At 42.9% G+C, this 230686-nt stretch carries 188 protein-coding genes (2 of these 188 cut by a window edge); 75 read left to right on the plus strand and 113 right to left on the minus strand.

All coding sequences use genetic code 11. The annotated features are described in order from the left end of the window. The 3 genes from MusilaSJ_RS05870 to MusilaSJ_RS05880 all read right to left on the minus strand — a co-directional run. Positions 1–698, minus strand: the 5' portion of a protein-coding gene (locus tag MusilaSJ_RS05870; protein WP_274989115.1) for a hypothetical protein. The gene continues 613 nt to the left of window position 1, outside the view; the window shows 698 of its 1311 coding nt (coding positions 1–698); its start codon is at positions 696–698; its stop codon lies beyond the left edge, outside the window. Positions 699–797: 99 nt separating this feature from the next. Beyond that, entirely contained in the window at positions 798–2090 is a 1293-nt protein-coding gene (locus MusilaSJ_RS05875; protein ID WP_274989116.1) for a hypothetical protein, read from the minus strand. Then, positions 2087–2728, minus strand: a complete 642-nt coding sequence (locus tag MusilaSJ_RS05880) for an RNA polymerase sigma factor (protein ID WP_274989117.1) — start codon at positions 2726–2728, stop codon at positions 2087–2089. The genes MusilaSJ_RS05875 and MusilaSJ_RS05880 overlap by 4 nt, the downstream gene beginning before the upstream one ends. Before the next feature lie 294 nt (positions 2729–3022). Here MusilaSJ_RS05880 and MusilaSJ_RS05885 point away from each other — a divergent pair, with 294 nt between their 5' ends. Together MusilaSJ_RS05885 and MusilaSJ_RS05890 are read left to right on the plus strand one after the other, a co-directional pair. Continuing rightward, entirely contained in the window at positions 3023–3199 is a 177-nt protein-coding gene (locus MusilaSJ_RS05885) for a hypothetical protein (RefSeq protein WP_274989118.1), read from the plus strand. A 114-nt stretch (positions 3200–3313) separates the two neighbouring features. Further along, positions 3314–4117, plus strand: a complete 804-nt coding sequence (locus MusilaSJ_RS05890; RefSeq protein ID WP_274989119.1) for a glycosyltransferase family 2 protein — start codon at positions 3314–3316, stop codon at positions 4115–4117. An 87-nt stretch (positions 4118–4204) separates the two neighbouring features. On the opposite strand, the gene MusilaSJ_RS05895 is transcribed toward MusilaSJ_RS05890, so the two are convergent. Together MusilaSJ_RS05895 and MusilaSJ_RS05900 are read right to left on the minus strand one after the other, a co-directional pair. Next, a complete protein-coding gene (locus tag MusilaSJ_RS05895; protein ID WP_274989120.1) occupies positions 4205–5410 on the minus strand; it encodes a glycosyltransferase family 4 protein in 1206 nt (401 codons plus the stop codon). Continuing rightward, the gene (locus MusilaSJ_RS05900; RefSeq protein ID WP_274989121.1) at positions 5407–6819 is read right to left on the minus strand and encodes an oligosaccharide flippase family protein; all 1413 of its coding nucleotides are present in this window, start codon (positions 6817–6819) and stop codon (positions 5407–5409) included. The genes MusilaSJ_RS05895 and MusilaSJ_RS05900 overlap by 4 nt, the downstream gene beginning before the upstream one ends. 165 nt (positions 6820–6984) lie before the next feature. Between MusilaSJ_RS05900 and MusilaSJ_RS05905 the strand changes: the two genes are divergently transcribed. The 6 genes from MusilaSJ_RS05905 to MusilaSJ_RS05930 are packed head-to-tail and all read left to right on the plus strand — an operon-like array spanning position 6985 to position 14233. Next, the gene (locus MusilaSJ_RS05905) at positions 6985–8700 is read left to right on the plus strand and encodes a hypothetical protein (RefSeq protein ID WP_274989122.1); all 1716 of its coding nucleotides are present in this window, start codon (positions 6985–6987) and stop codon (positions 8698–8700) included. After that, positions 8693–9712, plus strand: a complete 1020-nt coding sequence (locus MusilaSJ_RS05910; protein ID WP_274989123.1) for a glycosyltransferase — start codon at positions 8693–8695, stop codon at positions 9710–9712. The genes MusilaSJ_RS05905 and MusilaSJ_RS05910 overlap by 8 nt, the downstream gene beginning before the upstream one ends. Continuing rightward, complete coding sequence (locus MusilaSJ_RS05915) at positions 9702–10904, plus strand: glycosyltransferase family 4 protein (protein ID WP_274989124.1); 1203 nt, start codon at positions 9702–9704, stop codon at positions 10902–10904. Before MusilaSJ_RS05910 ends, MusilaSJ_RS05915 begins: the two co-directional genes overlap by 11 nt. After that, a complete protein-coding gene (locus MusilaSJ_RS05920; protein WP_274989125.1) occupies positions 10843–11970 on the plus strand; it encodes a DUF1972 domain-containing protein in 1128 nt (375 codons plus the stop codon). Before MusilaSJ_RS05915 ends, MusilaSJ_RS05920 begins: the two co-directional genes overlap by 62 nt. Next, positions 11945–13213, plus strand: a complete 1269-nt coding sequence (locus MusilaSJ_RS05925; protein WP_274989126.1) for an O-antigen ligase family protein — start codon at positions 11945–11947, stop codon at positions 13211–13213. Before MusilaSJ_RS05920 ends, MusilaSJ_RS05925 begins: the two co-directional genes overlap by 26 nt. 57 nt (positions 13214–13270) lie before the next feature. Further along, entirely contained in the window at positions 13271–14233 is a 963-nt protein-coding gene (locus MusilaSJ_RS05930; RefSeq protein WP_274989127.1) for a nucleotidyltransferase domain-containing protein, read from the plus strand. 114 nt (positions 14234–14347) lie between these two features. On the opposite strand, the gene MusilaSJ_RS05935 is transcribed toward MusilaSJ_RS05930, so the two are convergent. From MusilaSJ_RS05935 to MusilaSJ_RS05950, 4 genes are all read right to left on the minus strand, one after another. Beyond that, positions 14348–15169: a class I SAM-dependent methyltransferase gene (locus MusilaSJ_RS05935; RefSeq protein ID WP_274989128.1), complete on the minus strand. Its 822-nt coding sequence runs from the start codon at positions 15167–15169 to the stop codon at positions 14348–14350. Further along, complete coding sequence (locus tag MusilaSJ_RS05940) at positions 15166–16629, minus strand: B12-binding domain-containing radical SAM protein (RefSeq protein ID WP_274989129.1); 1464 nt, start codon at positions 16627–16629, stop codon at positions 15166–15168. Before MusilaSJ_RS05940 ends, MusilaSJ_RS05935 begins: the two co-directional genes overlap by 4 nt. A 193-nt stretch (positions 16630–16822) precedes the next feature. Further along, entirely contained in the window at positions 16823–17875 is a 1053-nt protein-coding gene (locus MusilaSJ_RS05945) for a radical SAM protein (RefSeq protein ID WP_274989130.1), read from the minus strand. 3 nt (positions 17876–17878) lie between these two features. Then, positions 17879–19381: a B12-binding domain-containing radical SAM protein gene (locus tag MusilaSJ_RS05950; protein ID WP_274989131.1), complete on the minus strand. Its 1503-nt coding sequence runs from the start codon at positions 19379–19381 to the stop codon at positions 17879–17881. A 312-nt stretch (positions 19382–19693) separates the two neighbouring features. On the opposite strand from MusilaSJ_RS05950, the gene MusilaSJ_RS05955 reads away from it, so the two are divergent. From MusilaSJ_RS05955 to MusilaSJ_RS05965, 3 genes are all read left to right on the plus strand, one after another. Continuing rightward, the gene (locus tag MusilaSJ_RS05955; protein WP_274989132.1) at positions 19694–20446 is read left to right on the plus strand and encodes a class I SAM-dependent methyltransferase; all 753 of its coding nucleotides are present in this window, start codon (positions 19694–19696) and stop codon (positions 20444–20446) included. Between the two features lie 4 nt (positions 20447–20450). Then, positions 20451–21590 (plus strand): amidohydrolase family protein, encoded by a 1140-nt coding sequence (locus MusilaSJ_RS05960; RefSeq protein WP_274989133.1) that lies wholly within the window; start codon positions 20451–20453, stop codon positions 21588–21590. Between the two features lie 145 nt (positions 21591–21735). Further along, on the plus strand, positions 21736–22836 hold the full coding sequence (locus MusilaSJ_RS05965; RefSeq protein WP_274989134.1) for a glycosyltransferase family 4 protein: 1101 nt from the start codon (positions 21736–21738) through the stop codon (positions 22834–22836). 33 nt (positions 22837–22869) lie between these two features. Here the strand turns inward: MusilaSJ_RS05965 and MusilaSJ_RS05970 are convergent, their stop codons facing one another. After that, the gene (locus MusilaSJ_RS05970; protein ID WP_274989135.1) at positions 22870–23928 is read right to left on the minus strand and encodes a glycosyltransferase; all 1059 of its coding nucleotides are present in this window, start codon (positions 23926–23928) and stop codon (positions 22870–22872) included. Then, positions 23921–25585: an ATP-binding cassette domain-containing protein gene (locus MusilaSJ_RS05975; protein WP_274989136.1), complete on the minus strand. Its 1665-nt coding sequence runs from the start codon at positions 25583–25585 to the stop codon at positions 23921–23923. The genes MusilaSJ_RS05970 and MusilaSJ_RS05975 overlap by 8 nt, the downstream gene beginning before the upstream one ends. 262 nt (positions 25586–25847) lie before the next feature. On the opposite strand from MusilaSJ_RS05975, the gene MusilaSJ_RS05980 reads away from it, so the two are divergent. The 3 genes from MusilaSJ_RS05980 to MusilaSJ_RS05990 all read left to right on the plus strand — a co-directional run bounded on the left by MusilaSJ_RS05980 (position 25848) and on the right by MusilaSJ_RS05990 (position 28723). After that, positions 25848–27239: an ATP-binding protein gene (locus MusilaSJ_RS05980; protein WP_274989137.1), complete on the plus strand. Its 1392-nt coding sequence runs from the start codon at positions 25848–25850 to the stop codon at positions 27237–27239. Between the two features lie 63 nt (positions 27240–27302). Next, a complete protein-coding gene (locus MusilaSJ_RS05985) occupies positions 27303–27680 on the plus strand; it encodes a response regulator (RefSeq protein ID WP_274989138.1) in 378 nt (125 codons plus the stop codon). Further along, a complete protein-coding gene (locus MusilaSJ_RS05990) occupies positions 27680–28723 on the plus strand; it encodes an adenylate/guanylate cyclase domain-containing protein (protein ID WP_274989139.1) in 1044 nt (347 codons plus the stop codon). Before MusilaSJ_RS05985 ends, MusilaSJ_RS05990 begins: the two co-directional genes overlap by 1 nt. 128 nt (positions 28724–28851) lie before the next feature. Here the strand turns inward: MusilaSJ_RS05990 and MusilaSJ_RS05995 are convergent, their stop codons facing one another. The 3 genes from MusilaSJ_RS05995 to MusilaSJ_RS06005 form a co-directional block, all read right to left on the minus strand. Beyond that, the gene (locus MusilaSJ_RS05995; RefSeq protein ID WP_274989140.1) at positions 28852–29490 is read right to left on the minus strand and encodes a hypothetical protein; all 639 of its coding nucleotides are present in this window, start codon (positions 29488–29490) and stop codon (positions 28852–28854) included. Between the two features lie 205 nt (positions 29491–29695). Next, the gene (locus tag MusilaSJ_RS06000) at positions 29696–30574 is read right to left on the minus strand and encodes a YitT family protein (RefSeq protein ID WP_274989141.1); all 879 of its coding nucleotides are present in this window, start codon (positions 30572–30574) and stop codon (positions 29696–29698) included. A 12-nt stretch (positions 30575–30586) separates the two neighbouring features. Beyond that, a complete protein-coding gene (locus MusilaSJ_RS06005) occupies positions 30587–31162 on the minus strand; it encodes an HD domain-containing protein (protein WP_274989142.1) in 576 nt (191 codons plus the stop codon). A gap of 119 nt (positions 31163–31281) precedes the next feature. Between MusilaSJ_RS06005 and MusilaSJ_RS06010 the strand changes: the two genes are divergently transcribed. After that, entirely contained in the window at positions 31282–32517 is a 1236-nt protein-coding gene (locus MusilaSJ_RS06010) for a dicarboxylate/amino acid:cation symporter (protein ID WP_274989143.1), read from the plus strand. Between the two features lie 57 nt (positions 32518–32574). Next, on the plus strand, positions 32575–33189 hold the full coding sequence (locus tag MusilaSJ_RS06015) for a trimeric intracellular cation channel family protein (RefSeq protein ID WP_274989144.1): 615 nt from the start codon (positions 32575–32577) through the stop codon (positions 33187–33189). A 187-nt stretch (positions 33190–33376) separates the two neighbouring features. Here MusilaSJ_RS06015 and MusilaSJ_RS06020 read toward each other — a convergent pair whose 3' ends face one another. The 6 genes from MusilaSJ_RS06020 to MusilaSJ_RS06045 form a co-directional block, all read right to left on the minus strand. Next, positions 33377–35656 carry a GH92 family glycosyl hydrolase gene (locus MusilaSJ_RS06020; protein WP_274989145.1) on the minus strand — a complete coding sequence of 760 codons (2280 nt, stop codon included), beginning with the start codon at positions 35654–35656 and terminating at the stop codon, positions 33377–33379. 102 nt (positions 35657–35758) lie between these two features. Then, complete coding sequence (locus MusilaSJ_RS06025; RefSeq protein ID WP_274989146.1) at positions 35759–37261, minus strand: RagB/SusD family nutrient uptake outer membrane protein; 1503 nt, start codon at positions 37259–37261, stop codon at positions 35759–35761. A gap of 25 nt (positions 37262–37286) precedes the next feature. Next, positions 37287–40688, minus strand: a complete 3402-nt coding sequence (locus tag MusilaSJ_RS06030) for a TonB-dependent receptor (RefSeq protein WP_274989147.1) — start codon at positions 40686–40688, stop codon at positions 37287–37289. A gap of 274 nt (positions 40689–40962) precedes the next feature. Continuing rightward, positions 40963–42156, minus strand: coding sequence for a FecR family protein (locus tag MusilaSJ_RS06035; protein WP_274989148.1), 1194 nt, complete (start codon positions 42154–42156; stop codon positions 40963–40965). Positions 42157–42249: 93 nt separating this feature from the next. Then, complete coding sequence (locus MusilaSJ_RS06040) at positions 42250–42852, minus strand: RNA polymerase sigma factor (RefSeq protein ID WP_274989149.1); 603 nt, start codon at positions 42850–42852, stop codon at positions 42250–42252. 208 nt (positions 42853–43060) lie between these two features. Next, entirely contained in the window at positions 43061–44074 is a 1014-nt protein-coding gene (locus tag MusilaSJ_RS06045; RefSeq protein ID WP_446725129.1) for a threonine aldolase family protein, read from the minus strand. 79 nt (positions 44075–44153) lie between these two features. On the opposite strand from MusilaSJ_RS06045, the gene MusilaSJ_RS06050 reads away from it, so the two are divergent. Then, a complete protein-coding gene (locus MusilaSJ_RS06050) occupies positions 44154–44807 on the plus strand; it encodes a hypothetical protein (RefSeq protein WP_274989150.1) in 654 nt (217 codons plus the stop codon). 498 nt (positions 44808–45305) lie between these two features. Next, complete coding sequence (locus MusilaSJ_RS06055; RefSeq protein WP_274989151.1) at positions 45306–45884, plus strand: fasciclin domain-containing protein; 579 nt, start codon at positions 45306–45308, stop codon at positions 45882–45884. Positions 45885–45951: 67 nt separating this feature from the next. Here the strand turns inward: MusilaSJ_RS06055 and MusilaSJ_RS06060 are convergent, their stop codons facing one another. Next, positions 45952–46485 carry a GNAT family N-acetyltransferase gene (locus MusilaSJ_RS06060; protein WP_274989152.1) on the minus strand — a complete coding sequence of 178 codons (534 nt, stop codon included), beginning with the start codon at positions 46483–46485 and terminating at the stop codon, positions 45952–45954. A gap of 11 nt (positions 46486–46496) precedes the next feature. Next, on the minus strand, positions 46497–46982 hold the full coding sequence (locus tag MusilaSJ_RS06065; RefSeq protein ID WP_274989153.1) for a hypothetical protein: 486 nt from the start codon (positions 46980–46982) through the stop codon (positions 46497–46499). A gap of 100 nt (positions 46983–47082) precedes the next feature. Between MusilaSJ_RS06065 and MusilaSJ_RS06070 the strand changes: the two genes are divergently transcribed. Beyond that, positions 47083–47715, plus strand: a complete 633-nt coding sequence (locus MusilaSJ_RS06070; RefSeq protein ID WP_274989154.1) for a hypothetical protein — start codon at positions 47083–47085, stop codon at positions 47713–47715. Here the strand turns inward: MusilaSJ_RS06070 and MusilaSJ_RS06075 are convergent. From MusilaSJ_RS06075 to MusilaSJ_RS06090, 4 genes are read right to left on the minus strand one after another with little or no spacing between them, the layout of a single operon-like run. Then, positions 47693–48601 (minus strand): alpha/beta hydrolase, encoded by a 909-nt coding sequence (locus MusilaSJ_RS06075; protein WP_274989155.1) that lies wholly within the window; start codon positions 48599–48601, stop codon positions 47693–47695. The genes MusilaSJ_RS06070 and MusilaSJ_RS06075 overlap by 23 nt on opposite strands. A gap of 47 nt (positions 48602–48648) precedes the next feature. Then, a complete protein-coding gene (locus tag MusilaSJ_RS06080; RefSeq protein WP_274989156.1) occupies positions 48649–49101 on the minus strand; it encodes a DoxX family protein in 453 nt (150 codons plus the stop codon). A gap of 28 nt (positions 49102–49129) precedes the next feature. Then, complete coding sequence (locus tag MusilaSJ_RS06085) at positions 49130–49609, minus strand: NADH-quinone oxidoreductase subunit B (protein ID WP_274989157.1); 480 nt, start codon at positions 49607–49609, stop codon at positions 49130–49132. Continuing rightward, positions 49602–50144, minus strand: a complete 543-nt coding sequence (locus MusilaSJ_RS06090; protein ID WP_274989158.1) for an NADH-quinone oxidoreductase subunit A — start codon at positions 50142–50144, stop codon at positions 49602–49604. The genes MusilaSJ_RS06085 and MusilaSJ_RS06090 overlap by 8 nt, the downstream gene beginning before the upstream one ends. A 64-nt stretch (positions 50145–50208) precedes the next feature. On the opposite strand from MusilaSJ_RS06090, the gene MusilaSJ_RS06095 reads away from it, so the two are divergent. Beyond that, complete coding sequence (locus MusilaSJ_RS06095; RefSeq protein ID WP_274989159.1) at positions 50209–51423, plus strand: BaiN/RdsA family NAD(P)/FAD-dependent oxidoreductase; 1215 nt, start codon at positions 50209–50211, stop codon at positions 51421–51423. Between the two features lie 489 nt (positions 51424–51912). Here the strand turns inward: MusilaSJ_RS06095 and MusilaSJ_RS06100 are convergent, their stop codons facing one another. Further along, positions 51913–52794, minus strand: a complete 882-nt coding sequence (locus MusilaSJ_RS06100) for a glycosyltransferase family protein (protein WP_274989160.1) — start codon at positions 52792–52794, stop codon at positions 51913–51915. A 429-nt stretch (positions 52795–53223) separates the two neighbouring features. Between MusilaSJ_RS06100 and MusilaSJ_RS06105 the strand changes: the two genes are divergently transcribed. From MusilaSJ_RS06105 to purE, 4 genes are all read left to right on the plus strand, one after another. Then, positions 53224–53613, plus strand: a complete 390-nt coding sequence (locus MusilaSJ_RS06105) for a hypothetical protein (protein WP_274989161.1) — start codon at positions 53224–53226, stop codon at positions 53611–53613. Between the two features lie 65 nt (positions 53614–53678). Then, entirely contained in the window at positions 53679–54818 is a 1140-nt protein-coding gene (locus MusilaSJ_RS06110; RefSeq protein WP_274989162.1) for a 5-(carboxyamino)imidazole ribonucleotide synthase, read from the plus strand. A gap of 160 nt (positions 54819–54978) precedes the next feature. Next, on the plus strand, positions 54979–55329 hold the full coding sequence (locus tag MusilaSJ_RS06115) for a four helix bundle protein (protein ID WP_274989163.1): 351 nt from the start codon (positions 54979–54981) through the stop codon (positions 55327–55329). A gap of 13 nt (positions 55330–55342) precedes the next feature. After that, positions 55343–55867, plus strand: a complete 525-nt coding sequence (gene purE, locus MusilaSJ_RS06120; protein ID WP_274989164.1) for a 5-(carboxyamino)imidazole ribonucleotide mutase — start codon at positions 55343–55345, stop codon at positions 55865–55867. Positions 55868–56023: 156 nt separating this feature from the next. Here purE and MusilaSJ_RS06125 read toward each other — a convergent pair whose 3' ends face one another. Next, positions 56024–56587, minus strand: a complete 564-nt coding sequence (locus MusilaSJ_RS06125; protein ID WP_090524850.1) for a YqgE/AlgH family protein — start codon at positions 56585–56587, stop codon at positions 56024–56026. 108 nt (positions 56588–56695) lie between these two features. On the opposite strand from MusilaSJ_RS06125, the gene pdxH reads away from it, so the two are divergent. The 3 genes from pdxH (at position 56696) to MusilaSJ_RS06140 (ending at position 59226) form a co-directional block, all read left to right on the plus strand. After that, positions 56696–57343, plus strand: a complete 648-nt coding sequence (pdxH, locus tag MusilaSJ_RS06130; protein WP_274989165.1) for a pyridoxamine 5'-phosphate oxidase — start codon at positions 56696–56698, stop codon at positions 57341–57343. Continuing rightward, complete coding sequence (locus MusilaSJ_RS06135; RefSeq protein WP_274989166.1) at positions 57340–57837, plus strand: NADH-quinone oxidoreductase subunit C; 498 nt, start codon at positions 57340–57342, stop codon at positions 57835–57837. The genes pdxH and MusilaSJ_RS06135 overlap by 4 nt, the downstream gene beginning before the upstream one ends. Before the next feature lie 264 nt (positions 57838–58101). Next, positions 58102–59226 (plus strand): NADH-quinone oxidoreductase subunit D, encoded by a 1125-nt coding sequence (locus tag MusilaSJ_RS06140; RefSeq protein WP_274990440.1) that lies wholly within the window; start codon positions 58102–58104, stop codon positions 59224–59226. Between the two features lie 264 nt (positions 59227–59490). On the opposite strand, the gene MusilaSJ_RS06145 is transcribed toward MusilaSJ_RS06140, so the two are convergent. Further along, positions 59491–60582, minus strand: coding sequence for a S1C family serine protease (locus MusilaSJ_RS06145; protein WP_274989167.1), 1092 nt, complete (start codon positions 60580–60582; stop codon positions 59491–59493). Positions 60583–60594: 12 nt separating this feature from the next. Further along, complete coding sequence (locus MusilaSJ_RS06150; RefSeq protein WP_091168005.1) at positions 60595–61164, minus strand: RNA polymerase sigma factor; 570 nt, start codon at positions 61162–61164, stop codon at positions 60595–60597. Positions 61165–61493: 329 nt separating this feature from the next. On the opposite strand from MusilaSJ_RS06150, the gene MusilaSJ_RS06155 reads away from it, so the two are divergent. From MusilaSJ_RS06155 to MusilaSJ_RS06165, 3 genes are all read left to right on the plus strand, one after another. Then, positions 61494–61700: a hypothetical protein gene (locus tag MusilaSJ_RS06155; RefSeq protein WP_274989168.1), complete on the plus strand. Its 207-nt coding sequence runs from the start codon at positions 61494–61496 to the stop codon at positions 61698–61700. Positions 61701–61878: 178 nt separating this feature from the next. Beyond that, positions 61879–62079 carry a hypothetical protein gene (locus MusilaSJ_RS06160; protein ID WP_274989169.1) on the plus strand — a complete coding sequence of 67 codons (201 nt, stop codon included), beginning with the start codon at positions 61879–61881 and terminating at the stop codon, positions 62077–62079. A 112-nt stretch (positions 62080–62191) separates the two neighbouring features. Further along, a complete protein-coding gene (locus tag MusilaSJ_RS06165) occupies positions 62192–62635 on the plus strand; it encodes a hypothetical protein (protein WP_274989170.1) in 444 nt (147 codons plus the stop codon). Positions 62636–62713: 78 nt separating this feature from the next. On the opposite strand, the gene MusilaSJ_RS06170 is transcribed toward MusilaSJ_RS06165, so the two are convergent. Next, the gene (locus tag MusilaSJ_RS06170) at positions 62714–63169 is read right to left on the minus strand and encodes a PA2169 family four-helix-bundle protein (RefSeq protein ID WP_274989171.1); all 456 of its coding nucleotides are present in this window, start codon (positions 63167–63169) and stop codon (positions 62714–62716) included. A 649-nt stretch (positions 63170–63818) separates the two neighbouring features. Between MusilaSJ_RS06170 and MusilaSJ_RS06175 the strand changes: the two genes are divergently transcribed. The 6 genes from MusilaSJ_RS06175 to MusilaSJ_RS06200 all read left to right on the plus strand — a co-directional run bounded on the left by MusilaSJ_RS06175 (position 63819) and on the right by MusilaSJ_RS06200 (position 69105). Next, positions 63819–64043 carry a hypothetical protein gene (locus MusilaSJ_RS06175; RefSeq protein WP_274989172.1) on the plus strand — a complete coding sequence of 75 codons (225 nt, stop codon included), beginning with the start codon at positions 63819–63821 and terminating at the stop codon, positions 64041–64043. Positions 64044–64140: 97 nt separating this feature from the next. Continuing rightward, positions 64141–65643: an ATP-binding cassette domain-containing protein gene (locus tag MusilaSJ_RS06180; RefSeq protein ID WP_274989173.1), complete on the plus strand. Its 1503-nt coding sequence runs from the start codon at positions 64141–64143 to the stop codon at positions 65641–65643. Between the two features lie 163 nt (positions 65644–65806). Beyond that, complete coding sequence (gene mqnC, locus MusilaSJ_RS06185; RefSeq protein ID WP_274989174.1) at positions 65807–66931, plus strand: cyclic dehypoxanthinyl futalosine synthase; 1125 nt, start codon at positions 65807–65809, stop codon at positions 66929–66931. A gap of 80 nt (positions 66932–67011) precedes the next feature. After that, positions 67012–67563: an SMC-Scp complex subunit ScpB gene (scpB, locus tag MusilaSJ_RS06190; RefSeq protein ID WP_274989175.1), complete on the plus strand. Its 552-nt coding sequence runs from the start codon at positions 67012–67014 to the stop codon at positions 67561–67563. 140 nt (positions 67564–67703) lie between these two features. Further along, on the plus strand, positions 67704–67898 hold the full coding sequence (locus tag MusilaSJ_RS06195) for a hypothetical protein (RefSeq protein WP_090524826.1): 195 nt from the start codon (positions 67704–67706) through the stop codon (positions 67896–67898). Positions 67899–67983: 85 nt separating this feature from the next. Next, the gene (locus tag MusilaSJ_RS06200) at positions 67984–69105 is read left to right on the plus strand and encodes a GNAT family N-acetyltransferase (RefSeq protein WP_274989176.1); all 1122 of its coding nucleotides are present in this window, start codon (positions 67984–67986) and stop codon (positions 69103–69105) included. A 23-nt stretch (positions 69106–69128) separates the two neighbouring features. Here the strand turns inward: MusilaSJ_RS06200 and MusilaSJ_RS06205 are convergent, their stop codons facing one another. Further along, the gene (locus MusilaSJ_RS06205; RefSeq protein ID WP_274989177.1) at positions 69129–69470 is read right to left on the minus strand and encodes a type II toxin-antitoxin system RelB family anti-toxin; all 342 of its coding nucleotides are present in this window, start codon (positions 69468–69470) and stop codon (positions 69129–69131) included. A gap of 311 nt (positions 69471–69781) precedes the next feature. Between MusilaSJ_RS06205 and MusilaSJ_RS06210 the strand changes: the two genes are divergently transcribed. Together MusilaSJ_RS06210 and MusilaSJ_RS06215 are read left to right on the plus strand one after the other, a co-directional pair. Further along, on the plus strand, positions 69782–70189 hold the full coding sequence (locus MusilaSJ_RS06210; RefSeq protein ID WP_110584746.1) for an Rrf2 family transcriptional regulator: 408 nt from the start codon (positions 69782–69784) through the stop codon (positions 70187–70189). Positions 70190–70244: 55 nt separating this feature from the next. Beyond that, on the plus strand, positions 70245–70886 hold the full coding sequence (locus tag MusilaSJ_RS06215) for an NAD(P)-dependent oxidoreductase (RefSeq protein ID WP_274989178.1): 642 nt from the start codon (positions 70245–70247) through the stop codon (positions 70884–70886). A 131-nt stretch (positions 70887–71017) separates the two neighbouring features. Here the strand turns inward: MusilaSJ_RS06215 and prmA are convergent, their stop codons facing one another. The 6 genes from prmA to mce all read right to left on the minus strand — a co-directional run bounded on the left by prmA (position 71018) and on the right by mce (position 75517). After that, complete coding sequence (gene prmA, locus MusilaSJ_RS06220) at positions 71018–71854, minus strand: 50S ribosomal protein L11 methyltransferase (RefSeq protein ID WP_274989179.1); 837 nt, start codon at positions 71852–71854, stop codon at positions 71018–71020. Between the two features lie 55 nt (positions 71855–71909). Then, positions 71910–72380, minus strand: coding sequence for a hypothetical protein (locus tag MusilaSJ_RS06225; RefSeq protein ID WP_274989180.1), 471 nt, complete (start codon positions 72378–72380; stop codon positions 71910–71912). 136 nt (positions 72381–72516) lie between these two features. Then, a complete protein-coding gene (tpiA, locus tag MusilaSJ_RS06230) occupies positions 72517–73281 on the minus strand; it encodes a triose-phosphate isomerase (protein WP_274989181.1) in 765 nt (254 codons plus the stop codon). Between the two features lie 114 nt (positions 73282–73395). Beyond that, positions 73396–74580 carry a GlmU family protein gene (locus tag MusilaSJ_RS06235; RefSeq protein WP_274989182.1) on the minus strand — a complete coding sequence of 395 codons (1185 nt, stop codon included), beginning with the start codon at positions 74578–74580 and terminating at the stop codon, positions 73396–73398. A gap of 64 nt (positions 74581–74644) precedes the next feature. Beyond that, positions 74645–74893, minus strand: a complete 249-nt coding sequence (locus MusilaSJ_RS06240; protein WP_090524811.1) for a type B 50S ribosomal protein L31 — start codon at positions 74891–74893, stop codon at positions 74645–74647. Between the two features lie 219 nt (positions 74894–75112). Further along, positions 75113–75517: a methylmalonyl-CoA epimerase gene (gene mce, locus MusilaSJ_RS06245; RefSeq protein WP_274989183.1), complete on the minus strand. Its 405-nt coding sequence runs from the start codon at positions 75515–75517 to the stop codon at positions 75113–75115. Between the two features lie 110 nt (positions 75518–75627). Between mce and MusilaSJ_RS06250 the strand changes: the two genes are divergently transcribed. The 3 genes from MusilaSJ_RS06250 to MusilaSJ_RS06260 all read left to right on the plus strand — a co-directional run bounded on the left by MusilaSJ_RS06250 (position 75628) and on the right by MusilaSJ_RS06260 (position 77825). Then, the gene (locus MusilaSJ_RS06250; RefSeq protein ID WP_274989184.1) at positions 75628–76839 is read left to right on the plus strand and encodes an IscS subfamily cysteine desulfurase; all 1212 of its coding nucleotides are present in this window, start codon (positions 75628–75630) and stop codon (positions 76837–76839) included. Positions 76840–76959: 120 nt separating this feature from the next. Beyond that, positions 76960–77373, plus strand: a complete 414-nt coding sequence (gene iscU, locus MusilaSJ_RS06255; RefSeq protein ID WP_076378185.1) for a Fe-S cluster assembly scaffold IscU — start codon at positions 76960–76962, stop codon at positions 77371–77373. Positions 77374–77498: 125 nt separating this feature from the next. Next, entirely contained in the window at positions 77499–77825 is a 327-nt protein-coding gene (locus MusilaSJ_RS06260) for a HesB/IscA family protein (protein WP_090526181.1), read from the plus strand. A gap of 112 nt (positions 77826–77937) precedes the next feature. Here the strand turns inward: MusilaSJ_RS06260 and MusilaSJ_RS06265 are convergent, their stop codons facing one another. Continuing rightward, on the minus strand, positions 77938–78768 hold the full coding sequence (locus MusilaSJ_RS06265; protein ID WP_274989185.1) for a nuclear transport factor 2 family protein: 831 nt from the start codon (positions 78766–78768) through the stop codon (positions 77938–77940). 251 nt (positions 78769–79019) lie between these two features. Between MusilaSJ_RS06265 and MusilaSJ_RS06270 the strand changes: the two genes are divergently transcribed. Both MusilaSJ_RS06270 and MusilaSJ_RS06275 read left to right on the plus strand, forming a co-directional pair. Further along, the gene (locus MusilaSJ_RS06270) at positions 79020–80930 is read left to right on the plus strand and encodes an AMP-dependent synthetase/ligase (protein ID WP_274989186.1); all 1911 of its coding nucleotides are present in this window, start codon (positions 79020–79022) and stop codon (positions 80928–80930) included. A gap of 246 nt (positions 80931–81176) precedes the next feature. Beyond that, positions 81177–82379: a DUF763 domain-containing protein gene (locus tag MusilaSJ_RS06275; protein WP_274989187.1), complete on the plus strand. Its 1203-nt coding sequence runs from the start codon at positions 81177–81179 to the stop codon at positions 82377–82379. Here MusilaSJ_RS06275 and MusilaSJ_RS06280 read toward each other — a convergent pair. Continuing rightward, a complete protein-coding gene (locus MusilaSJ_RS06280) occupies positions 82371–82904 on the minus strand; it encodes a DUF4142 domain-containing protein (RefSeq protein WP_274989188.1) in 534 nt (177 codons plus the stop codon). The genes MusilaSJ_RS06275 and MusilaSJ_RS06280 overlap by 9 nt on opposite strands. A 447-nt stretch (positions 82905–83351) precedes the next feature. On the opposite strand from MusilaSJ_RS06280, the gene MusilaSJ_RS06285 reads away from it, so the two are divergent. The 4 genes from MusilaSJ_RS06285 to MusilaSJ_RS06300 all read left to right on the plus strand — a co-directional run bounded on the left by MusilaSJ_RS06285 (position 83352) and on the right by MusilaSJ_RS06300 (position 89456). After that, positions 83352–83996, plus strand: coding sequence for a response regulator (locus tag MusilaSJ_RS06285; RefSeq protein WP_274989189.1), 645 nt, complete (start codon positions 83352–83354; stop codon positions 83994–83996). A 93-nt stretch (positions 83997–84089) separates the two neighbouring features. Beyond that, the gene (locus MusilaSJ_RS06290) at positions 84090–86000 is read left to right on the plus strand and encodes an AAA domain-containing protein (RefSeq protein ID WP_274989190.1); all 1911 of its coding nucleotides are present in this window, start codon (positions 84090–84092) and stop codon (positions 85998–86000) included. Between the two features lie 87 nt (positions 86001–86087). Continuing rightward, complete coding sequence (locus MusilaSJ_RS06295) at positions 86088–88415, plus strand: family 20 glycosylhydrolase (RefSeq protein ID WP_274989191.1); 2328 nt, start codon at positions 86088–86090, stop codon at positions 88413–88415. Positions 88416–88418: 3 nt separating this feature from the next. Further along, positions 88419–89456 carry an LLM class flavin-dependent oxidoreductase gene (locus tag MusilaSJ_RS06300; RefSeq protein ID WP_274989192.1) on the plus strand — a complete coding sequence of 346 codons (1038 nt, stop codon included), beginning with the start codon at positions 88419–88421 and terminating at the stop codon, positions 89454–89456. Here the strand turns inward: MusilaSJ_RS06300 and MusilaSJ_RS06305 are convergent. After that, positions 89453–90244 carry an alpha/beta fold hydrolase gene (locus MusilaSJ_RS06305; RefSeq protein WP_274989193.1) on the minus strand — a complete coding sequence of 264 codons (792 nt, stop codon included), beginning with the start codon at positions 90242–90244 and terminating at the stop codon, positions 89453–89455. The genes MusilaSJ_RS06300 and MusilaSJ_RS06305 overlap by 4 nt on opposite strands. Positions 90245–90480: 236 nt before the next feature. Between MusilaSJ_RS06305 and MusilaSJ_RS06310 the strand changes: the two genes are divergently transcribed. Then, a complete protein-coding gene (locus MusilaSJ_RS06310) occupies positions 90481–90912 on the plus strand; it encodes an SLATT domain-containing protein (RefSeq protein WP_274989194.1) in 432 nt (143 codons plus the stop codon). Positions 90913–90955: 43 nt separating this feature from the next. Here the strand turns inward: MusilaSJ_RS06310 and MusilaSJ_RS06315 are convergent, their stop codons facing one another. Then, a complete protein-coding gene (locus MusilaSJ_RS06315) occupies positions 90956–92731 on the minus strand; it encodes a glycoside hydrolase family 9 protein (protein ID WP_274989195.1) in 1776 nt (591 codons plus the stop codon). 335 nt (positions 92732–93066) lie between these two features. On the opposite strand from MusilaSJ_RS06315, the gene MusilaSJ_RS06320 reads away from it, so the two are divergent. Beyond that, positions 93067–93408: a hypothetical protein gene (locus MusilaSJ_RS06320; protein WP_176624006.1), complete on the plus strand. Its 342-nt coding sequence runs from the start codon at positions 93067–93069 to the stop codon at positions 93406–93408. A 45-nt stretch (positions 93409–93453) separates the two neighbouring features. On the opposite strand, the gene MusilaSJ_RS06325 is transcribed toward MusilaSJ_RS06320, so the two are convergent. After that, the gene (locus MusilaSJ_RS06325) at positions 93454–95244 is read right to left on the minus strand and encodes a beta-N-acetylhexosaminidase (RefSeq protein WP_274989196.1); all 1791 of its coding nucleotides are present in this window, start codon (positions 95242–95244) and stop codon (positions 93454–93456) included. Positions 95245–95568: 324 nt separating this feature from the next. On the opposite strand from MusilaSJ_RS06325, the gene MusilaSJ_RS06330 reads away from it, so the two are divergent. Next, a complete protein-coding gene (locus MusilaSJ_RS06330) occupies positions 95569–97146 on the plus strand; it encodes a hypothetical protein (protein ID WP_274989197.1) in 1578 nt (525 codons plus the stop codon). Positions 97147–97211: 65 nt separating this feature from the next. Here the strand turns inward: MusilaSJ_RS06330 and MusilaSJ_RS06335 are convergent, their stop codons facing one another. From MusilaSJ_RS06335 to MusilaSJ_RS06365, 7 genes are all read right to left on the minus strand, one after another. Continuing rightward, a complete protein-coding gene (locus MusilaSJ_RS06335; protein WP_274989198.1) occupies positions 97212–98624 on the minus strand; it encodes an efflux transporter outer membrane subunit in 1413 nt (470 codons plus the stop codon). 67 nt (positions 98625–98691) lie between these two features. Next, on the minus strand, positions 98692–101892 hold the full coding sequence (locus tag MusilaSJ_RS06340) for an efflux RND transporter permease subunit (RefSeq protein ID WP_274989199.1): 3201 nt from the start codon (positions 101890–101892) through the stop codon (positions 98692–98694). A gap of 24 nt (positions 101893–101916) precedes the next feature. Further along, the gene (locus tag MusilaSJ_RS06345; protein WP_274989200.1) at positions 101917–103062 is read right to left on the minus strand and encodes an efflux RND transporter periplasmic adaptor subunit; all 1146 of its coding nucleotides are present in this window, start codon (positions 103060–103062) and stop codon (positions 101917–101919) included. Positions 103063–103478: 416 nt separating this feature from the next. Beyond that, on the minus strand, positions 103479–104081 hold the full coding sequence (locus MusilaSJ_RS06350; protein ID WP_274989201.1) for a TetR/AcrR family transcriptional regulator: 603 nt from the start codon (positions 104079–104081) through the stop codon (positions 103479–103481). 141 nt (positions 104082–104222) lie between these two features. Further along, positions 104223–104738: a DinB family protein gene (locus MusilaSJ_RS06355; RefSeq protein WP_274989202.1), complete on the minus strand. Its 516-nt coding sequence runs from the start codon at positions 104736–104738 to the stop codon at positions 104223–104225. Positions 104739–104833: 95 nt separating this feature from the next. Further along, complete coding sequence (locus MusilaSJ_RS06360) at positions 104834–105994, minus strand: MFS transporter (RefSeq protein ID WP_090524771.1); 1161 nt, start codon at positions 105992–105994, stop codon at positions 104834–104836. Between the two features lie 71 nt (positions 105995–106065). Beyond that, positions 106066–106236, minus strand: a complete 171-nt coding sequence (locus MusilaSJ_RS06365; RefSeq protein WP_175489912.1) for a hypothetical protein — start codon at positions 106234–106236, stop codon at positions 106066–106068. 240 nt (positions 106237–106476) lie between these two features. Here MusilaSJ_RS06365 and MusilaSJ_RS06370 point away from each other — a divergent pair, with 240 nt between their 5' ends. Continuing rightward, the gene (locus MusilaSJ_RS06370) at positions 106477–107643 is read left to right on the plus strand and encodes a putative sensor domain DACNV-containing protein (protein ID WP_274989203.1); all 1167 of its coding nucleotides are present in this window, start codon (positions 106477–106479) and stop codon (positions 107641–107643) included. Between the two features lie 117 nt (positions 107644–107760). Here MusilaSJ_RS06370 and MusilaSJ_RS06375 read toward each other — a convergent pair whose 3' ends face one another. From MusilaSJ_RS06375 to MusilaSJ_RS06405, 7 genes are all read right to left on the minus strand, one after another. Then, positions 107761–108033: a hypothetical protein gene (locus tag MusilaSJ_RS06375; RefSeq protein ID WP_274989204.1), complete on the minus strand. Its 273-nt coding sequence runs from the start codon at positions 108031–108033 to the stop codon at positions 107761–107763. Positions 108034–108188: 155 nt separating this feature from the next. Further along, positions 108189–110321, minus strand: a complete 2133-nt coding sequence (pnp, locus tag MusilaSJ_RS06380; protein ID WP_274989205.1) for a polyribonucleotide nucleotidyltransferase — start codon at positions 110319–110321, stop codon at positions 108189–108191. Positions 110322–110448: 127 nt separating this feature from the next. Beyond that, positions 110449–110727 carry a 30S ribosomal protein S15 gene (gene rpsO / locus MusilaSJ_RS06385; protein WP_090524765.1) on the minus strand — a complete coding sequence of 93 codons (279 nt, stop codon included), beginning with the start codon at positions 110725–110727 and terminating at the stop codon, positions 110449–110451. 764 nt (positions 110728–111491) lie between these two features. Further along, positions 111492–113294 carry a M61 family metallopeptidase gene (locus MusilaSJ_RS06390; protein WP_274989206.1) on the minus strand — a complete coding sequence of 601 codons (1803 nt, stop codon included), beginning with the start codon at positions 113292–113294 and terminating at the stop codon, positions 111492–111494. Positions 113295–113457: 163 nt separating this feature from the next. After that, positions 113458–116118: a glycosyl hydrolase 2 galactose-binding domain-containing protein gene (locus MusilaSJ_RS06395; protein ID WP_274989207.1), complete on the minus strand. Its 2661-nt coding sequence runs from the start codon at positions 116116–116118 to the stop codon at positions 113458–113460. A gap of 12 nt (positions 116119–116130) precedes the next feature. Continuing rightward, entirely contained in the window at positions 116131–116985 is an 855-nt protein-coding gene (locus tag MusilaSJ_RS06400; protein WP_274989208.1) for an ROK family protein, read from the minus strand. Between the two features lie 7 nt (positions 116986–116992). After that, positions 116993–118231, minus strand: a complete 1239-nt coding sequence (locus MusilaSJ_RS06405; protein ID WP_274989209.1) for an MFS transporter — start codon at positions 118229–118231, stop codon at positions 116993–116995. A gap of 228 nt (positions 118232–118459) precedes the next feature. On the opposite strand from MusilaSJ_RS06405, the gene MusilaSJ_RS06410 reads away from it, so the two are divergent. Genes MusilaSJ_RS06410 through MusilaSJ_RS06420 form a run of 3 tightly spaced genes read left to right on the plus strand, consistent with a single transcriptional unit; the run spans position 118460 to position 120797 of the window. After that, positions 118460–119500: an AI-2E family transporter gene (locus MusilaSJ_RS06410; protein WP_274989210.1), complete on the plus strand. Its 1041-nt coding sequence runs from the start codon at positions 118460–118462 to the stop codon at positions 119498–119500. 5 nt (positions 119501–119505) lie between these two features. Further along, positions 119506–120438, plus strand: a complete 933-nt coding sequence (locus MusilaSJ_RS06415; RefSeq protein ID WP_274989211.1) for a cation diffusion facilitator family transporter — start codon at positions 119506–119508, stop codon at positions 120436–120438. A 35-nt stretch (positions 120439–120473) separates the two neighbouring features. Beyond that, positions 120474–120797: a hypothetical protein gene (locus MusilaSJ_RS06420; RefSeq protein ID WP_188831673.1), complete on the plus strand. Its 324-nt coding sequence runs from the start codon at positions 120474–120476 to the stop codon at positions 120795–120797. A gap of 97 nt (positions 120798–120894) precedes the next feature. On the opposite strand, the gene MusilaSJ_RS06425 is transcribed toward MusilaSJ_RS06420, so the two are convergent. From MusilaSJ_RS06425 to MusilaSJ_RS06465, 9 genes are all read right to left on the minus strand, one after another. Further along, complete coding sequence (locus MusilaSJ_RS06425) at positions 120895–122016, minus strand: XrtY-associated glycosyltransferase XYAG1 (protein ID WP_274989212.1); 1122 nt, start codon at positions 122014–122016, stop codon at positions 120895–120897. A 254-nt stretch (positions 122017–122270) separates the two neighbouring features. After that, positions 122271–122831: an inorganic diphosphatase gene (locus MusilaSJ_RS06430; RefSeq protein WP_274989213.1), complete on the minus strand. Its 561-nt coding sequence runs from the start codon at positions 122829–122831 to the stop codon at positions 122271–122273. Between the two features lie 314 nt (positions 122832–123145). Beyond that, positions 123146–126127, minus strand: coding sequence for a glycoside hydrolase domain-containing protein (locus MusilaSJ_RS06435; protein WP_274989214.1), 2982 nt, complete (start codon positions 126125–126127; stop codon positions 123146–123148). A gap of 177 nt (positions 126128–126304) precedes the next feature. Next, a complete protein-coding gene (locus MusilaSJ_RS06440) occupies positions 126305–127321 on the minus strand; it encodes a c-type cytochrome (protein WP_274989215.1) in 1017 nt (338 codons plus the stop codon). Positions 127322–127330: 9 nt separating this feature from the next. Continuing rightward, positions 127331–128731, minus strand: a complete 1401-nt coding sequence (locus tag MusilaSJ_RS06445; RefSeq protein WP_274989216.1) for an aryl-sulfate sulfotransferase — start codon at positions 128729–128731, stop codon at positions 127331–127333. Between the two features lie 87 nt (positions 128732–128818). After that, the gene (locus MusilaSJ_RS06450; RefSeq protein WP_274989217.1) at positions 128819–130339 is read right to left on the minus strand and encodes a RagB/SusD family nutrient uptake outer membrane protein; all 1521 of its coding nucleotides are present in this window, start codon (positions 130337–130339) and stop codon (positions 128819–128821) included. A 40-nt stretch (positions 130340–130379) separates the two neighbouring features. Continuing rightward, complete coding sequence (locus tag MusilaSJ_RS06455; RefSeq protein WP_274989218.1) at positions 130380–133445, minus strand: SusC/RagA family TonB-linked outer membrane protein; 3066 nt, start codon at positions 133443–133445, stop codon at positions 130380–130382. A gap of 581 nt (positions 133446–134026) precedes the next feature. After that, positions 134027–135376 carry a Gfo/Idh/MocA family protein gene (locus MusilaSJ_RS06460; RefSeq protein WP_274989219.1) on the minus strand — a complete coding sequence of 450 codons (1350 nt, stop codon included), beginning with the start codon at positions 135374–135376 and terminating at the stop codon, positions 134027–134029. Between the two features lie 24 nt (positions 135377–135400). Then, the gene (locus tag MusilaSJ_RS06465) at positions 135401–136714 is read right to left on the minus strand and encodes a DUF3472 domain-containing protein (protein ID WP_274989220.1); all 1314 of its coding nucleotides are present in this window, start codon (positions 136712–136714) and stop codon (positions 135401–135403) included. A gap of 415 nt (positions 136715–137129) precedes the next feature. Here MusilaSJ_RS06465 and MusilaSJ_RS06470 point away from each other — a divergent pair, with 415 nt between their 5' ends. From MusilaSJ_RS06470 to topB, 3 genes are all read left to right on the plus strand, one after another. Beyond that, positions 137130–138155 carry a LacI family DNA-binding transcriptional regulator gene (locus MusilaSJ_RS06470; RefSeq protein ID WP_274989221.1) on the plus strand — a complete coding sequence of 342 codons (1026 nt, stop codon included), beginning with the start codon at positions 137130–137132 and terminating at the stop codon, positions 138153–138155. Between the two features lie 82 nt (positions 138156–138237). Then, positions 138238–139323, plus strand: a complete 1086-nt coding sequence (locus MusilaSJ_RS06475) for a phosphotransferase enzyme family protein (protein ID WP_274989222.1) — start codon at positions 138238–138240, stop codon at positions 139321–139323. Between the two features lie 126 nt (positions 139324–139449). Further along, positions 139450–141309 carry a DNA topoisomerase III gene (gene topB / locus MusilaSJ_RS06480; RefSeq protein WP_274989223.1) on the plus strand — a complete coding sequence of 620 codons (1860 nt, stop codon included), beginning with the start codon at positions 139450–139452 and terminating at the stop codon, positions 141307–141309. Between the two features lie 24 nt (positions 141310–141333). Here the strand turns inward: topB and MusilaSJ_RS06485 are convergent, their stop codons facing one another. From MusilaSJ_RS06485 to MusilaSJ_RS06535, 11 genes are all read right to left on the minus strand, one after another. Continuing rightward, a complete protein-coding gene (locus tag MusilaSJ_RS06485; protein WP_274989224.1) occupies positions 141334–142917 on the minus strand; it encodes an arylsulfatase in 1584 nt (527 codons plus the stop codon). An 8-nt stretch (positions 142918–142925) separates the two neighbouring features. Beyond that, the gene (locus MusilaSJ_RS06490; RefSeq protein ID WP_274989225.1) at positions 142926–143657 is read right to left on the minus strand and encodes a thioredoxin domain-containing protein; all 732 of its coding nucleotides are present in this window, start codon (positions 143655–143657) and stop codon (positions 142926–142928) included. A 2-nt stretch (positions 143658–143659) separates the two neighbouring features. After that, on the minus strand, positions 143660–145540 hold the full coding sequence (locus MusilaSJ_RS06495) for an arylsulfatase (RefSeq protein ID WP_274989226.1): 1881 nt from the start codon (positions 145538–145540) through the stop codon (positions 143660–143662). Between the two features lie 120 nt (positions 145541–145660). Beyond that, positions 145661–147493 carry an arylsulfatase gene (locus MusilaSJ_RS06500; RefSeq protein WP_274989227.1) on the minus strand — a complete coding sequence of 611 codons (1833 nt, stop codon included), beginning with the start codon at positions 147491–147493 and terminating at the stop codon, positions 145661–145663. A gap of 89 nt (positions 147494–147582) precedes the next feature. Further along, positions 147583–149136, minus strand: a complete 1554-nt coding sequence (locus MusilaSJ_RS06505; RefSeq protein WP_274989228.1) for a RagB/SusD family nutrient uptake outer membrane protein — start codon at positions 149134–149136, stop codon at positions 147583–147585. Positions 149137–149161: 25 nt separating this feature from the next. Then, positions 149162–152251: a SusC/RagA family TonB-linked outer membrane protein gene (locus tag MusilaSJ_RS06510; RefSeq protein ID WP_274989229.1), complete on the minus strand. Its 3090-nt coding sequence runs from the start codon at positions 152249–152251 to the stop codon at positions 149162–149164. Then, the gene (locus MusilaSJ_RS06515) at positions 152248–152424 is read right to left on the minus strand and encodes a hypothetical protein (protein WP_274989230.1); all 177 of its coding nucleotides are present in this window, start codon (positions 152422–152424) and stop codon (positions 152248–152250) included. Before MusilaSJ_RS06515 ends, MusilaSJ_RS06510 begins: the two co-directional genes overlap by 4 nt. A gap of 195 nt (positions 152425–152619) precedes the next feature. Continuing rightward, positions 152620–153762 carry a formylglycine-generating enzyme family protein gene (locus tag MusilaSJ_RS06520; protein WP_274989231.1) on the minus strand — a complete coding sequence of 381 codons (1143 nt, stop codon included), beginning with the start codon at positions 153760–153762 and terminating at the stop codon, positions 152620–152622. Then, a complete protein-coding gene (locus tag MusilaSJ_RS06525; RefSeq protein ID WP_274989232.1) occupies positions 153762–154733 on the minus strand; it encodes a sterol desaturase family protein in 972 nt (323 codons plus the stop codon). The genes MusilaSJ_RS06520 and MusilaSJ_RS06525 overlap by 1 nt, the downstream gene beginning before the upstream one ends. Continuing rightward, positions 154726–154920 (minus strand): hypothetical protein, encoded by a 195-nt coding sequence (locus MusilaSJ_RS06530; RefSeq protein ID WP_274989233.1) that lies wholly within the window; start codon positions 154918–154920, stop codon positions 154726–154728. Before MusilaSJ_RS06530 ends, MusilaSJ_RS06525 begins: the two co-directional genes overlap by 8 nt. After that, positions 154917–155093 carry a hypothetical protein gene (locus tag MusilaSJ_RS06535; protein WP_274989234.1) on the minus strand — a complete coding sequence of 59 codons (177 nt, stop codon included), beginning with the start codon at positions 155091–155093 and terminating at the stop codon, positions 154917–154919. Before MusilaSJ_RS06535 ends, MusilaSJ_RS06530 begins: the two co-directional genes overlap by 4 nt. 522 nt (positions 155094–155615) lie before the next feature. Between MusilaSJ_RS06535 and MusilaSJ_RS06540 the strand changes: the two genes are divergently transcribed. After that, the gene (locus MusilaSJ_RS06540; RefSeq protein ID WP_274989235.1) at positions 155616–156227 is read left to right on the plus strand and encodes a hypothetical protein; all 612 of its coding nucleotides are present in this window, start codon (positions 155616–155618) and stop codon (positions 156225–156227) included. Between the two features lie 201 nt (positions 156228–156428). Here MusilaSJ_RS06540 and xth read toward each other — a convergent pair whose 3' ends face one another. Both xth and MusilaSJ_RS06550 read right to left on the minus strand, forming a co-directional pair. Continuing rightward, positions 156429–157211 (minus strand): exodeoxyribonuclease III, encoded by a 783-nt coding sequence (gene xth / locus MusilaSJ_RS06545; RefSeq protein WP_274989236.1) that lies wholly within the window; start codon positions 157209–157211, stop codon positions 156429–156431. 109 nt (positions 157212–157320) lie between these two features. Then, positions 157321–157512, minus strand: a complete 192-nt coding sequence (locus MusilaSJ_RS06550; RefSeq protein ID WP_274989237.1) for a hypothetical protein — start codon at positions 157510–157512, stop codon at positions 157321–157323. 123 nt (positions 157513–157635) lie between these two features. On the opposite strand from MusilaSJ_RS06550, the gene MusilaSJ_RS06555 reads away from it, so the two are divergent. The 6 genes from MusilaSJ_RS06555 to MusilaSJ_RS06580 all read left to right on the plus strand — a co-directional run bounded on the left by MusilaSJ_RS06555 (position 157636) and on the right by MusilaSJ_RS06580 (position 164954). Next, positions 157636–158484: an ABC transporter ATP-binding protein gene (locus MusilaSJ_RS06555; RefSeq protein WP_274989238.1), complete on the plus strand. Its 849-nt coding sequence runs from the start codon at positions 157636–157638 to the stop codon at positions 158482–158484. Beyond that, positions 158477–159247, plus strand: coding sequence for a hypothetical protein (locus tag MusilaSJ_RS06560; RefSeq protein WP_274989239.1), 771 nt, complete (start codon positions 158477–158479; stop codon positions 159245–159247). The genes MusilaSJ_RS06555 and MusilaSJ_RS06560 overlap by 8 nt, the downstream gene beginning before the upstream one ends. Positions 159248–159258: 11 nt before the next feature. After that, the gene (locus tag MusilaSJ_RS06565; RefSeq protein WP_274989240.1) at positions 159259–159666 is read left to right on the plus strand and encodes a GntR family transcriptional regulator; all 408 of its coding nucleotides are present in this window, start codon (positions 159259–159261) and stop codon (positions 159664–159666) included. After that, positions 159650–160384 carry a hypothetical protein gene (locus MusilaSJ_RS06570; protein ID WP_274989241.1) on the plus strand — a complete coding sequence of 245 codons (735 nt, stop codon included), beginning with the start codon at positions 159650–159652 and terminating at the stop codon, positions 160382–160384. Before MusilaSJ_RS06565 ends, MusilaSJ_RS06570 begins: the two co-directional genes overlap by 17 nt. Positions 160385–160405: 21 nt before the next feature. Further along, positions 160406–161293, plus strand: coding sequence for an ABC transporter ATP-binding protein (locus MusilaSJ_RS06575; protein WP_274989242.1), 888 nt, complete (start codon positions 160406–160408; stop codon positions 161291–161293). A gap of 91 nt (positions 161294–161384) precedes the next feature. After that, positions 161385–164954 (plus strand): ABC transporter permease/M1 family aminopeptidase, encoded by a 3570-nt coding sequence (locus MusilaSJ_RS06580; protein ID WP_274989243.1) that lies wholly within the window; start codon positions 161385–161387, stop codon positions 164952–164954. Between the two features lie 293 nt (positions 164955–165247). Here the strand turns inward: MusilaSJ_RS06580 and MusilaSJ_RS06585 are convergent, their stop codons facing one another. The 5 genes from MusilaSJ_RS06585 to MusilaSJ_RS06605 all read right to left on the minus strand — a co-directional run bounded on the left by MusilaSJ_RS06585 (position 165248) and on the right by MusilaSJ_RS06605 (position 173703). Further along, positions 165248–166876 (minus strand): alpha-L-fucosidase, encoded by a 1629-nt coding sequence (locus MusilaSJ_RS06585; RefSeq protein WP_274989244.1) that lies wholly within the window; start codon positions 166874–166876, stop codon positions 165248–165250. Positions 166877–166960: 84 nt separating this feature from the next. After that, entirely contained in the window at positions 166961–168493 is a 1533-nt protein-coding gene (locus MusilaSJ_RS06590) for a SusD/RagB family nutrient-binding outer membrane lipoprotein (protein WP_274989245.1), read from the minus strand. 17 nt (positions 168494–168510) lie between these two features. Further along, positions 168511–171957, minus strand: coding sequence for a SusC/RagA family TonB-linked outer membrane protein (locus MusilaSJ_RS06595; RefSeq protein ID WP_274989246.1), 3447 nt, complete (start codon positions 171955–171957; stop codon positions 168511–168513). Positions 171958–171968: 11 nt separating this feature from the next. Continuing rightward, on the minus strand, positions 171969–173003 hold the full coding sequence (locus MusilaSJ_RS06600) for a FecR family protein (protein WP_274989247.1): 1035 nt from the start codon (positions 173001–173003) through the stop codon (positions 171969–171971). Between the two features lie 79 nt (positions 173004–173082). Further along, entirely contained in the window at positions 173083–173703 is a 621-nt protein-coding gene (locus MusilaSJ_RS06605) for an RNA polymerase sigma factor (RefSeq protein WP_274989248.1), read from the minus strand. A 261-nt stretch (positions 173704–173964) separates the two neighbouring features. Between MusilaSJ_RS06605 and MusilaSJ_RS06610 the strand changes: the two genes are divergently transcribed. Further along, entirely contained in the window at positions 173965–174993 is a 1029-nt protein-coding gene (locus MusilaSJ_RS06610) for a LacI family DNA-binding transcriptional regulator (RefSeq protein ID WP_274989249.1), read from the plus strand. Between the two features lies 1 nt (position 174994). Here MusilaSJ_RS06610 and MusilaSJ_RS06615 read toward each other — a convergent pair whose 3' ends face one another. Beyond that, complete coding sequence (locus MusilaSJ_RS06615) at positions 174995–175759, minus strand: DeoR/GlpR family DNA-binding transcription regulator (RefSeq protein WP_274989250.1); 765 nt, start codon at positions 175757–175759, stop codon at positions 174995–174997. A 152-nt stretch (positions 175760–175911) separates the two neighbouring features. Here MusilaSJ_RS06615 and MusilaSJ_RS06620 point away from each other — a divergent pair, with 152 nt between their 5' ends. From MusilaSJ_RS06620 to MusilaSJ_RS06630, 3 genes are read left to right on the plus strand one after another with little or no spacing between them, the layout of a single operon-like run. Further along, the gene (locus tag MusilaSJ_RS06620; protein WP_274989251.1) at positions 175912–177492 is read left to right on the plus strand and encodes a glycerol-3-phosphate dehydrogenase/oxidase; all 1581 of its coding nucleotides are present in this window, start codon (positions 175912–175914) and stop codon (positions 177490–177492) included. A gap of 54 nt (positions 177493–177546) precedes the next feature. Then, positions 177547–179061, plus strand: coding sequence for a glycerol kinase GlpK (gene glpK / locus MusilaSJ_RS06625; protein WP_274989252.1), 1515 nt, complete (start codon positions 177547–177549; stop codon positions 179059–179061). Positions 179062–179085: 24 nt separating this feature from the next. Continuing rightward, a complete protein-coding gene (locus tag MusilaSJ_RS06630; RefSeq protein WP_274989253.1) occupies positions 179086–179817 on the plus strand; it encodes an MIP/aquaporin family protein in 732 nt (243 codons plus the stop codon). Positions 179818–179895: 78 nt separating this feature from the next. Here MusilaSJ_RS06630 and MusilaSJ_RS06635 read toward each other — a convergent pair whose 3' ends face one another. The 5 genes from MusilaSJ_RS06635 to MusilaSJ_RS06655 form a co-directional block, all read right to left on the minus strand. Continuing rightward, complete coding sequence (locus tag MusilaSJ_RS06635; RefSeq protein ID WP_274989254.1) at positions 179896–181731, minus strand: alkaline phosphatase; 1836 nt, start codon at positions 181729–181731, stop codon at positions 179896–179898. Positions 181732–181789: 58 nt separating this feature from the next. Further along, positions 181790–183304 carry a RagB/SusD family nutrient uptake outer membrane protein gene (locus MusilaSJ_RS06640; RefSeq protein WP_274989255.1) on the minus strand — a complete coding sequence of 505 codons (1515 nt, stop codon included), beginning with the start codon at positions 183302–183304 and terminating at the stop codon, positions 181790–181792. 33 nt (positions 183305–183337) lie between these two features. Then, positions 183338–186691 carry a SusC/RagA family TonB-linked outer membrane protein gene (locus MusilaSJ_RS06645; protein ID WP_274989256.1) on the minus strand — a complete coding sequence of 1118 codons (3354 nt, stop codon included), beginning with the start codon at positions 186689–186691 and terminating at the stop codon, positions 183338–183340. Between the two features lie 111 nt (positions 186692–186802). Beyond that, positions 186803–187741, minus strand: a complete 939-nt coding sequence (locus MusilaSJ_RS06650) for a FecR family protein (protein WP_274989257.1) — start codon at positions 187739–187741, stop codon at positions 186803–186805. A gap of 48 nt (positions 187742–187789) precedes the next feature. Further along, the gene (locus tag MusilaSJ_RS06655) at positions 187790–188398 is read right to left on the minus strand and encodes an RNA polymerase sigma factor (RefSeq protein WP_274989258.1); all 609 of its coding nucleotides are present in this window, start codon (positions 188396–188398) and stop codon (positions 187790–187792) included. 185 nt (positions 188399–188583) lie between these two features. On the opposite strand from MusilaSJ_RS06655, the gene MusilaSJ_RS06660 reads away from it, so the two are divergent. Next, positions 188584–189237 carry a FadR/GntR family transcriptional regulator gene (locus tag MusilaSJ_RS06660; protein WP_274989259.1) on the plus strand — a complete coding sequence of 218 codons (654 nt, stop codon included), beginning with the start codon at positions 188584–188586 and terminating at the stop codon, positions 189235–189237. Positions 189238–189293: 56 nt separating this feature from the next. Beyond that, positions 189294–190526 (plus strand): MFS transporter, encoded by a 1233-nt coding sequence (locus MusilaSJ_RS06665; protein WP_274989260.1) that lies wholly within the window; start codon positions 189294–189296, stop codon positions 190524–190526. 375 nt (positions 190527–190901) lie between these two features. Here the strand turns inward: MusilaSJ_RS06665 and MusilaSJ_RS06670 are convergent, their stop codons facing one another. From MusilaSJ_RS06670 to MusilaSJ_RS06705, 8 genes are all read right to left on the minus strand, one after another. Beyond that, the gene (locus MusilaSJ_RS06670; protein WP_342457030.1) at positions 190902–192173 is read right to left on the minus strand and encodes an IS4 family transposase; all 1272 of its coding nucleotides are present in this window, start codon (positions 192171–192173) and stop codon (positions 190902–190904) included. A gap of 180 nt (positions 192174–192353) precedes the next feature. Beyond that, entirely contained in the window at positions 192354–193124 is a 771-nt protein-coding gene (locus MusilaSJ_RS06675) for a 3-keto-disaccharide hydrolase (RefSeq protein ID WP_274989261.1), read from the minus strand. Positions 193125–193264: 140 nt separating this feature from the next. Then, positions 193265–195229: a c-type cytochrome gene (locus MusilaSJ_RS06680; RefSeq protein ID WP_274989262.1), complete on the minus strand. Its 1965-nt coding sequence runs from the start codon at positions 195227–195229 to the stop codon at positions 193265–193267. 12 nt (positions 195230–195241) lie between these two features. Beyond that, positions 195242–197077, minus strand: coding sequence for a 3-keto-alpha-glucoside-1,2-lyase-like domain-containing protein (locus MusilaSJ_RS06685; RefSeq protein WP_274989263.1), 1836 nt, complete (start codon positions 197075–197077; stop codon positions 195242–195244). Between the two features lie 144 nt (positions 197078–197221). After that, entirely contained in the window at positions 197222–200791 is a 3570-nt protein-coding gene (locus MusilaSJ_RS06690; protein ID WP_274989264.1) for a VCBS repeat-containing protein, read from the minus strand. A 69-nt stretch (positions 200792–200860) separates the two neighbouring features. Continuing rightward, on the minus strand, positions 200861–202399 hold the full coding sequence (locus MusilaSJ_RS06695) for a RagB/SusD family nutrient uptake outer membrane protein (protein WP_274989265.1): 1539 nt from the start codon (positions 202397–202399) through the stop codon (positions 200861–200863). A gap of 106 nt (positions 202400–202505) precedes the next feature. Further along, positions 202506–205697 (minus strand): SusC/RagA family TonB-linked outer membrane protein, encoded by a 3192-nt coding sequence (locus tag MusilaSJ_RS06700; protein ID WP_274989266.1) that lies wholly within the window; start codon positions 205695–205697, stop codon positions 202506–202508. Positions 205698–206137: 440 nt separating this feature from the next. Then, a complete protein-coding gene (locus MusilaSJ_RS06705; RefSeq protein WP_274989267.1) occupies positions 206138–207424 on the minus strand; it encodes an esterase-like activity of phytase family protein in 1287 nt (428 codons plus the stop codon). A gap of 206 nt (positions 207425–207630) precedes the next feature. Here MusilaSJ_RS06705 and MusilaSJ_RS06710 point away from each other — a divergent pair, with 206 nt between their 5' ends. Then, positions 207631–209193: a M20/M25/M40 family metallo-hydrolase gene (locus tag MusilaSJ_RS06710; RefSeq protein WP_274989268.1), complete on the plus strand. Its 1563-nt coding sequence runs from the start codon at positions 207631–207633 to the stop codon at positions 209191–209193. A 7-nt stretch (positions 209194–209200) separates the two neighbouring features. Continuing rightward, positions 209201–210298: an alginate lyase family protein gene (locus MusilaSJ_RS06715; protein ID WP_274989269.1), complete on the plus strand. Its 1098-nt coding sequence runs from the start codon at positions 209201–209203 to the stop codon at positions 210296–210298. Between the two features lie 47 nt (positions 210299–210345). On the opposite strand, the gene MusilaSJ_RS06720 is transcribed toward MusilaSJ_RS06715, so the two are convergent. The 3 genes from MusilaSJ_RS06720 to msrA all read right to left on the minus strand — a co-directional run bounded on the left by MusilaSJ_RS06720 (position 210346) and on the right by msrA (position 212650). Beyond that, on the minus strand, positions 210346–211377 hold the full coding sequence (locus MusilaSJ_RS06720; RefSeq protein ID WP_274989270.1) for a class I fructose-bisphosphate aldolase: 1032 nt from the start codon (positions 211375–211377) through the stop codon (positions 210346–210348). A gap of 146 nt (positions 211378–211523) precedes the next feature. Further along, positions 211524–212042: a peptide-methionine (R)-S-oxide reductase MsrB gene (msrB, locus tag MusilaSJ_RS06725; protein WP_274989271.1), complete on the minus strand. Its 519-nt coding sequence runs from the start codon at positions 212040–212042 to the stop codon at positions 211524–211526. Then, the gene (msrA, locus tag MusilaSJ_RS06730; RefSeq protein WP_274989272.1) at positions 212042–212650 is read right to left on the minus strand and encodes a peptide-methionine (S)-S-oxide reductase MsrA; all 609 of its coding nucleotides are present in this window, start codon (positions 212648–212650) and stop codon (positions 212042–212044) included. The genes msrB and msrA overlap by 1 nt, the downstream gene beginning before the upstream one ends. Before the next feature lie 209 nt (positions 212651–212859). On the opposite strand from msrA, the gene MusilaSJ_RS06735 reads away from it, so the two are divergent. After that, on the plus strand, positions 212860–213366 hold the full coding sequence (locus MusilaSJ_RS06735; protein WP_274989273.1) for a hypothetical protein: 507 nt from the start codon (positions 212860–212862) through the stop codon (positions 213364–213366). Between the two features lie 351 nt (positions 213367–213717). Here MusilaSJ_RS06735 and ligD read toward each other — a convergent pair whose 3' ends face one another. The 4 genes from ligD to MusilaSJ_RS06755 form a co-directional block, all read right to left on the minus strand. Beyond that, positions 213718–216444 (minus strand): DNA ligase D, encoded by a 2727-nt coding sequence (ligD, locus tag MusilaSJ_RS06740; RefSeq protein WP_274989274.1) that lies wholly within the window; start codon positions 216442–216444, stop codon positions 213718–213720. 7 nt (positions 216445–216451) lie between these two features. Beyond that, a complete protein-coding gene (locus MusilaSJ_RS06745; protein WP_274989275.1) occupies positions 216452–216628 on the minus strand; it encodes a DUF3606 domain-containing protein in 177 nt (58 codons plus the stop codon). A gap of 497 nt (positions 216629–217125) precedes the next feature. After that, the gene (locus tag MusilaSJ_RS06750) at positions 217126–218421 is read right to left on the minus strand and encodes a sugar MFS transporter (protein WP_274989276.1); all 1296 of its coding nucleotides are present in this window, start codon (positions 218419–218421) and stop codon (positions 217126–217128) included. A gap of 31 nt (positions 218422–218452) precedes the next feature. Next, positions 218453–219097 carry a carbohydrate-binding family 9-like protein gene (locus MusilaSJ_RS06755; protein ID WP_274989277.1) on the minus strand — a complete coding sequence of 215 codons (645 nt, stop codon included), beginning with the start codon at positions 219095–219097 and terminating at the stop codon, positions 218453–218455. 252 nt (positions 219098–219349) lie between these two features. Between MusilaSJ_RS06755 and MusilaSJ_RS06760 the strand changes: the two genes are divergently transcribed. Then, positions 219350–220693, plus strand: a complete 1344-nt coding sequence (locus MusilaSJ_RS06760) for an FAD-binding protein (protein ID WP_274989278.1) — start codon at positions 219350–219352, stop codon at positions 220691–220693. An 85-nt stretch (positions 220694–220778) separates the two neighbouring features. Here MusilaSJ_RS06760 and MusilaSJ_RS06765 read toward each other — a convergent pair whose 3' ends face one another. The 5 genes from MusilaSJ_RS06765 to MusilaSJ_RS06785 all read right to left on the minus strand — a co-directional run bounded on the left by MusilaSJ_RS06765 (position 220779) and on the right by MusilaSJ_RS06785 (position 224731). Continuing rightward, the gene (locus MusilaSJ_RS06765) at positions 220779–221189 is read right to left on the minus strand and encodes an RNA recognition motif domain-containing protein (RefSeq protein ID WP_091175364.1); all 411 of its coding nucleotides are present in this window, start codon (positions 221187–221189) and stop codon (positions 220779–220781) included. A 452-nt stretch (positions 221190–221641) separates the two neighbouring features. Further along, positions 221642–222466, minus strand: a complete 825-nt coding sequence (locus tag MusilaSJ_RS06770; protein WP_274989279.1) for a DUF4097 family beta strand repeat-containing protein — start codon at positions 222464–222466, stop codon at positions 221642–221644. Between the two features lie 12 nt (positions 222467–222478). After that, the gene (locus MusilaSJ_RS06775) at positions 222479–223342 is read right to left on the minus strand and encodes a DUF4097 family beta strand repeat-containing protein (protein ID WP_274989280.1); all 864 of its coding nucleotides are present in this window, start codon (positions 223340–223342) and stop codon (positions 222479–222481) included. Between the two features lie 13 nt (positions 223343–223355). Continuing rightward, positions 223356–224171: a zf-HC2 domain-containing protein gene (locus MusilaSJ_RS06780; protein WP_274989281.1), complete on the minus strand. Its 816-nt coding sequence runs from the start codon at positions 224169–224171 to the stop codon at positions 223356–223358. A gap of 11 nt (positions 224172–224182) precedes the next feature. Next, the gene (locus MusilaSJ_RS06785) at positions 224183–224731 is read right to left on the minus strand and encodes an RNA polymerase sigma factor (RefSeq protein ID WP_274989282.1); all 549 of its coding nucleotides are present in this window, start codon (positions 224729–224731) and stop codon (positions 224183–224185) included. Between the two features lie 182 nt (positions 224732–224913). On the opposite strand from MusilaSJ_RS06785, the gene MusilaSJ_RS06790 reads away from it, so the two are divergent. Next, a complete protein-coding gene (locus MusilaSJ_RS06790) occupies positions 224914–225276 on the plus strand; it encodes a nuclear transport factor 2 family protein (protein WP_274989283.1) in 363 nt (120 codons plus the stop codon). A gap of 82 nt (positions 225277–225358) precedes the next feature. Here MusilaSJ_RS06790 and uxuA read toward each other — a convergent pair whose 3' ends face one another. The 3 genes from uxuA to MusilaSJ_RS06805 form a co-directional block, all read right to left on the minus strand. After that, the gene (uxuA, locus tag MusilaSJ_RS06795) at positions 225359–226552 is read right to left on the minus strand and encodes a mannonate dehydratase (protein ID WP_274989284.1); all 1194 of its coding nucleotides are present in this window, start codon (positions 226550–226552) and stop codon (positions 225359–225361) included. Positions 226553–227663: 1111 nt separating this feature from the next. Further along, positions 227664–229334: an alpha-amylase family protein gene (locus MusilaSJ_RS06800; RefSeq protein ID WP_274989285.1), complete on the minus strand. Its 1671-nt coding sequence runs from the start codon at positions 229332–229334 to the stop codon at positions 227664–227666. Between the two features lie 611 nt (positions 229335–229945). Continuing rightward, positions 229946–230686 carry the 3' portion of a sensor histidine kinase gene (locus tag MusilaSJ_RS06805; RefSeq protein WP_274989286.1) on the minus strand. 558 nt of this gene lie beyond the right edge of the window, so the window shows 741 of its 1299 coding nt (coding positions 559–1299); its start codon lies beyond the right edge, outside the window; it ends in the stop codon at positions 229946–229948.

The raw sequence follows: 230686 nt of genomic DNA on the forward strand, positions 1-230686 counted from the left end.
TGTACAGTGCTTTTGTAACCTCCTTTATACCAGTTATAACCCGACCATGGCTTATTAGTTACATATTCCAGCGTAAATGTTTCGCCGGCGGGTAGTTGGTAATGGGCAATTGTACGCTTGCGGGCTTCGGCAATAGCCGCTTTTATAACAGGGTCTAATTTATCTTTTGGGATAATGAACTTATTGGCCAGTTTTTGAAACCTGTCGTTCACGTTTCCTTTGCCCGGTAAAATGCTGTCGAGCAGGGCTATCTGCCCCTTAAAAAAATCATCGGTATAAACCGGGGCAGCTACACCAAATAACTCGCGCGATTCTTCATCAAAAGGTCTTTCCTCTCCCGAAAAAATACGGATCCGGCGACTGAAAGCAATCAACTGATCGGCCATCCAATTAGCGCGGATCTTATTAGTATCAATTTTTGAAGTATTGGCGATGGTACGCAGATCATTCATCAGGCTATTTGCCGATGCCAGCAAGCTATCCTTAGGGAAAGTTTTCAGTGCTTCCTGTTTAGGCTTCAATGAGTCCGGGCCATAATAGGCATCTACAAAATCACCATCATACTGTCCTATAGTTAAACCAAGTTTTACATATTCGACAGCGAGGTGATTGAGCTTTTTATTTTCGAGCTGCTGCGCCGGGCCCTGCCCGCATGAAAACAATAACAACAGAGGTGCAAAAAACAGTAGTTTTTTCATGGCGAATGATCTTGTGCGCGTAAATGTGGCGCAAGATAATAATTCCATTTAGTATAAAGTGAATGCAACCCCTACAGAAGCAAACGTACCGGAAACCATTTAAGGCTTTCTAAACGAATTAATGTTATAAGTTACGCCTACCGCTACACCTGTCGATTGCAATTTGATATCAGAATATCCAACTCCGGAGATGGGCACTTTCATATATGGCTGAACGCTTACACCAAACTTTGAGTTTATTTTATGTTCATATGTAGCGTTAATATTAATAATGCTTAATAGATATCCTTTGCTGTTAGGCACGGTGTAGGTTTGAGGCCATACCCCGCCATTGTTGCCATCCGCATAATTAAATCTGTATTTTTCATGAAGCATGAGGTATGATGACAAACCTGTGCCTACAGAAAGCTTGTTGCGCACATTACCATAAACCTGGTAACCGATATTTATAGGAATATCAAGCATTTTACAATCGGCAGTTACATCGGTTGGATCCTGCCTGAAATTATACGCGGTACGGTAATTTGAAAAACTTGTACTATATGGTTTTGACGAATAAACAACGCCGCTTGTAATAGTTAATTTTTTTGTAGCACCGAATGAAAGCAGTAAACCATAGTTGCTGCCAACTTTTCCCTGAAAAGAATTTGTACCATTAACATCAGATGATGCCAGCGCCGTAATAGCCCATTGCGGCCGGTAACCAAAGCTCTGTTTAGTTATTTTTTTATCAGGTTTTGTTGCAGGTGCTTGAAAAGGTTGCCTTTCAATATTTGTTTTAAAATCTGGAACAGCTAAAGGAGAAGATTGTATGTCAAGTGATAACGCCCTATTTGCCAGCAAATTTGAAATAGTACCATTATTACCAGCCGGCTCGGTACCTGCCATCAGGGCGTGATCGTGTTGCATAATAGTATCCCGGCTAATTTCCTTTTTGTTTACACCGGGAATATTATGGTGGGAACCGGCCACAGATGGTACCAAGTTTATTTGACCGGCATGAACATGATTACTGGTATTGCTGTTGACAGCTATATTACTGTTGCCTGCCGGACGAGGTGATAATAAACTGTCTGTTGGTGATTGCGGTGTAACCCCACCACTGGTTCCGGGATTTGTTTTAGGCGCAGCGGGCTTAACCTTAACCTGTTGTTGCCCTCCTGTATTATCATCCTTTACATTAGGTTTAAAAAACCACCATCCTAAAAACAGCAGCAGCATCGCCGCTATCCCGCTTGCAATTGGCAACCAGTAAACAATTCCACGGCGTTTTTTGCCCTTGTCAAGCATTTGCTCAAGCGCGTCCCAGTCATCCTCGTTAAAAGCGCGATGATTTGCCGGGTCTTCCAGCCTCCTCTTAAAAATGTTATCTAAATCGTCTTCGCTTTTCATCCCCTGATACCATTATTAAAAAAAGTGTTCCTTACATCGATGCCATTATAGGCCACAATCGGGTTAAAATCCATACCCCTGTTGTAATTGGTTTTATTAGCAGTTTCCTCTGCTTTTAATATCATTTGTTTTAGTTTTTGACGTGCTTTGTGCAGGTTTGACTTTGATGTGCCCGGATTAATATTTAACATTTCCCCTATCTCCTCATGCGAATATCCGTCAATCGCAAAAAGGTTAAAAACAGTACGATAAGCCTGTGGCAACTGCTGTATCATAGCCAGCAGATCTTCATAATTTAAATTTTTATCTGTCAAGTCTCCCTCGCTCACATTTTCCGCCTTCTCCAAATCCTCGGTATAAGCCATTTTTAAATTGGCCCGGTAATAATCAATAGAAACATTCATCATAATACGGCCAATCCATGCTTTAAACGGCCTTGAAGTATCAAACCTGTCTATATGGGTAAACACCTTCATAAAGCCCTGGTTCATAACTTCTGCAGCTTCATCACGGTTACCTGCATAACGGAGACAAATGCCCATAGAAAAGCCATAAAACGCCTTATAGAGCATTTTCTGACTTTTTCTGTCCTGCTTTACGCAGCCATTGATCAGTTGATGTAACTCTTCTTCGCCCATATGGGGTTTATAAACTCAGAATCAAACACATAAATTTAACCTTATCTACGCACATCACGGCAACTATTATTAAAAGGTTGCCTGTTGTGCAAAATAATTTAAATTTTTCACACAGTTGGATAAAATCATGCACACTTTTCTCACTTGCGGGAATCTTTTATACAAAATATGCACAAATTAATACATCCTTAATAAATCCTTACAAATAATTATATTTTTGACCGTTAAGGCAACTGGTACGTGTGTTTATAGCGTAATGCCCATATAAATCACCGCCTGTTTTAAAGGCCTTTTATGAAAATCGAAATAAACCCCAATTTCCCGATTAAAAATTGCAAGACTTGCGGGACACGTCCGGTAATTGAGCAAACTAAAGATCGCTGGATCATCCTGTGTCCTAATCCGAATTGCCGAAATGCCGTTTCTGATAAACTGGTTAATGTAACAGAATGGAATAAGCAAAATCCATAATGTTTTTTCGCCGGTTTATTTACCTTAAGGCAACCATCCCCGGGCCATGCACGATATATATTATAAAAGGGCATAATAAGTCCTTAATAATTTATATACTAATACTACTGCTGCATGGTACCGGTGTCTGTTGTAATCATTACTAAAAACGAAGCTGCCTTAATTGAAGATTGTATAAAAATGGCTTCTTTAATTACTGATGATATTGTTGTGATTGATAATGACAGCACCGATGGCACGCCACTTATTGCCTCCCGTTATGGCTGCAGGGTGTTTCAAAAAAGCTGGAGCGGATACGGCGCAAACAAAAATAAAGGGGTAGCTCAGGCCCGCTACAACTGGATCTTAAGTATTGATGCCGATGAGGTACCTGATTTGGAGCTTATTAAATCGCTCCATGATTTAACCTTTGACAAACCGAATGTGGTTTACGATATCAAATTCAAATCATACTTTGGCAAAAAGCTGATCCGTTTTGGTAATTGGGGACATGATCATCACTTGCGTTTGTTTAATCGATCATTGGTAAAATGGGGCGAAACCGAAGTACACGAAACCCTACTTTTGCCTTCCGACGCCGAAATCAAAAGCATAGCAGGGTATCTCCAACATCACTCTGTAACCGATATTGACGACTTTAAGCGTAAGGCTATTCTTTATGCGCAGCTAAGTGCAGCCAAATATTACAAAGCTGGTAAAAAGGCAACATTTATCAAGCTATATTTTTCACCTGCTTTTGGCTTTTTACGCAATTATATTATCAGGCTTGGTTTTTTAGATGGAGCCGAAGGACTGGCTATAGCGCGTATTATTTATAAAAACACACGCCTTAAATACGCTTACCTGAAACAATATAGAGAGTTGCCTCAAACGCAAAAAACCTATCGTAACGAGTTGGTTATAGAGCAGGTTAACTAACCAAGGCATGGTATCATTTAGTCGACAGTCTGAAGTCAAAATTAAACAGGACTTTTGGCTTTACAACTAAGTACTATCAACTGAAGACTATTTGCCCAGCACCTGTTGGTAAAACTGCAACGTTTGCCTCGCCACGATATCGATATCAAAACATTCTTTCACTTTTTCGTTGCCAGCTAAAGCAAGTCGCAGGCGTTTTTCAGGCTCATTGAGCAATGTAATTATTGCCGATGCTAATTGCTCAATATTGTCGGGATCTACCAGCAACCCGTTAACGCCATCATCAACAAGTTCGGGGCCGGATGTACGGTTTGAATTGATCACCGCCGTTCCACATGCCATGGCCTCTAACGGTGCAAGTGCAAAAGCTTCTGCATATGATGGGAATACCGCCACTGCCGAATTACTTAAACAGGCATAAAGTTCATCCCTCCCAACATGCCCTTTAAACACAACACTGCTTTTTGCGTCCTTCTGCAAAAAGGCAGTTACCTTATTTACCGGGCCTTTACCCAGTATCAGCAACCGGGCATCAGGAATCTGTTTTATAACTGTATTCCAGGCCTCTGCTAACTTAAAAATTCCTTTCTTTTGAACAAGGCTCCCCGTAAATACCAACTGTTTGTTATCAACCGGCGTACTGTTTCCAATGGCTATGTTTGTATCTATGCCATTATATAATACTGTGATTGGCTTGTTGTACGACAGATAAGCAGCGCTTTTACCGGCAGTATAGGCGCTTGCACTGCTAACGGCTGCTGCCCGGTTTAAAATATCCTGCTCCATTTTCAACACATGCGGCGCAACCGGTATTCCGGCCTCAGCATTGAAGTAAGTAATGGAACCATTCAATTTAACAACTACAGGAACAGGTAATGCCGGAAACGGCACATATGATTTACAAAACCTGATATAGTCATTATAATCGGGCATTTCAATAATACCGATCTGCTCATCAGCTATGATCTGTTCCAGTTTTTTTTGATAAGCCGCAAGGCTTCTTTTTATATCCCGTTGCGTAATACCTGTATCCAGTAATATCCTGTTAAGCATCCGTACCCCGGCAGACCGCTGATTTTCAAACCACTTATCATCAATACCCCAGCGATATCTCAAAACTTTGACACCTTCATCCTCAAATTGATCCGCGCCTCCATATCCGCGGCTATACAACCCGGCAACAATTACCTTATGTCCCAGCTTTACCATTTGCCGGGCAATGAGCCGTACATAGGTTCCGATACCGCCATGTGGTCCGGGAGGATATTCATCGCACAGATATAATATGTTCATTGCGCCAAAAACTGTTTACTGTTTTGAATATTGCGACTGCTCAATTGTTTTGATATTAAAGCTATTAACAGATAAAAAACTATCCCCAATAAAAGCCTGAACAAGAAATGTATGTTGATTGAAGCTGTTATAAACCAGCCGGCCAAAGCAGCAGGAAGTAGTATCACAAATGGACGCAAGCTGATATGCATGATATTTTTATTCACCAACCTGTAATAGAGCACCGCCTGTAATATATTGGTAATTAAAAATGCCACAGCGGAACCACTACCATTCAGTAGCGGGATCAATATCAAGTTAAGCGCAATATTTGTTGTAGCACAGATTACGGTAACAGATGATACGGCCTTATACTTTTTAACGCTAAAACTTAACGACCAAAGCAGGTTTATAAAAAATTGCAAGGGAATACACAACGACAGGATCAAAAACTCGGTAGCATTGGCAGCGCCATATTTGCCGCCGGTTATCATCCCTACTACAGGTGTCCAAAGTATATTAAGGACAAGAGGTAAGAGCATAGCCAACAATAACTCGGCTGTATTAAAGGAATTTACCTGCTCCTGCAATTGGTTAGATGGCTTTAAGGCCATCAGCCTTGACAGGCGCGGTAAAATAACGGGTGCTATAATAAGCATTGGCAACCGTGAAAGCTCATAAGCCCGGTATGCGAAACTATAATCGGCCAACACGGTTTTGCTTGCCATAAAACCCAGCAACAGCCAATCCATCCGCGACAGGCTCATGTCAAATATTACTGATACATACTGCGCCGTGGCTTCTTTAAGCAACTTTTTATAAGCCCGAAATTGAAATTTAAAACTAAAATCTGTTTTCGTGATAACATAAATGAGCAGGGCCAGCAATTCGGCCCCGGCCGTGCCTATCATTACCATTACTACAGAGCGAACTTGTAATTGCTGTATAGTAATGAGATAAAACGCACCACAAACCCTTAGGCTGTTACTTATGATGGCGATTATGGCATAAGGCGTAAATTTTTCCTTTGCATTTAAAAACTGCTTTAACGGAACACCCAGGAAAAGCAGGCCCTGGGCTATAAAAAACCATGGCAGCGCCTGGTAAATATTGTCGTGCAATATTAAACTTAATAATAACAATACGCCCAGGGTTACAAAAAAAGCAGCGAGCGAATGGAACAAAAATGCCGCCGCCGCCCAATCCGACCGCTGTGAGGCTGCTATCCGCCTGATCACTACCTGCTCCAGTCCAAACCCCAGGATGGTGGTAACAAATATCGATAAGGCATTCATCCAGCTAATGGCCCCAAAACTGTCTTTACTCAGGTAAACAGAAATAACGTAAAAAAAAATACTGCCAAGCACCTGCAAGGCAAGTGCCTGCAAACCTGACGAAAAAAACCTGATGAACGCTTTACTCCCGAACAACGACGTATATGTTTATACTCTTATACTATTGTTTTTACCGGCCGGTTGCCTGTAACATTTTTATATCCCGGTTAAATATCTGCATATATCAGCACAATAACGAGGCAACCATTCCATTTTTTGGTACGTAACCTATTTAAACAACAAGGCCGGCAAAACCGGGAAATGAACATCAATAAATACAAGGGAATAATGACAATCAGTTTGCCGGGTTTTGATATTAAGAGGTGGAAAACTTATGCCGATTGGCGGCTGCTGATCTTCCTGCTGCTGTTTATCAACGTGCGGATCCCATTTAAGATAGTGGCATTGCTTTTTGTTTACACAAGCCAGTTTAACTTTCAATTTGGCTTTAAGCTGCGCAATTCAAGGATCCCGTTATTCTATTTGCTCGTTTTCCCGATAGCTATTGCTGCAGCCATCATCAACCAAAATTTTGCCAACCTGTATTATATACCCGTTTTTAGCTGGGCTTTGATATGCTGGGCGCTGGCCCTGCTGGCCGTTCACCAGGTTAAGCTGATGGTTGATAAAACAGATGCCGAAACCATTTACCGTACACTGATCATTTTTTTTATCATAAACGCAGTTTTCTCGGCAGGTAACCTAATGCACATCATGTGGATTACCAAAAGCATTAACCCCTATGCTTTTATGGGGATGCATCAGCGCTATTATATCAATACCGGCGATGATGTAATGGGCATGAGCTTTGACATTTCATCAACCAATGCTGTTATCTGTGCTTTCGGTGTGTTTTACTTCATTTATAAGAATAGCTTGCCCATGATGATCGTGTGCATGAGTACGCTGGCACTTACCTACAGTAACCTCATCAGCATTTTGGTACTGCTGACCCTCGCTTTCATTTTTGTTTTTAAAACCACGCGCAATCAAAAAAGCATGATCGTGGCGGCCCTTATGATTTATGTGATCTCCATGGTAAAAATATCGCCGCAAAATGAAAAGTATATTAACGAGGTTACTAAAAGTACGCTACGGGAAAACCGTATTGAAAAACAGGGCCAGGCTGCAGTGCAGGTAACAACTGCCAATCCCGGAGGGCGATTCATAACCAGGGATGAACAAAGAAGGAGATTTGCACAAAACTATCTGGACAGCCTGAGCAGGATAAAGGCCCAACAGGAAAAACCAAGCGCACTTGATAAAAAAATTAAAGGCTTACCGCTTACCGATGACGGCAGGCTATACATCCCGGCACCAAACACACACTTTGCCGAATTTTATAACACCGGCGAAATGACGCCCGACAGGCAACAGCTTATCGACTGTATAGCTGCCCACAGGGCTCAGCTGGCGCTTTGCCGGCTTGAACCCTTCAGGCCCGCGTTGCCTGGAAAGATCACCGGTGCAATACAAACCTTTAATTATCTCATCAGTCATCCTTTACAAAGTATAGTGGGTTTAGCTCCCGGAAATTTTTCATCCAAAATAGCTTTCAGAGCGGTTGGTGCAGGCATCAGGGGCAATTATCCCCCAAAATACATCTATATCAACCCTGCATTTATGCACAATCATTTAGACCTGTACCTGAGCTTTTTCAGCAAGGATGCTGGTTTCCGTTCGGTACGCAATAACCCCTACTCCACTTACGATCAAATGCTGAGTGAATATGGTATCCTCGGATTGCTTGCCCTGCTTATATTTTACATTGGCTTTTTTGCCCGGCATTATAAAAAGCTTAGTTATGGTTTGCCCATATTAATGATGGTAACAGGCATATTTTTTCTTGATTACTGGTTCGAGCAGCTCTCGGTACTGGTAATTTTTGAATTAATGTTACTCCTCAATATAAAAGAAACTACTATACCCCATTTGAAAACAAAAACTACAGTGCAGGAGGAACTTGCGTATGCATAGCCCTCAAATTACTGTTTTAATGCCTGCTTATAATGCCGGAAAATATATTCGAGAGGCCATTACATCGGTGCTTGAGCAATCGTTTACTGATTTTGAGCTGCTCATTGTAAATGATGGCTCAACTGATAACACGACCGATGTTATTAAATCATTTAACGATGAGCGTATCGTGGTTTTGAGCCAGGGAAACAAAGGCGTAGCTGCGGCCCTCAATAACGGTTTACGCCATGCGAGGGCGCCATATATAGCCCGTTTCGACGCCGATGATGTATGCTATCCTTATCGCCTGCAGGTTCAGTATGATTTCATCACATCACACCCTTATTATAGCATTATTGGTTCGGGAGTTGACTATACTGATGTTAACGGCGCCCTGATATTTACCTGGCAACCTGATGCCCTGAGCCATAACGAGATCAGGCAGCTCAGTTACAGAATTTGTCCCTTCATCCACTCCAGTGTGTTTTACAAGCGTGATGCTGTTTTAAAGGCGGGTGGCTATAATGAGTTAGCCTACACTTTTGAAGATCATTTTTTGTGGGCAGCTATCCTTAAACACGAAAAGGCTTTTAACCTTAATCAACCGCTCATTAAGGTGAGGCTCAATGCCGAATCTATTACCATTGATGAAAAATGGCGTACAGGAAGATTCAGGCAGATTAAATACAATACCCTGCGCAAGGGGAGCATTACTGAAGCCGAAGGAAGGCAGTTGTCCGAGATCGGCATTAAACAGTTATCTCCACGCATCAAAAAAGGCGCCTATTATGCCCTGCTCGGCAAAAAATACCTGTGGAATAATTATCAGCCGGAAAAGGCGAGGAAAAACCTGCTCAAAACACTTTCGATAAGTCCGTTGCATCTCAAAAATTATTTTTTGCTGCTGATGTCATTTTTGCCCGAGCGTACGCTGATGAGTTTATATCAATTAGGTAAACGCAATTTCCGTTTAGCCGAAGCCGAGCTGCCAACCGCTGTTTTAAATCAAAACGAATTGAATTATGGCGGCTAAAAAGATAAAACTGTTTGTTGATGCCCACTCCTTTGATAAAGAATTTCAAGGGGCGCAAACTTTTATACGCGAATTATACAACCACCTGCTGGCCCACCGCCCGGACATAGATATTTACCTGGGCGCCCATGATACTGATAATATCCGCAGGTTGTTCCCGCTGTTGCCGTCACAAAATATACTACCCTATAAAAACCGGGGAGTCAACCTCCTGCGCTTTGTTTTTGATATACCGGCCTATATCAAAAAATACAGGTTTGATTTCGCGCACTTTCAATACATCAGCCCTAAAAAAATAGCGGGCTGCAGGTACGTAGTAACCATGCATGATATGCTGTTTAACGATTTCAGAAAGGATTTCCCGATCCTGTTCAGCATACCGCGCAATTACCTTTTTGGCCGCAGCATTAAAAATGCAGATATCAAAACCACTGTATCAGACTATTCGAAAGAACGGATCTGTGATTATTACCACATTCCCGCTGACGAGGTGCATATTATCCAAAACGGGGTAAATAACTCATTGCTGCAATACCAGTCATCAAAAAAAGAGGCAGAAGATTGGGTAGCAGAAAAATTCGGCATAAGAAATTTCATCCTGTACACCAGCCGCATTGAACCCCGCAAAAACCACCTTTTGTTACTGCAAAAATATTTGAAACTGAAGCTGTACGAACAAGACATTGGCCTGGTGTTCATTGGTAAAGCATCCATAAAAACGCTCGGTTTAGCCAGGCTCATCAAGAGCCTTACGCCTGAGCAAGAGCGGTTTTTCAGGTGGGTACCGCAGGCAGAACAGGCCGATCTGGCGGCCTTCTACCGGGCCTGCAGGCTGTTTGTATATCCCTCAAAAGCCGAAGGCTTTGGGATCCCGCCGCTTGAAGCAGCCATTTGTGGTGCACCGGTATTATGCTCGGCAGAAACAGCTATGAAAAATTTCTACTTTTTTGCGCCATATACTTTTAACCCGGCCAATCATGCCGATTTTGAGCAAAAGCTATTACTTGCCGCACAGCAACCACCCGGCGATGCCTTCACCAGCCAGGTAGCGCTGCATGTTGAACAGCAATACCACTGGCAAAAAAGCAGCACCATATTTTACAACTTGTTACAAGCAAATTTTCATTGTCATGAAACTAAAAATAGCGATCTTAGGAACGAGGGGCATCCCGAACTACTATGGCGGGTTTGAGCATATTTCCGAATATGTATCGGCCGGTTTGGTAAAAAAAGGGCATTCAGTCACTGTTTATAACTCACACAACCACCCTTATGAAGCCGATACCTGGAACGGCGTTAACATTGTACATTGTTACGATCCGGAGTATCTGATAGGCACTGCCGGGCAGTTTGCCTATGATTTTAACTGCCTTATGGATGCCCGTAAACGTAAGTTTGATGTAGTACTGCTTATGGGCTACACCAGCAGCTCGGTTTGGGGCCGTCTTTACCCGCCCAACAGCGTTATCATTACCAATATGGATGGACTGGAGTGGAAACGCTCCAAGTACTCAAAGCCTGTACAACAATTTTTGAAGTACGCGGAAAAGCTGGCAGTGAAACATAGCCAGTATTATATTTCCGACTCAAGGGTGATCAGGTCATACCTTAAGGATAAGTACGAGGTTGACAGCCGGTATATCCCCTATGGCGCCGATCTGTTTTCAGACCAGGAACGTGAGCAGTTTGATAAAAGCGAGGTGCTCAAAGAAGATTATTTTTTGCTGATGGCCCGTATGGAGCCCGAAAACAACATCGAAACTATTTTAGAAGGCTTTAACAACAGTTCATCAAAAAAAAGCTTTATGGTTTTGGGCGATACCAGTAACCGCTTTGGCAAATTCATAACCCACAGGTTTAAAAACGATGACCGCATCCAGTTTAAGGGCGCCAATTTTGATAATTCGGTTGTGCGCGCGCTACAAAACAACAGCTACCTGTATTTCCACGGGCACAGCGTGGGAGGTACTAATCCGTCCCTGCTTGAAGCCATGGCCAGCGAAGCCTTGATTGCCGCCCATAATAACCCTTTCAATAAATCAGTACTCAATTCAGATGCTTTTTATTTTGATAATGCTAACGAAGTGCGCCATTTGGTTGAGAATGTACAGCGCAAGGATACCGAACGCGAAATGGTGAAAAATAACCTTCATAAGATCCAATACCAGTTTAACTGGGAGGTAGTGATCAACGATTACGAAGATTTTATACTGGAATGCTATCAGCAACAACATGGAAAAGTTACTAAGGCCCGATGATACGCTAAACAACAGGATAAGCTATTACCTGCTGATACTGTTATTGCTGAGCCTGCCCTTCAACCTGTTTTACAGCCACCTGTTTTTAATAGGCCTGGCCCTGCATACTATTATACAAATTCGCAAAACAACTATAAAGCCGCTATTAACAAGGGCTAACTTTGCTTTGGCTGCTGTTTTTTTTGTAACGCTTTTGAGCATTATTTACACATCCAATAAACCCCAGGCTTTTACAGAGTTAGGCAGGCAGGTTACTATTTTGCTTATCCCGCTAATTTTTTGTTTTAATCCGCTCGATTTAAAAAAATACCGGCATAAGTTTTTACTTGTATTTTCATTAGGCTGTACCATCACTATCACTTACCTTTTTTTACAGGCTATTTCTACCATAAAATATTATCATCTGCCTTTAAACGCATTAGCGTCCCCAGCATTCACAAACCACAATTTTTCGGAACCGCTGGAAATCCATGCTACATTTTTTTCCATGCAGATAGCTATAGCGCTGGTTTATCTGCTGTATGTTTTAGTGAGGGAAACAGTAAAGACCCGTAAATTTTTCTGGCTTACTTGCTGTGGCATTTTAGCAATGGGGGTTCTGCAGCTTAGTTCAAAATCGATATTTATAGCTTTGCTGCTTATTATAAATATCGCGCTGCCTTTGTTTATACTAAAAGGGCGAAACCGCTTCAGGTTTATGGCCATTAGCGCAGCATTATTTATAGTGGTGATGGCAGGCATTTATACCCGGGATACTTTTAAAGAACGTTATGTAACCGAGCTAAAAAAAGACCTGAGCCAATCAACCGACACCGAACTTACCGATCCGCGATTAGCGAGATGGAGCGTGGCCATTAGCGTGGGAGCACAATCGCCTGTTATAGGTCATGGCGCAGGCACTGAAATTGGAATGCTCAAAGACCCATTTTTTGATCACCGGTTTTACCGGTCGTACCTGGCCGGGTTAAATGCGCATAACCAGTTTATCAGCTTTTTTATTAAATCGGGCATTGCCGGTTTACTTATTTACCTGTGTGTACTGGTATTTGGTATCAGAACAGCCCTTGCAAAACGCGATTTATTGCTCATGGCTTTTATGGTTATTATAACCGCCGTTTCCTTTTCCGAAAACTTTTTAGATGTGGATAAAGGCATCTTTTTTTATGGCGTATTTTTCTCATTATTAATGTTTTCTGCAAGCTCAGAAACCACAGGGACCCGGACTAAAATATTGTGTAATTAGTTTATTCACAGGCAACCAAAGCTGCAGGGGGTACGTCATCATTATATATACAAAGACGTGAAAAGTACAGTCATCTTAGTTGAACAAAACAATAAACGATTGTTAAATACCAGGAATAATATTTTAGCTACCCTTGCCTATTTTGACATGTGGGACTACCCGTTAACCTACGGCGAAATATTCCTGTTTTTGGAAAACAAGTATGGCCAGCATGATTTCACTGAAGCGCTTGATCAACTTATCGTCAATAAGCTGGTATTTCATTTCGACAGGTTTTATTCGCTCAAAAACGATTATATGATAGCGGTGAGGCGTAATAAAGGAAACAAAAAAGCTGCCGCGCTAATCAATAAAGCTAAAGAAATAGGCGCCTTTCTGATTAGGTTTCCTTACGTTCGCGGTATTGGCATTTCAGGTTCTTTGTCTAAGAATTTCGCCGATGACAATTCGGACATTGATTTTTTTATCATTACCGAACGTAACAGGCTCTGGCTTGCACGTACGTTTATGCATATATTCAAAAAACTTACCTTTTTGGTTGGTAAACAGCACAACTACTGCATGAACTACTATATTGATGAGGCCCAACTGCAGATAGTTGAAAAGAACATTTATACAGCAATTGAAGTAGCAACTATTATCCCATTAGAGGGTGACCTTACCTTTGAAAGTTTTTATAAATCTAACGCCTGGACCTCCGGTTTCCTGCCTAACAAATGTATGCGCCTCGCTACTGCTAAACCATTAAAAAAGCGGTGGTATAAAACATTGGCAGAAAGCCTGTTCAATAATCCACTCGGCGATTGGCTGGATAATGTATTGATGAAAATCACCTCCGGGCGATGGAACAAGAAAACTGAAATGAAGAAATTGAATATGCGGGGTACGGTAATGAGCATGGCTGCAACCAAACATTTTGCCAAGCCCTCTCCCGAAAACTTTCAAATTAAACTGATAGAAAAATACCGGATTAAAGTTTCCATGTTGTTACAGCAATTTGAAGAACGGATGGCGCAGTAAAACTCCTCCTTATCGTCATGCCGAGATTATTTCGGTCCTAAATGCTAAGTCTAAAACTTGCATGAGACACTTGTTCTACAGTTTCCGGAACAAGTTCGGTTACAACTTTTTCAATTACCTTTTCCTCAGCGAAATAATATAATAATCTCCCACGTACTTAAACGGCCAGGTTGCCTTCAGCCTATTCTCCCAACGGGCAAGTGTTTTATAGGCGCGCTGATGTTTTTCGGCAAAGCCTTCAATATATGATGGCGGCACTATGGTACACACCCCCTCGATACCCCATACCTCAAAGTCGGATTTTAAACGTTTTTTAATGTAGGATGGGTTGTAATAGAAGCAATCAAAGTATACGCCTTCAACATGCGCCTTGCGGCCATTACTGCTAAAAAACCGGCGAAAAGCAGTTTTAAATTTCCCTTTAAATACCAGCAAAGTTTCCCAAAGGCAGAATTTGGGCAGCACCACCAGGGTCACCGTGCCTCCCGGATTTAGTAGCCCGGCAAATGAACTCAATACTTTTTCCAGTTCGCAGGTACAATTGAGGCCTGCAAAGTTGGAAAAGATCAGATCATAAGGGCCTTTGTTGTTTAGCCGTTCAAGCTGCGTATATGAACAAAGCTCATTGCTTACCGCATGCTGCATATCATACTTTACCACCTTTTCGCGGAGTTGCTGCTGCATCCCTTTTGAAATATCAGTAGCATGTACTTTAAATCCTTTTTGTGCAAAAAACAGTGCATCTTCACCGGTACCACTATTCAGTTCAAGGATGTTGCTTCCAGGCTTGAGGTATTGCAGGATATGATCACGCACGCGTTTGCGCTTGTAAGCAATTATCGTGTCGCCTGAGTACAATTCATCAAAAACTGCCGACTGGTTGCTAAATGCAGCCTCGGCAAATTGTTCGTTTATACGTGATGCGGTGCCGGTCATATCGCCTTTTCAAATTTTTCCAGCTTCAGCTTTTCAAGATAAGTAAGCGGCGCATAATAAAACACCGATAACGCTTTCCTGATATTTTTTACCGAGCTTCCAAACGGATCTTTTAGCAGTTTTTGGAAGCTATTTTTTGCCAGGTGCTTGTGATAGTTACGGTGTACATATTTATGTAATTGCTTATAGTAAAAAGGCGGATAGGTGTTTTTAAACATCAGCGCCATCTCGTCGGAGTCTGTCCAGTTGGTTTTCTTTTTCAACTCGGTTTTAACGCGCTCGTAAAAACCGGTACCCGGCAGCGGATACGATACCGAAATACCAATTTCAAATGGCAGCAACCGGTTAATCATATCTATGGTAAGCGTAATATCATCCCGCGTTTCTTCGGGATAACCGAACTGGATAAAGAACGATGGCTTAATACCATGCGCTTTCATGAGGTGCGTAGCCGTATGGATCTGATCGATAGTTATACCCTTATCCATGGCGTCCAGTACCTTCTGCGATCCGCTTTCCGCTCCTATCCACACGTTTTCACAACCGGCGACCGCCAGGGCTGCTACGGCCTCTTCCCCGGCCAACAAATCAGCCCGCGACTGGATCTTGAAACGGATCTTAATTCCCTCCTGCGCCAGCAGTTTGGCAAATTCCTGCACCCAACCGGGTTTCAACCCAAAAATATCATCACAAAACCAGATATGATCCATCTGGTATCGCTCCTTAAGCAGTTTAAGCTCATTAACAATATACTGCGGACTGTGAGAATTATACCGGTTGCCATAAATAGGCTTGGCACACCAGTTACACTTGAACGGACAGCCGCGGGTGGTTACCACATTAACTGAAAAATAGCCTGCATTCTTCATCCACATATCGCGATAGATATCCATATTCACCAAATCCCAGGCGGGCGTGGGCAAACTATCCAGTTCCTTCATCACTGCACGGCCGGGCGTTTTAATGATCTCGCTGCCGTTCGTGTAAGCTAATCCTTTTATCTCAAAATGATCCGTATTACCGTTTCGGATATGTTCAGTAAGTTCTGCCAGCGTTTGCTCGGCTTCACCTAATATCACAAAATCAGCTCCCTCGGCAAGATATGCTGCATACCGGTCGGTTGAATCTGAGCTGGAAACGATAACTGTACAGCCACGTTCCTTAGCCAGCTTACACATCTTAAATGCAGCCTCGCGCATATTGGTGAGGCACATTTTGGTCAGGTAGTTGAACCCATCATCATAAACCACAAAAAAATCCGGTTTATTCAGCTCAATAGCGGCTATCACCTCGTCAGGATTGCTCACAAACATGGTATCAAACAAGCTTACCCGGTAACCCTGCTCCCTCATCAGGGCAGCAGCGTATATAGTACCCAGCGGCGCATAAGGTTGCCCTATACCCCATTGCTTAGGATCGAACCGTAAAAAGTAAGAATGTGTAAACAGTATATTGTTCATGTGTTTTAAGCCTGTTTCTAAATCCAGGGAATTTTCTATTCCCTCCCCTGGGAGGGGTGCGCGGGATTGTGATTTGGCAGGGAGGGGTTTATCCGCCTTTGCAAAAACGGCTATACCTGTAGATGAAACCCCTCCCTACACCCTCCCAGGGGAGGGAATCGCACATTCCCGCGCTTCATTGCTTTTTTTATTATTAATCCAACCTCGCCAGTGGCGATAAATTAAGCGAGCATACACATTTAACACAGGTAGGGTCATTAGCCATATCCAGCGTTTTGCGAAAATTGATCGCCTCTTTGCTATTCAAAATATCATTTAATGAATTATCCCTGATGTTACCTATCGCCTCATGAAAAAAGCAAGGCCTTACCGCGCCATCAGCCTCAATCACTGCCGACACCCATGGTGCATTACACTTTTTAAACGGGAATGCATTATGACCATAAAAAGCAGCATAATAACCATAAATATCCTGGATCTTAGCAGGAGATTCAGCAATGAACCTGCTGGCAAAATCACCTTTGTTGGCAAGTACCTGATTTGTTATCTCCTGAAACTCGGCAAGTTCGCTTTCGGTTGGCAGTATCTCGTGTTGCCGTGGCTCCGCCCATGCTGTTTGGCGGTTAAAGGCATGGCTGCTTACATCAGCCGGTAAAAAGCTCACCTGGTCAATGCCCATTTGCCTTGCGGCTTCAATAATGGCCGGCCAGTTCCTGAAATTTAAACGGTGAATTACGGTACGGGCTGTAATGCGATATTGGGGTTCGAGAGATTTGATGTACTCTACTCCCTCCTTCAATTTATTGAATGCCCCTGGAACATTTCGGATGGCATCATGTAAAAGTTCATCGCCATCTAAAGAAACAATCAAATCATCAACCCATCTTAAAATATCGAACGCGTTTTTCCTGATAGATAAACCTGTTGATAACAGTGTAACCTTGATCTTTTCGGCACACAGGATCTCACACAACCTAAAAAAATTGGTATTTAGCAAAGCTTCCCCGCCCGACATCAGCACCTGCTTAGTACCGAATTTTCGTAAAGCACCTAACAGATCGGTCACGTCGGCTTCGGTAAGCTGCTTCAGGTTTTTATTATCCTTCCAGATATCGCACATTACGCAACGGCAGTTGCAGGCACTGTGCGGCATCAAAATCACGATGGGTAGCGCAGCGACGCGGTGCGTTTGCAATGTGCGGAAACGCTGAAAGGTATGATATAACGATTGGCCTGTCATCTGCATAAATTAAAATCCCTGTATTTCGGGCTGTCTGTAACGCCAAACCTTTTGTAGCAACTTTATTTCATAAGGATAATGGTACATGCTCGCCTTATAGCGCATGGTAGCTACCAGTTTAATGGCCATACGTTTAATCATATTGAGCCTGATATCAGTTACCGTTGGATACACCCCGTTCAGTACCGTTTCAAAATTTCTGATCTTATCAATCATCTCCGGCCTGAGCCATGGCGTGAGCGGATTTTTACGAAGATCAAAGGCTTCCCATGCCGGGCTGATCCAGTCCTCCAGTGTTTCGGGAAAACGGAAGCCGCTTTTCATTACCTGTTTAAACAGTTCCGACCCTTCGGTGGGCACAGGACTGTAGGTATAAATTACGATCTCGGTTTTAGGGTTAACAGCCTTTACCTTTTTTATAAAGTCTATTTCAAAATCAATTTGCGACTGAACCTGTTCCTGGGTTGGCGCCGGAGTGCCTAATACAAAAGAATATTCGGGTATGATATCAAACTTTTTAAGGCGTTCGGCAAACTCAATGATCTGGTCGCCTGTTTGCGTGCCGCCCTTATCCATCTGTTCTAAAATGGCATTGTTACCACTTTCGGCTCCGAAAAAGATGATCTTACATCCTGATTCGCGGATTGCGGCAAGGGATGAATCTTTAAATTTCGACATGGTATCGATGCGGGCCATACCCCACCAGGTCATGTTTTCGGGTTTGATTAAACGGGCAAACTCAACCGCGCGCTTTTCTGATACAAAAAAATTGTTATCATGAAACTCAATGGCATCTGCACCCCATTTATCTTTAATATATTTTACATCCTTATAAACATTCTGGGCTGATTTTGCCTTCCATCTTGCCTCATATATTGGCACTACAGCACAAAAGGAGCAGGTGAAGGGGCAGCCGATACTGGAATGATAAGCCATCGTTTTTTCGCCCAGATAGGTTTTACCCAAAAACTTGGTAATGGGATAAAAAGTGTTCAGCTTATCATATGGCAAAGGCGGCAAACTATCTTGGTCTAAAAGATCTTCCTTAGCGGTTTTGATGATCTTGCCATCGGTTGTTTTATAGATGAGGTTGCGGATAAACTCATAAGGTTCGTTTTTCTCAAGGGCATCAATCAAGGCGGGGAAAGCGTGATCACCAGGCCCGTTGATAATAAAATCGACATAACCGGAATATAAAACCGCGTTAGGCTGATTTGATGGAAAATACCCGCCCCAGATCATTTTGGTATTGGGATATCTTTGCTTTATAGTTTTTGCCGCAGTAATAGCCTGCTTTAACTGCGGACCGGGCATAACTGTAAACCCAAAGTATTTAAACTCGCCGGTACTTAAATAGCTATCTATCTTAACCATAGGGTCATGCTCACAATTGCCGTCAACAATTACCCAATCATATTTTCCATCAACCGAGGCCGCTATATTTAGTATCGAATTAGGTATGCGATACTTGTTATTTGCACTGCGCGGGTTAAATAATAATATCTTGTTCATCTGTTAGTATCAATACTTTGCTTTCAATCCCCCGGCAAATGGGTTTATCTTTTAGTTTAAGCAGCCTGTAAAGCACCCCTGCCATCACAAAGTCTGCACACAAAATAAAACCCACTGCCATACCCAATCACAAATGAGGGGGATTGCCCATTCAACAATTAATCTGAGCTTCTACACTATCACTTTCACAATAATAAATACGCCCTGGCTTTCACACAGGTTGCCTGCCTTTATAAATAAAATAGCTGGCAACCATTATTATTTAACAGCCGTATCTGCTGATATAAGGTTTAATTAAATACCCCCGGAACTGTGATCCAAACTGTAAAAAATTATATTAAGCAACGTTTTTTTCCGCCCAATATCATAGAGAAAAACTCGGTGGATGCCTACGATATCTGGGCCGAGCATTATGATGCGCAGCCAGGTAACCTTATGCTCGATTTGGATGAAGTTTTGTTTCCGCGGTTGGTAAACAGCACAAGTATTGCCGGTAAAAATGTGGCCGATATTGGCTGCGGCACCGGCAGGCATTGGGAAAAGATGTTTGCGTTAAATCCAGGGCGGTTAACAGGCTTTGACACATCTGCCGGGATGCTGGCCCGTTTACAGCAAAAGTTTCCATCGGCAAATATTTACCGAATTACCGACGACCTGTTCGGTGACATGCCATCGGGGAGTTTTGACACCATAGTTTCAACCCTTACCGTTGCGCACATCAAAAATATTGAGGTTGCCCTGCAGGCCTGGATGCGGATCCTGAAACCGACCGGCGACATCATCATTACCGATTTCCATCCGCAGACACTGGCAAACGGCGGCAAGCGGACATTTAAACATGGCAGCAGTTTTATAGCGGTCGAAAACTATGTACACCCCGTAAATACCATTAAAGATCTGTTGCTAAAAAACGATTTTAAGCTAATTGCAGAAGAAGAAATTAAAATAGATGAAACCATGAAGCATTATTATGCCAATAAAAACGCGCTTCGTGTTTATGATAAGTATAAAGGCTTCCCCATTATTTACGGGCTGCACTTGAGGAGAACCGATGGTACTGAATAACGTCATGATACCGGGAAACGATGCCGTGGTGAGCATAAGTATAAGTGAGGGTAAAATAAAACAGGTTTCCCCCTCACATACTGATGACCACGAACAGCTAACCTTTGTGAATGCCATTGCTTTTCCGGGCCTGATCAACTCGCATGACCATCTTGATTTTAATCTTTTTCCGCAGCTTGGCAATAAAACCTATGAAAGCTATACCGAATGGGGAAAGCACATTCACCGCGCTTACGCCGGTGAGATTGCATCTGTGCTAAAAATCCCTATTGCCCTGCGCGAACGCTGGGGTGTTTATAAAAACCTGCTTTGCGGCGTTACTACAGTAGTAAATCATGGCGAAAAAACTACCGTAAATGATCCTCTCATCACCATATTTGACAATTGCCAGAGTATCCACTCCGTCCGGTTTGAAAAAAACTGGAAGAAACGGCTCAATAACCCGCTTAAAATAAATAAACCGGCCGTCATCCATATAGGCGAGGGCACAAACAATATCGCCCATACCGAAATAGATGAACTAATTAAATGGAATATCCTTAAGCGTAAACTCATTGGGATCCATGGGGTGGCTATGGCCCCTAAACAGGCCAAACATTTCGAAGCCCTGGTTTGGTGTCCCGAATCAAACTATTTCCTGCTTAATAAAACAGCGGCCATTGATGAGCTGAAAACAAAAACAACGATTTTATTTGGCACAGATAGCACGCTTACCGGGCATTGGGACATCTGGCATCACATTCGCCTTGCGCGTAAAACCCAAATGCTTAATGATGATGAACTATACAACTCTCTTACTTCATCCCCTGCCCAAACCTGGAAACTAAATAGTGGCAGCATTACCAGCGGATTTGATGCGGATATTATAATAGCTAAAGCAAAAGACAAAGCCGGTTTACAGGCTTTTTATGATATAACACCCAATGATATTTTACTGGTGATGCATAAGGGCGTGATTTTGCTGTTTGATGAGTCGCTTTACCACCAGCTTACCGGTATCATTAACCAAAATTACAGCAAGGTTTTTACCGGCAATCATTTCAAATATGTGATGGGCGATATCCCTGGTTTGATAACCGAAATAAAACGATACAAGCCGGATGCCGTTTTTCCCATACCCTATCCAGCCCTGCCAGCAGCATGAATATAGTAAAAAAAATATGGTCAAAATCGAAATCCAAAGCGGTTTATTTAAGCGGTGGTGGATGCCACATTTTGGGGTTGGATAAAGACCTTGATACCACTAAATAAAAATAGTATTTGCTTTTGCCACCATTGATACTTTTTAAATGAGATACGTTTTAGCCAGTTATGTGTACACCAAAGAGTTTAACCGGCCACAGGCCTGGTTAAAGCGCATTAACATGTATACCGGCATATTAGATGCCCTGGCCAAAAGCAACGAGGTGATCAGCATTGAACAAATCAATTACGAAGGTGAGCTGACACAAAACGGCGTTAATTACCGTTTCAGAAGATACCCAAAAGCGGCGCTCAAATATTTTCCATGGGCTTTGCACTTGTATATTAAAAGCCTGAAACCCGATGTGGTAATAATCCATGGCTTGCTTTTCCCCTCGCAGGTTATCCAGCTACGCCTTATGCTTGGCCGCAAAGTAAAGATCATTGTGCAAAATCATGCCGAAAAACCTTTCACCGGTTTAAAAAAACTACTTCAACGGGCAGCCGGCCAAATAGTTGACGCCAACTTGTTTGCGTCGCATGATATGGGTATGGAATGGATTGCCGCCGGCAACCTCAAATCACCCGGTAAAATACACGAGGTGATGGAAGTTTCTTCTGTTTTTTACCCTATAGACCGCCTGGAAGCCAACTCCCAAACGGGTGCAAAAGGCAAACCGGTGTTTTTATGGGTAGGCCGTTTAAACGAAAATAAAGATCCGTTAAATGTGGTGAAGGCCTTTTTGAAATTCGCTGAAAGTTCGGCCGGGCCAAAACTCTTTATGATCTATCATACCGAAGATTTGCTGCCGAAGATCAACGAATTGTTAAACTCATCTCCCCATAAAGAAGCCATTGAATTAATTGGCGAAGTGCCACACGCCGATTTATTGTACTGGTACAACAGTGCCGATTTCATTCTCTCCGGCTCACATTATGAGGGCAGCGGCACCGCTATTTGCGAAGCCATGTCATGCGGATGCGTGCCGTTGGTTACAAACATCCTTTCGTTCAGGATGATCACTAACAATGGGGAATGCGGCGTATTATATGAACCGGGAAATGAAGCTGCATTACTTGATGCGCTTCTGCAAACTACACAAATGAATGTTGCAGAAAAGCGGAGATTATGCATTGAATATTATAAGCAAAACTTATCGTTTGAGGCTATTGCCGAGAGGGTTGAGAGCATAGTGCAAAGCCTTTAGGCACTGCTTGCCTTTACCGGTCGCAAATCCAATCTACCGTTCAAACACCTCCATCATCTTCCTTACATTATCCCTGATCTCATAAACCAATACATTTTTCTTCTCCGAATCCGGTTTATCCAAAACCCAACGGATAGTTTGCCCGGCTTCTTCCATATCATTTACAATATGCCAGTTGGTAATACTATCATCCATCGGTTTAACAAAACTTACCACTTCGGCTGCCGCATACAGGGCTTCAAGGCAAACAGCGCCGAAGCCTTCATATTCCGAAGGGTGAAATAACACCTTTGAGCACTGCATCATTTTAAGCACTTCATGATGCGGTAGTTCGCCTGCAAGGGTTATGTTACTTTCAAGTTGCTTTGATTTAATCTGTTTTATTAACTTTTCTTTTTCAGGGCCATCGCCGCATATTACTGTTTTTATATCCGGGTAATACTGCTTCAGCATGGCAACAGTTTCTATAAACAGGTGAAACCGTTTCAAGGAAATAAGTGACCCTGCCCCTAAAATATGAACGTCTTTTCCGGCAGATAAATCACCAAATAATGAAATATCTATTCCCACAGGGATAACATTCAGTGGTTTCACATGATAGTTTTTAGTGAATTCCCTCACAATAAAATCCGACAGCGCTATCAGCTCCTCTCCTTTGGGCTTTATCCACTTAGCATATTTGTTCCCGGCTTTAGCATCCTGCCCAAGCATCCAGCAGCGGTGCTTAATATTTTTTATCCGGGCAAAATAATGACCAACAAAAGTACATTCGCCAAGCCAAAAGCTTAACAAGCCCATTATTTGGTATTGCTTATTTAAATGCCCTAAAGCTCGCCATACTTTTAGCCAGGTATTCAGCCTGAATAATTTACCACGGCTTCTTCCTCCAAAACTGATCACCCGTATACCATGCCAATCATATTCGGCAGCGAAAAAGGGATATTGAAAACTTAGCACAATGATATGCAGTTCCGGATTTTCGGCTTTCAACGCCCGTACAAAAACCTGTTGAGGCGGTAAACAGGTAGTATCGGCTTCGTCTTCCGGGAAACCGGGGCTCAGGATAAGCAATGTTTTTTTACGGTTATCCATTGGGCGAGATCACTTTATTACAGATAGCCAGGCTGGCCTTGTTATGGGTGATCAGGATGATCATTTTTCCCTGCCTGGCCAGTTGCTGCAATTTGATTAACAATTCATTTTCTGCATCCGCATCCATTTCGCTGAAAGGCTCATCTAAAATTAACAGATCATGATTATGATAAAGCGCCCGGGCCAGCATGATCCTTTGGCGCTGACCGCCGCTGATGTTTTTACCGTTTTCGGTAATAACCTTAGCTGTGCCTTCTGGGTACTCCGCAACCAGCTTATCTAAGCCGCAAAACTCCAGTACACTGGTCAGCTTTTGCTCATCGGCAGTTTTATCGTCAAGTATGATGTTTTTCAGGATAGTATCATATATAAAAAACGGTTGTTGTTTAACCAGGGAAATGTTTTTACGGTAAAGCCGGCGCATTGGCGCGGCAGCAATTTTATTGTTGATATAAATGCCCCCTTCGGCCGGCTCCAAAAAACCGGTTAACAGGTTAATGATAGTAGTTTTCCCCCTCCCTGAATTCCCCGAAATGCCCATAATATCACCGGGAGCTATCTCAAAGTAAAGCTCATCCAAAACAGTTTTGTCCGGGTAACTGAAACTTACTTTTTCAAATTTCAATGACCAAATCTGTTCGTCAACAACCTCATTAACCTGTGGTTTATCAGTTTGTTCAACTATGAGGTCGGCCAGGATAAATTCATAGGTCTTCATTTGCCCGCTGCTGTTCAGGATTTTCACAATACCGGGGATGATCTTATACGCTGCCGCTACAAAAATACCGATGGTCAGGATACTAACCACCGGGGTATCGCCCATTAATTTATTTACAGCGATGAGAATAAAAAAACCCAGAACGGCAAATACTTCCATCAAACGAGAGGGCAGATTTTGCCAGGTTTGCTGTAAAGCTATATTTTGATTGAGCTGCTGTTGGTAGCTAAAAAACCGACGACTAAAAAAATCATTTTTTTGATAAATATTGCTCTCTACGTAACCTGATAAGGATTCGTTTAAATGCTGAAGCGTTTTTTCGCTCACAGTTTTGATCTGCCCCCGGATAAATTTTAGCCTGGTTTTGATGAACCAGCCCAAAACCGTGACAGGCGGCAGCAGCAACACAAACAACAAAACAAACAAGGCCGGGTGATAGAACATAATAGCCCCAATAGTAAAAAGGATCAATACAGTTTGAGATACTATTTGCTGAAAATTGGTGAGGATGTAATGGCTAAACTCGATAGGCTGCTGGCTGATTCGTCGGGTATGGATAGATGAATCAACGTGAATAAACTGATCAAAACCTGCATCAAGATAATTCCTGATATTACGTTCGGACAGCCTTGACGCCACCTTGTAAAAAAAATGCTGCTGCGCATTTTGCGCAAAGAAACCAATACAGTTTTTTATCGCAAAAAGCACCAGGAAAATACCGATAAGCCACAATGATTTATTATTGGCAAAGCCGGCCGGTAAAAAACTATAGTTATTTCCCGGCTCTCGCTGTGTATAAAAATTAACCATCATTAGCAGCAAGCCTAAAAAAGCAACATCCAACATAGCAATAACAATATCAGCAATAATTAACCTGACAAGTCCCCGTTTTTCAGATTGATTAAGGATGAGCAGAATACTTTTTAAAATTTGCTTCAAAACAATAATAACAACAAACCAGGTCCATCACTGGCTTTGTTATCAGTTACGCTTTTTACGGTTTGATGGTTGCTTTGTAAAATACAGATAATGAATTGATCGTATCTATTTGATTATAGATAGATTAACTCTTCGGCAAATGGAAAACCAGCCTGTGTTATATTGCTTATTAAATATCTTTAATCAGGCACAATTTAATATTCTCTGTAAAATTGTTAAATTTCGGCTTCGGATTTATTAAAAAATATATAAAACCAGCTTCATGAGTTTAGAACCTTTCCTTGCCGTATTTGTGATTACCCAATACAGGAGACACCTGAAAAATGATGGTCTCCTAACAAAATGGAACAAATACCTTAACGTAGGCTACTATATTGCTATAGCAATCTTCGTATTCGGCGTAAGTTTTGACCATGGAGAGAAGTTGACCACAATAATCTCGCACCTGTTTTTTTTAGGTGTTGTGGTAGCGCCATATTATATTGAAGATCTGAAATCTGGCAAACAACTCGCTTTTGCATTGATCCCCTATGCAATTGCAGGTTTAATACAGGATTTATTAGAAAAATGGTTTCCTACGTTTTATAACAACCACGATAGCCTGATTCAAAGCTTAGTGATGTTTTCGCTCATCTGGGCTTTTTCGCTTTGGCTCCTCAGCCGCAAGCAAACCAAGGCCCTTGAAAATGAACGGAAACAACGCTTTGCCGAGCAGGAGCAAAACCGCATGATGGCCGCCATGAAGGTAAACCTTGAAAGCGAGGTGCGTGAACGTACGGCCGAACTTACCCGCCAAACAGAAGAATTGCAACAGGCATTATCCGAACTTAAAAGTACTCAGGCCCAGTTGATCCAATCAGAAAAAATGGCCTCATTAGGTGAACTCACTGCCGGTATTGCGCATGAAATTCAAAACCCGCTGAACTTTGTGAACAACTTTAGCGAGGTAAGCATTGAACTGCTTGAGGAACTAAAGGACGAAGTACTTGATAAACTGCCCGACGATGTGAAGGAAGATGCGGGCGATATCATTAACGACATTACCCAAAACCTGAGCAAAATAAACCAGCATGGCAAACGTGCTGATGCCATTGTTAAAGGTATGTTGCAGCATTCGCGCGCTACAACGGGTAAAAAAGAGCCCACCGATATCAATGCACTGGCTGATGAGTACTTGCGACTAAGCTATCACGGCCTGCGTGCCAAGGATAAATCATTTAATGCAGGCATGAAAACCAGCTTTGATCCTGATCTGGGTAAAATAGAAGCTATTCCGCAGGATTTGGGCCGCGTGCTGCTTAACCTGTTTAATAATTCGTTTTACTCAGTAACCGAAAAGAAACGGATTTTGGGAGATGGATACGACCCGACAGTAACCGTTAATACTCAAAAGGTTCGGTCGGCATCAGGTGTCAACATGGTACAAATTACAGTGGAAGATAATGGTACGGGCATCCCTCAAAAGGTTCTGGATAAAATTTACCAGCCCTTTTTTACCACCAAGCCTACCGGGCAGGGCACCGGGCTTGGTCTTTCCATGAGTTATGATATTATCACTAAAGGGCATGGTGGCGAACTTAAGGTTGAAACGGCCGAAGGCGAATTTGCGCGGTTTGTAATTTGCATACCTGTTGGCAATGTTGCCCAAAGTTAAACGCGGGTAATTTTTGCGTTTAACCACTAATAAAACCACACAAAAATTTAACTTTGAAGTACTATGAAAATACTTGTTGTTGATGACGAGGCCGATGTTCAACCCTTGTTTTTACAACGTTTCCGGAAAGAGATCAAAAGCGGCGGGATAGAGTTCAATTTCGCACTATCAGGTGAAGAGGCTCTTCATTTTTTGGAAGACCACCACTCGCAGGTTATACTAATTTTATCTGATATCAATATGCCGGGTATGAGCGGACTTGAACTATTGCGCAGCATCAGGCAGCATTACGAAAAACCACCGCCGGTAGTGATGATGATCACCGCTTACGGCGATGATGAAAACTATAAACAATCAATGGAACTTGGAGCCGACGACTTTTTAACCAAACCACTTGATTTTAATAATTTGAAAGACAAACTTAAACACTTAGAACAATAATGGCCAAGATACTGGTAGTAGATGACGAGCAGGACCTGGAATTACTGATCAGGCAAAAATTCAGAAAAAAGATAAGGGAAGGCGTGTATGAATTTGTGTTTGCCCAAAATGGTTTTGAAGCGTTAACCCGGTTAAAAGATCATCCGGATATTGATGTAGTGCTGAGCGATATCAATATGCCCGAGATGGATGGCCTTACCCTGCTTACCAAACTACCTGATGCTAACCCCGTATTAAAAGCAGTAATGGTATCAGCCTATAGTGATATGGATAATATCCGCACGGCCATGAACCGGGGTGCGTTTGATTTTGTTTGCAAGCCCGTAAACTTTGAAGATCTCGATATTACCATTGAGAAAACGCTGCAACACGTAATCGAACTCAAAAAAACCATGCAGGCCATTAAGGAAAACAACATCCTGCGCATGTATGTGGATGAGAACGTACTCAACTTCATGACCCATAAGGAGTTTGAGAACAGTTTGCTTAGTAATGAAACTATCGAGGCAACGGTTTTATTCATTGATATTTGCGGCTTTACAGCCATCACTGAGCACGTTGCGGCCAACACCGTTGTAGGTATGATCAATAAGTACTTTGATGTAATGGTACAGGAAATCATTGCTCAAAATGGCCACATAGATAAGTTTATGGGTGATGCCGTTATGGCCGTTTTCCGCGGCGAATATCACCTGGACCGGGCGATTGATGCAGCCCTTGCTGTTCGTGATAAAATGCACGGGGCTGATGAGATCCAGGCTGGCGACAAAACGTTCAAACCCTCTGTTTCTATCGGTATCAATTCGGGCGAAATGATTTCGGGCAATATTGGTTCGGCAACATTAAAGCGGCTCGATTACACAGTAATTGGCGATGCTGTGAACCTGGCCCAGCGCCTCCAAACCGTGGCACAAGCCAACCAGATCATTGTAAGCGCCGATGTTTATGAGCAGGCAAAAGGATCTTTCGCCCTCAATAAAATTGGTGAGGTAAGCCTCAAGAACAAGTTAAAACCGGTGGAGATTTACGAGGTTGTTGATTAATTAAAAAATAGCTACCGCGGGTTTAGCGTAGCGTAACCCGTGGTGTAGCATCATTGAAGTTTCCAACTTCACCCCATCATTTTTACCATAAATTACAAACGCAGGTCCGGATTAAGCACGCATAACAGTTAAAAGTTTGCAGGTCTGCTACGCTTCACTGCAATTTTGGTATACACTCGCTTCAAGGACTTGCTGTTAGCAGCGTCATTCAATTCGTCGGCCACTGCAAAAGCTTTTGTAATCAATTCTGCCCATTCCGATGATTCATGTAGCATTTCATTGATCCTATCACCGACGGAGTATATATCCTGATTGGTTATTATATGCAATTTGATGTGCCCCGGAAGAAGCGTATCGGCATCCCTTCTTCTCATTCTCACAAAATGATATTGGGCCGCCGCAACAGCTTCAATAGCTGCAGAACGTAAATCCACGGCCTTGTTATCACCAACATTTTTGCGGGCATTGGCGGTGTTAAACGCCCAAACCTTGCCATCAGAGAATGCAACAACAGCCTGTAGTACTGCATAAGTATGCATTTCTAATATCAGGGCAAAAGCGGTTTCTTTATCATCGGGCACCTCTATGCCTAAGTCTTCAGGTTTCAGCGCAAATGTCTCTTCTCTCAACTCCAGGTATCTATCATAACGATAGTCGGCTATTTCTTCACCCGTCTTGCGGTAACACCTTTTTTGATAATACAGGTAAAGTAATCTTCCGAAATAGAAAAGTGCCAGGCCTCCAAAGTACCAGTATTCCTCTTTCATTTTGCAGTTTAGGTTGTTGTAAGTATACGTGCCTTGCGGTTGTTGATTTTTTTAACGAGCGCTTAAAATGGTTTGGCGATTGTATCGCCGGTGCGTTATAAACGCAAACCCACATTAAGCACTCATCACAGATGAGCGCAATAAAGATACAATAGAAAAAGCAAGAAAAACTTAAGATTTAAAACTCAGGACTTAAGACTTCCAATTAATGATCCCTCACCTTCTTCTTCAACACCCCGCCTGCGGCTTCTTTAATACTACTTGTAAAAACGAATGCCTTTGGGTCAATGCTATGTACGAGGTTTTTTAACCTGCGTACTTCCAAACGGGTTACTACCGTAAAGATGATATCAACCGGTTGATGAACATCAAAACTTTCTTTCATAAAGCCACGTTCACCTTTGTAAATGGTGATCCCGCGACCGAGTTCCATAACCAGTCTTTCTTTAATAATCTCACTTTGGCCCGAAATGATATTTACAGCCGTATACTCCTCTAATCCGTCTATTACAAACGTTATTGTTCGTGATGCAGTGTAATAAGTTAAAATAGAATATAACGCTGTTTGTAAACCCAACTCAACGGCTGCTATCAGGAAAATAATAATATTGATACCTAAAATAATTTCGCTAATGGTGAAACTACTGCGTTTTAAGGTGTATAAAGCTAATATCTCGATACCATCCAACGCGCACCCTCCACGAATGGATAGCCCCACGCCCAGGCCCATAAATACGCCACCAAAAATAGACACCAATAGTTTATCCTGGGTTATTACTGGGTATTCTATAAATTGTAAACATAAGCCAAGTCCAATTACACAAGCAAGCGTTTTTAGTGCAAATGATTTATTAACCTGGAACATGCCCATGATAATAAAAGGGATGTTGGCTATGATGATTACATAAGCTATGTTGAAATGATACAGCTCGTGAAGAAGAAGAGAAATACCGGTTACCCCGCCATCAAAGAAACTGTTAGGTACTAAAAAACCTTTTAGGGCGAACCCACAGAATAAAATGCCGATAATTACTGTGACTACGTCTTTTAAAATTTCTTCAATTTTTAAACCCGGTTGTGTCATTAATAGCAGTATTTAAATTTTTTTTGTGATAATTTTCAAATGCTCGTTTTTACCTTCAGCCCTGAGCCTGAGTGCGGTTTGGGTGAAATATCGATGGCTTTGCAGGAATTTCACCTGCTGCCTGTCCCACTCCAATTCCGATTCAAGGTGATCTGTAATTACAAGTTCCGAAAATAACCTTTTACTAAGGATAAAAAAATCATTTCGGCCCAAATAATCCAAATCGGCATCACAAATTATCCGGCCCAAATGATTGTGAGGGCTTTGCGGCATTTTGGTTGCCATAATAATATCGCAAACCTGCTCAATTTCATCATTGGTAAAACCAAATTGCGGTAAATATTGTCGTGCGTTTTTGCAGGAACCAACCTCGTGATTGACCTGACCGTACAAAAAACCTGAATCATGATAGTAAGCGGCCGTAAGTAATAGCTCCAATTCGTCTTCGATTATCCCCTCACCCGCCGCAATTTGTTTTGCAGCAGTATAAACATCAAGCGCATGATCAGCATTATGGTAATGAAAATGTTCGGGGAGTTCTTTCTTTATTTTGTCGAGGATAAAGTCCCCGGCTTGTTCTACTTGCATTCAGTATTTATAATAGGCGCTAATATATTAATTTGAGGGATACTGATATTAGCAAAATTCAAAACCGCGAAGACATATTACCATGCCTCTGCCCTGCACAAATTAATTATCTTAGCAAAATGAACAGCTGGTTTAAAAACTATAAAGGCATCATCCTATTAATAACAGGTATCATCATTGGCAGTATTGCCGGGGCTGTTTTAGGCGATAAAGTTGGAGTGATCAAGCCCATTGGCGATATTTTCCTGAACCTGCTGTTCACTGCCGTTGTGCCGCTGGTTTTCTTTGCTATAGCATCAGCTATTGCTGCGTTAGACAGCTCACAAAGGTTGGGGAAACTGCTGGGCGTTACTTCACTGGTGTTTGTATCAACAGTGATAGTCGCTGCTATCGTGACTATCATTGCCATCTGGATCTTCCCAATCCATCAGCACCTCGTGGCCAGCCCAATTACCGAAACCATCACTAAAAAACCTTTTGGCGATCAGCTAACCAGCCTCTTTACCACGAGCGAATTTTACCAGCTGTTATCCCGCAAAAGCATGCTGGCCATGATCATTTTTGCGGTGATCACCGGCTTTGCTACACTGCATGCAGGCGAAAAAGGCAAAGCGTTTGCCGGCTTTTTACATAGCGGTAACGAGGTGTTTAAGAATATTTTTAGTCTTATCATGAAAATTGGCCCTATTGGACTGGGCGCTTATTTTGCTTACCAGGTTGGAGTGTTCGGGCCGCAGCTCTTTGGCGGCTACGCGCGATCGATGGCATTATATTATGGAGTTGGCGCTTTTTATTACCTGGCGATATTCAGTCTGTATGCTTTTATCGCCGGTGGTGTTAACGCGTTTAAGCGATACTGGAAAAATAATATAATACCTTCGGCTACTGCTGTGGGTACCTGCAGCAGCATTGCAACCATCCCGGCAAATTTGGATGCCGCAAAAAAAATGGGAATCTCTGATGCTATTGCCAATATTACTATCCCGCTTGGCGGCACTTTGCATAAAGATGGTTCAAGTATTTCGTCAATAGTAAAAATGGCTGTAGTATTTGCCCTGTTCGGTAAAAGCTTTGACAACGCTGAAACTATTATCATTGCCCTTGCTATGACAGTTTTAGTAAGCCTGGTTGAAGGTGGTATACCCAATGGCGGTTACATTGGTGAGTTGCTTTTTATTTCGGCTTATGGTTTCCCGCCGGAGGCGCTCCCGCCGGCCATTATCATTGGTACGCTGGTTGACCCAATGGCCACATTGTTGAATGCAACCGGCGATACGGCTGCTGCCATGCTGGTAGCCCGCTTTACGGAAGGAAAGGACTGGATGAAACCGCCCCCCTACAATAGAGAACTATAACATATTCAATAAAGGTTTATTATATTGGCGTATAAATAAACCTTTTGCACTACCTGTATGCTTCACATTCTTTACATTATAGCCATTATTGCTGAGGCCATGACGGCGGCACTCTCTGCCGGGCGAAGAGATATGGATTGGGTTGGCGTTTGTATTATTGCCTGGGTTACGGCATTAGGCGGCGGCACCGTTCGCAACATATTGTTTAATCATTACCCCATGAGTTGGGTTGAACATCCCGAGTATTTAGTGATCACCGCAGCAGCAGCCATATTAGCCGCTGTTATTGCCCGCCTCATGACCAAAATGAAAACGCTGTTCCTTTATCTTGATGCCTTGGGATTGGTGGTATTCACTATCATCGGCTGCCAGATAGCGGAGCAAATTGATCTGCCCTGGCTTATCATTTTGCTAAGCGGCATGATAACCGGCTGTGCAGGCGGTGTGCTTCGCGATGTTTTGTGTAATGAAGTACCTTTGCTGTTCCGTAAGGAGGTTTACGCCAGTGCATCCATTGTAACTGGGGCATGCTATTTAGGTCTCGAACATATGGGTGCGCCCAATGGGGTGGCAATTGTAATAGCTTGTGTTATTGGCCTTGCATTACGTTTATTTTCTATCAAATACAACTGGCAAATGCCCAAGTTTGTGTACCGGGAAGAATGGCATTAATTCTTGATTTCGGAATTGGGATTTTCGATTTCGGATTTTGTTTTTACGTCAGCTGAAAGCTGACAGGATGGTTCACCACGGGCTGAAAGCCCGCGGCAGTAGCCGTTTAACAACCAAGGCGAGGATTTACCTCGCCTTGGTTGTTATTAAAATATCTACCATTGTTCACCCTTCAGGGGTTAGGGGGCTACTCCGTACTCAACGAATATGGAACATCACTTACCTTCACGCCTCTTGCCTTATTAGGCTGAGGAGCCATATTAAAGTTAAGTACCGCTCCTTTTTTAAGTTCCGAATGGCTTAACCAGGTTAAATCATATGGCTTGCCGCTAACGTTTAACGTATTGATATATTTATTAGCCGGGCTGTTGTTAGCTGCATTGATCACTACCTTTTTACCGTTCTCAAGGTTTAGCGTAATTTTCTTAAACAGTGGTGTACCCAAAACGTACTGATCACTGGCCGGCGTTACCGGGTAAAAACCCATGGCCGAGAACACATACCAGGCCGATGTTTGGCCGTTGTCCTCATCACCGCAATAACCATCCGGAGTAGCTTTGTATAACTTCTCCATAGCATCACGCACATGGAACTGGGTTTTCCATGGTTCACCTGCATAATTGTACAAGTAAATCATATGTTGAATAGGCTGGTTGCCGTGGGCGTATTGCCCCATATTCATGATCTGCATTTCACGGATCTCGTGAATGGTTTCGCCATAATAGCTATCGTCAAATACCGGGGGCATGGTAAATACCGAATCCAGTTTGGCGATAAATTTCTGCCTGCCGCCCATCAGGTCAATCAGGCCCTGCATATCCTGAAAAACGCTCCAACTGTAATGCCAGCTGTTACCTTCGGTAAACGCATCGCCCCATTTAAACGGACTGAATGGTTTTTCAAAAGTACCATCCTGGTTTTTACCGCGCATCAGTTTTGTTTCCGGATCAAACAGGTTTTTATAATTCATGGCACGTTTTTTATAAATACCAATCTCCGATTCGGGTTTGCCCAGTGCTTTACCTAATTTATAAATGGCAAAATCATCATATGCATATTCCAATGTACGGGCAGCATTCTCATTAATTTTAACATCATAAGGCACATAACCTAATTTATTATAGTACTCCACCCCCTGTCTGCCCGTAGCCTGCGGACCAGCATTGTTAGCGCCGTGTACCAAAGCATCCCATAAGATGTTGATATCGTAACCACGCAAACCTTTTAAATAAGCTTCAGACACCACTGATGCCGAGTTATTACCGATCATCACAGCCGAATAACCAGGGCTTGACCATTCAGGCAGCCATCCACCTTCTTTATAATCATTGATGAGGCCTTCCTGCATTTCTTTGTTGATGGATGGATAAACCAGGTTCAGGAAGGGATACAACGCCCTAAAGGTATCCCAAAAGCCCGTTCCCGCGAATTTATAACCGGGGAATACTTTACCTGTAGATGCGCTATAGTGTACAATCTTGTTATCCTTATCTATCTCATATAATTTGTTCGGGAAGAAAACCATGCGGTAAAAACATGAGTAAAAAGTGCGCATCTGGTCGACAGAGCCACCTTCAACCTGTAAATGGTTCAATGTTTTGTTCCAAACGGCTTTGGCTTTTTGGCAGGTTACATCAAAGCTGTCTTTACCCTGCTCACGCTCCAGGTTTAGCTCGGCCTGTTCAATGCTGATGAATGATGAAGCTACGCGCAAATGAACCTTTTCGCCTTGAGTTGTTTTAAAACCTATCAAAGCACTTGCGTGCTCAGCTTTTAGTTCCAGGCCATCGGCCTGGGTAGTATCGCTGAAAGTATGCGCATAGGTGATTGGCTTATCTACATAAATAACAAAATAGTTTTTAAAGTTTTTAAGCGGGCCGCGCGCATATTTGGTTGAGTAGCCTACAATCTTCTTCTGATCGGGCATGATCTTTACATATGAGCCTTTGTTCAGCGCATCAATTACAATAAAAGAGCTATCAGTTTTAGGATAAGTAAACCTGAATTGTGCCGAACGCTCGGTTGGAGTAATTTCGGTAGTTACATCATGATCGGCCAGGTACACACTATAATAGTATGGTTTGGCAGTTTCGGCTTTGTGTGAAAACCAGCTCGCCCTCTTATTTTGGCTTACTACTGCATGTTTGGTAACCGGCATAATGGCAAACTGCCCATAGTCGTTCATCCATGGTGATGGCTGGTGGGTTTGTTTAAAACCGCGGATCTTGTGCGCGTCGTAAGTATACGCCCATCCATCGCCCATAACGCCGGTTTGCGGTGTCCAGAAATTCATCCCCCAGGGAAGGGCAATAGCGGGATAAGTGTTACCATTTGAAAGGTCGTAGTGCGAATCGGTACCCATCAACGGATTGATGTATTCAACAGGATCGATAACCTTATTTACCTGCTGAGCAAAAGTACCCGACGCCAACAACACTGATGTGATAAGTACCAGGGCTTTTTTCATTGTTTAAATATTTGATTTTTGATGAAACGTTTTACCAGCCGTAAATATAAAAGACTGGCTTGATATAGCCAGTCTTTTAAGTGTATTATTTGCATTATACAATTACCAACCCGGATTTTGGGTTAATTTACTGTTAGTGCTGATTTCACGCTGTGGTATAGGCCACAGGTAATATTGAGTTTTAAAGGTTACGCCCTGCTCTGTTTGCGAAGCGGTAGGGTCGGCAAAAGTGTTTGATTGCGGCAGGTAGGCCATATGGGTACGCTGCATATCAAAGTATGCCTTATTTTCATAAGCGAGTTCATGATAGCGCTCCCTCCAGATTGCCTGGCGGAAGGTATCTTTGGTTAAATTACTCAATGGCGCAAGTTTAGCGCGTGCACGGATAGCATTAACAGCGGCATAAGCTTCAGCAGTTGGCCCGCTCACCTCATTAGTTGCTTCAGCATAGATCAACTGAGCTTCGGGCAAACGCAATAAAGTCCAGTTCTCATCACTTCGACCGCTTTGAGCCGCACTTTCAACATGGAAGTATTTGTAAAGCGCATGTTCGCCAAACTGAATGATGTTGCCGGGGTTACCATATTGAGGATAGCTTGAGAAATAAAACTGGCGTTCCTGGATACGAAGGTCGCCTGCCTCATAACTTGCCACAAACTGGTTAGTTGGGATCATAGCACCCAGGTGGTCGCCATACGCACCAACCAACAGGTTAAATGGAATAGTTAGCTGAGGGATAGCATTAGTTTGAGTACCTACCAGGTAATTGATCTGGAATATTAATTCCTGCTGATTTTTGTGCGCATTATCATGCAGGAATGCATAATCAGAAAACAAAGAGTACCAACCTAAAACAGGCTCAATTTCTGATGCTGCCTTGGCATAGTTTTCGGTTTGTTTTAGCGGGAAGCCTGCTGTTGTTAAGTAAACGCTGGCCAATAAGGTTTTAACAGCCCCCAATGAAACGCGACCGGTTGCATCAGTATTTGGCATGCCTGATGCTTCGGCTGCCTGTAAATCGCTGACGATTTGTTTATAAACATCGGCCACAGGTGTACGTGAAGGATACAGATCAGGGCTGCTCACTGTTTGCGATGCGGTAATCAGCGGAACATCGCCATATAAACGCACCAGGTGGTAATAATAAAATGCCCTGAAAAAGTAAGCTTCACCTATCAGTTTCTTTTTTAATCCATCATCCATAGGTGATATGCCTGGGATCTTTTCAATGGCAAGATTTGCATTTGCGATACCCTTGTAGCAGTTGTACCATACTGTTTCAAAACCAGGATTAACTGCATCGGTACGCTGATGGATCACATTACCATTGTTTACGCTCTGTCCTAACGAAGTGGCATGGCCGGCAAACAACTCCAGTGTAATAAAAGGGCTCTCACCGTAAGCATCTCCATTTTGGAAAAAATACATTACGTTATATAAGCCGTTTACAAAGGTTTGGGCCTGGTTTGAGCTGGCAAAATAACTATCCTTAACAAAGTTGCTCTTATTTTTTTCATCGAGATATTTTTTGCAACCACTGCCTGTAGCAGCAGCAAGGATAAGTAACAAACCACCTACCCTGTATTTTTTAAAGTTAAATTTCATAATATGATGTTTTAACATTTTTTAATTAAAGACTAACATTAACACCTAACAGGAAAGTACGTGGTTTTGGATAATCATAAAACTGGATACCCTGGGTGAAGTTGCTTGAGGCATTGTATGTTGATACCTCTGGATCATAACCGGTGTATTTGGTTATCAGGAACAGGTTTTGTGCCTGCGCATACACCCTTAAACGGCTTAACTTTAACTTTTTAAGAATATTGTCATTAAAAGTATAACCAAGTGTTACCGCCCTGCCGCGAATAAAATTACCGCTTTCAACTTTGGTTGAATAAATTTCGGTTTGATAACGCACATAAGCGGGCCTGCTTTCGGCAATGCTGGTATTTTGGTTAGTCGGTGTCCAGGCGTTAAGTACAGTAGCATAGCTGTTTGCCTGACCAGTGCGGTCCTGGCCCGAGTGGCGGGTAAGGTTCATGATCTGATTACCGTAATTAAATTGCAGATCAACACCCAGGTCAACGTTTTTGTAACGGAAGTTGTTGCTGAAAGTACCATAACCATCAGGTATTGATTTACCTAATACCACTTTATCGTCAGCGCTAACTTTGCCATCGCCATTGGTATCCTGTATTTTCAGGTCGCCTGGTAACAAGCCATATTTAGCAGCTTCGGTAGCCTCAGCAGTTCCCCAGGTTCCAAGCACTTTGTAACCATAAAAACTACCGGCCGGAAGACCAACCCGCATCAGGTTAAATTGCGAAAGGAAAGTTGGAGCAAGGAAGATATCATCATTAGATGCACCTAACTGCAGGATCTTATTTTTCAGGAAAGAAATATTAAATGTAGTATTCCAGGTAAAATCCTGTGTTTTTATAGGAGTAGCATTGATCGTGAATTCGAGACCTTTGTTTTGCAGCTTACCTATATTTTTATACACGGTTTGAAAACCGCTTGTTTCTGGCAGCGGTGCATTTAAAAGCAATGCTTTTGTCTTTTTCAGATAAGCATCTGCTTCAATGTTTAAACGATTGTTAAACAAGCCCAATGAAAAGCCCAAATCATACTCCGCGGTTTTTTCCCATTGCAGATCCTCGTTACCTATCGAGGTTTGCGTAGTACCTACCGCACTGTTGCCGCCAAAGGCGTAGCCAACCGTATTAATGTTTGCGAGCGAACGGTACTCACCAATTTCGGAGTTACCGGTCAAGCCGTAGCTCAACCTTAATTTAAGGTCGGATATAGTTTTATTGTTTTTTAAGAAATCTTCCTGAGATACGCGCCATGCAAACGCCGCAGAAGGGAAAAAGCCGTACTTTTTATTAGTACCAAAACGTGAGGAGCCGTCTTCACGTCCCGTTAAAGTTAACAGGTATTTCTCGTTGTAATTATAGTTCAATCTGGCAAAAAACGACTGCATTTGCCATGCATCATAATCAGACTCTGGCTTATTAGGTACAATACCGGCAGATAGGTTATAATATTCATAAAAATCGTCAGATAATGTACCCGTTGATCCTTTTAAACGAAGTTGCTGGTAGTTTTGACGTTCAGCACCTGCAACAAGGTTTATAGAATGTACCTTGTTAAAGGTTTTGTTGTAAGTAAAATAGTTTTGCCATTGCCAAAACGTCCTGTTAAACTCCTCTATTGAGGCCGAGCTATAGCTTTGACCTGCAACCGGACCACCAACAAGACCGCTTTGCGAAGCCGGGTTATAATTAGCAGATGTAGTTACACCTAAAACGCTGCGGAATTCAAGACCTGGCAGCAGGTTTAAATTCAAATAACCATTACCGCTGAAGATACGGTTACGGGTAAGTGACTGAATTTCGTTGGCTTGTGCTACCGGGTTATCACCGCCTTCAAGGTTAGGATAATCGGTACGTTTACCATAAGTTCCGTCAGGGTATTTAACAGGAATAAAAGGCACCATCTCAATCAACATACGCGGAATGTTGTTGCCGCCTGTACCCTGATCCTGGTTACGGCCATCCTGGTAGTTGTAGTTTAATGTAGCACCAACTTTTACCCATGGTTTTATCTGGTTATCAACCGTTAAACGCACATTATAACGTTTCAGATAGCTGTTAAGGATAATACCTTCATCATCGGCATAGTTCAGGAACAAGCCATAGTTTACATTTTCGGCACCACCGGTGAACGAAACGTTGTGGTTTTGGCTTACCGAAGTACGTGTTGTGGCTTTTTGCCAGTCAACATCATACAATGGATTCAAATTTTGATCGAACAGTTTACCGATAAGGGCTGTTCTTTGCGTTACCGGGTTACGGTCGGTATAGTCGCCCGCAGCCCAGCCGGTAGGGTCATATTTTTTGATATTGGCGTAAGAAACATCCTCAATCTGCATAAACTGTTTTGAGTTAAGAACGGGTATCTCCTTAAACATATGATTTACTGCCATATAGGCATCATATGAAATAGTACCACCTTTTTTACCTCTTTTGGTAGTAACCAAAATTACGCCGTTTGCACCACGGGTACCATAAATAGCAGTTGATGAAGCATCCTTCAAAACGTCGATAGATTCGATATCGTTAGGGTTGATGGCATTACCGCCTTCAGTCCAAACCACGCCATCTACAACATATAACGGATCGGTATTGGTATTGATAGAACTGTAACCACGGATACGGATCTTGGTTGCACCGCCTGGTGCGCCAGAGTTACTTGATACGTTCACGCCGGCAATTTTACCAGACAATTCCTGCTCAAGATTGGTTTGCGGACGCTCCTGTAATTGCTTTGCGCCTACGCTACCTACCGAACCGGTAAGGTCTACCTTTCTGGCAGTACCGTAACCAACTACAACCACCTCGCTCAAGGCTTTGGGCTCTTCTGTCAAAACAACATCAATCTGGCTTTTGCCGCCAATAGGTACTTCTTTGGTGGTATATCCGATAAATGTAAATACCAGTGTACCATTACCATCGGGTGCATTAATGTTGTATTTACCGTTAACATCAGTCTGTACACCAACATTGGTGCCTTTTACCTTAACAGTAACACCCGGGAGTGGGCCTTTGGCATCGCTTACCGTACCCGTTACCTTAATCGGGGCAACAGCTACCTGGGATACAATGGGCTCATCCTTCTTTTTAACAACAATGGTTTGATCAAAAATTTTGTAGGTAAGCGGCTGATCTTTAAAGCATTGATCAAGCGCATTCTCTATAGATACGTTTGCAACTTCAATGTTGATTGCTCCGGCCTTTGATACATCCTGCTTATCATACATGAAATGATAACCTGTTTGTTTTTCAATGGAGCGGAGTACTTTTTCAACGGTAGTGTTTTTTTGGTGCAAAGTAACTATCTGGCTATAACTTTTGGCACTCACATTGGTAAGGGCCGCAATTATAATAAAGGCAGTTAGCTTCATGGCCAATATAAATTTGCGTAATTGAGGCCATGCCAAAGGCGTGGCCTTAGAATTAAAATTCATAAGTTTGTAGAGTTTGGGTTAAACATTAACTTTCAATTCATCGATTGTAGAAATTTGGGACCCAGATGTTTATGCCGGGAACGTACTGCGAATACTTCCCGGTTTTTTCATATGCTGGTTTTGGAATTTGATACACATGTTTGAACGCATGATAAACCGTTTTACCAATTTGATCCCAGGGGGCGGGCTAACTTATCTCAGGTATTTCTTCCATCATAGGGTTGTTTAAATTGTTAACAATTGGTTGCTTAATATAGTAGGTATAATAATTATGCTATTGCTGTATGGTAATGCGCTTATTTTCAATTTTAAATTTTATCCCGGCGTAGCCAAGCATATTCATTAATTGAGATGCTTTTACATTTCGGGAAATCCGGCCTGTAAATTCGCGCTGGGGTATTTTGCCTTCGTAGGCCACCTCAACATCATACCAACGGGCAGCCTGCCTCATAATGGCATCTATCCCCGCATCTCTGAATTGAAAAATGCCATCTTTCCAGGCTATTTCATCATCTACATCAACATCGTTAAGTAGCTTGAGCTTGCCGGCTTTATTGAGCACAGCCTGCTGTCCGGGTTTTAAAATACCGTTTGCAGTGCCATTGCTTATTTTTATTGAGCCTTCTAATAATGTGGTTTTCATTTCGGTCTCGTCACTGTAGGCCATGATATTAAAATGCGTACCTAAAACCTCAACTGTTGTGTTATCGGATTTAACTCTGAAAGGCATCTGCGGATTTTTGGCAACCTCAAAGTAAGCTTCGCCGGTGATGGTGACCTCGCGCGTTTTGCCCGTAAACCTTGTTGGAAAGCTTAATGATGATGCCGAATTTAAACAAACCTTGCTCCCATCCGGCAAAACCAGCTGATATTGGCCGCCACGCGGAGTTGAGATAGTATTTATAACCGGAGCATCGGCATTAGTACCGGCTTCATATACCAGCTGACCGTTGCGGGTTTTATTGATCTTAGTGGTACCCTGTTGTGCCAGCAAACCATTTTGTGCACTATCAAGCGTAATAGTTTTACCGCTGGCCAGGGTTAAAATGGCTTTGTTACCGCCCGGTAAAGCATCATTTTTAGTACGCGTTTTGGCAATACTTTTTTTTGCAACAATCTGTTTTTTTTGATTGTTGTAAATGTAAGCGCCAAACCCAACAAGAAATAAGAATGAAACAGCAACACCTAACCTTCTCCACATTAAATTATTATTCCTTATCTGCACTTGAGCGGGCTGTTCGGTATTAGCCCTCAAGATACCGGCAAGCATGTCTTCACTTTTCGACCGGTCAAAAAGCGGCCCGTTATCGTCAAGCTTATCCCAGACATGATGTATGAGCGATGCCAGCTCCGCATCAGTTGCCGATGAATTGATGATCTCAAATAATTCATCGCGCTCGGCTGGCGTAGCAGTGCCGTTATAATAAGTGTTAAACAAATAATCAAGCCGGGCGTAAATTTCGCTCATAGTAACTGTTTTTCGGTATAACTGTATAATTGGCTACAGCAAGTTGGGGCAGATCTCATATACATGACACCTGTTAGATTAAAAAAGGGGGTATTACTTTTTAAAAAAAATAAAAAAATGAATCAGCGCCATTACTAACGCTATTGCCTCCATATGTTCATGCACATAATCTTTTATAGACGTGGTGGCAATTTGAAGGTATTTCTTTACGGTTTCGCGCGATAGCTCGAGCTCATCGGCAATTTCATGATACTTTAAGCGGTTATGCCTGCTCATGAGGTAAACCTTTTGCTGCTGAGGCGGCAGCTGATCAATGGCCTCATCAATCAAATTATAATAATGATCTGTTTCCTGTACTTCGGCATTAAAAGGTACAATACGGGTTTCTTCCAACTCTTTAAGCTGCATCTGCTCGCGGGCAACTTTGCGTAAACAGTTTAAAGCATGATTTTTTGAAATTACAAACAGGTAAGCTTTGAAATTATCAACCCCCGTAAGCGTTTCGCGGGTCATCCAGATCTTCATAAACACATCCTGTACAACCTCTTCAGCCAGTTCAGCAGAATGGGTTATACGCAAGATATGAACGCCTAAACGCTGGTGATAAACAGAAAACAATTGACGAAAAGCAAACTCATTACCCTGAGCCACTTGCAAAAGCAGTTCCTTCTCATTTGATTGAGTAAATTCAAACATAGGCTAATGTATGGTTGCTGCAAATATTATAAAATTCGCAGTATTTGCAGCATTAATAATTATATCGATGAAACCAACGTATAACTGTAAAGAAATTGAAAATGTTTGAAAAAATATAAAACGGTCGCATTTCTTAAAGTTGTTTAACTATTAAGTATATATTAAATAAATGTCAATCAGTACAATGGTGTTGGCAAACCATCTAAATTTACAACCCCTTTAATACCCCTATTGTATATTCCACCTGTTCGGCATGCACATCTAAATGAGTTACAAAGCGGATCCGGTTTTTATCTGTGTCGCTGGCCCTAATGCCTTTTTCTGCAAGTTTGGCAAGCACCGCAACAGCCGGTTCAACCGTATCAAATAAAACAATATTGGTTTCAACCGGAATTACATTGCTTACCCACGGCAAGCGGCCCAGTTCCTCGCCGAGAATACGCGCGTGGGCATGGTCTGTCTTCAAGCGTTCAACATGATGATCAAGCGCATAAATCCCCGCGGCAGCTAAAAAGCCTGCCTGGCGCATACCGCCACCCAATACCTTGCGGATACGACGGGCATATTTGATAGTTTCCTCATCAGCTAATAAAACCGAGCCTACGGGTGCGCCTAATCCTTTAGAAAGGCAAACTGAAATCCCATTAAAATATTGACCGTAATCAACTGCTGCATCACCTGTGTGGGTAAGCGCGTTAAAGATCCGGGCACCATCAAGGTGAAGCTTTAAACCTTTCTCGCGGCACAGGCCGGCAATGGGTTTGATATGTTCAAGCGTATAGCAACTGCCGCCGCCCTTATTAACCGTGTTCTCGAGCACCACCAAACTGGTATGTGGGTAATGGATGTTTTCGGCATTGATCTCCGGCTCTATCATTTCGGGCGTAAGGATGCCCCGGTAACCATTCAACAACCGGGTTGATACTGCCGAATTAAAAGCAATGCCCCCGCCCTCGTACCTGTAAACATGTGCGGTTTGATCGGCAATAAGCTCATCAAGCGGCTGGGTAAAACATTTAATTGCTATCTGGTTGGTCATGGTGCCCGACGGGCAAAAAATAGCAGCTTCCATACCAAACATAGCGGCAGCTTTAGCTTCAAGGGCATTTATGGTTTCGTCTTCGCCAAAAACATCATCCCCTACTTTGGCGCTCCACATAGCTTCAAGCATGCCTGGGGTTGGCTTGGTTACAGTATCGCTTCGGAAATCAACAGTGATCATATTAAAAAGTTAAAATTTGCGTTCTTTGTATCAGAATTCAGAACTCGTTATGCGCTCAATTTTAATCATTTTATTTTTCATGCTGTGTTTTGTATCAGCAAAATCGCAAAAATGGCAACAGGGTAGCTTTACTGATGTAAAGGGCAACCGCGAAACCGGGCTGATCCGCGCTAATCCTTCTGGAAAAGGGCCAATAAAAGGTGAAGGTTTCATTGAGTTTAAGGAAAACGAAAAAACCAATCCATATAAATTAAGCGCCAGCGATTTAAGATCGTATGTTATTGGTCAGGACAGCTTTGTTGTGGCGCATGCCCCGGCAAATGAATCGTGGACCAAGGAAGAAACCGACTTTGTAAAAGTAGTGCTTGATGAGCCGGTGAAACTGTTCATGGCAAAAGGTGGTAAAGGCGGAGGAGGCAGTGGCTTTGGTATTACACCAGGGATATCAGCAGGCTACGGAAGCGGTGGTTACGGCGGCGGAATTGGCGGCGGCATCGGCATTAACCTTGGCGGCGGCGGTGGCCGGGGCGGAAGTTCAAAAACAACCTATTATTATGGTGAAACCACTGCAGGTATGAAACGCCTCACCGATGAAAATTTTGAAGATATTATGAGCGATATCATGGGAGATGAACCCGACCTTGTTGATCAGATCCATGAGCATAAATACAATCTTAAGAATATCGATAAGCTCATTGCCAAATTTGACGAACTACAAAAAGCAAGGCAATAGATAGAGATTAACCCTGAAACCTTACAAAGTAAAATTTCGTAAGGCTGGGTTTTATCAAGATGTAAAAAAGATGACTTGAAAAGATCAGATCGTTTTTTTGGAACAATGTACAATAGCATTCTCAGACAAAGATGTCTCAAATCTTATGTCTTACATCTCAAATCTAATAGTGGCGTTGCCTGCGGCCGGGCTATCCGCTCATACTGCACAGGCCTTAGCCACGGGCCGGTATCCGCTACTATCCCTAACGCAAAATCCACTTCTTTTGGCCTCCATTCAGAGTTTAAAACACGATAAAAAACGGTCCCTCCTCTCTTTTTCCCTCCTGAACATCACATGTTTAAGCACAAATATTAATAAATCAAAACTATTTTGCGTAATTAAAAGTTATTAAACTATAGTAATTCACCAAATAAATAACTCTTAATTAATTTATATCGATAAAAACGACTACTCATTACATTTTAATTCACTAAAAAAACAGAAAGAAAGATGAACATGAAAAAGTCAGTTTTAATAGCCGTTGCTTCGTTAGCTATTGGTTTTTTGTCAAACAAGGCAATAGCCCAAACACAGGATACAACCAAAAAGGATACTACTAAAGCAACTGCTGCTCCTGCAACATCAACTGCCGCCTCAGGCGATGTGGTTGGTGTGATGTCAACCTCAACTAACTACGCGCCAATGGCCCTTGCAATAAAATCAGCTCAGCTTGAGCCAACATTGCAGGCACCCGGCCCGTTCACCATATTTGCCCCCAATGATGTAGCTTTCAGCAAATTGCCCAAAGCACAATTTGATGCCCTGATGAAGGATCCGGCCAAATTTGCCCCTATATTGAAATATCACGTAGTAGCGGGCAAATACACCAAAACCGATATCATTAAAGCCTTAGGTGCAGGTAAAGGCAAAGCCGATCTGAAAACCATCGACGGACAAACTTTGCATTTATCCGTAAACGATAAAAGCAATTTGCAGATCACCGACGCCAAAGGCAATGCTGTATTGGTTACCGCGTTTGATACAGAGGCAAGCAACGGTGTTGTACACGGTATTAATGGCGTAATGATGCCTTAATCACAAAATACTTTGTTTAAATTTTAAATCCACGAAAAACCCGGTTATTAAAGCCGGGTTTTTCCATTTATGACAGGCCTTTTAAGTAATCGGCTTTATTCATTCTAAAATCGAGATATGTGCTGCCAGTTTCCGCATCTGTAAAATCTCCCGTAAGCGAAAAACCTGTTTTCTTCAATAACTTCACGGAACTTTCGTTCCCTTGCTTCGGGCAGGCAGTTATCAATTCAAAATGCTGATCATTAAAACCAAAGGCCAAAACCGCTGAAATGGCTTCCTGCATAAAGCCCTGCCCCTGATAATCAGGGTGGAGTTCATAACCTATTTCTGCACTTTTATTGGCAGCATTAAGGTTCCAGTAACAAATGGTTCCTATCAGCTCATCCTTGTCTTTTAAGGTTATAGCCCAATAAAAGCCTTCGTTATTACCCACTATAGCCTCTATCTTTTTAATAAATGATAGCGCCTCATCAACAGTGGTATTAGCAGCACGGTCAAGGTGTTTGTTCACTTCGGCATTGGAGCGGAGAGCCAATATTTGCGGTGCGTCCGACTCAAGTAATCCGCGCAAGCCCAAACGGTCGGTATTTAAAATATGCATTCCCATCATAACTATTTGGATTTCTGGTTTTCCCTATCGGCAATGAAAACTACGGGTAAACCAACGCAAATTATCAGCGTTAACATCCCGATCAGAATAGTACTTACCGGGATATGATATCCCGGCTTCATGGTTATTTTACTCAGCGGCACAACACCCAAATTCATGATGATCCAGGCAGCTATCCCGTAAATAACAGCTACGAAATATTTATTGCGCAAGCCATTATAAAAGAAGGAATAAAGCAGAAAAAACACCGCGCTGAATATAAAAGCGATCACATAATGAAAAACAACCCCGGCAACTATAATTTCAGCCCCACCTGCAAAAGCCGCCGGTCCGAAAGCGCCGCTGGCAATAAACTTAAAAATAACACCAGGGTTTATTTTATAGTTCAGGATCATGGCTGCGAGTCCATCAAGTGTACCCGTTATAAACCCGGCGAACAGGATATTGACAAGTTTACTTTTCTTCTTCGGGTTTACTTTTTTTAACATGGGAGAAATTTTATCCAAACATAAAATTATTGTTTAAAAAGCTGTTTGTGTAATGAACTTTTTATCGAAAGGATAAGCAGACATTGCTTATTTTAGTTGCATGCATGATACTTTCACTGTTGACATACCTAAACTATTAAGCAACGACCTTTACAGGAAGATTGTGATAAGTAAAGAAGGTGTAGCTGTTGAAAGTTCGCACAACGAAACCCCTCTGTTTATTTATTCTAATGAACTGGCAGCTTTTAGGTACGGAATGAAATTTATTACAGGTTATGCATTCACTGTTGGCCGGCATTATTTTATTGAGATTAAAACCGAACATCAAAAAAGCATCGTCATAAAATTCAGCAGCTACTATGGGTTCCGTAAAAAGGTTTACAGAAAGGCCTGGAGGGATATAGTGAATAACCTATGGAACTATTATTTCGTACATCATTACCTCAGTCATTACTATCGGCATAAAAATGGTGAAAACTTTGAATTTTTCGGAATGGCATTTAATGAAAGCGGCATTAGTTGGGATAATAAAAATTTATTACCATATACTGAAATAGGTCTTAGTAACTATGTTACCTATTTCATGGTTTATAATAAGCAAAATAAAAGCCAGCAAAAAGGCTACAATTTCATGCACGATTGGAATGCGCTTGCCTTGCAATCCCTTTTAAAAACACTGATGAAAGAGTACCAAAACTCTGGCGAGGAAACTACTTCAGATACTCATCCATAAAATAAAACACCCTTTTCCTGATCTCTTCAGAGTCAAACATCACCCCATAGTGCGGCGCGTTGGGTACAATAATAAGTTCATTTTTAACACCGGCAAGTTTAAGGTATGAACTTAGCAAAACCGATTGCGTGTAATTGACCGATTCATCTTTTTCGCCCTGAACAATGAGAAATGGCGGATCGTTTTTATCAACGTAGGTAACCGGGCTGGCTATATTGGCCAGATCGGGCCGGTCGATAGCATAAGCGCCAAGCAGCAGGTTAACCGGGCTTTTAGGATCGTTAACATCTGTGCCTTTGAGCGACAGGAAGTTTGACGGCCCATAAAAATCAAGCGCAAGTTTTATTTTAAAATGAGGTTTGTTTCCGTTAGGATAAAACTCCTTAACATTATTGTTATTGGATAAAGCAAGTAACGATGCCAGATGCCCTCCGGCCGAAAAACCAATCACCCCAAACTTATCTTTGTTAAGCTTATATTTTGATGTGTTTTGATAAAGAAACTCAATAGCCTGGTTACAATCCTGAATTTGTGCCGGGAATGGAGCGGTGGTACTCCAGCGATAATCTATAGATGCCACAGCATAACCGTTATCAATAAAACCCTGCACGGTTTTCTGCATATAGCCCATATCGGCATATTTATCATTCAGCATCCAGGCGCCACCATGGATCCAGATAATAACCGGGTAACTATCTTTTGCCGTCGGCGGCAGGTAAATATCCAGCAAATGTTTCTTTAAAGTATCGCCGGCATAATTAACATCACCATACAATATGGTGCCCTTTGGAAAAAATGGCTGTTTAGGACTTGATGTTTGTGCGAAAGCAGATACAGATAAAGCACTTATCAAACTGATCAGCAGATTTTGGATTATCTTTTTCATAATTGGTTAATTGTTTAAAGATAATCCATATCCTTAAAAATCAACAACTAAATCCCTATCGAAAAATATAATATCCAGGCAATAAACAGTATTTGCAACGGAATGCGAAACCACAGGTAACCGGTACCGCTGCCATCGTAAGTGGCTTTTTCGAAATTCACGTGCTTCATGGCAGCGTTGATATTAGCAGGCAGCATTACCACAAACATAACAAGCAAAATAATGCCTGCAGTATACCTTGTGGCATTAACAATCAGCAAAGGGCCCAGAATTATCTCCATTACACCAGTTAAATACACCAAAGTCCCTTTAAAAGGGATAAATGCAGGCATCATCATGACCATCCCTTTGGTAAACATAAAATGCCCTAATGAGGCAAACCAAAGCATCAGCATCATGGCTACATTGCCACTGAGCATGATATTCCAATCATCAATAAAAAGCCGGGAAATAACGGCCGTAAGTATAAAACTTATGATGAGAACGAGCAGGACTTTCATAAGGCTTAAATAAAGTAAGTATCGGGTATCAGGCTTTTATCAATTGTTCGCCTTCAATCTTTTTCTGTAGTTCTAAAATAGCGCCAATTAAGGCCTCCGGCCTTGGCGGGCAGCCTTGTACATAAACATCAACCGGGATCACTCTGTCAACACCTTTTACCACATGATAGCCATGCTGCCAGTATGGGCCGCCGCAGTTAGAGCATGAGCCCATCGAGATCACATATTTAGGCTCGGGCATTTGCTCGTAAAGCCGTTTAATACGTTCGGCCATTTTAAAGGTTACTGTACCGGCAATAATGATCACGTCGGCCTGCCGGGCGGACGGACGCGGGAAAACACCAAAACGGTCAAGGTCATAAGTAGAAGCCATGGAGCCCATCATTTCAATAGCGCAACAGGCTATACCAAAACTGAGCGGCCATAATGATGACAAACGTGCCCAGTTAAGCAGGTCGTTCATTTTAGTTATCACTACACCGTTCTCACTTGTTATATCGTTATTCATTTGCAGGCTTTTTAAAGGCGGGTTTAAACATAGGTTTACGTGCAGGCTCGGTTGATGAAGTTGCAGGAGCAGTTGCAGTTGCAGCGGTAGCTACGGTATCAGCGTTGAAAGCTTTTACTGTAAACTTGCTTTGCTCCTGGTTTAGCTGTTCATAAAATGATGGCGGGATATGTACATCGGTATACGGTACAACGGGAGTTGGCTTAATCCAGTCCAGATCCCCTTTGCGCCAAACATATACCAAACCTATGATTAGGATACCCAAAAACACAAACATTTCGACAAGTGAAAGCCAGCCCCAGCGTGCGTCTTGTGCTGCAAGCTCATGACTGCCAAATACGGTTGCCCAGGGAAAAATAAACACCATCTCCACATCAAAAAGCAGGAAAACCAACGCTATCACATAAAAGCGGGGATTAAAGGGTAACCAGGCATTACCGGTTGGTTCTTCGCCACATTCGTATGAGCTTAATTTTTCGGCATTGGGATTATTGGGGGCTAAAAGTTTGTTGATAAAAAATATCACGCACACCATTATTATCCCAGTAATAATAAAGATGAGTATCTTTCCAAATTCTGATATTTGCGAAACATCCGTCATGAGTACAAATTTAGTAAAACAAACAGATTTTGACGCTATAATAATTGGCGGAGGCGCATGCGGCCTCATGTGTGCCGTACAAGCAGGCTTTTTAGGCAAGCGGGTACTGGTACTTGAAAAAAACGACCGGGTTGGCGCCAAGATCCTCATCAGTGGCGGCGGGCGTTGTAACTATACCAACCTTTACGCTACCGATCAGCAATTTATTTCGCAAAACCCACATTTCTGTAAATCAGCATTTTCGCAGTGGACAGTTGATGATACCATCAGCTTTTTTGAAACTTATGGCATCTCCGGTAAAGAAAAAACGCTCGGCCAGCTCTTCCCGGTAAGTGACAAGGCCAAAGATGTAGTTGAAGTTTTCACTAACCTGTGCGATGACCTTGGACAGGAGATCTGGGTAAATGCCGAAGTTAAAATGGTAGAAAAAACTGACGATGGTTTTACAGTTCGGGCCGAAGTTAACGGCAAACAGGAGTATATAAGCGCTGCCAGTGTAGTAATGGCTGCCGGCGGTTTACCCATCCCCAAAATGGGTGCTACCGATTTCGGACTCCGAACGGCGCGCAATTTCGGTTTAAAAATTACCGAGACCGCCCCTGCCCTGGTGCCCCTTACCATTACCGGCAAAGACCAGCCCTGGTATGAGCAATTATCAGGCAATAGTATTTTCTGTCGTGTTTGGAATGACAGGGCAAGCTTTGAAGAAAACATCCTGTTTACCCACTGGGGCCTCAGCGGACCGGCCATATTACAAATCTCCTCCTATTGGAAACCAGGAGAATCCATTAACATCGATCTCCTGCCCAATCAAAATATTGCCGGCCTGATCCAACAGGAAAAGGAAACCAACGGCAAAAAAATGCTGCTTGCATACATCGCATCTTTATATACTCGCAAGTTTGCCGAGGCTTTGAGCGACAAACTCCCCGCCGAAAAAAACATGGCATCACTCACCAAAACCGATATCGAAAATATCAGTACCCTCATTCATGATTTCAAGGTAAAACCTGCCGGGGATAAAGGCTATGATAAAGCCGAAGTAATGCGCGGAGGTGTAGCTACAGATGAACTTTCGTCAAAAACATTGGAAGCTAAGAAGGTACCCGGGTTGTTTTTTGGCGGCGAATGTGTGGATGTTACCGGATGGCTGGGCGGTTATAATTTTCAATGGGCCTGGGCAAGCGGTTTTGTCATTGCGCAGAACATATGACCGTTGATTTTTTTGTGATCGCGCTGATTTCGTCGATGCTATTCTACAAGCTAACCCACCACATTGATGTCTATGCTCAGTGATACCAGGCCAATAAAATCCTCTTTGCAATTGTAACAAATCGGGTGTCCCAATTTTTTGATTCTCCAAAAAAAATAAAAAAAAGCCCGGCGTTCTTTTTTAAAAAAGAGGACTGTTCCATTTTTTGAGAGTGAAAACGCGGAACGCTTTAAAAATGAAACACATTGATTATCAAATACATAATATTTTACACGAAACACTGTTAAATATCTAACTATCAACAATTAAAACTTTAAGGAGTAAGCGCTTCCGGTTTCACATACCAGCTAAAGCACCATTTTTATTTAGCCTATTTTTAAGCTTTTTTTGATTTTTTTGATATTGACCGCGCCGGTTAGGAATATCGCTGACAAAATAGCGCCACCAAAGTTATGAGTGTAAATACCTATTTTTAATAGCATTTATTATCTACCGTTCCACTATCTTATAATTCCTGTACTCACCAACGCGCCATCCCGTAAGGTCTTCAATCTTTTGCAGTGCCTTACGGCGGAAGTCCATACCAGCCCTTAGTTTTTTGGAGTCAAAATCGATATTCCAGTTGGTAGCGGCTATGCGTTTTTGCATGGGTGCCGGATGTGTGCCGGTAAAGCGGATCAGGCGATCTGCATTACCATAATCAAACTCATAGGTTTCGGGCAGGTTTTGTGCCATCCAGTCTTCATCATGATAAAACTGGTTAAAGTTACGCACCTTGTTATTCAGTCCTTGCGGCGGCTTTGCCCAACCGTAATGATAAATATAAGCATCAATTAGTTTTACGTTGATCTTCCGATCCTCAAGTCTGAAGCCCTGCGCGTCGCGATAGGCGTGGATACCCTTAATATTTTTGAGCAAGCGAATTTCGCGGCGGTACCAGCGCCTTGAATGCCCGTAATAGTCATATGAGCCATAAAAATGCAGGTATTTAAACAGTAAGCCTTCAATATTGGGTTTATTTAACGCTTCACGCATTTCCTTTTTAATAAGCGGATGATATTTTTCATGCACCGCTTCGTCGCCCTGAATATAGAAACACCAGTCGGCATCGGGCGATATAGCTGCAAAAGCCTTATCTGTTTCGGCAGCGAAAACCTTTCCGCCTTCCCTTAATGATTCATCCCAAACCGAATCAATGATTTTTATACCCGGCGAGTTGATGCCCTCGATCAATCCCCGGGTACCATCATCGGAGTTACCTACTACTACAATAAATTCATCGCAAAGCGGTAATATGGATGTAATGGCCTCAACAATGGGATAATCATTACGTACAGCGTTCCTGATAAAGGTAAAACCGGATACTTTCATATGCGGCGTAAAGATAGATAAGAGAATCAAGATTTCAGGATAGAATCAAAGCAAGGGAAATCACTTTATAAAATGAGCAGATCTGTGAATAGAAAGGGAGTAAAAATTTTCACACGAATTGACTTTTAAATCGGTCACAATTAATCGAATTACACGAATTTTTCATTGATGTCGATTTGAAATTTGTGTAATTCGATTAATTCGCAAAAATTTGTTTGAAAATTTCTTATCTATTCTCCTCCAATACTTAAACACCTTTTAAAAGCGATTTTCCTGGGCTCAAAATATCGTTCTTTTAAGATTAGGAGATTGTAGACACTTTCAATTTGTGACATTGGGATTAACGCATTTTGCCTACCGATGCGTTACTTTGCACAAAATAAAAATATACTACCGCATCAGCGGTAACCCATATCAATAAATATCACTATGAAGGCACTCGCCAGGCAACTTTTCAAAACTTTTCTTTTTTCGGTAATCATATCTATAGTAGCAAGCTGTATCTATTATGCACTTCTGCATAAAGGTGTAGGCGAAGATCTAAAAGCGATATTGCCTTCTATATCTGAAGGTGTAGCCTTTCTTAATATTATCATTTTTATCATGTCGCTCCCTGCCTTGTTTTTAGCCAACCCGGCGTATTACAACAATCTATCTATAAGGCTGGTGCTTTATTTTTCCGGCGCCGTTGTATTTGTTATTACCGCTTTCCGTTTACAGCTAAACCCCGAAAACAAAACGCTTTACTTTATTACAGCAATCAGTTTCATAGTAGTACACAGCGTTTTCTATTATCTAATGACCAAAAAACGTCGTTAAGCTATTGTTGTTTAAAGCATTTATAGGCTTTTTGAAAGATTTAGGCTAAACTTGCATCTTCAAATATGAAAGCATTTTACGGAGATTTAAAACTGGGTATTTTAGGCGGCGGACAATTAGGCCGTATGCTAATACAGCAAGCCATAAACTATAATGTTACTGTTAAAATTCTTGATCCCGACCGCGAAGCCCCTTGCCGTAAGCTGTGTGATGAGTTTACTGTAGGTTCATTGGGTGACTACGAAATGGTATACAATTTCGGCAAAACTGTCGACCTGCTTACCATTGAAATAGAAAAGGTAAACGTTGACGCCCTTGAACAATTGGAAAAAGAGGGCGTACTGGTTTACCCGCAGTCGCGTATTATCCGGTTGATCCAGGATAAAGGCTTGCAAAAACAATTTTTCAAAGAAAACGATATTCCCACAGCCGATTTCCAGATCATATCATCACCTCAGCAGCTTCAGCAAAGTTTAATCCCATTTCCGTATATCCAAAAATTGCGTAAAGATGGTTACGACGGCAAAGGTGTATATAAAGTAATTGACGAAAGTTACCTTGCCGGTGCCTTTAAAGAGCCAAGCCTGATTGAGCAATGGATAGATTTTGAAAAAGAGATTGCGGTAATTGTGGCCCGTAATGAAAACGGCGAGATCAGCACTTTCCCGATGGTTGAAATGGAGTTCAACCCTAAGGCAAATTTGGTGGAGTTTTTGATCGCTCCTTCTACCCTTCCATTCGCCATCCAACAAAAAGCGGAACAAATAGCCAAAAAAATTGCCGACAGCCTTAAAATAGTAGGTTTACTGGCGGTTGAAATGTTTTTAGACAAGCAAGGCCGCATCCTGGTGAATGAGCTTGCACCGCGTCCGCATAACAGTGGTCACCAAACCATTGAGGGCAATGTGGTATCACAATTTGAGCAGCATTTAAGGGCGATATTTAATCAGCCTTTGGGCGATACAGCCTGCCTTAACAACGCCATTATGGTGAACGTTTTAGGTGAGGCCGGTTATGAAGGTCCCGCTATTTACCAGGGTATCGAAAAAATATTGAAAGTACCGGGGGTATATATTCATCTTTACGGCAAAGCTTTAACTAAACCATTTAGGAAGATGGGGCACGTTACTATTGTAGATGCCGATAGAGAAAAGGCGATTGAAAAGGCAAGATTTGTTCAGAAAACTTTGAAGGTAGTTAGTTAGTTTAGATCATGGTTCATAGTTCATGGTTCATGGTTCATAGATCATGGTTCATAGTTCATAGTTCATAGATCATAGTTCATAGATCATAGTTCATAGATCATGGTTCATAGATCATGGTTCATAGATTATAGTTTATAATTCATAGTTTATAGCAGAACAAATGGCATTTAGGTTTGAGGATCTTCAGGTTTGGCAGAAGGCCATGGATTTGGACGAACAAATAAATCAGCTAACAAAAACATTTCCCAAAGAAGAAATTTATATTTTAACATCACAGATAAAACGCGCAGCTGATTCCGTTGTTCTGAATATAGCTGAAGGATCAACCGGGCAAAGCAAAGCAGTTTTTAAGATATTTTTAGGTTATTCCTTAAGATCTGCTATTGAAGTAGTGAGTTGCCTATTCATTGCCAAAAGAAGAAATTATATTAAAGAAGAAAATTTTAAAGTTCTATATAACGATTATGAAGTATTGGTAAAAATGATAACCGCGCTAAAAAACTCCATCTAAAAGCCTTTTTACCATGAACTATGAACCATCAACTATGAACAACAATAATCCAAAAGTCGCCATTATAATGGGCAGCAAATCCGATTTAAATGTAATGCAGGATGCCGCTGATGTTTTAGCCGAATTAGGCGTTGATTACGAAATAACCGTAGTATCGGCCCACCGCACACCCGATAGGATGTTCAGCTACGCCCGTGCCGCTGCCGATCGCGGTATAAAAGTGATCATCGCCGGAGCCGGCGGTGCAGCCCACCTGCCGGGTATGGTAGCCTCATTAACCCACCTGCCGGTAATTGGTGTACCTGTAAAATCAAGCAACTCTATCGACGGCTGGGATTCCATCCTATCCATATTACAAATGCCAAACGGCATCCCGGTAGCCACTGTAGCTTTAAACGCTGCAAAAAACGCGGGGATCCTCGCTGCGCAGATCCTGTCAACAGGAGATGAGTACCTGGTGAAAAACCTTATCGATTTTAAAGAAAACCTTAAAAAGAAAGTTGAAGAGTCGGCAAGGGAAATGGAAGGGGAAGAATAGTTGGCAGTTTGCAGTGGCAGTTGTTAGTGGCAGTTGCAGCAGCAATCAGATTATAGGAAGTAAAGGGCAAGTTTATGAACATGCCCTTTTATTATTTACTGCTACTAAAAACTACAAACTGCTATTAAAAACTGCTGCTGCAACTAAAAGCTGCCACTAATTCAACGCCGGATTTTCAGGAAAATTAGCAATGTGGGCGTAGCGCTGGCCGAGGCTGATCACCACCTGGCGCCAAAGATTTTGTTCATCAAGGGTGAACAGTGTTTCTATATCAAATTTATCTGTTACTATCCAGCTATCATCTTTTATTTCTTCATCAAGCTGTTGCGGTGTCCAACCGGAGTATCCGGCAAAAAATTTAATTTCTTCGGTGCTTAACTGGTAATTGGATACTAAATATTTCACCTGCTCAAAATCACCGCCCCAGTAAAGGCCATCGGCTATTTCAATGCCGCCTTCTATTTTGTCCGGGGCACAATGGATAAAATGCAATGTATTTTTTGCTACAGGGCCGCCTTCGTAAACAGGCATTTCGGAGTATGATACATCAGGCAGTACATCGCCCAATAAATACTCGCTTTGATGGTTCAGGATAAAGCCCATAGCTCCTTCTTCAGAGTATTCTGTTAAAATGATTACGGACCTCCTGAAATTCGGATCCATCATAAACGGTTCCGAAATGAGTAAATGGCCTGCCGCGGCCGCTATTGGACTAAGCATAAAGTTTAGCGTTTAAATACGTAACAAGCATAGTAAAAATATGTTCAATTATGAATAATGATTTACATCATTATATACGGTTTAATTAATTTGTAAGTTTGCATCAAAATGAATCAGCAGGAAATACAAAATTTAAGGCAGGACTATAGTGCCTCTACGCTATCAGAAAACAGCACTAAGGGCGATCCTATTAAACAGTTTGAACAATGGTTTAACGAAGCTTTGGAGGCAAAATTGCATGAACCCAACGCCATGACGCTTTCAACTGCCACCGTAACCGGTAAACCTTCGGCACGTATCGTACTTTTAAAAGGCTTTCATACAGGCGGTTTTATATTCTTTACCAACTACTTAAGCCGCAAAGGCAAAGAGATAGCCAAAAACCCCCAGGGCGCGTTAACATTTTTTTGGGGCGGCCTTGAGCGCCAGGTACGTATTGAAGGTACTATCGAAAAGGTAAGCAAGGAAGAATCTGAAAAATATTTCCATTCGCGGCCTAAAGGGAGCCAGGTTGGCGCGATAGTATCGCCCCAAAGCCAGGAAATTGAAAGCCGCGATGCATTGGAGCAAAAATGGAACCAACTGGAAGCCGAATACGCTGATAAGGAAGTGCCTAAACCATCATATTGGGGTGGATATATCTTAAACCCGCAATTGGTTGAGTTTTGGCAAGGCCGGCCAAGCCGCATGCACGACCGCATCCTGTATAAAAAAACCGATAAAAAAACCTGGAAAAAAGTACGCCTTGCACCATGAGTTTTGATGATATTAAAAACCTGCTCACCGAAAAACTTGGTGATACCGTAATTACCGGCGAAGAAACAGGCGGCCTGCAACCCGCCTTGTTAATTAACCCTGATGATATTACAGCTGTGTGCCTGGAGTTGCGGAACAATCCTAAAACTTATTTCGATTTTTTGTCGAGCCTGAGCGGTGTGCATTATAATGACGAAACAAACCGCTATGGCGTGGTTTATCACCTGGCATCAATCCCTTATAAAACACAACTTACTTTAAAAATAAGCAAAGGCCATCCAAAAGAAAGCGCTGAACTGCCCGAATTTAAAAGCGTAAGCTCTGTTTACCGCACTGCCGATTGGCATGAGCGCGAAGCCTATGACATGCTGGGGATCTACTTTGAAGGGCACCCTGATCTTCGCCGGATTTTACTGCCCGACGATTGGGAAGGTTTCCCTTTACGGAAAGATTACCGGAACGCCGAATTTTATAAAGGCATCAGGATAGATTAACCTCAAATAAACTTTCCCGGCATTAACGGATCGAAATGAGCTAAGATATGCTGTTAAATAACACCTTTGTTTACTTCATTTTTACAGCGATAGTAGCTCATAAATGAAAAAAAAAGCTGATTTTTGGTAGCCGGCTATATACCCCAAGCAATATATGACCGGATATAAATTTAACCGGATATAAAATTGGTCATTACAAACCCCAAATACGAAGAAGCACTCCTTAGGTACAATAAAAAGATAGCCGGGGCCAGCGTTGAGGATATGGTACTTAATGTTGGTCCGCAACACCCCTCAACTCACGGGGTTTTGCGCCTGGAATTAATTACCGATGGCGAGATAGTAAAAGAGGTGATCCCCCATATCGGTTACCTGCACCGCTGCTTTGAAAAACATGCCGAATCATTAACTTACCAGCAAACCATCCCTTTTACCGACAGGATGGATTACCTGGCTTCGATGAACAACAGCCACGCCTTTGTAATGGGTGTTGAACGGATGATGGGTATTGACAAGGAGATCCCTAAACGTGTTGAATACATCCGCGTGCTGGTTTGCGAGCTAAACCGCATAGCATCGCACCTGATCGCCATTGGCACTTACGGCATTGACATAGGCGCCTTTACCCCCTTCCTGTGGTGTTTCAGGGACAGGGAGCATATTATGGGGATGCTGGAGTGGGCATCGGGCTCACGTATGCTATACAATTACATTTGGGTAGGCGGTTTATTTTACGACCTGCCGGTTGGTTTTGAAGAACGTTGCCGGGATTTTGTGGAGTATTTTAAACCTAAAATGGTTGAGCTAAACCAATTGCTTACCGACAACCAGGTATTTATTTCGCGCACAGCCAATGTGGGCGTTTTGCCGCTTGATGTAGCTATTAACTATGGCTGCTCGGGCCCAATGTTACGCGCATCGGGCTTAAAATGGGATTTGCGGCGGATTGATAATTATTCGGCCTACCCTGAAATTGATTTTGAAATCCCGATTGGCCAGGGCCTGATGGGCAAAGTTGGCGATTGCTGGGACAGGTACAAGGTACGCGTTGATGAAATTGAGCAATCATTAAGAATAGTTGAACAATGCCTTGACCGTTTGCAGAAAGAATTGAAACGCACACCTGATTTTGATCCCCGTGCTAAAATGCCCCGCAAAACTATTCCTAAAGCACAGGATTATTATGTACGCTGCGAAGGCGCCAAAGGCGAGCTTGGCTTTTATTTTATTACCGACGGCAAATCAGAGATCCCAACCCGTGTAAAATCCCGCGGACCAAGCTTTAATAATCTTTCGGTACTGCCGGAGTTATCCAAGGGTGTATTAATTGCCGACCTGATAGCGATAGTAGGTTCTATCGACTTTGTTTTGGGCGAAGTGGACAGGTAATCTGAACCGGGATTTGGGCTGATTTTTGGGATGGACAGGATTTTATATCCTGATATTGTCTGAAGAATTGGAATTAAACAAATTATTTGGATTAATCGACCTCTCCTTGCATTCTGTTAATCCTGTTTAATCGAGTTCAGAAACATTATCCTGCTCATCCCAAAAATCCACCCAAATCCCGGTTCAGACAAACAAAAAAGAGACCCCTCACGGCATCTCTTCTCATTTTAATATATTAATTTTTATTGAGTGGGCTAATGATGATTACTGGTTATACACTTTAACCATAAATACATAGTTTTTGAGCTTGCTACTTTGCTGAGTACGGCTCAATCCAGCTAACTTATTCTTTGTGTTCAAATTGAGCGTTTTCGACAACGAATCCGTTGGAATATTTTGTATCGCCTTTAACAGGTAAGTTGATTTTTTTGCAAAATATGCACCTGCAACCTGGGTTTGCCGTGCGGTAATCACACCTATCACGTTTCCTTTTTCGTCAAGTAAGGGTCCCCCTGAATTACCAGGGTTTACCGGAACAGAAATTACATATTCGGTAGTATCGCCCGAATAATTTGCTGCTGATGCTAAATAACCTCCCCCATAAACCATATTATCGGCCGGGTAACCGAGTGTGTATACGCTCTCTCCAAGATCGCCTTCCGCCCTTTTCAGATTATAGGGTATAGGGCCAAGATTTTTAAATGATGGATCATTGATCTGTAAAATAGCCAGATCATACTGTGGCTCGGTATAAATAACCTTAGCATGAAATGATTCGCCCGCGGCATTCTGCACATAAACCGAATCAGCATTTTTGATCACATGGTAATCTGTGGCCAGGTAACCATTTGATGTAAGTGCAAAACCGGTACCCCTGAAATTGGCTGGTGGCGTAGCTGCTTTGGGTTTTACCGGAGTACGTCCATGGCCTATCTGAGCAACGGTTTTCTCCATGTTGTTGATCTTTTCGCTCAACTGCTGATATTTTGATTTATCATTATTCAGCTTGCCTGTCAGGATAAGGATAGTTAAAACACCAAAGATTGCAATTGAAGCGGCAACCGATATTTTTGAATGATGATTACGCCACATACGTACAATCCATACCGGATGGATCATTACTTCTTCCTTCAGTGCATGAACATCAATTTCATCGTGAATGGCGTTTAAGCGGTTTTCAAGCTCAAGGCGTTCGCCGTATTGCTTCAATAAGCCTATAAATTTAATGTGTTCGGTAACTTTACTTTCAACAGCCGCGTCGTTTTTGCGGAGCAGTTCAAATTGAACACGTTCTTCGGCGGTCATGCTACCGTCGAGGTACCGTTCAATAAATTCAGTTAGTTGGTTATCACTCATCTCTTGATCTCCTTATTTCTGCTGAAAAAATAATTTCTTCAGCCTTTGCAGGCATTTGTACTTTTGCGTTTTGGCATTATCCGCATTGGTGTAACCAAACCGCTCACAGATCTCCTGCATTGATCTGTTTTTTATATAAAAATCTTCCATAATGGTTTTACAGGGTTCACCTAATAACTGGAGCGCACTCTCCATTTTACCAAACTGGATATCCCTGTCGTTATGGTTGTCAATTTCTTCTTCAACGGGCAGGTGTTCTTCAAAATCCCTGATATCACCGCCATATCGGTTCATTTGGCTCAGCCTTTTAAGCCAAAGCCGCCGGCAAACTGAATATATATATGTTTTAAGCTTACTGTTCAGCTCAAAATCACCCGCTTTAATCTTATTGTAAAGAACGATAATGGCTTCCTGGTAAATATCCTTCGCGTCATCCTCATCGCCATTGTTGTTGATGATCAACTGTAATATCATCGGGAAGTAGGTTGTATAGAGCCTTTTCAGCACTACCTCCGAATTATTAAGTATCCCAAGAACTATTTCACTATCTGTTGGAGCCGAAGCTTTTAAGTCTTTATTCACTCTTAATACTATTTAGGTCAAATTGTAACCCACTATTATCAAAAAAAATCAAACTAAAATAAATTAATAACATTAGCATTACATTTTATTGCGTGTAACAATTGTGTACAGCATTAATTAATGTTTAATACCGGCAGGTAAACAAGGTAACCCAATGTTAAAAACTATGCAGGCAAATCTGCAATAAAAAAACCGCTTGCAAAAACCCGTACATAAACTACAAATTCTATGGAATTTACAAAGATTTAATTTTTATGGGTTACCTTTTCAACTAATGCGTATTAAGTAACAAACGATCACAAAACGTTAACATTTTAAAAATTAAGAAAATGAAAAACACATTTAAATTAGCATTCGTAGCATTAGTTCTTGCAGCATCTTTTTCAGCTTGTAATGGTGACACCAAAAAAACTGAAGGTGATACTACTACAACTGTAGTTGATTCAACTAAAGTTGTTACCGATTCAACTAAAGTTTCTGCCGACACTACCAAAGCTGTTACTGATACTACTAAAAAAGACACCACCAAGAAATAATTATTTCTGATAAAATAGAAAGTAGTTAAATATCATTTTTAATCTTTTTCTATTGATTTTTTAGTTATCCATCAATAAAAAAGGTGACTTGTAATTTTTTTTCAAAATTATGGGTTACCTTTTTTTATTTCTGGTATTAAGCTGTAAACTATTAAATCACTTATTAAAAAAATTAAACATGAAAAATTTCAAATTAGGCTTTTTAGCTTTAGCTATCGCTGTTTCTTTCGCTGCTTGTAAAGGTTCTTCATCATCTTCTTCTGCTGATTCAACTAAAGCTGATTCTTCTAAAATGGCTGCTGACACTACTAAAGCTGACACTACTAAATCTGATACTACCAAAGCTGACACTACTAAAGCTGACACTACTAAAAAGTAATCTAACTTTTTATGTTAAAAGAACGCCCCCGGTTTTCCGGGGGCGTTCTTTTTTGCTCAATAATCGCCAAACAATTTCTATTGGTATTGCTTAATGTGATAAGTAATAAAATATGAAATATTCTGAATGGAAAACGCTTAGTGCCGATGAGCGTAAAAGTATTGGCTTGCACCGTCATCCACACATACGCACTGCTACCCTTTTTGCCATAGTTTTTGCAATAACATTTATTATTGTAGTGCTTGGCATAAGTAAAAACAGCACAATTCATCTTAACCGCAAACCAACTGCGAAGGAAGCTTTTACCATGGCCAAATTATTTGTAAAGGAAGAGCTAAAACAACCTCAAAAAGCAGTTTTTCCTAACAACAGTTTTAAATCGGTTATTGATACAACAGCCAATAGCTACCAGGTACAATCAACGGTGAAAGTCGAGAACGATAGTGGCAAAATGGAACAATCAGCCTGGAAAGTTGAAATGTTGTACACTGATGGTGACTGGGCCGAGAAAAATAGCTGGCAAGTTAAAAATATAGACATTGTCCCTCAGCCATAAAACAAACCTATTAACAGTAATCATAAAAAAGGAGCAGTTATAAAACTGCCCCCGGTAGTTAATTAATCATCAATAAATTTAGTGAACAGTATCACGCAGGGCTTTAATCTCGTCATGAGCATCAAGCAGCTCACTTTCCTGTTGACTGATCGTTTCGCGCAGGTAGGCTGGTAAATTTTCATCTTCAAGCGCGGTACGGTATGCTTTTAAAATGGCATCTTCACCAAATTCGCATTCCTCCAGTACATTATGGGTATCATGCCCGGTAAACGCGGCTTTAACGTCAAGCCAGGCCCTGTGTATTTTGCCGCTGGTGGTTGTACCGGTTTCAATGTCTTTTCCAAAAGCACTAACCTCTGTACCCAAAGCAAGTCTGTAACCCTGGCTTTGGCCAATAAATCTTGTGAAAAGCGATTTCAGATCGGTGTCACCATCCTTCAAATCTTTTGAGGCGCGTTGATAGCCCTCAATCCTGTCATTGTTGATCTGTATCAGATCATTTAAAATCTGTACTGTTGCTTGTGTATTTTCCATGATTAGATGTTTTTATATAATATCAACCCCTTTAAAATTAAATTGTTTAATTAATTATATAAAAATTAATCCATAATGAAATTAACTTTTACCTCTAAATAAAGAGATCAACCAAATAACAATAGCGATAACAATTATTACAGCTATAATACCGGTTACTGCCCCGGCCTTAAAAATATCGCCTATAACCGAGCACCCGCTCATTGTTAATAAGGCAAAAATGAATAATAGAAGGTGTGAATTTTTCATGGTTAATGTTTAATAGATAAAGTATGCTGATAGGTCCGTCCCCGGTTACTATTGATAAAAGAAACGCAATAATCAGGCCTTTTTAACATCAGGCTAACCGGAGGGAACCAATTTCAATAGCGGTATATTTAAGCTGATTAATTGTATAGGTATGTATACAATAATACCCCCCCGGTTGATAAATAAACTGTCGCTTTTAACCGGAATTTAATCGTCGAAATAATTTCTAAATATTCCGGGAATTTTAAAACCAAACACCGCCATTAATCGTTCATATACATAAGTTATAACCAATTAAACATATCAATAATTTATAGAAGGTTACATGTTTACACCGGCTGCCCTCAGCAGGGGGTGTGTTTATTATAAATAATTTATTAACCATTTATCTCAAACCACTATGATAATACAGGTACAACCAAACATTCAATGTGAAAACTGCATTAAATGCGGTAAAAGGCCTCATGTTGAAGAGCATAAAAAATATTGGGTACTTACATGCCCTAACAAGAGCTGCAAAAATTTTGTAAAAGCGCTCACCATCGACTTTGCCACCTGGAACCGGCTTAACAAAAAGGCCAATGAAATACCGGCTACAACTGAAACCTTAAAACGCACCGCTTAATTACAGGAGAAGGATCGTAAATCCCATAAATCCACAAAATTTTTTTTTGGCTTTAACTCAGATGAGTACATTTACGCGCTACTCTACTGGTTAAGCTATGACAAATGCACTTCTATCAATAAATAAAGCGACTGTACGTTTTTTAAACACAACATTATTTACCGGCTTAAGCTTTAGTATAAAAAAAGGCGAAAGCTGGGCCCTTATCGGCGAAAGCGGATCGGGTAAAAGTGCCCTGCTACAAACCATAGCCGGGCGTTTTAATATCACAGGCGGTGAAATAGATTATCATTTCTGGAATGATTACTCCAAATTTTTCAGAGCCGGTGATATTGCCACGCCACATAAGCTTATAGCCCTGGTTGAGCCTAAACATCATTTCCGCAATCTTTCAAACACCACTGATTTCTACTACCAGCAACGCTATAATTCTTCCGATTCGGAAGATGCGCTTACCGTTGCAGATTATCTTAATACGATACCACATTTTCCAGGCACCCATACATCCTGGACATTTGAAAGAGTAGTTTCATTATTACGGCTCGAACCACTGCTCAATAAACAGATCATTAAACTATCAAACGGCGAAACCAAACGCCTGATGCTGGCAGCCGCCCTGCTTAAAAATCCGGTACTATTAATGCTCGACAGCCCCCTAACCGGCCTGGATGTAAAAACCCGCGAAGAATTTAATGGTATTATTGAGCAAATCATGGCATCAGGTGTTAACATGATAATGGCCACCTCTATCCATGAAATCCCAACAGCTATTACCCATGTGGCCGTGTTAAGCAAAGGGGTTATTATACACGAAAGTCAAAAACAGGATTTTAAAGCAGAACTTTTTGAGCAGGATAAAAGCGATACGATTGATACCAATGAATTGAATGCCTTACTCAACATCGATAAAAACCCTGCCACTTATAACCACATTGTAAAAGTGGATAAGGTACACATTCAATATGGCGATAAGGTGGTGCTGGATGATGTAAACTGGCAGATTAACCCTGGAGAACATTGGGCTTTGCTGGGTCCTAACGGGGCCGGCAAGTCAACGTTGCTAAGCTTAATCAACGGAGATAATCCGCAGGCCTATGCTAACAACATTATTTTATTTGATAAAAAACGCGGGACAGGCGAAAGCATCTGGGACATCAAAAAAAAGATCGGCTTCGTATCGCCCGAGCTGCACCAGTATTTCCCTACCGATAACAGCTGTTTGCAGGTAATCGAGTCGGGTTATTACGATACCCTCGGCTTATTCAGGCCAAGCAATAAAGACCGTGCAGAAATTGCTTTACGGTGGATGAAGGCTTTGGAAATTGAAAAGTACGCCCGTGTATTACTCAAAAACATCCCGGCAAGTGCGCAACGCCTCTGTCTGCTGGCCCGGGCACTCATTAAAAACCCGGCACTGCTTATTTTTGATGAACCCTGCCAGGGAATGGACGATCATCAGCAACTCCACTTTAAAAACCTGGTTGATACCATTTGCAGCCTGGGTAATGTTACGCTTATTTATGTTACCCACTATCAGCATGAAATACCCAACAGTGTTGACAAGGTTTTGAGGTTGGATAAGGGAAAGGTAGTTTTTTAAGCTGAAAGCCAAAAGTTGAAAGCCGAAAGCGAAAAGCTAAAAGCTAAAGGAATAACAAGCTTTGGGCTTTCTGCTTTAGGCTTTACGCTTCCTTTCTATCTTTTTTGTCAATTATTTCACGGCCGCTAAAATCAAATTACCAACTTGCGTATATTTGCGTGATATGAATACAGCCGATCTGTTGCAGCGCGCGTTGCGGTTTGATTTTTTAACGCTTGAAGAAGGCGTTTACCTGTATAACAACGCCTCTACTGCCGAGTTGATGTACACCGCCAATGAGCTTCGTAAAATACAGGTTCCGCATGGCAAGGTTACCTGGCAAATTGACCGTAATGTTAACACTACCAATGTTTGTATAGCCAATTGCAAGTTTTGTAATTTCTTTCGCCGCCCCGGTCATGAGGAAAGTTATATTACTGATATTGAAACTTATAAAAAGAAGATCGAGGAAACATTTCGGTACGGCGGCGATCAACTGCTGTTACAGGGCGGGCATCACCCCGATCTTGGCTTAAAATTTTATACCGACCTGTTTCGCGAACTGAAACAGCTTTATCCGAAATTAAAATTGCATTCATTAGGTCCGCCGGAAATTGCACACGTTGCCAAATTGGAGAGCATGCCGCATATTGAGGTACTAAGAGCAATGAAGGAAGCAGGCCTGGATTCATTACCGGGTGCCGGTGCCGAGATCCTGAACGACCGCGTGCGCCGCCTGATATCAAAAGGCAAATGCGGCGGTAAGGAATGGCTTGATGTAATGCGTGCCGCTCACCAGCTTAACCTGCCAACATCCGCTACGATGATGTTTGGCCATATTGAAACTATTGAAGAGCGCTTTGAGCATTTGGTTTGGATCCGCGAAGTACAGGCCGAAAAACCTGAAGGTAACTATGGTTTTATAGCATTTATCCCCTGGCCTTTCCAGGATGATGGTACCCTCTTACGTAAAGTACGCGGTATCACCAATAATGTAACCGGCGATGAATATATCCGCATGATTGCATTGAGCCGTATCATGCTGCCCAACATTAAAAATATCCAGGCTTCGTGGCTTACTGTTGGTAAGCAGGTTGCTCAGCTGTGCCTACATGCAGGTGCAAACGATTTTGGCTCTATCATGATTGAAGAAAACGTTGTATCCGCAGCCGGTGCACCTCACAGGTTTACGGCTAAAGGTATCCAGGAATCCATAAAAGAAGCCGGCTTTGAGCCCCAGCTTCGTACCCAGAGATACGAGTGGCGCGAAATCCCCGTTGAAATTGAAGAACAGGTTATAAATTACTAAGTTACCAGTATGCAGTGGCAGTTTGCAGTTGAAACAAGATTAACTGCCAACTGCAAACTATCAACTGCCAACTGAACAAAATGGAACAATACATAGAGGCCCTAATTTTTGCATCAGAGCAGGCAATCCGGTTGGAGGAGATCATCTATTGCCTCCAGGCTGCTTTTGAGCGTGATTTTACCAGCGAAGAAGTAACCGATGCCATAGGCAGGATCCACGAAAAATATCAGCATCATAGTTTAGCTATTGAGCTGGTTAAAATTGGCAATGGCTATCAATTCCTTACTAAAAAGGAATATCACGCTGTTATTAACCTTTTGCAACTGCAGCGGTCAAAGAAAAAACTAAGCCAGGCGGCTTTGGAAACTCTGGCTATCATTGCCTACAAACAACCCGTAACTAAGCCCGATATAGAGCAGATCAGGGGTGTAAACTGCGATTATTCGATCCAAAAGTTACTCGAAAAAGAGCTAATAGCTATAATTGGCAAATCAGAAGGGCTTGGAAAACCTATCCTTTATGGTACAAGTGCTTTGTTTATGGACTATTTTGGCATTAACAGTATTGAGGAATTACCTCAACTTAAGGACTTTACAAACAATACCGCTACCATTGGCGAGCAATCAGAATAATTTTAATTTCTGTTTTAAAAAAAACCATTTTTCATTATTTTTACTATTGAATCAATAGGGTAAAAGATTTTAGAAACGCTTTTCTTTATCTGATTTTAATTATTATTATTGACAAAGTTTAATTTATAAAATCCATTACAATGGGAGCGCCAAAGAAACCGAACACTAAAAAGATCGAAAACTCAGATAATGATCCTGATGATGATGATGAGTTTGACCCAAAAGTGAAAAAGAAGGTAGTTGATGACGATGATGATGATTTTGACGGACCATTAGATGATGATCTGGGCAGGGGTTACGAGTCATTCGATGACGACGACGAAGACGACTATTAATTCTTTTTAATACATAACATTTTACAAAGCATTCAGACTATGCCTCTGGATGCTTTTTTTATTATCTACCGGTAGCGTACAATAAATGAAAGTAACAGAAGTAAAGGATAAAGCAACAAAAAAGGCTTTTTTAGATGTGGCCCGCATCATTTATAAAGATGACGATAACTGGGTTTGCCCGCTTGATAATGATATTGAAGCTGTATTTAACCCGGCAAAAAACAACTTTCATCAACATGGTAAATGTACCCGTTGGATCCTGACAGATGACAATGGCCATCTAATTGGCCGGGTTGCTGCTTTTATTAATGAAAAAAAAGCATACAATTACGAGCAGCCAACCGGCGGCATGGGTTTTTTTGAGTGTATTGATAACAAAGAAGCTGCCTTTCTTTTATTTGATACCGCCAAAAACTGGCTCAGGGAAAACGGCATGAAAGCCATGGACGGCCCCATCAACTTTGGCGAAAACGACAATTTCTGGGGTTTGCTGGTTGAGGGTTTCAGCCCTCCCTCCTATGGCATGAACTATAATCATCCGTATTACCAGGCCTTTTTTGATGAATACGGCTTTAAAACCCAGTACGCGCAGATCACTAACCATGTTGACGCACATAAACCTTTCCCCGAGCGGTTTACCAAAATAGCTAATTGGGTAGCCAAAAAGCCAGGGTACGATTTCAGGCATTTTGAAATAAAGAAAATAGAAAAATTCGCGGCTGACTTCATTGAGGTCTACAACGATGGATGGAAAGATTTTGAAAACTTCGTTCCCATTACATACGATACGATCATGGAAAGCTTCGAAAAAATGAAGCCCCTGATGGACGAAAAATTGATCTGGTTTGCTTATGTTGATGATGAACCGGCATCTTTTATGATCATTTTACCCGATGCTAACCAGATGCTTAAACCGCTAAACGGCAAACTTAACCTGATAGGTAAGCTCAAATTTTTATACTACCGTTGGAAAGGTGTATCCCGCATGCGGGCTATTGTGATGGGCACGAAACAAAAGTATCAAAAGCACGGCCTCGAGTCGGCAATGTTTATAAAATTAAAGGAATATGTATTGCCTCTCAAGCGTTATGATGAGCTTGAACTATCCTGGGTAGGCGATTTTAACGACAAAATGATAGCCATCCACGAAGCAGTTGGTGCTACATTTGGCAAAAAGCATTTAACAATGCGTTACATTTTTGATTAGCCCGGCCAAACCGGGCCACCAAATTATGCGGTTACTTTTGAATGTCGAAGTTCTTCAAATAGCTCAATTACTTTTTTCTGCAAATCAATTACTTCAGTTTCACGGTCCATCAAGCGTTTGTTAACGGTTTCCAGCTCGTTTACAAATTTTTGATCCTGCTCGGCATCATTAAATGTAAGCAACTGAACTACTGACATTTCAAACAGGTTTGCTATCTGCTCAAGCCTTGATAAATTAATATCTGTGATCCCTGTTTCAATCTTTGAGAAAGCAGGAATTGAAATATCCAGTCTCTTTGCAACATCCTCCTGGCTCCACCCCTTTTGATGACGTAATAATCTGATTTTTTTTCCGAGAGTTTTCATTTGGTTAAATTAATAGTGTAGGTTTCGCAAAAGTTAATTACTTTACAATAATATTTATTATCACGCTAATTATCAACTAATTTGCGTAAAATTTTATTTTAAAGTGTAGTTAATTATTGCGATTGGCAAATCCCTTAAATTAAAGCAAATAAATCATTCTAAAACATACCTGCTACACGGTATTTTTTTCGAGTAATTCAGACGCCGGATTTTCATCCCATTGTAATTTAGTGCGCAAAAAAGCGTAAAAAATTCTTCTTTTTAAAATTAAAATTTCACCTTTGTACTGTAATATTTTTTATTACAGATAAATGAACGGACAATTTCAAATAGCAACCCATGTATTAACCCTGCTCTGCAAACAGCCTGGCGAGCTATTATCGTCTGACTATGTTGCCGGCAGCATGAACGTAAACCCTGTTCTGGTACGTAAAGAAATGCGCAAACTACGCGCCTGCGGGCTTATTGAAAGCAAGGAAGGTAAAACAGGCGGTTATAGCCTTGCCCTCCCTCCGCAAAAAATAACTCTTGCTGATGTTTATAAAGCTGTAAAACTGCCGCCGGCTTTAGGCCAGGCTAAAAATAAACCCAACCCTGCCTGCCCTGTCGGCAAGCAAATTGGGGCGCATCTTGATCATTTGGCCGATGAGGTTGAAGCTGCCATTGTCAAAAAACTAAGTACCATAACCATTTTTGATTTTGTAAATCAATTTGATTAAAAAATTTTAAAACAAACTGTAACAAATTTAATTACAATATAAAAAACAAAAAACAATGAAAATCGCATTAATTGGAGCCACAGGTTTTGTAGGCAAAGCCGTTTTAAACGAAGCATTACAGCGCGGATACGAGGTAACCGCCATAGCCCGTAACCCGAAAACAGATATTGAAAACCCCAAATTAACACTCAAAACTACCGATGTATATAACGTTGATGAGTTAACCCAAGCGTTGAAAGGTCACGATGCTGTTGTAAACTCATTTAACGCCGGATGGGGTAATCCTAACCTGTACAATGATTTTATTAAAGGTTCTGAAGCGATACAGCAAGCGACTAAACAAGCCGGTGTAAAACGTTTATTAGTTGTTGGTGGTGCCGGTAGTCTTTACATTGCCCCGGGCGTACAATTAGTTGACAGTCCCCAATTTCCTGCCGAATGGAAAACGGGCGCCACAGCAGCACGCGATTACCTGAACATCATTAAAAAAGAAGAAGATTTAGACTGGACCTTCCTGAGCCCGGCTATTCACCTGCATCCCGGCACCCGCACAGGCGTATACCGCACCGGGACAGATGAGCCTGTGTTTAATGACAAACACGAGCACGAAATTTCAGTAGAAGACTTAGCAGTTGCTATTCTTGATGAACTGGAAAATAACCAGTTTGTGAAGAGAAGATTTACCGTGGGGTATTAATCAGAACCGTGATTTGCAGGATTTTAGGATTCCCCTGATAGAAAGTAAAAAGCTTATGAAGTTTTATTCTTCATAAGCTTTTCTTTTTGCTACAATAAATCAGGCCATCCTAAAATCCTACGAATCAAGGTTCATTTAATAAACTTAGCAGCCACCCATTCTTTATCTTTTTTATGGGTAATGTATTTCAGGCCATACTTGCGGGCTTCATCGGTAATGATATCCAGGTCGGGGGATTCATAGAAACCGCTGAAGTAGATCTCGCCATCGGTCTTTAACACTTCAGCATAACGCTGCATTTGGTCGATAAGGATGTTGCGGTTGATGTTGGCCAGGATGATATCATATTGCTCATTAGGAATAGCTTCTTTTGACCCGCAAAGCGGTTTGATATTACCCACACTATTCAAAGCCGAATTTTCGATAGTGCTTTCATAGCAAACCGGGTCGTAATCAATGGCAGTGATATCACCGGCACCTAATTTGGCGGCCATAATAGCAAGGATCCCCGTACCGCAACCCATATCAAGCACTTTTTTACCGGCAAATTCATTTTCAAGCATCAGCCCCAGCATCATAGCTGTGGTTTGATGGTGGCCTGTACCAAACGCCATTTTAGGGTCTATCACTATCTCGTATTGAAACTCGGGTTTAGGTTCATGAAAGGTTGCCCGCACATAAATCTTATCCCCTATCTCTATAGGTTCAAAATTACTTTCCCACACCTCGTTCCAGTTTTTCTGCGGAATGAGCGTTATCTCGTAACTAAAAGTGAACAGGTCTTTATAGGGTAATAATTGCTCATCAAGCGCCTGTTGGTCGAAAACATCTTCGGGAATATAAGCTTTAAAGCCAAGTTCAAGCTCTTCAAAAGTATCAAAACCTATCTCACCCAAAGCATTGATCAGCAGGTCTTGCTGGTAATCTTCGGTGGTGATGGTAGTAAAAAATAATTCGTAGTAATTCATTTTGATTTTTTTCGTTGTTAACCTCCACCAGAAATCCGGTCGGCCGGCAGAGAATTTAAGCTGCAACTGCAGGTTCAACCGGCTCGCTATCTGCGCTTGTCCTCTTCCTGTCGAGTAAATACAGTACAATAAAGTTAACAATCCAGTAAATAGCTTGTATTTCGGTCATATACCACCAAAAACTAAACAGGGGGCTATATCCATCTTCCGGCAACCATATAATATAGCTTAGGGCCCCGGCAAATAATATACAAACCAGGGCAATGCAAGCTCCGGCAATAAAGCGCGCCGAAGCTCCTTTATGTTTAACCCAATTCCAAAGTGGTATGATGATCAGGTACTGTGTGAGAATTCCATCTGCAAGCAATAAGGGCCAAAAAAGGCTGAAGTAGGCCATGAGGCTATACAGGTTACCGTTACCAATTTCGCCAATGCGCATAGGGTGATCGGGCATATTGAGATATACAACCGCCCAAAATACGCCAAAGTCGACCAAAACGGGTAAAAGAACTTTTAAAAGCTTCATGCTTCTCTTAGATTTGAGACGTGAGATATGAGATTTGAGAGTTTACTTTTTTGTAAACAGCACAAACCCTCTTTCTGTTTGAAATTAAGTTTGGGCATTTTCTCAGATCTCATATCTAAAATCTCATATCTAATAATTAATTAAATGTTTTAACGATATCTGTAAAGTCGCGCGATTTCAGGGAAGCACCACCGATAAGGCCGCCATCAATATCAGGCTGAGCAAACAGTTCGGCAGCATTGGTTGGGTTGCAGCTACCGCCGTATAAAATGGTAGTAGCATCGGCAACTTCCTGGCTATATTTAGCGGCAATTTCTTTACGGATGAACTCGTGAATTTCCTGAGCTTGTGCTGATGTAGCAGTTACACCTGTACCGATAGCCCAAACCGGTTCGTAAGCGATAACCAATTTAGCAAAAGCGTCAGCATCAAGGTGAAAGATGCCCTCAACCAACTGAGTTTTGATCACATCAAAATGTGTATTGGCTTCACGCTCCTGCAAAGTTTCGCCAATGCAGAAGATAGGGCGAAGATCATTTTTTAAAGCAGTATCTGTTTTTTTGGCAAGCAAAGCATTGGTTTCGCCAAAATACTGGCGGCGTTCTGAGTGGCCAAGGATCACATAAGCGGCACCGGTAGATTTAATCATCTTAGCAGAGATCTCACCTGTGTAAGCACCTTTTTCTTCCTGGTGGGCATTTTGCGCGCCAACAGCAATTTTGCTATAACCTTTTGACAATTGCACCAGGCTATGAATGTGGATGAACGGACTGCAGATCACTGCTTCCTGCGTGCCGGTAGCCTCATCTTTTACCATGTTGATGATCTCTGAAAATAAAGCTAAACCTTCATTGTAATCAAGGTTCATTTTCCAGTTTCCGGCAACGATTTTCTTTCTCATGATTTTATTATTTTATTTATTAGTGAATGGTGATTGGGTTGATTAGGTGAGTAGTTGCAAAGTTCGATTAAATGGTGATATTAAACCACTCACCTAATCAACCACTCACTAAAATCAAAACTGACGATACTCCTCGGTTAGTTCAAATATGGATGTTAATAAATTCTGTTCGGTTTCGTCAAAATCCCGGTGATCGCGACGATCGAACACTTTCTGCGCGGTTTCAAACATTTTATTGATCAAATAAACTTCAAAGCCCTGCGCGCCTCCCCATGAAAAGTCGGGCACAAAGTTACGCGGAAAACCTGCTCCGAAAACGTTGGCGCCTACCCCCACTACCGTACCGGTATTAAACATGGTATTGATCCCGCTTTTTGCATGATCGGCCATAATGAGGCCACAGAATTGGAGGCCAGTTTTACGGAAACGTTGTGTACTGTAATCCCAAAGTTTTACTTCTGCATAGTTATTTTTCAGGTTGGAATTGTTTGTATCAGCGCCGATATTACACCATTCGCCTAAAACCGAATTACCAAGATACCCTTCGTGGCCTTTTGACGAATATCCCCAGATCACCGAATTATTTATTTCGCCCCCAACCCGGCAATACGGTCCAACGGTGGTAGCACCATAAATCTTAGTTCCCATTTTTACCTGCGAATGTTCGCAGATGGCAAATGGCCCGCGGATATGGGTACCTTCCCAAATTTCGGTATTAGCCGAAAGGTAAATCGGTCCGTTAGTCGTGTTAAATGTCGAACATTCGGCAACAGCACCTTCTTCTGCAAAAAAATCGTCACCTATAACGATGTTGGTTGAACTGATAGCCGCGCTTGTCCGTCCTTTAGTAAGCAGTTGAAAATCTTTACGAAGCTCGATGTCATTCTTCCTGAAAATATCTTCGGGGTATTTGATCGATACAAAAAGGTTAGAATAATTTACCGCATCGCCAAAATCAGCATTAGCATCAAAGTTTTCCGCATCCGCGGCATTAAGTTTAACGGCTATTAGCTGATCATTGTATTTAAGCGCCTGACCTGTTTGCAGCTTATCAATCGCTTCAACCAGGTTTTCATCCGGACATACAGCGCCATTGATAAAAACGTTATCAGCCTCAATATTTACCGCGAATTTTACTTTAAGATAATCAAGCGTATGAAAAGAATAGGCGCTTTTTAAATGCCTGGCCCATTTTTCGGCAATGGTGAGTATCCCGATACGAAGATCGGCAACCGGCCGGGTATAGGTAAGCGGTAACAGCGTATGGTGTGCGTTATCGTCAAAAAGGATAATTGCCATGGCGCAAAAATAAAAAAAGTCCCGACTGCAAAGCCGGGACTTGTAAATATTAATTAAACAAAAATTACTTTTTGTTGTAACGTGAGCGGAATTTATCGATACGACCTGCAGTATCCACCAGTTTCATTTTACCGGTATAGAACGGGTGCGAAGTATGAGAAATCTCTAATTTAACCAATGGATATTCGTTACCATCTTCCCATTTAACGGTTTCGCGGGTATCGATGCAAGATTTAGTGATAAAAGAGTAGTCGTTTGACATATCTTTAAATACAACTAACCTATAGTTTGATGGATGCAGATCTTTTTTCATTATATTATATAAACTTACCTTCTGTACTTTACTTAAAAGAGGTGCAAATGTAATAATAAAAGTGAAAACTGGAAAAGCAAATTAAAAATATTATCTGAATCAGAATTTACAAAATTTTAGGATTAACATAATACTAACCGCAACATGCCTAATTAAACTTAAGCATCTATAAAACACGCTTTTCAATTCTATAAATTCTCAAATTCTGTAAATTCTGATTCAGACAGCCATTTCCTGGCACAACTCAACCAACACCCCATTAGCACTTTTAGGGTGCACGAAGCAAACCAGTTTATTATCCGCGCCTTGCTTAGGCTTATCATTCAATAAAACAAAGCCTTCAGCTTTTAACCGTTTCATTTCAGCTTCAATATCATCTACCTCAAAAGCTACATGATGAATCCCTTCCCCTTTTTTAGCTATAAACTTAGCTATAGCGCTATCGTCATTCAACGCCTGGAGCAATTCAATCTTATTTGGTCCGCTCTGCAAAAAAGCGGTAATCACATGTTCGCTCTCTACAATTTCGGTTTTATATACCGGTGTGTTCAGCAGTTTAGCGTAAATCTTGCCTGCCAACTTAACACTGTTAACTGCAATGCCAATGTGCTCCACTTTGTTCATGTCCAAATATTGTAAATTATTGGTCAGCTTTGGTTATTTGCGAAGGAATTTAGCTGAATTTCAATAAAAACTTGCGTATCTTTGTTTTGTTAATATATTTCAAAAGGACTATGAATATCCCAATTTATTTAGATAACAATGCAACTACACCTATGGACCCAAGGGTACTGGAGGCTATGTTACCATATTTTAACGAAAAATTTGGTAATGCAGCAAGCCGTAACCATGCGTTTGGCTGGGTTGCAGAGGAGGCGGTTGATTACGCACGCGAACAGGTTGCCAAATTGATAGGCGCATCTGAAAAAGAGATCATCTTTACCTCTGGTGCTACAGAATCAGATAACCTTGCTATTAAAGGGGTGTTTGAAATGTACAAAGACAAAGGTAACCACATTATAACTGCCGTTACAGAGCATAAAGCGGTGCTTGATGCCTGCAAACACGTAGAAAAACTGGGCGGTAAAGTAACCTACCTGCCCGTTAAGGAAGATGGCCTTATTGACCTTGCTGAGCTTGAAGCAGCAATGACGCCTGAAACCATCCTGGTATCTATCATGTATGGCAACAACGAAATTGGCGTTATCCAGCCAATTAAAGAAATTTCGGCCATTGCCCACAAACATGGTGCATTATTTATGACCGATGCTGTACAAGCCGTTGGTAAGATCCCTGTTGATGTAAATGCTGATGGCATCGACTTATTAGCATTATCAGCACACAAAATATATGGCCCTAAAGGTGTTGGTGCATTATATGTTCGCCGTAAAGGCCCAAGGGTTAAAGTTACCGCCCAAATGGATGGCGGCGGTCACGAACGCGGTATGCGTTCAGGTACCCTTAACGTACCAGGTATTGTTGGTTTAGGTAAAGCCTGCGAACTTTGCGGCCAGGAAATGGAAAGCGAAGCAAAACGCCTGTCAGCTTTACGCGATAAACTGCAATCAGCTTTAACTGTATTGGAAGAAAGCTATGTAAACGGTAACGTTGAACACCGCTTACCACATGTTGCTAACATTTCATTTAAATATGTTGAGGGCGAAGGTTTGATGATGGCAATGAAAGATCTGGCTGTATCATCTGGTTCGGCTTGTACCTCTGCTTCATTGGAGCCATCATACGTATTGAAAAGCTTAGGCCTGTCTGATGATCTGGCACACTCTTCTATCCGTTTCGGCTTAGGTCGTTTCACTACCGAAGAAGAAGTTGATTACGCAATTGAAGTAACCAAAAAATCGGTTACCCACCTGCGCGACCTTTCACCACTTTGGGAAATGTTTAAAGAAGGTATCGACCTTAACTCAATTGAGTGGGCAGAACATTAATTTAATTTCGGGTTTGGGACTTTCGATTTCGGATTTTTCATTTCAGATACAAAAAATAAATATTACGAGTTTAAATTATTCAATAATTCACTAACTCACTAATTCAATAATTAAAAGACAATGGCATATTCAGATAAAGTAATCGATCACTACACTAACCCCCGCAATGTGGGCACTTTGGATAAAAGCAGCCACAAAGTAGGTACCGGCTTAGTTGGTGCACCTGAGTGCGGCGACGTAATGCGCCTGCAGATCCAGGTTGATGATAACAATGTTATCACCGATGCAAAATTTAAAACTTTCGGTTGCGGTTCGGCAATCGCTTCTTCATCATTGGCTACAGAGTGGCTTAAAGGCAAAAGCATTGATGATGCTATGAAAATAGACAACATGGATATCGTTGAAGAGCTTGCCCTTCCGCCGGTAAAAATTCACTGCTCTGTATTGGCCGAAGATGCTATCAAAGCAGCGATCAATGATTTCCGCGTAAAAAATGGCTTAGCGCCAATTGAAAGCGAAAAAGTACATCACTAAGAAGATGTGAGATATTAGATGTGAGATTTGAGACTCATATCTGATTTGTATACGTATAATTGATTTGATGATTTGCGGTGTGACTTGGTCTCATATCTCAAATCTCATATCTCAAATCTAAAAAAATGGTAACTGTAACTGATAAAGCAAAAAGCAAAATAGAACACCTGATGCAGGATGCAGGGCTTGATGCCTCGTACTTTCTGCGTGTATCTGTTCAGGGCGGTGGTTGCTCGGGCTTATCATACAATCTTGATTTTGATAACGAAGAGAAAAAAGGCGATCAGTTTTTTGAAGACCAGGGAGTCCGCATGGCACTTGATATGAAATCATTCCTGTACCTTGCCGGTACCGAGCTTGATTTTTCTGACGGCCTTAACGGTAAGGGCTTCAATTTCCACAACCCTAACGCCAGCCGTACCTGCGGCTGCGGCGAAAGTTTTTCGGTATAAATTCAACCTTAAAATAATTGAAAAGAGGCGCGATGAGCGCCTCTTTTTGTTATATACTGCCGCGGGCTTCCAGCCCGTGGTTAAATATAGCTTCAGCTTTCAGCTGAATTCACTAAAACATATCCTCTGCTTTAACATCATCGGGTACAACCTGTTCCACACTCCAGTGTTCTGCAATTTTACCCTTAGCCACCCTGAATATCTCATAAAATACAAACGTTTTCTCCCCTTTGCAAAACTGAGATTGAACTACCACGAAGTCACCTTCAGCAATGAGCCTATGAATTTTAACAGATCGATCAGGCTCCGAAAGATAGCCTGCTAATCCCACGCCTGACGCGATTACAGAAGCATCATGCTCAACATAAACAGTATCAATAAACTGATGAGCAGATCGCTTATTGACGATTGCTTTGTAAAATTGATCGACAATAACCCTGCTATCTTCTGCAGACGCATTATGATCAATTTCAGTTGTGCCATTGGTAGCAGTTATGGTTTTCCCGCTTTCATCAGGCAGGGGCTGGATAGCATCCCAGTGCTCTGTCAACATACCGTCCTTTAACTTAAACAGGTCGATCACAGCCATCCGCCTCCCCATAAACTGAACATCAAGATGGGTCACTACTAAGTCGCCATCCTGTATTGCCCTTACAATTGGCGATTTCGCACTTTCGGGAGGCGACGGTAAAGCTTTCAGGTAATTGACCATTTCGGCTATGCCTACCCTACCCTGTTTAACAGCAGGGCTATGTTGTTTATAATCTTCAACTATAAATTGGGGGATCAGCTCGGTTTTACGCTGTCCTACTATCTGCTTATAAAAAGACAGCACTCTTTGTTTATTGGTTATGGTGTCCATACTGGTATGTGATTTTGCGGCCCGGGCAGAGCATATTAAAATGCAGCAAGCGCCCAATGCCAATAGTCGCGTAATTTTCATTACCGGTTAAATAAAATTGATTGGAAATTTTCAGACAATACTAAACACTGCCGCGAAAGCAGCGTGTCACCAAGCCTGTGTTAACAGGCCGGGCCTTTAGGCGACCCTTGTTTTATATGTGGAGATGGTAATTATGACGTGAAGATAGGGAAAGTTTGAAATATCAGGCTACCGAAGTTTAAAACTGCGTTATTCTTCACTCGTTATTTTGCAAAATAGATTTAGATTTGTTCCCATATCCGATTATATAAATGAGTAAAAATACCGAGCTTTCAACTGTTCCGAGTTTCATTCGCAATACCGTTGCCAAAATCCATCCTTTAGATCATACTTTCCTGATTCATAAAGTTAAAGACACCTGGGTGGAGATCAGCTACGGTGAAGCCTTAGAAAAAATAGACGCTATTTCGGCCTGGTTCCTGCATATTGGTATCAGAAAAGGCGACAGACTGTCGCTGATCATCGAAAACGGTCCCAATTATGTTTATTATGATCAGGCGCTACAACAAATTGGCGCGGTTAATACCTCGATATATCCAACTCTAACGGAAAACGAGATCGAATATATCCTGAATGATTCGGGCGCTCGTACTATCATTTGCGGCAACCCATTCCTGTTCAGGAAAGTTTTAAAGGTGGCAAACAACTGTCCGGAGCTGATCCGTCTGATCCCGGCATTTGATGATTTTGAAAAATTCAGCGATAAGATAAGCTTAAACGCCGGTGTCATTGGTTTTGACCAGGTAATTGCCGAAGGCCGCGAATTGGTTGAACAATATCGCCACGCTATTAACGCGGCCCGTGAGGCCATTTTAACAACGGATACTTCATGCCTTATTTATACATCGGGCACCACAGGCGTACCTAAAGGGGTGGTGTTAACGCATCATAACCTTACACAAAACACCATCAATAGTTTAATCCAGATCCCCTTTGTTGAAAAAACCGACAGATTTTTATCATTCCTGCCGTTATCGCATGTATTTGAGCGCACCATTTACCATATAGCCATTTACCGGGGATCACAAATAGCTTTCGCCCAAAGTTTGGAGCTGCTGGCCAAAAACATGGGCGAGGTTAAACCTACTATACTTTGCTGCGTACCCCGGTTACTTGAACGCATCCACGACAAAGCCATCAAAAGCGGCACATCGGCAGGCGGTATTAAAACCAGGATCTTTCTGTGGGCATTTGAGATCGGTAAAAAAGTACGCCTGGTGCAGGAAGCCGGCAAATCGCCAAATGTTATTCTAAAAGCACAACACGGCATTGCCGAAAAACTGGTATTCAGCAAGATCAAGGAAAAAACCGGCGGACAGCTGAAATTCATGGTATCGGGAGGCGGAGCACTGCCTAAAAACATTGGTGAATTTTTTGGCGACCTGGGCATTGTAATTTTAGAAGGTTTTGGCTTAACCGAAACATCACCCGTAATGGCGGTTACAGAGCGCCATAGGGTGATTTATGGCACCGTTGGCCGTATTATTCCCGGTATTGAAGTGGCTATCCAGAATGTGGATACCAAACATATCTACAGCATACAAACACACGATAACTTTAAAGAAGATACCCTTACCGAAGAAGGCGAGATTATCGTTCGCGGGCATTGCGTAATGAAAGGCTACTGGAACAAGCCCGAAGAAACCGCCACCGTTATTGATTCGCACGGCTGGTTCCATACCGGCGATATCGGCAGGTTTTTCCGCGGCAACCTTCAAATTACTGATCGTCTCAAAAATATGCTGGTGAACGCTTACGGTAAAAATATCTACCCTACTCCGGTAGAGAATACCTACCTCAAAAGCCCTAAAATTGAACAGGTATTTTTAGTGGGCGATAAACGTGAATATATTGCTGCCATTATTGTGCCTGCACGCGAGACCCTGCAGGAAACTTTTAACCTCCAAAATGATTTCTTCGAACGCTCTGAAGTATTCATTGATGATAAAGAAATAGTTGACTGGATAGGCGCCGACATCAGGAAATACAGCAATGAGCTGGCTAAGTTTGAGCGCATCAAATCATTCAAGATAAAACGTAACCCTTTCAGCATGGATGAGGGCGAGATCACCCCTACCATGAAAGCCAAACGCAAGGTCATCGAAAAGAAATACGCATCCGATATTGATGAACTGTACGTTGGGGAGACGGAGGAAGATTAGTTTTTGGGATTACACCGATTAAGAATTGATTACACTGATTCCGGTGTCGATTAGATTATTTTTGATTAATAACCTTAAATGCTGTTGACTCAAATCTGCGGCATCCTTGTTTTCATCAATTTAATCAGTGAGGACAATAAAAATCGGTGAAATCAAAAATCAATCAGTGTAATCCAAAAAAACAAAAATCGGTGTAATCTCAAAAAAACAATCGGTGTAATCCCAAAAAATACTAAATTTGTTAGCATGAAGCGATCCGGCAGTGCTGATTTACCTTTACATTATGGCTATGTACCACAATGGCTTGCTGAGCGAATGGCTAAGCTTGGCCTTGCTGTGGTAGAAACCATTGTGATGGACTATGGCAAAGATGAGGTGCTTCGCCGGCTAAGTGATCCTTTTTGGTTTCAGAGTTTGGGCGCTGTTATGGGGATGGACTGGCATTCATCAGGCATAACTACTTCTGTCATGGGCGCTTTAAAAAAGTCCATTAACCCTCACAGCCGCGAATTGGGCATTTATATCTGCGGCGGTAAAGGAAAACATTCTACTCAAACACCTGCCGAACTGGTTAAGGTTGGCCAAACCACCGGACTGGATGCAAATTACCTGGTAAAATGCAGCAAGCTGAGCGCCAAAGTTGATAATACCGCCATACAGGATGGCTTCCAGCTTTACACGCATAATTTTATTTTGAGCGATACCGGCAAATGGGCCGTGGTGCAGCAAGGTATGAGCGATGTAAGCCGTACAGCTCGCAGATACCACTGGCATTCCGAACAGTTAAGCTCATTTGTTAACGACCCGCATACTTTTATCTATGGTAAGAACAGCGGCTATATCCTGAACATGACAGATAAAGGAGCTGATGGCTCGCGCAATGGTGTTATGCAGATTGCCGCCGAAAACCCGGGCATCATGATCAACGAGATCAGTAAACTGGTGATGCCCAGCCATCATGAAGTACATGCCAAAGATGTCGACCTGAAACGCCTTGGTGCCGTACTTTGGCTGGCTCATGAAAAACAACCCAAAGATTTTGAAGACCTGCTATTGCTGCAAGGCTTAGGGCCCCGCACCTTACAGTCGCTGGCCCTGGTAAGTGAAGTGATCCATGGCACACCATCCAGGTTTAAAGACCCGGCGAGGTTTTCCTTTGCACATGGCGGCAAAGATGGCGCCCCGTTCCCGGTGCCTACCAAAGTTTATGACGAAACCTTAAACACCCTGCAAACGGCTATTCAAAAAGCAAAAATGGGCAACAGCGATAAAAATGAAGCTATCAAACGCCTTTCCCAAATAGCCGAAAGGGCCGAAAAAGATTTCACGCCCAATGCCAACTTTGATAAAGTTATTGAAAAGGAACGTAACAGCTCGTGGAAATATGGGGGCCGTACCGTTTTTGGCAAAGCCAAACCACCTGTTGAGCAACAATTAAAGTTATTTTAATGTACTGCTAATCAGCTTTGCAGTATCTAAATGAGCCTGTAAACCAGGTAACATCTTATTTGCAAAATCGGCAAGGCTTGTATTTCTCCGGTCTTTCCCTGCTGTTTTGTACAAAGCTATTTGTTCAGTATGATCGTTTATAACCAATCGGATGTAGGCCCTGTCAAACGCGCCGGCGCGTTTTGTATCCAAATCATTAATGAGTTGTTGATGCATAGGGCTAATAACAACCGAATCGGCAATGAAATTATCGGTCCTTAATTTTTTGAAATCATCTGCCAGCATGGTATGGTCATCAATCATGAGCTTGGCAAACTGAATAACGCGTTGATTTTTTGAGTTCGCGATTGCCAAACCAGATGCTTTTACAGAGGCGAGGGTTGATTCTTCCCCGCTTTTAATGAACAATAAACCGTTATCATCAACCAGGGCCTTGTTATAATTATTGGCATGCCGGTTACTTTGACATGATTGTGCCATCACTAAAGCAAACAGGAATAATAAAAAGCTTGTTAATCGGCTCATGTTAATAGTTTAGTGTTTCAATATAACAAAAAAAAGTCGCTGTGGTTTTTTATCCTTATTCCAGCTAAACCCAGAATCTAATCATCGCTTAAAACATCTTGTTCACAAGCACTTAAGCTAAATATTTTTACCGCCGATGACGGCCGCAAAAAGAAACGGATTGTCAGTTTAAACATACACATGGGTTATAAAAAACACACTTGTATTTATAGTTAATCTTTTTTATATTTAGATTAACTCGCTTAACAGCTGCGGTTATAAAAGTGTTAGAAATACAACCAATTTTAATTCATGATTATAATCAACTCAGCATTAAGGAGTTGAATTTTATAACCTTAACAATCCTGACAAAACAGGAGCTGCTTTGTAAATATTTAACTACAAACCAACAAAGGGGCATCAATGTTGAGGCAATTAAAGTGAACAACTAAACAAAACCTTTACACTATGACCAGTACTGAAAAAATCACCTGTTATTGCTTTAATAAAGATTGCGCTAACTCCATATATAACGATGCCACCTGCTTATCGATACAAGTACCACTTGAGGTTGCGTTATCACGTACCTTGAATTGCATTGAATGCGGTAACGAACTTTTGTCCCCGTTACTTATCGAAATCAAAAAAGACATACTCAATCTTATTAAAGACGATCAGCACCGTTCGGTTGCTATCATTGATGATGACATTATTTTTCATGAAACGGTTAAAATCATATTGAAAGATAATTGGTTAAATGCAAGTTTTTATATGGATCCTGAGCCTGTTTACAAAGCGTTATATAACAACCCGGATAAACATGCGGAAATACCCAACATTATTTTTCTTGACCTCGATATGCCGGTAATGGATGGATGGGAATTTTTAAAATTATTCAACAACATCTACAGCAAATTGGTAAAACCGGTTTCGGTTTATATTATTTCAAACTCTGTTGACCCTGCCGATCAGAAACGGGCCAAGGCATACCCCTTTGTTAAAAGCTTTATATCAAAACCATTAACAAGGCATTTTTTGGGTAAGATAAATGAAGAACTTTCAAGAAATGCAATTACTCTTGAACAAAAACCGGCACCTAACTGGCAGCAATAAACGGTTAACCAGGATATAAAGAGGGGACATTCAAGTTCCCTTTTGTGTTTGTGTAATTACATAAAAGCCGGGCTTAAGCTTTACCTTTGCAAAATGGACTATTTTAAAAAGCTGCTCAGTTTACTACAAACTGAGCAGGACGAAGACCGCCAGGCTTACCTCAAACTAACTGAAACATCTTCAACTGCCGAACGCCGGGCAGCAGGGCTTACATGGTACCCCATAGCCATAAAAAGCACAGAAATAGGCCGCGGCGATTACCTTACGGTTGAGGTGGAACGACCTTCTTACCAGGACCTTAGCCATCAGTTCAGGTTTGGCGCTTCGGCTGCATTGTTCTCCAACCATGACCCTAAAACCGATCGTGTAAACGGCACAGTATCATACCAGGGCGGTAACCGGCTAAAATTAACCTTGAACACCGACGAACTTCCCGACTGGACGAGGAACGGCAAGCTTGGCATCGACCTGCTGTTTGATGATAACAGTTATGACGAGATGCAGAAGGCGCTCAAACTATCTGCCAGGCTTGTTGATGATCATAAAGAAGGGCACCTCACCCGGGTGTTAACCGGGCAAAGTACGCCGGCTTTTATCCCCGAAACAATTCATTACCCGCTAAATGGTTTAAATACTTCACAACTGCAAGCTGTTCAAAAAATAATTGAGGCACAGGAGCTTGCCGTAGTTCACGGCCCTCCGGGCACCGGTAAAACCACTACGCTTGTACAGGCTATCAAGGCACTTATCAGGCAAAACAAACAACAGATCCTTGTTGTAGCGCCAAGTAATACAGCGGTTGATTTGCTAAGCGAAAAGCTGAGCAATGAAGGCCTGAATGTACTGCGTATAGGTAACCCGGCGAGAGTATCCGAAAGGCTGATGGCCTTAACCTTAGATAGCAGGATAAGTGCCCATAGCGATATGAAGGAGATTAAAAAGCTTAAAAAGCAAGCTTCCGAGTACAAGAACATGGCGCACAAATACAAGCGCAATTTTGGCAAAGCCGAACGCGACCAGCGCAAGGCGCTTTTTGATGCAGCGCACCAGCTTATTAAAGAAGTGGATAAAACCGAACAATTTATTACGGAGGACCTGCTTGCTAAAGCACAGATAATTACGGCAACCCTTGTAGGCGCCAACCATTATACCATCCGCAATTTAAAATTCCATACGGTAGTTATTGACGAAGCCGGTCAGGCGCTTGAACCCGCCTGCTGGATCCCAATATCGAAGGCGCAAAAAGTGATCTTTGCCGGCGATCATTTGCAGCTCCCGCCAACCATTAAATCGCAACAGGCCGCCAAAGATGGCCTTAGCTCTACCCTGCTCGAAAAATGTGTTGCCCTCCACCCCGAATCGGTAATATTACTTGAAGAACAGTATCGTATGAATGAAGCTATCATGGGTTTTTCATCAAAAGAGTTTTATGGCAATAGGTTAAAGGCACACTCCACCGTCGCCCATCAACTGTTATTCCCGGGGGATGTTCCGCTTAGCTTTGTTGATACCGCAGGTTGTGGCTTTGATGAAAAACAAGAAGGTACAAGTACGACGAATCCTGAAGAGGCCGCATTCCTGTTCAAACACCTTCATAAGCTGGTTAGCGAACTCACAGGGGCTTATTCAACAGAAAACTTCCCAACTATAGCAATTATTTCTCCATACAAGGAACAGATCAGGATTTTAAACCAATTGCTACTGGATTCACCGGAGTTGCTGATTTATGCTGATAAAATTGCAGTCAATACCATTGACAGTTTCCAGGGACAGGAACGCGACGTGGTTTATATCAGCCTTACGCGCAGCAATACCAACGGAGAAATAGGCTTCCTGAACGATATCCGCCGCATGAACGTGGCCATGACCCGCGCCCGTAAAAAACTGGTAATGATCGGCGATAGTTCAACCCTGGCATTTTCGGCTTTTTATGCGGACATGATCAGTTATGCAGAACAATTAAACGGTTATCAAAGCGCTTGGGATTATGCAGGCTACGATTAAACGTCAATTGTTTGTTACATAAGCTTTAGCCCCATTCCAGCGTAGGATAATGGTTAAATTTATCCTTTCATCATTATCCACGCCTGTATGAATTTTAAAGCACACTATTTAACAAAACTCATCACGCTCGCAAGCTTTTTTATCTTTTTAGGGCAAACAAACAAAGTATCGGCCCAGGTCACTACCGATGATCCGCATCTGGGCATTATCCCTGCTCCTGCTTCCATTACCAAAAATACCGGCACGTTTACATTTAGCCAGCGTACAGCAATCAAGGCTGATAATCCGAAAGATAAAGCTGTTTTATGGCTAAAAAGCTATCTGCAGGATACCCGGCACCTGAATATTAAAGTAGCTAAATACAATTCAAAGCTTAAAGCCGCAAAAAGCAGGGGGCTGATTTTAACTGCAAAGGGAGCCAATAAATTGCCCGCAGAAGGTTATAAACTAACCATTACCCCACGTAATATCATCATAGTTGGTAAGGATGCAGGTCTGTTTTACGGTATCCAAACTTTGTTGCAACTTTTCCCGGTTGAAAACGCTGCCGCTTACAAATTGCCTTGCGCGATAGTTGAAGATTCGCCTCGTTTTGGATACCGGGGAATGATGCTGGACGTATCGCGTCATTTCTTCACGATTCCGCAGGTAAAAAAGGTGATCGAGCTTATCGCCGCTTACAAACTCAACACCTTTCACTGGCATTTGGTTGATGGCCAGGGATGGCGTATCGAAATCAAAAAATATCCCAAACTTACGCAGGTGGGTGCATTCCGTCAGCAAACCATGTTTGGCAGCAACCGCGACTGGCCCGACTCGCTTAGCTACGGCGGCTTCTATACGCAGGAACAGATCAAAGATGTGGTAAAATTTGCAGCCGACCGGTATATCAACGTTATCCCCGAAATTGAAATGCCGGCCCACTCCGAGGCAGCTTTACGTGCTTACCCTGAATTTAAATGCGATACCGTTGCTGGCCAGAAAGCCCCCCGCGATATTAACAATCTATACTGCCCTACCGAGCAAACTTTTACCTTTTTACAGGATGTACTTACAGAAGTTATGACGCTATTCCCAAGCAAATACATCCACGTTGGTGGCGACGAAGCCGGCAAGGAACCATGGAAACAATCGGCATTTTGCCAGGCTTTGATGAAGGAAAAAGGCCTGAAAGATGAAAAAGAACTGCAAAGCTATTTTATCCAAAGGATAGAAAAATTTATCAATTCTAAAGGCCGCAGCATTATAGGCTGGGATGAGATATTAGAAGGTGGTCTTGCCCCCAACGCCACCGTTATGAGCTGGCAGGGCGAGGAAGGCGGCATTAATGCCGCCCGTCAAAAACATAATGTGATCATGACACCGCAAACCACCGGTAATTACTTTGACCACTACCAAAGCAGTTCGCCGCAGGAGCCGGTTTCATTTGGCCGTTACGCTACTTTAGAAGAAACATACAATTATGATCCTGTTTCAAAGCAGCTTACCCCCGACGAACAGCAATATGTAATAGGCACCCAGGGCAACCTGTGGACAGAGTATGTGCCTACCGTAGCCAAACTTCAATACCAGATCATACCGAGGGTATTCGCCCTTTCAGAAGTAGCCTGGAGCAAGCCGGAGAACAAGGACTATACCAATTTTTCCGAAGTAAGGCTGGCCAAACACTTTGCAAGATTAGACGCCATGAACTACAATTACCGTGTGCCAACCGCGTTAACTACTATTGATACCATGGTTATAGGCCCTCATTTTGTTTACACACTAAAATCGGTGGTACCCGGCGCTAAGATTTATTATACATTAAACGGCCGTGACCCGTTGGATACCGATCTGCAGTATGACGGGCCTATCACGTTCTCCATTCCGCAAAACGAAAAACGTGAATTGAGAACAAGGGTGATTACGCCTTCGGGTCGCCGCAGCATAGCCACACGCACTTTAATGTATAATAAAACACTGATGCCTGCTGTAAATTACACAGTCAATATGCCAGGGCTTAAATATAAATGGGCAAAAAACACGTTCACTTCGCCCGATCAGCTTAATTACGTTACCGCACAGGATTCATCAGCAACCAATAAACCGGATGCCGAGCTTTTGAAAAAAGGCAACCCGAATTTTGGAGTAGTTTATGACGGTTACGTGAATATATTGGCCGATGGTACTTATAACTTTACCCTTGCAAGTTATGCCGCCAGTCAATTGTTTATTGATGGCGTACAGCTAACAGAAGCTGAATACGCGTTGCCGCTGGCAAAAGGTTTTCATCAAATAAAGGTAAAGTATATATACAACGCGCCGCCGCCGCCAACCGGCAGGTACAGGCAACGTGCAGCACCACTTAAAGTATATGTTACCGCACCCGGAAGTTTTGAAAAGAAGGAGCTTAACGCAGCCGATCTTTATTATTGATACATGGAATTAGGTATTAGCACCTTTGGTGAGATCCACCCCGACGGAACGAGCGGCAACGCCGTAAATGCCCATAAGCGGGTTCAGGAGCTATTGGAAGAAGTAAAGCTGGCCGATGAGGTGGGCCTTGATGTATATGCCTTCGGCGAACACCACCGGCACGATTTTGTGATCTCGGCACCTGAAATATTGATATCAGCAGCAGCAGCTATTACCAAAAACATCCGGTTGTCAAGTTCGGTGACCGTATTAAGTTCGGTCGACCCTGTGCGTACATTTCAAAATTTCGCCACTGCCGACCTGGTATCTGGCGGTCGCGTGGAGATGATAGCCGGTCGGGGTTCCTTTATCGAATCTTTCCCGCTTTTCGGTTTCGACCTGGATGATTACGATGCATTATTTACCGAGAAACTCGAAATGTTTTTGCAGATCAACAAGCAGGAAATTGTTTCGTGGCAGGGCAATTTCCGGGCACCGATCAGGAACCAGGGCATATACCCTCGTCCGCTGCAGCAGGGAATTCCGGTTTGGATTGGCGTTGGAGGAACCCCTGCCTCAGCAAAACGGGCAGGAGCAATTAACCTCCCTATGATCATCGCTATTTTGGGCAGCGCACCAAAACATTTTGTACCCTTTGTTGAGCTTTATCGCGAGTCGGCAGCCAAAGCCGGGCACGATGTAAGCAAGCTCCAATTGGCCATCAGTTCGCAATTTTATATTGCAGGGACCTCACAACAAGCAGCCGACGAGTTTTATCCAAGCTACGAAGCCATCATGACCCGCGTTGGCAAAGACAGGGGCTGGTCGCCCATGACAAGGGAACAATTTGAGTACCTGCGCGATTTTGGGCCTTTGGTGGTAGGCGATCCGCAACAGGCTATTGACAAAATCATGCAGCAATATGAGCTTTTTGGCAATACCCGTTTCGTAGCCCAGTTGGTAACCGGTTTTACCAAACACAAGGATATTTTAAAAGCAATTGAACTTTACGGTACCCGGGTTGCCCCTGTTGTACGCAAAGAAACCAAGGCAAAAGCTTAAGCTTTTGCCTTGGTTAAAAATTCTTCAATAATAGCGACGGCCGGGTAATCTCCATCTCCGCGGAGATCCGTAATCTCACCTATGTAATCGCCGTGGCCTGCAGGCAAAATACAAAGCTGCGCATCGGGAAGCATGCGGTATAGCTCAAGTGTATGCTCAGGCCTGATCACGTCCTTATCCCCGGCTATAACCAGCGCGGGCATGGTGATAGAACGGATTGCATCATCGCTCCAGTCTGCAAAAGCCAGCATACGGTCACGGTCGCGGTTATGCATTATTTCCAGGGCCGCCTGATCATTGTTAATTGCAAGAAAAGCTTCCTGCAAAGGTTTGGGCATATTGTCAAGGGTAGCATTAGGCATAAAGTCCCAAAACCAGGAGTCGAAACCACTCCGTTTATAAAATGAAGAAGCGATCACAATTTTATGAACCAGTTGCGGGTGCCTGATGGCTATTTGCATAGCGGTGTTACCACCGTTGCTAAAACCCATAATATCAGCCTGTTTTATATCCAAATGTTTGAGCAAAGCCGCCACGTCATCAGCATCCTGCTCAAATGAGGTAGGCACACCCCTGTCCGGCGTACGCCCATGTGCCTGCAGGTCTACTCCTATAACCTGGTGGTTTTGTGCAAAGGCGGATAATACCCTGCCAAAAGTAACGCCGATATCCGAACCGCCGCCATGGATCAATACCAGCGGGAAGCCTTCGCCGTGAATTTCATAGTACATTTTCAGGCCGTTAACGGTGGCATAGTTACCGGCTACGTTGGTTTGCATTGTCTCCATAGATGTATGATTAATAAGTAATTGTTAATATCCCCTTTTATAAATTTCACCAACTTTATGATGGCGTTAAAATTTATTGATAACAAACTTAAACAAAAGCCGGTACCAATTAAGGGAGCAAAAATGACAATTACAGGCTTCAAAAATGCCACCCGGAGATATTTATAAATCACGTATATTTATGAACCTATCATCCCTGCAAAAAATGATAGGTTTGACCTTACACTAAAATTCTGATGAAAATTAAAGAGCTTAAAGAAAGCGATCCCTTGTACAGCGACCTGGAAGATAGAATAGACGCTATAAAACGAAAGAAAAAAATGTATTTAACATTTTACCATATTTCACAACTGATCACCTTTATAGCTGGCGGAATAATAACAGTTTTAACAGCATTAGCCAAACAACAGGAAACAAAGATCTATCAGGAACATGTACTATATATAAGTACCGGGATAACTACATTGGCAGCAATTGCAGGTTTATTTAGTTTAAAGGAGAAGGCAATGAGTTACGACATATTTTTACATAACCTGCGCCTCCTACGGAATGAAATTTGTTTTGATTATGTAGAAGGGGTATATAATAAAAACAAAACGAAGCACTTTCTGAAATTCCAGGAAATACTTAATACAAAATCTGAAATAATAGAAAACTCTTATGATTGATCATCAACACGGCGATTAATCATATAAAGCTGAATATTGCCTGCTATTGCTGCACAGCCATAGCGGTAACGGCCTGCAAATACCAGGCGGCATGAGGTAACCATTGTTCTGTCCAACGCCATTCGTTGCCGTTGTCTTTTATTTTAAAATCGATACCGCTGCCGTCCGGGTTTTCCTTTTTACCGGTGATTCCGTTGGAGATGCCGCCTTTGCCCGATCCATGGCCGAAATATGAACTCATGTAAGGCACGTTGTTTTTACCATACTGGTACATAAAGCACATTTGGTAAGGGTTACAACCCAACATCCAGGCTATCTGGTGCGATGCATACCCGGCCAGTTCTCTTTTTATGCCCCAGCCTCCTTTTTCAGGATATACTAACCGCCCGCCTACTAATGCCGCCGCTGCCAGCGAGCCCAGGCGGGCATTTTCTCCCTGCCACCACCAGCCGGTTTCATTTTCATGAGGGATAAAAAAGCCATCTTTCACAGTACCTTTAAACTTAAAAGATTGGCGGGCATAGCCAAACGGATTATCCACATTAGCGGTTACCTTCAGGTTATAATCCAGTGCTTTTTTTATAGTTGATAATGCATCAGAACGTTTATCAGCTTCTTGCTCCTTATCCAGGAACCTGCACAAAGCGATAACGGGTAAGCCGGCATCAGCTGCGTGCCAGAAAGGCCTGTCACCGTCATCAGCAATAAAATACCCTGCGGGGCTCATTCGCTTGTTCAAACTTAGCGCACGTTTTCGGGCTTCATCACGATAAAGGGAACTATCGGTAGCAATCCACAATTCGGTAGCGGCCATCAGGGCACAATAGTCGTCAATGATATTTTCCTTGCCGTCGTCATCATATTTGGTATTATTTGCCAGCAAGTGCGCGAAAGCCCGTTTGGCAGCGGCAAGATATTCTGCCGATTTAAAGTCACCGTCTTTTTTCAGTTGCGAGATTCGCGCCAACGATGCAATGGCCATTCCCCCTCCTTCGCGAAAAGCAGCCTGGTATTCATCTGTAGTAACGCTGTTTGCTTTTAGCCCTACAACACGCCTGGCTTTAGGGTCTTTATTAAAATAGCTGAATACGATCATGTAAAAATAATCATCTTTTGACAGGGCGCGCATCATGTAGTCGGCCCCCCAAAGTGCTTCATTCATCATGCCATCATAAATCCCAAGTTTATTTAACAAACCCGGCGCAGTTTGCACCGTATTGATCATTGACCAGGTTACCAACGGTATTTGCTGGGGCGACATAAAATTAGCATAAGCCAAATGCGAAAAATATTTGCTTACATCGCCCGACGCATCACACCAGCCGCCGCGCAAGTCAACTGTTTTATCGCTGCCATAAAGCTGAACGGCTGCGTCGGCCTGCAGCTCGGCTGGTGTGTTAGCCCTCTGCTTGTTATAGTAGCTCAATACCGATGGGATGGTGGTTACCGCCAATGCGTTTTCCTTAATCTGAAACCAATCTGATTGCGAGCGAAAATCTTTGGCACCAATGTAAACCCTGTATTTCCCTTCCGCTGTAAATTCCGAAAAGTCAGCCTGGTAAAAATATCCGTCCTTGTCCCATTCCTCAACCTTTAACGGGCCGTTTAATGGAGCAATATATACAGCATTACCATTTGAGTTTTGTAACGCGAAAAGTATACCCGGCACAAGTTTGGTGTCGCAACGCACAACAACAGTTTTTGCTCCCCGGGCATCATACCCTACCTGGTTCATGTAAAAAACAGGATTCGCTTTGCACAGACAGCAAAACAGCGAAAAAAAAGCTGACAGGATAATTTGGCGAACAAATGAATTCATGTAAATGCAGTTTAATGATCAATGCAATTTACAGCATTAATAAACCAACAGTTAGTAACCCTGGCCTAAAAAGCGACAACCATACCCCTAATTTACCACTACAATTTATCCAAAAAACTCTTTATAATTTAATTGGGGTACTAAAACAAACTATAACATGCTGCCTGTTTACCCGTTTTATTTAGGTAACTTTGAAACTTATAAAAATTGGCCGTTACATTAAGCTGATTTATTGAGAACTATTAATGACGGGAGGTGTAACAACCTCTTTAACCCGATAACCGAAGCCCTTGTATAAATACTTTACGAGGGCTTTCGCTTTTACAAACACTATTATGGACGAAAGAAATTATTTAAGCACGTGGCAAAAGTACATGCCTGTAATACGCCTGCACTTGAAAAGAAGTCTGCAAGACGAGCAGCAGTTTAAGTTAAATATAACTGATTTTGAAGCGGCCGGCAGCAAGGGGAAATCCGGTTATACCTTTAATATCAATATCGAAAACGGCAAGGTCACCAACAACATCAGCGGATCGGCAGTGGCGCGCGATTTGTACGAACTCCTTAAAGCCGATGAAGCTGTTAAAGCGATTTTAAAGGATAAAAATGTAAAGATAAGCGTTGGCAAATCGTTTGTCCTCAGTATTAAAACTACGCACTTATCTTCGTACAGATAATAATATCCGGAAGTAACTTTAAAAAGGAAATAACCTGTCAGGGGGTTATTTCCTTTTTTTATGAGATGATTTTTTGCTTTTACCTGAAGAAGAAGACTTTTTTGAAGATGATGACTTCTTAGAGGACGAATGCTTTGATGAAGAAGAATGCTTTGATGAATGAGAGGTTCTTTTTGAAGACTTTCCATGTCTTCTCCTCGGGCGGTATCCTTCATCTTCTATATTCTGATCTGCCGGTCTCTCCATTTTCCTGATCTTAGGGCCAAAATCAATAGCCTCATCATGGAAAAACTTATCAAAAGGATTAAAATAATAGATGTTAGCTGCATCGTAGATCTTGATGCTTGCTTTTAAACGGTTATTGAACGCTTCTTCATCTTTGAGTTCAGGAGCAGTCCAGCCTGCTTCGGCCAAACCAGCTATGCGGGGAAATAACATAAAATCAAGGCGCTTTTCAGAACCTATCATTTCAGTCCAGACATTGGCCTGTACACCAATGATCTGCTTTGACTGCAGGTCTTCGTTATTCTGCATCTGCCTTTCAGGGAAACCATAAACACTACCTACGGTATTATACACACCTTTCCACCTGCGGCCCGAGATATGATCAGCATCCTGCACAAAGTCAAAATACATAGGCAGACGCGGACAAAGCACCACCTGGTAGCCTTTTTGTACTGCTAAATGCAGCTGGCCCGGTAAATTTTGCCTCCACCAAAAAATAATGGTTTTATCAGCCGGCAGGTTTGTTCCGGTTGCTTCATCCCAGGCCAGTACTTTATTACCTGCATTTATGGCGGTGTCGGCTACGCGCTTAAAGAAATAACGCTCCAGCTCGCCTACATCAGCAAAGTTATTCTTCTGCATAAACCCGGCTATTGAAGGGTTAAGCGACCAGGCCTTAACACCCAAAGCTACCTCATCACCTCCTAAATGGATCATTTTAGAAGGAAAAAGCGCGCTGGTTTCCTTAATGATGTTACCAAGAAACTGGTAGGTGCTATCGATTGCAGGATTAAAAGTAAAATTGGGATAGCCTTCAACGCTGCCGCCGCTAAACTGAGGATAGGCTTTGTTGGCCGCGGTAGCATGGCCCGGCATATCAATTTCGGGGATCACGGTTATAAACCTTTCGGCAGCATAAGCGATGATCTCTTTTATCTGGGTTTGGGTATAATATTGAGGATCGGCTATTGAATCACTGTAATTACCGATTCCGCCAATTAGTGTCAGCTTAGGATATTTCTTTATCTCCAAACGCCAGCCCTGGGCATCGGTTAAATGCCAGTGAAATTTATTCAGCTTATAGTAAGCCATCCAGTCAAGGATCTGCTTAACTTTTTCCATCCCGAAGAAGTGACGGGATTCGTCAAGCATTAGTCCCCGCCATTGATAGCGCGGGATATCGGCAATAGTTAAAGACGCTAAGCTGATAGTTTCGCCCCGGGGTTGGTCTTTGATCATTTGCAGCAAGGAGATCATCCCATAAAACACCCCATCACGGTTAGACGAAGAAATGGTGATTTCATTGGCAACAATTTTTAAGGAATATGCCCCCGCGGTGGGATCGCCGTTGGTTAACAACAAATGAATAACACTACCTGCGTCTTTATTATCAACGGCAAGCGTAAAACCGGCCAACAGGCTTACCTGTTTTTGGAAATAACGGGCTATTGGCAACAACGAAGCATCATTTACACCAACGGTACTGTGATTACTAAATGTAAACTGCCCTATACCATTAATAACAGACTTGGGCTGCGGGATTATATTGACATTTTGCGCCCGTAAGTATCCGGAAAACAAAATAAATACAAGTACGATCTTAAATTTCATTTAAAAAACAACTCAAATAGTTTGGGGCTGCTATGATATGAATTTTCTTTGAAAAACCGGGTAATTTGTTTGTAACAAAGTGTTTAACCCCTGTAACCGGGCAGGTTGTTATCCGTAAGGTCATGAAATCACCTGTCAATGCACTCAGGGAGTTGTATAAATTGTTTCACAATTTTTGAGATACGATTGTGAGTTTAGCTATAACAACATGTAAAGCGTTACTAAAATTACCACAGCGCGAAGAACAATCGCAAAACTGGCATTCTGGGTATTTTACAAATTACTAAATTACAGCAATTTACATCAGCACAAGTATTGCATCCTATGAACCAGGCTCGCATCAAAAGGGCGGGAAGGAATATTTCTGGCCTGTTATTCCGCAACAGATATTTCGTGATTGCTTCGGTAGTAGTTGTTGTTTTAGCAGCTTCAGTTTATTTACTTTTTTCGTCCCCTAAATACAAAGTGAGCATAGAGTTGGCCGCTTCCGGCGATTGGGAACTATTAACGACAGCAATTAACGAGTTGCGTTCTGAAATCACGGTAAAAAAAGCGATCAATGCATTGGGGCTCCAGGTAAGTTATTATCATAAGGGAACTTTTACAACAAAAGAGATTTACGGGGATTCATTACCCATTAAGCTTATACCTGGAAAGAGCAACTTCTATACTTCTCCTGTTGAAATCACCATCAATTTAATTAATGGCAGCGTTTGCAGGATTGATCAGAATAATGTACTCACAGATGTGCCTTTATACCACCCGGTTAAATACGGATCTTTACGCTATACCATAATAAAAGGGCCTGCCTTTAAACCAATACAACTACCGCTGATTGTAAAACTCACTTCCTCTGCCGATTTAACTGAACAATTTAGCAAAAGTATGCGTGCGAAAATTTTGAGCGATAGCAATTTTGAATTGAGCATAAACGCGGATAATGCTCAAAAGGGTCATGATTTTTTGAATAAACTTGTAGAAATTATTAATGCCCAATATGCCAAACCCAATTCACTCGCTAAACCGGCGGTTATTGATACCACGTTACTTCTTAAATTAAACGATAGTATAGCATACTATAAAGCAATGGCCGATAAATATCATGAACAGCAAGCCATACTGAACAACATCAAAAAGCCCAGACAAATGCCGAAGCGGAGAGCTGTTCCGGTACTGGTGACGGTGAAAACGGCACTGACGGAAAAAGAAAGAGCCGGCCTAAATGCACTTACTGCTGTTAAATCATACGCCTTGAAACCTAATGACGCTTTTGTTATCATACCGGATAATTATCAAGTTAGCGATTACCATATAGAAACACTCATACAGGACTTTAATAAAGCGCAACTCAATAAACAGCGGGTAATGCAGGATTCGGACAATGCTTATGCAAGTGTTTACGCTTTCAAGCTCGAACTCAATTCAATAAAAGAAGCACTTGTTAACAGCATAACGGCAAAGGAACAGAAAATCAGAAATGCTCATCAAATTAAAGATGTCCGTCAACTTAAGTACATTGACCAACCAAAAGATGTTGAGCAACCTCAAGATAGTGTGCAACAAAAAGATGTGGATCAACCAAAAGATTCAAAATCAATAGCATCATTTTTATCGCTGCAATTGAATGATTCTATCGCCCAAATAAACACTATAATTGAAAGTAAGCAACAACAGTATAACAGGCTGTTACATGGCTCAGGCGGGCAAGACCCCGCGCCAAGGCTCATTATAAATGAAACGTGGCACACGAGGGAATCAATGCTCTTCAAATCATTATTAGTATATTTTTTTGCGTTACTTACAGGTTTGCTGCTGCCTGTTTTATTGCTGATTATGAATGAATATATAATATCAGTTAAAAAAGGGCGGCACAATAAAATGCAGGGAAAGACATATCCCTGACATGCAAAACGGCCGATCAGGATTTCTGATCAGCCGTTTTCCGTTTTCACAGGGGTAGATAAAGCTTATTTCCAGCCGCCGCCCAGAGAGCGGTAAAGCTCTGCGTTGGCACTAAGTTGAGCCATTTTAATAGATGCTAATTCAAGCTCACCTTGCAATACATTACCTTGCGCAGTAATCACCTCAAGATAGGTAGCAAGACCGTTTTTAAACAACATGCTCGCATTGCTTGTAGCTTGTTGCAATGTTTTAACGCGGTTAGCTGCGATAGTTTGTTGCTCTTTAAGCTTTTGGAGCCTTACCAAAGCGTCAGATACCTCTCCTACTGCATTTAATACAGACTGACGGAATTGGATCACTGTTTTTTCGCGATCAACTTTGGCAACTTCATATTGGGTACGTAACTGCTTGTGTTGTAATAAAGGTTGGGCAATCCCCCCTGCTACTGTACCGAATAATGAAGCCGGGATGTTAAACCAGTTGCTCGATTTAAAGGAGTTTAACCCACCCTGACCGGTTATTGTTAACGAAGGATAAAGTTGGGCTTTAGCAATACCAACCCTCGCGTTAGCTATATTTAAAGCCAACTCCGAACTGCGTACATCTGGCCTGCGGCTCACCATTGCTGATGGTACACCCGCCGAAAGTGTTTCGGGGAAAGTAATATCATTAAGTTTAGCGCTACGTTCAATGGCGTCAGGTAACCTGCCTGCCAATATGCTCAAGCCATTCTCCTGAACATTGATATCGCGTTCAAACTGAGGAACCAATTGCGCGGCAGCTTCTAACTGGGCCTGTGCCTGTTGTACACCCAATAGAGTAACCTGACCGGCATCGTATTGCAATTTGATGATGCGCAATGTACTGTCATTCAGTTTTACGTTTTTCTTAGCTATTTCCAGTTGCTCGTCGAGCATCAGCAAGTTATAGTAACCTTGCGATACACTTGATACAATGTTGGTTTGGATAGCCCTTTTAGCTTCGTTAGTTTGCAGGTACTGGGCCAAAGCTTCACGGTTTTGGCTGCGGATTTTACCCCAGATATCTGCTTCCCATGAAAGTGAGAGGTTGGCGTTGTAATCTTCAACATGTTTTGTACCTATGTTAAACTGTTTGATGCTTAAACCCGTAACACTATTGTTAGACGGACGGTTGCTGCTTGCAGTGACATTTAAACCAACAGATGGTACATAGTTCCATTTAACTTGTTTAAACTGCAATTGCGCAGCTTCGATATTTTTAACGGCCACCTGCATATCGTAATTTTTAACGATGGCACTGTCAATCAGCTTTTGAAGAGCAGCATCGGTAAAAAAGTTTTTCCATTGCAAGTCGGCAATGCTGCTGGTATCGCCGGTGGTAACCGCGTTCCTGAAGGCTTCAGGTTGCGCGTCCTTTGGCGTAGCAACATCTTTTGAAACTTTACAGCCGGCAAGCACCACCAGTGCAAGAGCCAAACTGCCTATTATATTTTTCATTGTTATATCTTTTTTAAACTATCACGGATTTTAAAGGCCGTGATAGCTTTAGTTGATGTTTGATTGATTAAGCTGAATATTCGTTTTCTAAAACTACAGCGTCTTTACCATGATCGCCGGCAGCGGCAAGCGGCTTAGGTTTGCCACTAATGCGTTCCTGCAAGCCCTGGAATATCACGTATAGTACCGGTATGATAAATAAACCTAACAATACGCCTGAAACCATCCCGCCTGCTGCACCAATACTGATGGAGTGGTTACCCTGTGCAGACGGACCGGTAGCAATACTCATCGGGAATAAACCGAACACAAAGGCCATTGAGGTCATGATGATTGGACGGATACGGAGCTGCGCGGCTTCAATAGCCGACTGTACCAGCCCATGCCCTGCCCTTCGCCGCTGCACCGCGAACTCCACGATCAGGATGGCGTTCTTGGCCAGCAAGCCGATGAGCATGATTAACGCAACCTGTACATAGATGTTATTTTCGATACCGGTTAAACCTAATACAATAAACACCCCAAATAAACCTGTAGGTATTGAAAGTATTACCGCTAATGGCAGGATATAACTTTCATACTGCGCTGATAGCAGGAAGTATACAAACACCAAACACAACAGGAAGATCACAGTTGACTGGCCGCCTGAAGCAATCTCTTCGCGGGTTTGGCCGGTAAACTCATAGGCAAAGCCGGTTGGCAGTTGCTCTTTAGCTGTTTCTTCTATCGCTTTGATAGCATCACCAGAGCTATAGCCCGGTTTAGGGATGGCATTGATCTCGATAGAGTTGAACAGGTTATAACGGGAAGCTGTTTCTGAACCATAAACACGGGTTAGTTTAACCAGGGTGTTAATTGGCACATTTTCGCCTGATTTGTTTTTAACAAATACACGGTCAATTGCTGATGGATCTGTCCTGTCCGCAATATCAGCCTGAACAACTACGCGGTAGTATTTACCAAAGCGGTTAAAATCTGATGCCTGTGCGGTACCAAAATAAGCCTGCATTGTTGACAGGATATCTTTAACACTTACCCCTAACTGGTTAGCTTTTTCATCATCAACTTCTAATTGTAACTGAGGATAATCAGCTTTGTATGAAGTAAAGGCGAAGGCAACCGCTGGTTTCTGCATCAGCTTCATGATAAAGTTATTGGCAACACCGCTGAATTTATCCAGCCTGCCGTTGGTCTTATCCTGCAGCATAACGTCAAGCGCTTCCACGTTGCTGAAACCAGGAACGGTTGGGAAGCTGAACACGAAGAACGTACCACCTGGTATACCTGCTAATTTGCCCCTCACAATGTTCTGAATAGCATCAATATTTTTAACCTCACCCCTTTCTTCAGTAGGCTTTAACAACAGGAAGATAACACCTGCTGACGGGCTACTGGATTGTGTTAAGAAGTTAAAACCTGACAATGCGGTAACAAATCGCGCAGATGGCAGCGTTTTCAACTGATCCTCAGCCAGTTTAAAGGTTTTATTAGTTCCTGCTAATGAAGTACCTGATGGTGTATTTACTGCTATCGCCACAAAGCCCTGGTCCTCGGTAGGAATGAAGCCTGTTTTGGTCTTGTTTACCATGTAAACTGTAGCAACAACTACTAAGGCAAGGCCAGCCATACTGATCCATTTATTACGGATTAAAATTTTCAAGCCGCCAACATACCTGTTGGTCATATAATTGAAGCCACCATTAAAGCCCGCGTAAAATTTCTCTACAAAGCTTTTCTTAGGTGCGTCATGACCGTTTTCGCTATGTTTATTCTTTAAGAATAGCGCAGCCAAAGCAGGACTTAAAGTTAAAGCGTTAACGGCCGATATAATGATCGAGATAGCCATAGTTAAGGCAAACTGACGATAGAAGATACCTGTTGAGCCCGTCATGAAGCTCACCGGTAAAAATACCGCCGCCATAACCAACGTAATAGATATAATGGCACCTGTAATTTCGTGCATCGCTTCGGTGGTTGCAGCCTTCGGGGTTAGGCTGGGGTCATGCTCCATTTTGGCATGAACAGCCTCCACCACCACAATGGCGTCATCCACCACAATACCGATGGCCAGTACCAATGCAAACAGCGTTAACAAGTTAACCGAGAAACCGAACAGGTTCATAAAGAAGAATGTACCGATAATAGCAACCGGAACCGCTATCGCGGGGATTAGGGTCGACCTGAAATCCTGCAGAAAGACGAACACCACGATAAACACGAGAATGAAGGCCTCAACCAATGTATGCTCAACCTGGTTGATAGATTCATCAAGATCGGTTTTGGTACGGTAAAATTGGTTGTATTTGATCCCAACAGGGAAATCTTTCGATAGTTTCACCATCAGGTTATCAATCGCTATCTGAATTTCGTTAGCGTTTGAACCTGATAGCTGTATAATGCCAACGATAATACCGTCGTGGCCGTTCAGGTTACTTACACTGTTGTATGAATAAGCACCAAGTTCAACACGTGCAACGTCTTTTAAACGCAATACAGAACCATCTGCATTTGCACGGATAGCGATATTCTGGTATTCCTCTGGTTTGGTAAGTTTACCTTTATATTTAATTACATATTCAAATGCTTCGTTACTGCGCTCACCAAATTTACCTGGCGCTGCTTCAAGGTTTTTGTCCTGTATAGCGGCGGTTACTTCAGCCGGTGTAACATTGTAAGCTGCCATTTGGGTAGGATTTAACCAAACACGCATTGAATAATCCTTAATACCACCAAAGATACTGGCAGAACCTACACCCGGAATACGTTTAATTTCCGGAACGATATTGATCTGTGCGTAGTTGGCCACAAAGGTTTGATCATATTTTTTAGGATCCTCAGAGTAGATGGCCATAGCACCGATAAAGCTGTTTTGCTGTTTGGTAGTTGTAATACCATATTGCAAAACCTCGGCTGGCAACTGGCTTGAAGCCTGTGAAACACGGTTTTGAACGTTTACCGCTGCCTGGTCGGGATTAGTACCCTGTTTAAAGTAAACGGTGATACCCAATGTACCATCATTACTGGCGGTAGAGGTCATATAGGTCATATTTTCCACCCCGTTAATCGCTTCTTCCAACGAAGGCGTAACGGAACGTAAAATAGTTTCGGCATTGGCACCCGGATACACGGCTGATACTAATACCGACGGAGGGGCAATATTAGGAAACCGCTCTAAGGGCAGTTTTGTTAAACCAAGCACACCCACTATCACCAGCAATATGGAGATAACAGTTGAGAGTACCGGTCTTTCTATAAATTTCTGAAACATGACTTTAAAGTTTAAGTGTATGTATTATTTCTTAACTACAGCGGCTACTTTATCTGCAGCCTTTTGAGGCTGGATAACCATGCCTTCCTGTAATTTATCGATGCCCTCTAACACAATCTGGTCGCCGGCTTTAATGGCTTCTTTATCTTTAACCAGGTAATGATCACCTGATTTACCAACTATGTCGATAGGTTGTTTTTTAACTTTGCTGCTATCGCCAACTACAAATACAAATACTTTATCCTGCATTTCGATAGTTGAAGCTTCCGGAACGATCAAAGCATCTTTATGGCTCAGGCTTAAACGGATCTTGCCGGTATTGCCTGAGCGTAAGAGCCCGTCAGGATTTGAGAAATTTGCCCTTAAAGTGATAGCGCCGGTGTTTTTATCAAACTGGCCGTCTACAATATCAATTTTACCTTGTTTAGCATATTCTGTATTATCAGCTAACAATAATGATACTGATGGTACATTTTTCAATTTATCTTTCAGGTTAGCGCCTGGATATTGTTCTTTAAAGGCAACAAAATCTTTTTCGCCTAATGAAAAGTAAACGTGTACATCATGAACATCTGATAATTGAGTTAGCGGAGCAACATCCGCAGGAGCAACAAGGCTACCTTGTTTCTTAGCAAGCAGACCGATATAACCGCTTACAGGAGCTTTTATTAAGGTATAACCTAAATTGATCTGCGCGGTAGCTACGTTAGCTTTAGCCGATTCGATGTTGGCTTTCGCTACATCAGCTGCTGCCTTAGCCGTTTTTAGCTGGTAGTCAGAAACTACTTTATTTGCCACAAGCGGAGTTAATTTTTCAACTTCCAGTTGCGCATTTACATGTGCTGCTTCGGCTGCATGTAAGCTTGCTAATGCGTTATTTAAAGCTGCACGGTATGGTTGTTCGTTAATTTTAAATATTGGCTGACCGGCAGATACGAAAGCGCCTTCGTCAACAAATACTTTATCTAAAGTACCGCTTACCTGTGGCCTGATCTCTACGTTAACTGCACCTTCAATTGAAGCAGGATATTCCTGGTAAGTAGTTTCGGTACCTGATACTATAGAAGCAACCGGTAAGGCCGGCGGTGGAGGTGCTGTTGGAGCCTGAGGTGCAGATGAACATCCATATAATGTTAAAGCTGCAACTGCTGCTAAAAGGAGTGTTTTCATGAGTGATGATTTTAAGAGTGGTGAATGAATAGGATTAGAAAAAGCCGTTTGGCTTGCGATATATGATGATTTGATTGTTTTCATTGTTTTACTGTTGCCGACTGTTTTCAATTGAAATGCCAATTTTATATTTAACTGCATATCAACTATTTATAATAATAAGATTTAATTTAAAGTACCTTATATCGTGACATTCACGATATTTTATCACGATATAACAAAACGATGTACGCTAATTACAGCATCTGCATAAATTAGATGTTACAACACCGTTAAATCGTTTAACACTGTTAAATAGATTGTGTGGGTTGTGAGTGAGCTTTTTCATTGTATTAAGAGTTTGTTTTAAAAGTGCTTAACAATTACCTAACACTGTAAGGTAATTTAACAGTGTAGTTTTCAAGTCATAGAAAGAATCAATCTTTCATCGACCTGATGATACCGCCTATGGTATCTTTTAAAACCTGGCGGTTAACTTCGTCAGAGAATCCCCTGCTCAGTAAGTTGATGGACACCAAACCGTGTACGACCGACCAAAACGTATAGTACTTGGTGCAGATCATTTCGTCATTGATATCCTTTATATCCATCAGTTGCATAATAGCCTCGCTAACCATCGTAGTAGGGAGCTGGGCTTCGGGCATTGATTTTACCATTTCGCAGCAACAGTTCATCTGTACGCCAAACATAACCTGGTAAAGTTCCTTATTTTCAAAAGCAAAGTTCCAGTAAGCAAGCCACATGGCCTCCAATTGCTTTTCGGGCAGGCGGTGCCTTTCTTTGGCTTCCTCCATGTCCTTTGCTAATATCAAATAGCCTTTGCGGGTAAGTTCCATTAATATAGCATCCTTATTTGCAAAGTATTCATATATAATGGGCGCGGTGTACTCAATTACATCAGCAATCTTACGCATGCTTAAAGCCTGCCAGCCTTCATGTTTAACTATGTGGAGCGCAGCATCCAGGATATTAACCCGGGTTTCCTCTTTTAAGCGCTGAATTCGTTCTTTACTTGCCATTTTGATTACACTATTAAATCATTTAACAGTGTTAAGCAAAAGTATAACGGTTTTCAGGATTATTTACCATCCCTTTGTAAAAAACGTTTCATCCAATTGTCATGGATTAAACCTTTTGAGTCAAATCCGGTCGGCAAACGCTTATTTCTTTACCAGGTAAACCAATTGCCCAATATGATAGCCCTGGTGTATAGTACGATTAATCAGGATATTTAATCTGTTACGGTGCGGCTCTTTTGCAAAATCATCTGCTGCAATGGCGCTATGCGGCTTAAACCATTCTTCGGGCTGCATAGCATTCATCCTTTCGGTTAAAACCTCATTTACTTTAGCCCAATATTGTTTAAGTTCAGCCAGTGACGGTTTCTCCAACCCAGAATTTTCAGGACTTTTAACAAAAATTTGATCCAGCTGGGGATAGAGCCTTTCGCCTAAACCTAAAAAAGTAAACATTCCGTCGCTAACAGCAGTAAGGTGACCCAGCAGGTAAATACCGCTGTTTCGGCCGGGAGCAGTTTCGGCAGCAAGAGCTTCGTCAGTTAACTTATCGAGTAAACCGTTTAGGCGACTGTTTTGCAGTTCCCAGTTGGAGACTACCATTTTGATAAATAATTCTGTTGACGGCTGTATGCTGGTTTCGGTAATGTTTGTGCTCATTTGTTGCAGATGTTATATCAAACCAGTGGATTTGATGACACAATTATAAGCTAAAACGGGGCTGGCGTAAATACTAAGCAGCTTATATGACAAAACTATGATACCACAGGCTCATCTTCAATTTTACGCACCAGCCATATCATCATGGCAGCAAAGGCGGCAACAACAAAAAAAGCTATTTGCAGGTTTGCTGCCTGAGCAATAAAACCAACTATTGGTGGTACTATAACAAAACCCAGGTAACCAACTGTTGATATGGCGGCCAGTGCCTGGCTGCTGTTCATTGTTTTTGATTTACCGGCCATGCTAAAAATCAGCGGCACTATACATGACACCCCCATGCCTATCATGGCGTAGCCCAAATAAACGGTTAAAGTATATGGTAAAAACACAGATACCAGCAAACCGGCCAAAACCAGCGAGCTGCTATAAGTTAACACCTTTTTTATACCAATGGCCGATACTACCCTATCGCCCGCGAAGCGGCCAATGGTCATGGTAACCATGTAAACTACAAAGCCGGCCTCAGCGAATGATTTGGTGGCATGGACTACCTTTTCAAAATAAACACCGCTCCAATCGTACAGCGTGTTTTCGCAGGCCATAGAGGCGAAACATATTAAAGAAAATTTAAGCAAGTGTTTATCGGGCATGGAAAACACCGATTTATTGGGTGTTTCGGCAGGCTGATAGTCATATGTTGAGGGATAAAATATTACCGAGAGGATCAGCATCGCAACTCCCACACCTAATAAATGATATGAAGGAGCCACGTTAAATAATACCATTAAATAGCCGACAGCAGCGCCGCCAAAACCGGCCAGGCTCCAGATGCCATGGAATGTTACCATGATCGATTTATCATACAAAGCCTGGATCCCCACGGCCTGCGAGTTCATAGATAAACCTAATATATTACGGGTTGAGCCAACAAAAAATAAAACTACTATCAGTTGCCACATATAAGCTGCAAAACCGGGGAGGCAAAGCACCAGGCTAAAGGCCAGTGCACCTATCAGCATCATTATACGGCTGCTGAAATGCTTGATCATTTTAGCCGTTAAAGGCATGGTAAGCATCAGGCCAACAGGCATGGCAAACAGCACAACCCCTAACTGGGCTTCATTTAAATTAAGCTGATGTTTTATGGATGGAATACGCGAGGCCCATGAAGAATACCCGAAGCCCGAAACAAAGAAGAAGACACTGTTGGCAATCCGCATTTTTGATTTGCCCGCAGCCGTTAGCTGATCCATACTTAATAATTACGCGCAAATTTAGCTATAATTTATAAGTGCGGCCGCCGTTATCTGCAATTAAATGCAGCTTACATACATGGCTGAAGCTCGCCGCAGGGCTGATTGTTTCGCACTGCTTTATGAAAAACTTTATTGAAACCTTGTTGTACGTAAGTTAACCCGAGGTTTAAAAGGGCTGATACCTGCAGTGGTGTGGTATCCGGCAGGGTGAGTGATATGAGGTGTGATATGAGTTTCATGATTACATTATCGTTTCCGGCTGCAAAATTGCTACAATAGTTTCAAAAAAAATTCACCCGGATCAACAACTGACTTTAGGAAGATAATTGATAATGAGTATGATAAACCGTTGACAAACGGCCTACCTAATCCTCTCTTTGGGAGAGAGTTTGGGATGAGCCCTGCTCATCCAATTGCAATATTGATGCGTTAGTTTGTTAGCATGTTTTTTTAGCTTTACTTTTGAGATAAGTATTTAAATGAAAGACACCACCAAAACTTTGAGTTCAGGACCTACATATAAAGCAGCCGGTAAAGTAGCAACCATTATCGAAAGGCATTTCAGGCATTTTCACGCCAAAGCCCTCGCCGATAACGATGAGATAGACCTTGCTCCTACCCCCAGCTGCACCACTATTGAATCACTTATCGATATCTCGTTTTGGGCAAGCTTGCGCCGGGAAGAGGGATTTTCGCCAAAATTCACGCTTGCTTTTTTGCCGCCCGAAGCTGCCGGTCAGCCGTTGTTGTTTGGCAGTAAAATTAAACTCGCGCCTAATATCCTCACCAAATTTGCTTCGGCGGTACAACAGCCGGGCATCCATTTGGGCATCTGGATAGAAGATGATGAACTCTACATCTGGGGGACCACCCTGGCTATCCCGGCTTATTGTTTTGTGCTGGAAGTAATTGAACCCGGATTATTAGTGATCAAACATCGCCGTATAGAGGGCTTTGGCAAATTTGTAAACATAGCCATATTAAAAGGCGACGATATTAAAGTAGTTGACGAGCATGGCTCCAGCATTTCTGATTGCCCTAATGTACTTTCGGCCATGCTTGATTTTACTTTACCATCCCTATGGAACGATCCGGTAAACGTATTAGTTCAGCTGGCTACCTCCATGCAAGCCCACAAACGTGGCGGCATATTATTAGTTGTGCCCTCCGGAAACGAAGAATGGCGCGAATCTATCATTACCCCGATCTCCTACCCTGTCGATCCTCCGTTTTCGGGCCTTACCGATTTGATGATTCACGAAGGCATCGACCGTTACCACACCTCATGGCAGGAAAAAATGCGCCGCGCGGTTGATACCATAGGCGGATTAACCTCGATAGACGGCGCTACGCTAATAAATGATAAACACGAGCTGCTGGCTTTCGGCGCCAAAATAGGTCGTGCAGCAAAAAGTTCACCTGTCGAAGAGATCGTAGTGACCGAGCCTATCGTCGGTTGCTCAACCAGGGTGATCCACCCGGCGCAAAACGGCGGTACAAGGCATTTAGCGGCAGCACAGTTTGTCTTCGACCAAAAAGATGCCTTAGCACTGGTAGCTTCTCAGGACGGCCGGTTTACGGTATTTGCATGGTCGCCGGTTGTAGGGATGGTGCATGCGCATCAGATCGATATTTTGTTGTTGTGAATTGTCTGAATCAGAATTTACAGAATTTTTGAATTAACAGAATATGCACTAAATCTTCAATTCTGAAAATCTTATAATTCTGTAAATTCTGATTCCGACAAAAATCCTGGTTCAATCTTAATCGCAATTCAATAACAAATCGTAATATTTCCGCATCAGCACGGTATCATAGTTAACCAGCGATTGATAAGCTTCTGAAACCAGCTCATTGAGGATAGATGATCCAAGCTGCCCGCCTCCGTTGGGAATGGAGTCGTAATAAACAATAATTTCTTTAACCCTGATTATTTCGTACAGCAACTGCTGAACCAAATCAGTTTGAGTACCCGCCTGCATTCCAGCCGAATTCTTGCTCAGAAAATCTAAAGGATCGTTAGTAGCAGGGGTCATTTTTTTATCAAACAGGATCGGAATTATGGTTTTATCAACTACGTATTAACAGTTAATAAGTTTAAACATCCGCTTTTTGTTTTAAAAAAATAAAAAAAATTAAAACAAAATAGCAAAACCCTCATAAAGAGGGTTTTGCTACTGTATAAAAATACTTAATTATTTTGCTTTGGTTCAGGCTTAGGTAACAGAACCTTGCGCGATAGCTTCAGTTTACCTTGCTTATCTACGTCAAGCAGTTTAACCCTTACTTCGTCGCCTATCTGGAAGATGCCATCCATCGTTTCAATACGGCGGTGATCAATTTCAGATATGTGCAGCAAGCCATCTTTACCAGGCATAATTTCAACAAACGCACCGAAAGGCATGATTGATTTTACTTTACCTTCGTAAATCTCGCCAACTTCTGGTTTTGAAGCGATAGCGCGGATGCGGCCTAAAGCGGCGTCGATAGATGCTTTGTTATCAGCAAATACCTGAACGATACCCTGGTTGTCTTTTTCCTCGATAGAGATGGTAGCGCCTGTTTCACGCTGCATTTCCTGGATGATCTTACCACCGGGCCCGATAACCGCACCAATAAATTCTTTATCAATTTTGATGGTGACAATACGTGGTGCGTGTGGTTTGTAATCCTCGCGTGGCTGTTGGATAGTTTTAGCCATTTCGCCAAGGATATGCAAACGACCATCTTTAGCCTGGTTTAACGCGTTGGCTAATACCTCGTATGAAAGACCATTGATCTTCAAGTCCATCTGCACAGCAACGATACCGTTTTTAGTACCGGTTACTTTAAAGTCCATATCACCTAAGTGGTCTTCATCACCAAGGATATCAGAAAGGATAGCATATTTGGTACCCATTTCGTTAGTGATCAAACCCATCGCGATACCTGATACCGGCTCTTTAATTTTAACACCGGCATCCATCAACGCTAATGTACCGGCACAAACTGTAGCCATTGATGATGAACCGTTTGATTCCAAAATATCAGAAACTACACGGATAGTGTATGGGTTTTCATCTTCAGAAGGCAATACTTGTTTCAATGAACGCTGGGCCAGGTTACCGTGACCAATTTCACGACGACCAGCACCTCGGTTAGGCCTAACCTCACCGGTTGAAAAACCAGGGAAGTTGTAGTGCAGCATGAATTTCTGGTAACCATTAATGAAGGCACCGTCAATCATCTGCTCGTCATCCTTAGCACCTAAGGTAACTGAAGTTAATGATTGAGTTTCGCCACGGGTAAATACCGCCGAACCGTGAGCCGATGGTAAATAACCAACTTCGCTCCATATCGGGCGGATCTGGGTAGTGGTACGACCGTCTAAACGTTTACCTTCATCTAATACAAGGTTACGGATAGCATCATACTCAACATCGTGGTAATATTTTTTAGCAAGTGCTTTGGTGATATCATCAATTTCGCCAAGCGTTTCGATATACTCGTCACGAACTTGTTTGAATTTCACAGCACGCTCATCTTTTGCAGAAGCTGAAGAAGCAACAGCGTATACTTTTTCATAAGTAGCAGCATAGATGGCTTTTTTCAAATCCTCATTGCTGTGCTCATGGCTGTAAACGCGTTTTTCGGTTTTACCAACTTCAATGGTCAGTTCTTTTTGAGCTAAACACTGCACTTTAATAGCAGCATGTGCAAATTTGATAGCCTCAACCAATTCATCTTCCTGAATTTCTTTTGATTCACCTTCAACCATGTTGATATCGTGCTCGCTGCCTGCAACAATAAATTCTAAAGTCGCATTTTCAAGCTCACTCAGGGTTGGGTTAATAACCAGTTTACCGTCGATCTTAGCAACACGTACTTCTGATATCGGGCCATTGAAAGGGATATCAGAAACAGCTAAAGCGGCAGAAGCAGCCAAACCGGCTAAAGCATCAGGCATGATGTCTTTATCGGCAGATATCAACGAGATCATCACTTGTGTATCAGCGTGATAATCTTCAGGGAACAAAGGACGTAAAGCACGGTCAACCAAACGGGAGATCAAAACCTCATAGTCTGATAAACGGGCCTCGCGGCGTAAAAAACCACCCGGGATACGGCCTGTTGCAGCGTATTTTTCCTGGTAGTCAACAGATAAAGGCAAGAAGTCAACTCCTTCTTTAGCTTCAGGCGATGATACAACAGTAGCCAATAACATGGTATCGCCCATTTTTACTACTACCGAGCCATCCGCTTGTTTGGCCAGTTTACCTGTTTCGATCTCAATGGTGCGTCCGTCGCCCAGATCAATAACTTTTTTAATTACGTTTAAACTCATCGTTTTTTGTTTGTGATGCACTTTTCATCTTCGGGAGCGCATCGGATTTTATGTGTGTAAATATATGTTGCAAAAGTAAAAAAGCCATCCTAAAATGGGGATGGCTTTTAAATAAAAAAGGAGAGAATTACTTAATGATATCCCTTAGCTGTAAAGCTTTGATGATAGCACGGTACCTTTCAATGTCTTTATTATACAGGTAAGCAAGTAACGCGCGGCGTTTACCTACTAATTTTTGTAGCGATAATTGAGTTGAAAAATCCTTTTTGTTTTTTTTCAAATGCCCTGTTAAGTGAGCAATACGAGTAGTAAATAATGCTACCTGACCTTCGGCCGAACCTGTGTCAGCTGCTGATTTACCGTGTTTTGCAAAGATCTCTGCCTTTGCTTCTTTACCTAAATACATTACTTGAATAATATTAAAGCGTTAACTATTTTATTAATTGTGGGTGCAAAGATAGTGATTAATTATGCAAATGCAAGGGGTGGATGGATTTGTTTTTGGGGTTTGTTTTAATGGTGAATGGCTGATTGGGTTGGATTAAGTGAGTGGTTATCTTTTCAGGAGTGAACGGTTGTCCGGTTGATTGGGTGAGTGGTTAGTTTATGATGAGATTTATTGATGAGTAGTTAGTTTTTGAAGTGAAGGTGGTTGGGATGAGTTCGATAAGTGCCTATTATTGTCCGAACTCAAATTTTGGAAATTAAATAATTAGCTGAATTCCAGGCAAACTCATAAATTCCTTAACTCGTTCAATTTCGGTTAAGCTATAATAAATTCGAAATCAAAAATCCCAACTCCGAAATCAATCATGGCGTTACCTTCGGCCCGCGCTATACGCTCATACGCCTGCAGGCATTACGCGCAGGCCGGTATCCCAATGTCATTAAGTTAAGAGATTGACAAGCTGCACCAGAGGTGCAAAAGGTTTGTAGAAACCATTTTGAATAGATTTTTGGTGTGCCAGCGGTACACAACTCCGGTGTTCCGTACCTCTGGCACGGTTGTTATCGGTATAATATTTTGCTACAAACCTGTTCCCCCTCTGAGGGATTTTCCTTAACTTAATGACATTGGCCGGTATCCGCTTCTATCGCTAACGCGGTCTATCGAATACTTAAATCCAACCACTCACTTAATCCAACCCAATCAACCACTCACTAAATCTATTACTTCCCATCCGTCCAGCTTTTAAAAATAGCAGACTGCAGCGGATCCGGATTTGACAATGGCGTTATCCTAAATGATTTTTCGCGTTTTTTGCCAAGTACTACATCAATATCTTTGGTGACACCATCTTTCAGAATGGTAAACTTCACTACATCGCCTTCTTTACGGTTATCCAGTGCTTTCCCCAAAGCTTCGGAATTAGCGGTCTCGCTATTAACCTTCAAAATAACACTGCGCCCACGAATGCCTGCATTCCAGGCAGGTGATTGATAAGCTACCGTGGTGACACGCATAGTATCCCGTACCTGGCGCATGTTTAGCCCGGCCCAGGCATTAGAAACTGTGGCCGTAGCAGTATCTACAGCTAAACCGCCTAAGGCGAAGTACTTAGGATAATCAGGCGGTTTAACGGTGGATGCATATTCAAATACCTCGGTTAAAGGTACGCCCGCCATTTTCTCACATTCATTCCTGAATTCCTGTTCTGTAAAACCGCGGTTCAGCTTTTTGTAATACTTATAATAAAGCAGGCGCATTACATCATCAAGCGTTTTTTTATTTTGCGTTGCATGGCGGATGCTGAAATCAAGCATCAAACCAAGGATCGGCCCTTTATCGTAGTATGAAATGGTTTTATTAAAATCGTCGCCCTGCCTGCCGTTAGGCCCGTCGTCCCAGGTGTTGTAACTGGCCTGTGTTGCCGATTGATACAAATGCCCCGGCTCATTTTCGTAGTTGCGCAGGTTGTTTTGAAAATCGCCAAACATATCCTCGTTATTCATTAAACCAGCATGCCTGGTGATCATGTACTCATAATAAACAGTAAAGCCCTCTGATACCCAAAGCATATTGGTATGGTTCTCCTTCGAATAATCAAATGGCCCAAGTTCAACCGGCCGAATACGTTTAACATTGTAATGGTGAAAATACTCGTGCGCTATAAAGTTGTACAGCTTTTTACGGGCTTCGGGAGTATTAAACCCTTCACCTCCGCTAAAACTTAACGAGGTTGAGTTTAAATGCTCGATACCACCGCCGCCAGCGCCTATTGATAAAAATGTATAGTGTGTATAAGGAATTTCGCCAATAATATTACTGCCGGTAACTACTATCTTTTTCAGGTCGTCCATAAACGCCTGCCTGTCAAAAGCAGGCAACTTATAACCGATAAAGTTGTGTGGTTTATTTTGCACGGTGAAAGGTGGCAAAACTTCCAGCTCGCCCATTAAAAACGGGCTGTCATAAAGCACATCAAAATCGGCTGCCTTATAAACATGGTATTGGGCCTTCAGAGTGTCAAGTCCGGTTGCTACCAGATCGCTCCAGTTACTGTAAGGTTTCATTTGGATGGTGACTGGATGGCGTAATTCCTGGTCGAGGTACATGAACAGGCCTCCGGGGGTAATGTAGCCTCTTGTTTCGTCAAGATAAACGTTGCCTACAAATGGCACAACAGCTTTAACATCGTACGAGATCTTTACATCTCCGGCCGAGGGGTTAATAACCTTCCAGGTATCCTTATTGGGCTTATCAAATTTCAGCGAATTGCCGTTTGCATCGGCAACAGTAAAATTCTGTACCGCGCCTGCAAAATTGATCAGCTGGTAATATCCCGGCGTCCAAACGCACATCTTAAAATCGAGTGTTTTGAGGTGGGTTTTATTGGTCAACTCAACATGATACAAATGGTCGGCCGCTTTTTCCATCGACACCGAATATTGCATATTAACAGGTTGTTGGGCCCAAACGCCGGCACAAAAAAACAGGCAAAATGACAGGGTTAAATTAGATAGTGATTTCATTATCTGCTTGGGTTTTGCCGAATATAATAAACAGCGGTTTATTTATTTCACCAATCACCGGAAATTAGCCCGAAAAATGCCTGTATTTATCCACTGGGGATAAATTTTACCAGATTTTTTAACTCAAAAAAACAGGCCATGATCAGCTTATTTTCCGGATAAACTACTCCTTCGGCAGCCCATCTTCAAACCCACAATCGCCACTGCTTGCAGCTATATCCAGGTTCCAGGCCGAAGTTAGGAAATAAGGCGCTGTACCATCGGCATTCTTAGTGCTATAGGTACACTTAATCACCCTGCTTTCGCCCGATGCCAGGGAGATATAGTTATCGCTGAAGATCACAGGTAAAATATCGTCACCACCTTGCCCTTTTAAAGCACGCAGATGTACAAAAAACGCAACTGCACTGCCTGTATTTTTGATAGTTACCGCACATGAGGTACTGTCCCCTTCAGCTGTACCTGTTTGACTAACCACTAATTTAGTTTTGGGTAAAGATTGCAGGGCTGAATAATCCGCGTAAGCCGATTGCGGCGTAGTAAACCAGTTTGATTTTTTCCAGTTGAGATCATCGCCTTTTTTGGAGAGCCAATACCAGTTAATGCTTTGGGTTTTGCCGCTTTTATCGCTCAATTCAAGGCGTAAAAGATAGGTATCAGATAATCCGGTAATGGCAGGCAGGGCAAAAATCCTTTTGGAAGCATCCGCATTAATTTCGGCTGTTACTGTTTTGCTGAACTTACTTGTTCCGTCAAGATTATAAACATCAACCTTAACTTTTAAACCTGTAAAGGTTTTCAGGTATGAGTTGATAACCGCTACCTCATTTGTTTTGTAAGAATACAGCACATGCAGCGGCTCCATAGCCTTTTTCATGCCAAAGTAAGTACCGGCCGGATACAGGTAATAATCATATGTATGCCAGATAATGCCTGGCCACGGATTGCTCAGCATCCATTGTACCACACCCGTAGCCGTTTGATATTTATTTAATCCGTATGCTTCCATCATGGCGCGGTGAGCCTCGTAGTTTTGTGCCTGTGCTTTGGCTGCATAATTTTTAATGGATGCAGTTTCGCCGTAACGATTGTAAAGTGCTTTAGTGAATACCTTTGTGGTGCCAAATGAGCCTGTACCGCAATGATAGTTCCAGGCGGCCGAGGTTACGTTCAGCGAATCTTTAGGGATAAATTTCACCAGGCTTTCATATGGCGGGATTGACGGGCCGGGCGAAATTTCGGTAGCAAAACTGTAAGTACCGCCATATTTTTTGGCGACATCGGTTTCCCAATAAATTGGTGGCACCCACTCATACGGGCCGGCCATTTTTACGCCACTATAACCCGATACTTTTGATTTACCTTCATTAGCGGTTGCCAATAATGGGTTAGGCCATTTTAACTGCTTTTCAATCTTCAGGTAATCGCGCTCAACCGAGGTATCTGTTGGCGGCATATCGCTGCCATTGAGCCATACAAACAAGCTGGCCTTGTTGCGCAGCCAGTACATCACACTACTGTCTGATGCCATGGCAACTTTTCGTTCGGCAGCGTCCCATTTTTCGGGGTGTTGCCAGGTACCGCAGCACATCCAGCCGTTCATCACCATAAGGCCGTATTTATCGCACAGATCGTAAAAATTATCATCTTCCATTTTACCTTCGGAGCGTACAATGTTCATATTCATATCCCGTACCAGGCGGATCTCCTGCTCCTGCCTTTCGGGCGACCGGCGCTGGAAAATATCAGGCGACCAGGCCGCGCCCCTTAACATAATAGGCTTACCATTCACAATAAACTCACGCGACTGGTTATTGTCAATAATCCTGGATGTAAACTGCCTGATCCCAAAGTTCTCGCTCACCGAGTTGCTCAGCTTTTTATTAACCACAGCCGATACTTCAATGCGGTTGAGGTTTGGCTTACCATATTGCCAGGGCCACCAGATGGATGGATCTTTAATATTAAGCTGCTTAAACTCCAAAGGCGAAAAGTTTACATTCTTCGACTCGTTAGGCAGCAGGTGTACTTTTTTTTCGAAGGATATATTTTCATTGATCCTGCCGTTGATCACCGCGTCCTGTGGTTTATTGGTATAGTTGGTCACCTGGGCATCTACGGTTAAATGAGCTATCGCAAGCGAAGGCAGATCAAAATCAGTAGTAACCAGCGGGAACTTTACGCCTACTTTACTGTAAGTTTTTACTTCAACATTATTGATGATACCGCCATTATAATCCTGCGGATAGGGAATCCAGTCGGCATAATCAATGGCAAGGTCGCCATCACGTTTGTTTGGGGTAAAAGGCCTAAGCACTTCAATAGCTAAAGTGTTGGTGCCGCTATAGTTGATATTTTTGGTGAGGTCAAGATCAATGATGCGATATGGGCCCTTCACTTTTGTTGAATCGGCTATTTTAACCCCGTTGAACCAAACGTTGGCTTTATAGTTGATGCCATGTAATCGAAGGATCACGTTCTTACCATTTTCGGCAGCAGGCAGGGTAAACTCCTTCCTGAACCACCATGGTTTATCCAATTTAGGATCTGCCAGTTTTTCAAGGTTCCTGCCCATAAACGGGTCGAAATTATATACATGATTGGCCAGTAAACCAGCTAAAATGGTTGATGGCACGCTTACTTTATACCAGCCTTGGGTATAAAATTTTTCTTTAGAGATGTCTGTAGCGGCGGCAGGTGCCGTAACTACCGATTGCATTTGCCAGTCGTCCTTCAACAGTAAGTTAAAATTCTCCTGCCGCTCCTGCGCAAATGCCCTTGTACTGAGCAGGGCTATTACCGACATTAATAATATTTTTTTCATGGTAGATTAACTTTACTTCTGATTGTCATAATACAAAGCAGCCGCACCAATGATACCGCTGTTTTGCAGTTCCGAGATCTCGATTTTTATACGGTCAAGTGTTTTTGAGTAGGCAAAAGTTTTCACCTGCCGCCACATGGTATCTTTAAAATATTCAAAGGCCTGGCTTACCGATCCGCCTAAAATAATCAGTTCGGGGTCATAGGCGTACATGATCATTTTTATGGCGTTCCCAACATGGGTTCCTAATTCGGCATACAAACCTAATGCCCTCTCTTCGCCGGCCTGCGCATCTTTAAATACCTGTACGCCATCCAATCCGTACACATTGCTAAAGAATGAGCCGCTGCAATAATACTCCAGGATGTTATCGATATAAGGAAAAAGACCTATCTCACCGGCACCGCAATTGTGGCCTGCGTATAGTTTGCCATTGGTGATAATGCCGGTGCCAAGCCCGGTGCCCAGGGTTACGCCAACCATGCTGTCAGTACCTTTTCCCTGTCCAAAATATAACTCGCCTACGGCAAAACAATTGGCGTCATTATTTACATATACCGGCATGCTGTATCGCTCCTGCATCAGTTTTTTCAGGTGCACTTCCTTCCATGAGGGAATATATTGCACGTCATAAACAATACCTTCGGCTACATCAACCACGCTGGGCACGCCTATGCCTATGGCGCTGGCCTTATCGTTTTGCAACAGGGCATCAACAACAGTATAAATATCGTTCAGCACATCTTCTACACTGCCGTCGCTTTTTATCCGTTGCGATACAATATTACCGATGGTGTTATTATTAACAACCGCTCCGCGGATATTGGTAGCACCCAGATCAATACCTATAACTTTTATATTGCTCATTTATTTATTATGCTTTATTATCAAAAATAGTTTTGTTGGTAACCAGCGGCTTAGCCCAAAAGCCGATACTAAGCATGTAGCCGAATGTAATGTACAGGAAAAACATCCCCTGCCTTAACCCAAACAGGCTGCCCAAGCCGCCTATCAAAAGCTGAACCACCGCTCCGCCAATAATACCGGTAACCAGGATCCCGGCAAATGAACCGTGATCTTCAGCTATCGAACTCAACGCCAGCGAGAATATAATGGGATACATTACCGACATAAAGAAGCCAACTATTGAAAATGAGTACAATGATGTTTGAGCGCTGCCGAACAAACCAAGCGTGAGGAAAATGAGTGCCAAAATGGTAAAGATCACCAGCAGCTTGCGGCTATCCATCAATTTAAGTAAAAACAAGCCTAAAATGCCGCCGGCGGTCATCAATCCCCAGAAATAGGCTACCGCGCTGGCACCCGTGGTTTGCGGATCAAACTTGTGGTAAACAAGTAAAAATTGCGACATCCAGTAGGATACGCCCTGCTCGCTGCCCACATAACAAAACAAAGCTACAAAGTAAGCTATAACAACGGGCTTTTTAAAAAGGTCAACGTGGGTTTTCCATGGCCCAGCTTTTTCATCGCTGGCCAGTTCAACCTTCGGAAATTTAGATATCAGCATGATCACCAACATACCTGAACAAATAACCGCAAACAGCCAGTACAGCGAGATCCAGGGCATGGTTGTGGGTACATGCGCCTCAAGCAAAGGGAAAATACCACCTCTGCTGCTCCCCATGTTTTTAACCATGTATGAATAAACCAGCGGACTAACAAATGATGCCCCGCCAAATATGAGCTGTGCCAGTACTGAGGTAAAAGCGTAATTTTCCTCCCCGCCCGATGTGCGGAGCAACGGATTAATCACCACCTGCAGCATGGCCATACCGCAGCCAATTAAAAATAATGATATAATGGCAGTAAGATAATTAGGATAAACAGCCAATAGTAAAGAGCCCAAAAACGCCACTACAAAAGCAGCAACCATAATGGTTTTTTCATTATACTTTTGAACCAGCATGCTCGACGGGATTGACATAACCCCATAGGCAATAAAAAACGCAAAGGGCAATACTCCTGCCATTACATCGCTCAGCTTGAAATCCTTAATAAACTCGGGAGATAACGGCCCGATGATATTGGTTAAAAACGAAATGACAAAAAACGCAAGCATGATCAGCGTTACGATGTAGTAGTTTTTCTTCATCAATCGGAGGGTTATGGTTTTTGGGTTGGTATTAACCTAAATATCGTTAAAAATCCTTTGGCAGAATAATTTTACAAAAACTTATTTAAATTGTTACACTTTCTTTTTAAAATATTTTAAAAAGTTTAAAAGCAATCGATATCAATCTCTTTCGTAATATCCTGTTAACTTAATTCAATCAAAACATTTAGGGTACATGAACGTGTTAATGGAACAAATACCTGCTATATGACCCCAAAAAAAGAGAAAGAGCTTACTTATATCGAAAAAGTATGGCACACTGTTGCTATTGTTGCTTTATTGGTTGTAGTAATACTGATAGCCCGGGTTGCTTTTAACGTACTGCTCATGGTACTTTCAGGCGCACTGATCGCGACTTATTTTCATGGCCTTGGCGACCTGATAGAGCGTAACACCAAAATGCCCAGGCGGTATGCTATGATCATATCTGTAGTTGGTTCATTTTTAATTGTAGCGGGCTTGTTTTATTTGATGGGCACTACCATACAGCACCAGATAGCTTTACTTAAAGATACTCTTCCGCATACGGTTAATAATTTCAAGGCTAAACTGGCTTCAAACCCAACGGGGCAGCAAATACTTGATTATTTTTCGGGCGATAATGATCCCGACAAGGTAGTAGTTACCGTACAACACTTTTTCAGCACCAGCTTTGGCGTACTGGGTGATATTTATATCATCCTGTTCCTGAGCATCTTTTTCACTACCAATCCCGATGTTTATAAAAACGGCATTTTAATGCTTTTGTCTGAGAAGAAAAAACCATTAGGCCAGGATATTATGGACAGGATCAGTCTTTCTTTAAAAGGCTGGCTTAAAGGCATGTTACTCTCCATGGTATTATTAGGCTTGCTGCTTACCACGGGCTTAAGCATTATGGGGATTCCGGCAGCATTGATATTAGCCTTATTTGCAGGCATGTTAAAGATCATCCCTAACCTGGGCTCGGTTATAGCTATGGTACCCGGCGTATTACTTGCACTTACCGTTGGCACAAATACAGCTATTATAGTGGCCCTCATTTATGTTGTATCGCAAACTATAGTGAGCAATATTGTAGTGCCTATAGTACAAAACCATATGATCAACCTGCCACCCGCGCTTACCATCATCAGCCAGGTGGTAATGGGAACACTCTCGGGTGTGCTTGGTATCATATTGGCAGTTCCTATTGTGGCCATCATTGTGATTTTGGTTGATGAATTGTATGTTAAAAAACTTGGCGATGCCGAGGTAATAGCGCATTAAGGGACATGACCTCATCAAAAAAATCGATATATAGTGCACTTATTGCGAACCTGCTCATAGCAATAACCAAATTTATAGCGGGCGTTATAGGCCGAAGCGGGTCTATGATCTCCGAGGGGATTCACTCGGTAGTGGATACCGCTAACGAATTGCTACTATTGCTTGGTCTGCACCGGGCACGCAAAGAGCCCGATAAAACTCACCCTTTTGGCTACGGTAAGGAGCTGTACTTCTGGTCGTTCATTGTATCCATCATGATATTTGGCCTGGGCGGAGGGTTATCCATTTACCAGGGCATATTACATATCCGCGAACCCGAACCCCTTGGCGATCCTACGATGAGTTATATCGTTTTGGGATTATCCGTCATATTTGAAGGCTCGTCGCTCATCATCGCCCTGAGAGAATTTAACGCCATAAGGGGCGATCAAACCTGGTGGGACGCCGTAGTTAAAAGCAAAGACCCTTCAACCTTTTTAGTGATGTTTGAGGATAGTGCAGCCGTTGCAGGCCTTTTTATTGTTGGCATTTGCATGTTCCTGAACCATCGTTACAACATTCCCGTGCTTGACGGTATAGCATCATTATTGGTTGGTTTAATTTTGGTTGGCGTTTCGGCCATATTAGCCCGGGAGAGCAGGAGTTTGCTTATGGGCGAAGGCATTTCATCTGAGTCGCGGACTAAGATAAGCACCCTCGTTGAACAGGACAATGCTGTTTTAAAGGTGATGCACATGCTGTCAACTTATCAATCGCCCGATGAAATTATTTTGATGCTGATAGTAGCTTTTAAAGATGATCTGAATACCGAACAAATCAACGAAGCTATAGGCCGGATCCGGGATTGTATTAAGCAGGAGTTTAGTTTGGTGCGCTTTGTGTTGGTACAACCCGAAACGTTTTCGGCAGAAATTACTGAAACAGGCAATGTACTTTAATTGTATATTAGTTATTGATAACAAACACCTATCTCATGGAAGAACAAAAATTTCATTACGCAACGGTAACCGAAGCTATAACCAAATTAAAAGAACAGGGCTATACCCATGAATTTAGCCTGGAAGGTGATCACCTTAAAGCAGGCGCGGAAAACTTCCCGGTAAAAGAGTTTGAAATAGTCGATCTATACCGCTACGAAGGCCCCTCCGACCCTGCCGACGAGGCTATTGTTTACGCCCTTGCTTCAGCGGAAGGTATTAAAGGCACACTGGTAACGGGTTATGGGATCTCGACAGATGAGGCTACTATCGAAACGCTAAAGAATTTACATTATAAGTATCAGCAGGGCCGGCAATAGTCTGCCCCTTTAATAGTACCAACTTCATTTCCAACGGCCTTAGCTTTAAAGGAAGGCAGCCATCGGGGATAGTAAATTGACCGAAAGAAAAGAGGGATTATTTTAAATACTCTTCGTAATACTTGTTTATCAGCACCTGCTCATGAAACGTCGTTCGGATAATTTCGCGGCCATGCTTGCGGATGTGATCTAATTTTTGCTTTGCAAGGTGAGCTTCGTTCAGCTTTTCGACAATATCGACGGTATCTAATGTACAAACCCAGCCCAGGTTATTTTCACCAACAAAATCGGAAAGACCTACATTTTCGGAAACTAAAACAGCAGTACCCATATGCAGCGATTCAACCACCACATTCGCGAAGTTTTCATTAAAGGAGGTGAGGACACACAGGTCAGACTGGTTAAGCCGTTCAAATTTCTCATCCCGGTTCACCCAGCCTGTCCAGTCAATTTTCGAGGCTATATTTAACTCATTTGCAAGTTGTTTCAATTGCTGTATATATACTTCTTCGCCATCGCCGGCAATAACAAGTTTCAGATTAAAAGAGAGTTTGCTTATAGCAGTAAACAGTTTTTCAAGTCCTTTTTTATGATGAATGCGCGACATAAAAACAACCGTGAAACACTCATTGCGGGGTTCCTTTATTTCGATATCAGGTAATGATAAAATATTGGGTAATACAAAGCCCTGCCAGCCCGGAATCAACTTCCTGCACTCCATATATTCGGATTGGGCGGTAGCGTGCAGCACGCATTTCTTTAAAATTTTACGGCCGCCTAATTTATGGATCAATTTTTTGTAGCTGTTGCTCCCGCTTTCAAATACGTACCCGCTTAGCATGCCGCGGGGCGCCAAAATAACCTTGGCTTTACTGAACAAGGCGAGCCGTGCAGCAATTACGTTTAAAATACTCCACCACGAATGGATATGGATCACATCATAGTGGTTGGCAGTTTTAACAAGCCTGCGCCATAATGCCGGACTAACGTGTGTATGATCACCGGTGATCCGTTTAAAATAAATTACATTAACGCCTTCCACATTTGTTATAGTGCCGGGTATTACATCCAGTTCGGTTTTACCGTTGGCTGTAGTGGTATAAACGTCAACAACATGCCCATTAGCTGCTAATCCCTCGCATAGCCGCGATACAGATTCAGTTGGACCTCCGTAGCCGTAAGCGGGTTTATAAGCAGGTATAATGTGCAGTATTTTCATAAAACATCATTAGCAATATGAGAATGCAAATATGCATCCCGCGGAGGGATTATTTAGCCTGCTGCAATTTTAAACCTAAAATTATCGAGGTATAAACGGAGCAGGCAGATCCCGAAGGAAACCAACGGTACTAACTCATAAAGATTATCTGCGCTGCGCTCCTCCCAGAACGAAGTAAAAATAAAAAATGTTTAACGCTGCAGTTCCATTAAAAATAAGCAGGGTTAAACATTTTTTGTCAGATCTTAATATTTTCAACCGGCAACTTTGGTTTGGACGGGTTTAAAATTAACATCGTATAATACCATGCTATCTTCTATCACCTGATGGCCGTAGCTTACCCCCATCCAGCGTTCAACAGTTACATTTTTGCCTTCCAAAACCTTGTAATCTTTAAAGAAGCACTCAATCTCTTTAATAGTATGTGGCGGCAACTCGCTTAAATCATTTATATAATTAACCGACATATCATTATTGGCAACAGCGATAATTTTATCATCCTGCTGGCCATTATCAATCATATGCATTACCCCAATCACCTTTGCTTCAATAATAGAAATCGGAAAAACATCAACAGAGCATATAACTAAAATGTCAAGCGGATCCTCGTCATCGCAATAGGTTTGAGGGATAAATCCATAATTGGCCGGATACATTACAGAAGAAAAAAGCACGCGGTCTAATTTTAAAAGTCCGGATTCTTTATCAATCTCATATTTAGCTTTTGAGCCCTTGGGAATTTCAATAACGGCGTTTACAACATAGGGAATTTTAGGCCCGGTTGAAACTTCATGCCATGGATGCTGTGTATTCATTGGTAGTAATTCAATATTTTGGTTATTTTTTTATGAAAGTACCAACAATTTACCGATTCGATTAAAATATTTTCATTTTATTTCAATTCACTTTATTACCCAAATGCATCAAAGAGCTTGTTACCGTTCAGTTTCAAGGGTTTACGGCTTTTATAAAAACGCAGGCGGTATGCATGCTTTTGGTACATACCACTACTGCAAACTAACATAATAAACCAGCAATCAATAAACCACAAAGGCAGGCTGCGGGTTTAACTCAGTGATCTGCCAATGTAAAAGTATATGGTTATAAACCATTTTTTATCCATTACCTGTTATTTAATGATCAACAACCAGCCTTTACCTTTTTCAACCGGGATCCTGTCGTTCAGGCCAAATGTTTTGCCCGGCTGATAGCTTTTAATTTCCGGAGCAGTAATAGTTGCTTTTGCCGGGTCAATGCCTAATTTTTTCCAGTCGATATTTAACTGAAAATCAGTATCGGCATCTTCCCAGCTGGCAACGGCCACCATGGCAGCGCCATCTTTTTTGTAAACGGTGGCTATGACTTTGGCTTTGTCGGTTTTTACAGGATTATCGTCAACCCAGTAACCAATCATTTTTGTGCCTTTCATACCGAAATTATCCCAGGCTTTCCAGATCGGGCGCGGATCGGCGCCGTCGCTCCATGGCATACGGTTAGTCATGCCGTAAACCATGCCACGCCATTTATTACCGCCGCCTTGCAGCATCTCACCCATTAAACCAAACGGAATCCCGCTCACTTCAGTCAGGAAGAAATCAGGATCATTTTTTTCATAGTCAAAATACTCACCAAACCATAAACGGTTCAGGTAAGGAAAATGCTCCATATACAGGTTAGCGCTGTTATTGAAACCGTCGCTTTTGTTGTACTGGTTAGCAGAGTGTAAGTCAATAATGCCGGGATGACCATCTTTGGTTAACACACGCTTGATACGTTTCATCGTAACGCGGTCAAAAGCCACATCATCCAGGTAAATACCGTCTATACCCACGTTTTGGGTTAGCCAGTTCATACCTTCCACGTAGTAATTATGCCAGCGGTTCATACCGCTGTTAATAATAGCGGCATCCTTGATTTCAGGTACAAACCAGGCGGCAATATAGTCATCGCCCACATGCTCCTGTAACCAGCTAAAACCTCCACCCTTGCCCGGCGAATATATCTCATGGCCTAAACTGCGCAAGGCAAAAGTTTCATAAGCGTGATTTGATAACTCGCGGATGGTATTGTAAATCTTCACCTTTAACCCGGCAGCATGAGCTGAATCATCATAGGCCTTCATTTTTTTCCAGGCGATGAACGGATAGTTGATAGTTGGATTTATTGCTGTGGCGTGGTGAATGTTGATAAGCGTTGCTCCAGCTTTTTTTATGGTATCAATAGGTTTGTACGCGTGATAAAATCTTGTAGCCCACTGAAAATCGGTATTGATGGTATGGAAAGGCGTTATCAATAAAGTGAAGTTATAATAAAGCTCATCACCTTTTTTCAGGTCGCGCTCGCCGCTGTAATTATTGGCCAATACCGCTTTACCGTCAAATGCCACTTTAATACCACCTTTGTTATCGTTACCCCATGAAGTTGGTAACAACAAAGGCTTTTGCAAATAGAAATTAGTATTCAGCGGACGGACATATTTCTCATCCCTTAATGAATATTGTAAGCCGCCATTCACATTACCTATCCAGGCACCATCCTGATTTTTATGGGCTACATCCCATTTCCATTCAAAGTTTTCGGGGCGGTAACCACCTTTTTGACCAAGGCCCATCATATATTTGGCAAAATCCTTTTTAAAAGGAATGTGCATGGTAATATCTTTCAGGCTAACATCCTGCAAGGCTTTCACCTTTACAGTATAGGCCATAAAGCCGTCAAACTCCAATGAGGCAGTTACATCCATTTGTAAACTATCATTGGCGCTTATTGCCGTCCACTGAATTGTTCCTGCTTCTTTTTTGGTGAACTGTACGCCCTGGCTTTTCAGGTTTATCTTTTTTCCGGCAGCGTTGATAAAATGAAAGTGAATGCCCTCGGTAAGCAGGTTATTAGGCGCTGTGGCGTACTCGGTCATTTCGGGCGTGAAATAAGTCTGGATCTGTTTTGGGAAACCATCCTTATTCACTTCAATCTTGCGGCCTAACAAACTGATGGTGCTGCCGCTGATTTCAAGAGGTGTATATGGTGCAATAACGGTATTTTGTTGTGCCATGGTTGAGTTTAACCAGCCCAGGCGGGTCATTTTATACGGCTCGCTTACACCGCCATCTTTTGAAATTTTTCTATTTACTTTAACCGACAAAGCAATCGTTTTTGCAGGTTTCCCGTTAATACTGATGGTAGCTTTGCCGGTATAAACGGAAGGTAATATGGCTGAAGATACATCTACCCCGCACCATAAGGCCTGGATATCGCCTTTGGCCACGTTCACAACCTTAGTAAGTGGCTTAGCATCATAAGTGGTACCGCCGGTGTTAATACAAAACAGTTCCGAAGCCGAAATGACTTTACCGGTAGCGGATTTCAGGTCGCTGAATGTTACCTGTACATTTTCGATATTTTGCAGCGCGTAAATGCCCAACTGAAATGCAAAGTTTTCGCCTCGCGCAGCTTCACCAGTATATTTATTCTGCGGACCAAGCTCTATCCAGCGTTGCGGCAAATCTTTGGTCATGTGGATGGAGTTCATCCTGTCTTCCGGAAAAACCAAAAATGCCTCTGCTTTATGTTTACTAATCAAAGCTTCAGTTTCTGCTTTAGTAGCTATCACCTCCATAGGGTAAAAACTGTTAAAAGCATCTATCGACTGAAACTCTTTTACCGAAGCTAAAGTAGCCTTACTATTTACAGCATTGAGCCAATCTGCCGAAGCTGTATTTTCGGGTTTTAGATAAACGCCTTTTGGATAATTTGAGCGTCCCTCATTTTTATAAGGCATGTAATACACAAAGTAAGTGCCCTTGCCCGACGTTGGCTCGAAATACAATTCGCCACTTTCGCGGTTTACTGTTCCGATTTTTACGTTGGTAATCTTTTGTCTGGTTTTAGCATCCTGAATAATGATCCGCTTATTTTCGGGCTCATTATCCCTGCGTCTCCAATTGATCACTGCTTTAGCCACTTTACCTGTGCCATTAAAGGTCAACACCACACGATGGTTACCCAATGAATCGGCCAGCCAGCATTTATCGCAATTGGTATAAGGCACTTTTTGTGCCGAAGCAACAAAGCCCGATAAAAGGAAAGTGAGCGCTAAAAATTGTTTTTTCATGAAATAAATTTAGTCAGTCTTTTTAAAAAGTTGTTTTAGGAATTATAATTCCTTTCCCGCCACCGCTCGGCTCCAACCGGGTGGCAACTATTTTACGGCCTCCGGCCGCAGTGTTAAGCAGGCCAGAGGCCTGGAGATAGAGGTCACCCGGCTGGAGCCGAGCGACAGCGTTTTTTATTAAATAGCCGGTGTTATCCCCTGGCCTTCCCAATAATCAATAATAGGTTTATATGGCCCATATTTATGCTGTTGCTCAGAGAAAGGATCTTTAAAGGGCCCTTTATCATAATCAATCGCTTTTTCTTCGTAATGCGGATAATCAACCTCCTTTGTGGTTTTAGGCAACGGGCGTTTATGCTTTTTATCATCATTAACAAATGCGGCGATATCAAGCGCCTGGGCATCGGTCAGGAAAGGTTTACCTTCTGCAGTTTTATCGTAAGGCATGTTGCCTTTTAGCCACTGCGCCAATTTAACCACACGGTGCATGCTTGAACCGGGACGATAAGCCAATAATCCCCAAACCGGCGGATATTCGTAAGTTACATTATCAAAACGCATTTTGCCTTCGCCGTTTTTGGCATGGCAGCGCTCGCAGTTTTGCGCGTATAGCACTTCGCCCCTGTCTGATGATGCCGCAACATCCGGCAGTTCGACTTCCATATTCTTTAACCCTTTGGCAGTTTTAGATATGTTTGACGAATCACTCAGAAATTTCAGGTAAGCCATGATCGAGATCATCTCCTTTCCATCCAAAGGTAAAGGTTTGCCCAAATTAGGGCGCATTACACAATTGTTGATGCGCTCGGCCAAAGACAAAATCCTTCCCTCTCTTGCCCTGTACTGCGGATAATCACGAAACGATCTTACAAGGTTAAAAGCATATGGCCTTGTACCGGCATCTCGATGACAGTTGGTACAATTCATTTTATTGCCGGTATATTGTCCGTTCACACCTTCGGGGCCAATATAGTATGCGGTATGCAACATCAACTCCCTTCCGTACCGCACGGCCGCGCCATATTTGCCACCCGGCATTTTGGTTGTATCTACGGAAACCATGTTATTCACAGCCGCTGAATCAGCTTTATTTGCCTCTTCGGCTTTGCTCCCGGTACATGACACTAACTGGGCAACGCTCGCCAAAGCGACTAACAACATCAGCAAAGCTATATATTGATATTTCTTTTTCATTTTTAATTATTATGGTTTTAAAAATGGATCAAGCTGTTCGTATTTTATAAAACCGGCGCGGTAAGTTGGTACCGATGTTTCCATCGTCCACTGTAATACGCCTTTATTATTTGCCAATACTACAATGTGCCTTTTGGAGCAGCATACCAGTGTTGTGGTATCATTGATCATGTAGGCGCTGCCCATACGGCCGTTAAAAATTTCTTTAGGTAGTTTGATGTGCATGGCAATAGTTGAGGTTCGATTTTTCTCATCAATCTTCATAACATACACACCCGACTGGTGTTTCTCGACCCCGTTATCAAAAAACATCAGGTTGCCCTGTTTATTGATATGAGCTGCGTGGGTCTGGGTAAAGTTGCAGTTGGCAGGCATAGCAACGGTACCACCCTTGCCAAATTTGTAAATCACTTTACCATTATGGGCATCAATCTTCCAGATTTGTCCGTTGTTGTAAAATGACATCAAGTAATTGCCGTCGGTATCGTAACTCAAACTATTGGCATGCATCCAGTCTTTTTTGGTTTTCAGGATTTTTGGATCTTTCAATGGGTCCATTACATCAAACACACTCCATTTATACAGCTGTTTGCCAGTTTTGTCCATCACCATAATACCATCGCCGTTAACTGTATCCTGTTTAGCGCCACCGACTGATGCAAGATCGATGATTCTCTTATCGACAAAAATGGTAACCAGTTGCCCTTTATCATTCTTCAGGATTTCGTGATGAATGGTTTGCTTGAAATCGCCTTGCCCTTTGGTGAGGTGTAGTAGCGTATCGCCAAGCATATTGACCTCCAGTATCTCGCTGCCGTAACTGGTAGGTTCGTCATTTCGGCCTAAAATAGAAAGCAGGGTTTTATCCTTTGTGAAATTGATCACTTTAAAACCCAGCCTGTCAATCATATGGTACCACCTGATTTGCCCTTTGGCATCAACCAAAAACGCCACACCAGGTGCGTAACGCTTGTTGATAAGCATCAATCCATCATTAAACTGCGCAGGCAAGGTAGCTTTCGCGGCAATTTTTGCGTTGAACTGTTCCTGTAAAAACAATGGCAACTCGTGCGATTTAAAAGTATGGGGTTTGCTTACCACCGTATCGCCACCATCTATAGTTACGATATGATATGAGTAGGTCGTATCAGGCAAAATATTGCAAAGTACAAGCTTATATGATGTGCCGTTACTGGTAGTAGTCGACCGGTATTTAACCGGCTGCTTGCCTTCTATCCAGTATTCGGCGTACAGATCAACAGGCTTGCTGGTCATAACATCAAGCTTAATTTTTAGCTCGTTATTATTATACAGGCCTATGTGAATTTCTTTTATCAGATTACCACCAGAGCAACCACAGATGATCGAAATCAACAGCCCCTTCGCTAAAACTTTAAACCAATCCTTCATCACTAATTTTGTAATACCGGTTAAACAGTAAAGAATATACAACCCATTGAAGGCTGTATACTCTTTACTAATATTTGAATTTTATGCTTATTGTTGCCTGCCCGCATTATTCAGCTTAGGGTTGATATTAACCTGGTTAAGCGGATATGGGAAATACTCGTCGCGCGGCAACTGTACGGTATTGGTTTGGCCAACACGTTTTAAGTAAGCGTTCACGATCACATCATATTTGCCAAAGCGCTTCAGGTCGGCCCTTCTTTTGCCTTCATAATATAGCTCCCAGCCGCGTTCCTGTAACAATGCATCGCGGAAAGTTGCCTGGGTCAAATTAGCCTGCACCAATAATTTGGCATGTGAGCGGCCTTTAACCTGGTTTACTAATGAAACAGCCTCTGCGGTTGGACCATTCAATTCGTTTAAAGCTTCGGCGCGACTTAATAACACATCAGCATAGCGTAAAACATCCACACTATGGCCATCATAGTAAGTGTTGGCCCCATTTGGATCGGCATACTTCATGGTTGCAACATCCGGCATATACAATACTCCATCCGGAGCGGTAGCGCCCTGCGAAGGGGCTTGTTTGTGCGTTAAACCGTCAACACCCTGGTATTGGGTAAAGAACATTTTTTTACGATCATCTTCATCGCCGTAGCTGTTGTAAAAATCCCAGGTTACAGCGTAGTACTGCCACCTGTCGGTTAATACCGGATGGCTTAGCGGACCGAAGTGGTTCAATAATTCGGTGCCATTAACGTTAGCATCGCTCAATACCGAGAAGATATTTTCAGCACACCATGTGTTTGATTCTTTAAATAAACCTTCGTAGGTTGGATATAACTGGTAAATACCCAGGTCCATTACCTGTTTAGTTAAATCAGCAGCTTTTTGCCATTGGTGCTCACGCAGATAAACCTTAGCCAGCAGGAACATCGCCGCACCTTTGGTGGCCCGGCCAACATCGTTAGTTGTGTAGATATCACTTTTGGTGTAATCTTTAGGCAAAACATTGATGGCGTTTTGCAGATCGCTGATCATTAACGCGTCAACATCTGCAACAGAGCTTGGCGCAGTTTGAGCTTTATAATCCGGGTTGGCTATATCTTTTTCGGTGGTCAAGATCACTGGTCCCCAGGCATCAGTAAGGTCAGAGTAAGCTATAGCACGTAAAAATTTCATCTCGGCTAAAAACTGATTTTTCTGGGCATCTGTAATACTTTTCATTGCCGAAATATTATAGATAGCGTTATTGGCGTTGGCCACCAACTTATAGATCTGCCTGTAATCTTCAGCTATCAAACCATTGGCCGAGTTCCATTGCACTAATGATAACTGCCCCGGGTCGCCGGCGTAGCTACAGTGGCCTACATCCGTGGTTAAATCGGTAAGGGCGAAGTGCCTTACCGTCCAATAATCAAAATTGTCACCAACCGCCGGACCTTTAAGCCGCGCATAAACAGAGTTGACCGCTGCAATAGCATCCGATTTGGTTAAAAATGCGTTTTGACTTGTTAAGCTGCTGTATATTTTAGGCTCGAGATTGGTTTTATTACACGAAAACTGTGTAACTACCGCCGCTGCTAAGAGTAGAATATTATATTTTTTCATTTGATTTAAATTTTGTTGATCCTTTAAAAGGATAATTTCATTAATGGATAGATGCCTTAATGCCGAATGTTATGGTTCTGAATGCCGGGAACGAGTTAAAGTCTAAGCCGCCACCGGTAGCACCAGAATGCACGTTAACTTCCGGGTCGGTACCTTTATAGCCGGTAATTGTCCATAAGTTTTGTGCTTCTGCATAAACCCTTATTCCCTGTAAAATTTTCAGATGCTGAAACAACGATGCAGGGAAATTATAAGCCAGCGTAAGCGACTTTAAACGGACATAAGAAGCATTTTCAACAAAACGTGAGTTTACGTAGCTACCGTAAGTACTCAGGTAATAACCTTCGCGCGGGATTGACGTATTTTCGTTTTTACCGACAACAAACCTGTTCAATGCAGCAGCACCCGTGGTTGACTCTAATACCATGGCGTTCATGTTATACAGGTAGTAATCAAATGCTCCCTGAAAAAATATACCCAGATCGATGCCTTTATAATGAAAATCGTTACCAAAACCAGCCATATAATGCGGGTTAGAGTTGCCCAGATAAGTACGGTCGGCCGGGGTGATTACACCATCACCATTAACGTCTTTATATTTAGGGTCTCCTGCCTTAGAATTTGGTTGCGGAGTATATTTTTCGCCGGTTTTCACTACCCCTTCGTAAACATAGCCATATAGCTCCCCTAATTCAATGCCAGGCACAACCCTTGTAAATTCCTGTCCGGACACAGTACCGCTTGGGTTTGCAGTATTAGTACTGATCACGGTTACTCCCGGACCTAAATCCAGTGCCTTTTGCTTATTGTAAGCAAAAGTAACCGTACTGTTCCACGACAGATCTTTACCACGCACATTGTTGGTATTTACAGAAAGCTCGATACCACGGTTTTGGATTGCGCCACCGTTTACATATTGATTACTGAACCCCCATTGCTGACCTATAGGGATCTGAATTAACAGGTCGGTTGTTTTTTTACTGTAATAGTCGATACTTGCATTAATACGGCCATTGGCGAAACCCATATCCAAACCAACATCAAACTGCCTGGTGCTTTCCCATTTTAGATTAGGGTTAGCCAGTGTTTTTGGTTCTATCCCTGTTTGAAGATTACCGGTTTCATTCAGTACTACACCATAAGGTCCAAATGTTGAAAGATATAAGCTCGCAGGGATACGGTCATTACCAGTAACACCGTAACTAACACGTGCTTTTAAGTTTGAGAAGGTATTCAGATCTTTTATAAAATCATCATCGGTAAGTTTATAAGCTACTGCGCCCGCGGGGAAAAAACCCGAACGCTTGTTTGAACCGAAGTTTGACGAACGGTCGTCACGATAAGAGAACGAGGCTAATAATTTATCCTTATATGCATAATTAAACCTTGTAAAATACGAGGTTAACATGGCCTCTGCCTTACTGCTGCCATAACCATTTACCAATGATCCGGCACCAAGGTTGTAGTATAAAAATGCATCGGTTGAGAAGCCTTTAGCACCGGCACTTAGTCCTTCGGTAACATCTTTTTGATTTGATGTACCTAATAAAACAGTGAAGTCATGATCCTTAGCGATGTTGAACTTATAGGTAAAGTAATTTTCAACTATCCATCTGAAAGCTGATGATGTTTGCTCACTGGCAACACCGCCCTGCTTAGCACCTGCGATGGTAGTAGTAGGCAGGTACTGGCCTGCTGTAGTTTGAGTGTATTCGGTACCGGCTGTAAGGTGATAGGTTAAACCATTGATAATCTTATAATCTAACCCGATATTGGCATTGACCAATTTATTGCCACTGTTGTTTGTTGGTTCCAAAAGGCCGGCCAGCGCATTGGTTTTTGTACCCTGGGTAACATAATAATTGTAAGTACCATCGGCATTATATGGATTAACGTTAGGTGGTGCTGTCAATAAACTAAATAATGGCGCAGTTATGTCTCCAGAGTACGATTGCAATGTCGAACTTGAGCTGGCACCATAAAAATTAGCGCTGATCTTTAGGTTTTCATTCATTGTTTTCTCAGCACCTATCCTTGCAGTATATCTTTCAAAACCGGTATGCTGCAACACACCAACCTGTTTAATATGATTACCCGCAACATATATTTTGGAACCCTGATCGCCGGCGCTTAAGCTGATACTTTGATTTTGAACAGTAGCATTCCGGGTTGCCAGTTTTAACCAGTTGGTATTGGCTACCTTGAAACTTGAAGGATATGGCTGAGGTTTGCCATCTTCCAGTGCTGTAGCGTTTTGGATATCGGTATATTGCTGGCCGGTTAACAGGTCTGGCTTATACCTTAGATATTGTGTACCGCCTGATATATCCGCATCCAAAGAAACTTTGCCATTCTTACCTTTTTTTGTGGTGATCAACACAACCCCGTTACCGCCTCTCGCTCCATAAATAGCCGTTGCCGAAGCGTCCTTAAGCACCTGGATATCCTCCACATCATTAGGGTTAACCTGGTTGCCATTATCGCTGATGAAGCCATCAACAACATATAGTGGGGATGTTGAGGTATTAATAGAGTTACCACCTCTCACAGTGATATTGATTCCGGAACCCGGCGCAAAACTGGCCTGCTGAACCTGCACACCTGCTGCTTTGCCCTGAATGGCCTGACCGATATTGGTTGTAGTACCGCCAAGTGTAAGGTTATCGCTTTTTATAGAACTGATTGAACCGGTAAGGTCACCTTTTTTTACAGTACCGTAACCTACAACAACTACTTCGTTCAGTTTATTCAGGTCTTCCTGCAAAGTGATGGTGATATCGGTTGAGCTACCCACAGATACTTCCTGAGGTTTATACCCTACGTAAGAAACAACCAATACTGTCGAACTGCCCTTTAGTGTAATTTTGAACTTACCGGTAACATCGGTTGTAGTGGTATTTTTGACACCTTTTTGGGTAACGGTAGCGCCAATTACCGGGCCGTCTTTATCTTTTACGCTACCGTTGATTGTTGTTTGTGCATTGGCAAGTATCGGCAATAATAGTAGCAGGCAACAGCACATCAATTTAAAAAGGCCGTTGATCTGCCTCCTTAAATAAACGTGTTTGCTGAAGCCCTGATCGGGGTTTGAGTAAATTTTAATCATACGTGGTGGGTGTTAGTATTAATTAATTGTTAGTTTTTTGCGGTGGTTAGCCTTGTTTTTAAATATCGGAAATTAGAGATAGCGGATTTTTAAAGCAAAAAATTGCCCCTTCAAACACAGCGCAAACGTTTGTTTTGGGCAAAAACCGGTTTACGCAAACGTTTGACTCAAAGTATTTTGCGGTGAAAAAAATTAGTTTTTGACAACTTTCCAGCTTTGGGTAAGCGATAAACGAGACGATTTGGGCGTCAATTTTATGGATTCTGCGTATTTGGAGGATTAAGCTTGAAGAATTTGATTATGAGTTGGTTGGACTAACATTTACAAAACTAATCCACTGCAATATCGGTCACCACTCGGCTGTTGCTCATAGCCGTTGGCTTAGGCCGCCAGGAGGGTTAACAGGGTTAACATAAATTCAATTATAAACTTATAAACACCTCACAATCAAATAAATACAAAAAACAGGGGTTACACTAAAAAGCTACCGCTGTGCTGGAGCCAAAGGCAGCTACGATTGTTTTAAAAAAGTAAAGCCCGGCTTTTGGCCGGGCTAAACGCAAAACATGCAAAAAAAACACTTAAAAACCGCTATCGTCAAGCGCGAAGGTATTTTTACGCTCTTTCCATTTACCCTTAGTAAAATCAGGGAATTCCACACTCGCGTTACCCTCTTTTAATGATTTTGTTGATAACGGTGTAATTACACTCATAGTAACAGAATCATAAACATCTATAGGTGTCTGGCGTTTTTGCTTAACCGACTCCACGAAAGCATTAAACACAAACCAGTCCATACCACCGTGACCGGCGCCTTCGGCAAACTTTTCGTATTTTTTCCAAAGCGGATGGTCATATTTATCAAACCATTCCTTTGCAGGGTCCCATGAATCATCTTCTTTTGATTTATGGTCGATGTATACACTCTTATTTACATCCATCCACAAACCCTTAGTACCCTGCACACGGAAGCCTAATGAATAAGGACGCGGCAGGTGCGTATCGTGGCTCAGCATCACGGTTTCGCCATTGGCACAGTTGATCATGGTAGTGGTTACGTCACCGTTTTTGTAGTGGATCTTAGCATTCGGGTGACCAGGTGATAACTCCTCTACATAAGCCGCCAAACCTCGGGCCTTAGTACTAAATGATACCAGGTTGATAAAACGGTTACCTGCATTGATATTAGCATAATGCATACATGGGCCTACACCATGGGTTGGGTAAATATCACCGTCCACATCGATATTGAACTGCGTGCGCCATTGGGCTTCGCTCAGAGCTTTAGGGCCAAACTCAACACCGCCGCCATAATATTGCTTACCGTTATTGAACAATACACCTCTTAAATTATGCTGATATCCGCCTTCCAAATGAACGATTTCGCCGAACAGGTCCTGGCGCACCATATTCAAGGCAGCCATCACATCACGACGATAGCAAACGTTTTCAAGTGTCATGTATGGGATACCTGTTTTCTCTGAAGTGTTAACGATATCCCAGTGATCTTCAACCGTAAGACCCGCAATTACTTCACAACCAACATACTTTCCGGCTTTCATAGCGTCAATAGCCTGTGGGTGGTGAAACTGCCATGGGGTAGCAATAATTACCGCATCGATATCTTTATGATCAAGCAATTTTTTGTAGGCATCCAGTCCGCCGGTGTATTCCTTTACGGGTGCATGGCCTTTTTTGGCGATGTATTCGCGGCAAATTTTCAGTGAGCTTTCCTGCGTATCGCAAATGGCAACGATCTCCACATCATCGCGCAGCAAACCTTCGGCAATATGGCTCATGCCGCGGGCACCTACGCCTATGTAACCTAAACGGACTTTTGCAGGTGCCGATGCAAATAGACTTCCTGATGGTAAAATGCTAAAACCTGCTGCTGCAATTGCGCTGGTTTTCAAAAATTGTCTTCTTTCCATATATAATATTGAGGTTTTTGGGGCTTATTTATTAGGTAGTTTTTCAAATTCAATTAAAGGTTTTTGCTTTGTTGCATTACGATCGTAAGGAGTTTTAAGCGGTATATAATTATTAAAGAACCCACCATTTTGAAGGAAGAACTTATCACCTTCTTTTCCGCCTGCATAGTCCTTACGGTAATTGGCATTAGCCGTAGCATCGCCCGTGTATATAGCATGCGTAAGCTCCAGCCAGTTATTTTCACTGTCACCTATCCATTGGTTAGTGAAATAAGCCCTACGTAGCTTATCGCCATTTTCGGGTTCAAAATTCTCAACAAATGAATACAAATGCGTTAAGTAAGTAGCCTTTTGCGGGCGGTTGAAGCTGGCTATCAGAAACCATTTATCTGCAGCTACATCTTTAAAGTATGCAGTATAAGTAGTTGTATGCCTGGCGTTATCCGGCTCGGCGCTAAGCAAAAAGGCGTAAGCTTGCCCGGCTTTCCACGGGAAGCGCATATAGCTTTGTCCGCCGGATCCCTCGTTACCAAATTCGCCGATGTGTACATTACTGCCGCTTTTTACCAGTTTAATACGCATGCTATCCGGGATGCTTTTTGGGTCTTCGGTATTAAAAGGGCTCCATACCGAAAATAACACGCGGCGTTCGGTTGCGGAATTTACCTGCATCCCAAAGTATCCCTCGCCAAAACCATCGGCCATAAAATAGGAGCCGATCACATCCTGTCCTTTCGGTACTATGATCTCATTATAAAACCATTTTACTTTATTCTCTTTGTCGGTTGGGACAGGGTAGCGTAAATGCACAGAAGGCCCCCTTCTGCCAAAATGATATGAACTGCCTTTTGCAACATATGAAATATCATTATTCGGCTTTTGCAAAGTAACTATAAGGTCAGATACATCTGCATAAACAGTCCCGGTTTTAGTAATGCCTTTTAAACTGATCTTTACATAACCCGGCCGACTGATGTGAACCTTCCCAAAACTGACAGTATCAAACCTGGTATTGCTTATTTTTTTGACGACAGCATTTTTCCCTGCCGATAACTGCAGCGTACTGTTTCCCTGCGGCACCCGTACCACCAGCGCAAGCTCAAGGTCCTGCGCAACACTAACCCTGAAATAAATATTACCGGTTGATTTTGTGCTTCTCAGGCCAATCAACCCTTCATCGGTTATGGTATCCGGCGCGTTTACCCAGGCATTACCTCCAAACGGGATAACGTGACGAAGTTTTGAAGCATCAATGTGTACAGTCTGCGCAATGGCAGCTCTATTTCCTATAGCAATAAACAATATCGAAAGACAAAGTATAACGGTTTTCTTCATCATTGGGTTATAATACAAGTATCGTTTCATAAATGTACTCGCATTAGTGGCTTTAGGAAAAAATAAATGCTTCAATTTCAACGCAAACGTTTGAAAAATGGACATAATTATCCCTTAACTGGCATTAATTGAAAAACAGATATTTATCAAACATTATGGGTTGATGACTTCGGCTTCTAAAATCGGAGGTAAATATGCCTGCTAAACGATTATTTCTTTATTGCAGATAAGCGAGGCCCTCTAAATAAAATTAAAGGGCACTATATAGCATGGCTGATGTTCAAATCTCCACTATACTAACCGCCCAATTGATGCAAACTGATGATTAGTCATGCAAACGTTTGCAATGCAGTTAATACAAGCTATTTCATAATAATCGCTTAACTTTAACTATAAAAACGACATTAGCCCGTAATTAATGCAAACAAAGCCAACTACTATAAAAGAGATAGCGCAAATATTAGGCATCTCGGTTTCCACAGTTTCAAGGGCCTTGCATGATCACCCGAGCATAGGACTAACCACAAGGGCAAAAGTTAAAAAGCTGGCCGGCGAGTTAAACTATGAGCCTAACCAAACCGCTATTTTTTTGCAAAAGGGCAAAACGCTCACCATCGGGGTTATTTTGCCCGAACTTTCGGAGGCTTTTTTTTCCTCGGCCATAAGCGCTATTGAAGATACCGCCTATAAAAAGAATTATACGGTATTGCTGGCACAATCACATGATGACGAGCAAAAGGAAAAACAACTGGTTGAAAAAATGAAAAACCACCGGGTTGATGGCCTGCTTGTATCGGTAGGGAAAAATACCTCCTCGTACCAGCATTTTGAAAACTTAAAAAAATACAATATCCCGGTAGTTTATTTCGACAGGATCCCGGCCATACCCAACATCCATTATGTAGCCTGCAATATGGAAATCGGCACCATTGAGGCAGTTAGTTATTTGCTAAAAAAAGGTCACCGGGCAATAGGCATGATCAACGGGCCGCAAACCATGGTTGCTACCGGCGAGCGTAAAGAGGGCTATATTAAAGCGATGACCAAAAACAGGCTTAAGTATGACCCTTCGCTTATAGTTTCGTGCGATTTGACCGAAGAAGGCACAAAAAAAGCATTAGATGAACTGCTGGCCAGCAAACGCAAGCCAACCGCCATAGTAACCTTTAATGATTATGTAGCACTTTTTGCCATTAAACATGCCAGCAAATTAAACATCAGGATCAATAAGGATCTTGAATTTGTAAGCTATGCCAATTTACCACTAATCAATTATATGGAGAATATTCCCGCCGCTTCGGTTGAACAATTCCCATATTTACAGGGGCAAAAAGCAACTGATATTTTAATGGACCTGCTGCATCACCAGGGTACCGGCGGCAATGAGCCAAGTGCCTTTTACAAAGTGATCATTGAATCGCAACTGGTTGAAAACAAAAAATAAGCCTAAACAAAAAACACTCAAACGTTTGCGCATGGCTATCGTTTATCAAATTAGCTATGTTTGATGAGTTAACGTCTATAATATGTTTGATGATATCCTAATAAATTTTGGATTAAACGTTTCTGAATACCATATCCGGCCTTTTGGTTCGGGTTTAATAAACTATACTTATAAAATAAGTGGTGCTAACCATTCCTATATTCTTCAGCAAATTAACGTTGCCGTTTTTAAAAGGCCCGATCATATCGACAGCAACCTTGCACTAATCAAAGAATATCTTGGTAAACACAATCCCGGTTATTTATTTGTAGCTCCAATAAAGAATCAAACAGGAAAATCGGTCACTCAAGCTGCCGACGGCAAGTTTTACCGGCTTTTCCCATTTATTGAAGGATCACATACAGTAAACTTTTTGCAGGACACAAAGGAAGCCTATAGCGCGGCGGTGCAGTTTGGCCGGTTTACCCGTTTGTTAAATCATTTTGACATCAGCAAACTCGAATACACGCTTCCGGATTTTCACAACCTGAAATTACGGTTTGCACAATTTGAACAGGCCTTCAAAACAGCCGAACCTCAAAAACTGGAACAGGCTGCTAAAGAAGTAAAAGCAGCTCATGACCATATCAACATATTGCATACCTACAACCTATTTACAACCAATAACGAAATCCCCCTCCGGGTAATCCACCACGATACCAAAATAAATAACGTACTGTTTGACAAAGAGCAAAACGCGTTATGTATTGTTGACCTTGATACAGTAATGCCCGGCTATTATTTAAGCGATGTTGGCGACATGATGCGTACCTATTTATCACCCGCCAACGAGGAAGAAAAGGACCTGGACAAAGTTATGATAAGGACAGATTTTTTCAGGGCGATATATAAAGGCTACATAAGCGAAATGGGCAGCATCCTTACTGAAGCCGAAAAACAGTATTTCATTTTTTCGGGCAAACTGATGATCTATATGCAAGGCCTTCGTTTTTTAACCGACTTTTTAAATAACGACATTTACTACGGCGCACAGTATGAAGGGCATAATTTAATCAGGGCTAAAAACCAGTTTAAATTGCTTGAAGGTTATATCAATGCAGAACCTGTATTTAACGAGATCATTACAGAAGTAGATAAAGAATTACTGACCATTGCCAGCGATATCTAACAGGTCATTCAACCTGTCGGGCGACACAATGTTACCAACAAACCTTGCACAGCCCTCACTAAATTCATACTTTCGACGCCCGTATTAGCAGGCACCGGCACAAGCCGGAGCATTGGGAACAGCATTATGAAAGTTATTATAGCCGAAAAACCATCTGTAGCCAGGGAAATTGCCAAAGTTTTTGGGGCGACTACAAAGAAAGACGGTTATATTGAAGGCAAGGGTTTCACCTTTACCTGGGCTTTCGGTCACCTGTTACAACTTGCCGCCCCGCAGGAATATGGTTATTACGGCTGGAGCGTTCAGCACCTGCCTATGCTGCCTCAAAAGTTTAAGCTTTCCATTCGCAAGGTTAAAACCAAGGATGGTTTGGTAGATGATCCATCAGTAAAAAAACAACTGGATACCATTCAAAAGCTATTTGATGAAGCCACTGAGATCATTGTAGCAACGGATGCCGGGCGCGAGGGAGAACTCATCTTTCGTTATATTTACTATTACTTAAAATGCAAAAAGCCTTTTAAAAGGCTCTGGATCTCGTCCCAAACAGATGAGGCTATCAAAGAAGGTTTCCGCAACCTGAAACCCGGCAGCGATTATGATACACTGTTCAATTCGGCCCATTGCCGCTCACAATCGGATTGGTTAGTAGGTATGAATGCCACACAGGCCCTGAGCCTTTCGTCGGGTATTCGTGGCGCGGTACTTTCATTGGGCCGGGTGCAAACCCCTACTCTTGCCATGATCTGTTCGCGGTACCTGGAAAACAAAAACTTTATACCCGAAACCTTTTACCAGGTAAGTATTCATCCCGATAAAGACGGACAGGTATTTAAAGCGATATCAGCCGAAAATTATAAAACAAAAGAAGAAGCACAAGCGGTAGTCGACCAGGTGCAGGATGTTGAAGGCGGCTTCCCGCAGGGTGGCCACATTTTACAGGTAGAAGCCAAACCCCGTAAAGAACCACCTCCCTTATTGCACGACCTGAGCAGCCTTCAGCAGGAAGCCAACAAACGCAAAGGCTTTACTGCAGATCAAACCCTTACCATCCTCCAAAACCTTTACGAAAATAAACTGGTTACTTACCCCCGTACCGGCAGCCGCTATATAGGCGATGATGTTTTTGCAGGTGTACCCGCCCTGATTGGGAAACTGGAACAGCACCCACTTTTTGGCAAACAAGCCATTGCATTAAGCAGCGCTACGCTCAACAAACGAAGTGTAAATGCTAAAAAAGTAACGGATCATCACGCCGTACTTACAACCGGCGAAAACCCACATCAACTTTCGCCCGATCAGCAGGCGGTTTATGATATGGTAGCCGGTAGGATGCTCGAAGCATTTCACCAGGATTGTATTAAGGAAGTCACCAAAATTGTTGTACAATCAGGCGCTAAATTTAACGCCAGCGGAACGGTTATCCACACCGCTGGGTGGCGTGCTGTGTTCAATGATAAGGAAGACGATAAAAAAGACGAAGAGAACGCTACGCTACCCAAAGTAACACAAGGTGAAAATCTTCCTATAACAGCAAAAGCGCTGCTCGAAAAGCAAACCAAACCCCGGCCACTATATAACGAAGCCACCTTACTTAAAGCTTTGGAAACAGCGGGCAAAGAGATTGATGATGAAGAGCTCCGTTACGCTATGAAAGATAGCGGCCTCGGTACCCCTGCTACACGGGCAGCTATCATTGAGACGTTACTTAAACGCAATTATATCATCAGGGAAAAGAAAAACCTGGTGCCTACTACTACAGGCATCGCTGTTTATGAAGTAGTAAAAAATCAGCAAATAGCCCAGGCCGAACTCACAGGTACCTGGGAGAAACGCCTCGAAGAGATCCGCTCGGGAGCGTCTGTTACTGAATTCCAGAACGAGATCAAAACTTATACCCGTGCTATTACTTCCGAATTATTGGCGCAGGGTAAATCATTAAAAATCCCGGCTGTGGAAGCAGCAGGGAGTAAAGCTACAGCCTAAAGGAAGCCGTTAAGCCATACCTTTTCATAACCCTTTAATAATATTCCAATCAACAACACCAACCTTTTTTGCCCATGCCAGATATTCCGCTTCAAGACCTTTTACTTTATCTGGGTATTTAGCAGCGAGATTATTTATTTCAGAACGATCTGCCTCCAGATCATATAACTCCCATGGCTCACCAATTTCGGCAACTAATTTCCAGCGGCCTTTTCTTATGGCGCGGCTGCCTTCATGCTCCCAGAATAATGTGTTATTACCTGCATAAAGTTTTCCTTTAAAGGCATCAATTAAACTGATACCTGCCAATGGTGCTAACTGCCTGCTTTTAAATTGAGCCGGATACGATATACCTGCAAGGTCAAGACAGGTGGGCATCAGGTCAATCAAATGACCCAGGCTATTGTTGCTGCTTCCGGCTTTAATATGGCCGGGGTACCAGGCAATAAGCGGCGTGGCTATGCCCCCCTCGTGAGTATTGCGTTTAAACAACTTAAAAGGTGTATTACTAACGTTGGCCCAGGGTATTTCGTAACTGTCAATTGAATTTACAGAGCCGGGAGTTCCGTTCTTTTGTATTACCGTAGGCAAACTTTTAACCTCGTCGGCGCTACCGCCATTATCTGATGCGAAAAGTACAATGGTATTTTTATCTTTTCCAAATTGCTTCAGCCTGGCCATGATCTCGCCTATACAGGCATCCATGCGGTAAACCATAGCAGCGTAAATGGCCATGCGGGTATCCCATTTATCTTTTTCTTCGGGAGATAGTGAATCCCAAGCCGGGGCGCGTTTATCCCTTGCTGATAGCTGCCACTGTTGTTTGACGATACCTGTTGCCAGCTGTTTTTCATAACGCTGTTTCCGTAATACATCCCAGCCTCTAAGATATTGGCCTTTAAACTTTGCAATATCCTGCGGCAACGCCTGAATAGGCCAGTGTGGGGCATTGTAAGCTACGTACATAAAGAATGGCTTCTGCTGGTCTTTGATCTCCTCCAATGACTTCACAGCGAAATCAGTAATAGCTTGTGTCAAATATTTTGAAGTATCGCTTCGGGTGATCTCCTTATCATTCAGCATAAAAGTGATCTTGCTACCATCGTTATATAGCGGTGCCGAGTTAAAATAACTGCTTCCATTGTTCAGCATGGTAAATGACTGATCAAACCCACGGTTATAGGCTAATGCAGATTGCTGCAACCCAATATGCCACTTGCCCGAAACGATGGTGTTATAACCAGCCTCATCTTTAAGCAGCTCGGCAATGGTGGCGCTATGCTCATTCAGGTAACCCTGGTATGCCGGCGAACCTTTGTATTTCACCATGTCACCAACGCCTGCCTGATGCGGATATAACCCGGTAAGCAATGCTGCGCGTGATGGGCAACATCTGCCGGCATTATAAAACTGGGTCATTTTCAGCCCTTCCCGGGCAAGCCTGTCAATATTAGGTGTGCTGATCTCCGAACCAAAGCAGCCTATATCAGAAAAGCCCATATCGTCGGCCAAAATAATGACGATATTGGGCTTTTGCTTAGGGGCCTGCCCAAATACAGGCCCTGTGCAAAATATAACTATCAGTAGGTAGCCAATGTATTTGATCATGTTACAGCTTATTTATTATTGGCGGCCAATCCGTTTTTGGCCAGTTCGGTTGTTGCGATAATCTGGGCAGTTGATGAAAAGCCCTGCTTTTTCCAAACTTCCTTACCGTTTTTATACAGTACCAGCGTTGGCAATACATTTACTTTTAGCTCTTTGGCCAGATTAGTGTTGTCGTAAACTTCAATACTGATAACTTTAGGCGTAAAAGCCGAATTTGCTTTGAGCGAATCCAATACAGGTACCAGCTTTTTGCAGGCCCCGCAATACCTCGACCCAAAATCAACCAACACTAATTGTGATGAAGCCGCCAGCTCATCAAATTGGGCCCTTGATAATGAAACGCCTTTTTTGGTTGTAGAAATGATAGGATAACCCGAACCTATCCAATTGGCTAAACCACCGGGTAATTCCTCTACATCCTTAAATCCTTTAGCCCTCAATTCGCGCGAAAGTACGGTGCTACGGCCATTAGCTATCGAGTATACAAATGTTGGTTTTCCTTTATCCAAACCATCCAGTTTTTGCTGATAGTCTGCCGCTTTTGCATCAACATTTACTGCACCTTTGATATGATTTTGCGCAAACTCTTCTGCTGAACGGGCATCTAAGATCTGCGGTTCTTTAGCCTGTTTTAGTTTGGCCGCAAATGCTTCAAGCGATAATAAGGCAGGTGATTGGGCTTTTACTTCACCGGTAAAAATTACCAGCAGGGTCAATAAAGCAATTTTCAGGTTTTTCATGATTAATTATTATTTTCGAGTTTGTGGATCCTTTTGTTGTTGATATCATCGCGATCAATAAAAGGATAGATGTGGTTCTTTTTGGCTTCCGCATCAAACAGATCTTTCAGCTCTTTCAACTTCTCAGGATATTTTTTGGCGAGGTCAACACGCTCATTAAAATCCTCATTCAGGTTATAAAGCTTCCAAACATCCTTATCGTAATTGCGCTCGGGAATGGTTTTCTCTTTCGGGAAGTTCAGCAGGTCCACATTATCCGGGCGGTGTGCAGCCTCGGCCTTCCAGCCATCTTTGTAGATGGAGCGGGAAGTGAAAATGTAATAGTACTGCTGCGTGTGCAATGTTTTCGCCTGCGCATTGTTGAACGAGCTAAAGAATGACTTACCTTGCAACGTATCCTGCTTAATACCTTTAACATACTCCGGTAGTTTTAAACCGGCCGCCTCAATAGTGGTCGGGAATACGTCAGATACATGGCTGTACTGCGTACGGACGCCGCCTTTTTCTGTGATCAGTTTTGGATAATAAACTATCAGCGGGTTATGGGTGCCTCCCTCAGCGTCAGCATCCGATTTCCAGTATTTGAACGGTGTATTTGCTGCCTGTGCCCAGCCTAAAGGATAGTTGGTTGAAGCCTCTGGCGTACCAATGGTTTCGTAATCGCTTTCGTTCTTTTTAATATAATCAGCCTCGGGTGTGGTTGCTGCCGAGTTTTTAGGATTGATAACGCCATGTACAGTTCCTTCCTTACTCGCTCCGTTATCCCCTATCATCACAAAAACCAAAGTATTATCAAACTGGCCCGAAGCTTTCAGATAGCTGATCACGCGGCCAACCTGGTGGTCGATGTAGGTTAAATAGCCTGCATAAACTTCCATGAACCGGGCGTACAGCTTCTTCTGATCGGCAGGCAGGCTGTTCCAGGCTTGGATGCGCTCGTTACGTTCGGGTAATTTGGCATAAGCAGGAATGTAACCGGCTTTCTTTTGATTTTCAAAAACCTTTTGGCGGTAAACATCCCAGCCCTCATCAAACTTGCCTTTATACAGGTCGCTCCATTCATGGCTCACCTGGTGCGGCGCATGGGTAGCTCCCGGTGCATAGTATAAAAAGAAAGGCTGATCAGGCGCAGCCTTATGAGCAGCGTCGATATAAGCTATGGCCTTGTCAGTGATCTGTTCGTTCAGGTTATGGCCATCAGGTTTGATGTGGAAATTATCCTCCACCAAATGCGGCGGATTATACTGGTCGGTAGCCGATTCCAGGAAACCGAAGTGATGATCAAAACCTTTACCGGTAGGCCATCGATCAAATGGGCCAACGGCTGTAGTGTCCTCATCGGGTGTTACTCCCCATTTACCTACAGCGAAAGTGCTGTATCCATTAGAGCGAAGCGCTTCGGCAATGGTACCTTTATCCGGCGGGATGCGGCCATCATAGCCAGGGAAGCCGGCAGCAGTAGAAGCGTGGGCGAAATTGCCCATGTGCACATAATGGTGGTTACGCCCGGTTAGTAATGACGACCGCGTTGGCGCACAAATACCTGCCGTGTGGAAGTTGACGTAGCGTAAGCCGTTGTTGGCCAGCGTATCAAAATTTGGCGTATTGATCAAACCGCCAAAGGTGCCTGCCGCGCCAAAGCCAACGTCATCAAGCAAAATCCAAACGATGTTTGGCGCGCCTTTTGGCGCTTTGAGTGGTTTATTCCACCATTCCTTTGATTCGGCGAGTGTCTTGCCTTCCACGCCTTTATAATTAGCGGGATCAATAGGCGCTATGTTGGCCGGTATTACCTTTACCTGCGGCAGTTGTGCAAAGGCAGGCACGCTGAACGCAACAGCCATTGCCGACATGGCGGCAATTAGTTGATAAACGGATTTCATAATTGTAAATGTTTATATAAAGTTTATTAATTAGTTCATAAACAACAATCAACTAACACTGGCAATCAAGCTATTAGCTTTGGGCTTTTTGCCTTCTGCTTTTAGCTTTTATGTCATTGGTTACTTTTTGTAGTTTTTGTGAATACGCTGGTGATACACATCATACCAGTCGATAAACGGATACAGGTTATTTTTTTGAGCTTGTGCCTCAAAAACTGCTTTCAGCTCCTTTAATTTTTCAGGATATTTTTTGGCGAGGTCAACCCGTTCGTTGAAATCCTCATTCAGGTTGTATAATTCCCAAATATCGTCATCAAAACTTTTATCAGGTACATTTTGTCCCACTTTAAAATCGCCTAACTCCACATTATCAGGGTGATGTGCTGCTTCGGCCTTCCAGCCATCGCTATAAATCGACCTCGCCCCAAAAATGTAATAGTGCTGCAATACATGTTTTGATTTTGCTTCGGGATGATCAAACGAATATACCAGTGATGTACCCTGCAAGGTATCCTGCTTAATGCCACGGATGTATTCAGGCAATTTAATGCCGGTATATTCCAGTGTGGTAGGTAGTACGTCAATCACATGACCATACTGGGTGCGGATCCCTTTTTCCTTAATGCCTTTTGGATAATAAACTATCAGTGGGTTACGGGTACCACCTTCAGAGTTGGCATCCTGTTTCCAGTATTTGAATGGCGTATTGGCAGCCTGTGCCCATCCCAGCGGGTAGTTGGTACTTGCCTGCGGCGTACCGATATCGGTAATGTCCTCAATATTGGTTTTCAGATAAGCATCTTCGGCAACCAATTTGGCCGAGTTCTTTTTAGGGTTGATTACACCGTGAACCGTACCTTCCTTACTTGCACCATTATCTCCAATGATTACAAATACCAGCGTGTTATCCAGCTGACCGCTTTGCTTCAGGTGATTGATGAGTCTGCCAACTTCATGATCGGTATAGGTAAGGTATCCGGCATAAACTTCCATGAAACGGGCGTACAATTTCTTCTCAGCATCAGGCAATGATTTCCACGCCGGGATGCGTGAGTTACGCTCGGGCAGTTTAGCATATGCCGGGATAATGCCCAATTGTTTTTGTCTTGCAATAACTTTCTCCCTGAAATCGTCCCAGCCACCGTCAAACTGGCCTTTGTATAGGTCGCTCCATTCGGCAGCAACCTGGTGCGGCGAATGGGTAGCACCCGGCGCGTAGTATAAAAAGAATGGCTTATCAGGCGCAACCTTATGCTGGCGTGTAAGGTAGAAAATAGCTTTATCGGTGATCTGATCTGTAAGGTGACGGCCGTCGGGCGTTACGTGTGCATTGTCCTCAACCAAATCGGGTTTATACTGATCTGTAGCTGATCCTAAAAATCCGAAAAAATGGTCAAAGCCCTTGCCTGTAGGCCAGCGGTCGAACGGACCGGCATCGGTTGCATCTTCATCGGGTGTAAGCCCATATTTACCTACCGCGAAGGTGTTGTAGCCATTCTCGCGCAAAATCTCGGCAATGGTTCCCTTATCAGATGGAATGCGGCCATCATAACCCGGAAACCCTGCCGATAAAGTTACATGCGAAAAGCCCCCCTCATGAACATAATGATGGTTACGCCCGGTCAATAAAGCCGAACGCGTTGGCGCGCAGATCCCCGCAGTGTGAAAATTGGTATAACGCAAGCCATTATTAGCCAGCGTATCAAAATTGGGGGTTTTGATAATGCCGCCAAAGGTGCTTGTAGCGCCAAAGCCAACGTCATCCAAAATGATCCATAATACGTTTGGCGCGCCGGTGGGCGCTTTATGAGGTTCCGGCCACCACTCCTTCGACTCATCAAGCGTTTTGCCCACCGTACCGCCAAATACCGGCGTTTGTCCGTTTTGTGCTTTGGCTGTAAATGCTACGAGCAAGCCAAGCGAAAGGAACAATGTTATTTTTTTTGTTTTCATCTGTAAAAAGTTTATTCGGCATAGCTGGAGCGAAACTTTACGCCCCAGCGGCCATTTTCTTTGGTTAATATGTGTAATGATAATTGAGATTATTGCCACCCCGGATTTTGCGTAAGCTTACCATTACTGTTGTCAATTTCCTGCTGTGGTATAGGGAACAGGTAAAATTTGCCTGCCGCGCCTTTGCTCACATTGGTTTTGCCAACCTTCAACAAGCTTGCTTCAAGGATACCCTTACCAGATGCATCCCGCTCGCGGATCAGATCAAACCAGCGCTGGTATTCAAACACAAATTCCAGTCTGCGTTCTAAATAAACCGCGTTACGGAATGAAGCCTGATCGAGGCCGGCAAGATCATCAAGCCCGGCACGTTTCCTCACGCGGTTAATGGATGCATAAGCTTTGGCTGTTGGCCCATTGAGTTCATTTTCAGCTTCAGCATGGATCAGCAACACTTCTGAAAAGCGGATGATAGATACATTAGCGCCTGACTCTGCCTCGTTAGATGCCACGCTTGGATCGTAATATTTATTAAAGAATGGAATAGAGTCATTAGGAATAGTGGCGTCATTAAGCTTACCATACCAAAGATTGGTGGTAGGGCTTTGAAAGTGTGTTACAAAGCTCACCCGTTTACGTTTATCATTAGCCGGATACAGCTTATAAATACTGAAAAACTTATCTACACCGCCGGGTTTGGTTGCATCGGGCACCGAATAAAACACTACCTGATCGGCATAACTGCCCACCATCCCCGGGATCCCGTTCAATATTGATCGCGGTGCCTGGTTGTTACCCTGCCCTTGCGAGTTTGATTTAAACTGCGCGGAAAAAATATGCTCCTTGCCATTTTCGGTTGCAGGTAAAAATACATCGGCATAATTGGCAAACAAATCGTATCCGTAAGGCCCGTTAATTACCGCTTCGGCTTGCGTAACGGCTTTATCCCATTTACGTTCGGTAAGGTAAACTTTAGCTAATAAGGAATAAGCGGCGCCTGCGGTAGCCCTGCCTACATCGGCACCGGTGTAGTTATTCGGCAAATCGGCAGCGGCGTTAGTTAAATCGGTTTCTATCTGGGCATAAACCGTAGCCGCTGCTGTTCTTGGCACCTGCAAATCAGACAGGTTAATGGATGTTTGATCGTGTAGAACCAAAGGCACATCGCCATAAAGCCTTACCAGGTTAAAGTAATACAGTGCCCTTAAAAACTTCGCTTCGGCAACAAGCCTTTTGTTTAGCGTAGCATCAAATTTGATATCGGGAATGGTATCTATAGCGATATTAGCTTTTTTGATAGCTGCATAATGCTGCTGCCAGATCTGTAGGATCCGCAATCCTGATGCAGAATGGCCTAATACCGACTGTGATCGTACGTCGGCATTGGTAGCACCGGGTCCTGGTCCTTCATCATCAGCCATAAAATTCATACCCGTGTTAAAAAGGGTGTTATAAGGTGTTTGTACCGCGTTTGCACCGGCATTAAGCAGGGAGTAAGCCGCGGTAACTGCCGCCACAGCATCGGCCTGGGTTTTATAAAACTGACTTGCCGGGATAAACGACCGCGGGTCTTCCTTGAGCTTGGCGCACGAAGCAGCTGCAAGTACCAGTATAATGAGGTATATAATATTTTTCGTCTTCATATCTAAAAAAATCAAGGTTTAGCCGTTACAGAGTAAGCCCTATGCCAACTATTACAGATTTATTGTTCGGGTAAGCACCATTATCAACTCCGGAGGTAATGGCCGATTGCTCGTTGCTGCTCACTTCAGGATCATAACCGGTGTATTTAGTCCAGGTTGCAAGGTTCTGGGCACTCAGGTAGATCCTGACCTTTTTGATAGGCGACCTGGAAAGTACGGATTGCGGAAAAGTGTAACCAAAACCAAGGCTTTTAAGGCGCAGGTATGAACCGTTTTCAACAAACCTATCCGATATAGTTGGCGCAGGGTCCTGGTAAGCACTGTGCACATCGGTATTGGTGTTAGTTGGTGTCCAACGGTTTAATAATGTAGTAGTAGCGTTGGTATAACCGGTACCTAATTCCAAAACACCTCTTTGCTGATTGTAGATTTTGTTGCCGTATGATCCCTGTAAGAAAACACTCAGGTCAAAACCTTTATAAGCGAACGTATTCGTAATGCCTCCAGTAAACTTAGGCTGAGCGTTACCAAGGATCACCCTATCGCCGGTTTGTGTTATTTTACCATCACCATTAATGTCCTGGTAATTTTGACCACCCGGAGCGGTATTGGCCGCAGGGGTAAGTACCGGTCCGCCGGCCTGGATCAGGCCATTGGTTTTGTAACCAATAAATGAACCAATAGGTTCGCCAACTTTAATGATGGATGGCAGCGACGAATCGGGGATGAACTGGTTAACACCATTACCGCCAAGACTTAGCACCTTGTTACGGTTAAGCGCAAATACCAGGTTGGTGTTCCAAACAAAACTACCAACGATGTTGCGTGAGTTAATACCCAACTCAAAACCTTTATTCTGTACCGAGCCCACATTTTCATATTGCTGCGGGTTGGTAATAGCGGTATTGGTAATGATAGTTAAACCACTTGTTGCCGGTAATGGCAGGTACAACAACAGGTTGGTGGTTTTCTTATAATAAACATCGGCTGTTACAGTAACCCTGTCTTTAAACAAACCGAGGTCGAAGCCAAAATCATATTGGCTTGTTTTCTCCCAGGTCAGGTTGGGGTTGTACAAACTATTGGGTGCGAAACCGGCAACTGTAGAGTTACCAAAATTATAACGATAATAACCTAACTGCGAGTACGACTGGTAAGCAGGGATATCGCTGTTACCGGTTTGACCGGCACTCAACCTCAGTTTTAATTGGCTGATGGCAGTTACATTTTTCAGAAAATCTTCGCTTGAGGCATTCCAGGCTATAGCTGCTGAAGGGAATGATGCCCATTGATGTCCGGGCGCAAACTTCGACGAGCCATCAGCACGCAGGGTTAAGGTTAACAGATATTTGCTGTTAAAACCATAGTTTATCCTGCCCAAATATGATTTTAAAGCCCAGGTATTGGACGATGATGATGGTGCGATTGCAAAACCACTGCCCGATACCGAAGTTACACTGCCCGAACCGAGATTATTGAAAGTATCATAATCGCTCACAAAACCTGATGAGCCGTTAATAGAGCCCTCGGCTTTAAACTGTTGCTGAGTGAAACCGGCTAATACATTTAATGAATGCTTCCCAAACTTTTTGTTGTAGGTAAGCGTATTTTCGTTAAGCCAGTTGAACGAGTTTAATGTACCAACCTCGCCAAGGCCCGAATAGCCCGAACCCTCGTAAACGGTAGAAGGCAGGTAGCGGTTTTGCTTATTGTCGATGATATCCACACCGGCTAATACCCTTGCGGTAAGGTTTTCGGTGATCTTATAATCGCCTGCTATATTTCCTAAAATGCGGCTTGTAGTAGTTGTATTGGTTTGGTTATACAGCGTATTAATTGGGTTTCCGTAAGTGCCCTCAAATACGTTTTTGATAAAGAATGATCCATCCGCATTGTAAACCGGAGTGGTAGGCGTCATCAGCAAAATGGCAGGCACCACACCTTGAGGGGCAATTTGCGCGGTGGTACGGCTACCAGTTATAAATGAAGAGATCTTGAACTTATCGTTATAATCATGCTCTACATTCACCCTGCCTGCGTAACGCTCAAAGTTGGTGTTTTGCAAGATCCCGTCCTGTTTAAAGTAGTTACCTGAAAAGGCAAGCCTTGTACGCTCAGTACCTGAAAATATCGAAAGGCTATGATTTTGCGAAGTCCCTTTACGGAAGGCGGCACCTTGCCAGTCAGTATTGGCATTATATGGGTTTAGCTGCGCTTCTGTTTGGGCGGTTTTACCGGTGTTTACCAAAGCATCGTTACGCAAAGCTTCCCATTGAGGGGTGTTAAGCAGCGACAAAGTTTTAATTACTTCCTGCTTGCCATAGCTGCCATCATAATTTATAGATGACACGCCAGCTTTACCTTTTTTAGTGGTGATGATAATTACACCATTAGCACCACGCGTACCATAAATAGCTGTGGCCGAAGCATCTTTCAAAACCTCAATGCTTTCAATATCCGAAGTGCTGATAGATGCCAGCGGATTGATCTTAGGTCCGTTGGTTACGCCCGCATCGGTAAGCGAGTTGCTGTTTGAAGTAGGGAAACCATCGATAATATACAATGGTTCGGCAACAGCATTGATAGAGTTTACACCGCGGATCTGCACGGTTACGCCTGCTCCCGGTTGCCCGGTGGCCTGTGTAACCTGGATGCCCGAAACAGAGCCCTGCAAGGCCCTGTCGAGCGAAGGGACCGGCTGCTTCAAAGCAAGCGCGGGTACCGATGCTACCGAACCGGTGATATCCTTACGTTTTTGCGACCCGTAGCCCACCACAACCACCTGGTTTAGCTGAGTTTGAGCGTCTTTAAGTTTAATTTCAACCGGGCTGCCATCGGCAATAAACTCTTTCTTTTCGTAGCCGGTGAAGGTTATGATGAGCTTATAAGGAAATTTCTGGCCGGTTATAAAGCTAAATTTGCCTTCAATATCGGTTGAAACTACGTGCGTGGTACCCTGAATCTTAACCACAGCACCCGGCAATGGTTCGCGGGTTGTACTATCAATTACACGACCAACTAAATGTGAGTTGATGGTAGGCTGGGTTTGCTGCGCGATGGTTAACAACGGAAAAGCAATAAACAACAGGAATGGGATTAAGAGCAGTTTTTTCATGTCGACAGGTTTTTAAAAGATGAAAAACCGGACGAATGATCAATAACCGCATTAAACGGCCTGTATAATTGCTGCGGATGAAAAGCATCCTCAATTATTTGCAGCGTAAAAGCAGCTGCGTGCAGCGGAAAAGGCAACGCATAGCCAACCCCTGCATTTGCAATATTTTGCATAGATTTGAATAATTAAAATGACTCAATTGAAACAGGCTCAACGCCAATCGATCCCTGTTTCGTTGTTTTAATGACAGGGGAAAAGCTTTGCTTTTCCCTTATTTGAAGAATGTAATTGTTCAGATTATTTCATAGTCCTTTCTTTATTATGCCCGCATTAGCAGGCAGGTCAATTATTTTATTGGGGTATTATTGTTAGTTGCTTACGCACCTGAAACCAAGGTGCTCCATACCACTGTCTTCGGTGGTTTTCATCCTGCGCGACACACGGTAACCCGAGCAATAGCTATCGTTACACAAAAATGAGCCACCGCGTACAACTCGCTTTATGGCATAAGGCTCATCCGGATCATATGATTTTGAAGCGCCTTTGGGGTTTTTAACTCCTGCAGGGTTGTTTACTGTTTTGTAGTAGTTGTTATTATACAAATCGGCACACCACTCCCATACATTACCGGCCATATCATACAATCCGTAACCATTAGGCGCAAATGAACTAACCGGCGCCAAATAATAGTAATGATCACGCTGGGTGTTTTTATAGGGGAAATTCCCCTCCCAGGTATTTGCTTTGGGCTGCCCTTCGTTCACTTTTTCATTACCCCAGGGATAGATCTTATCTTCCAATCCGCCCCGCGCGGCCCGCTCCCATTCGGCTTCGGTTGGTAAACGTTTGCCTGCCCATTTGCTGTAAGCTACAGCATCAAACCATGACACCTGCACTACAGGATAGTTTTCTTTACCTTTAATATCGCTGCCCTGCCCGTGCGGGTGTTTCCAGCTGGCACCGGTTTTCCAGGCCCACCATTGGCTGTAATCGTTCAGGTTAACCTGGTGATCAGCCGGTACAAATACCAATGATGCCGCTACAAGTAAACTATCCGCAGGTTTTTCGGTACCTGGCGGCATTTGTTTTTTAAGCTCGTTCCAGTCGGGCTTGCGCTCAGCTGTGGTTATATACCCCGTTGCTTTCACAAATTTTTCGAACTGGGCATTGGTTACTTCCGTTTTATCTATCCAGAAACCATCAACAGTAACATCGTGTTTGGGGTATTCATCAGCCTCTGCCTGCTGGTTATCGGCCCCCATCCTAAAAGTTCCGGCCGGTACCCATGCCATCCCCGCATGGCTGGCACGGGTGTTACCGGTATCGGGCAAACTAAGCGCCGCACCGCTTAATCCTGCTGCTTTAAACCTGTTGGGGATATTTGATTCGCAGCAAATCTTCTTTTTAGTACCGGAAACTTTGGCTACCGCAATAATCGCCGCTGGTTTCTCCGGTTGCCTGCATGAAGCAAGCCATATAACGCTAAAAAGTATAAGTACAATCTTATTCATTACGCTTTTACAGGCTGTAACTGAAATGCCGCATCAACCTGCTCAGCTTCGGGCTGAACCGCAGCTACAACATCAGGTCTGTATAATTGATGAGGCTGCAACGGAACATCGTCTTTAACCATCGGGCCATCGGCTGCAAGCTCACTTCCGGGCACTTTTGATTTGAATAAAGGCCAGGCCAGTTGCGCATACCATTGGTCGCCTTCATAATGCGAAATACCATAAGCTTTAGGATATTGACGAGAGATATGAGCCGTACCGAAAATGATATCCCACCAAAAGAACATATTACCAAAGTTGCCTTTGTAATAGCCTACCCCGTCATCGGTAGTAGCGGCATGATGTGCATGATGCGTTGCCGGAGTTGATATCGTACGCTCCAAAACCCAGGCCATCGGGTGTAATATTTTATACTGGTAAAATGGTTTATCCCATGGAATGCTTGAATGCGCCAATGTGGTGATAGTACTTTTAATACCTTTTACCACCAATGCCGGAACGCCCAAACCAAGATAAACCAAAGCAGCAGTTAAATAGGTTTGCGAAAAGAACAGCGTGTAAATGATGTTCTGCCTGCTGGCCATGGCCATACCCATGTACGATGCAGAGTGGTGCGTACGGTGAAAACGCCATAACCATGGCACCTGGTGATGCAGGCGGTGGTACCAGTATTGGGTAAGATCGTCGGCTATGGCTATGATGGCGCATCCCCATAAAAAGGGTACCCAATCGAAGGTGTTTTTTAAGGTTGGTAATATGGCTGGTAAAACCAAAAGACTGTAATAGGCAACCAGCGGTTTCACCACCAGTTTAGGGATGGTAAAGCAGGCAATATCAACCCACTTTTCATTTTTATTCCAGCGTTTTTTGTAAAGGCCGAACGAAAATTCAAGTACACCGAGTACCAAAACCAAAACGGAAAAACCATAGCCGTTAAGGTTTTCTATTATTTGCTTTATCTGATCAATCATTGTCTTGTGAGTTTACAGTTTTACTTTTTGAGGTTGTTTGCTGTTTATGCTGTTGCTTCTTTTCCCATGGCCGTTCACCAGTTATGACAAAAGTTGCAAACATGAGCACTATGGGTAGTGTGTACAGCAACAGGCTCAACAATGCGTTCTTTACTATCTGTACCTTAGTCGATTGCTCTAATTTCATGACGGGATAGTGTTTTGAGGTTGAACAATTTGTGCCGTTTTGGTCGCAGGTTTCTTTTCCAATAGCTTACGGCCAAGCCAAAGCCCGCCGAAAATGATAACAAAAGGTATGAGGGTTACTATAACGCCTACCAACACCTTTTTCCCAATCAGGGAAACGTCGTTAATGGTCATAATGAACTTATTAAGTGATTAACAATGCAGGCGTTGCATAGCAATCCGAATAAAGCAGCAACGCCTGATAAATAATGTAATGAATTGAAAAATCTGGAATCCTGTGCGGATTAACGCACAATTATAGAGAAAGGATTACCCCTGATAAGGCAGCCTTAACAGCAACAACAAGAATAACAACAGGAAATAAAAGCAGCAACGGTTAACTGATGATTAGCAAGGCCGTATTTAGGTAAAAGTTCGGGTTGCATGGTGGGTGCTTTTAAATGATTTTAATTTGTTGTTATTAATTTTCTGAGGCAAATGTAAAAAAAGATTTGATAAATACTACTAATTCTATAGAAATTATATAAATAAATTCTTTTTTATTGAAATGAAGCTTTTTAGACAGCAAAATGGAGGTAAAAATGGAGAAATCAACTGCCTTATTATGATTCATCCCACTATTCTTCATGGTATCTTAAAATCACAGTCGATCTGCAAATTTTATAGCATTGCTGGATAAAATCCTATATTCATATCATGGACATAACTACACTAATTGTAATTACCATTATCGTTTTTATTATAGCGTTTGCGGCCTTCAGACTGTTTGATGTTAAAAAGAAGAAACACAAACTGGAATTGGAGCGATCTGCCAGGATCTTACCACTTTATAAAAAGGCGGAATCGGCTACAGGGCTAACCGCTGAAGATATATTACCCTTTGCCCAAAATGTGCTTACCCGCTATGATACCTTTTTATACTTAAAAGAACTTGGTGAACTGAATCTGTTTCCGGAAGAATATTACACAATAGTTAAAGGGGCCGAAAGCTCACTGGCCCAATGGCTGGAGTTTCCTACCGAATTGGATGCCTGCCCAGACGGAATAGAATATATTAAACGGGTTACCGTCGATTTTGACAGGCGTGGCAACTTTATGCATTATGAGGTATTTAAATACAGGGTTAATCCGCCCCACCAGGCTACCGAATACGTATGGATCTTAGGCGTGGTAGGTCCGTTTTTTGACGATAGCAAACCTTATGATTTCCCGGCTGCTACATTTAGCAGGGTAAGCAGCACCATAGATAAAGTTACCCCGGAAGAAGAGGCTAAATGGGTGCATGAAAACATTGGTATGCGGAGGTAAGCATCTTCTTCGCTCCTACCCTTGACATGATTTAAAAATTTACGTCATGTTGAACTTGTTTCAACATCCCACTCGCTAAGCAACCACGCCAAGCAAATTGGCTACCTGTCCCGTGGAGTACTGAAACAAGTTACCCATGACGATTTTTTTGAACCCAGACTTACGAAGTTTTAAAAACTTCGTAAGTCTTCAATATCTAAATTACTCATCGTCCTTCAGTTCAATCCAAACCGGCGCATGGTCGCTTGTTTTTTCCCAGCCGCGCACATCCCTGTTTACGCCTGCAGCTACAAGCCGTTTTTCAAGGTGCGGGCTTAGCAAAAAATGATCAATCCGTAAACCGGCGTTGCGGCCATAAGCATCGCGGAAATAATCGAAGAATGTATAGATCACTTCGGTGGGATAAAGTTTGCGGATAGCGTCCGTCCAACCCTGATCCACCAGTGTTTTGAAAGCCTCACGGGTTTCGGGCCGAAAGAGCGCGTCATTTACCCAGCGCTCTGGTTTGTAAACATCAAGTTCGGTAGGCATTACATTATAGTCGCCGGTTAATACAACGGGCTTATTAGCGGCCAATAAACCGGCCGCGTGGATTTTCAAGCGTTCAAACCAGCCTAATTTATAATCAAACTTGGGTCCCGGTGCCGGGTTGCCGTTGGGAAGATACAGGCAGCCAATGGTAATCCCGTCAACAATGGCTTCAATATAACGGCTATGCTCATCTGCGGGGTCGCCGGGGAGCGCCCTGCAAACTTCAGTAATTTCTTTATCTGTTTTTGCCAGTATGGCCACACCGTTCCAGCTTTTTTGCCCATGCCAAATGGCTTTATATCCGGCCTCAAAAATGGCCTGCTCGGGGAAGTTATCCTGTGGGGCCTTTAGTTCCTGCAAACAGGCAACATCAGGAGCTGTTTCCTTTAACCACCGAAGCAAAACAGGCAAACGCCCGTTTACCCCATTTACGTTATACGTAGCTATTTTCATGATGCAATTTAAATAGTTTAGGTTATATCACGGATGTTCCAAAATAAAAAGCGCGGCCACCCTTTGCAAGCAATTAGTTGCAATGGCTCATGAGCGGTAAATTATTCCCTTACTTTTCAAACTCATCCGGGTCTACTTCAGGCTGGCTTGGCTCAGTATCAGGGATTTCATTCGGGATATTTTCCGGCGCTTCTTCCGGCATTTCCGGCTCTCCCGGATCTGTAGGCTGCCTGATCTCCGGCCGTTCCGGATTTACCGGCATTTCATCTGGCTCATTTGGCATGGTTTTCTTCTTTGACATATCTTATTAACTGTTAAGAGAATAATTAGTTTTCATGAACCCTCTTTCAATGAAAAATATCTCTTGTATTTTAAAAATGTTTAATTACATTTGTAGTGTACTACCATACTAATACACTATAAAATGATTCAAATAAGCAATTTGAATTTTAGCTATAACAGCCGGAAGCCGTTGTTCAAAAATCTGAACCTTTCGTTAAAGGCCGGCCACATTTATGGACTGCTGGGTAAAAATGGTGCAGGGAAATCAACCTTGCTGAAAAATATCGCCGGTCTGGCTTTTCCGCAATCGGGCCATTGCCTTATTAACGGAACAAAAAGCTCAAAGCGCCTGGTATCCACTTTACAAGACCTTTATTTTATTGCCGAAGAAGTTCACGTACCGGCATTAACTCCAGGCCAGTTTTTGGCCCGGACGGCAAGCTTCTACCCTGCCTTCAGCATTACCGACTTTTACAGTTATCTGAAAATATTGGATATTGATCCTGATCTGTTAATGACCAGAATGTCATACGGGCAGCAAAAAAAGATGATCATCGCTTTCGGGCTGGCTACCAATACCAGTGTGCTGATACTTGATGAGCCTACCAATGGGCTTGATATTCCTTCAAAGATTCAGTTCAGAAAATTGATAGCATCGGTTTTAAATGATGAGCGCTGCATTATTATTTCAACCCACCAGGTGAGGGATTTGGACAGTCTTATTGATACGGTTTTGATTTTGGACGATCATCGCATAGTGATTGAAAATACGGTAGACGAGCTTACCGAGAAATTATTTTTCGGTGTTTTTAAAGACCTTACCGGGATGAATGCGCTGTACGAAGAAGAAACCCTCATGGGCAAATACGCCATTGTACAAAACACCACCGGCAAGTACGGAAAAATGGACCTTGAGTTATTATTTAACGCAGCAACAACCAATAGCAGCAAATTACTAAACGCACTAAAACCAAGCACAAATCATGAATAATTACTTCAGTTTAAAGCGCTTTGGCCTGTTGTTTATGAAGCACACTGTTGAGCATTACCGTGCCTATTTAATGTCGGCAGCGGTTTTGGCAGGGGTATTTTTACTTGGCGGTTCGTTTGTGTTTTATATGATCCCTGGCCCGGTAGATGCCGGCTTTCAGATGGCTATATTCGGAGTACTCATGATTATCGCGGGGCCATTATTTACAAGCACTGTTTTTACTGATCTGGGCGATAAGCGCCGGGCAGTTCCAATGTTAACCCTGCCTGCATCACAACTCGAGAAGTTTATGGTCGGCTGGGTTTACTCGTATGTTATATTCATTTTGGTATATACAGGCGTTTTTTACCTGGTATTATTTATCCTGATCAATCTCAAACCATGGCCCGGGCATCAAATTGAAATACTCTCCCTGTTTCAGGATAAATTTGTACTGGTGATGATATTGTTTTCGTTATTGCATGCCGTCACGATATATGGAGCAATTCGGTTCGAAAAACTACACTTTATAAAAACAGGTTTCAGTTTCTTTATTTTTTATGCGCTGCTAATCCTTGTGAATACAGTGTTCGTAAGATTTATTGTTGGCAGGCCAATCAAACCGGTAACGCCTTTTTCATTTCTCAATTTCCAGGATGGTATGAACTTTTACTCCGTTGGTTTAAAAGCACAGCAATCTGCCTGGGCTTTTATTATAGTTCCCATTATATCGCTGCTGATTTGGATAGCGGCATATTTTAGGTTCAAGGAGAAACAGGCTTAAAAAAGACGATCATGGAATTTAAAGATAACGAAGCGATATACCTCCAGATAGCGGCTTTTGTGAGCGATCAGATCCTGATGGGCAAATGGCCAGGCGGGCAAAAGATCCCATCGGTACGTGATATGGCAGTTGAGCTGGAAGTGAACCCCAATACGGTTATGCGATCATACGAATTTTTGCAGGGGCTCGAAATTATTTATAACAAACGCGGCCTGGGTTTATTTGTGGCAGAGGATGGTTTTGACAAAGTAAAAGCTTACCGCAAAGAAAACTTTGTACGTCAGAACCTACCCGAACTTTTTAAAAACATGTACCTGTTAGGTATATCGATAGATGAGATCAGCCTGCAATATCAACATTTCCAGGCGCAACAAAATAATGAATTAAACCAGGCAGGCAACGATGAAAACAAGCAATAAATTCTTACTTACCGCGGTATTGTTACTGATAGTTTCGGTTGGGATCTATGACGTTCAGCTAAAAGCAGAATATTTTAAAGGTGAATATAAAAACCCCTATAATGGATTTAACAACCTAAATTTCAGGAATTTCAAGGTTATTGAGCTTGGTTCATCAACGGCTATCAATATTATGCTGGTTCAAGGGCCATTCAAAGTACTTGCTGATCCCGGCGCCATGGAGTTCATGAAAATTGAACAACGGCACGATTCGCTCTTTATTCGCGCCGAGTTTAAAGATAACTTTCATAATGTACAGTCCCCAAACGTTCTGTACATATCCATGCCGCAATTAAACGCGTTTTATGCCGATGCAAAATATAAGGCAGGTGACGCACAAATTATCGATACGACAGCCGCACAAGACTTCAAATGGCGCGCTACCACCATCAGTGGTTTTCGCGGGGATGAGCTCAATATTATCCAGGATCATGCTTCCACTATCTTACTAAAAAACAACAAGTTTAACATAGTAAATGCCATTATCGGTAAAAGCAACAATAGCGCTTCAAATTTATCTATTGAAACAGGCAACCAATTTGCAAAAACGAATCTTGATATCCGGAATCAAAGCCGCTTATGGATCAAGGATGACAGCCTCAGCAACATAACCTATAAACTTGCCGACAGCGCTAAACTCATCCTGAACGGAAATACAAGGATGATCCGCAAACAATAAATGACCAAAACTTAACAAATCATGAAATTAGTAATCAACTCATTATCTAAAACCTATGCCAACGGCGTACATGCTTTAAAAGATGTTTCGCTGACCCTGAATAACGGCATGTTTGGCCTGCTGGGTCCAAACGGCGCCGGTAAATCATCACTGATGCGTACCATAGCCACCCTGCAGGAAGCCGATAAAGGCAGCATTTTTTTAGATGAACTGGATGTATTGAAAAACAAGACCGAAGTTAGACAGCTACTCGGTTACCTGCCACAGGAGTTTGGTGTATATCCCAAAATATCGGCAGAAAGAATGCTCGACCATATTGCCCAACTCAAAGGGGTTGGCAACAACGCCGAACGCAAAGACCTTGTGCTTCAATTACTGGAAAACGTAAACCTTTATAAAGACCGGAAAAAGCACCTTGGCACCTACTCCGGCGGTATGAAACAACGCTTTGGAATAGCACAGGCTTTAATTGGCAACCCTAAACTCATTATTGTTGACGAACCCACAGCAGGCCTCGATCCGGCCGAACGCAACCGCTTTTATAACCTGCTGAGCCGTTTGGGTGAAAACACCATCGTGATCCTGTCGACCCATATTGTTGAAGACGTAAGTACGCTCTGTGCCAATTTTGCCATTATTTGCCAGGGCGAGGTTTTATATTCAGGCGACCCGGAAAGTGCGGTAAATGAGTTGAACGGAAAAATTTACAGTAAGGTGATCACCCAATCAGAACTGGGCTTTTATAAAGATGATTACCAGGTGATATCAACACAGCTTAAAACCGGCAAGCTCCATATCCGCATTATCAGCGAAGCCGAACCCGGCAACGGTTTTATCAGCAGCACGCCAAACCTGGAAGATGTGTACTTCAGCAATATCGCTACACGAGTAGATGTAGATACCATTTAAAACCATTATAAACCAATAGGTTATGTTTCTTAAAATATTTCTGTTCGAGATCCGGAATCGGGTCCGCAGGCCAGCCGTTTACCTTTATTTTTTGGCAGCACTGATATTTACAGTGTTCACTTTTTCAACAGGCTCGTTACCACTGGGTGAAAAAGAGCACATTAATGCTCCTTATGTGCTTGCGTTGTGGTGCTCAGGTATCACTATGATGATTACGCTTGTAAGTTCATCAATCATGGGCACTGCCTTATACCGCGACATTGAATACAACACAAAAGATTATTACCTAACCTACCCTATCACCAAAGCAGGCTATTTCTGGGGCCGTTACCTGGGCTCGTTCGTTTTCATGGTCCTGATCTCAACAGCAGTTATCATTGGCGCCTTTATAGGCACCAAGCTTGGCCCCGCTATGGGATGGACAGATGCAAAGCAATACGGCCCCAATAGCCCCATTTACTACCTGCACCCGTTTTTCACCATTGGGCTGCCTAACGTTTTATTTACATCTTCCCTGTTTTTCGGACTTGTAGCCATCACCCGCAATGTAAAGGTCATTTACTTTGGCGGTATCCTGCTGTTCCTTTTTTACTTCATCGCGTTGTTTTTCCTCAACCACATTAACAACCCTACAGTAATAAACCTCAGTGATCCTTTTGGGCTTAACGGTATCAGGATGCAAACCAATTCTTCAAGCACCATTGAGCAAAATACTACCTTATTCCCGGTTACCGGTACGTTTATGCTCAACCGTGTATTATGGGGAGGTATCGGGATAGTTATTGTACTTTTCACTTATTTCAGGTTTAGCTTTGAACGCTTCTTTAGCGGCAGGCGCGATAAGGCAGCCATTGACGAGGCAGGTGCAAAAACTAAAACCCAGGTAACCATTAAACCTGATGTCAGCTTTACCGGCAAATACAATTGGAACACCTTACGCAACCTGGTAAAAGTTGAGCTATTGAACATTATCCGGGATAACTATTTCTGGATCATCTTAATAAGTGGCAGCTTGTTCCTCGGTTTTGTATTCTGGCTTGGCGAAAACCGGAATGGAGTGCCTGATTTTCCGCGTACCGTTACCTTGCTGGCCATCTTTAATGAAGCCTTCCCATTCTTCATTTTCTTTATCCTGATGTTTTACACCGGCGAAACCCTGCACCGCGACAGGACTACCCGATATGCCTTTATCAATGACTCCCTCCCGCCGCCAAACTGGATCCTGAACGGATCAAAGCTCATCACCTTATTATTGATAGCTACCGGCTTATCTTTTATCCCAATGATAACCGGCGTTGTTGTTCAATTATTAAAAGACTATCACACACTAAACCTATCGGCGTATTTTATCTATATAGGCTATATACTATTGCCTTTGTTACTGGAGATGGTGGTATTTTGTTATGTTGTACACGTTGTTATCAATAACAAATTTGCAGCCCATGGCATAGGTGTTTTTTTATGGGTGATTGTTTTCTTTTTGCGCAAAACGGGCACCTTTGATTATAACCTTCTGTTGTACTCATACACTCCGTCGTCGGGAATCTCTGATATGACCGGCATAGGCCACATGGCAGCGCCCATTAGCTGGTTCAACCTTTACTGGATGCTATTTGCAGGTTTGCTGATCATTGTTTCGGGATTATTTTATTACCGGGGGGTAACCTCATCTTTTAAAGAGCGATTGCGTTTATTGCCTCAGCGCTTTAACAGCAGCACAGCTTTGATCACCGTAATAGTGACTATAGCTTTTTTAGCTGTTGGTGGGTGGAATTATTATAACGTAAGTTTTTTAAACAGCTACCTTATCAAAAGTGAAAACACAGCAAGGGCAGTGATGTATGAAAAAACGCTGAAAAAGTACGAGCACCTTCCCCTGCCTAAAGTGACCGATATAAAAATGATGGTAGAGCTTTATCCCGATAAGCAACAGGTATCTACACATGCATTGATAACCATCACCAATAAAAACAAAGTTGCCATATCACAAATGCTGCTCGACGGTGATGAGCTTACTGGTTATTCGCTTAAAACCAATGGTACATTAGTTCCTTTTACCACTCCCCTGCTTTATCCCCGTGGATTTTTTAACTGGTTCAGACCAAAGACAGACACTGCCGACTTCCGCTTATACCGGTTCTTAAAGCCGCTAATGCCGGGCGATTCATTAACATTAGAGATCAGTTCAGAAATAGTGCATAAGGGATTTACCAACGGCATGTATGCTGCTGCCCTCGTTAATAACGGCACATTTTTTAACGGGGGATTGCCCGGCCTGGGGTATGATGAAGATGATGAGTTAAGCAGCCCTTACGAACGCAAAAAAGCCGGTTTGCCCGAAAAAAAGGAAGAAGAAATGCAGCAAAATAATCCCGAAGGTATCAGCACCTTGAAAGCAGGAAGAGCGGCTGACCTTTTGAAATTGGATGTAACAGTTGGCACCCTGGCCGATCAAACCGCTATCACCCCCGGACGGCTCGTAAAAAACTGGCAGCAGAACGGCCGTAATTATTTCCATTATGTGCAGGATAAACCGGGCATGTACATGCCAATGGGTATCATATCCGAAAAACTGGCTGTTAAAAAGGCTACCGTTCAATTAGATCATCAGGTAAATATTGAAGTTTATTACCACCCGGAACACAGCATTAATATCGACAGGTATATTGCGGCATATAAAGATGGCTTAACTTATTACAGCAAGGTTTACGGCAACTACCCGTTCAATGACATCCGCCTGGTGGAGACATCTGTTTACGGCCCGGGAGATGCCTCCATGACCACCCTGGATACATATGCCGAATATTTTGGCTGGAATGCCGACTTCAGGGACCCAAACAGTTTTGATTATTGTTATGCCAGTACTGCAAGATTGTTGTCGCAGCAGTGGTGGCGTTTCCAGGTGGCGCCAAACAGCACGGTAGGCAGTTTAGTAGTTCCCGAAGGTTTGTCAAACTATGATCAACTGGTAATGTCAGAACATAAATATGGCAAGGATAACATGCGTTATATTGTTTTAGACCAGTTATGGTATTACCTGTTTATCAGGCGGCACCTTAATGAAAACGAACATCCTTTAATTGAAGCCAACCAATGGTTTTTATGGGGAGGCAAAGCAAGCGTGGCATTGTACGGTTTACGTGACCTGATTGGCGAAGACAGCCTCAATGTTGCGCTGCGCGAATTTAAAAAGGCATATGCTTTTAAAACAGATGGCCCGTTTGCCGGAGCCAATAACCTTTACCAATGTCTCCAAAAGCATGTACCCGATTCGCTGCAGTATTACCTTACCGATACCTGGCAAAAGATCACACTATATGATAACAGGGTAGTTGAAGCAAGCAGTCAATCCACAGGTAATAAAAATGAATATAAAGTTACGTTAAAGCTTGATATTGATAAAGTTTGGAAGGACGCCAAAAACAATGATATCCCGGCCTTAAACATGAACGACTATATAGATATCGGAATCTTCGGTAAGCAGGTCCAGGGTGCAGGTAACCGTATGGTAAGTAACACTTTATACCTTAAAAAGTATAAGCTTAAACGCGGGTTACAGCAATTTAGCATTATTGTTAAAGGCGAACCTGCTTCTGTAGGCATCGACCCGTTTAGCAAACTGATTGACAGGAACCCTAATGATAACATCAAAGACCTTTAACTGAAAGAGGCTGTATGGTGCAGCCTCTTTTTTATAGTATTCAGATAGTTAAGCGATATATAGTTTTGGGTTAGATTGACTCTACTAACAAAGGGGGTTAACAGGGTTAACAGAATTCGGGGTTAACACTCGTATAAATACTTAATAATCAAAAACTTATATACATTTCCAGAAAATATGTAAACCCTCTTTTTTTATAAATATTGTCGGCTAAATTTCAATTCATAGGTAATGCAACGCCAAGGGTGGACAATTTGATTATGATACAGTCTCTTCCATAATCTTACCAAATATTATGGCTTAAATAATTTGTTCTCTCCTTCAATTTCAACATTAGCCTGTTCAACTACAGCTTTGTATTCGTAATCTGTTTTTAAAGAGAGTGTAGCTTCAAAAGTGCCATCATTTTTAATATTTACCCAGGTGCCGGCTGTCCACTTACCTGCATACAGCGTTTCAACCTGTCCGTGGTAAGGGCGGTAATCAAACCTGGCCCTCTTTGCCAAAATGTTTTTGTAGTTCGAAATTCTCCCTTTTAAAATTGCGCCGGTTTTTATTTTTGAACCTGCGCCGGTTTCAACTATGGCAGCTTCTTTAAAAACAGGATCAACATTTTCCAATTTGACCACTACCGGGTTGGGCCAGCGGTGATCGTCATAAATACGCTGTGCTTTAACAACAGATACTTCAAGCCCCTTATCGGTCTGTTTGTACCTGCAGCTTACATCGTCGGTTTTATATTCAATAACCTTACTATTTTGCCCTAATACGCTTACTTGAGTCTGATTAGTTGCGATGGCCGAACGGATCAGGAAAGTTTTACGGGCTCCCTCCTTCCAATCAGCAGCATTGGTAACTATGGCATAAAGTGTATGCCCGTTTTTAGCGGTAAACCAGGTGTCGCCTTCCTTGCTGATCACCCAACTTCGCACACTGTCGATACATTCACGGTTAACAAAATACCAGGCCGACATTTCCCGTAACCGTTCCTCCTGTTCGATGGGCAAAGCGCCATCAGGCTTCGGGCCAACGTTCAACAACAGCGACCCGCCTTTTGCTCTCGCCTCAATCAATAACCCTATTAACTGGCTACCCGATTTATAACGCTCATTAGTTGGCTGATAGCCCCATGCCGTACCCATAGTGATGCATGACAGCCATGGTTCATTGATCATAGCCCCGGGCATGATCTGTTCGGGAGTTTTGATAGCGCCGCGGGTTATCAGCAAATCCGGCTGTAATTTCCAGCAGGTTTGCTTTACCACTTCTTTCGGATCGCCATCTATAAAAAGTACATCTATTTTACCATAGCGGGTCATCAGTTCCTCGCATTGCTTCCGGGTGTATTCGTCATATTCATGGCGGGTTTGGGCATCCATCTTAACATCGGTACGACTTATAGGGATATGATGATCACGAAGAAAGTTAAAATCCTCGGGCGAAAAATAGAAACCTACCTGCAAGCCGGCTTCGCGGGTGGCGTCAATAAACTCCTTTAACAGGTCTTTTTTGTATGGTGTATGAGTGATGTTAAAACCTGTTGTTTTGGTATCCCACATACAAAAACCAGAATGGTGTTTGGTGGTGAATACAATGTATTTCATCCCGGCCAGTTTGGCCAGCGTCGCTATCTGGTGCGGGTCGAATTTGTAGGGATCAAAAGTTTTTGGCAGCTCATTAAAATACCGGTTCACATAATCATCGCTTGCACCAACCAGCGAGTGACTGATCACCACGCCCAATTGGCTATCCATACTAAAATGAATAAATAAACCTAAACCGGTATTTTTAAGCCAAAGTTCGCGCTCGGGTTTGTTCAGGTTATAATTACTTGCATTATCATCCTTAACCAAATCATTTTGTGCCAATACGCGCTGAATACAACCAAACAGCAGCAGGAAAAAAAGGTATTTCTTATACATCAAAAAAAGGTTAAAAAAAATCAGGGAAGGCCCCACGCCCTCCCCGAAACAACATCAACTAATTTAACTAATCAAACTTTAACATTATTGTTTATCCCACCACATCCTGGTTAAAAAATCATCCGGTCCCTGGCGCGCAATTGCAGCGGCATATGATGCCGCGTTAAGGTTTTGCTCGCCAACAGGATATAACATCCGCCTGAATATTTTACCGCCTGTGGCATTACCAACATAATTATTTGGTACAAGTGCGGGGTAACCGGTGCGCCTGTAGCTTGCAAAAACCTCCTGCGCATCAGGAAATATACCAACCCAAAACTGGGTATAGATTTGCGCCATTTTCTGATCAAGCGTGCCACCTGTATTAAAAGGGTGCGCGTTAATGTATGAGTTGATCTGGGCCGAAGTAATTGTGCCCGCACTGCCTGCAATAATGCTCCATTGGCGCATTGACGCTGCTATACCGTTTTGGTACAATGATTCGGCAGTAGCAGCAGTGTACCAGCCCCTCGCCGCAGCTTCAGATAACAGGAAATAGCTTTCGGCTGCTGTAAAAACCAACCGGGGCGAGTTTAGCAGCAATATGGTTTTAGGATTTGGTTCCGAATAAGTTACAAAATCCGCAGGCTTGGCATTAAGGCCCGACGACATACCTTTTTGAATAGCCGAAGTGGTATCAGCCACGCCACTGTTCCACACTACAGATACTACAGCCAGGCGAGGATCCTTATTGGTTTTCAGATAATTGATAAATACATCCTGGTACTTGCCGCCTTCGGTATTGGTACTGCCGTTACCTGCAATATAATCATTGTTATAAAGATCAAGCGCCAAAGGATTTTTGTTAATATCCTGACCCGCGCCAACGTAAGCTACTTTGGCAACATCGGCATCATCCAAAATAACGCCGCCCGCTATAGCTTTTGCAGCCCAGGTTTGTGCTTGAGCGATATCAACCTTGGTCATGCGCATGGCACACCTGAGCATGAGGGAATAAGCAAACTTTTTCCACTTTACGGTATTGCCACCATAAATCAAATCGGCCGAACCAAAGGTTGTTTTGCTTGCATCAAGGCTTTGGGCTGCCTGGTCAAGCTCCTTCAATAAATCGGCATAGATATCTTTTTGCGCATCATAAGCGGGTTTATATATCGCCTGGTTATAGCCCTGTGCAGCCTGCGAATAGGGAATATCTCCATAAAGATCGGTAAGCCTGCTAAAGCAATACACTTTCCAGATCCGCGCTTCGGCCTGCAGGTTTACCTGCGAAGCGTCGGTGCCAACCGCTTTTAAAACCTCAACCAGTTCGTTGATCTCATTGGGGTAAGCATTGCTGAAAGCTGCCGCCGACTGCGGGCTTTGGCTCAATACATATTTTGATCCAAAACCGGCCACATCATTAAAGCTCGTGGTGTATTGCATGGTACCCAGCAAAAGATCAAGCATACGGGCCGTACCATCATACTGGGACTTGGTAAAAATATACTGTGGTACCGCTTTTGATGATGCATCAGGGTTGATGTTTAGCGTATCAAAGTTTTTGGTACACGATTGTGTGGCGATAATGCCGGGCATTATCAGTAAGCAATAAATATATTTGGTTAAATGTCTTTTCATCGTATTCAATTTAATTGTTAAAACTTAACAGCCAGGTTTACACCAAGTGAACGTGTACGCGGTAAGCCGATAGACTCAAATCCCTGGGCATTACTGTTGGTAAAGCTTTGCTCCGGATCAAAATTGTCTGTCTGCTTGTAGATAGTCCAAAGGTTCCGGGCCACGAAGGATACACTGGCCGACTGGATCTTAACTTTGTTTAAAAGACTTGTTGGAAGCGCATATGACAGGATAACCTGGCGAAGTTTAACAAAGCTTCCATCATGCAAAAACAGTTCGGAATACGTTTTGTAATTATCGTAATATGATCTTAAGCCACTTACCGGCACTGTACGTGTATAAGGAGCGCCCGTTTGATCAACACCGTTCAATACTAAGCCGTTTTCCCTTCCCGGCAATGTTGATTTCATTAAGCCCAAACGGGTGGCGTACACTTCCATAACCGAAAACACCTTGTTACCAAACTTACCATCAACCAAAAAGCTTAACGAAATTCTTTTATACCTGAATTCGTTGGTTAAACCCATAGTAAGCGGGGCAACGCTTTTACCTAACTGTTGCAGCGGGGTTTGTACCGGTAAACCTGTTGTGGCATTAAATACTACAGTACCATTAGCATCCCTTTGCATGCGGGTACCTACCAGCATACCAAAAGGTTTACCTTCAATGTTATCTAAAATATCCCAGTTACCCACCGAAGTAGCGAGTTGGATAGTATTAAGACCAGGAGCCAGTTTAACTACTTTGTTATCATTATAAGCCACATTATAGCTCGCGTTCCAGGTAAAGTTGTGTGTTTTTACAGGCGTACCATTCAACAATACCTCAATACCCCTGTTGCTTACCTCCCCAACGTTCAGGATCACATTATTATAGCCCGATGTTGAAGAAATAGCGGTATTTACAATATCGTTGGTTGTTTTACGATCATACAATGTCACATCCAAACTTAAGCGGCTCTTAAGCATCTGTAACTCAAAGCCACCTTCAAACGTAGTTGAAGTATAGGGTTTAAGGTTGTTATTGGTAATGTTATTACTGGTTACGTTTTGCAGCGGCTGCCCGGCGCTTGGTACGTTACTGTAAGTAAGGTTAATCACATACGGATCGGGGGCTCCGCCGCCTACCTGTGCCCATGAGGCGCGCAGTTTGGCAAGGTTAAAAAACTCAGGGAGTTTAACCGCGTCCGACAGGATAAAACTACCGCCTATACTTGGGTAAAAGATACTATTACTTTTAGGACTCAGTGTTGAAAACCAATCCTTCCTGCCGGTGAATGACAGGAACACGAGGCTCTTGTAATCAAAATCGGCCGAACCAAAAACCGAATTGGTTACAATTTTGGCATTGTATGGTGTAGTTGATGAAACCGCGAGGTTAGTAAAGCTGTAAAAATATGGAATAGTAAATTGCGAACCATTAAACGTTAACTGGTTTGTTGTGTTTTTACGACTGTTTACGCCACCCAAAACATTTACATTTAAATCGCTGACGATCTTAGTCTTGTAATTAACCGTTGCCAGCTCATTGGTTTCAGCTACATCCGATTTGATGCCTGCATACTGGCCATTGGGTATATACAATGTACCGGTTGGCAAGATATTGGTATAGTTGTAATTGAAAAAGTCGCGGCTGATGGTGGCTTTGAAAGTAAGGTTTTTTATGGGCGAGTAAATAACTGATCCCTGGCCAATAAAACGGTTCTTCACGTCATCTTCCTTGTATTTATTGATCACAAAATATCCGTTTGACGCGATAGATGCATCGTTCCAGATCTGTTCGTTACCCAAAGCATCATAACCCGGTTTAAGCCAGCGAACGTCAACCGTGTTGGCTACCTCAAGCGGGGTCCAGTTGGGGTTACCCAGGGCATCACCAGCACCGGTACGGTTATGGCCGGTTTCAATGTTATACTGCGCTAATGCTTCAATCGATAACTTATCGCTCAATTTGCCATTCAGGGCAAGGTTAAAGGTTTTACGATCATAAGTAGTGCCCGGTAAAATACCTTTACTGTTCAGATCAGCAGCCGAAAACCTGTAGGTGAAAGCTTCGTTACCGCCTAAAAAAGCAAGGCTGTTGGTATAAGTGCTGCCGGTTTGATAATAATTTTTAAGGTTATTTTTCTGTGCCGAATAAGGATGGGTAAGCCCGTCGGCCGCTACATAATCGGTTGAGCCGTCAATTTTTGATCCCCATGAGCGCCTGCCGCTTGCTTGTGCGGCGGCCAGCGTGGTTGGCTTTACGCCGCCGTCGCCCTGCCCGTACTCATACTGGTAATCGGGGAATACAGCAACATTATCATAGGTAGCTGTCGAGTTAAACTCAACCCCTACTCCTTTCTGAATCCGGCCTTTCTTGGTAGTTATCAAAATAACACCATTTGCTGCCCGTGAACCATAAAGCGCCGCTGCCGTACCGCCTTTAAGTACACTAATCGATTCGATATCGTCGGGGTTTATGGCTGCTATACCGTCGCCGCGGTCAACGTTATTGGTAATACCGTTAACTGTAGCAGCACCGCCGGGTACGCTGTTATCAATAGGCATACCATTTACCACATATAAAGGCTGGTTATCGCCTGCAAGCCCACCGTTACCCCTGATTACCACCCGGCTTGAACCACCCGGACCGGTTGATAAACCTGCTGCGTTAACACCCGCCACTTTACCGCTAAGCGCATTGGCTACGTTATTTTCGCGGGCCTGGGTAAATTCCTGGCCCTTCACTTCGGTAACCGAATAACCTAATGATTTTTTTTGCTTGCTGATACCGAGGGCGGTAACCACAACCTCATTTAAAGTACTGTTGTTTTGTTTCAGTTTGATCTGGATAGGAGCCGAAGCGTCAGTTACCGCAACTTCTTCCTGAACATAGCCAACAAAGGCAATTACCAGGGTTATTGATTTGCCCGAATACTTGTCGGGAATAAGCAATTTAAAGTTACCTGACACATCAGTTGTAGTACCAACCTTGTTATCGTTCTTCAAATAAACTGATGCACCAATAACGGGCTGGCTATCGTTAGCATCAAGCACTTTACCTGTTAACACAACTGCTGCAACAGTTGTGTTGGAGGTAATTTCTTTTGTGGCGAATATGGAAATCTGGCTTTCATTGATCTTACGATATTCAAGCTGAAATGCCGACAGCAATTGCCTGAGGTTATCATCAAGTGTGAGCTGTTTAGCGTTGTTAAATAAGCTTGCCGGTATAAATTTATTGTCAAGCAAACCTTCCTGGTAAGCAATTTGTACATTGAATTGCTTTTTGAGGTTTTCAAGTGCATCCTTCAAAAGCATCTTACTTTCGGTAGCCTGTGATGCCGGGTAATTGAAGCTCCGGGCATGTACCCTGTTGTTGCTGGTTAATGCCATTTGGGCATAGCCATACGCCGACCGGCCAAGCAACACCATCAGGAAACAGCAACATCTTAAAAAATTTGATGAGTCGAGTTTTCGCATAAGTTATTCGTTTAGGGGTTTAATTTTGTTATAGTGATATTTTTGTCTGTTCGGGTAATTTTCACAGGGAGTGTGGTCGATATTGTTTCTATCAATTCATCAACATCAGGCACATTGATCTCGCCTTCAATTTTAAGGGCAGAGAGGGCCGGATCGGAAAACGCGGTGTGATAACCGTAATCATCGGCCATGGTTTCGCTGATCTGTGCCAGGGTAGCATTATTGAAAACAAGCTGATGGTTTACCCACTTGGTAATTTTTTCGGGAGCTGCCAGTTTGGTACGGGCTACCAGCTTTTTGTGCGCGTATTCAATATAATCGCCGGATTTCATTACCAGCGACTCGCTTTTTGATACCGGGTTGATATAATCAAGCCTGATTTTTCCCGATACCAGGCCTACATTGGTTTTATCATGCCGGTTACGTACGTTAAAGGTTGTACCTAAAACCTCTATATTAACGTCGGTACAATGAACGATGAACCTTTCGGTAGTTTTTACATGACGCGGATCTTTATTGATATGCTTTACATTAAACAATGCTTCACCGGTAATCCAAACCTCTCTTGAATTTTTGTCCCAGTTATTGGAGTAAGCTAACTTTGAATTACCATTGAGCACCACGGTTGAGCCATCGGGCAGGGTAACGGTACGCAGCTCGCCAAAAGTGGTATCAATTTCATTTTGCCTGCCTTTGATAAGCCATAAGGAGATGCCGATAGACGATACCAGCAATAATATCGCGGCGATACGGAGGTATCTGTTTAAAGTGAATATTTTTGATTTAACCTGGTCCTTTTGCAGTGTTGATTCAATCCGGAGCCAAACTTTTGACTGGTTATCCTCGTTGGTAAAAACATCCTGCTTACGGTATGCGGTAATAATTTTTGAAGCTTCGGCAATTGTTTCCTTTTGCTGTGGGTATTTAGCTATAACCTGCTGCCAAAAAACGGTATCGTTGTGTGAAGGGCGAATCACAAAACGGAGAAAATCATCATCTTCTAAAAAATCCGGCAGGGTATAATTACTGTATTTGGCGGTCTGCATTGGTTATAAGGTGTTATTTTATCCTTATAGACAGCACCCTACCCTAATTATCCCTACAAACTGAAAAAAAATTTAATTTTTAATGATTATTTATGCAGAAGCACGAATACAGGGCTAAAACGATAGCCAATTTGGAAACTTTGAGCACATCCTGCAGGTTATCGAAAGCTTTATAGATCAGTTTATAAGCCGAACTAATGTTTATCCCCATAATATCGGCTATTTCATCATAACTTAACCCTTCATAAAAACGCAGGTATATGATTTCCTGCTGCCGGGCAGGTAAAGCTTTTACATGAAATTTAATTTTCTTCTGTAATTCCTGTTCTTCCTCATCGGCGATGAGCTGCTGGTCGAATGAAATTTCAAAAGGAAAGTTGTGCTCCGCCTCATCTTCCAGGTCGACAAAGCGTGATTTTGACTGCAGCTTACGAAAAATAATGCTGCGCAGGGATTTGAAAAGATAGTTTTTTACCGAAACCGGGGTGCCAAGCCCTACCCTGTTTGTCCACAGCCTGATAAAAAGATCGTGGATCGCATCCTCAATTACGTTAACATCCCTTGTAAACTTATGTCCGTAGTTATTGAGGATTTTAAAATGCCGGTTATATAATTGCGTGTAGGCATCCCAACTGCCTTCTTTAAAAGCAAGCCAGACAGCAGTATTATGATCGTCATGAACAATTTGTTCGTGAGACATAGCTTAACCAGGGGACAAAACGTTTTACAATTGAAATCAGGTACAATGTAATAATTATAACAATAATTTTACACCTACTTTAAAAATCAATAACACAATTAACTTGCTATAAAATTGCTTTTGCCGGAATTGAAGAAATCATCGCCAAAAAGTCATACCCTTTTGACAATGTAAAACACTCAATTATTTCATTTTTTAAAATAACTTAGCCCGTATCAAATGTTTGCCTGAATATTTAAAAACCTGCTGCCGGATTAAATTATGTTTGAATCAGTTACCATTAAGGATATTGCCAAGGCTTTAGGTGTGTCAACATCAACGGTATCAAGGGCGCTTAACGGGAGTTACGAAATAGGTACCGAAACCAAAAAGCTTGTCCTTGAGTACGCCGAAAAGATAAACTACCGGCCCAATCCTATTGCTTTAAGTCTTAAAGAGCAAAAAAGCCACTCGATAGGTGTAGTAGTATGCGAGGTAGCCAATGATTATTTTTCGCAAGCCATTAACGGTATCGAATCCATAGCGTATAACCGGGGATACCACGTTATCATCACCCAAACACATGAATCATTTGACCGGGAAAGTGCCAATGTAAAACACTTGCTATCCAGACATGTGGATGGCTTGCTGGTATCATTGTCGGCCCAAACAACCGATACATCCCAATATAAATACCTGCTGGATAAAGGCTTTCCTATTGTATTTTTTGACAGGGCAGCCCCCGACCTGAATACCCATAAGGTAATAGCAAATAACTTTCAGGGCTCATTTAATGGCACCGAAGCTTTGATCAATTCGGGTTTTACCAAAATAGCCCACCTTACCAATTCAAATAACCTGCTTATAAGCCATGAGCGCTTTGAAGGCTATAAGGCCGCGCTTGATCAACACGGCATTGAGTTCAGGCCGGAGTATCTTAAACATTGCAACCATGGCGGTATGATTCACGACGAAGTGGAGATTGTGCTGAAAGAATTGCTGGCATTGGACGATAAGCCGGAGGCTATTTTTAGTGGCAGCGACAGGCTCACCATCAGCAGTATATCGATATTAAAAAAATGGGGCTTAAAAGTTCCGGGAGATATTGCGATAGCAGGATTCACCAATTCGGATGTTGTTGACCTGTTTGATCCGCCGTTAACCGTGGTACGCCAGCCTGCCTTCCAGATAGGGCAAATGGCTACAGAAATGCTTATTAAAACCATAGAAAGCAAATGGCCGATTGAAGAATTTACTACCGAAAAGGTGGATACACAATTGATTGTGAGGTCGTCGTCAGGAAAAGGATAAACTAAACAACCGTTACCTTCACCCCTTTTTCTTCCAGCATCTTGAGCATTGCCAGACTGATACCGCTATCGGTGATGATCTCATTGATCTGATCCAACGAGCAGATCTTTGCTAATCCACGCTTACCGAATTTAGTGCTATCTGCTAATACAATGGTAGTTTGGGCTGCATTGATCATTTTTTGGTTAAGCCGTGCTTCGGACAAATTGGTAGTAGTTAAGCCTATTTCAGGATCTATGCCGTCTACCCCTAAAAACAATACACCGCATAACATATCATCCAGCATTAATTCGGCATAATTGCCGGTTACCGATGAGGATGTGTTTCGCATTTGTCCCCCCAATTGAACAATATCAACCTGTGGATGCTGCAAAAGTTCAAGCGCTACCGGCAAAGCTGCGGTGACTACCGTAAGATGCTTATTAGGCTGCATGGCACGGGCAAGGGCGAGCATTGTGGTACCTGAGGCTATAATAACCGAATCATTAGTATCTATCCTCGCCGCAGCTTCAGCCGCTATCCTTTTCTTTTCGGGGGCGTTCAGCTTTTCCTTTTCAGCTACCGGCCGGTCATTGGCGTATGGGTTTGTTTTACTTGCACCACCGTGCGTTCTGAAAAGCAGATTTTTGTCTTCCAAAAGTTTCAGGTCCTTTCGGATGGTAACTTCCGAAACACTTAGCTGATGGCTCAGGTCCTGCACATTTACAAAACCATCTGTATCAACTTTTTGCAGGATAAACTTATGCCGGTCGGTGTTTTTACTCATAATCGCTAAATTAAACAGAAAACTTGATTGTAATGTTTGATAAGGCCTGACATGACCTCTATAAGTCAAATGTAAGCAAACAAAATTATTTTTAATTTCATTTAGTTTTATTTTATTTCGATTTCATATATTTGATTAAATATCGAAATAAAATGAATCAATTTACAAGAGAGGCCAACCTCTGCGATATTAACGATACCGAAAAGATCCGGGACCTGATCATTATAGGCGGCGGAGCTACGGGACTCGGCGCTGCGGTTGATGCAGCCTCACGCGGTTTCTCTGTATTATTACTTGAACAATCCGATTTTGCCAAAGGAACATCAAGCCGCGCGACCAAGCTGGTACACGGCGGCGTACGATATTTGGCACAGGGCGACATAGGCCTTGTGCGTGAGGCTTTACGTGAGCGGGGATTATTATTAAAAAACGCGCCGCACCTGGTAAAAAACGAAAGTTTCATCATCCCTAATTACTCCTGGTGGGACGGTATTTTTTATACCATAGGCCTCAGCATTTATGATTTGCTCGCCGGCAAGCTAAGCTTTGGCAGGGCAAAACATATTTCTAAAAAAGAAACGCTAAAACGGTTGCCGGGCATTCAGGAAAAAGGACTTCACGGCGGCGTTGTTTATCACGACGGGCAGTTTGATGATTCCCGGCTCGCCATCAACCTGGCGCAAACGGCCATTGAACAGGGCGCTACCCTACTGAACTATTTTAAAGTAACCGGGTTGATTAAAGATACAGCCAGTAAAATTACGGGAGTTAAAGCTATCGACTTAGAAACTGGCACCAGCTACCAATTAAAGGCTAAAACAGTGATCAATGCTACCGGCGTTTTTGTTGACGATGTACTTAAAATGGATACGCCCGAAAAGAAACCGATGGTAAGGCCAAGCCAGGGTGTACACCTTGTGCTCGACCATTCATTTTTACCGGCGGATGATGCCCTGATGATCCCTAAAACGGAAGATGGGCGTGTGCTTTTTGCGGTTCCGTGGCATGAGAAACTATTGATAGGTACTACGGATACCCCTATCAACTCACACAGCCTTGAGCCGGTGGCGCTGGATGAGGAAGTGGAATTTATTTTAAGGACCGCAGGCAAATATCTTACCAAAGTTCCTACCCGTGCAGATGTTTTAAGTGTATTTGCAGGCTTAAGGCCACTTGCCGCCCCACAAGATGGGTCCTCAAAAACAAAAGAAATTTCGCGGAGCCATAAACTGATCGTTTCCGCATCAGGTTTAATTACCATAACAGGCGGCAAGTGGACCACCTACCGCAAAATGGCCGAGGATATTGTTGACAAGGCTATTGAAACAGGCGGGCTTACAAACACACCTTGTAAAACTGCATCTTTACCCATCCATGGCAGTTGCCCCAACCCCGACCGCACAAACCCCATGTTTGTTTATGGTACCGACATTGAAAAGATTCTGGCTTTATATAATGAAAAACCCGACTGGAAAAACCCTGTTCATCCAAAAGATAAATACACTAAAGCGGAGGTGATCTGGTCGGTAAGAAATGAAATGGCTCGCACTGTTCAGGATATATTAGCCCGCCGTACCCGTGTGCTTTTTTTAGATGCCCGTTTGGCTGTCGAAATGGCGCCCGAAGTAGCCCGCCTAATGGCCGGTGAATTGGGAAAAGATGCCGCATGGGAAACAGCACAGGTTAAAGCATTTAACGAAACAGCAAAAAATTACATACTAACACCACATTAAAATAAAATTTAATGTGATATTCAATAAATAAACCAAGGTAAACCAAACCAAATTATGCAGGAATATATTTTAGCGCTCGACCAGGGTACTACCAGCTCACGGGCCATAATTTTTGATCATGCAGGCAAAATTATTGCGTCGGCACAAAAAGAATTTAAACAGTATTTTCCTAAACCCGGCTGGGTTGAGCATGACCCTAACGAGATTTGGGCTGGCCAGATTGGTGTTGCCGCTGAGGCCATTGCAAAAGCAGGCCTGGGCGGCGGCAATATCAAAGCCATAGGCATCACCAACCAGCGCGAAACCACCATAGTTTGGAACCGCAAAACCGGTGAACCCATCCACAATGCCATTGTTTGGCAGGACAGGCGCACTGCCGCCTTTTGCGATGAACTAAAACAAGGCGGCCACAGTGATATGATCCGCGATAAAACAGGCCTGGTAATAGATGCGTACTTTTCGGGCTCAAAAATAAAATGGATCCTGGATAATGTTGAAGGTGCCAGGGCACAGGCCGAAGCCGGCGAACTGGCCTTTGGCACGGTTGACAGCTGGCTCATCTGGCAGCTAACCCGCAGCGAAGTTCACGCTACCGATGTAACCAATGCCGGCCGTACCATGCTGTTCAACATTCGCACACAACAATGGGACGAGGAGTTGTTACAACTATTCAACATCCCCAAAAGTATCCTGCCCGAAGTAAAACAGTCGAGCGAGCTATATGGGCAAACAGCCAATAATTTGTTTGCACAACGGATCCCGATAGCAGGCATAGCAGGAGATCAGCATGCAGCCTTATTCGGGCAAATGTGTATTGACAAAGCCATGGTTAAAAACACCTATGGCACCGGCTGTTTTATGCTGATGAATATCGGGCACGAGTTTATCAAATCAAAAAACAACCTGCTTACCACCATCGCCTGGAAAATAAACGGCGAAATCACCTATGCTTTTGAAGGCAGCATTTTTATAGGCGGCGCAGTAGTGCAATGGCTGCGCGATGGCCTGGGTATCATCAAAACATCGGCCGATGTTGAAAAACTGGCTACCTCGGTAAAAGATACCGCGGGCGTTTACTTTGTACCCGCGTTTGCAGGTTTGGGCGCCCCCTACTGGGACCCGGAAGTTCGCGGCGCTATTGTTGGACTAACCCGCGGCGCTACAGCCGCCCATATTTCAAGGGCCGCGCTGGCATCGATAGCCTACCAAACTATGGATGTACTTAAAGCAATGGAGGCTGATGCAGGCATGGAGATAAAAGAACTGCGCGTGGATGGCGGCGCAACAGCCAATAACCTGCTGATGCAGTTTCAATCAGACGTGTTGAACTGCAAAGTGATCCGGCCCCAAGTTACCGAAACTACAGCACTTGGCGTAGCCTATATGGCCGGGCTGGCTGTAGGCTATTGGAAAGATATAGCCGAAATTCAGCACTTGTGGGCAGCCGAAGCCGAATTTAATCCGGCCAACGATCTTGACGAAGTAAAATCGGGCATTACCGGCTGGAAACGCGCGGTAAGCACTGCTCAATGCTGGTCGAACGCCGGCAATCCTATAACAGTTATTTAATATCCATCTTTAAAATATTTTAACATGTCTCCATTTGTAGCCGAACTGATAGGCACCATGCTCCTGATATTATTGGGTGATGGTGTAGTGGCCAACGTAGTTTTAAAAGATACTAAAGGAAATAACAGCGGATGGATAGTAATTACCACCGCCTGGGGATTAGCCGTCTTTGTAGGGGTAGTTGTTGCAGGTCCTTATAGCGGCGCGCACCTTAACCCTGCAGTAACCATAGCACTCGCTATTGCGGATAAGTTTGCCTGGGCCAACGTTGTACCCTACATTATTGCCCAATTTGCGGGTGCTTGTATTGGTGCATTTTTAGTTTGGGTAATGTATTATGATCATTTTAAACGAACAAATGATCCGGCTTCTATATTGGCTGTATTTTGCACTGGTCCTGCCGTACGCAATTATATATCAAACATTGCCAGCGAGGTAACAGGTGCTTTTGTATTGCTCTTTACCATTTTCTACATAGCCGGTGCCGAAATCACTCCAGCTAAAACCCCTATTGGCCTGGGTTCAGTAGGCGCAATCCCGGTAGCATTACTGGTTTGGGTGATCGGCTTATCATTAGGAGGCACTACCGGCTATGCTATCAACCCGGCCCGTGATCTTGGGCCGCGCTTTATGCATATGCTGCTACCTATAAAAGGCAAAGGCACCAGCGATTGGGCTTATGCATGGATCCCGATTATCGGCCCATTGGTTGGGGCTTCCATTGCCGCTGTATTGTATCTGTCAATTAAGCTATAAATCTCATCAAAACAGCATTAGCCTAACGAAGTTTTAAAGGCTTCGTTAGGCTTTAAACGCTCCATTAAGCTACGGCAGCTACTGCAACAACGACTTAATCTTGTTAAATATCTCGGTATTACTATAAACCCCTCTGAAATCCAGGGAATGCGGCCCGTAGCTAAACACCGGAACCGGGGTACCGGTATGATCGTTGGTGCTAAAATCGCCCCATACGTAACCGTTGTTAATACTGCCATCAAGCAGGGTTAAGCCACCCGTTTCATGATCAGCAGTTACAATTACCAGGGTTTCGCCATCTTCATCAGCAAACTTCAGGGCGTCGCCAACTACACGATCAAAGTCGCTGTTTTCGGTTATTACTTGTTTCAGGTTATTGGCATGGCCACCGTGATCAATCTGCGAACCTTCAATCATCATAAAGAAACCTTTGGGAGCATTTTTGAACGTTTGGGTTACTTTGTTAAATGCCAGCGGCAGATAATTCCCCCTGCCTTCCATTTTCGGGCGGGTTACGCTGTCATCCATCAAAGCAAGGATTTTCGGGGCCGAGCTATTCAAAAACTCATCAAAGTTGCGGATCACCGTGTATCCCCTCTTTTTCATTTTATCAACAGGACTTTCACCATTAACCGGCCAGATAAAATCTTTATAAGATGAGCCTAAGAAAATATCAATTGGCGATGAAGTAATTTGATTTGCGATAGCTATTGAATGGCTCCGCTCCGAATCATGAGCGTAGAATGCCGCCGGAGTTGCGTCTGTCAATTCACAAGCCACGATATCGGCGGTCTTTTTACCAGCTTCCGCACTGTAATCAGCCAATGATTTCAATGGTTTGCCTGACGGATCGACACCTATAGCCCTATCGTTAGTTTTTTGGCCCGATGCAAAAGCGGTTGCCCCGGCAGCAGAGTCGGTGATATAAGCATCGGCAGAATTAGTAACCGAAAAACCGATATTCAGCATCTGGAAAATATTCAACTGGCCGCGGTTGGCTGTGTAGGTTGAATAGATCTGTGATAAACCCATGCCATCGCCAATGCACAAAATGATATTTTTGACTTTCTTAACTGTACCATCTGATTTGTAAGTCGGCTTATAAATAGCGTATGGTTGAGGAGCAGTATATTCACTTGCTGGCTTCTTGTTCAGAAAATCGCCAAGCTCCTCTATTTTATCGGTGCCAATTACATCAACACCTAAACGGATCAGCGCCAGCCAGCTACTCTTGGTATCAGGAGTTTCCCAAAAACGCACCTTTTTACCGGAGTTATGTACGCTATCTATCCCCGCTTTTATACTCGCAATCTCTTCGTTATTCAACACACCTTTACCATTCCAGTGCATGTATTTGCCAAACGGAAAACTTACCAGCCCAATCTTTTTCCATTGCGCCGGTGTAAAGCCGTTCATATGGTCAACATCAAAAGAGATCCAGGCCGGATAATTGGTCATTTCTGCCGGAGGGGGTACCGCGCCGGTCATTACTATTGATAACCTGCCGGGGTGGCCATCATAATCAAGATACTGCTCAAGCGGTTTCAATTCTTTAATCACCAGCGGCAATACCGCTTTATGATCTTCCTTAATTTCAATAAGCAGTCTTAAATGACGCTGTGGATCGCGTTTCAGTTTTTCAATCAGCGGGTCGATGTACAAGATCTTCAACGACCTTTTGGCGTCAATCTCCTTTTTATCGTGCGCCACCATCAACTGCCCGTTAACCGCATAACAGTCGGCCTCGATAGAACCGAACCCCTTTTCGTAGGCCCGGTAAAAAGGAATATTGTTTTTGTAATCGTTGTGGGAATGCGCATCGGTTACGGTGTAATTTTTGACCTGCGCATTGGCCGTTAAACCGACGTTTGCCAGCAGCGCTGCCAGCGTAATCAGGGTAGTACTTTTTTTCATTTAGTATAGATATAGCAAAACCGGGCTTTGCCCGGTTTTTTAAGTTTCAATGTGTCAATTACCAGCCGGCATTCTGTTTCAGCTGCCCCTGGCTTATCTGGATATCCTTTGGCGGAATAGGCCAAACGTTATCCCTCGCCGGGTCAAAGTTACGAGCTTTCCACACAACTGAACCATCCGAACCATGTAACGGTTTTGCGTAAATTGTCTGCGCATCGCCCCAGCGTACAAGGTCGAAATTGCGATCGCTCCACTCCCCTGCCAGCTCAACACGGCGTTCATGTTTCAGATTAGCCATGGTTGCGTTGGTAATTGGGTTTAAACCTGCACGTATACGCACCTGGTTAAGGGCAGCGTCACCATTTTTACCCTGCATGATCTGGGCTTCGGCCTTAATCAGTAAGATCTCTGCATAACGTAATAATGGCACGTTTAAGTCTGTAGAAGGCTCATCGCCGTTAGGGCTTACGTGGATGCCGCCTGCATAACTAAAAGGCTCCATATATTTATTAAACTGGTAACCGGTTAAGCTGTTGCTTTTGCCGCCAATCGGGTAAGTATAAGTTTCTCCGAAATACTGGAAGCTATCGCCTTTTTGAAGGATCGTAGCCGCAAGCCTTTTATCACCGGCCTCAAATTCATCAACCAGTTCTTTTGTCGGTTGAAAATAACCAAAACCATTATATAAGCCCCAGCCTTTATTCTCCAGCATTGCGCCCGGCAGAATGCTTTGGCCATTCAGGCTGCTGGCAATCGACCAGATATATTCTGAGCTATAGTTATTAGCAATCTTAAATACATCAGCATAATTGTTTAGCAATGCGTGCTTACCACTCAGGATAACCGAATCGGCATATTTTTCGGCATTGGCGTAGTCCTTGGCATGCAGGTAAGTTTTAGCGAGATAAGCCAAAGCAGCAGTTTTATGCGCGCGGCCCTTATCGGTTGCGGCAAGCTTATCAAAATAAGGTAATAAAGAAGATGCCTTTTTCAAATCAGCCACGATATAAGCATAATTATCTTTTACCGACGGCAACTGAGCAGGGAAAGCCAGCGCATTAGTACGATTTTGTACAGGGGCACCTTGTTTGTCTGATCCATACAAATCAGCTATCTCCAGGTGCATCACAGCGTGGATAAAGTAAGCCTGGCCCAAAATAAAGTTTTTAGTAGCTGCATCCATGTTGATATTCGGCACGTTGTTGATCACGTCATTGGCGCGTTTCATTACCACGAAGTGCAGCTGCCAGGGCGCATAAATACTGCTTTCATTACCTGTACAGATAAAGTTTTTGATATTTTCCCTGTCGGCAGATGTACGGCCCACAACCATGTCATCACTTGCATTAATGAACCAAAAGAAACCGCGGCCATACATATCCTCGCTGTTGCTTTGTTTTTCGTATAAACCATTGGCAGCCGCCTGCGCATCGGCAGCTGTTTTCCAGAAGTTAGTACTTGTTGGCGTACCGGTTGGTTTAATATTATCTAAAGTGCCTTTTTTACAGCTTTGGGCCAGTGCAATAACCATTACACCCATTAAGCCTTTGCTAATTATATTTTTAAATTTCATCTCTGTTTCTCCTTAATTATGGTTCCTGATTTCTTATAAGCCTACGTTAACACCAACTAAAATGATCCTCGACTGCGGGTACAAGCCTAAATCAATACCGTTTTGATTGATGCCAACCTCCGGATCAAGACCTGTGTATTTAGTAAATGTTGCCAGGTTTTGCGCATTGGCGAAAATGCGGGCGCTACGTACTCCAATTTTTGTTATCAGTGCTTTTGGTAAAGTATAACCAAGGGTTACGTTTTTGATGCGCATGTATGAACCGTTCTCTACATAAAAGTCAGATACGTTACCAAAGTTGCCGTTTGCATCACTTGCAGATAAGCGCGGGATATTGGTGTTGGTATGGGTTGGTGTCCAGGCATTTTTAGCGTCGGTCAGCAGGTTATAGTTTTGGATAGATGCATTTAAACCAGTGTATTTAACCGCATTGAAAAGTTTATTACCGGCAACGCCTTGTAAAAACACGCTCATATCAAACGGGCCGTAGCTAAAGTTTGCTGTAAAGCCATAGCTAAATTTAGGAAACGGTGTGCCGAGGTAAGTTTTATCAGCTTCGGTTATTTTACCGTCATTGTTAAGGTCCTGGAATTTGATATCGCCTGGTTTTGCATTTGGCTGAATAAGCGCACCCGAAGATCCTTTATAATTATTTACCTCATCCTGCGATTGGAATAAACCCGCGGTTTTGTATCCAAAGAACGAATACAAAGAATACCCCTGTTGTAACCATACAGGCACCAGGTTATCCCTTACTGTTGGACCAGAAAGGATGGTTTGCTGACCCGGAAGGATGTTGTCAATTTTGTTTTTGATGTATGATCCGTTAGCTGCTAAATTATAATGGAATTCGCCAACAGCACCCTGGTATTTAACCGCTAACTCGATACCCCTGTTTGTGATTTGACCACCGTTAACAAACGGAGGGTTTGACACGCCATAAACCGCGGCAACCGGCGGTTGGAACAGGAAACGTGTATTTCTTTTCTGGAATACATCGGCAGTAATATTGACCTTGCCATTCATCAGGCCTAAGTCAACACCGATATCGGTTTGCGTAGCTTTTTCCCATTTAAGATTAAGGTTGGCCAAACCATCAACAGCCGAACCGGTAATAGCTGTAGCCGGATTGCCTAAATAGCCCGCAGTTTTACTTAAAGAAACTGAAGTAGGGAAGCTTGGCAAACCTGCAAGGTTACCCGACTGACCGTAACTTGCCCTTAACTTAGCAAATGACACCAGAGCATCGGTAGGAAAAAATGATTCCTTGCTGATTAACCAGCCTGCAGATACACCAGGATAAACTTCAGTGCGGTTTTTACTTGTTAACAATGAAGTAGCATCACGACGGATGATACCGTTGATAAAGTATTTACCTGCATAATCATAACCGATCCTGCCCAGGTATGAGATCAAAGCAGATTCGTTCTTGTTGCCTTGTAGCGGTACGCCTGTTGGGTTAAGGCTGCCGTTGATGATATAACGATAAGCAGGATCTTCGCTCAGGTAGTTATCAGTGTTAACGCTAAAAAACTCCTGGGTATCATTCTGATAAGTATAACCTGCCAAAGCACTCACATGGTGATTACCAAAAGTCCTGTCGAAGTTTAAGGTCTGTTCGGCCAGGATGGTACGTGTATTGTTTTGCTCCTGGAACAGGAAGTTATCAAAAAACTTTTTGCCGGGCTCCAACACCCTTGTGCTAAAGTTTTTAATGGTTTCAGAGTTTTTAGTAATCCCCAGGTTTGAGCGGAATTTTAAACCTTTAATCAGGTTTATTTCAACATACGGGTTAACATTGAAGCTGTTTACAGCATCGCTGTTATCCAAACGCTTTAAATAAGCAACCGGGTTAATAACGTCGCCGTATGAACCTGCGTATTGGGCTGGCACACCACCAAAGCTGCCATCAGCATTATAGATAGAAGCGTTTGGAGGGTAAAATATAGCTGATAAAATAGCACCTGTATAAGCGCTTGTAGTATTAGCTCCTTGTCCGTTGTTATAAGAGTAAGAAAAGTTCTCGCCTATCTTTAACCAGTTATTGATCTGGTGATCAGAGTTTACACGAAAGTTATAACGGATAGCGTTAGTGTTTAACAGGATAGCATCATTTTTACGATAGCCGCCCGAAATATAGAAAGTGGATTTTTCGCTGCCGCCGCTAATATTCAGGTTATAGTCCTGGATGTGACCTGTTCTAAACAAAGCATCAGTCCAGTTAGTGCGGGTAATGCGCGAATCGGGGTTTACAGTTGCATCAAATGCCGGTAAACGGGTTTTGCCTGCATTATCATAAGCTGTGTTGATAGCATCTGCATAATCTGCGGCGTTTAAAGCCTGTAAAATCTTCAAAGCATTTTGAACTCCGCCTTTAGCAGTTATTTCAAGATTGGTTTTGCCTTGTTTACCATGTTTGGTGGTGATCAATATCACACCACCGGCAGCTTTAGCACCGTAGATAGCAGCATATGAATCTTTCAATACGTCGATAGACTCGATATCTGAAGGATCGATCGGGCCGCCATTGTAAATAGTACCATCAACAACCATTAGCGGGCCTTCATTGTTAAAAGAGCTTTGACCGCGTAACCTGATGCTTGGGCCCGAAGTTGGGTCACCACCTTCGTTCAAAACTGTAACACCGGCAATTTGTCCCTGCAGCATTTCGGTCACCGAACCCACCGAACGGTCTTTAACGTTGGTTACTTTTAATGACCCTACCGAACCGGTTACGTCGGTGTTTTTTTGCGTACCGTAACCTACCACTACTACAGCATTTAAACCGGTAACGTCAGCCTCCAAAGTAATGCTAAGCGGCGATTGACTGGCAGCAACTTCGCGGCTTTTATAACCAATAAAGCTAAAAACCAGCACTTCGCCCTTTTCAACAGTAATTTTAAAATTACCGTTAATATCGGTTGAAGTAGCGGCGGTTGATGTTTTGCTGCGCACGGCCACGCCTGCAAGCGGACCATCCTTATCGGTCACCGTTCCGGTAACAGTAATTTTTTCGGGGGCGCGCACCATTTTTTTGTGCGAGATGATGATGGTACCATACTTTTCCCGATACTCCAATTGTGTATTGGCAGTTAACGCGTTAAGTACATCTTTTAAGGGTTTGTTTACAAATGAGTTTGCCTTTACTTTTACCGCGGCCACATCATCCATCTTGTAATTAAATGCAACGGTATTAACCGCTTTTTTGAGCTTTTCGAGCGAAGCATCCATGGTTTCATCGGCAAACTTTACAGTTACCGGCTGATCCATCAGTGATGCACTACGTTCGGCCGAAGCATGTACCGGCAATAATGCCGTCAGAGTTGTTACCAGCAATAAAATTGCGGTGATTGATCTTCTTGAAATCCGGGTTAAAGATTTTTCCATACATTTGTTTTTAAAGTGATTAGTAACTGCCTGTTGGCTTTTAGTTTTGGCAGCTACACTTAATTAAGCCAGTGCTTGTTCGTAGCAGGCATTGGTTTCTCTTTTATATTATTATTTAATAATTACCATATCTCCGTTTAATTTATACTTTCGGCCGTCAATAAACTGAAGTATATCCAACACTTGCTTAATACTCAGCTTATTTGAAAACCTTACCGAATAGTGTTGCTGTGCCAGCCGTTTCTCACCGTATTTAAAATTCACGTTATACCGGTTTTGCAGATAAACGGTGATCTCCTTAAATGACACATTATCCAGTATTAACTCATCGTGCATCCAGCTCAGCGCATGATCGGCCATTAGTTCCTGGCGTGTAAAACTTTCATGCTGTTTATTGTAGGTTAGTTGCTGCCGCGGGGTATAAAATCCTAACGTATGGTGTTGATCATGCACCTCAACCTTACCACTGTTCACATAAACCTGCAGATCGCGCAGCTCCTTATAAAATTTAATATTGAACGATGTTCCTAATACCTGGGTGGTAACTTTTGCAGTATGCACCATGAACGGCCTTTTAACATCATGTTTCACATCAAAAAAGGCCTCGCCATTTATCAGCGTTACTTCCCTTTTCGCATCGCCGAAACTAACCGGGAACTTTAACGTAGTACCTGCGTTTAACTGAACTGTGGTACTATCAGGCAGCATTACCTGTTTCATACTACCTTTAGGGGCAGTGAGTACCTGGTAAGCAATTGGCTCATTTTTATGGGTAGCCAATTTTGAATAGAACAGTCCGGCACATACAGCAACCAACACAGCTGCAGCAACTTTTAACCAGACAGTATTTAACCTGCGTACTTTTCCTTTACCTATGGTTTGCTTTTCTATACGTTCCCAAAGCGGTTGCTTAAGGGCTTTAATCTTATCACCGGCTTTGACATCCGTATCGAGGTTGTGCATTAATTGCTGTAAAAGCAGTAGTTCGTCGTCGGTGCATTTACCAGCGTTAAACTTATGGAGTAGTCTTTTTATTTCTTTTTGGTTCACCTAACAGGAGCTTTATACCTGATAAGTGACCGGGAAAAGAAGAGTGTACTATAAGCGTTTGAAAAAAATTATCAGCAGCAAAAAGCGGCCGTAATTGTCAAAAGGGATAACGTTATAATATTTCTGTACGGATTTTCTTAACCTGCTTAAGGCGTTGCTGATCTGGTTGCGCACTGTTTGGTGTGATAAGCCTAAAAACTCGGCAATCTGCGGGCCGGTCATGTCCTGCTCACGGCTGCACAAATACACCTGGCGCATCTTTTCGGGCATATCCGCAATTTCCTGGTTTATCAACAGGTGCAATTCGGCAAGGGAAAGTTTTTGGTCGGTGGTATGCTCGTAAGTTTCCTGTAATTCGGAAACATCATCTAACGGGCGTGGCTTGCTGCTTTGCTTTTTATACCACTTATAGCTCATGTAATTAACAGAAACCATGAGGTAGGCTTCAAGCGCACCATTTACCTGGATAGTATTGCGATTTTTCCATATGGAGAGGAACAGCTCCTGTACCATATCCATCGCTTCATCCTCATTTTGTGTTTTCTTTAACGCGAAAGCAATTAATTTATCAGCATAACGCTCATAAATTTCCCTGAATGCCCCATCATTACCGCCCTGCAGTTCAAGTAAAAGTTGTGCATCCGAATATTGTTTCACAAGGGGTATTTTTATGGCATCAAAGTAACGGCACGAATGTTAAGCTAAATTTAAATATATATTAATGCTTTAGAAAACACCGGCTAATAATTGGCACTATTTTTTTTAAAATAGATTTTGATCCCAAAATAACTTTTATTTCTCAAACAAACCTATATCTTTGCAATTCATCTGATGATTTACAAATGAGCAAAATTATTAAAAAATCGCTGGCTGAGGAGATTGCCGGGAAACTGAAAGAGCAGATAGCCGGGGGCAGGTATCAAATCAATGATAAACTCCCTACCGAACCAGAGCTCATGGCCGAGTTTGGCGTTGGCCGCTCAAGCATTCGCGAGGCAACCAAAAGCCTGGTACAATCGGGTCTGCTCAGGATTCAGCAGGGTGCCGGAACTTTTGTAGAGCGCACTACTGCTAATCCGGAGCCAATGGAGGCCCGTATTAAACGCGCCCGATCACAAGATCTTGACGAGGTAAGGCAGTTACTGGAGATGAAAATAGCGGAAAAAGCCGCTATAAACCGCTCACAGAAGGATATTTTTACCATGAAAAGCCATTTGGAAACCCGGAAAAGAACTGCCGAAGCCGGGCTGCTGGAAGAATGTATTGATGCCGATGTTAAATTTCATATTGCTATCGCGGAAGCATCAAAAAATGAGATCCTGAGCGATTTATATAAAACGGCGGCAGTACACCTAAAAAACTGGTTCACTGAAATCCACCCCGATACGCGCACTTTTATCGAAACCCAGCACCTTCATGAAAAGCTCCTGAAAAACATTCTCGATTGCGATTCGAAACAGGCCTGGAATACAGCTATGGAGATTCATCAATATTAAAAAATTTAATCAAATTCATCCGATGATATAATGTTTTATAATTTAATCTGTCACTAATGGAATCTACATCATCAACAACTATCATCCCCGAACCTAAAAAATTGGTTCAGCAAACAGTGTATTCAATTTTGTTTACGATAAGCCTTGCACACTTTATCAATGATATGCTCCAGTCGGTTATACCGTCTATCTATCCGCTTATCAAGCAACGGTTTAGTCTTAACTTTACCCAAATAGGGCTAATCACCTTCACCTATCAAATTACCGCTTCTATTTTGCAGCCATTTGTAGGCCTTTATACCGATAAAAAACCCAAACCATATTCATTGGCAATTGGCATGGGTTTCACTCTATCCGGACTGATGCTTGCCTCTTTTGCCGGCAACTTTTATATTATGCTGATGGCCGTAAGCCTTATTGGTATTGGCTCATCCATATTTCACCCGGAGTCATCGCGGGTAGCACATTTAGCATCGGGAGGTAAAAAAGGACTGGCCCAATCTATTTTTCAGCTGGGTGGTAATGCTGGCAGTGCTATTGGCCCGCTGCTTGCAGCTCTTATCGTGATCCCTTACGGACAATCAAACGTGATCTGGTTTTGCCTTATCGCTTTCACCGGGATTTTGGTACTGTTGCGGATTGCCAAATGGTATGCCGAACGCCTCAGTTTTAATGCAAAAAACAAAAATGCTAAAGAAACCGTTCAGTTGAATATCTCCAAAAGGAGGGTAATATTCTCCCTGGGTATTTTGCTGGTGCTTATATTCTCCAAATATTTTTACCTGGCCAGCATCACCAGCTATTATACTTTCTTCCTGATCAATAAGTTTCACTTAAGCATTCAGCAATCACAAATTTATCTGTTCATGTTTTTAGGTTCGGTAGCTGCCGGAACGCTTTTCGGAGGACCATTGGGCGATCGTTTTGGCCGTAAGTACATCATCTGGATTTCAATATTAGGCGTAGCGCCCTTTACCATGCTCCTACCCTACGTGTCATTGTTTTGGACCGGCGTTTTATCTGTATTTATCGGGCTAATCCTTTCATCAGCATTTTCGGCCATCTTAGTTTACGCAACTGAGTTGGTACCAGGAAAAGTCGGACTGATAGCGGGTTTATTCTTCGGCCTTGCCTTTGGAATGGGCGGTTTAGGCTCCGCAGTGTTGGGTAAAGTTGCAGATATGACCAGTATCAACTATGTATTTAAGATCTGCGCTTATTTGCCGCTGATAGGTATTTTCACTGGTTTATTGCCCAATATTGAAGGAAAGAAGATGGTGAAAGGCTAAGGTTTAAGCAAAATCCCGTCTTGAGAGGGGCGCGGAGTAACGAGCGATAGCAGGGGTGGTTTCTACGGTAGACTTATCAAAACAGAAACACACCCCTCCACCCCTCTCAAGAGCATAGCCGTTAACTTAAGAGGTTGCTTCAGCGTAAATGCTTCAAAATCCCCTCTCGAGAGCATAGCCGTCAATTTAAGCGAAAGCAATAAAAAAGAGTTTGTTTTTTTGAGATTGAGGGCAGAACGTAGTTTGCCCGTAAAGGCAAACTTTATGTATTTTTGCTCTCATAGTTTTATTTCTATTTTTTTGAAAGGCAGATCGGTAAAGGGTTCTGCCTTTCTCTTTGTTTACACCTAAAGATAGCATTTAATATATTGATTATCAAATAATTATTACAATTTCCTCTGTTTTGAGCCGTCCTTTTTTCTGCTCTTTAAGCAGTTTGTAAAACGGAAGCTGTTCGAGCATATCCAGCCACTTACTGCTTAATCCCCACAATTGCAGCCTTAGCTCCTGCATACCTGATGCTATAAAACTGTGTACCTTGAGGATACTTACCTCGCCGATCTTACCGATTGACATTGTTATCTTCCAGCTTAACATAGCCCATAATAGTTTGCTGTAAAGTGCACAGGTGATACGGTGGGTATTTCCTTTAGGCATCTGATGGATCTTCAACGATGATTTCCAGCCTTTGAACACCAACTCGATCTGCCAGCGGAGATGATAGAGTTTCCGGATCAGTTCGGCACTGTAAGTGCTATCCAGGTTGGTTACAATGAAATTAAAGCCTGCTCTGAGCTTGAAAAGCGCTGTTGTCTGATGGCCTTTCTTTTTGTTGTATTTATCGGTATGGCTTATCCGGTTGTTTTTTATTTCATCACTTACCGGTTCAATAATCATCCGGACAGGTAGCTTGTCTTTTCCAATATAAACTAAACCGTCAAATGCTTTTCCTGATTTTTGTAAAGCGGTCAGGTCCAGCTCCTGGTATACTTCATTACGCAGAATGTGTATCGATGTTTTGGGGCTTAACTTATTGACAAAGAATGCCTTCTTTTCGATAATGTTGCTCATATAAGCAATATGGCTATAACCCAGGTCTCTCATGTATAATACACCCGGTCGAATCATCTGCTGATCGAGGTGGCTTTCTTTCTGGTCATTGCAATTGCCCGGTGTTAGCCTGATATCACAACTTCCACTTTTGATCCCAAACTCAAACTGCAGGGCCGCGCCAGCTTTTATCCCGCAGCCTTTTGTCCCCGGATAAACATCCGCCATTGCCTCCGGTAAGGCAAAACGTGTGGAATCTTTGATGTTGATCTCAAGCCCTTGTATCTCTCTACAAGGCAATTCTATCGCTAAAAGTCGCTCCAGAGCCCCTTTGATAAACTCCGTCAGCCCTTCATTATACTTTTGATGCAGGGCCTGTTTTGATATATTAAGTGAATGCCTTAACATCAGCTGCATACTCATGCCATTAAATGATTGATTGCTGTCAAATAGCAGCGTATCCAGAAGATCTGATCCGCTTATCTTCCTTAAACGTTTGATCACTCCCGTGTTTTTAGCAAGGGTATCAAGAAATCCATGGTCAAATAATTCCGCTTTTAAGCGTCTAAATAACCCTGTCAGGTTTGGTTGGCCGATTCTTGCTCTTAAAAATTTTTATACTACTCCTTAAATTGACGGCTATGCTCTCAAGAGGGGAATCGCACAGTCCCCGGCTTTTACCCCTTAGATTGGCGGTTATAATTTGTAAACGAACGCAAGGAAAAAATAAAAGAACCATGTCATTGCGTAGCGTGGCAATGACATGGTTTCTTCCTCTTATAATTCCCTTACCCAGATATTCCTATAACTAATCGGTTCACTTTTATCACCATGGGCCTGCAATTTAATTGGTGAAGCGCCATGTTTACGATATTCGGGCTTGCCTATATAAGGTGTATCCCCTATCAGCGATGTATTGCTTTGAACCAGCACACCATTATGAAATGCCGTTACGCGAGCCGCTGATTTCAGTGAACCATCTTCGTTAAAACGGGGTGCTGTCCAGATCACGTCATAGGTTTGCCACTCGCCAGGTTTACGGCAGGCGTTAGCCAGTGGAATAGCCTGCTTATACAAGCTGCCCACCTGCCCGTTCACATAGGTTTTATTGTTATAGTTATCAAGCACCTGTAACTCGTAACCACCGGCTCCCCATGGCAAGGCTGCCAGGAAAATACCACTATTACCACGAGCTTGCCCACTGCCGGTTATGTTTGATGGAATGCGATATTCTATATGCAACTGAAAATCCATGAATTTACGTTTAGTTTGGATATCGCCTGCCGTTTTATCTACCGTAATAATTTTATCATCCACCTTCCATTTATGACTTGATGTACTGTCGTTGGTGGCTACCCATTCATCGAGGTTTTTGCCATCAAACAAAATGATAGCATCAGAAGGTGCATCTCCCAAAGTTTTGCCCGGGGTAACTACAGCCGGCACCGGCGACCAGATCTCGGTATCCTCCGGCTTGGCATTTTGCTGCGCGAATGTTACTAATGAACTACCTGCTAATAAAGCAGTGAAAATAAGTTTGCGTTTCATTTTTAAAACAATTGATCGGGTTAAATAATCAGATAACTAATTCATGTTTAGCTGAAAGCATAAAGCTAAAGGCTGAAAGCTTTTAAGACAGGGTCTTTAGCTTTTTGCTTTAAGCCTTCGGCTTTCAGCTTCTTTAAATTTTATTTAGCGAGCGATTTGATCCATAAAGCTATCTTACGGGCATCTTCCTTAGGAACCTGCGGCATCGGAGGCATAGGTGTTGAATAATCGGGCCAGTGCTCAGGCTTAGGGCTATGGATCAACTGGATAAGCTCAGCTACGCTGTATTTCCGCTTAGCAACGTCAACATATGCCGGGCCAACCTGTCTTTTTGTAGCGTTATGGCACGAAAGACAGGTATTTTTCAGCAGGATCGGCTGTACCTCGGCATAAGTAGGAACCGCGTTTAACCCAACTACAGATTTTACTGTCGCAGCTTTTTTACCGGCAACGCCTTTTTTCAGATCGGCCGCGGCTGCAGCTTTGGCGGAGTTTATCGTACTTACCTCCGTCATGGAAAGTTTTTGCCCTTCGGGGATATTATTCAACGTATAATAAGCCGTTGGGTGAACTAAATTAAAATAGTTTTCCTTATCGCGGATACCTGCAAGCGTAATGGTGTGGATATAATATTTACGCAGGTTATTCACAATCAATCGCGCTTTTAAACCATCTGCAGATACCTTCACACCTGCTATCGGGCATTTCTCGGTATTTACCGGCGGGCTGCCATATACGCCATGGTATTTATAGATATAGCTTTCTACAGAATATGAAGCTATATCCTCAGCTACTTTCTTATCAACCGGCTTTGTAAACTCTATCTCAAAACCATCGGGCATTGCACGGATAGCACGCATCTCAAACGGAACTTTGTTGTTCCATACCAATCGCTGCAAGCCCATAGTGGCCTCCCCGGCAGATCCCCAGCCACGGTTGGTTTCGCCTGCAGCCAATGAACCATCAGGTAACCAGGCCAGCCTTACTATGCCCGATTGGAAACCGCTTCTAAAAGCCCAGGCCGCGCCTTGGTATTCGCCGTTAACCTTCTCTAAAAACACCCTGTCGACCATACTTTGGCCCTGGTCGCAGATCAGTAATTGCCCGGCAAAAGGGCCGAATGCGCCTTCCGGGATTTTAACAATTTCGGAGTTGGAGATTCCTAAGATCCCATGCGGTAACCAAACCGCGGGCAGTTGTAATTCAGGGATTTCCTTTTTAGCCTCAAACTCCGTTTTAAATTTTTCATTAACAATATCCTGCGGCTTTACTGGTTGGCCGTTTTTATCAAATTCTATCCTCGGGTTGTTTTTGGCAAAGAATTGCTCGGAAGTGAGTTTTAGCGGCGAGTTAGGCAAACCCGTCCAAACCAGGCTTGAAGGATGCCCCATAAAAGCTCCTTTTTTGATCGGCATGATACTACCTGAACCAACCCAGTCGCCCTGGTTATCTGAATACCAAAGTTCGCCATCAATCATGCTGATACCGCAAGGCGAACGCAAGCCTGCCGCCCATGGCGTAACAGTGCCATCTTCCTTAATATTTAAAGCCCAGCCCCGGTAAGGCACAAAGCTTTTCGGGTGCCACCAATCGGGCGGGAAGCCAAGGTTTAAAGTCACAAAGAATGAGCCATCGGGCGCTATTTTAGGCCCGAAGCTATACTCATGATAGTTACCAGATAATGGCCATGCATAAATAGTTTCAAAAACATCGGCCTTACCATCCATATTGGTATCAACCAGCTTGGTCAATTCGCCGCGCTGAACAACGTACAACGCACCATCTTTCCAGGCCGCACCTAACACCTCGTGCAAACCCGAAGCAAACTTGCGGAAAAACGGATGCTGACCGGTTGGATTTTCGACCATAAATATATCTCCGCGACGGGTAGTTACCGCCAGGGTGCCATTAGGCAGCGTACACAAACCGCCAACTTCCAGGATAGTACCCTCAGGCGCTGGCACTTTCATGATCTTAAAAAAATCATCTTCTTTAGGCGATTCGGCCTGGGCAAAAGTATTTTTGATATCGCTCAACAGCGCGATAATTATAAGCGTAAATAAAAACGTGCCCTTGTTTATCATTTGTTTTAAAGTATTGTTCATGATCAAGGCAGCTTAAAAAATGATAGAATAGGTTAATTTCTTTTGAATGGGGATGATGAGTTCCTGCTTTCCTCCCGCATCCCGAACAATAGGTTTGGCGCCTGCTGCATCATCAATACGGATATAGTAAGATTTATCGTCAATGACATATAATCCATTGCCAAGCGTTTCGATATTGCCCGATGCCAGGTGATAAAACAGACCGTCTACTGCATTGGCAAGTGTTACTTCCCGGTGAATGCCCTGGCCTTTATCCATCACACTGCTGGCATCATTTACCGAAGTGCCATAAATATTGTACTTAAATGCAGGAACATCGTCGGCATTCAAAACATAGCCTTTGGGCCTGTATCCTGTGCCGGCAGTATCCAAAGCCCAGGCGGCATTTGCATCGCTCAGCTTTTCGATAGCGGGGACAGGTTTGCCAAGGTATTGTACAGAACCAGCCGGGCGCGATGAGCCATCGCCCCTGTCATGCCACATGGGGGTGGCATCTAAGAAACCACCACGCCAGAGTTCAACAATCATTCCTTTATCTAAATCGTAAGTGTAATGCAACAGTTCAGGGCTGCCTACATTTACACCATGGGTAACCCTGATACCTCCCGGTAAATCAGAAAAGCTCCGTAATACAGTATTTGAAGTTGCATTAATCAAAATAGGATCAACAGGATCATTGTTGCTGACATTGGCATCGCTCAATAAATACTCGCGAATGCCCGGGCCTGACACCGTAAGCCCTAAAGCCGGCCTGGCCCATTCGACAGTTTTTGAGTAGAGTAATTCAAACGGATGATCGCCGGGCTGTAACTGGGCCTTGCCCTCACCCTTGTTTTCGGTTAACGTAACCGCATCAACTCCGTCAATACGCAACTTGCCTTTACCACCCGGTACATTTAGTTTAAAAACGTATTCACCAGCTTCTTTAATTTGAATATTGCCAGTATAACGGATTAGGAAATCATTGGTAAGCTTACCCTGGTTTGATGACAATACGGGCGAAGTTCCGTCTGATTCGGGTTTTAGTTTCTTATAACTATCTCCCTCAATAACCCCATCTTTATAAACCCCGTATTTCAGGTTTGAAATTGCAGGGTGAGGCTTGTCAAAACTGGTTATCCTGATATTCCTGAAAGCTACCGGGCCATGATCACCCTGCAAACGTAGCGGACCAATTGCCGCTTCCTTATTGTCAAAAGCTCCGCGGGTTGGCCCGGCAAGCTCAACATTATCCTGGATCAAAACACCATTGAGCCAAACGTAAAGGACCTTGGCGTTGCTGATCTTTTGGCCGTTGCCATCAAAGCGCGGCGCCTGGAACGAAATTTTCATGTGCTGCCACAAACCCGGCGCACGGCTGCCATTTTGCCTTGGCGCATGGCCATCGTAACCTTGCTGACCTTCGGGCTTGCTATCGTCCCAGCGTTCATAAATGCCACCATTATCTCCCGATTTAGGGTTCACCGTTCCCCAGCTATCTAAAAGCTGAATTTCATAACGCCCCTGCAAATAAATACCCGAATTTGACCCCCTGGCCATCATATAATCAAGCTCCAGATCGGCATCGCCATAAGTGGTTTTGGTAAACAGGTCTTTTGCGTCCTTTTTGCCGGGCAGGTTTACCAAAATCCCGCTACCATCTTTAGTGGTTAAAACTTCATCCTGCGCAATATCAGCCTGTGCGCCGGCTGCTACTTTCCAATTGGGTGATGGATTATCAAAAAAAGAAAGATCAGTAAGAGGTACCGTGTTTTGCGCCCTGAGTTGCTGGCAACCCAGCAGGCAAACACATGCTATCCAAAACTTTTTTCTGCCGAAGAGCTTAGGAGATTGATTAAAGCAATGCATTGATTTTTAATTATAATATGGTTTATTGGCTAAAGCGCATAACAATGCGGCCTTATATTAGCGACGCAAGATAATTAATTTACGCAATCGATTACGAAATATTTTAATCAATTTCCGGTGTAATTTCACCCGATGGTAAAACACCTAATTTATAAGCCTTTGATTACCCTTGTCATCAAAAACTGTAACGCTTAATATTTTGTCATTAAGCTGTATAAACCTTGCCGACTGCGATAAAAAAGATGAGCCAAAATAAAATTCCTGCCTTGAGGTATTGCCGTTCTTATATTTAATCAGTGCATAAACATCATTGGCCTTAACCGGGATAGTTTTTGTTTTATTTTCTGATCTGAAAACTTTTAAAACATCTTTATGCTGACTGGCGGCCAATATCACCTGCCCATTTTTATCACGGAACTTAACCAGGGCCTTACCATCCCCCGGAATATAAATACCGCTTTGCATAATGCTTAATGGCTTAAAGTTGCCTTTGCCGTCACCTTTCAGCATTAAACCGTTAAGCGCATCATAACGCCCGATAGTAGCATCACTGCCATAATCGTTGCCATTGATAACTACATCGAGGTTTCCATCCCCGTCAAAATCACCGGTTTCCATACCGTTTAATACCGATACCTGGGCTTCAACCGGCAGCGGGATAGCTGTAAATTTACCATTGCCATCATTCCTTAAAAAACATGATTGTAAGGTATTAGCTTTCAGCCTCAACGCGCCGCTCCTCTGTTCGGGTGAAAGCACCTCGTCCATAGTTGCCAAGGCGTACGAGCGATAATTGGTAAACTTTTTTCTCATGCTGATCATTTGCTTCAGCATATCATCGCGGCCGTACATTGGGTACTCTTTTTTGTCCCCGTTTTGATCGGGTAGGAAAATAGACGGAATCGCGCTGTAGATGCCACTTTTATCAAATTCTTTAGCTGTAATGTAAACAGGATATTGGTCACTGGCTTTGATCAGGCTATTCTCGCCCAAATTCCCGACAATATAATCCGTGCGGCCGGTATGCCTGAAATCGCCGGCCACCAATGAGTTCCACCAACCCAGCTTATTGCCCAGGCCGGATTGAGCTGTGGTATTAACAAACTTACCATGTTCATTTTTAAGGAATGTTACCGGCATCCACTCGCCGGCCATGACCAGGTCGGGCCAGCCGTCGTTATCATAATCGGTAAACAGGGCATCGCAAATCATGCCTATGTTTTTCAAAGCCGGGGCTACCTGTGCTGTAACGTCCGTAAATTTTGCATGACCATTTTCACTATCGTTCCGCAAAATAAAACTCGAAACCGGGTTGGGGTATTTCCATGGCTCAACTCTTCCTGATACAAACAGGTCGGGCTTGCCATCTTTATTATAATCACAAGCCCGTACGCAAAGTTTACTGGTGAGGTTTGAAGGTAAAGCATCAGCAGTAGGCGTAAAATTGCCTTTGCCATCATTGATATAAAGCCTGTCCTGATATTCAGGGCCATTTGCTGCAAATTCGTAACCTCCACTGGCCGCATATAAATCAAGCTTACCATCACCATTGGCATCAAAAAGCAACAAACCTTCATCTTGAAAATTATGGGCAGGATTAATATTGCCTGTCAAGAGGTCCCGGCGGTTAAATTTGCCATCGGGCATCTGGAAAAAGACCTGTGCCTGATCATAGGCTGTACCACCAATGATCAAATCATCAAAACCATTGCCGTCGATATCCCCCACAGCTAAAGCCGGATTATACTCAGAAAGTTTGTGCGGCAGTAGTTTCTGGATATTAAAATCAAGAAAACCGCTTCCCTTGTTGGTATAATGGATTCCTATGGAATCTGTTACTTCTTTAAATAAGGCGTTCGCGGCTATTTGCGGCTGAACCAGGGAATAAGGGTCCTTAGCGTTTTTTATATCAACCTTTATTAACTGATCTGCTTTTAGTTTTGTCAGCTTTTCTCTTTTGCCATTCGGCCATTTGATCAAAACCGAATCTATTGTGGTAACTTTACCCAGACCGAAATGCGCTATACTTTGTACCGATGAAATATATCCCCGGTAGGGATCATTTTCATATACCTGTGTCTTATCCTTATCGTAAAATATCTCGGCCGTAGCACCTAAACCATTAATATTTTGCTTATCACCTTTAAAGCTAATTTGCAGGTAGTGGGTTTTATCAAGCTTATTTTTATCGTCACGCGATGTATTGCGGTAAACCAGTGCTTCGTCATTGATATTATTAACAACCATATCCATGGCGCCGTCGTTATCCAGATCGACATATACGGCCCCGTTTGAAAAAGTTGGCAGGTTTAGCCCCCAATCCTTGCTCACATCGCTAAAGGTGAGATTGCCGTTATTCACAAAAGCGTAATTATGCAGCTTAATTTCGGGGACCTGATCTAAAACTTTTTGTTTGGAAGTAACGGCATAAGCCTGGTCACGGTAAGTCATAAAGTCGTGGTCAGACACATCCTTAGGGAAGCCGTTGGTTACGATCATGTCCCGATAGCCGTCATTATTAAAATCGGTGATCAGCGGTGTCCAGCTCCAGTCGGTTTGGGCGATGCCACTTAAAAAGCCTATTTCGCTAAAAGCGGGGGTGCCAATAGCACCATTCTGCCCTAAACGCGGGCCCTGGTTTAATTGCAGGGTATTGCGTACGTACTGGTATTGTGTACCATAAATATCAAAGTTTTGATAGGTTTGGTAACTATTAGGACCGAGGATCATCTTTTTGCGATAGTTGTCCTCCGGATTCATGTCCAGTTCAACAACATCAGGCAAGCCATCGTTATTGATATCGATAACATCCTGCCCCATAGCGTTGTAGGATGTGTGTTTAAAATATTCTTTGGTACGATTGGTAAAAGTACCATCATGGTTGTTGATGTACAGGATGTTGTTTGATATAAAATCATCCGATACGTAAATGTCTTTCCACCCGTCGTTGTTAAAATCGACTGTTGTGGCTGCATGGCCGTAGCCATCCAGGTTAATACCTGCCTGTACGGATACATCATGAAACACGCCATGATGTAATTTTTCATTCCAATCGTTACGGTACAACCTGCCCCGGCTATGATTTGCCGTATAATTTGAGTTACCGAATAAATTAGGATTGTAACTTGCCGTGGCGCTGTTCACAGTAAGGTACATATCCAGGTCGCCATCATTGTCATAATCGAAAAAGCTGGCCATGGTTGATTGTGCCCCTGCTTCCAGGCCATATTCTGAAGCCTCATCTTTAAAATGAGGAATACCATCGTTGCCTTTCCCCTGGTTAACGTATAGTATATTCCGCCTTTTCAGCGAATCTTTGGTAATGGTATTGCAAATGTAAAGGTCTGGTAAACCATCATTGTTGATATCAACTACCGCAACACCTCTTCCCCATCGGCCCGCGCCATTTACACCCGCGGCATCGGTAATATCATCAAACTTAAAATCACCTTTATTAAGATATAGCTTACTTGCCACCATATTACCCGTAAAGTACAAATCGGGCAGGCCATCGCCATTAAAATCACCAACCCCTACGCCCCCTCCATTATAAATATTCACCAGGTCTAACGGGTTTATAGAATCGTTTTCGATGATCTCATTTTTAAAATGAATGCCCGAATGAGATGATGAAACCTGCTGAAAAAGTGAAGGCTTTTTACAGGCGAATAAGGCAGATGAACATAGTATAACGATGGATAAAATTTTCTTCATCGACAAAATTTACAATAGTAAAAGGGTTTCTCCCGATTGGAAGAAACCCTTTTAGCAAGATAAACAATATTAATAGCCCGGGTTTTGAGTTAAATTGGGATTAAGGCCAATTTCAAACTGAGGGATAGGATACAATTCGCGACCGGCAGGTATAGTTACGCCGTACACATTCTTAACAAATTCGGTAGCTACACCGGCTCTCCTCAAATCATAAAAAGTTGAATATTCACCAGATAATTCATGCCTGTATTCACTGTAAATCATTTGTAAAGGATCAGTTATGACTTTGCCATCGCTAATGAAAGTTAACGGTGCTGAGCCGCCAAAAGCACGGTCACGAACCAGTTTCAGGGTAGCCAACGCACCAGCGGCATCGCCTGTGCGGGCCTGGCATTCAGCCTTGCTTAACAAAACTTCGCCATAACGTAACAGTATCTGGTTTTGAGCACCAAATATGGTTTGATCGCCTGAGTTACCTACCAATGTAGGGTCTCTCCAGAATTTTTCGTTGTAATAACCGGTTCTCAACTGCGTGTTATCAGAACCAACCCAAGGACGTGTTTTTGTACCGCATGTGTTGATGATCTTTCCATCATCACCTGTATATTTTGCTTTAACAGCCGGGTCGGTACTTGCAAAACCGGCAATCACTAAAGGATATGATTTTATGCCTCCCCTTGCTTTGATACCCGGGCTTGGGTTTTCATCGCCGGGGCCTATCACGGTGGCAATTCTGCGCAAATCTCCAGTCTGGAAAGAACCAGCCAAAGCCGAGTTGGCATAATCATAACCAAAGTTGGTTACCTCTTCGGGCATACCAAAAGTGCTGATCCATGCCACTTCATTACTTGCGCCCCAGCTTTGGGTTCCTGCTACATCAAATTGTACCTCGAAAAGTGATTCGGCATTATTTTGCTTGTCGTATTCATTTACATCAATGAAGTTAGGAAGCAGGGTATATTTTCCTATTAACTGGTTGTATGACGCTAATGCATCGGCATATTTTTTAAGCCACATTTGTGCTGCACCCAAATAACCCAGGGCAGCCCCTTTAGTAGCACGGCCAGTTTCTGAAGTTGGTAAATCTTCCTTCCATGGCAATAAACCGGTAGCTGCTGTAAGGTCAGATACTACTTGCGTAAATACCTGATCTTGTGTACTACGTGCCGTTAAACCAAGGTTGGTACCATCTTTCAACTCCAAAGGAACACCACCAAAACTTGCTGCCAGGTAATAGTACGTCATTCCTCGTAAAAAGTAAACTTCGCCGGTCAGCCTATCGGCAAGGGCCGCTGTTAAAATGCCCTTGGCTTTCATTTTCGCAATGATAGGCAAAGCAGAGTTTGCACGGGCAATTCCAACATAAGCGCGTGTCCAGAAAACTTCGATAGCACCAAAGGTTGAAGGAATTGCATAGGTGTTGTAAAAACGATCCGCACCCCAGTTAAAAAAGTCGTGCGACTGAAAGTTGGCATAATACCAGATAGATTTCTTTAATAAGTCCGCATTTTGATACGTATCATAAATTGCATTAACAAGCGCTATACCGTCTTCAGGCTTATCAAATAAAACCTGTGCTGTAGGATTCTGAGAATCTGTTTGATTCAAGAATCCCTTTTTACAGCTTAACGGGAGTAACACAGCCAGTCCTACTGACAATATGTATATATATTTTTTATTTATTTTCATGTTTTACTGTTATGTTAAATGTTAGTTAAAAAGTGACATTTAAACCTAAAGTGTAAAATTTAGAGGAAGGATAAGTTCCCAGATCTATACCTGAAGCCGTTGGATTGGTGGTCGATACATTATTGTTATTCGGATCCGTCCCGGTAGCTTGTCCAATTTCAGGATCAAGCCCGGTATATTTGGTTATTGTGAACAGATTTTGAGCTGCTATATAGAAGCGGATCTTTGTAACAGAGAACTTTTTAGTTAAAGCGGATGGCAATGTGTATCCTAAAGTAACATTGCGCAAGCGCAGGTAACTGCCATTTTCCACATAAACGCTTGATGCAACGTTATTGGCACTGATATCGTCATTATAAGTAACCCTTGCATAACGATTTGATGGGTTAGTTGGCGTCCAGCGGTTTTGATAATATTGTAAACTAACATTTTCAACACCTACAAATCCCGGCGCCTGGAAACTTTCCAGGTTACGTTCCTGGTAATTGAAGATCTTATTGCCATAGCTTCCGTAAAAGAACGCGTTAAAATCAAATGCCTTATAAGAAAGATCAATGTTCATACCTCCATAAAACTTGGGGATCGGGCTTCCCAAACTAACGCGGTCATCAGCAGTGATCTGGCCATCGCCGTTTACATCTTTAAACTTACGATCGCCCGGTTTAGTTGGCTGGGAAGCTGTACCCTGATAATGCCCTGTAGGCGATTTTGAATCTAATGCGGTTATCTCTGCCTGGGTTTGAAATATCCCTAAAGCCTGGTAACCATAAAACTCGCCTACCGGCTGTCCTATATTTGTTTGGCTGAAGGTTGACCAACCCATTGCATTTAATGGCAGGTTAACAAGGTTTGTAATAAACTTAGTATTCTTATTGATACTCAACAACTTGTTGCTTACTGTAGTGATGTTAACACCAATCCCATAATTAAAATCCCTTACTGAATTCCTGTAGTTAACAGCAAATTCAAACCCTTTATTACTTATACTACCCACATTTTGAGCAGCGCTTGTAAAACCTGTTTGTGCCGGGGTAAGGATATTTAATAAGAAATCTTTAGAATCCTTTTTATAATAATCAACAGTTAGCGTAAGCTTGTTGTTTAAAAAGGCGGCATCCATACCAATATCTGTTTGTTTGGATGTTTCCCATTTCAAATTGGTATTATCAAGGTTTAATAAAGCTAAACCATTTTGATAAGTTTTATCAAACGGATATCCTACGTTAGTACCTGAAGCGGCTGGCCCGCCTGATGTATAACGTGCTAAATACCTGAATAAAGGAATACCTGACTGGTTACCTACTTTACCGTATCCACCTCTAAACTTTAGATCTGATAACCAGTTAACATCTTTTAAAAATGATTCTTCTTTGGCTTTCCATGCTATCGAACCAGAGGGGAACACACCGTATTGATTTCCCTGGTAAAATCTCGAAGAGCCATCCCGGCGCACCGTAGCAGTTAACAGATACCTATCTGCAAACTTATAACTTACCCTGCCAAACTGCGATGCAAGCGTATAGGTCTGCTTTCCACCATAGGCAACAAGATTTTTAACCTGCGATAAGTCCCTGATGGCGTTACTTGGTAAATCATTACCGCTGCCACCAATGTTTGTAACTGTATTGCTTTGCTGAGACACACCACCAACAAAATCAATACTGTGTTTGCCAAAGGTTTTAGTGTATGAAATGGTATTTTCCCATAACCACTCATAAGTGGTGCTTGCATTTTGCGAATAAAAGCTGATGCTGCTTTGGTTGCCTACACCATATTGCTGAATTGCACGGGTATCAGACGGCGTAAAGTAATGGCTGGAAAAATCCGTAGTATTGATACCAAAGCTTGTTTTAACTTTTAAACCCTCAATCAAAGTAGCTTCTAACGAACTATGACCCAGGAAATAGTTTGTCGCGTTTTTTGAATCCTGTGTTTCAATGGTATAAACAGGATTGTTCCAGCTTTTAGTGTAGATATTTACAGGGTTATAGTAACCGTAATTGCCATTGGCATCTTTAATTTGATCGGTAAGTTTGTTACCTGTTATAGTAGGGATCAGTTCACTCAGTTGTGACAAAGAACCTGTTCCGAATGGATTGTTACTATTTTGCCTTGAAAATACAGCGCTTGTGGATGACTTTAACCATTTGTTAATGCTATAATCAATGTTTGTACCTAAGTTTATTCGTTTGAAATATGAACCTAATACAATACCTTTTTGATTATAATACCCAACCGAGAACGCTGACTGCACTTTATCATTACCACCGCGAATAGCCAAATTATAATTTTGTTTTAGTCCCTGGCGATAAACTGCGTCTTGCCAGTCTACACTCCGTAAAGCTGATGGATTGCTCCACTCCGGCAATTCTGTAAATCCTTCATTAGCATGAACTTCATTAGCCAACGTTGCCCATTGCTGTGCGTTTAACACCTTATATGTTTTGGGCCTCGATTGAAGCGAAGCATATGCATCAAGAGACACCTGCGCACCCCCATCTTTTTTTCCTTTTTTAGTAGTAACAATTACAACACCGTTTGATGCACGAACCCCATAGATAGCGGTAGCTGAAGCATCTTTAAGAATGTCAATTGATGCAATATCATTTGGATTGATATTATTAAGGCCGCCGGTAATAGGATAACCATCAACAACATATAAGGGGTCGTTATTCGCCAAACTGCCTATCCCCCTGATCAATACACTAACGCCGCCACCCGGTGCACCGTCATTGTTGGTAACCTGTACCCCTGATGAACGCCCCTGTAAAGCCTGATCTAAAGCGGTAACAGGCACTTTAGCAATTTGCTCGGCAGTAACCGAGCTAACCGAACCCGTTAAATCTTTACGCTTAGTAGTACCATAACCCACAACAACTACCTCGGTCAGTGTTTTATTATCGGGCACCAGTGATACGTTAATAACCGATCTGCCGTTTATTGCAATCTCCTGGTTTAAGAAGCCAACAAAGCTAAAAACAAGCGTTTCATTACTCCCTGCAGTTATTGAATAAGTACCGTCGGCCTTTGAACCCGCAGCCTGTGTGCTCCCTTTTATCTTAACGGTAACACCCGGCAAAGGTAGTCCGTTGTCCGAACCGGTGATCTTACCGGTAATCAGTTTACTTTGGGCATGCCCCGACAGGCTTATCAACACGAATGATAAACTTGTACAGATTAAAGCCACAACTTTTTTGATACGTAGTTTTCCTCTCATACGTTTTACTTTAATTTGTTAAAATTGGTTTAACGCATATAATCACTTTTTAACAATTATTGCCAGGAGAGATTATATGCTAAGTAAATGTAGTTAGACATAACAATCGATTGTAATACGATATGAGTGGTTTTTTGTATTATTTTAACACAAGCAAAAAAACGCTTAATTTTTAATTAATAATCTATAAATCAACATCTTAAAAAACAATAAAGACAAAAACATGCAATAAACCAGCAAAATCTTGTTAAAATAGTATCCGTTAACGTTAAATATTGCTCAGTTTATAAATGTTATTTTAACAACAATTTCCATTGAAATTGAAAATCATGCTCCGGGGAAAATAGCTTTCGATAAGGCGCATTGGCTATATTATTCTCCGTAAATAAAAAAGGCATCCCGGTTAATACCGGAATGCCTCCTAAATTTAAAGCTGCTGTTTATTTTAGCTTCACAAAATAAATCCTGTTCCTGTCAACCAAATTGGTAGCAGGTAGGATTTTAGCTGCAAAACCATTTTTACTGTTATCAACAACACCAAAATCGTCATCATTTGATATAGCAAGGATATTACCGGGTAATAAAGCCAACCCTTCGGCTTTATCATGGGGGTATACCTTTGGCAAATCTTTAAGCAAATCGAGCACCAGTGTTTTGGTAACCGGGGTAATACCGGCGGCCTGCAAACCGGCTAAATCATTAAGCTCTTCAACAGTTTTTCCACTGTACAATTTACCATTGGCGCCATTGGCCGGATCGGACATATCGGTAGCATTGCTGATATCTATTTTAAATACTTTTTTGAACGTAGCGGGATCGGTAGGTGCACCTCCGAACTTACCGTCGCGTTCAATAGTTAAAAATGTATTGGCATTAACAGCTGTTATATCGCTAACGCCTGTTAATGAAGTATTATCCATAAGGTAAGCATACTGTTTTGTATTGCCCGTTGCAATATCAAAGGTAAGGATGCGCAATACAGTTGAATTAGCAACCTTTGCTTTAGATGGATTATACATTGGCGATTGCATCATGCCCACCAGTGTTTTGCCATCGGGTGTTATGGCTAACCCTTCCATACCGCGGTTAGCTTTGCGGGTGGCAAATACCGCGGGAATTTTACGGCCGCCAGTTCCGGTACCGAAAGGATTAATGCGTTCGATGGTTTTGCCGCCGGCATCAAAGTGAACAATATGCGGACCATATTCATCGCTTACCCAAAAAGTACCGTCGGCTGCCAAAACTAAACCTTCCGAATCAATACCATCAGCACTTGGAGATAACTGATTTCCGCTCAGATCAAATGGAATTTCGCCCGAAGCTCCCATTCCGGCGGGGTTTGGTAAACCATTTAATTTTCCTCCGTTAGCGTTTTTTAACTCTATGGTTTGTTCCAGTATCAGTTTATCATCCTTTAACCTGAATTTACCTATCTGCGGATCAAAATCTGGTTTACCGATGATGATGGAATTGGCCGTCTGCCCGGCCACATTTGAGCCACGGTCGGTAAGCAGGTAAAACACATCTTTCTGATTGGGATCTGCCGCCACTGCCGATCCAAAGCCGCCATTATAAACCTTTACACCGTCGGCAGTGGTGAAAAGGATAGCCGGGTTTTGCGCCTCGGCCATGTCAGGATAACTGAATGGATTTATCTTATTATCATCGTGGCAGGAAGAAAGGATCGCCGCGGATAACGCGATGACGCTAAGGAATTGTTTTTTCATTTGATAAGTGATCGATTAGTTTTACAAAGGAATCGGCCATATATAAACCTATTGTTAATTCTATAACAATAATTTAACCTACAGGTACAAATTCTATTAAATCTTAACATGTCAACAACTCAACATTTTGCAATATTTATGTTACTTACCAATATCATTTAAGATAAAACGTATTACCTCGTCCGCTTTTTCATATTTTTAACCTTATGAAACATATTTACCATTATACCTGCAACAACCTTTGGAACAAGGCAAGGCCTTTTGTTTTGGGCATGCTGCTTTGCAGCGGCATAGCTTCGGCACAATCAACTAACCCGGTTATTAACAGCATCATGACCGAAGAAACCACCAACTCTCAACTGGAAAAGCTGGCGCATGAGCTGTTTGATGGTATCGGCCCCCGTTTGGTTGGTACGCCGCAAATGAAACAGGCAAACGACTGGGCAGTTGCTAAATACAAAAGCTGGGACATCCAGGCAAAAAACGAAAAATGGGGCGAATGGCGCGGCTGGGAACGAGGGATCTCGCATATTGATATGGTATCGCCAAGGGTAAAATCCTTAGAAGGCACCCAACTGGCCTGGAGCCCGGGCATGGGTAAAAAGACCACCACTGCCGAGGTAATTATTCTGCCGGACGTGGCTGACTCAGCAGCCTTTCAACAATGGCTCCCCAATGTAAAGGGTAAATTTGTAATGATCTCCATGCTGCAGCCAACCGGCAGGCCCGATTATAACTGGCAGGAGTTTGCCCTGAAGGAATCATTTGACAAAATGAAAGCCGAACGCACCGCCCAAACCGATGCCTGGAAAAAACGCATCAGCAAAACCGGGTTTACCAATAAAACTTTGCCCATAGCATTAGAAAATGCCGGCGCGGCAGGTATCCTGACCAATAACTGGTCGGCAGGTTTTGGGGTTGATAAGATCTTTGCTGCCTATACCAAAATTGTCCCTACGGTTGATATTGCATTAGAAGATTATGGTATGCTTTACCGCTTGAGCGAATCGGGCAACAAGCCGGTGATCAGCATCCATTGTGAATCAAAAGAATTAGGCGTAGTGCCAACCTTTAATACCATTGCCGAAATCAAAGGAAGCGAAAAACCCAACGAGTATGTAATGCTGAGCGCTCACTTTGATTCGTGGGATGGCGGCACAGGCGCTACCGATAACGGTACAGGTACCCTAACCATGATGGAAGCGATGCGCCTGCTTAAAAAATTCTATCCGCATCCAAAACGTACCATACTGGTAGGCCATTGGGGCAGCGAAGAGGAAGGTCTGAACGGCTCACGTGCCTTTGTTGAAGACCATCCAGAAATTGTTAGCAATCTGCAAGCCCTGTTTAACCAGGATAACGGCACCGGCCGCGTGGTAAACCTTACCGGCCAGGGCTTTGTTGAAGCTAAGGATTATTTAAGCAGATGGCTTGCCGCTGTACCGGATACTATCAAAAACCGGATCAAAACTGTATTTCCTGGTCAGCCAGGCGGTGGCGGGTCTGATTTTGCATCGTTTGTAGCTGTTGGTGCGCCTGGCTTTTCTTTGGGTTCACTTAACTGGTCGTACGGATCATATACCTGGCACACCAACCGCGATACTTATGATAAAGTTGTTTTTGACGATCTGAAAAACAACGCCATTTTAGCTGCAATCATGGTTTACATGGCAAGTGAAGATCCACAAAAAACCGTTAATACTAAAACCGAAGGCATTAAATGGCCGGCACAGGTTAAGGCAACGCGCCGGGGCGGATTGGATAAGTAGACTGAGGATGAGATATAATAAAACGGCCTTATTTACATTCCTGTTGCTGCTCTTTAGCTTTAGTTTGCAGGCACAGGAAAACAATAAAACCAGATTTGTGCACCCTGGTATTTTAAATACCAGGGGCAGTTTGGACCTCATCAGCACACAACTAAAGGCCGGTGATACAATGCGCACCGCAGCCTACCAAAAGGTGCTGGATTTTATTAAAGATCATGAGTACCCGGCGTCGTTCCCATCCACCATCGTTGTAGGTTCAAATGGGGCTACATCACCGTCAAAAACGCAGATCAGAAAAGATTGCGAGCTGGTGTACGCCTTCGCGCTGGCCTGGGCTGCTACCGGTAACGCTGATTATGCAAAAAAGGCGATTGGCTTGCTTAACGGTTGGGCATATGCCTTCAAGGAGTATGGCTTGCTGGAAGGAAAAACCAATCCCAACCAGCCCGACCTGGAAGCGTCATGGACTACCCCAAGTTTTGTTGCTTCCGCCGAGATTATCAGATATTATAAAGTTAAGGGTAAATCTGCGGGATGGACGGCCGCTGACATTGAGCAGTTTAATAAATATCTTATCAATGTAAAGGATAATTACATCAACAAGATCCCCGATTATAAAAACAACTGGGATGCATCAGCAGGTTATGCAAAAATGGCTATTGGCGTGTTTTTAAATGACGAGACAGCTTACCGGGAGGGCTACGATCTTTTAGTAAAGGAGTTGCCCAACATCATTCAGCCAGATGGTACCCTGCCCGAGCTTTGCGTGCGTAAAGATTGCGTTCATTACCAATATTCGCTAACGGCCTATGCGTATGCTGCTGCCATCGCCAAAATAAGGGGAGATAGCAGTTTATGGGAGATCGGCAATAAAAACATCAGTCTTGGATATGATTTTATGCGGAAAGCCTACGAGCAAAAAACCGGCTGCGATTACTGCAACTTAAACAGCCGGATTTTTCCGGGAGTTGAGGTTGCCTATGGCTACTACAATACCGGTAACTTAAAATATTTAAGAGATTTACAAGCACCGCTTGGTGTCCCTATCGACAATACCTTTTTAGGTTTTACTACCTATACCCATTACAAAGTTAAGGGGCTATAAAAACAAGCCAACAAAAACGCCGCCCGAAAAAAGGCGGCGTTTTTGTTTTATGCTACCGGATGCTTCTCCAGTTCTGGCGTATATTTGCCATCACGGGCTACTGTATTAATATGGGCACGTTCATATAACAGCTTTTGTGCCTCTTCAATATTTTCATCTTTACCGCCCCATTTCTCCAAGGCAGGCTGCTGCACCGCCCTTGAATATGAAAAAGTTAATGCCCAGGGCATTTTATCTTTAAAGCGTACATGCATAGCGTTTAACCGTTCGGAGGCCAGTTCGGGAGATTGTCCGCCCGAAAGGAACGCGATACCGGGCACGGCAGCAGGCACACAGCGTAAAAAACAATTGATGGTAGCATCGGCCACCACATCAGCACTATCCTGTTGGGCAGCTTTAATACCAGGCACTATCATATTGGGCTTTAATATCATACCCTCAAAATTTACCCTTTGTTGGTATAGCTGATTAAATACGGTATGCAAAACCTCGTTGGTTACTTCGGCACAAGTTTGAAGCGAGTGATCCCCGTCCATTAAAACTTCGGGCTCCACAATAGGGACAATCCCGGCTTCCTGGCATATGGCAGCGTAGCGGGCCAACAGAAAAGCATTGGCTTTGATGCTTCCACTTGTCGGGGTATTTTCACCTATGGTTATAACGGCACGCCATTTGGCAAAACGGGCGCCCATTTTATAATATTCGGCCAGGCGCTCCGGTAAACCATCCAACCCCTCGGTTATTTTTTCGCCGGGGAAGCCGTCCATGTCCCTCGCGCTTTCATCTACCTTAATGCCGGGGATGATTCCCTTCTCCTTCAATATATCGACAAACAGCTTACCATCCGTGGTGCTTTGTTTTATGGTTTCATCAAACAAAATAGCACCGCTAATGGCTTCCTCAAGCCTCGGCGTAGTCACAATCAGCTCGCGATACTTTCGTCGGTACTCTTCCGTTTGCGGGATATTCAGTGCTTTAAAACGTTTGTTGCAGGTAGCGGTGCTTTCGTCCATTGCCAAAAGGCCTTTATTACCGGCCATCAGCTGCTTTGCGATATTTTTCAGGCTTTGCAGTTCCATAAGTCATTTGCTTGATTGTTGCTGAATAACACAAGTTAATTCATACTTGTTTTAAGCGGCAAAGGGAATATTGCAGGTTTACTTGTGGATGACTTTAGCGGGTAAATTGATGTAACGAACGGGTCGTTAATAATTGTCACACTGGCTTACAGTCCAAACCCCTCAGGTACAAAATCAAGAGAAACGGAGTTCATACAAAACCTTTTATGTGTTGGCGGCGGACCATCATCAAATATATGCCCCAGGTGCGAATCACAGCGGGCGCAGATCACCTCCGTACGCTGCATGCCGTACGAGTTATCCTCTTTATAAATTACACTGTTTTTGCGCACAGGTTCATAAAAACTTGGCCAGCCGCAATCGCTTGCAAATTTGGCATCTGAGCGAAAAAGTTTATTGCCGCATACCGCGCAGTAATAAGTGCCTTTAGTATCCTTGTTCCAGTATTTACCGGTAAACGCGCGTTCGGTTTCCTGTTCTCTTGCTGTGGCGTACAAAGCAGGCGGCAGGATCTTTTTCCACTCGGCATTTGATACATTCAAATGTTTTGTATCGGTATTGGAATAATAGGGATTGTTTTCGTGCCCCTTTATTGTCTTTACTTGCTGCGCAAACACTCCCGTTGTAAAAAACAACAGCGCTGCTATGAAATATACCGCTTTCATTATTGCTTCAGTTTATCTTTAAACACTTTTTTAAACTTCTCCAGTTCGGGCTGGATCACATATTTACAGTATGGTTGGCTGCCATTCTGGTTAAAATAGTTCTGGTGATAGTCTTCGGCCTTGTAAAAAGCTTTGTATGGAACTACCTGTGTTACGATCGGATCTTTATAGGCTTTTTCGGCGTTCAGCTTCGTGATGTAATATTGGGCCTTTTGCTTTTGCCGGGCGTTATGATAAAATATAGCCGACCGGTATTGTGTGCCTACATCATTACCCTGCCTGTTTAATTGCGTTGGGTCATGCGCCACAAAAAATGCGGCCAGCAATTCATCATAGGTAATTTTTGCTGGGTCGTAGATAATATTGCAGGCTTCTGCATGACCGGTTGTACCGGTACAAACCAACTCGTAAGATGGGTTAGCCACATGCCCGCCGGAAAATCCGGAGATTACTTTTTCAACCCCTTTTAACTGCTGAAATTTAGCTTCGGTGCACCAGAAGCACCCTGTAGCAAAAGTGGCGGTGTCTAACGCTTTTTTAGAGACAGATGCTGACACGGAGAAACAAGCCGTTAACAGTACAGCTATGAAACAAGTTATTTTTTTCATGTATAACATATAGGTTTTAATACGATGCGTATTTTATAGTAACTAACGTAAAAAACATGGTTAGCGTTGAACAAAGTTACCACTTTAATGCTTTGTGATAGTTGTTTGACAAAACACGCTGTTTTACTTTGAAAGAATAATGGAAATTTAAAACATTTTGAGATTTTGCTAATTGTATCAATATCAATTAACCAATTAAAATTTCCGTCATGAAACATGCATTCATTTTTGGGACTACCATATTTTTGTGCGAGCAAAATACGCTTACTTATAGCGATGGGCTTAGTAATATTGAGTTTTTGAGGATCCTTTCATTTTATAATGAGCAAAAGGGCAAAGTGCTTACCATCGAGGCCAATATCAACGCGCCTAACGGCGAAACTATCAGGATAAGTGCTAACGCCAATGAAAACAGCGCTAATATACGCCTTGATGTAACCAAAGGCCGTATTAAGGTATTTCAACCCGGCCATGCCGAGCCGGTGCTGGATGTTTATCAGTTCGATCCGCATGAATACGGCGGTTTATCAAGTCATGTGCTGAATGAGATCCACGCGCAGCATCCTGATCATGTATTAACCATTAAAGGAAATTTCTTTGTTGGCGGAGCCCATTTCCTGATAGAGAACGAAAAGATGTTCATAGATAATAATGGCTATGCAAACGGTGTAGTGAATGCGCATAATGGGATAATACTATCGGCTGCTGTGGCGTGAAACAGCATTGAATTTAACCGATTGTCGCCCTGGGTAGGGTTTATTTGCGCACAAATGATCGCATTGCAGATGACATTTTTTGTATCTGATAATCAGCATATTGCCGACTTGTCAATGGCAGCGATAGCACAAGATCTTCTTCGATAAGCAAAACTGCTATACAGGGCGAAGAAGATGCTTCGTTCCCACCCATGACAACTTAAAACGGGTGTCATGCTGAGCCCGTCGAAGCATGGCGGGCAGGCCTCTGCGCGCGAGTCTTCGACAGGCTCAGACTGACAGGCCATCTTTTGTCATTTCACCTTCAGAGGCCTCCGGGTTTAAACACTCAGCATCACAATCTATTAAATTCTACTCAAACACACTCTTCGCATTCTTAATAGTTTTTTCCAGATCGATGCCTTTTGCCAGTACACCCTTAAAAAGGTCGCCGGTTTCCTTAAGGCGGTCAATGGAATTAAAAATGGTAAAATCTTTCATGGTGAGGCCGGGTTTCACTTCGTCCCAATGCAGGGGCATGGAAACGGTAGCACCCGGTTTTGGTCTTAATGAATATGGGCCGGCAATGGTAGCTCCCGGACGGTTCTGCAGAAAATCAAGGTACATTTTACCATTTCGCTTGGCTACCATACGCTCCAAACTTGTATAATCGGGAATTTGTTTATGAACAATGCCCACTACGAGCCGCGCAAACATCTGTGATTGGTCATAATCATACTTAGCCCCCAGCGGGATATAAATATGCATGCCTGTTGAACCTGATGTTTTGCAGTATGCAGGCACATCTACAGCATCCAATACTTTTTTTACTTCCAAAGCGGCCGCGATCACCTGGTCGAACGTGTTTTTATCCGGATCAAGGTCGATCACGCAGTAATCAGGATTATCCGGCGATTGCACCCGGCTAAACCAGGGGTTCATTTCGATGCACCCCAGTGATGCCATCCATAGTAAATAAGATTCATCAGAGCCTACCAAATATTCTTTATGTTCCCCTTCGCTGGTGGTGTAAGGGAAAGTTTTAGTAATCCAATCGGGGGCCTTACCTTTCACATCCTTTTGGTAAAAACTTGGCCCATGAATGCCATTAGGAAACCTGTTAAGCGACATTGGCCTGTCTTTTAAATAAGGTAAGATATATTCAGCGACCTGGTAATAGTAGTTGAACATATCCCGCTTGGTTACACCATCTTCGGGCCAGTAAACTTTGCTTAGATGTGTAAATTTAAGCTCATGTCCGCAAATTTTGCGTACCTGGGTTTCATCTTTAGGATTAAGCAGGGTTTTCCGGTCAGTATTTTTCACGGGCTTAATGGCTTTAGCGTGTGTATCATTATCAGCTCCCTCGGCTTCCTCAACCGTTTCGGCGGTATGTTTCGGAGTTTCCAGTACAACATCTTTTGTTTTTTTATCGCTACGCATCCCTTTAAAAGAGGCTTGCCTGAACACTCCATCGCCGGTTACTTCGGCAAATGCCACCTCGCAAACCAATTCTGGTTTAAGCCAGGTGGGCTTAGCCCCTAAGCGCTGCGGCCTGAACCTTGATGGCTTATCCACATCAGGCTCCACCTCAAACGGACTTTTATTGGTAATAAGCGGCTTAAATTGCTCCATCATTTCTTTCTGCAGTTTATCAGAAAAGCCTGTACCCACTTTACCGGCATACTGCAGTTTGCCCTTATCATCATATAAAGCAAGTACCAACGCGCTGAACGATTTGGAGGTGCCCGCGTTTTTGGTAAAGCCGGCAATGATCACTTCCTGCCTGCGCTGCACTTTTATTTTGAGCCACTCTTTTGAGCGAAGATCGGAAGTATAAACACTGCTGGCCTTTTTGGCGATGATACCCTCCAGCCCTATTCTTTCGGCGGCGTTAAAAAATTCGATCCCGCCTGTATCAAAAACTTTGCTTTGACGAATGCGCTCGTCATTGGTGGGAAGAACCGCACTTAGAATGGCCTGGCGTTGTTTAAGGGGCAATCCCATCAGGTTTTTGCCCTCGTACCAAAGGATATCGAAAACATAATAAACCAAATTGCCATCGGCCTCGCTGCGCCAGTTTTGCAGCGCTCCAAAATCGGAGACACCTTTATCATTCAATACCAGGATCTCCCCATCAATTACAGCATTGATCTGCCAATCTTTCAGCAGTTTATTAATTGGATAATATTTATCAAAAGGAAGATTATTACGGGAAATCAGCTCCGCTCCTTTCTTGTCGATCACGGCAATGGCCCTGTAGCCATCCCATTTAACCTCATAAAGCCAATCGGGATCATCAAAAGGCTCGTCTACAAGGGTGGCCTTCATTGGCTTTATCTTAGTTGGCACTCTTGATTCAGGGGCTTTTTTTAGTAGTTGCTCAACATCAAAATCCTCCGTACCATTAGTGTCTACTTTCTTTTCCAGTTGTTCAACGGGTTCGTTTAGGACTTTTTTTTTACCTGTTTTTTCAGGCTTTTCTACATCCTCTTCATGCCCATGCTGCCAAACCTTTTCGCTGGTTTTTTCCATACTTTCAATGGTTTTGCCAGAAAGAATAGATTTATCTTTTTTGGTAATATCTTTAACCGACGCAAATTGATCATTGTGCTTAATCAGCAGCCAGCCGTTTTCGCCCATACCATGGGTTTTAACAAGGGCGTATTCACCCTCCAGCTTTTCGCCATGCAGCTTGATCTTTACCGAGCCGGCCTCGAGTTGTTTAAGCAGGTATTTTTCTTGTGCTTTTTTGCCTTTGATCTCTTCAATGGGCTCATAAGTACCCTCATCCCAAACTATAACGGTACCGCCGCCATATTCACCTTTGGGGATGAGACCTTCAAAATTCCGATAGTCAAAAGGATGATCCTCAACCATCATAGCAAGGCGCTTAACTTTAGGATCGGTTGAGGGGCCTTTGGGTATAGCCCAGCTTTTCAGCACGCCATTCATTTCAAGCCTGAAATCATAGTGTAAACGCGAGGCATCATGCTTTTGGATCACAAACATCAGGTGGTCTTTGTCCTTGCTCCTCCCCGCTTTAGGCTCACGGGTTTTGCTAAAATCGCGTTTTTCTGCATACTTTTCCAGGCTCATAGTGGTGCTATTTGTTGTTCAAAAATTTGGCTACTGCAGCGGCTGAATTTCCAACGGCACGTACCGCTGTTTTTAACCTTTCCGGGCGAACACCAAATTTGTTTGCCCAGTATTCAACCTCATAACTTTCGCTGGTATTGATGAGGCTGTTGTCAGGCAATCCGGTTTTGTTCCTGTTGTTCATGATTAGTTTTATGATTGATATATTAACAGATCGGCCAATTAAAGGTTTGATTATTAATTAATAAATTATTGTAATAAAATTTATTAATCAGCCTATTCTTACTCCCACCCGTCACTTTGTTCGGCGTAGTTTGGCATCATCATGTAAACCAGTATAGCAAGGCAGGCAAGCAATACCAGGTGGCTTACCCAGAATATAAACATTTCCATAGTTGTTTTTTTAGATACTTTAATTCGGTTTGTTGTAAAACTTATGCATACTGCGTGCCATTTATCAACCATTTAATTACCAGTAAATTACATCAATACAACTAAATTAAAATTGACTATATTTCGAGCATCGACGATTATATAACGATTATTAGTGGTAAACAACCAATCCCTTTACTGGTGTTATAAACAGTTTTTAAAATCGCATTCAGGGCAGGTTCAAACAACAAAGCCTGAGAAGTTTCGCTTCTCAGGCTTTTAGATAAAACGCGTAAAGGAATGTTACGATCAGGCTTTCATGTTTTGCCTGCCTGCCTTATGCCCTATGGTGGAATAAAAAAGGATAAACAAGTAAATAGGGATGAGTAAAATATAGGCAGATTGCGCCGAAAACTTTTCCGAAAAATAGCCGTACAGCGGGGGTAAAACAGCGCCGCCTGCAATACCCATAACCAATAATGAAGATGCTATTTTAGTAAAGCGGCCTAAACCGGCCAATGCCAGCGGCCATATAGCAGGCCACATTAACGAATTAGCCAAACCAAGCAATGCAATACAAAATACCGATGCATAGCCGTGGGTTAACAATGTTGCTATGGTTAAAATGATACCCAAAATTGCCGAAGCTACCAACGCTTTTTGTTGTGTGATCAGTTTCGGGATACAGAAAACACCAACCAGGTAACCAACAATCATGGAGATCAAAGTACATGATGTAAAAAATTTAGCTGTTGATAATGGGATATGCTGAGAAGTGCCGTAAAGTGAAATTGAATCGCCTGCGATAACTTCGGCACCTACATAAACAAACAGGGTTGCTACGCCAAGCATCAAATGCGGAAACTGTACAATACTTGTTTTATTGGTATTTGCGGCAGCTACGGTTTCGTCTTCATGCTCGGTGTTGATCTCGGGTAATGACGAGAAATAAATAAGGATGGCCAGCAAAATCAAAACTACCACCATGATGCTGTAAGGCATAATCACCCTTGATGCCAGCTCATTTAACTCCAGTGCTTTTTCTGTTGCACTCAAAGTTTTAAGCTTTTCGGTTATCGAATCAATATTGGCAAGTACCACTGTACCCAAAATAACAGGTGCTAAAGCGCCGGCAATCTTGTTACAAATCCCCATGATACTGATCCGGCGAGCAGCAGTTTCGGCAGGCCCCAAAATAGTGATATAGGGGTTTGAAGCAGTTTGCAACACAGTTAGTCCGGTGCCTTGAACAAACAGGCCTATTAAAAATACCCCGTAAGTACGGGTCATTGCAGCGGGGATAAATATCAATGCGCCTATGGCCATTACAAACAAGCCTATGGCCATCCCGTTTTTAAATCCAAACTTTTTGATGGTTTTCCCGGCGGGAATACCCATAACAACGTAAGCAATATAAAAAGCTGTGGTTACAAAATAAGCTTCCTTGGTACTTAGCTCACACGCTATCTTTAAGTAAGGAATAAGCGTTCCGTTCATCCAGGTTACAAAACCAAAAATGAAAAATAAAGCGCCGATAATTACAATGGGGTTTATCGCTGATCTTTTTACCGGCGATTCGATTACTGAACTTGTTGCCTGGGCCATAGTGTGTTATTTTAATTAGAGGTATTTTACTTTAAATGAATTTTATCGTACCAAAAAACTGTGACAAATGAAAATCAGGCACCGGGCTATCTATGTTGCTCCAGCTTATAAAATGCGGTTCGGGCAGGTCATCGCCGCATTTAAAAAAGTTTGCCCGGCTAATAATCCCATTCAATGTTTTAATATCGTGATAAAAAAAAACATCAAAAGGTATCAATAATGTTAACTCCCATGTATTAAAACCTGCCGGATCCCGGGCCCAATTGATATTGCTTAACGACTTTATGCCACTCACTTTATCATCAGGTATAGCCACCCTCCCGTTACGGTCTTTACCAAAGCCAACCAATGCGGTTCCAAGGGCATTAAATTCCAGGTTGTAGTAACTGTCATCCTTGCCAAAACCTGTAAAAAACTCTACACAACTATCTTTATAAACCGGATCATTTACTGTTTTGTAAGTTGCCTGTGTATACTGCTCCCCGACAAAATATTTTAGAGCGATACCATTTTCGGTATGGCCTATTGAAAAATTAACTGATGGAAAATACCCGGAATCACTCCATAAAAGATTATCGATAGCGTACTTTTTTCCTTTTTCGAGCAAAACCGATAGCTCATCAAGGTTATTTTCATTGTAACTACCCGGAATAAAAGGGGCGTAAACTTCCTTCACTGTTATTTTATAAAATGTTTAGTTTCAATTTACTAAAAGCGCATCCCATATCAATGATTCATGCAGAATTAATACGCTAATGTTAATTTTTCTACCAAAATAAACAAAAAGTTTATAAATTATTTAATAATCTCTATTTACTTATTAAAAAAATATAAAAACTTTTCAATCCTTGTACTTACCGGAGAACCACCTGCAATTTCTCTTTCAGTTCTGCTTAATAATTAGCTACCTTGTACTAACCAATTTGTTATGAAAAGAAAAACTTTCATTCAATTAAGTACTACCTTGATGGCGTCTCCCTTATTATCATCATTCGAATCATTCGCGCAACAACCCCGCCTGCAAAACTGGTCGGGCAACTTAACTTACAGCACGGACAATGTATTTTATCCAAAATCGGTTGAAGAAGTTCAGCAACTCCTTAAAAAGCATGATAAAATAAAAGCCCTGGGCACAAGGCATTGCTTTAATACCATTGCCGATAGTAAAGATAACCTGCTCTCCACACGCAACCTGAACAAAGTGGTATCCATCGACAAGCAAAATCATACGGTTACGGTTGAAGGAGGTATAAAATACGGCGAGCTTGCCCCGCATCTCGATAAAGAGGGCTTTGCGCTGCATAACCTTGCCTCGTTGCCCCATATATCAGTAGCAGGCTCAATTACAACGGCAACACATGGCTCGGGCGTAAAAAATGGCAATCTTTCAAGCGCGGTGGTCGGCTTAGAGATTGTCAAGGCCGATGGCAGTATTGTTCACCTTTCAAAAACCAAAGATGGAGCTAAGCTGAATGCCGCAGTGGTTGGGCTTGGGGCATTGGGTGTAATCACCAAAGTTACGCTACAAATACAACCAACTTATATGATGAAGCAACATGTATTTACCGGCTTGCCTATGAGCGAACTAAAGCAGCATTTTGAAAAAATTGTTTCTGCCGGCTATAGTGTTAGCCTTTTTACCGACTGGCAAAGCGACCATATTAATGAGATTTGGATCAAAAGCCGGATAGGTACCGATAAAGACGAAAACCTGAAGGAATTTTACGGAGCAAAAGCAGCTACAAAGAACCTGCACCCAATTATAGGGCTCTCTGCCGAAAACTGCACCGAGCAAATGGGCGTTCCGGGGCCATGGTATGAGCGGTTGCCGCATTTTAAAATGGGCTTTACACCAAGCAGCGGCAAAGAACTGCAATCAGAGTTTTTTGTGCCTTTTGATCATGCTGTTGAAGCTATTGAAGCTGTGGCACGATTAGGGAACCAAATTGGCCCGCACCTCTTTATTACCGAGATCCGCACCATTGCCGCTGATGACCTGTGGATGAGCCCTACGCACAATCAGAAATCGGTGGCTATCCATTTTACCTGGAAACAGGAAACAGAAGCTGTATTGAAATTGCTCCCTCAAATTGAACGGGAGCTTTCTCCGTTTAAAGCAAGACCGCACTGGGGTAAAATCTTTACTATCCCTGCTAAAACATTAGCGGTACGTTATGAAAAGATGGATGCTTTTAAAGCTCTGGCAGCCGAATACGATCCGCATGGAAAATTCAGGAACCGATTTTTAGCCCACGAACTTTACAACTATTGAAATGAGTGAGCTAAGGCTGCTGTGAATTGAAAAATTAATTTATTAGCTTTTAGCCCTACGCATTTTGCTTTAAGCTCAAAAAAGCTTATGGCTGCTGCCTGCGCGGGCGTTTTGCCCTTACCGGGGCTGCTGCCTCCTGCTGCTCATAACGGTTATTTTCGCGCGGAAAGCGGGGCTTGTTGTAACCTTGTGGCTTTACTTTGTTAAAACCCGGCTTAGGTTTTGAAAATTGCTGTTTTTGTTGCGGCTGGTGCTTTTGTTCTGCTATCCTCACGCTTATCTCACGCTCATCGATAGTAGCACCATTCATAGCGTCGATCGCACGTTGAGCGCCTGCCTCATCAGTCATTTCTAAAAAACCATAACCTTTACTAATGCCGCTGTCTTTATCGGTAATTATCCGCACGGTGCTTACCGTGCCATAAGCACTGAACAGTTCAACAAGTTCAATTTCTTCCATGTCCCGCGGAAAACCCACGATAAAAAGCTTAATCATACTCTACCAGGTAATTGCAATAGGTAACCAGTCAGCAAATATAGTGCACAAAAATGGTTTAGCCTATTGCCCGACCCTCTGTTAAAGGCTTATTTACAAAAAAAGCGTTCCGGATCTCATCCCGGAATGCTTTTTCACACTAATTGTGCAGTAAATTGTATTGGATTATTCCCATTCAAACCTCTTTAGCATCCGAATTATTATTTTAACTCATAATCAATCAGTTACTTTTTATTTAGCAGCTTAAACTGCTCACATATCCGCAAGCCTTATCGTGCTATTCACAGGATCGAGATTGTATGGGTACCGGTTAACAATTTACTGCTTGATTTTCTTTTATCAATGCTCTTAAAGCCAGACATTACCATTTAACTGGTGAAATTTGCTGATAAATTTACCCATAGTTCCCCAATAATGTAATGCCTGGTTAAAACTTATTAAACACCGCTTAATTATTTTGCCTTACGAATATAAAGACTGCCGAAGGTGGTTTTCATCAATAATTCGGGGCCGCCACCAGCTATTTTCCCGTAAACCCAATCCTCCATTTTCAGGCTGTACATCCCCTTTTCACCGCTATTTTTTGTAACAACCGGTTTGCGTTGCTCGGTTACCACATCAAAGTCGGTAAATATATCCCCCTGATCTGATTTTAACTTTACATTGGCCTTAAGGCTTGCCGGGAACGTAACATCAACCTTACCGTTGAGCGTTGAAAATGCCATGGCCGCTTTTGCATCAATGCTTTTAAAGGTGACCTCAACATTGCCATTAACCGTATTGGCCACAACGGATCCTGATATATTATTTAGTTTGATATAGCCGTTAACATTCCGTATTTCCAGGTCGCCGCTCAGATTGCTGGCATTGATATTACCATTATTTACTGTCGATAATTTAACACTGGTACTGTTCATTGGTACCTTAATAGTAAGATTGGTTGTTTTCATGGCGCTGCCATGAACGTTTACCTGGTTATTGTTTTCCTGGGCCTGCACATCGAGGTTGCTCCCGGCCGATAAACGCCTCATTCCGCCCGGCGCCGGTTCCTTTTCACGGTGTTTTCTTTCTTCGCCCTGGGCATCAATAACAATATCCTTACCCTCATATCCTGTTATGGTTATTGAACCATTAATCAGTCCCACTTCCAGTTTATATGGCTTTCCCGGATCACTTAACGGCACAACTAACTGCCCTTTTTCCCCGTCCTGCGCCCAAAGCCTCGCGCTCAGCAGTACAGCTAATATTAATGTTCCTGTAAATCTTATCGTTTTCATGTTGTTATTTTTTTATTGTTGTTTTTTGATATAAATATTGCCGTTAAGTGTTTCAAACTTAAATAGCTTTCCGCCTGCCCCTATCCGTACGCCATTATTTTTACTAAGCTTGTAAGTAGTACCGCTGCCGCTTTTTGATTCGGTTTTACTTACTCTTGTAGGCAAAATCTCAGCATCCGGAAAATCGGTATAAAACTGTCCGTTCATACTTTTAAATTCAAGATCAGCTGCCAGGTTAGCCGGGTAAGTTACTTCAAGCTTACCATTAAGCGTATAATAGCTTGAAGCATCGGGTGGCACCGAGAGGTAAGTTACATTAAGCGGCCCGTTAATGGTATGTGCACTGGTTGTACCTTTGGCATTGGCAATGGTTATGCCGCCGTTTACATTGTTTACTTTTAATGCCCCATATACATCTTTAACTTCAACATTACCATCGTTTACGGTTGATACGCACAGGTTTATGCCATAGGGCACTTTAACAATATACTCTAATTTTACCGTATAGTCTATATGATGACGATCCTCTCGGTTCCAGTTGCGGCGCGGGCGGGTATCATAGGGTTCGGCCGTGTAAGCGATAATACTATCAGCCTTTTGATCAAATCCCAGTTTTACTTCTTTTTTACCGGTTTCAACATCACCGGCGCTTTTGCCCCGGATGGTTTCATCTACCTCAATTGATACCTGGCTGCCTGAATATCCCTGCACGGTTATAGAGCCCCAAATGTTGTAAATGGCCAGCGTAGTGCCCGAAGCCGCTCCCTGCAAAGTAAATTGCTTACTGATATGCTCTTTATAGTCCTGGGCATGGACCGAAATTTGGGCAAGGCAAAGCCCCAGACCTGCTAAAACAGGCATTAATGATCTTTTCATGATTTGGTTTATTTTAAATAAGTTGGGTTATTGTTTGTTTGATTTTATCGCGAACGCCATGATCAAGGTCTTTTTGTTTCAACAGTTCTTTAAATGATTTTACTGATCGCTTTTCCTGCAGTTTCAGCATGACATCGGCAATGGCCAGTTGCATCAGCGGCGAATCCTGCTCAACTATTGACTTGATGAGGCCTTCCCTTACCTCCGGATGCCCTGTAAGGTGTGTAAGCGCATCAAGCGTACTCAGGCGTACATTTACATTTGGATCATTATTCAGCGTAGCCAATAAAGCATCTATCACCTGCTTATCGGCATGCTTGATCTCGCTGGTATAGCTTACCCCCCTGATCCGTTCAGAGGCTGATGGATTTTCAAGCAGGGCAAGCATCATGGTTTGTTTAAGCTCGTGTACCTGTGAGCTTAGGGCTTTCAATTGTTTATCCTGGTCATCACTTTTGCTTTTACCAAAAAACAGGTAGCCTGCCCCCACTAAAATAACAACCATTGCCAGGTTATAGGCCATTGGCCAGCGTGGCTGCCACTCCCAAATCCGGCTTACCTGGTATTTAATATCAGCCCACAAACTCCTCTGCTCTTTTACCGACTCTTTGTAGGTATCCAGCATAGCATAAAACTTCACCCCCATATTGGCCGATGGTTCGGGCGTTTCGATATGGCCCATTGTATCCCACATTTGCTGAAGTCCCTGTAACTCTTCACGGCAATTGGCGCAGCCTGCAATATGGCGCTCCAAAGCCCCATTTTCTTCAGGACTTAACTCTTTGTTTATCCAACCGGTAAACAGTTCCTCATATAGCTCACATTTCATCTTATACTGTTTTATCGTTCCATTTTTACATAAATACTTTTAAGCTCCTGCATCGCCCGGTGGATGCGCACTTTTACAGTACCTTCGGTCATACCCAATATGTCGGCTATCTCCTGGCATTTTAATTCCTGGAAACGGCTCAGGGCTAAAATCTCGCGCTGGCTTTCGCTTAGCCTTTCCATGGCTTTATGTAGTCCGGCTTTGGCCTGTTTTTTTTCAAAAGCTTCATCAGGTACCAGGCCCCCCGCCATGGTTTCGGCCGCTTCCACGCCTTCGTACTGTACCTGCTGCTTGTTTTTTCGCCAGTGATCCTTTAAAACATTGCGGGCTATAGAGTACATCCAATGGATATATTCGCCGGTGCCGGTAAAGGTGTGCCGGTACTTGAGCATTTTATAAAACACCTGCTGTACCATGTCCTCACTTAGCTCACGCTGGTAGGTCATGTGGAACAGGAAGCCATACAACTGCCGATTGTAGCGTTCAAAGAGCATACCCATCCTGTCAAGGTCGCCGGCTTTCACCTTTAGCATAATGGCATTGTCTGTAAGCGTGTTCAATCAGTTTGTAATTATGTAATATACCTTAAGTACTTCGGCGGCGTAAAATGGTTACAGAAAATTTTAATTTTTTTTCGGAAGATGCAACTGCAGATCAAACTTAACAGAAATTTAAACCAAACAGGCAATTGGTTTGAAGTGTTATTAACTAACTTTATATAAACAATTAAAACCATAAGATCATGACCACCACCGAAGTAGCAGAAAAATTAGTTCAGTATTGCCGCGAAGGCAAACATACCCAGGCTATTGATGAGCTTTATGCAGATAATATTGTGAGCCGAGAGCCAAAAGGTTCGCCAATGGAGCTTACCGAAGGCAAAGAGGCTGTTAAAGGCAAAACAGAATATTGGTATGCCTCGGTTCAGGAGATTCACAGTGGCGTGGTATCTGACCCGATTGTTACCGGTAATTTTTTCGCGATAACCATGGATATGGATGTTACCTATAAAGAAGGCGGCCGTATGCCAATGAATGAAATTGCGGTTTATGAAGTGAAAGACGGAAAAATTATAGCCGAGCAGTTTTTTTATAACATGGGCTAAGCGCACCTAACCAATAATAAATGACAAAGGCCTTCGCTCTCCGCAAAGGCCTTTTGTTTTTATCCCCGAATAAATAAAAATATTATTCCATCGAGCGGATGATACCCAGCTCAAGCCCTCTTAATTCGGCGAGGCCGCGAAGCCTGCCAATAGCCGAATAACCGGGATTGGTTTTCTTTTTCAAGTCATCAAGCATCTGGTGACCATGATCGGGCCGCATTGGGATACTTAATTTACGTTGTTTCATAACCTGTACCAGCTCTTTTACCACGGCGTACATATCCACATCACCCTCCAGGTGGTTATCCTCATAAAAATCGCCAAACTCATTGCGGCGGGTGCTGCGCAGGTGAATGAAATTGATCCTGTCGCCAAATTGTTTTACCATGGCAGGCAGGTCATTATCCGGCCTTACACCGTATGAACCTGTGCAGAAGCATAAACCATTGTTTAATGACGGTACAGCCTCAATAAGCGCATGGATATGTTCGGCGGTGCTGACTACCCTGGGCAGGCCTAAAATGGCATACGGCGGATCGTCAGGGTGGATAACCATTTTTATATTATTGGCATCGGCAACCGGGATAACCTGCTGCAGGAAAAAGATCAGGTTTTGCCTCAGCCTTTCCGCATCAATGCCGTCATAGGCAGCAAGGGCTTCCCTGAATTTATCCAGCGTAAAGCTTTCTTCGCTACCGGGCAGGCCGGCTATTATATTACGCTGAAGTAGTTGCTTGTCATCGTCGCTCATACCATCAAAACGGGCTTTGGCACGGGCAAGTTCATCGGCGGTATATTCCTGTTCGGCCCCTTCCCTTTTCAGCATAAATACATCGAAGGCAATAAAAGCAGCTTTTTCAAAGCGGAGGGCTTTTGATCCGTCTTCAACTGTAAAAGCGAGATCGGTACGTGTCCAATCAAGCACGGGCATAAAGTTATAGGTAACGATATGGATCCCGCAGGCGGCCAGGTTTTGCAGGCTTTGTTTATAGTTTTCAATGTATTGCAGGTAGTCGCCGGTTTGAGTTTTGATGGCTTCATGTACGGGTACGCTTTCAACCACGTCCCAGGTAAGCCCGGCAGCTTCAATGATGGCCTTGCGCTCGTTAATGGCCTCAATTGTCCATACCTGGCCGTTGGGTACCTGGTGCAGGGCGCTTACTACGCCTGTACATCCCGCCTGCCTGATATCGGCCAAACTTACAGGATCATTAGGGCCATACCAACGCATAGTGTTGATCATGCTGAAAGTATTGCTTGTATTGGTATCACTCATTTTATATCGTAGGTTTAATATTCAAAAACAGGGTGTTCAATTTTAGAAAGGTTGAACACTTCAAAAAAAACCAATATTGATAATCAAGCACTTAACTGTTCAAAATATTACAACAAAATAACTAAAACGCTAATAATCAATAAAATAACATTTAACAACTTATTTCGTTGAACACCTGATTTTTAAAAATTGAACACTGACACAGCCATGTCAGTAAACACAAATCAAGCTACAATTATCACGCGCCAATAATCGTTATATTTTTTTAATCGACTAACAGTTAATTGCAAATAATTTGAGTTACGAATGCACAACGGGATTTCTTCGCGCATTCCTCAGACAAGTTAAAAAAATGATCGCCCCGGGTCTGGAAATTCGGCAGGTTTTGAAAAGTGAATAAGTGAAACAGGGAAAGACTTAAGAAGTTTTCAAAACTTCGTAAGTCTGGGTTCTATAGCTTATATGGGCAATAACGAAACATCTTCTTGCCCTGTATAGCAGTTCTGCATATTGAAGAAGATCCTTCGCTATCGCCCAGGATGACAAAATTAAAAATGGATGTCATGCTGAGTGATTAAATCCAGGGACTCTGAAGGTAAAATGACATCTGCGTCACCTCATTGTTGTAAGTAATGAAGCAATCCCCGACAGGCTGGTAACGGGCTTCATTAGTATCTAACTTACATCGTCGCGCTCTTGGCCGCGCGGGGCCAGTTACGTTTTTCGCTATTGTTCATTTTTTAAGGTGCTCAAGAAGGCTCCGCCGTTTGTCTTGCCACAAAAGTAACCAAAAAGGCTTGCAGCAGAGAGGCTTCTTTGCGCACAACCTGGCCCCAAAGCCATCGGCGCGGCCTTCACCCTGCAAAACGAACAGAACCACGGGCTGCAATTATTTTGCCCCGATTCGTACGCAATGCCTCCGCTTCTGCAAAAACTTGCTATGCCCTTGCAGCCGCACCGCCCAGCATCGTTCTGCTCGTTTTCACCCGAAGCTGATCTGCTGCGAAAAACCACTTTTTTTATCTTGTCATGCTGAGCCTGTCGAAGTATGGCGGGCAGGGCCTCTGCGCACGAGTCTTCGACAAGCTCAGGGTGACAGGCCCCTCTTTTCTTAGCTCCAATCAAAATCAACCATCCTGCCGTTCAGTTTCCATTTGGTTGGCAACATGGTTTCCACCCAATCTAATGGCTGGCCCAGTGGCTGTACTTTGGCGGCTTGTGCGAAAGCTGTTTTTACCGCTTTCTTTTGCTCTTCGCCCATGGCTTCGGGCTGACCGGAGATGAACAGCGGTGCGCCGCTTTCGGCTAATAATTGCAGCCACTGCTTGTTCCTTTTCCATTCAATATCTTTAGTAAGACCTACGCAATCGCCATCTACTGCATAAAAGGCATTGTGCTGCGGCAGGCGGAAAGCGAGCGTGTTAACGCCCATTTTACGGGTACGCGCCCATTCATGACCGCTGGTATCATCGCCGATACGGCAAAGTTCAAATACCCCGGCCGACAGGTGGCTCATCGTATTACAGCCAATCACATAAATGCCATCACCCGCGGCTTCACGAATAGAGCGGTAAAGGTGCAGGATGATCTCTGCGTTAGTTTTGCTTCTGTCGTTAAAATGCCAGCCCGGCGCAGTGAAACTATTCTTCATATCAAAACCCCAGCGACCGGCAATATCATAAGTGGTAAAATCATGTTTTACCATTTCATATCCCCATTGTTTGTACACATCAAAATTATGTTTGATACGGGCTATATTTTCGGGGATGGTTGGGTCGAGCGTTGGGTTTTTAGGATCGTCCCGGCCGGGAATCTTTGGCGCAAGCAGGCTGGTTTTCTCATTATGCTTAGCGCAAAGCGGACGCATCCACAAACCGGGGCGCATACCTAATTTTTTAATCTCATCGCCCAGCGCACGCATATCCTTAAACTTGTCGTTTGGCTTTGAAAAATCATCGTTCCAGCCGCCGTCACCGGGTAATAATGGCGAATAAGTGGCCCAACCGGCATCTATAACCGAAAAAGGTTTATTACTATGATCAGTAACCAGTTCGGCCATCATAGCGGTGGTTTTCTTGATCAGTTCGGCCGAGTTTTTTCCATAGGCAAAGTACCAGTCGTTAATCCCGTATACCGGTTGCTTTGGAATGCGCGGCTTTTCGCACATCATTTTACAAAATCGATGGGTCGCGGCAAAAGTATCTTCTCCTGTTTTAGCATTGGTGGTTATAACATCCGCAGCATGCAATTGCCTGTCGCCCAGCAGCACCCCCACTCCACCCGAAGTTGTATCCAGGGTAAGTTCAATGCTGTCATTATTTACGCCCCACCAGCAAATACTATTAGCACCGGTTGTTACCCCGAAGCAAGTCGTTTGCTTATCATCATGAATAATTACATACCACGGATTTTTAATGCCGGCAACCATGGTTTTCCATTGCAGGTCGCCATAAGAACGTTCCCAATGATCGCCCAGGAACTTGGCTGATGCAGCAGTGTTATGTTTCCACTTTAATCTTATCGCGTTTAATTCCTGTTTTGGCGATGAAACGAATACGCCAAGTGCATTGCCATTAGTTTTAAGAGTTACGCTGATTTCTTTATAGTTGTAATGCGAGCCGTTTGATGGGTTAAGCTTAACCCAATCGGTACCGGATTGAGCCCAAACCTCATCGGGAGCGTTCATCATCACGGCTCCGTGTGAGGCCGAATAAGTAAGCTTGCTGAAAAGCATGGCAGCTGAAGTAGCCGCAGAAAGTTTTATAAAATGCCGTCTTTGCATAGTAAATGTGGTTGCAGTGATTATCTGTTAAGGTAACATTTAAATTGGTTTACAACGTTACTAAAAGGATTAAGCAAAAACTAATACAATCTTGGATTTTTTACCTCACCCAACCCTCTCCAAAGGAGAGGGCTTTAAAGACTAACGTCCCATCAAGTTTTTTCGTAGAAGTAAGCTGAAACAAATAAAAACCATGTCATTATAAGGTACCACCAGGTCACCCCTGGAAAAAATCATAATGACGTTTAAAATATATTTTAGGGATGGTGCAGGGGGCTGCGTTAGGGATGGGAGCGGATACCGGCCTGTGGCTAAGGCCTTGTGTAGTATGAGCGTACAGCCCGGGCCGCAGGCAACGCTCATGTTATAAACAGATCAAAAATACACTTAATAATCAATAACTTACAATTAGCGCGGTGCGGCTATCTCATAGCCAATACCTGTCCGATCTGCATGGCTACGAGATTGCTACGTCGCCCCATACGCTTTGCCCTTGCCGCTCCTTACAGCAATGACATGATTTTTAACGTAGCATCACATCATCAATTAATTGCAATCGCCTCTGCGCATACTTTCTCAAGAAGAAATTTAAAACCTCGCTAAAACGGCAATTAAAAATAAACCACAAACTCCGTCTGCCTTTCGGCAACGGTTTTCAACGAAAACTCAAAGCCGTGGTTTAGCATGATTTCGCGCACCAGGGTTAGGCCTATCCCCTGTCCGTCTTTTTTGGTGCTGAAGAAGGGGGTAAACAGGTTGGCATTTTGCTCGGCTGTGATGCCTTTGCCTGTATCGGTGATAACGAGCTTTTTTTCTTTGGGGTTGATGGTAAAGGTTACTGATCCCTGGTCATCAATAGCCTCAATAGCGTTTTTTACAATGTTAATGAATGCCTGCTCCAGTTGTTGTTCATCAGCCATGATACCAACCGGTTCTTCGGGTAAATGAAGGACTAACGCCACATTTTTTTCTTTGGCACGAATATTCATCAGCTTTACTACCGATGCTAAGAGCTTTTGCAATACAACCGGTTGCTTGTTGGCCGGCGGCAGTTTCACCAAATCGGCAAAATTGCGCATAAACAGGTTGAGGTTCTGGTTCCTGTCCATAGCAACCTGCAGGGCATCTTTTATTGGGTCGAAATCATGACCGGCCCAAAGCTGATCGGTTTTCATGGCCGATTGCATGATGGAATTTACCGGGCCTATGGTATTGTTCACCTCGTGCGCCATCATCCTGATCACTTTGCCATAAACCTTTTTTTCGGCTGCCAGGATCTCGGCAGTGAGATCTTCAAGCATTATAAAGTGGCGCGAAAAACCCCGGTCGATAAAGTGCGATTTCTGCAGTTT

Source organism: Mucilaginibacter sp. SJ (assembly GCF_028993635.1).
Lineage (GTDB): Bacteria > Bacteroidota > Bacteroidia > Sphingobacteriales > Sphingobacteriaceae > Mucilaginibacter.

Bases quoted from the DNA above. Each gene is read 5' to 3' on its own strand.
- MusilaSJ_RS06360 (WP_090524771.1), bottom strand. From the start codon at position 105,994: ATGGATCAGCTAACGGCTGCGGGCAAATCAAAAATGCGGATTGCCAAC.
- MusilaSJ_RS06570 (WP_274989241.1), top strand. From the start codon at position 159,650: ATGAAAACAAGCAATAAATTCTTACTTACCGCGGTATTGTTACTGATA.
- MusilaSJ_RS06115 (WP_274989163.1), top strand. From the start codon at position 54,979: ATGGCATTTAGGTTTGAGGATCTTCAGGTTTGGCAGAAGGCCATGGAT.
- MusilaSJ_RS06035 (WP_274989148.1), bottom strand. From the start codon at position 42,156: ATGAGCGAAATTTACGCCCGGCTTGATTATTTGTTTAACACTTATTAT.
- MusilaSJ_RS06555 (WP_274989238.1), top strand. From the start codon at position 157,636: ATGATTCAAATAAGCAATTTGAATTTTAGCTATAACAGCCGGAAGCCG.
- MusilaSJ_RS06640 (WP_274989255.1), bottom strand. From the start codon at position 183,304: ATGAAATTTAAAAATATAATTAGCAAAGGCTTAATGGGTGTAATGGTT.
- MusilaSJ_RS06550 (WP_274989237.1), bottom strand. From the start codon at position 157,512: ATGTCAAAGAAGAAAACCATGCCAAATGAGCCAGATGAAATGCCGGTA.
- MusilaSJ_RS06685 (WP_274989263.1), bottom strand. From the start codon at position 197,077: ATGCATTGCTTTAATCAATCTCCTAAGCTCTTCGGCAGAAAAAAGTTT.
- MusilaSJ_RS06210 (WP_110584746.1), top strand. From the start codon at position 69,782: ATGAACGGACAATTTCAAATAGCAACCCATGTATTAACCCTGCTCTGC.
- MusilaSJ_RS06075 (WP_274989155.1), bottom strand. From the start codon at position 48,601: ATGAAAAAGATAATCCAAAATCTGCTGATCAGTTTGATAAGTGCTTTA.
- MusilaSJ_RS06800 (WP_274989285.1), bottom strand. From the start codon at position 229,334: ATGCAAAGACGGCATTTTATAAAACTTTCTGCGGCTACTTCAGCTGCC.
- MusilaSJ_RS06505 (WP_274989228.1), bottom strand. From the start codon at position 149,136: ATGAAGACGAAAAATATTATATACCTCATTATACTGGTACTTGCAGCT.
- msrB (WP_274989271.1), bottom strand. From the start codon at position 212,042: ATGAAAGCGGTATATTTCATAGCAGCGCTGTTGTTTTTTACAACGGGA.
- MusilaSJ_RS06530 (WP_274989233.1), bottom strand. From the start codon at position 154,920: ATGAAATTAGAGCAATCGACTAAGGTACAGATAGTAAAGAACGCATTG.
- MusilaSJ_RS06000 (WP_274989141.1), bottom strand. From the start codon at position 30,574: ATGACACAACCGGGTTTAAAAATTGAAGAAATTTTAAAAGACGTAGTC.
- mce (WP_274989183.1), bottom strand. From the start codon at position 75,517: ATGAACAAAGTGGAGCACATTGGCATTGCAGTTAACAGTGTTAAGTTG.
- MusilaSJ_RS06500 (WP_274989227.1), bottom strand. From the start codon at position 147,493: ATGAAAACAAAAAAAATAACATTGTTCCTTTCGCTTGGCTTGCTCGTA.
- MusilaSJ_RS05985 (WP_274989138.1), top strand. From the start codon at position 27,303: ATGAAAATACTTGTTGTTGATGACGAGGCCGATGTTCAACCCTTGTTT.
- prmA (WP_274989179.1), bottom strand. From the start codon at position 71,854: ATGAATTACTACGAATTATTTTTTACTACCATCACCACCGAAGATTAC.
- MusilaSJ_RS06510 (WP_274989229.1), bottom strand. From the start codon at position 152,251: ATGAAAAAACTGCTCTTAATCCCATTCCTGTTGTTTATTGCTTTTCCG.
- MusilaSJ_RS06080 (WP_274989156.1), bottom strand. From the start codon at position 49,101: ATGAAAGTCCTGCTCGTTCTCATCATAAGTTTTATACTTACGGCCGTT.
- MusilaSJ_RS05965 (WP_274989134.1), top strand. From the start codon at position 21,736: ATGAGATACGTTTTAGCCAGTTATGTGTACACCAAAGAGTTTAACCGG.
- MusilaSJ_RS06145 (WP_274989167.1), bottom strand. From the start codon at position 60,582: ATGAGTGATAACCAACTAACTGAATTTATTGAACGGTACCTCGACGGT.
- MusilaSJ_RS06610 (WP_274989249.1), top strand. From the start codon at position 173,965: ATGTTTGAATCAGTTACCATTAAGGATATTGCCAAGGCTTTAGGTGTG.
- MusilaSJ_RS06335 (WP_274989198.1), bottom strand. From the start codon at position 98,624: ATGAAAAATATAATAGGCAGTTTGGCTCTTGCACTGGTGGTGCTTGCC.
- MusilaSJ_RS06215 (WP_274989178.1), top strand. From the start codon at position 70,245: ATGAAAATCGCATTAATTGGAGCCACAGGTTTTGTAGGCAAAGCCGTT.
- MusilaSJ_RS06660 (WP_274989259.1), top strand. From the start codon at position 188,584: ATGAGCAAAATTATTAAAAAATCGCTGGCTGAGGAGATTGCCGGGAAA.
- MusilaSJ_RS06605 (WP_274989248.1), bottom strand. From the start codon at position 173,703: ATGTCTCACGAACAAATTGTTCATGACGATCATAATACTGCTGTCTGG.
- MusilaSJ_RS06110 (WP_274989162.1), top strand. From the start codon at position 53,679: ATGAAAGCATTTTACGGAGATTTAAAACTGGGTATTTTAGGCGGCGGA.
- MusilaSJ_RS06520 (WP_274989231.1), bottom strand. From the start codon at position 153,762: ATGAATAAGATTGTACTTATACTTTTTAGCGTTATATGGCTTGCTTCA.
- MusilaSJ_RS06490 (WP_274989225.1), bottom strand. From the start codon at position 143,657: ATGAAAAACCTGAAAATTGCTTTATTGACCCTGCTGGTAATTTTTACC.
- MusilaSJ_RS05880 (WP_274989117.1), bottom strand. From the start codon at position 2,728: ATGGGCGAAGAAGAGTTACATCAACTGATCAATGGCTGCGTAAAGCAG.
- MusilaSJ_RS06260 (WP_090526181.1), top strand. From the start codon at position 77,499: ATGGTAACTGTAACTGATAAAGCAAAAAGCAAAATAGAACACCTGATG.
- purE (WP_274989164.1), top strand. From the start codon at position 55,343: ATGAACTATGAACCATCAACTATGAACAACAATAATCCAAAAGTCGCC.
- MusilaSJ_RS05990 (WP_274989139.1), top strand. From the start codon at position 27,680: ATGGCCAAGATACTGGTAGTAGATGACGAGCAGGACCTGGAATTACTG.
- MusilaSJ_RS06105 (WP_274989161.1), top strand. From the start codon at position 53,224: ATGAAGGCACTCGCCAGGCAACTTTTCAAAACTTTTCTTTTTTCGGTA.
- MusilaSJ_RS06680 (WP_274989262.1), bottom strand. From the start codon at position 195,229: ATGAACAATACTTTAAAACAAATGATAAACAAGGGCACGTTTTTATTT.
- scpB (WP_274989175.1), top strand. From the start codon at position 67,012: ATGGAACAATACATAGAGGCCCTAATTTTTGCATCAGAGCAGGCAATC.
- MusilaSJ_RS06155 (WP_274989168.1), top strand. From the start codon at position 61,494: ATGAAAAACACATTTAAATTAGCATTCGTAGCATTAGTTCTTGCAGCA.
- MusilaSJ_RS06475 (WP_274989222.1), top strand. From the start codon at position 138,238: ATGTTTGATGATATCCTAATAAATTTTGGATTAAACGTTTCTGAATAC.
- pnp (WP_274989205.1), bottom strand. From the start codon at position 110,321: ATGAGTTTAAACGTAATTAAAAAAGTTATTGATCTGGGCGACGGACGC.
- MusilaSJ_RS06515 (WP_274989230.1), bottom strand. From the start codon at position 152,424: ATGCAAAATATTGCAAATGCAGGGGTTGGCTATGCGTTGCCTTTTCCG.
- MusilaSJ_RS06525 (WP_274989232.1), bottom strand. From the start codon at position 154,733: ATGATTGATCAGATAAAGCAAATAATAGAAAACCTTAACGGCTATGGT.
- MusilaSJ_RS06600 (WP_274989247.1), bottom strand. From the start codon at position 173,003: ATGCAGACCGCCAAATACAGTAATTATACCCTGCCGGATTTTTTAGAA.
- MusilaSJ_RS06775 (WP_274989280.1), bottom strand. From the start codon at position 223,342: ATGAAAAGATCATTAATGCCTGTTTTAGCAGGTCTGGGGCTTTGCCTT.
- MusilaSJ_RS06445 (WP_274989216.1), bottom strand. From the start codon at position 128,731: ATGAAGGATTGGTTTAAAGTTTTAGCGAAGGGGCTGTTGATTTCGATC.
- MusilaSJ_RS06345 (WP_274989200.1), bottom strand. From the start codon at position 103,062: ATGAAAACACTCCTTTTAGCAGCAGTTGCAGCTTTAACATTATATGGA.
- MusilaSJ_RS06540 (WP_274989235.1), top strand. From the start codon at position 155,616: ATGGACATAACTACACTAATTGTAATTACCATTATCGTTTTTATTATA.
- MusilaSJ_RS06160 (WP_274989169.1), top strand. From the start codon at position 61,879: ATGAAAAATTTCAAATTAGGCTTTTTAGCTTTAGCTATCGCTGTTTCT.
- MusilaSJ_RS06675 (WP_274989261.1), bottom strand. From the start codon at position 193,124: ATGAAACGCAAACTTATTTTCACTGCTTTATTAGCAGGTAGTTCATTA.
- MusilaSJ_RS06125 (WP_090524850.1), bottom strand. From the start codon at position 56,587: ATGCTTAGTCCAATAGCGGCCGCGGCAGGCCATTTACTCATTTCGGAA.
- MusilaSJ_RS05970 (WP_274989135.1), bottom strand. From the start codon at position 23,928: ATGGATAACCGTAAAAAAACATTGCTTATCCTGAGCCCCGGTTTCCCG.
- MusilaSJ_RS06200 (WP_274989176.1), top strand. From the start codon at position 67,984: ATGAAAGTAACAGAAGTAAAGGATAAAGCAACAAAAAAGGCTTTTTTA.
- uxuA (WP_274989284.1), bottom strand. From the start codon at position 226,552: ATGAGTGATACCAATACAAGCAATACTTTCAGCATGATCAACACTATG.
- MusilaSJ_RS06315 (WP_274989195.1), bottom strand. From the start codon at position 92,731: ATGAATTCATTTGTTCGCCAAATTATCCTGTCAGCTTTTTTTTCGCTG.
- MusilaSJ_RS06170 (WP_274989171.1), bottom strand. From the start codon at position 63,169: ATGGAAAATACACAAGCAACAGTACAGATTTTAAATGATCTGATACAG.
- MusilaSJ_RS06325 (WP_274989196.1), bottom strand. From the start codon at position 95,244: ATGAAATTTAAGATCGTACTTGTATTTATTTTGTTTTCCGGATACTTA.
- MusilaSJ_RS06235 (WP_274989182.1), bottom strand. From the start codon at position 74,580: ATGGCAATTATCCTTTTTGACGATAACGCACACCATACGCTGTTACCG.
- MusilaSJ_RS05905 (WP_274989122.1), top strand. From the start codon at position 6,985: ATGAACATCAATAAATACAAGGGAATAATGACAATCAGTTTGCCGGGT.
- MusilaSJ_RS06355 (WP_274989202.1), bottom strand. From the start codon at position 104,738: ATGAGCACAAACATTACCGAAACCAGCATACAGCCGTCAACAGAATTA.
- MusilaSJ_RS06645 (WP_274989256.1), bottom strand. From the start codon at position 186,691: ATGGAAAAATCTTTAACCCGGATTTCAAGAAGATCAATCACCGCAATT.
- MusilaSJ_RS06165 (WP_274989170.1), top strand. From the start codon at position 62,192: ATGAAATATTCTGAATGGAAAACGCTTAGTGCCGATGAGCGTAAAAGT.
- MusilaSJ_RS06435 (WP_274989214.1), bottom strand. From the start codon at position 126,127: ATGAAAAAACAATTTTTAGCGCTCACTTTCCTTTTATCGGGCTTTGTT.
- MusilaSJ_RS06565 (WP_274989240.1), top strand. From the start codon at position 159,259: ATGGAATTTAAAGATAACGAAGCGATATACCTCCAGATAGCGGCTTTT.
- MusilaSJ_RS06015 (WP_274989144.1), top strand. From the start codon at position 32,575: ATGCTTCACATTCTTTACATTATAGCCATTATTGCTGAGGCCATGACG.
- MusilaSJ_RS05940 (WP_274989129.1), bottom strand. From the start codon at position 16,629: ATGAACAATATACTGTTTACACATTCTTACTTTTTACGGTTCGATCCT.
- MusilaSJ_RS06010 (WP_274989143.1), top strand. From the start codon at position 31,282: ATGAACAGCTGGTTTAAAAACTATAAAGGCATCATCCTATTAATAACA.
- MusilaSJ_RS06340 (WP_274989199.1), bottom strand. From the start codon at position 101,892: ATGTTTCAGAAATTTATAGAAAGACCGGTACTCTCAACTGTTATCTCC.
- MusilaSJ_RS06070 (WP_274989154.1), top strand. From the start codon at position 47,083: ATGCATGATACTTTCACTGTTGACATACCTAAACTATTAAGCAACGAC.
- MusilaSJ_RS06305 (WP_274989193.1), bottom strand. From the start codon at position 90,244: ATGGAGACAATGCAAACCAACGTAGCCGGTAACTATGCCACCGTTAAC.
- MusilaSJ_RS05935 (WP_274989128.1), bottom strand. From the start codon at position 15,169: ATGACCGGCACCGCATCACGTATAAACGAACAATTTGCCGAGGCTGCA.
- pdxH (WP_274989165.1), top strand. From the start codon at position 56,696: ATGAATCAGCAGGAAATACAAAATTTAAGGCAGGACTATAGTGCCTCT.
- msrA (WP_274989272.1), bottom strand. From the start codon at position 212,650: ATGAAAAAAATAACTTGTTTCATAGCTGTACTGTTAACGGCTTGTTTC.
- MusilaSJ_RS05995 (WP_274989140.1), bottom strand. From the start codon at position 29,490: ATGAAAGAGGAATACTGGTACTTTGGAGGCCTGGCACTTTTCTATTTC.
- ligD (WP_274989274.1), bottom strand. From the start codon at position 216,444: ATGAGCCTGGAAAAGTATGCAGAAAAACGCGATTTTAGCAAAACCCGT.
- MusilaSJ_RS06465 (WP_274989220.1), bottom strand. From the start codon at position 136,714: ATGATGAAGAAAACCGTTATACTTTGTCTTTCGATATTGTTTATTGCT.
- MusilaSJ_RS06240 (WP_090524811.1), bottom strand. From the start codon at position 74,893: ATGAAAAAAGATCTGCATCCATCAAACTATAGGTTAGTTGTATTTAAA.
- MusilaSJ_RS06370 (WP_274989203.1), top strand. From the start codon at position 106,477: ATGAAAGACACCACCAAAACTTTGAGTTCAGGACCTACATATAAAGCA.
- MusilaSJ_RS06710 (WP_274989268.1), top strand. From the start codon at position 207,631: ATGAAACATATTTACCATTATACCTGCAACAACCTTTGGAACAAGGCA.
- MusilaSJ_RS06535 (WP_274989234.1), bottom strand. From the start codon at position 155,093: ATGACCATTAACGACGTTTCCCTGATTGGGAAAAAGGTGTTGGTAGGC.
- MusilaSJ_RS05950 (WP_274989131.1), bottom strand. From the start codon at position 19,381: ATGAACAAGATATTATTATTTAACCCGCGCAGTGCAAATAACAAGTAT.
- MusilaSJ_RS06275 (WP_274989187.1), top strand. From the start codon at position 81,177: ATGAAGCGATCCGGCAGTGCTGATTTACCTTTACATTATGGCTATGTA.
- tpiA (WP_274989181.1), bottom strand. From the start codon at position 73,281: ATGAGAAAGAAAATCGTTGCCGGAAACTGGAAAATGAACCTTGATTAC.
- MusilaSJ_RS06450 (WP_274989217.1), bottom strand. From the start codon at position 130,339: ATGAAAAAATATAATATTCTACTCTTAGCAGCGGCGGTAGTTACACAG.
- MusilaSJ_RS06415 (WP_274989211.1), top strand. From the start codon at position 119,506: ATGACCTCATCAAAAAAATCGATATATAGTGCACTTATTGCGAACCTG.
- MusilaSJ_RS05980 (WP_274989137.1), top strand. From the start codon at position 25,848: ATGAGTTTAGAACCTTTCCTTGCCGTATTTGTGATTACCCAATACAGG.
- MusilaSJ_RS06705 (WP_274989267.1), bottom strand. From the start codon at position 207,424: ATGAAAAAACAATTCCTTAGCGTCATCGCGTTATCCGCGGCGATCCTT.
- MusilaSJ_RS05925 (WP_274989126.1), top strand. From the start codon at position 11,945: ATGGAAAAGTTACTAAGGCCCGATGATACGCTAAACAACAGGATAAGC.
- MusilaSJ_RS05945 (WP_274989130.1), bottom strand. From the start codon at position 17,875: ATGCAGATGACAGGCCAATCGTTATATCATACCTTTCAGCGTTTCCGC.
- MusilaSJ_RS06005 (WP_274989142.1), bottom strand. From the start codon at position 31,162: ATGCAAGTAGAACAAGCCGGGGACTTTATCCTCGACAAAATAAAGAAA.
- MusilaSJ_RS06630 (WP_274989253.1), top strand. From the start codon at position 179,086: ATGTCTCCATTTGTAGCCGAACTGATAGGCACCATGCTCCTGATATTA.
- MusilaSJ_RS06285 (WP_274989189.1), top strand. From the start codon at position 83,352: ATGACCAGTACTGAAAAAATCACCTGTTATTGCTTTAATAAAGATTGC.
- MusilaSJ_RS06045 (WP_446725129.1), bottom strand. From the start codon at position 44,074: ATGATCACTGTTGATTTCCGAAGCGATACTGTAACCAAGCCAACCCCA.
- MusilaSJ_RS06485 (WP_274989224.1), bottom strand. From the start codon at position 142,917: ATGATCAAATACATTGGCTACCTACTGATAGTTATATTTTGCACAGGG.
- MusilaSJ_RS06470 (WP_274989221.1), top strand. From the start codon at position 137,130: ATGCAAACAAAGCCAACTACTATAAAAGAGATAGCGCAAATATTAGGC.
- MusilaSJ_RS06665 (WP_274989260.1), top strand. From the start codon at position 189,294: ATGGAATCTACATCATCAACAACTATCATCCCCGAACCTAAAAAATTG.
- MusilaSJ_RS05885 (WP_274989118.1), top strand. From the start codon at position 3,023: ATGAAAATCGAAATAAACCCCAATTTCCCGATTAAAAATTGCAAGACT.
- MusilaSJ_RS06455 (WP_274989218.1), bottom strand. From the start codon at position 133,445: ATGATTAAAATTTACTCAAACCCCGATCAGGGCTTCAGCAAACACGTT.
- MusilaSJ_RS06265 (WP_274989185.1), bottom strand. From the start codon at position 78,768: ATGAAAATTACGCGACTATTGGCATTGGGCGCTTGCTGCATTTTAATA.
- MusilaSJ_RS05910 (WP_274989123.1), top strand. From the start codon at position 8,693: ATGCATAGCCCTCAAATTACTGTTTTAATGCCTGCTTATAATGCCGGA.
- MusilaSJ_RS06300 (WP_274989192.1), top strand. From the start codon at position 88,419: ATGGAATTAGGTATTAGCACCTTTGGTGAGATCCACCCCGACGGAACG.
- MusilaSJ_RS06560 (WP_274989239.1), top strand. From the start codon at position 158,477: ATGAATAATTACTTCAGTTTAAAGCGCTTTGGCCTGTTGTTTATGAAG.
- MusilaSJ_RS06590 (WP_274989245.1), bottom strand. From the start codon at position 168,493: ATGAAAAGACATTTAACCAAATATATTTATTGCTTACTGATAATGCCC.
- MusilaSJ_RS06350 (WP_274989201.1), bottom strand. From the start codon at position 104,081: ATGGCAAGTAAAGAACGAATTCAGCGCTTAAAAGAGGAAACCCGGGTT.
- MusilaSJ_RS06410 (WP_274989210.1), top strand. From the start codon at position 118,460: ATGACCCCAAAAAAAGAGAAAGAGCTTACTTATATCGAAAAAGTATGG.
- MusilaSJ_RS06745 (WP_274989275.1), bottom strand. From the start codon at position 216,628: ATGAACAACAGGAACAAAACCGGATTGCCTGACAACAGCCTCATCAAT.
- xth (WP_274989236.1), bottom strand. From the start codon at position 157,211: ATGAAAATAGCTACGTATAACGTAAATGGGGTAAACGGGCGTTTGCCT.
- MusilaSJ_RS05915 (WP_274989124.1), top strand. From the start codon at position 9,702: ATGGCGGCTAAAAAGATAAAACTGTTTGTTGATGCCCACTCCTTTGAT.
- MusilaSJ_RS06750 (WP_274989276.1), bottom strand. From the start codon at position 218,421: ATGGCCCAGGCAACAAGTTCAGTAATCGAATCGCCGGTAAAAAGATCA.
- MusilaSJ_RS06495 (WP_274989226.1), bottom strand. From the start codon at position 145,540: ATGAAATCCGTTTATCAACTAATTGCCGCCATGTCGGCAATGGCTGTT.
- MusilaSJ_RS06025 (WP_274989146.1), bottom strand. From the start codon at position 37,261: ATGAAATTTAACTTTAAAAAATACAGGGTAGGTGGTTTGTTACTTATC.
- MusilaSJ_RS06635 (WP_274989254.1), bottom strand. From the start codon at position 181,731: ATGAAAAAAAGTACTACCCTGATTACGCTGGCAGCGCTGCTGGCAAAC.
- MusilaSJ_RS06050 (WP_274989150.1), top strand. From the start codon at position 44,154: ATGCTGTGTTTTGTATCAGCAAAATCGCAAAAATGGCAACAGGGTAGC.
- MusilaSJ_RS06175 (WP_274989172.1), top strand. From the start codon at position 63,819: ATGATAATACAGGTACAACCAAACATTCAATGTGAAAACTGCATTAAA.
- MusilaSJ_RS06780 (WP_274989281.1), bottom strand. From the start codon at position 224,171: ATGAAATGTGAGCTATATGAGGAACTGTTTACCGGTTGGATAAACAAA.
- MusilaSJ_RS06095 (WP_274989159.1), top strand. From the start codon at position 50,209: ATGAGTACAAATTTAGTAAAACAAACAGATTTTGACGCTATAATAATT.
- MusilaSJ_RS06270 (WP_274989186.1), top strand. From the start codon at position 79,020: ATGAGTAAAAATACCGAGCTTTCAACTGTTCCGAGTTTCATTCGCAAT.
- MusilaSJ_RS06430 (WP_274989213.1), bottom strand. From the start codon at position 122,831: ATGAATACACAGCATCCATGGCATGAAGTTTCAACCGGGCCTAAAATT.
- MusilaSJ_RS06365 (WP_175489912.1), bottom strand. From the start codon at position 106,236: ATGAAACTCATATCACACCTCATATCACTCACCCTGCCGGATACCACA.
- MusilaSJ_RS06425 (WP_274989212.1), bottom strand. From the start codon at position 122,016: ATGAAAATACTGCACATTATACCTGCTTATAAACCCGCTTACGGCTAC.
- MusilaSJ_RS06790 (WP_274989283.1), top strand. From the start codon at position 224,914: ATGACCACCACCGAAGTAGCAGAAAAATTAGTTCAGTATTGCCGCGAA.
- MusilaSJ_RS06085 (WP_274989157.1), bottom strand. From the start codon at position 49,609: ATGAATAACGATATAACAAGTGAGAACGGTGTAGTGATAACTAAAATG.
- MusilaSJ_RS06290 (WP_274989190.1), top strand. From the start codon at position 84,090: ATGGACTATTTTAAAAAGCTGCTCAGTTTACTACAAACTGAGCAGGAC.
- mqnC (WP_274989174.1), top strand. From the start codon at position 65,807: ATGAATACAGCCGATCTGTTGCAGCGCGCGTTGCGGTTTGATTTTTTA.
- MusilaSJ_RS06715 (WP_274989269.1), top strand. From the start codon at position 209,201: ATGAGATATAATAAAACGGCCTTATTTACATTCCTGTTGCTGCTCTTT.
- MusilaSJ_RS06760 (WP_274989278.1), top strand. From the start codon at position 219,350: ATGAAAAGAAAAACTTTCATTCAATTAAGTACTACCTTGATGGCGTCT.
- MusilaSJ_RS06460 (WP_274989219.1), bottom strand. From the start codon at position 135,376: ATGGAAAGAAGACAATTTTTGAAAACCAGCGCAATTGCAGCAGCAGGT.
- MusilaSJ_RS05960 (WP_274989133.1), top strand. From the start codon at position 20,451: ATGATACCGGGAAACGATGCCGTGGTGAGCATAAGTATAAGTGAGGGT.
- MusilaSJ_RS06390 (WP_274989206.1), bottom strand. From the start codon at position 113,294: ATGAAATCACTATCTAATTTAACCCTGTCATTTTGCCTGTTTTTTTGT.
- MusilaSJ_RS06575 (WP_274989242.1), top strand. From the start codon at position 160,406: ATGAAATTAGTAATCAACTCATTATCTAAAACCTATGCCAACGGCGTA.
- topB (WP_274989223.1), top strand. From the start codon at position 139,450: ATGAAAGTTATTATAGCCGAAAAACCATCTGTAGCCAGGGAAATTGCC.
- MusilaSJ_RS06135 (WP_274989166.1), top strand. From the start codon at position 57,340: ATGAGTTTTGATGATATTAAAAACCTGCTCACCGAAAAACTTGGTGAT.
- MusilaSJ_RS06620 (WP_274989251.1), top strand. From the start codon at position 175,912: ATGAATCAATTTACAAGAGAGGCCAACCTCTGCGATATTAACGATACC.
- MusilaSJ_RS06765 (WP_091175364.1), bottom strand. From the start codon at position 221,189: ATGATTAAGCTTTTTATCGTGGGTTTTCCGCGGGACATGGAAGAAATT.
- MusilaSJ_RS06320 (WP_176624006.1), top strand. From the start codon at position 93,067: ATGGACGAAAGAAATTATTTAAGCACGTGGCAAAAGTACATGCCTGTA.
- MusilaSJ_RS06060 (WP_274989152.1), bottom strand. From the start codon at position 46,485: ATGCATATTTTAAATACCGACCGTTTGGGCTTGCGCGGATTACTTGAG.
- MusilaSJ_RS06180 (WP_274989173.1), top strand. From the start codon at position 64,141: ATGACAAATGCACTTCTATCAATAAATAAAGCGACTGTACGTTTTTTA.
- MusilaSJ_RS06065 (WP_274989153.1), bottom strand. From the start codon at position 46,982: ATGTTAAAAAAAGTAAACCCGAAGAAGAAAAGTAAACTTGTCAATATC.
- MusilaSJ_RS06720 (WP_274989270.1), bottom strand. From the start codon at position 211,377: ATGGAACTGCAAAGCCTGAAAAATATCGCAAAGCAGCTGATGGCCGGT.
- MusilaSJ_RS06420 (WP_188831673.1), top strand. From the start codon at position 120,474: ATGGAAGAACAAAAATTTCATTACGCAACGGTAACCGAAGCTATAACC.
- MusilaSJ_RS05890 (WP_274989119.1), top strand. From the start codon at position 3,314: ATGGTACCGGTGTCTGTTGTAATCATTACTAAAAACGAAGCTGCCTTA.
- MusilaSJ_RS06250 (WP_274989184.1), top strand. From the start codon at position 75,628: ATGAATATCCCAATTTATTTAGATAACAATGCAACTACACCTATGGAC.
- MusilaSJ_RS06090 (WP_274989158.1), bottom strand. From the start codon at position 50,144: ATGGTGTGCGTGATATTTTTTATCAACAAACTTTTAGCCCCCAATAAT.
- MusilaSJ_RS05895 (WP_274989120.1), bottom strand. From the start codon at position 5,410: ATGAACATATTATATCTGTGCGATGAATATCCTCCCGGACCACATGGC.
- MusilaSJ_RS06615 (WP_274989250.1), bottom strand. From the start codon at position 175,759: ATGAGTAAAAACACCGACCGGCATAAGTTTATCCTGCAAAAAGTTGAT.
- MusilaSJ_RS06690 (WP_274989264.1), bottom strand. From the start codon at position 200,791: ATGAAGAAAATTTTATCCATCGTTATACTATGTTCATCTGCCTTATTC.
- MusilaSJ_RS06100 (WP_274989160.1), bottom strand. From the start codon at position 52,794: ATGAAAGTATCCGGTTTTACCTTTATCAGGAACGCTGTACGTAATGAT.
- MusilaSJ_RS06770 (WP_274989279.1), bottom strand. From the start codon at position 222,466: ATGAAAACGATAAGATTTACAGGAACATTAATATTAGCTGTACTGCTG.
- MusilaSJ_RS06195 (WP_090524826.1), top strand. From the start codon at position 67,704: ATGGGAGCGCCAAAGAAACCGAACACTAAAAAGATCGAAAACTCAGAT.
- glpK (WP_274989252.1), top strand. From the start codon at position 177,547: ATGCAGGAATATATTTTAGCGCTCGACCAGGGTACTACCAGCTCACGG.
- MusilaSJ_RS06295 (WP_274989191.1), top strand. From the start codon at position 86,088: ATGAATTTTAAAGCACACTATTTAACAAAACTCATCACGCTCGCAAGC.
- MusilaSJ_RS06400 (WP_274989208.1), bottom strand. From the start codon at position 116,985: ATGAGCAATATAAAAGTTATAGGTATTGATCTGGGTGCTACCAATATC.
- MusilaSJ_RS06055 (WP_274989151.1), top strand. From the start codon at position 45,306: ATGAAAAAGTCAGTTTTAATAGCCGTTGCTTCGTTAGCTATTGGTTTT.
- MusilaSJ_RS06330 (WP_274989197.1), top strand. From the start codon at position 95,569: ATGAACCAGGCTCGCATCAAAAGGGCGGGAAGGAATATTTCTGGCCTG.
- iscU (WP_076378185.1), top strand. From the start codon at position 76,960: ATGGCATATTCAGATAAAGTAATCGATCACTACACTAACCCCCGCAAT.
- MusilaSJ_RS06205 (WP_274989177.1), bottom strand. From the start codon at position 69,470: ATGAAAACTCTCGGAAAAAAAATCAGATTATTACGTCATCAAAAGGGG.
- MusilaSJ_RS06595 (WP_274989246.1), bottom strand. From the start codon at position 171,957: ATGCGAAAACTCGACTCATCAAATTTTTTAAGATGTTGCTGTTTCCTG.
- MusilaSJ_RS06700 (WP_274989266.1), bottom strand. From the start codon at position 205,697: ATGAGAGGAAAACTACGTATCAAAAAAGTTGTGGCTTTAATCTGTACA.
- MusilaSJ_RS06735 (WP_274989273.1), top strand. From the start codon at position 212,860: ATGAAACATGCATTCATTTTTGGGACTACCATATTTTTGTGCGAGCAA.
- MusilaSJ_RS06395 (WP_274989207.1), bottom strand. From the start codon at position 116,118: ATGAAAAAAATATTATTAATGTCGGTAATAGCCCTGCTCAGTACAAGG.
- MusilaSJ_RS06225 (WP_274989180.1), bottom strand. From the start codon at position 72,380: ATGAAGCTTTTAAAAGTTCTTTTACCCGTTTTGGTCGACTTTGGCGTA.
- rpsO (WP_090524765.1), bottom strand. From the start codon at position 110,727: ATGTATTTAGGTAAAGAAGCAAAGGCAGAGATCTTTGCAAAACACGGT.
- MusilaSJ_RS06440 (WP_274989215.1), bottom strand. From the start codon at position 127,321: ATGAAAAAGAAATATCAATATATAGCTTTGCTGATGTTGTTAGTCGCT.
- MusilaSJ_RS06585 (WP_274989244.1), bottom strand. From the start codon at position 166,876: ATGTATAAGAAATACCTTTTTTTCCTGCTGCTGTTTGGTTGTATTCAG.
- MusilaSJ_RS06020 (WP_274989145.1), bottom strand. From the start codon at position 35,656: ATGAAAAAAGCCCTGGTACTTATCACATCAGTGTTGTTGGCGTCGGGT.
- MusilaSJ_RS06405 (WP_274989209.1), bottom strand. From the start codon at position 118,231: ATGAAGAAAAACTACTACATCGTAACGCTGATCATGCTTGCGTTTTTT.
- MusilaSJ_RS05920 (WP_274989125.1), top strand. From the start codon at position 10,843: ATGAAACTAAAAATAGCGATCTTAGGAACGAGGGGCATCCCGAACTAC.
- MusilaSJ_RS06040 (WP_274989149.1), bottom strand. From the start codon at position 42,852: ATGTTTGAATTTACTCAATCAAATGAGAAGGAACTGCTTTTGCAAGTG.
- MusilaSJ_RS06140 (WP_274990440.1), top strand. From the start codon at position 58,102: ATGGTACTTAATGTTGGTCCGCAACACCCCTCAACTCACGGGGTTTTG.
- MusilaSJ_RS06030 (WP_274989147.1), bottom strand. From the start codon at position 40,688: ATGAATTTTAATTCTAAGGCCACGCCTTTGGCATGGCCTCAATTACGC.
- MusilaSJ_RS06375 (WP_274989204.1), bottom strand. From the start codon at position 108,033: ATGACCCCTGCTACTAACGATCCTTTAGATTTTCTGAGCAAGAATTCG.
- MusilaSJ_RS06280 (WP_274989188.1), bottom strand. From the start codon at position 82,904: ATGAGCCGATTAACAAGCTTTTTATTATTCCTGTTTGCTTTAGTGATG.
- MusilaSJ_RS06310 (WP_274989194.1), top strand. From the start codon at position 90,481: ATGAAAATTAAAGAGCTTAAAGAAAGCGATCCCTTGTACAGCGACCTG.
- MusilaSJ_RS05875 (WP_274989116.1), bottom strand. From the start codon at position 2,090: ATGAAAAGCGAAGACGATTTAGATAACATTTTTAAGAGGAGGCTGGAA.